The organism is Streptomyces sp. MMCC 100 (assembly GCF_041538145.2).
Taxonomy (GTDB): domain Bacteria; phylum Actinomycetota; class Actinomycetes; order Streptomycetales; family Streptomycetaceae; genus Streptomyces.
Genome location: NZ_JBGORK020000001.1, coordinates 618,817 through 847,817, shown reverse-complemented (window position 1 = coordinate 847,817; position 229,001 = coordinate 618,817). Strand labels below are relative to the sequence as shown.

At 71.5% G+C, this 229,001-nt stretch carries 201 protein-coding genes, 6 tRNA genes, 1 other RNA gene, 3 pseudogenes and 1 riboswitch (2 of these 212 only partly in view); of the genes and pseudogenes, 98 read left to right on the top strand and 113 right to left on the bottom strand.

All coding sequences use genetic code 11. From position 1 onward, the window contains the following. Positions 1–704: the 3' portion of a phosphatase gene (locus ABS735_RS03975; protein WP_373899992.1), read on the top strand. It extends 85 nt beyond the left edge of the window; the window shows 704 of its 789 coding nt (coding positions 86–789); the start codon falls outside the window, past its left edge; it ends in the stop codon at positions 702–704. 31 nt (positions 705–735) lie between these two features. On the opposite strand, the gene ABS735_RS03970 is transcribed toward ABS735_RS03975, so the two are convergent. The 4 genes from ABS735_RS03970 to ABS735_RS03955 form a co-directional block, all read right to left on the bottom strand. After that, positions 736–1,707 carry a cation diffusion facilitator family transporter gene (locus ABS735_RS03970; RefSeq protein WP_373899991.1) on the bottom strand — a complete coding sequence of 324 codons (972 nt, stop codon included), beginning with the start codon at positions 1,705–1,707 and terminating at the stop codon, positions 736–738. Positions 1,708–1,712: 5 nt separating this feature from the next. Then, the gene (locus ABS735_RS03965) at positions 1,713–2,585 is read right to left on the bottom strand and encodes an acyl-CoA thioesterase (RefSeq protein WP_373899990.1); all 873 of its coding nucleotides are present in this window, start codon (positions 2,583–2,585) and stop codon (positions 1,713–1,715) included. An 18-nt stretch (positions 2,586–2,603) separates the two neighbouring features. Then, positions 2,604–3,761, bottom strand: a complete 1,158-nt coding sequence (locus tag ABS735_RS03960) for an acyl-CoA dehydrogenase family protein (protein WP_373899989.1) — start codon at positions 3,759–3,761, stop codon at positions 2,604–2,606. A 125-nt stretch (positions 3,762–3,886) separates the two neighbouring features. Next, positions 3,887–4,513 (bottom strand): SACE_7040 family transcriptional regulator, encoded by a 627-nt coding sequence (locus ABS735_RS03955; protein WP_373899988.1) that lies wholly within the window; start codon positions 4,511–4,513, stop codon positions 3,887–3,889. Between the two features lie 97 nt (positions 4,514–4,610). Here ABS735_RS03955 and ABS735_RS03950 point away from each other — a divergent pair, with 97 nt between their 5' ends. The 10 genes from ABS735_RS03950 to desD all read left to right on the top strand — a co-directional run bounded on the left by ABS735_RS03950 (position 4,611) and on the right by desD (position 17,539). Further along, on the top strand, positions 4,611–6,227 hold the full coding sequence (locus ABS735_RS03950) for a carboxyl transferase domain-containing protein (protein ID WP_373899987.1): 1,617 nt from the start codon (positions 4,611–4,613) through the stop codon (positions 6,225–6,227). A 36-nt stretch (positions 6,228–6,263) separates the two neighbouring features. After that, positions 6,264–8,204 (top strand): acetyl/propionyl/methylcrotonyl-CoA carboxylase subunit alpha, encoded by a 1,941-nt coding sequence (locus ABS735_RS03945; protein ID WP_373900220.1) that lies wholly within the window; start codon positions 6,264–6,266, stop codon positions 8,202–8,204. Further along, complete coding sequence (locus tag ABS735_RS03940; protein ID WP_373899986.1) at positions 8,201–9,148, top strand: hydroxymethylglutaryl-CoA lyase; 948 nt, start codon at positions 8,201–8,203, stop codon at positions 9,146–9,148. Before ABS735_RS03945 ends, ABS735_RS03940 begins: the two co-directional genes overlap by 4 nt. A gap of 5 nt (positions 9,149–9,153) precedes the next feature. Continuing rightward, complete coding sequence (locus tag ABS735_RS03935; protein ID WP_373900219.1) at positions 9,154–10,314, top strand: acyl-CoA dehydrogenase family protein; 1,161 nt, start codon at positions 9,154–9,156, stop codon at positions 10,312–10,314. 129 nt (positions 10,315–10,443) lie between these two features. Beyond that, positions 10,444–11,490, top strand: coding sequence for a siderophore-binding protein DesE (desE, locus tag ABS735_RS03930; RefSeq protein WP_373899985.1), 1,047 nt, complete (start codon positions 10,444–10,446; stop codon positions 11,488–11,490). 26 nt (positions 11,491–11,516) lie between these two features. Beyond that, positions 11,517–12,377: a siderophore-interacting protein gene (locus ABS735_RS03925; RefSeq protein WP_373899984.1), complete on the top strand. Its 861-nt coding sequence runs from the start codon at positions 11,517–11,519 to the stop codon at positions 12,375–12,377. Positions 12,378–12,521: 144 nt separating this feature from the next. Continuing rightward, on the top strand, positions 12,522–13,964 hold the full coding sequence (gene desA, locus ABS735_RS03920) for a lysine decarboxylase DesA (protein ID WP_373899983.1): 1,443 nt from the start codon (positions 12,522–12,524) through the stop codon (positions 13,962–13,964). Continuing rightward, positions 13,948–15,228, top strand: coding sequence for a lysine N(6)-hydroxylase/L-ornithine N(5)-oxygenase family protein (locus tag ABS735_RS03915; protein WP_373899982.1), 1,281 nt, complete (start codon positions 13,948–13,950; stop codon positions 15,226–15,228). The genes desA and ABS735_RS03915 overlap by 17 nt, the downstream gene beginning before the upstream one ends. Then, a complete protein-coding gene (locus ABS735_RS03910; protein ID WP_373899981.1) occupies positions 15,225–15,773 on the top strand; it encodes a GNAT family N-acetyltransferase in 549 nt (182 codons plus the stop codon). The genes ABS735_RS03915 and ABS735_RS03910 overlap by 4 nt, the downstream gene beginning before the upstream one ends. Beyond that, positions 15,770–17,539 (top strand): desferrioxamine E synthetase DesD, encoded by a 1,770-nt coding sequence (desD, locus tag ABS735_RS03905; protein WP_373899980.1) that lies wholly within the window; start codon positions 15,770–15,772, stop codon positions 17,537–17,539. The genes ABS735_RS03910 and desD overlap by 4 nt, the downstream gene beginning before the upstream one ends. A 73-nt stretch (positions 17,540–17,612) precedes the next feature. Here desD and ABS735_RS03900 read toward each other — a convergent pair whose 3' ends face one another. Further along, entirely contained in the window at positions 17,613–19,220 is a 1,608-nt protein-coding gene (locus tag ABS735_RS03900) for a beta-N-acetylhexosaminidase (RefSeq protein ID WP_373899979.1), read from the bottom strand. 131 nt (positions 19,221–19,351) lie between these two features. Here ABS735_RS03900 and ABS735_RS03895 point away from each other — a divergent pair, with 131 nt between their 5' ends. Next, positions 19,352–20,245, top strand: coding sequence for a DUF4429 domain-containing protein (locus tag ABS735_RS03895; protein ID WP_373899978.1), 894 nt, complete (start codon positions 19,352–19,354; stop codon positions 20,243–20,245). An 88-nt stretch (positions 20,246–20,333) separates the two neighbouring features. Here ABS735_RS03895 and ABS735_RS03890 read toward each other — a convergent pair whose 3' ends face one another. Further along, on the bottom strand, positions 20,334–21,896 hold the full coding sequence (locus tag ABS735_RS03890) for a purple acid phosphatase family protein (RefSeq protein ID WP_373899977.1): 1,563 nt from the start codon (positions 21,894–21,896) through the stop codon (positions 20,334–20,336). 165 nt (positions 21,897–22,061) lie between these two features. Between ABS735_RS03890 and ABS735_RS03885 the strand changes: the two genes are divergently transcribed. Beyond that, a complete protein-coding gene (locus ABS735_RS03885) occupies positions 22,062–22,319 on the top strand; it encodes a hypothetical protein (protein ID WP_003976012.1) in 258 nt (85 codons plus the stop codon). A gap of 51 nt (positions 22,320–22,370) precedes the next feature. Continuing rightward, entirely contained in the window at positions 22,371–24,188 is a 1,818-nt protein-coding gene (gene glmS / locus ABS735_RS03880) for a glutamine--fructose-6-phosphate transaminase (isomerizing) (RefSeq protein WP_373899976.1), read from the top strand. Between the two features lie 81 nt (positions 24,189–24,269). On the opposite strand, the gene ABS735_RS03875 is transcribed toward glmS, so the two are convergent. Then, on the bottom strand, positions 24,270–24,797 hold the full coding sequence (locus ABS735_RS03875; RefSeq protein ID WP_007449983.1) for a universal stress protein: 528 nt from the start codon (positions 24,795–24,797) through the stop codon (positions 24,270–24,272). A 293-nt stretch (positions 24,798–25,090) separates the two neighbouring features. Here ABS735_RS03875 and ABS735_RS03870 point away from each other — a divergent pair, with 293 nt between their 5' ends. The 4 genes from ABS735_RS03870 (at position 25,091) to ABS735_RS03855 (ending at position 27,919) form a co-directional block, all read left to right on the top strand. Further along, positions 25,091–25,369, top strand: coding sequence for a hypothetical protein (locus ABS735_RS03870; protein WP_373899975.1), 279 nt, complete (start codon positions 25,091–25,093; stop codon positions 25,367–25,369). A gap of 386 nt (positions 25,370–25,755) precedes the next feature. Then, positions 25,756–26,952: a helix-turn-helix domain-containing protein gene (locus ABS735_RS03865; protein ID WP_373899974.1), complete on the top strand. Its 1,197-nt coding sequence runs from the start codon at positions 25,756–25,758 to the stop codon at positions 26,950–26,952. 169 nt (positions 26,953–27,121) lie between these two features. Continuing rightward, entirely contained in the window at positions 27,122–27,724 is a 603-nt protein-coding gene (gene orn / locus ABS735_RS03860) for an oligoribonuclease (protein WP_373899973.1), read from the top strand. 122 nt (positions 27,725–27,846) lie between these two features. Beyond that, positions 27,847–27,919: transfer RNA gene (locus tag ABS735_RS03855), tRNA-His, on the top strand. A 147-nt stretch (positions 27,920–28,066) separates the two neighbouring features. Here the strand turns inward: ABS735_RS03855 and ABS735_RS03850 are convergent. Beyond that, positions 28,067–29,122: a LacI family DNA-binding transcriptional regulator gene (locus ABS735_RS03850; RefSeq protein WP_373899972.1), complete on the bottom strand. Its 1,056-nt coding sequence runs from the start codon at positions 29,120–29,122 to the stop codon at positions 28,067–28,069. Positions 29,123–29,487: 365 nt separating this feature from the next. Between ABS735_RS03850 and ABS735_RS03845 the strand changes: the two genes are divergently transcribed. The 4 genes from ABS735_RS03845 (at position 29,488) to ABS735_RS03830 (ending at position 34,310) form a co-directional block, all read left to right on the top strand. Then, positions 29,488–30,813, top strand: a complete 1,326-nt coding sequence (locus ABS735_RS03845; protein ID WP_373899971.1) for an ABC transporter substrate-binding protein — start codon at positions 29,488–29,490, stop codon at positions 30,811–30,813. A 5-nt stretch (positions 30,814–30,818) separates the two neighbouring features. Continuing rightward, positions 30,819–31,832 carry a carbohydrate ABC transporter permease gene (locus ABS735_RS03840; RefSeq protein WP_373900218.1) on the top strand — a complete coding sequence of 338 codons (1,014 nt, stop codon included), beginning with the start codon at positions 30,819–30,821 and terminating at the stop codon, positions 31,830–31,832. 12 nt (positions 31,833–31,844) lie between these two features. Next, a complete protein-coding gene (locus ABS735_RS03835; RefSeq protein ID WP_373899970.1) occupies positions 31,845–32,756 on the top strand; it encodes a carbohydrate ABC transporter permease in 912 nt (303 codons plus the stop codon). A 114-nt stretch (positions 32,757–32,870) separates the two neighbouring features. Beyond that, on the top strand, positions 32,871–34,310 hold the full coding sequence (locus tag ABS735_RS03830; protein ID WP_373899969.1) for a GH1 family beta-glucosidase: 1,440 nt from the start codon (positions 32,871–32,873) through the stop codon (positions 34,308–34,310). 114 nt (positions 34,311–34,424) lie between these two features. Here the strand turns inward: ABS735_RS03830 and ABS735_RS03825 are convergent, their stop codons facing one another. From ABS735_RS03825 to ABS735_RS03815, 3 genes are all read right to left on the bottom strand, one after another. After that, a complete protein-coding gene (locus ABS735_RS03825) occupies positions 34,425–35,900 on the bottom strand; it encodes a glycoside hydrolase family 18 protein (protein WP_373899968.1) in 1,476 nt (491 codons plus the stop codon). 273 nt (positions 35,901–36,173) lie between these two features. Continuing rightward, positions 36,174–37,616: a sensor histidine kinase gene (locus ABS735_RS03820; RefSeq protein ID WP_373899967.1), complete on the bottom strand. Its 1,443-nt coding sequence runs from the start codon at positions 37,614–37,616 to the stop codon at positions 36,174–36,176. Continuing rightward, a complete protein-coding gene (locus ABS735_RS03815; RefSeq protein WP_373899966.1) occupies positions 37,613–38,302 on the bottom strand; it encodes a response regulator transcription factor in 690 nt (229 codons plus the stop codon). The genes ABS735_RS03820 and ABS735_RS03815 overlap by 4 nt, the downstream gene beginning before the upstream one ends. A gap of 119 nt (positions 38,303–38,421) precedes the next feature. Here ABS735_RS03815 and ABS735_RS03810 point away from each other — a divergent pair, with 119 nt between their 5' ends. Continuing rightward, positions 38,422–38,988 (top strand): hypothetical protein, encoded by a 567-nt coding sequence (locus ABS735_RS03810; protein ID WP_373899965.1) that lies wholly within the window; start codon positions 38,422–38,424, stop codon positions 38,986–38,988. Positions 38,989–39,010: 22 nt separating this feature from the next. On the opposite strand, the gene ABS735_RS03805 is transcribed toward ABS735_RS03810, so the two are convergent. Further along, complete coding sequence (locus ABS735_RS03805; RefSeq protein WP_373899964.1) at positions 39,011–39,880, bottom strand: spermidine synthase; 870 nt, start codon at positions 39,878–39,880, stop codon at positions 39,011–39,013. Positions 39,881–39,911: 31 nt separating this feature from the next. Beyond that, positions 39,912–40,292, bottom strand: a complete 381-nt coding sequence (locus ABS735_RS03800) for a hypothetical protein (RefSeq protein WP_373899963.1) — start codon at positions 40,290–40,292, stop codon at positions 39,912–39,914. Between the two features lie 282 nt (positions 40,293–40,574). On the opposite strand from ABS735_RS03800, the gene ABS735_RS03795 reads away from it, so the two are divergent. Further along, positions 40,575–41,987, top strand: a complete 1,413-nt coding sequence (locus ABS735_RS03795) for an NsdA family TPR-like regulatory protein (RefSeq protein ID WP_373899962.1) — start codon at positions 40,575–40,577, stop codon at positions 41,985–41,987. 137 nt (positions 41,988–42,124) lie between these two features. Here ABS735_RS03795 and ABS735_RS03790 read toward each other — a convergent pair whose 3' ends face one another. Further along, a complete protein-coding gene (locus ABS735_RS03790; RefSeq protein WP_373899961.1) occupies positions 42,125–42,721 on the bottom strand; it encodes a histidine phosphatase family protein in 597 nt (198 codons plus the stop codon). Between the two features lie 204 nt (positions 42,722–42,925). Between ABS735_RS03790 and ABS735_RS03785 the strand changes: the two genes are divergently transcribed. The 8 genes and pseudogenes from ABS735_RS03785 (at position 42,926) to ABS735_RS03750 (ending at position 50,654) form a co-directional block, all read left to right on the top strand. Beyond that, positions 42,926–43,927 carry a phosphatase PAP2 family protein gene (locus ABS735_RS03785; protein ID WP_373899960.1) on the top strand — a complete coding sequence of 334 codons (1,002 nt, stop codon included), beginning with the start codon at positions 42,926–42,928 and terminating at the stop codon, positions 43,925–43,927. Beyond that, complete coding sequence (locus ABS735_RS03780) at positions 43,824–45,068, top strand: hypothetical protein (protein ID WP_373899959.1); 1,245 nt, start codon at positions 43,824–43,826, stop codon at positions 45,066–45,068. The genes ABS735_RS03785 and ABS735_RS03780 overlap by 104 nt, the downstream gene beginning before the upstream one ends. Continuing rightward, positions 45,059–46,684, top strand: coding sequence for a hypothetical protein (locus ABS735_RS03775; protein ID WP_373899958.1), 1,626 nt, complete (start codon positions 45,059–45,061; stop codon positions 46,682–46,684). The genes ABS735_RS03780 and ABS735_RS03775 overlap by 10 nt, the downstream gene beginning before the upstream one ends. After that, the gene (locus ABS735_RS03770; RefSeq protein ID WP_373899957.1) at positions 46,681–48,066 is read left to right on the top strand and encodes an AAA domain-containing protein; all 1,386 of its coding nucleotides are present in this window, start codon (positions 46,681–46,683) and stop codon (positions 48,064–48,066) included. The genes ABS735_RS03775 and ABS735_RS03770 overlap by 4 nt, the downstream gene beginning before the upstream one ends. Before the next feature lie 310 nt (positions 48,067–48,376). Then, a complete protein-coding gene (locus tag ABS735_RS03765) occupies positions 48,377–48,943 on the top strand; it encodes a dihydrofolate reductase family protein (RefSeq protein WP_373899956.1) in 567 nt (188 codons plus the stop codon). Position 48,944: 1 nt separating this feature from the next. Further along, positions 48,945–49,277, top strand: a pseudogene (locus ABS735_RS03760) (Scr1 family TA system antitoxin-like transcriptional regulator); the annotation flags it as partial. An 8-nt stretch (positions 49,278–49,285) separates the two neighbouring features. Next, positions 49,286–49,480 carry a DUF397 domain-containing protein gene (locus ABS735_RS03755; RefSeq protein ID WP_373899955.1) on the top strand — a complete coding sequence of 65 codons (195 nt, stop codon included), beginning with the start codon at positions 49,286–49,288 and terminating at the stop codon, positions 49,478–49,480. 73 nt (positions 49,481–49,553) lie between these two features. Next, entirely contained in the window at positions 49,554–50,654 is a 1,101-nt protein-coding gene (locus tag ABS735_RS03750; protein WP_373899954.1) for an LLM class flavin-dependent oxidoreductase, read from the top strand. On the opposite strand, the gene ABS735_RS03745 is transcribed toward ABS735_RS03750, so the two are convergent. Further along, positions 50,630–52,552 (bottom strand): putative bifunctional diguanylate cyclase/phosphodiesterase, encoded by a 1,923-nt coding sequence (locus tag ABS735_RS03745; protein WP_373899953.1) that lies wholly within the window; start codon positions 52,550–52,552, stop codon positions 50,630–50,632. The genes ABS735_RS03750 and ABS735_RS03745 overlap by 25 nt on opposite strands. A 284-nt stretch (positions 52,553–52,836) precedes the next feature. On the opposite strand from ABS735_RS03745, the gene ABS735_RS03740 reads away from it, so the two are divergent. Next, positions 52,837–54,231 (top strand): M6 family metalloprotease domain-containing protein, encoded by a 1,395-nt coding sequence (locus ABS735_RS03740; RefSeq protein ID WP_373899952.1) that lies wholly within the window; start codon positions 52,837–52,839, stop codon positions 54,229–54,231. A 203-nt stretch (positions 54,232–54,434) separates the two neighbouring features. Here the strand turns inward: ABS735_RS03740 and ABS735_RS03735 are convergent. The 5 genes from ABS735_RS03735 to ABS735_RS03715 form a co-directional block, all read right to left on the bottom strand. Next, positions 54,435–54,508, bottom strand: a tRNA-Lys gene (locus ABS735_RS03735). After that, positions 54,499–55,095 carry a hypothetical protein gene (locus ABS735_RS03730; protein ID WP_373899951.1) on the bottom strand — a complete coding sequence of 199 codons (597 nt, stop codon included), beginning with the start codon at positions 55,093–55,095 and terminating at the stop codon, positions 54,499–54,501. Before ABS735_RS03730 ends, ABS735_RS03735 begins: the two co-directional genes overlap by 10 nt. 112 nt (positions 55,096–55,207) lie before the next feature. Next, a complete protein-coding gene (locus ABS735_RS03725; protein ID WP_102927141.1) occupies positions 55,208–55,555 on the bottom strand; it encodes a hypothetical protein in 348 nt (115 codons plus the stop codon). Positions 55,556–56,055: 500 nt separating this feature from the next. Further along, on the bottom strand, positions 56,056–56,787 hold the full coding sequence (locus ABS735_RS03720; protein ID WP_373899950.1) for a maleate cis-trans isomerase family protein: 732 nt from the start codon (positions 56,785–56,787) through the stop codon (positions 56,056–56,058). After that, positions 56,784–57,686, bottom strand: coding sequence for a maleate cis-trans isomerase family protein (locus tag ABS735_RS03715; protein ID WP_373899949.1), 903 nt, complete (start codon positions 57,684–57,686; stop codon positions 56,784–56,786). The genes ABS735_RS03720 and ABS735_RS03715 overlap by 4 nt, the downstream gene beginning before the upstream one ends. Positions 57,687–57,874: 188 nt before the next feature. On the opposite strand from ABS735_RS03715, the gene ABS735_RS03710 reads away from it, so the two are divergent. Next, positions 57,875–58,858, top strand: coding sequence for a D-2-hydroxyacid dehydrogenase (locus ABS735_RS03710; RefSeq protein WP_373899948.1), 984 nt, complete (start codon positions 57,875–57,877; stop codon positions 58,856–58,858). Between the two features lie 36 nt (positions 58,859–58,894). After that, complete coding sequence (locus ABS735_RS03705) at positions 58,895–60,280, top strand: amidase (protein ID WP_373899947.1); 1,386 nt, start codon at positions 58,895–58,897, stop codon at positions 60,278–60,280. Positions 60,281–60,377: 97 nt separating this feature from the next. On the opposite strand, the gene ABS735_RS03700 is transcribed toward ABS735_RS03705, so the two are convergent. Then, positions 60,378–60,875, bottom strand: coding sequence for a DUF3830 family protein (locus ABS735_RS03700; RefSeq protein ID WP_373899946.1), 498 nt, complete (start codon positions 60,873–60,875; stop codon positions 60,378–60,380). Positions 60,876–60,982: 107 nt separating this feature from the next. Between ABS735_RS03700 and ehuB the strand changes: the two genes are divergently transcribed. The 6 genes from ehuB (at position 60,983) to ABS735_RS03670 (ending at position 65,373) form a co-directional block, all read left to right on the top strand. After that, on the top strand, positions 60,983–61,912 hold the full coding sequence (ehuB, locus tag ABS735_RS03695; protein WP_373899945.1) for an ectoine/hydroxyectoine ABC transporter substrate-binding protein EhuB: 930 nt from the start codon (positions 60,983–60,985) through the stop codon (positions 61,910–61,912). Continuing rightward, a complete protein-coding gene (ehuC, locus tag ABS735_RS03690) occupies positions 61,909–62,610 on the top strand; it encodes an ectoine/hydroxyectoine ABC transporter permease subunit EhuC (RefSeq protein WP_373899944.1) in 702 nt (233 codons plus the stop codon). The genes ehuB and ehuC overlap by 4 nt, the downstream gene beginning before the upstream one ends. After that, positions 62,607–63,257, top strand: coding sequence for an ectoine/hydroxyectoine ABC transporter permease subunit EhuD (gene ehuD / locus ABS735_RS03685; RefSeq protein WP_373899943.1), 651 nt, complete (start codon positions 62,607–62,609; stop codon positions 63,255–63,257). Before ehuC ends, ehuD begins: the two co-directional genes overlap by 4 nt. Further along, positions 63,247–64,032 (top strand): ectoine/hydroxyectoine ABC transporter ATP-binding protein EhuA, encoded by a 786-nt coding sequence (gene ehuA / locus ABS735_RS03680; RefSeq protein ID WP_373899942.1) that lies wholly within the window; start codon positions 63,247–63,249, stop codon positions 64,030–64,032. The genes ehuD and ehuA overlap by 11 nt, the downstream gene beginning before the upstream one ends. A 408-nt stretch (positions 64,033–64,440) precedes the next feature. Beyond that, positions 64,441–65,199, top strand: a complete 759-nt coding sequence (locus tag ABS735_RS03675) for an IclR family transcriptional regulator (protein ID WP_373899941.1) — start codon at positions 64,441–64,443, stop codon at positions 65,197–65,199. 100 nt (positions 65,200–65,299) lie between these two features. Continuing rightward, positions 65,300–65,373, top strand: a tRNA-Lys gene (locus tag ABS735_RS03670). Positions 65,374–65,425: 52 nt separating this feature from the next. On the opposite strand, the gene ABS735_RS03665 is transcribed toward ABS735_RS03670, so the two are convergent. The 3 genes from ABS735_RS03665 to ABS735_RS03655 form a co-directional block, all read right to left on the bottom strand. Beyond that, positions 65,426–66,031, bottom strand: coding sequence for a lytic polysaccharide monooxygenase auxiliary activity family 9 protein (locus tag ABS735_RS03665; protein WP_373899940.1), 606 nt, complete (start codon positions 66,029–66,031; stop codon positions 65,426–65,428). 128 nt (positions 66,032–66,159) lie between these two features. Continuing rightward, complete coding sequence (locus tag ABS735_RS03660) at positions 66,160–67,380, bottom strand: SPFH domain-containing protein (RefSeq protein WP_373899939.1); 1,221 nt, start codon at positions 67,378–67,380, stop codon at positions 66,160–66,162. Between the two features lie 60 nt (positions 67,381–67,440). Continuing rightward, entirely contained in the window at positions 67,441–68,355 is a 915-nt protein-coding gene (locus tag ABS735_RS03655) for a peptidoglycan-binding protein (protein ID WP_373899938.1), read from the bottom strand. A gap of 336 nt (positions 68,356–68,691) precedes the next feature. On the opposite strand from ABS735_RS03655, the gene ABS735_RS03650 reads away from it, so the two are divergent. The 3 genes from ABS735_RS03650 to glxA all read left to right on the top strand — a co-directional run bounded on the left by ABS735_RS03650 (position 68,692) and on the right by glxA (position 72,998). After that, positions 68,692–68,765: transfer RNA gene (locus ABS735_RS03650), tRNA-Lys, on the top strand. 292 nt (positions 68,766–69,057) lie between these two features. After that, entirely contained in the window at positions 69,058–71,064 is a 2,007-nt protein-coding gene (locus ABS735_RS03645) for a glycosyltransferase family 2 protein (RefSeq protein WP_373899937.1), read from the top strand. Then, on the top strand, positions 71,061–72,998 hold the full coding sequence (gene glxA, locus ABS735_RS03640) for a radical copper oxidase GlxA (RefSeq protein WP_373899936.1): 1,938 nt from the start codon (positions 71,061–71,063) through the stop codon (positions 72,996–72,998). Before ABS735_RS03645 ends, glxA begins: the two co-directional genes overlap by 4 nt. A gap of 66 nt (positions 72,999–73,064) precedes the next feature. On the opposite strand, the gene ABS735_RS03635 is transcribed toward glxA, so the two are convergent. From ABS735_RS03635 to ABS735_RS03580, 12 genes are all read right to left on the bottom strand, one after another. Then, positions 73,065–74,099: a glycoside hydrolase family 6 protein gene (locus tag ABS735_RS03635; RefSeq protein ID WP_373899935.1), complete on the bottom strand. Its 1,035-nt coding sequence runs from the start codon at positions 74,097–74,099 to the stop codon at positions 73,065–73,067. A 91-nt stretch (positions 74,100–74,190) separates the two neighbouring features. Further along, positions 74,191–74,874 carry a class F sortase gene (locus tag ABS735_RS03630; RefSeq protein ID WP_373899934.1) on the bottom strand — a complete coding sequence of 228 codons (684 nt, stop codon included), beginning with the start codon at positions 74,872–74,874 and terminating at the stop codon, positions 74,191–74,193. A gap of 2 nt (positions 74,875–74,876) precedes the next feature. Continuing rightward, positions 74,877–75,443, bottom strand: coding sequence for a hypothetical protein (locus ABS735_RS03625; protein WP_373899933.1), 567 nt, complete (start codon positions 75,441–75,443; stop codon positions 74,877–74,879). Positions 75,444–75,630: 187 nt separating this feature from the next. Next, on the bottom strand, positions 75,631–76,410 hold the full coding sequence (locus ABS735_RS03620; protein WP_373899932.1) for an HAD-IIA family hydrolase: 780 nt from the start codon (positions 76,408–76,410) through the stop codon (positions 75,631–75,633). 156 nt (positions 76,411–76,566) lie between these two features. Further along, complete coding sequence (locus tag ABS735_RS03615) at positions 76,567–77,628, bottom strand: 2-aminoethylphosphonate ABC transporter substrate-binding protein (RefSeq protein ID WP_373899931.1); 1,062 nt, start codon at positions 77,626–77,628, stop codon at positions 76,567–76,569. A 39-nt stretch (positions 77,629–77,667) separates the two neighbouring features. Next, the gene (locus ABS735_RS03610) at positions 77,668–78,465 is read right to left on the bottom strand and encodes an ABC transporter permease (protein ID WP_373899930.1); all 798 of its coding nucleotides are present in this window, start codon (positions 78,463–78,465) and stop codon (positions 77,668–77,670) included. Then, positions 78,452–79,276 carry a 2-aminoethylphosphonate ABC transporter permease subunit gene (locus ABS735_RS03605; protein ID WP_373899929.1) on the bottom strand — a complete coding sequence of 275 codons (825 nt, stop codon included), beginning with the start codon at positions 79,274–79,276 and terminating at the stop codon, positions 78,452–78,454. Before ABS735_RS03605 ends, ABS735_RS03610 begins: the two co-directional genes overlap by 14 nt. Then, the gene (locus tag ABS735_RS03600; RefSeq protein ID WP_373899928.1) at positions 79,266–80,336 is read right to left on the bottom strand and encodes an ABC transporter ATP-binding protein; all 1,071 of its coding nucleotides are present in this window, start codon (positions 80,334–80,336) and stop codon (positions 79,266–79,268) included. Before ABS735_RS03600 ends, ABS735_RS03605 begins: the two co-directional genes overlap by 11 nt. After that, complete coding sequence (locus ABS735_RS03595) at positions 80,336–81,046, bottom strand: phosphonatase-like hydrolase (protein ID WP_373899927.1); 711 nt, start codon at positions 81,044–81,046, stop codon at positions 80,336–80,338. The genes ABS735_RS03600 and ABS735_RS03595 overlap by 1 nt, the downstream gene beginning before the upstream one ends. A 5-nt stretch (positions 81,047–81,051) precedes the next feature. Then, positions 81,052–82,197: a TIGR03364 family FAD-dependent oxidoreductase gene (locus ABS735_RS03590; RefSeq protein ID WP_373899926.1), complete on the bottom strand. Its 1,146-nt coding sequence runs from the start codon at positions 82,195–82,197 to the stop codon at positions 81,052–81,054. 120 nt (positions 82,198–82,317) lie between these two features. Further along, complete coding sequence (locus tag ABS735_RS03585; RefSeq protein ID WP_373899925.1) at positions 82,318–83,073, bottom strand: GntR family transcriptional regulator; 756 nt, start codon at positions 83,071–83,073, stop codon at positions 82,318–82,320. Between the two features lie 172 nt (positions 83,074–83,245). Next, entirely contained in the window at positions 83,246–84,472 is a 1,227-nt protein-coding gene (locus ABS735_RS03580; RefSeq protein ID WP_373900217.1) for an ROK family transcriptional regulator, read from the bottom strand. Positions 84,473–84,609: 137 nt separating this feature from the next. Between ABS735_RS03580 and ABS735_RS03575 the strand changes: the two genes are divergently transcribed. From ABS735_RS03575 to ABS735_RS03565, 3 genes are all read left to right on the top strand, one after another. Further along, on the top strand, positions 84,610–85,692 hold the full coding sequence (locus tag ABS735_RS03575) for a Gfo/Idh/MocA family oxidoreductase (RefSeq protein WP_373899924.1): 1,083 nt from the start codon (positions 84,610–84,612) through the stop codon (positions 85,690–85,692). Next, positions 85,689–86,177, top strand: a complete 489-nt coding sequence (locus ABS735_RS03570; RefSeq protein WP_373899923.1) for a heme-degrading domain-containing protein — start codon at positions 85,689–85,691, stop codon at positions 86,175–86,177. Before ABS735_RS03575 ends, ABS735_RS03570 begins: the two co-directional genes overlap by 4 nt. Positions 86,178–86,293: 116 nt before the next feature. Further along, positions 86,294–87,166, top strand: a complete 873-nt coding sequence (locus tag ABS735_RS03565) for an LLM class F420-dependent oxidoreductase (RefSeq protein WP_373899922.1) — start codon at positions 86,294–86,296, stop codon at positions 87,164–87,166. A 103-nt stretch (positions 87,167–87,269) separates the two neighbouring features. Here the strand turns inward: ABS735_RS03565 and ABS735_RS03560 are convergent, their stop codons facing one another. Together ABS735_RS03560 and ABS735_RS03555 are read right to left on the bottom strand one after the other, a co-directional pair. Next, positions 87,270–88,127 (bottom strand): fumarylacetoacetate hydrolase family protein, encoded by an 858-nt coding sequence (locus ABS735_RS03560; RefSeq protein WP_373899921.1) that lies wholly within the window; start codon positions 88,125–88,127, stop codon positions 87,270–87,272. A gap of 167 nt (positions 88,128–88,294) precedes the next feature. Then, positions 88,295–88,669 (bottom strand): hypothetical protein, encoded by a 375-nt coding sequence (locus ABS735_RS03555; RefSeq protein WP_373900232.1) that lies wholly within the window; start codon positions 88,667–88,669, stop codon positions 88,295–88,297. A 23-nt stretch (positions 88,670–88,692) separates the two neighbouring features. Here ABS735_RS03555 and ABS735_RS03550 point away from each other — a divergent pair, with 23 nt between their 5' ends. Then, positions 88,693–89,727, top strand: a complete 1,035-nt coding sequence (locus ABS735_RS03550) for an SEC-C domain-containing protein (RefSeq protein ID WP_373899920.1) — start codon at positions 88,693–88,695, stop codon at positions 89,725–89,727. Between the two features lie 83 nt (positions 89,728–89,810). Continuing rightward, positions 89,811–90,251: an SRPBCC family protein gene (locus tag ABS735_RS03545; protein ID WP_373899919.1), complete on the top strand. Its 441-nt coding sequence runs from the start codon at positions 89,811–89,813 to the stop codon at positions 90,249–90,251. Between the two features lie 143 nt (positions 90,252–90,394). On the opposite strand, the gene ABS735_RS03540 is transcribed toward ABS735_RS03545, so the two are convergent. Further along, positions 90,395–90,715, bottom strand: a complete 321-nt coding sequence (locus tag ABS735_RS03540; protein WP_373899918.1) for a hypothetical protein — start codon at positions 90,713–90,715, stop codon at positions 90,395–90,397. A 302-nt stretch (positions 90,716–91,017) separates the two neighbouring features. Here ABS735_RS03540 and ABS735_RS03535 point away from each other — a divergent pair, with 302 nt between their 5' ends. Genes ABS735_RS03535 through ABS735_RS03505 form a run of 7 tightly spaced genes read left to right on the top strand, consistent with a single transcriptional unit; the run spans position 91,018 to position 98,903 of the window. After that, positions 91,018–91,794, top strand: a complete 777-nt coding sequence (locus ABS735_RS03535; RefSeq protein WP_373899917.1) for a class I SAM-dependent methyltransferase — start codon at positions 91,018–91,020, stop codon at positions 91,792–91,794. Then, positions 91,791–94,520 carry an SUMF1/EgtB/PvdO family nonheme iron enzyme gene (locus tag ABS735_RS03530; RefSeq protein WP_373899916.1) on the top strand — a complete coding sequence of 910 codons (2,730 nt, stop codon included), beginning with the start codon at positions 91,791–91,793 and terminating at the stop codon, positions 94,518–94,520. The genes ABS735_RS03535 and ABS735_RS03530 overlap by 4 nt, the downstream gene beginning before the upstream one ends. Continuing rightward, complete coding sequence (locus tag ABS735_RS03525; RefSeq protein ID WP_373899915.1) at positions 94,517–94,813, top strand: hypothetical protein; 297 nt, start codon at positions 94,517–94,519, stop codon at positions 94,811–94,813. The genes ABS735_RS03530 and ABS735_RS03525 overlap by 4 nt, the downstream gene beginning before the upstream one ends. Then, on the top strand, positions 94,810–96,105 hold the full coding sequence (locus ABS735_RS03520) for a hypothetical protein (protein ID WP_373899914.1): 1,296 nt from the start codon (positions 94,810–94,812) through the stop codon (positions 96,103–96,105). The genes ABS735_RS03525 and ABS735_RS03520 overlap by 4 nt, the downstream gene beginning before the upstream one ends. Before the next feature lie 51 nt (positions 96,106–96,156). Then, positions 96,157–96,582, top strand: coding sequence for a very short patch repair endonuclease (locus ABS735_RS03515; RefSeq protein ID WP_373899913.1), 426 nt, complete (start codon positions 96,157–96,159; stop codon positions 96,580–96,582). A gap of 28 nt (positions 96,583–96,610) precedes the next feature. Further along, positions 96,611–97,600, top strand: a complete 990-nt coding sequence (locus ABS735_RS03510) for a DNA cytosine methyltransferase (protein WP_373899912.1) — start codon at positions 96,611–96,613, stop codon at positions 97,598–97,600. Between the two features lie 55 nt (positions 97,601–97,655). Next, entirely contained in the window at positions 97,656–98,903 is a 1,248-nt protein-coding gene (locus ABS735_RS03505; protein WP_373899911.1) for a DNA cytosine methyltransferase, read from the top strand. 161 nt (positions 98,904–99,064) lie between these two features. Here ABS735_RS03505 and ABS735_RS03500 read toward each other — a convergent pair whose 3' ends face one another. The 3 genes from ABS735_RS03500 to ABS735_RS03490 are packed head-to-tail and all read right to left on the bottom strand — an operon-like array spanning position 99,065 to position 103,058. Then, positions 99,065–99,943 (bottom strand): DUF6339 family protein, encoded by an 879-nt coding sequence (locus ABS735_RS03500; protein ID WP_373899910.1) that lies wholly within the window; start codon positions 99,941–99,943, stop codon positions 99,065–99,067. Further along, complete coding sequence (locus ABS735_RS03495; protein ID WP_373899909.1) at positions 99,940–100,932, bottom strand: hypothetical protein; 993 nt, start codon at positions 100,930–100,932, stop codon at positions 99,940–99,942. The genes ABS735_RS03500 and ABS735_RS03495 overlap by 4 nt, the downstream gene beginning before the upstream one ends. Beyond that, positions 100,929–103,058: a helix-turn-helix transcriptional regulator gene (locus tag ABS735_RS03490; RefSeq protein ID WP_373900216.1), complete on the bottom strand. Its 2,130-nt coding sequence runs from the start codon at positions 103,056–103,058 to the stop codon at positions 100,929–100,931. Before ABS735_RS03490 ends, ABS735_RS03495 begins: the two co-directional genes overlap by 4 nt. 554 nt (positions 103,059–103,612) lie before the next feature. On the opposite strand from ABS735_RS03490, the gene ABS735_RS03485 reads away from it, so the two are divergent. Genes ABS735_RS03485 through drmB form a run of 4 tightly spaced genes read left to right on the top strand, consistent with a single transcriptional unit; the run spans position 103,613 to position 115,402 of the window. Further along, complete coding sequence (locus ABS735_RS03485; RefSeq protein ID WP_373899908.1) at positions 103,613–108,370, top strand: sacsin N-terminal ATP-binding-like domain-containing protein; 4,758 nt, start codon at positions 103,613–103,615, stop codon at positions 108,368–108,370. Next, on the top strand, positions 108,367–110,286 hold the full coding sequence (locus ABS735_RS03480; RefSeq protein ID WP_373899907.1) for a UvrD-helicase domain-containing protein: 1,920 nt from the start codon (positions 108,367–108,369) through the stop codon (positions 110,284–110,286). Before ABS735_RS03485 ends, ABS735_RS03480 begins: the two co-directional genes overlap by 4 nt. Further along, the gene (locus ABS735_RS03475) at positions 110,283–113,537 is read left to right on the top strand and encodes a helicase-related protein (RefSeq protein ID WP_373899906.1); all 3,255 of its coding nucleotides are present in this window, start codon (positions 110,283–110,285) and stop codon (positions 113,535–113,537) included. The genes ABS735_RS03480 and ABS735_RS03475 overlap by 4 nt, the downstream gene beginning before the upstream one ends. Beyond that, complete coding sequence (drmB, locus tag ABS735_RS03470; RefSeq protein WP_373899905.1) at positions 113,534–115,402, top strand: DrmB family protein; 1,869 nt, start codon at positions 113,534–113,536, stop codon at positions 115,400–115,402. The genes ABS735_RS03475 and drmB overlap by 4 nt, the downstream gene beginning before the upstream one ends. 6 nt (positions 115,403–115,408) lie before the next feature. On the opposite strand, the gene ABS735_RS03465 is transcribed toward drmB, so the two are convergent. Continuing rightward, entirely contained in the window at positions 115,409–116,032 is a 624-nt protein-coding gene (locus ABS735_RS03465) for an ATP-binding protein (RefSeq protein ID WP_373900215.1), read from the bottom strand. Positions 116,033–116,226: 194 nt separating this feature from the next. Here ABS735_RS03465 and ABS735_RS03460 point away from each other — a divergent pair, with 194 nt between their 5' ends. From ABS735_RS03460 to ABS735_RS03450, 3 genes are all read left to right on the top strand, one after another. Next, positions 116,227–117,075 (top strand): helix-turn-helix domain-containing protein, encoded by an 849-nt coding sequence (locus ABS735_RS03460; protein WP_373899904.1) that lies wholly within the window; start codon positions 116,227–116,229, stop codon positions 117,073–117,075. Continuing rightward, positions 117,072–117,284 (top strand): DUF397 domain-containing protein, encoded by a 213-nt coding sequence (locus ABS735_RS03455; protein ID WP_373899903.1) that lies wholly within the window; start codon positions 117,072–117,074, stop codon positions 117,282–117,284. The genes ABS735_RS03460 and ABS735_RS03455 overlap by 4 nt, the downstream gene beginning before the upstream one ends. A 72-nt stretch (positions 117,285–117,356) precedes the next feature. After that, positions 117,357–117,653, top strand: coding sequence for a DUF6247 family protein (locus ABS735_RS03450; protein WP_373899902.1), 297 nt, complete (start codon positions 117,357–117,359; stop codon positions 117,651–117,653). Positions 117,654–117,962: 309 nt separating this feature from the next. Here ABS735_RS03450 and ABS735_RS03445 read toward each other — a convergent pair whose 3' ends face one another. Further along, on the bottom strand, positions 117,963–118,469 hold the full coding sequence (locus ABS735_RS03445) for a cyclic nucleotide-binding domain-containing protein (protein WP_373899901.1): 507 nt from the start codon (positions 118,467–118,469) through the stop codon (positions 117,963–117,965). Between the two features lie 592 nt (positions 118,470–119,061). Between ABS735_RS03445 and ABS735_RS03440 the strand changes: the two genes are divergently transcribed. Next, complete coding sequence (locus tag ABS735_RS03440; RefSeq protein ID WP_373899900.1) at positions 119,062–119,214, top strand: hypothetical protein; 153 nt, start codon at positions 119,062–119,064, stop codon at positions 119,212–119,214. A 189-nt stretch (positions 119,215–119,403) separates the two neighbouring features. Here the strand turns inward: ABS735_RS03440 and ABS735_RS03435 are convergent, their stop codons facing one another. Then, a complete protein-coding gene (locus ABS735_RS03435; protein ID WP_373899899.1) occupies positions 119,404–120,129 on the bottom strand; it encodes a DUF4839 domain-containing protein in 726 nt (241 codons plus the stop codon). A gap of 132 nt (positions 120,130–120,261) precedes the next feature. Between ABS735_RS03435 and ABS735_RS03430 the strand changes: the two are divergent. Beyond that, a pseudogene (locus ABS735_RS03430) lies at positions 120,262–120,511 on the top strand (hypothetical protein). 92 nt (positions 120,512–120,603) lie between these two features. Here ABS735_RS03430 and ABS735_RS03425 read toward each other — a convergent pair. Beyond that, on the bottom strand, positions 120,604–121,872 hold the full coding sequence (locus tag ABS735_RS03425; RefSeq protein WP_373899898.1) for an alpha/beta hydrolase family protein: 1,269 nt from the start codon (positions 121,870–121,872) through the stop codon (positions 120,604–120,606). Positions 121,873–122,001: 129 nt separating this feature from the next. Between ABS735_RS03425 and ABS735_RS03420 the strand changes: the two genes are divergently transcribed. The 9 genes from ABS735_RS03420 (at position 122,002) to ABS735_RS03380 (ending at position 131,311) form a co-directional block, all read left to right on the top strand. Continuing rightward, on the top strand, positions 122,002–122,565 hold the full coding sequence (locus ABS735_RS03420; protein ID WP_373899897.1) for a GNAT family N-acetyltransferase: 564 nt from the start codon (positions 122,002–122,004) through the stop codon (positions 122,563–122,565). Positions 122,566–122,793: 228 nt separating this feature from the next. Then, on the top strand, positions 122,794–124,560 hold the full coding sequence (locus ABS735_RS03415) for a hypothetical protein (RefSeq protein WP_373899896.1): 1,767 nt from the start codon (positions 122,794–122,796) through the stop codon (positions 124,558–124,560). A gap of 468 nt (positions 124,561–125,028) precedes the next feature. Further along, positions 125,029–125,412 carry a hypothetical protein gene (locus ABS735_RS03410; RefSeq protein WP_373899895.1) on the top strand — a complete coding sequence of 128 codons (384 nt, stop codon included), beginning with the start codon at positions 125,029–125,031 and terminating at the stop codon, positions 125,410–125,412. 478 nt (positions 125,413–125,890) lie between these two features. Continuing rightward, on the top strand, positions 125,891–127,435 hold the full coding sequence (locus tag ABS735_RS03405; RefSeq protein ID WP_373899894.1) for an ATP-binding protein: 1,545 nt from the start codon (positions 125,891–125,893) through the stop codon (positions 127,433–127,435). A gap of 2 nt (positions 127,436–127,437) precedes the next feature. Continuing rightward, the gene (locus ABS735_RS03400) at positions 127,438–127,860 is read left to right on the top strand and encodes a roadblock/LC7 domain-containing protein (protein ID WP_373899893.1); all 423 of its coding nucleotides are present in this window, start codon (positions 127,438–127,440) and stop codon (positions 127,858–127,860) included. Continuing rightward, a complete protein-coding gene (locus ABS735_RS03395; protein ID WP_373899892.1) occupies positions 127,857–128,210 on the top strand; it encodes a DUF742 domain-containing protein in 354 nt (117 codons plus the stop codon). The genes ABS735_RS03400 and ABS735_RS03395 overlap by 4 nt, the downstream gene beginning before the upstream one ends. Next, positions 128,188–128,844: a GTP-binding protein gene (locus ABS735_RS03390; RefSeq protein WP_373899891.1), complete on the top strand. Its 657-nt coding sequence runs from the start codon at positions 128,188–128,190 to the stop codon at positions 128,842–128,844. The genes ABS735_RS03395 and ABS735_RS03390 overlap by 23 nt, the downstream gene beginning before the upstream one ends. Then, the gene (locus tag ABS735_RS03385; protein WP_373899890.1) at positions 128,841–130,073 is read left to right on the top strand and encodes a cytochrome P450; all 1,233 of its coding nucleotides are present in this window, start codon (positions 128,841–128,843) and stop codon (positions 130,071–130,073) included. The genes ABS735_RS03390 and ABS735_RS03385 overlap by 4 nt, the downstream gene beginning before the upstream one ends. 11 nt (positions 130,074–130,084) lie before the next feature. Further along, positions 130,085–131,311, top strand: coding sequence for a cytochrome P450 family protein (locus ABS735_RS03380; protein WP_373899889.1), 1,227 nt, complete (start codon positions 130,085–130,087; stop codon positions 131,309–131,311). A gap of 63 nt (positions 131,312–131,374) precedes the next feature. Here the strand turns inward: ABS735_RS03380 and ABS735_RS03375 are convergent. Further along, positions 131,375–131,584, bottom strand: a pseudogene (locus ABS735_RS03375) (carboxymuconolactone decarboxylase family protein); the annotation flags it as partial. 245 nt (positions 131,585–131,829) lie between these two features. On the opposite strand from ABS735_RS03375, the gene ABS735_RS03370 reads away from it, so the two are divergent. Beyond that, positions 131,830–132,132 carry a hypothetical protein gene (locus ABS735_RS03370; protein ID WP_373899888.1) on the top strand — a complete coding sequence of 101 codons (303 nt, stop codon included), beginning with the start codon at positions 131,830–131,832 and terminating at the stop codon, positions 132,130–132,132. Between the two features lie 74 nt (positions 132,133–132,206). Here ABS735_RS03370 and ABS735_RS03365 read toward each other — a convergent pair whose 3' ends face one another. From ABS735_RS03365 to ABS735_RS03355, 3 genes are all read right to left on the bottom strand, one after another. Further along, entirely contained in the window at positions 132,207–132,566 is a 360-nt protein-coding gene (locus tag ABS735_RS03365) for a VOC family protein (protein WP_373899887.1), read from the bottom strand. 52 nt (positions 132,567–132,618) lie between these two features. Further along, positions 132,619–134,133, bottom strand: a complete 1,515-nt coding sequence (locus ABS735_RS03360) for an MFS transporter (protein WP_373899886.1) — start codon at positions 134,131–134,133, stop codon at positions 132,619–132,621. Positions 134,134–134,203: 70 nt separating this feature from the next. Beyond that, positions 134,204–135,607, bottom strand: a complete 1,404-nt coding sequence (locus ABS735_RS03355) for a DUF445 domain-containing protein (protein WP_373899885.1) — start codon at positions 135,605–135,607, stop codon at positions 134,204–134,206. Between the two features lie 199 nt (positions 135,608–135,806). On the opposite strand from ABS735_RS03355, the gene ABS735_RS03350 reads away from it, so the two are divergent. Continuing rightward, positions 135,807–137,171 (top strand): SGNH/GDSL hydrolase family protein, encoded by a 1,365-nt coding sequence (locus ABS735_RS03350; RefSeq protein WP_373899884.1) that lies wholly within the window; start codon positions 135,807–135,809, stop codon positions 137,169–137,171. A gap of 30 nt (positions 137,172–137,201) precedes the next feature. On the opposite strand, the gene ABS735_RS03345 is transcribed toward ABS735_RS03350, so the two are convergent. The 4 genes from ABS735_RS03345 to ABS735_RS03330 are packed head-to-tail and all read right to left on the bottom strand — an operon-like array spanning position 137,202 to position 140,741. Further along, the gene (locus ABS735_RS03345) at positions 137,202–138,032 is read right to left on the bottom strand and encodes a DUF1707 SHOCT-like domain-containing protein (protein WP_373899883.1); all 831 of its coding nucleotides are present in this window, start codon (positions 138,030–138,032) and stop codon (positions 137,202–137,204) included. Between the two features lie 33 nt (positions 138,033–138,065). Continuing rightward, positions 138,066–139,082: an ABC transporter ATP-binding protein gene (locus ABS735_RS03340; RefSeq protein WP_373899882.1), complete on the bottom strand. Its 1,017-nt coding sequence runs from the start codon at positions 139,080–139,082 to the stop codon at positions 138,066–138,068. Positions 139,083–139,096: 14 nt separating this feature from the next. After that, a complete protein-coding gene (locus ABS735_RS03335) occupies positions 139,097–139,942 on the bottom strand; it encodes an ABC transporter permease (protein ID WP_373899881.1) in 846 nt (281 codons plus the stop codon). Beyond that, complete coding sequence (locus tag ABS735_RS03330) at positions 139,935–140,741, bottom strand: ABC transporter permease (protein WP_373899880.1); 807 nt, start codon at positions 140,739–140,741, stop codon at positions 139,935–139,937. Before ABS735_RS03330 ends, ABS735_RS03335 begins: the two co-directional genes overlap by 8 nt. 180 nt (positions 140,742–140,921) lie before the next feature. Here ABS735_RS03330 and ABS735_RS03325 point away from each other — a divergent pair, with 180 nt between their 5' ends. Continuing rightward, positions 140,922–143,375, top strand: coding sequence for a transglycosylase domain-containing protein (locus ABS735_RS03325; protein WP_373900214.1), 2,454 nt, complete (start codon positions 140,922–140,924; stop codon positions 143,373–143,375). Here ABS735_RS03325 and ABS735_RS03320 read toward each other — a convergent pair. The 3 genes from ABS735_RS03320 to ABS735_RS03310 form a co-directional block, all read right to left on the bottom strand. Continuing rightward, entirely contained in the window at positions 143,369–143,689 is a 321-nt protein-coding gene (locus ABS735_RS03320) for a DMT family transporter (protein ID WP_019325643.1), read from the bottom strand. The two genes, ABS735_RS03325 and ABS735_RS03320, sit on opposite strands and share 7 nt — an antisense overlap. Before the next feature lie 31 nt (positions 143,690–143,720). Beyond that, positions 143,721–143,787, bottom strand: a riboswitch (guanidine-III (ykkC-III) riboswitch). A gap of 51 nt (positions 143,788–143,838) precedes the next feature. Next, the gene (locus ABS735_RS03315; RefSeq protein WP_373899879.1) at positions 143,839–144,195 is read right to left on the bottom strand and encodes a GroES family chaperonin; all 357 of its coding nucleotides are present in this window, start codon (positions 144,193–144,195) and stop codon (positions 143,839–143,841) included. A gap of 23 nt (positions 144,196–144,218) precedes the next feature. Next, entirely contained in the window at positions 144,219–144,551 is a 333-nt protein-coding gene (locus tag ABS735_RS03310) for a DUF3618 domain-containing protein (protein ID WP_373899878.1), read from the bottom strand. A 92-nt stretch (positions 144,552–144,643) separates the two neighbouring features. Between ABS735_RS03310 and bcp the strand changes: the two genes are divergently transcribed. Together bcp and ABS735_RS03300 are read left to right on the top strand one after the other, a co-directional pair. Then, positions 144,644–145,111, top strand: a complete 468-nt coding sequence (gene bcp / locus ABS735_RS03305; protein WP_373899877.1) for a thioredoxin-dependent thiol peroxidase — start codon at positions 144,644–144,646, stop codon at positions 145,109–145,111. A gap of 187 nt (positions 145,112–145,298) precedes the next feature. Then, a tRNA-Leu gene (locus ABS735_RS03300) sits at positions 145,299–145,382 on the top strand. Positions 145,383–145,435: 53 nt separating this feature from the next. Here the strand turns inward: ABS735_RS03300 and rdgB are convergent. The 4 genes from rdgB to ABS735_RS03280 form a co-directional block, all read right to left on the bottom strand. Continuing rightward, the gene (gene rdgB / locus ABS735_RS03295) at positions 145,436–146,038 is read right to left on the bottom strand and encodes an RdgB/HAM1 family non-canonical purine NTP pyrophosphatase (protein WP_373899876.1); all 603 of its coding nucleotides are present in this window, start codon (positions 146,036–146,038) and stop codon (positions 145,436–145,438) included. A 50-nt stretch (positions 146,039–146,088) separates the two neighbouring features. Next, positions 146,089–146,493 (bottom strand): hypothetical protein, encoded by a 405-nt coding sequence (locus ABS735_RS03290; RefSeq protein WP_373899875.1) that lies wholly within the window; start codon positions 146,491–146,493, stop codon positions 146,089–146,091. Positions 146,494–146,673: 180 nt separating this feature from the next. Next, positions 146,674–147,414, bottom strand: coding sequence for a ribonuclease PH (rph, locus tag ABS735_RS03285; RefSeq protein ID WP_373899874.1), 741 nt, complete (start codon positions 147,412–147,414; stop codon positions 146,674–146,676). Positions 147,415–147,523: 109 nt separating this feature from the next. After that, on the bottom strand, positions 147,524–147,757 hold the full coding sequence (locus tag ABS735_RS03280; protein ID WP_003975905.1) for a PTS sugar transporter subunit IIB: 234 nt from the start codon (positions 147,755–147,757) through the stop codon (positions 147,524–147,526). Positions 147,758–147,936: 179 nt separating this feature from the next. Here ABS735_RS03280 and ABS735_RS03275 point away from each other — a divergent pair, with 179 nt between their 5' ends. Both ABS735_RS03275 and ABS735_RS03270 read left to right on the top strand, forming a co-directional pair. Continuing rightward, positions 147,937–149,232: a PTS transporter subunit EIIC gene (locus ABS735_RS03275; protein WP_373900213.1), complete on the top strand. Its 1,296-nt coding sequence runs from the start codon at positions 147,937–147,939 to the stop codon at positions 149,230–149,232. A 227-nt stretch (positions 149,233–149,459) separates the two neighbouring features. Next, positions 149,460–150,710, top strand: coding sequence for a PTS transporter subunit EIIC (locus ABS735_RS03270; RefSeq protein ID WP_373899873.1), 1,251 nt, complete (start codon positions 149,460–149,462; stop codon positions 150,708–150,710). A gap of 101 nt (positions 150,711–150,811) precedes the next feature. Here the strand turns inward: ABS735_RS03270 and ABS735_RS03265 are convergent, their stop codons facing one another. Then, positions 150,812–151,564 carry an MBL fold metallo-hydrolase gene (locus tag ABS735_RS03265; protein ID WP_373899872.1) on the bottom strand — a complete coding sequence of 251 codons (753 nt, stop codon included), beginning with the start codon at positions 151,562–151,564 and terminating at the stop codon, positions 150,812–150,814. 204 nt (positions 151,565–151,768) lie between these two features. Here ABS735_RS03265 and ABS735_RS03260 point away from each other — a divergent pair, with 204 nt between their 5' ends. Further along, complete coding sequence (locus tag ABS735_RS03260; protein ID WP_373899871.1) at positions 151,769–152,233, top strand: type II toxin-antitoxin system PemK/MazF family toxin; 465 nt, start codon at positions 151,769–151,771, stop codon at positions 152,231–152,233. 7 nt (positions 152,234–152,240) lie between these two features. Here ABS735_RS03260 and ABS735_RS03255 read toward each other — a convergent pair whose 3' ends face one another. The 7 genes from ABS735_RS03255 to clpS all read right to left on the bottom strand — a co-directional run bounded on the left by ABS735_RS03255 (position 152,241) and on the right by clpS (position 157,135). Continuing rightward, positions 152,241–153,191 carry a PLP-dependent cysteine synthase family protein gene (locus ABS735_RS03255; RefSeq protein ID WP_373899870.1) on the bottom strand — a complete coding sequence of 317 codons (951 nt, stop codon included), beginning with the start codon at positions 153,189–153,191 and terminating at the stop codon, positions 152,241–152,243. 6 nt (positions 153,192–153,197) lie between these two features. Further along, a complete protein-coding gene (locus ABS735_RS03250) occupies positions 153,198–153,476 on the bottom strand; it encodes a MoaD/ThiS family protein (RefSeq protein ID WP_122619852.1) in 279 nt (92 codons plus the stop codon). A 99-nt stretch (positions 153,477–153,575) separates the two neighbouring features. Further along, positions 153,576–153,671 (bottom strand): putative leader peptide, encoded by a 96-nt coding sequence (locus ABS735_RS03245; RefSeq protein WP_309546867.1) that lies wholly within the window; start codon positions 153,669–153,671, stop codon positions 153,576–153,578. Positions 153,672–153,750: 79 nt separating this feature from the next. Then, a complete protein-coding gene (locus tag ABS735_RS03240) occupies positions 153,751–154,173 on the bottom strand; it encodes a M67 family metallopeptidase (protein WP_109032680.1) in 423 nt (140 codons plus the stop codon). 206 nt (positions 154,174–154,379) lie between these two features. Beyond that, complete coding sequence (locus tag ABS735_RS03235) at positions 154,380–155,807, bottom strand: amino acid permease (protein WP_373899869.1); 1,428 nt, start codon at positions 155,805–155,807, stop codon at positions 154,380–154,382. Between the two features lie 360 nt (positions 155,808–156,167). Further along, the gene (locus ABS735_RS03230) at positions 156,168–156,776 is read right to left on the bottom strand and encodes a DUF2017 domain-containing protein (protein ID WP_373899868.1); all 609 of its coding nucleotides are present in this window, start codon (positions 156,774–156,776) and stop codon (positions 156,168–156,170) included. A 41-nt stretch (positions 156,777–156,817) separates the two neighbouring features. Further along, positions 156,818–157,135 (bottom strand): ATP-dependent Clp protease adapter ClpS, encoded by a 318-nt coding sequence (gene clpS, locus ABS735_RS03225; protein ID WP_133885463.1) that lies wholly within the window; start codon positions 157,133–157,135, stop codon positions 156,818–156,820. Between the two features lie 108 nt (positions 157,136–157,243). On the opposite strand from clpS, the gene ABS735_RS03220 reads away from it, so the two are divergent. Together ABS735_RS03220 and ABS735_RS03215 are read left to right on the top strand one after the other, a co-directional pair. Continuing rightward, entirely contained in the window at positions 157,244–158,590 is a 1,347-nt protein-coding gene (locus ABS735_RS03220) for a nicotinate phosphoribosyltransferase (RefSeq protein ID WP_373899867.1), read from the top strand. A gap of 93 nt (positions 158,591–158,683) precedes the next feature. Beyond that, positions 158,684–159,271: a nicotinamidase gene (locus ABS735_RS03215; RefSeq protein WP_373899866.1), complete on the top strand. Its 588-nt coding sequence runs from the start codon at positions 158,684–158,686 to the stop codon at positions 159,269–159,271. A gap of 42 nt (positions 159,272–159,313) precedes the next feature. Here the strand turns inward: ABS735_RS03215 and ABS735_RS03210 are convergent, their stop codons facing one another. Next, positions 159,314–159,658: a hypothetical protein gene (locus ABS735_RS03210; RefSeq protein ID WP_061444462.1), complete on the bottom strand. Its 345-nt coding sequence runs from the start codon at positions 159,656–159,658 to the stop codon at positions 159,314–159,316. Between the two features lie 146 nt (positions 159,659–159,804). Further along, positions 159,805–162,150: an immune inhibitor A domain-containing protein gene (locus tag ABS735_RS03205; protein ID WP_373899865.1), complete on the bottom strand. Its 2,346-nt coding sequence runs from the start codon at positions 162,148–162,150 to the stop codon at positions 159,805–159,807. 430 nt (positions 162,151–162,580) lie between these two features. On the opposite strand from ABS735_RS03205, the gene ABS735_RS03200 reads away from it, so the two are divergent. Then, positions 162,581–162,880, top strand: coding sequence for a hypothetical protein (locus ABS735_RS03200; protein WP_373899864.1), 300 nt, complete (start codon positions 162,581–162,583; stop codon positions 162,878–162,880). A 64-nt stretch (positions 162,881–162,944) separates the two neighbouring features. Here ABS735_RS03200 and ABS735_RS03195 read toward each other — a convergent pair whose 3' ends face one another. Continuing rightward, the gene (locus tag ABS735_RS03195; RefSeq protein ID WP_373899863.1) at positions 162,945–163,697 is read right to left on the bottom strand and encodes an RDD family protein; all 753 of its coding nucleotides are present in this window, start codon (positions 163,695–163,697) and stop codon (positions 162,945–162,947) included. Between the two features lie 213 nt (positions 163,698–163,910). Beyond that, entirely contained in the window at positions 163,911–165,437 is a 1,527-nt protein-coding gene (locus ABS735_RS03190) for an RDD family protein (protein ID WP_373899862.1), read from the bottom strand. A 235-nt stretch (positions 165,438–165,672) separates the two neighbouring features. On the opposite strand from ABS735_RS03190, the gene ABS735_RS03185 reads away from it, so the two are divergent. Next, positions 165,673–166,110, top strand: coding sequence for an SsgA family sporulation/cell division regulator (locus tag ABS735_RS03185; protein WP_373899861.1), 438 nt, complete (start codon positions 165,673–165,675; stop codon positions 166,108–166,110). Positions 166,111–166,123: 13 nt separating this feature from the next. On the opposite strand, the gene ABS735_RS03180 is transcribed toward ABS735_RS03185, so the two are convergent. Then, on the bottom strand, positions 166,124–167,548 hold the full coding sequence (locus ABS735_RS03180; protein ID WP_373899860.1) for an FAD-binding oxidoreductase: 1,425 nt from the start codon (positions 167,546–167,548) through the stop codon (positions 166,124–166,126). Positions 167,549–167,641: 93 nt separating this feature from the next. Between ABS735_RS03180 and ABS735_RS03175 the strand changes: the two genes are divergently transcribed. Continuing rightward, a complete protein-coding gene (locus tag ABS735_RS03175; RefSeq protein ID WP_373899859.1) occupies positions 167,642–169,078 on the top strand; it encodes a tetratricopeptide repeat protein in 1,437 nt (478 codons plus the stop codon). 10 nt (positions 169,079–169,088) lie between these two features. On the opposite strand, the gene hppD is transcribed toward ABS735_RS03175, so the two are convergent. Then, positions 169,089–170,234, bottom strand: coding sequence for a 4-hydroxyphenylpyruvate dioxygenase (hppD, locus tag ABS735_RS03170; RefSeq protein ID WP_373899858.1), 1,146 nt, complete (start codon positions 170,232–170,234; stop codon positions 169,089–169,091). A gap of 126 nt (positions 170,235–170,360) precedes the next feature. Here hppD and ABS735_RS03165 point away from each other — a divergent pair, with 126 nt between their 5' ends. From ABS735_RS03165 to ABS735_RS03145, 5 genes are read left to right on the top strand one after another with little or no spacing between them, the layout of a single operon-like run. Beyond that, positions 170,361–170,852 (top strand): Lrp/AsnC family transcriptional regulator, encoded by a 492-nt coding sequence (locus tag ABS735_RS03165; protein ID WP_373899857.1) that lies wholly within the window; start codon positions 170,361–170,363, stop codon positions 170,850–170,852. A 29-nt stretch (positions 170,853–170,881) separates the two neighbouring features. Further along, positions 170,882–171,529 carry an ABC transporter permease gene (locus tag ABS735_RS03160; protein WP_373899856.1) on the top strand — a complete coding sequence of 216 codons (648 nt, stop codon included), beginning with the start codon at positions 170,882–170,884 and terminating at the stop codon, positions 171,527–171,529. Further along, positions 171,522–172,793, top strand: coding sequence for a betaine/proline/choline family ABC transporter ATP-binding protein (locus ABS735_RS03155; RefSeq protein WP_373899855.1), 1,272 nt, complete (start codon positions 171,522–171,524; stop codon positions 172,791–172,793). Before ABS735_RS03160 ends, ABS735_RS03155 begins: the two co-directional genes overlap by 8 nt. Then, the gene (locus ABS735_RS03150) at positions 172,790–173,662 is read left to right on the top strand and encodes an ABC transporter permease (protein WP_373899854.1); all 873 of its coding nucleotides are present in this window, start codon (positions 172,790–172,792) and stop codon (positions 173,660–173,662) included. Before ABS735_RS03155 ends, ABS735_RS03150 begins: the two co-directional genes overlap by 4 nt. Next, positions 173,659–174,636 carry a glycine betaine ABC transporter substrate-binding protein gene (locus tag ABS735_RS03145; RefSeq protein WP_373899853.1) on the top strand — a complete coding sequence of 326 codons (978 nt, stop codon included), beginning with the start codon at positions 173,659–173,661 and terminating at the stop codon, positions 174,634–174,636. Before ABS735_RS03150 ends, ABS735_RS03145 begins: the two co-directional genes overlap by 4 nt. A gap of 12 nt (positions 174,637–174,648) precedes the next feature. Here ABS735_RS03145 and ABS735_RS03140 read toward each other — a convergent pair whose 3' ends face one another. The 6 genes from ABS735_RS03140 to ABS735_RS03115 all read right to left on the bottom strand — a co-directional run bounded on the left by ABS735_RS03140 (position 174,649) and on the right by ABS735_RS03115 (position 181,041). Further along, positions 174,649–175,428: a YlbL family protein gene (locus tag ABS735_RS03140; protein ID WP_373899852.1), complete on the bottom strand. Its 780-nt coding sequence runs from the start codon at positions 175,426–175,428 to the stop codon at positions 174,649–174,651. 61 nt (positions 175,429–175,489) lie between these two features. After that, the gene (locus ABS735_RS03135) at positions 175,490–176,182 is read right to left on the bottom strand and encodes a hypothetical protein (RefSeq protein WP_373899851.1); all 693 of its coding nucleotides are present in this window, start codon (positions 176,180–176,182) and stop codon (positions 175,490–175,492) included. Then, complete coding sequence (locus ABS735_RS03130) at positions 176,179–176,838, bottom strand: IclR family transcriptional regulator (RefSeq protein WP_373899850.1); 660 nt, start codon at positions 176,836–176,838, stop codon at positions 176,179–176,181. The genes ABS735_RS03135 and ABS735_RS03130 overlap by 4 nt, the downstream gene beginning before the upstream one ends. Positions 176,839–177,127: 289 nt before the next feature. Beyond that, positions 177,128–178,924 (bottom strand): DEAD/DEAH box helicase, encoded by a 1,797-nt coding sequence (locus ABS735_RS03125; protein ID WP_373899849.1) that lies wholly within the window; start codon positions 178,922–178,924, stop codon positions 177,128–177,130. A 154-nt stretch (positions 178,925–179,078) separates the two neighbouring features. Beyond that, positions 179,079–180,524 carry an MFS transporter gene (locus ABS735_RS03120; RefSeq protein ID WP_373899848.1) on the bottom strand — a complete coding sequence of 482 codons (1,446 nt, stop codon included), beginning with the start codon at positions 180,522–180,524 and terminating at the stop codon, positions 179,079–179,081. A 328-nt stretch (positions 180,525–180,852) separates the two neighbouring features. After that, entirely contained in the window at positions 180,853–181,041 is a 189-nt protein-coding gene (locus ABS735_RS03115; RefSeq protein WP_373899847.1) for a WbqC family protein, read from the bottom strand. 307 nt (positions 181,042–181,348) lie between these two features. Between ABS735_RS03115 and ABS735_RS03110 the strand changes: the two genes are divergently transcribed. Next, positions 181,349–181,423 (top strand) — tRNA-Cys (locus ABS735_RS03110). On the opposite strand, the gene ABS735_RS03105 is transcribed toward ABS735_RS03110, so the two are convergent. The 10 genes from ABS735_RS03105 to ABS735_RS03060 all read right to left on the bottom strand — a co-directional run bounded on the left by ABS735_RS03105 (position 181,392) and on the right by ABS735_RS03060 (position 194,029). Further along, positions 181,392–182,066: an SUKH-4 family immunity protein gene (locus ABS735_RS03105; RefSeq protein WP_373899846.1), complete on the bottom strand. Its 675-nt coding sequence runs from the start codon at positions 182,064–182,066 to the stop codon at positions 181,392–181,394. The two genes, ABS735_RS03110 and ABS735_RS03105, sit on opposite strands and share 32 nt — an antisense overlap. A gap of 159 nt (positions 182,067–182,225) precedes the next feature. Beyond that, on the bottom strand, positions 182,226–184,547 hold the full coding sequence (locus ABS735_RS03100) for a xanthine dehydrogenase family protein molybdopterin-binding subunit (RefSeq protein WP_373899845.1): 2,322 nt from the start codon (positions 184,545–184,547) through the stop codon (positions 182,226–182,228). Further along, positions 184,544–187,039 carry a 2Fe-2S iron-sulfur cluster-binding protein gene (locus tag ABS735_RS03095; RefSeq protein WP_373899844.1) on the bottom strand — a complete coding sequence of 832 codons (2,496 nt, stop codon included), beginning with the start codon at positions 187,037–187,039 and terminating at the stop codon, positions 184,544–184,546. Before ABS735_RS03095 ends, ABS735_RS03100 begins: the two co-directional genes overlap by 4 nt. Next, positions 187,036–187,929: an FAD binding domain-containing protein gene (locus ABS735_RS03090; RefSeq protein WP_373899843.1), complete on the bottom strand. Its 894-nt coding sequence runs from the start codon at positions 187,927–187,929 to the stop codon at positions 187,036–187,038. Before ABS735_RS03090 ends, ABS735_RS03095 begins: the two co-directional genes overlap by 4 nt. 271 nt (positions 187,930–188,200) lie before the next feature. Then, entirely contained in the window at positions 188,201–189,814 is a 1,614-nt protein-coding gene (locus ABS735_RS03085; RefSeq protein ID WP_373899842.1) for a beta-N-acetylhexosaminidase, read from the bottom strand. Position 189,815: 1 nt separating this feature from the next. Further along, entirely contained in the window at positions 189,816–190,661 is an 846-nt protein-coding gene (locus ABS735_RS03080; RefSeq protein WP_373899841.1) for a carbohydrate ABC transporter permease, read from the bottom strand. Then, entirely contained in the window at positions 190,658–191,623 is a 966-nt protein-coding gene (locus tag ABS735_RS03075; protein WP_373899840.1) for a carbohydrate ABC transporter permease, read from the bottom strand. The genes ABS735_RS03080 and ABS735_RS03075 overlap by 4 nt, the downstream gene beginning before the upstream one ends. Next, on the bottom strand, positions 191,620–192,918 hold the full coding sequence (locus tag ABS735_RS03070) for an extracellular solute-binding protein (RefSeq protein ID WP_373899839.1): 1,299 nt from the start codon (positions 192,916–192,918) through the stop codon (positions 191,620–191,622). Before ABS735_RS03070 ends, ABS735_RS03075 begins: the two co-directional genes overlap by 4 nt. A 223-nt stretch (positions 192,919–193,141) precedes the next feature. Beyond that, positions 193,142–193,426 carry a DUF3039 domain-containing protein gene (locus ABS735_RS03065; RefSeq protein ID WP_373899838.1) on the bottom strand — a complete coding sequence of 95 codons (285 nt, stop codon included), beginning with the start codon at positions 193,424–193,426 and terminating at the stop codon, positions 193,142–193,144. A gap of 30 nt (positions 193,427–193,456) precedes the next feature. Beyond that, positions 193,457–194,029: a YqgE/AlgH family protein gene (locus tag ABS735_RS03060; RefSeq protein WP_282882085.1), complete on the bottom strand. Its 573-nt coding sequence runs from the start codon at positions 194,027–194,029 to the stop codon at positions 193,457–193,459. 233 nt (positions 194,030–194,262) lie between these two features. On the opposite strand from ABS735_RS03060, the gene murA reads away from it, so the two are divergent. Further along, on the top strand, positions 194,263–195,609 hold the full coding sequence (gene murA, locus ABS735_RS03055; RefSeq protein WP_373899837.1) for a UDP-N-acetylglucosamine 1-carboxyvinyltransferase: 1,347 nt from the start codon (positions 194,263–194,265) through the stop codon (positions 195,607–195,609). Between the two features lie 184 nt (positions 195,610–195,793). Here the strand turns inward: murA and ABS735_RS03050 are convergent, their stop codons facing one another. The 6 genes from ABS735_RS03050 to ABS735_RS03025 form a co-directional block, all read right to left on the bottom strand. Beyond that, a complete protein-coding gene (locus tag ABS735_RS03050) occupies positions 195,794–196,075 on the bottom strand; it encodes an HU family DNA-binding protein (protein ID WP_004987462.1) in 282 nt (93 codons plus the stop codon). Positions 196,076–196,428: 353 nt separating this feature from the next. Next, positions 196,429–197,844 carry an NAD-dependent malic enzyme gene (locus tag ABS735_RS03045; protein ID WP_373899836.1) on the bottom strand — a complete coding sequence of 472 codons (1,416 nt, stop codon included), beginning with the start codon at positions 197,842–197,844 and terminating at the stop codon, positions 196,429–196,431. A 413-nt stretch (positions 197,845–198,257) separates the two neighbouring features. Further along, positions 198,258–200,585, bottom strand: a complete 2,328-nt coding sequence (locus ABS735_RS03040; protein WP_373899835.1) for a HelD family protein — start codon at positions 200,583–200,585, stop codon at positions 198,258–198,260. A gap of 80 nt (positions 200,586–200,665) precedes the next feature. Beyond that, complete coding sequence (rsuA, locus tag ABS735_RS03035; RefSeq protein ID WP_373899834.1) at positions 200,666–201,454, bottom strand: anti-sigma U factor RsuA; 789 nt, start codon at positions 201,452–201,454, stop codon at positions 200,666–200,668. Positions 201,455–201,513: 59 nt separating this feature from the next. Then, positions 201,514–202,038, bottom strand: coding sequence for a sigma-70 family RNA polymerase sigma factor (locus tag ABS735_RS03030; RefSeq protein ID WP_007450155.1), 525 nt, complete (start codon positions 202,036–202,038; stop codon positions 201,514–201,516). Between the two features lie 195 nt (positions 202,039–202,233). Further along, complete coding sequence (locus tag ABS735_RS03025; RefSeq protein ID WP_373899833.1) at positions 202,234–202,824, bottom strand: CGNR zinc finger domain-containing protein; 591 nt, start codon at positions 202,822–202,824, stop codon at positions 202,234–202,236. Positions 202,825–203,040: 216 nt separating this feature from the next. Between ABS735_RS03025 and ABS735_RS03020 the strand changes: the two genes are divergently transcribed. Continuing rightward, a complete protein-coding gene (locus ABS735_RS03020) occupies positions 203,041–203,601 on the top strand; it encodes an anthrone oxygenase family protein (protein ID WP_373899832.1) in 561 nt (186 codons plus the stop codon). Positions 203,602–204,164: 563 nt separating this feature from the next. On the opposite strand, the gene ABS735_RS03015 is transcribed toward ABS735_RS03020, so the two are convergent. From ABS735_RS03015 to stgR, 7 genes are all read right to left on the bottom strand, one after another. Next, positions 204,165–205,361 carry a uroporphyrinogen-III synthase gene (locus ABS735_RS03015; protein WP_373899831.1) on the bottom strand — a complete coding sequence of 399 codons (1,197 nt, stop codon included), beginning with the start codon at positions 205,359–205,361 and terminating at the stop codon, positions 204,165–204,167. Positions 205,362–205,470: 109 nt separating this feature from the next. Further along, positions 205,471–206,832 (bottom strand): nitrate/nitrite transporter, encoded by a 1,362-nt coding sequence (locus tag ABS735_RS03010; protein ID WP_373899830.1) that lies wholly within the window; start codon positions 206,830–206,832, stop codon positions 205,471–205,473. 132 nt (positions 206,833–206,964) lie between these two features. After that, the gene (locus tag ABS735_RS03005; RefSeq protein ID WP_373899829.1) at positions 206,965–207,885 is read right to left on the bottom strand and encodes a hypothetical protein; all 921 of its coding nucleotides are present in this window, start codon (positions 207,883–207,885) and stop codon (positions 206,965–206,967) included. A gap of 116 nt (positions 207,886–208,001) precedes the next feature. Next, positions 208,002–209,375, bottom strand: coding sequence for an acyltransferase family protein (locus tag ABS735_RS03000; protein ID WP_373899828.1), 1,374 nt, complete (start codon positions 209,373–209,375; stop codon positions 208,002–208,004). After that, a complete protein-coding gene (locus ABS735_RS02995) occupies positions 209,372–211,579 on the bottom strand; it encodes a bifunctional polysaccharide deacetylase/glycosyltransferase family 2 protein (RefSeq protein ID WP_373899827.1) in 2,208 nt (735 codons plus the stop codon). Before ABS735_RS02995 ends, ABS735_RS03000 begins: the two co-directional genes overlap by 4 nt. Further along, positions 211,579–212,967: a hypothetical protein gene (locus ABS735_RS02990; RefSeq protein WP_373899826.1), complete on the bottom strand. Its 1,389-nt coding sequence runs from the start codon at positions 212,965–212,967 to the stop codon at positions 211,579–211,581. The genes ABS735_RS02995 and ABS735_RS02990 overlap by 1 nt, the downstream gene beginning before the upstream one ends. Before the next feature lie 301 nt (positions 212,968–213,268). Continuing rightward, positions 213,269–214,240: a LysR family transcriptional regulator StgR gene (stgR, locus tag ABS735_RS02985; protein WP_373899825.1), complete on the bottom strand. Its 972-nt coding sequence runs from the start codon at positions 214,238–214,240 to the stop codon at positions 213,269–213,271. A gap of 83 nt (positions 214,241–214,323) precedes the next feature. On the opposite strand from stgR, the gene ABS735_RS02980 reads away from it, so the two are divergent. Continuing rightward, positions 214,324–215,619, top strand: a complete 1,296-nt coding sequence (locus ABS735_RS02980; RefSeq protein WP_373899824.1) for an MFS transporter — start codon at positions 214,324–214,326, stop codon at positions 215,617–215,619. Between the two features lie 159 nt (positions 215,620–215,778). Here ABS735_RS02980 and ssrA read toward each other — a convergent pair. From ssrA to ftsE, 5 genes are all read right to left on the bottom strand, one after another. Then, positions 215,779–216,178: a transfer-messenger RNA gene (ssrA, locus tag ABS735_RS02975) on the bottom strand. Positions 216,179–216,283: 105 nt separating this feature from the next. Then, positions 216,284–216,763 (bottom strand): SsrA-binding protein SmpB, encoded by a 480-nt coding sequence (gene smpB / locus ABS735_RS02970; RefSeq protein ID WP_007450171.1) that lies wholly within the window; start codon positions 216,761–216,763, stop codon positions 216,284–216,286. A gap of 46 nt (positions 216,764–216,809) precedes the next feature. Then, entirely contained in the window at positions 216,810–218,009 is a 1,200-nt protein-coding gene (locus tag ABS735_RS02965; protein ID WP_373899823.1) for a S41 family peptidase, read from the bottom strand. Between the two features lie 68 nt (positions 218,010–218,077). After that, positions 218,078–218,995 (bottom strand): permease-like cell division protein FtsX, encoded by a 918-nt coding sequence (gene ftsX, locus ABS735_RS02960; RefSeq protein ID WP_373899822.1) that lies wholly within the window; start codon positions 218,993–218,995, stop codon positions 218,078–218,080. A gap of 31 nt (positions 218,996–219,026) precedes the next feature. Beyond that, positions 219,027–219,716, bottom strand: a complete 690-nt coding sequence (gene ftsE / locus ABS735_RS02955; protein ID WP_003975843.1) for a cell division ATP-binding protein FtsE — start codon at positions 219,714–219,716, stop codon at positions 219,027–219,029. Between the two features lie 214 nt (positions 219,717–219,930). Here ftsE and ABS735_RS02950 point away from each other — a divergent pair, with 214 nt between their 5' ends. Next, positions 219,931–220,125, top strand: a complete 195-nt coding sequence (locus ABS735_RS02950; RefSeq protein WP_373899821.1) for a hypothetical protein — start codon at positions 219,931–219,933, stop codon at positions 220,123–220,125. 145 nt (positions 220,126–220,270) lie between these two features. Here ABS735_RS02950 and ABS735_RS02945 read toward each other — a convergent pair whose 3' ends face one another. The 4 genes from ABS735_RS02945 to ABS735_RS02930 all read right to left on the bottom strand — a co-directional run bounded on the left by ABS735_RS02945 (position 220,271) and on the right by ABS735_RS02930 (position 225,589). After that, positions 220,271–221,017 (bottom strand): hypothetical protein, encoded by a 747-nt coding sequence (locus tag ABS735_RS02945; protein ID WP_373899820.1) that lies wholly within the window; start codon positions 221,015–221,017, stop codon positions 220,271–220,273. Between the two features lie 326 nt (positions 221,018–221,343). Then, on the bottom strand, positions 221,344–222,450 hold the full coding sequence (gene prfB, locus ABS735_RS02940) for a peptide chain release factor 2 (protein WP_373899819.1): 1,107 nt from the start codon (positions 222,448–222,450) through the stop codon (positions 221,344–221,346). Positions 222,451–222,526: 76 nt separating this feature from the next. After that, positions 222,527–223,780 (bottom strand): serine/threonine-protein kinase, encoded by a 1,254-nt coding sequence (locus tag ABS735_RS02935; RefSeq protein ID WP_373899818.1) that lies wholly within the window; start codon positions 223,778–223,780, stop codon positions 222,527–222,529. Positions 223,781–223,921: 141 nt separating this feature from the next. Further along, entirely contained in the window at positions 223,922–225,589 is a 1,668-nt protein-coding gene (locus ABS735_RS02930; protein ID WP_373899817.1) for a serine/threonine-protein kinase, read from the bottom strand. A gap of 396 nt (positions 225,590–225,985) precedes the next feature. Between ABS735_RS02930 and ABS735_RS02925 the strand changes: the two genes are divergently transcribed. Beyond that, a protein-coding gene (locus tag ABS735_RS02925) for an FHA domain-containing protein (RefSeq protein WP_373899816.1) crosses the window boundary here: on the top strand, positions 225,986–229,001 show its 5' portion. It continues 953 nt past the right edge of the window; the window shows 3,016 of its 3,969 coding nt (coding positions 1–3,016); it begins with the start codon at positions 225,986–225,988; its stop codon lies beyond the right edge, outside the window.

Genomic DNA, 229,001 nt, shown 5'->3' with positions numbered 1-229,001 from the left:
GCGAGAACAACCTCTCCCACTACCGGAAGCTGGCGAACGGCGACCGGGGGTTCTGGCTCGGTCTGGAGCTGGGCGACCGCTGGAGCGACGAGCAGGACGTGCTCGCGGTGATGGCGGAGCGGGTCGGCGTCAACGACGACCCCGAGCACCGGTACGGCCAGGACACCATCGACCCCGAGCTGACCGTCTCCGCGCTGGACCGGATGGCGGGGCGGCTGCGCAAGGCGGCCGACGGCGGGCAGCGGGTGCTGTTCGCGACCGGGCACCCCGGCGGGCTGCTCGACGTCCACCGCGCCACGGCCGCCGCGCTGCGGACCGCGGGCTGCGAGATCGTCGTGATCCCGGAGGGGCTGACGACGGAGGAGGGGTACGTCCAGCAGTTCGCGGACGTCTCGGTGCTTGAGCACGGGGCCTCGCTGTGGCACACCCACTCGGGCGAGCCGATGAAGGCCATCCTGACCGGTCTGGAGCGCGAGGGCCGCCCGCTGCCCGACCTGGTGGTCGCCGACCACGGCTGGGCCGGTTACGCCGCCCAGCACGGCGTGGACTCGGTCGGCTACGCGGACTGCAACGACCCGGCCCTCTTCCTCGCCGAGTCCGAGGGCACCCTGCAGGTGGCGGTGCCGCTGGACGACCACGTGGTCAGCCCCCGCTACTACGACCCGATGACGGCGTACCTGCTGACGGAGGCGGGGCTGAAGTAGCCCGCCCCGGTACCTCCGGCGGAGGCGACTCTCACGGCCAGGGGTTCAGCCCTTCCGAGCGGCGCTGCGCGAATCCCGGCGTCGGGTCCAGGTAGACCCGGCGCACGATCGGGAACTCCTCGCGCAGCCGCTGCTCGGCCCGCTCGCACGCCCACTCGATCTGCGCCGCCGTCGACACGTCCCGGAAGTCGACCTTGGCGGCGACCAGCGCCTCCCGCGGCCCCTGCACGAGGGTGGTCAGCTCCAGTACGGCCTCGATGTGCTCGTCAGCCACCAGCTCCGCCCGGATCCGGTCCCTCACGGTGCGCGACAGGGGGCGGCCGACGAGGAACTCGGCGTTGGAGCGGCCCAGCACCCAGGCGACGTACAGGAGCAGCGCGCCGATGCACAGCGAGGCGACGGCGTCCCAGACGCCGGAGCCGGTGAGCTGTCCGCCGAGCAGCCCGCCCGCGGCCAGCAGCAGGCCGGCCAGGGCGGCGGAGTCCTCCATGACGACGGCCTTCACGGCGGTGTCGGGGGTGCGGCGCAGATAGCGGCCGAAGGACACCCGGTGGTGGGCGGCCTCGCCGCGGACCTGCCTGAGGCCGGTGCGCAGCGAGTAGCCCTCCAGCAGGAAGGCGACGGCCAGGACGATGTACGACACCAGCGGGTCGCCGAGGTCCTCGCCGTGGGTGAGGGTGTGGATGCCGTCGTAGAGGGAGAAGACGGCGCCGCCGACGAAGGTGGCGACGGCGGCGAGCAGCGCCCAGACGTAGCGTTCGGGGCCGTGGCCGAGGGGGTGGTCCTCGTCGGCGGGGCGGACGCTGCGTTTGAGCGAGGTCAGCAGCAGTACCTCGGTGACGGTGTCGGCGACCGAGTGCGCGGCCTCGGACAGCATGGCGCTGGAGCCGCTGATCACGCCGGCCACCGCCTTGGCGACGGCGATGCCCAGATTGGCGAAGGCGGCGACGAGCACCGTGAAGGTGCTGTCGCCGTTCTTTTTCGCGTCCGCTGTGTCCGCCATGCCCCTCAGTGTTCCCGAGGGACGCGGACCACGCCTTCCTGGACGACCGATACGGCGAGCCGTCCGTCCTGGGTGTGGATGCGGGCCTGGCCCAGGCCCCGGCCGCCGGACGCGGACGGCGACTGCTGGTCGTACAGCAGCCATTCGTCGGCGCGGAAGGGCCGGTGGAACCACATGGCGTGGTCCAGCGAGGCCCCGACGACGTCGCCGACGGCCCAGCCGCCGCGGCCGTGCGCGAGCAGGACCGAGTCGAGGAGGGTCATGTCGGAGACGTAGGTGGCGAGGACGACGTGCAGCAGGGGGTCGTCCGCGAGTTTGCCGTTGGTGCGGAACCACACCTGGGAGTGCGGTTCGCGCGGGGTGCCGAAGTCGCCGAAGGGCGGGTCGTCGACGTAGCGCAGGTCGACGGCGGCGCGGGCTTCCAGGAAGCGCTCCACGGTCTCGGCGGGCAGGTGCGGGTAGCCGCGCAGCCGTTCCTCGCCGGTGGGGAGGGTCGCCGGGTCCGGTGCGGGCGGCATCGGGGCCTGGTGGTCGAGGCCCTCCTCGTACGTCTGGAAGGACGCCGACAGGGTGAAGATCGGCTTGCCGTGCTGGACGGCGACGACGCGGCGGGTGGTGAAGGAGCGGCCGTCGCGCAGGCGGTCGACGTTGTAGACGATGGGGGCGCCGGGGTCACCGGGGCGCAGGAAGTACGCGTGCAGGGAGTGCGCGTGCCGGTCCTCGGGGACCGTGCGGCCGGCGGCGACCATGGCCTGGGCCGCCACCTGTCCGCCGAAAACGCGGGGGACGACGGCGGACCGGCAGCGGCCGCGGTAGATGTCCTCCTCGATCCGCTCGAGGTCGAGCAGATCGAGGAGGGACTGGAGTGCTTCGCTCATGTCCTGTGACGAGCCGGTCTACAGGCCCATGTTCTTCGCGATGATCATCTTCATGACCTCGCTGGTGCCGCCGTAGATGCGGTTGACGCGGTTGTCCGCGTACAGGCGGGCGATCGGGTACTCGTTCATGTAGCCGTAGCCGCCGTGCAGCTGGAGGCAGCGGTCGATGACGCGGTGGGCGACCTCGGTGCAGAACAGCTTGGCGGACGCGGCCTCGGCGGGGGTGAGTTCGCCGGCGTCCAGGGCCTCGGTGGCGCGGTCGGCGACGGCCTCGGCGGCGTCCACCTCGGCCTGGCAGGCGGCCAGCTCGAACTTGGTGTTCTGGAAGTGGGCGACCGGCTTGCCGAAGACGGTGCGGTCCTGCACGTACTGGGTGGCGAAGCGGACGGCGGCCTTGGCCTGGGCGTAGGCGCCGAAGGCGATGCCCCAGCGCTCGGAGGCCAGGTTGTGGCCGAGGTAGGAGAAGCCCTTGTTCTCCTCGCCCAGCAGGTCCTCGACGGGGACCTTCACGTCGACGAAGGCCAGCTCGGCGGTGTCGGAGGTGCGCAGGCCCAGCTTGTCCAGCTTGCGGCCGACCGAGTAGCCCTCGGACTTGGTGTCCACGGCGAACAGGGAGATGCCGTGGCGGCGGTCCTCGGCGGTGGGCGCGGCGGTGCGGGCGCAGACGATGACCTTGTCGGCGTGCACGCCGCCGGTGATGAAGGTCTTGGCGCCGTTGAGGACGTAGTGGGTGCCGTCCTCGGAGAGCCTGGCGGTGGACTTCATGCCGGCGAGGTCGGAGCCGGTGCCCGGCTCGGTCATCGCGATGGCCCACATCTCCTCACCGGTGACGAACTTCGGCAGGTAGCGCTTCTTCTGCTCGTCGGTGGCCAGCATCTTGATGTAGGGCAGCGCGAGCAGCACGTGCACGCCGGAGCCGCCGAACTGGACGCCCGCGCGGGCGGTCTCCTCGTAGAGGACGGCCTCGAACTTGTGGCTGTCCATGCCGGCGCCGCCGAACTCCTCGGGCACGTTGATGCCGAAGATGCCCAGCTCGCCGAGCTTGTAGTAGAACTCGCGCGGCGCCTGGCCGGCGGCGAACCAGTCGTCGTAGACGGGGACGACCTCGGCCTCGATGAAGGCGCGGAGGGTCTCCCGGAACGCCTCGTGGTCCTCGTTGAACACCGTACGGCGCACCGCGCCACCTCCAGGGTACGAATATCTAAGCGCTTGCTCAGACCCCACCGTACCGGCGGGTAGCCAGAGGCGTCCAGAGCGGGACTCGGGTAACCCTCGTCACTCCCCCGCCCCGGGCGCGCCGGCTACACCTCCCCCACCGCCGCGAACGCCCCCCGCGCCATCCGGTGCAGCAGCGACGCCGTCACCGCGCGGCCGGGCAGGGAGCCGGGGCGGCCCAGGTGGGGGGTGGAGTTCAGGAGGCCGAAGACCGAGTGGACCGCGGAGCGGGCGGCGGGCTCGGCGACCGCCGGGTAGACCTCCCGGAGCACCCCGACCCACAGCTCGACGTACTGCCGCTGCAACTGCCGCACCATCTTGCGGTCGGCGTCCCGGAGGCGGTCCAGCTCACGGTCGTGCAGGGTGATGAGCGGGCGGTCGTCCAGTGCGAAGTCGATGTGACCCTCGATGAGCGAGTCGAGGACCGCCTCGGGCCCCGTCGCACCGGCACCCGCACCGGAGCCGGTCGCCCCCTGCACCTCCGCCAGCCGCCGCTTCGCCCCGGTCAGCAGCGAGTCGCTGATCCCGACGAGCAGCTCGGCGAGCATCGCGTCCTTGCCGGGGAAGTGACGGTAGAGACCGGGGCCGCTGATGCCGACCGCGGCGCCTATCTCGTCGACGCCGACCCCGTGGAAGCCGCGCTCGGCGAAGAGCCGGGCGGCCTCCTTGAGGATCTGCTCGCGGCGGGTGGGGGCGTCGGTTCTGGTGGCCATGAAGTCGATTCTAGACAGGGAGGTTAGCGGTCGTTAACCTGAAGGAAATGCGTTAACGCTCATTAACTGGTCGATCACTGGGTGAGGGGACCGCAGGATGCAAGAGGCACCGGAGCTGACGACGGCGGCAGACCCCGCCTCGGAGGCCTTTCGGGCCAACGAGGAGGCGCACGCCGCCCTCGTTCAGGAGCTGCGCGCCAAGCTCGCGGCGGCCCGGCTGGGCGGCGGCGAGCGGGCGCGGGCCCGGCACACCGCGCGCGGCAAGCTGCTGCCGCGCGACCGCGTGGACACGCTGCTCGATGCGGGCTCGCCGTTCCTGGAGCTGGCGCCGCTCGCGGCCGACGGGCTCTACGACGGAGCGGCCCCGGCCGCCGGCGTGATCGCCGGGATCGGGCGGGTCAGCGGCCGGGAGTGCGTGATCGTCGCCAACGACGCCACCGTCAAGGGCGGCACGTACTACCCGATGACCGTGAAGAAGCACCTGCGGGCGCAGGAGGTGGCGCTGGAGAACCGGCTGCCGTGCCTCTACCTCGTCGACTCGGGGGGCGCCTTCCTGCCGATGCAGGACGAGGTCTTCCCCGACCGCGAGCACTTCGGGCGGATCTTCTACAACCAGGCCCGGATGTCCGGCGCCGGCATCCCGCAGATCGCCGCCGTCCTCGGCTCCTGCACGGCGGGCGGCGCGTACGTCCCGGCGATGAGCGACGAGGCCGTGATCGTCCGCGATCAGGGCACGATCTTCCTGGGCGGCCCGCCGCTGGTGAAGGCGGCCACCGGTGAGGTGGTCACGGCGGAGGAGCTGGGCGGCGGCGAGGTCCACTCGCGCGTGTCCGGCGTGACCGACCACCTGGCCGAGGACGACCCGCACGCGCTGCGCATCGTGCGGCAGATCGTCTCCACCCTGCCGGAGCGCGGCCCGCTCCCCTGGGGCGTGGAGGCGGCCGTCGAGCCGAAGGCGGACCCGCAGGGGCTGTACGGCGCGGTGCCGGTCGACTCCCGCACCCCCTACGACGTGCGCGAGGTCATCGCCCGCGTGGTGGACGGCTCCCGCTTCGCCGAGTTCAAGTCCGAGTACGGGCAGACCCTCGTCACCGGCTTCGCCCGCATCCACGGCCACCCGGTCGGCATCGTCGCCAACAACGGCATCCTGTTCTCCGAGTCGGCCCAGAAGGGCGCCCACTTCATCGAGCTGTGCGACCAGCGCGGCATCCCGCTGGTGTTCCTGCAGAACATCTCCGGGTTCATGGTGGGCCGGGACTACGAGGCCGGCGGCATCGCCAAGCACGGCGCCAAGATGGTCACGGCGGTGGCGTGCACGCGCGTGCCGAAGCTGACGGTGGTCGTCGGCGGGTCGTACGGCGCGGGGAACTACTCGATGTGCGGGCGGGCGTACTCACCGCGCTTCCTGTGGATGTGGCCCAACGCCAAGATCTCCGTGATGGGCGGCGAGCAGGCCGCGTCCGTGCTGGCCACGGTCAAGCGGGACCAGTTGGAGGCGCGCGGCGAGGACTGGCCGGCCGAGGAGGAGGAGTCCTTCAAGGCACCGATCCGTGCGCAGTACGAGCACCAGGGCAACGCCTACTACGCGACCGCCCGCCTGTGGGACGACGGGGTCATCGAGCCCGCCGACACCCGGCAGGTTCTGGGCCTGGCCCTGACCGCGTGTGCCAACGCGCCGCTGGGCGAGCCCCGGTTCGGCGTCTTCCGGATGTGAGGAGGGGACTTGACGGTGAGCGCGATGGGGAGCTTGATGTTCGACACGGTACTGGTGGCCAACCGCGGTGAGATCGCGGTGCGCGTCATCCGGACACTGCGCTCGATGGGCGTGCGCTCGGTGGCGGTCTTCTCCGACGCCGACGCGGACGCCCGGCACGTGCGGGAGGCCGACGAGGCGGTACGGATCGGCCCGGCGCCGGCGCCGGAGAGCTATCTGTCCGTCGGGCGGCTGCTGGAGGCCGCGGCACGGACGGGCGCGCAGGCGGTCCACCCGGGGTACGGCTTCCTCGCGGAGAACGCGGGTTTCGCGCGGGCCTGCGAGGAGGCGGGGCTGGTCTTCATCGGGCCGGGCGCCGACGCCATCGCCCTCATGGGCGACAAGATCCGCGCCAAGGAGACGGTGAGGGCGGCCGGGGTGCCGGTCGTCCCCGGCAGCAGCGGCAGCGGGCTCACGGACGAGCAACTGGCCGAGGCGGCGCGCGAGATCGGCACCCCGGTGCTGCTCAAGCCGTCGGCCGGCGGTGGCGGCAAGGGCATGCGGCTGGTGCGGGACGAGGCCGTGCTGGCCGACGAGATCGCCGCCGCGCGCCGCGAGGCCCGTGCCTCCTTCGGCGACGACACGTTGCTGGTGGAGCGGTGGATCGACCGTCCCCGGCACATCGAGATCCAGGTCCTGGCCGACGGCCACGGCAACGTGGTGCACCTGGGCGAGCGCGAGTGCTCGCTGCAGCGCCGGCACCAGAAGGTGATCGAGGAGGCGCCGAGCGTCCTGCTGGACGAGGCGACCCGCGCCGCGATGGGCGAGGCGGCCGTGCAGGCGGCCCGCTCCTGCGGCTACCGGGGCGCGGGCACGGTGGAGTTCATCGTGCCGGGCAAGGACCCGTCCTCGTACTACTTCATGGAGATGAACACCCGTCTCCAGGTCGAGCACCCGGTGACCGAGCTGGTGACCGGCCTGGACCTGGTGGAGTGGCAGCTGCGGGTGGCGGCCGGCGAGCCGCTCGGCTTCGCGCAGGAGGACGTACGGCTGACCGGGCACGCCATCGAGGCCCGCCTGTGCGCCGAGGACCCCGCGCGCGGCTTCCTCCCGTCCGGCGGCACGGTGCTGCGGCTGCGCGAACCCGAGGGCGACGGCGTGCGCACCGACTCCGGGCTCAGCGAGGGCACCGAGGTGGGCAGCCTGTACGACCCGATGCTGTCCAAGGTGATCGCGTACGGCCCCGACCGGGAGACCGCGCTCAGGAAGCTCCGGGCGGCCCTCGCCGGAACGGTCACCCTGGGCGTGCAGACCAACGCCGGGTTCCTGCGCCGGCTGCTCGCGCACCCTGCGGTGGTGGCGGGCGAGCTGGACACCGGGCTGGTGGAGCGCGAGGTCGACGCCCTGGTCGCCACCGACGTACCGGAGGCGGTGTACGAGGCGGCGGCGGCCGTACGGCTGGAGGCGCTGCGTCCGCGCGGTGACGGCTGGACGGACCCGTTCTCGGTGCCGAGCGGCTGGCGGATGGGCGGCGAGCCGAAGGCGGTGGCCTTCCCGCTGCGTGCGCCGGGACTCGAACCCGTCACTCACACCCCGCGCGGCACCCACACCGTCACCGACGACCACGTCGCCGTCACCCTGGACGGCGTCCGGCACACCTTCCACCGCGCCGCCGACTGGCTCGGCCGCGACGGGGACGCCTGGCACGTGCGCGACCACGACCCGGTCGCCGCCTCCCTCAACCGGGCCGCCCACGCGGGCGCCGACTCGCTGACGGCGCCGATGCCGGGCACGGTGACGGTGGTGAAGGTCGCCGTCGGCGACGAGGTGAGTGCCGGGCAGAGCCTGCTGGTGGTGGAGGCGATGAAGATGGAGCACGTCATCTCCGCCCCGCACGCGGGCACCGTCGCCGAGCTGGACGTGGCGCCGGGCACGACGGTCGCCATGGACCAGGTACTGGCGGTCATCGCACCCACCGAGGAGGAGGAGACGGCATGAACGCCCCCGAACTGGGCCTGCCGATGGCCGTACCGGCCGAGGGCCTGCCCGCCCGCGTCCGCATCCACGAGGTCGGCGCGCGCGACGGACTGCAGAACGAGAAGGCGACCGTTCCCACGGCCGTCAAGGCGGAGTTCGTCCGCCGCCTGTCCGGCACGGGCCTGTCCACGATCGAGGCGACGAGCTTCGTCCACCCCAAGTGGGTTCCCCAGCTGGCGGACGCCGAGGAGCTGTTCCCGGCGGTGTCGGACCTGCCCGTCGAGCTCCCGGTGCTGGTGCCGAACGAGCGGGGCCTGGACCGGGCCCTCACGCTCGGCGCGCGCCGCGTCGCGGTCTTCGCCAGCGCGACGGAGTCCTTCGCCAAGGCCAACCTCAACCGCACGGTGGACGAGGCGCTGGCCATGTTCGAGCCGGTGGTGACCCGGGCGAAGTCGAGCGGCGTCCATGTCCGCGGCTATCTCTCCATGTGCTTCGGCGATCCCTGGGAGGGGCCGGTCCCCGTCCCCCAGGTGGTGCGCGTCTGCCGGGCCCTGCTGGACATGGGCTGTGACGAGCTGAGTCTCGGCGACACCATCGGGGTGGCGACCCCGGGCCATGTGACGGCCCTGCTCACCGCGCTGACCGAGGCGGGCGTGCCCGTGTCCGCGCTGGGCGTCCACTTCCACGACACCTACGGCCAGGCCCTGGCCAACACGCTGGCCGCGCTCCAGCAGGGCGTCACCACGGTCGACGCCTCCGCCGGCGGGCTTGGCGGCTGCCCGTACGCGAAGTCCGCCACCGGCAATCTCGCCACCGAAGACCTCGTGTGGATGCTGCGGGGCCTCGGCATCGACACCGGGGTCGATCTCGGCCGTCTCGTCGCCACAAGCGTCTGGATGGCCGCGCACCTGGGCCGGCCCAGCCCGTCCCGCACCGTTCGAGCCCTCTCCCACCAGGAGTCGTGAACAGCATGGACCACAAGCTCTCCCCCGAACTGGAAGAACTGCGCCGCACGGTCGAGGAGTTCGCGCACGACGTGGTGGCGCCGAAGATCGGCGACTTCTACGAGCGGCACGAGTTCCCGTACGAGATCGTCCGCGAGATGGGCCGCATGGGCCTGTTCGGGCTGCCGTTCCCGGAGGAGTACGGCGGCATGGGCGGCGACTACTTCGCGCTCGGCATCGCCCTGGAGGAGCTGGCCCGGGTCGACTCGTCGGTGGCGATCACGCTGGAGGCGGGAGTCTCGCTGGGCGCGATGCCCCTGCACCTGTTCGGCACCGAGGAGCAGAAGCGTCAGTGGCTGCCCCGGCTGTGCTCGGGCGAGATCCTGGGCGCGTTCGGCCTGACCGAGCCGGACGGCGGCAGCGACGCGGGCGCGACCCGTACGACGGCCCGCCTGGACGAGGCGACGAACGAATGGGTCATCAACGGCACCAAGTGCTTCATCACCAACTCCGGCACGGACATCACGGGCCTGGTCACGGTCACGGCGGTCACGGGCCGCAAGCCCGACGGCAAGCCCCTGATCTCGTCGATCATCGTCCCGTCGGGCACCCCGGGCTTCACGGTGGCCGCCCCGTACTCGAAGGTCGGGTGGAACGCGTCGGACACGCGTGAGCTGTCCTTCGCCGACGTCCGGGTCCCGGCGGCGAACCTGCTGGGCGAGCTGGGGCGCGGCTACGCGCAGTTCCTGCGCATCCTGGACGAGGGCCGGGTCGCCATCGCCGCGCTGGGCACGGGGCTCGCGCAGGGCTGTGTGGACGAGTCGGTCGCCTACGCGAAGGAACGTCACGCCTTCGGCAAGCCCATCGGCGCCAACCAGGCCATCCAGTTCAAGATCGCCGACATGGAGATGAAGGCCCACACGGCCCGTCTCGCCTGGCGGGACGCGGCCTCGCGGCTGGTGGCGGGCGAGCCGTTCAAGAAGGAGGCGGCGCTGGCGAAGCTGTACTCGTCGACGGTCGCGGTGGACAACGCCCGGGACGCCACCCAGATCCACGGCGGCTACGGCTTCATGAACGAGTACCCGGTGGCCCGCATGTGGCGGGACGCGAAGATCCTCGAGATCGGCGAGGGCACCAGCGAGGTGCAGCGGATGCTGATCGCACGGGAGCTGGGGCTGGTGAGCTGAGACTCGTACGGTCGGGGGGTGGGGTCGCACCGACCCCACCCCCTGGACAAGATCTGAGGTTAGGCTAACCTACCTTCGAATTGTCCCGCAGGGCACGACGCTCCGCACCGTTCGAAGGCAGCCACCACCATGTCCAACGCCAGAGCTACCCACCCGACCCGCCGCGGAATCCTCGCCGCCGGCGGCGCCCTCGGCCTCGGCGCCGTGCTCGCGGCCTGCGGCGACGACGACGCGAAGAGCGGTGGCTCGGGCGACGGGACGGGCGGCGCCGCCAAGTCCGGCCCCTGGTCCTTCAAGGACGACCGCGGCACGACCGTGAAGCTGGACGAGGTGCCGACGAACATCGTCGCCTTCACCGGTGTCGCCGCCGCGCTCTTCGACTACGGCGTCCAGGTCAAGGGCGTCTTCGGGCCCACCACCAAGGACGGCAAGCCCGACGTGCAGGCCGGCGACCTCGACGTCGACAAGGTCACCGTCCTCGGCAACGAGTGGGGCAAGCTCAACGTCGAGAAGTACGCGTCCCTCGCCCCCGAGGTGCTCATCACCACGACGTTCGACACCGCTGGCACCCTCTGGTCCGTCCCGGAGGAGTCGAAGGACAAGATCGCCAAGCTTGCCCCGAGCGTGGCGATCTCCGTCTTCGACCGCCAGCTCACCCAGCCGCTCCAGCGCATGTGGGAGCTGGCCGAGTCGCTCGGCGCGGACATGAAGGCCAAGAAGGTCACCGACGCCAAGGCCGCCTTCGACAAGGCCGCCGCCCGGCTGCGCGCCGCCGCCAAGGCCAAGCCGGAGATCAGGGTGCTGGCCGGTTCCGCGAGCCCCGACCTGTTCTACGTCTCCGGCACCAACCTCTCGGTGGACCTGGAGTACTTCAAGGCCCTCGGCGTGAACTTCGTGGAGCCCTCCGAGGAGGCCAAGAAGGCGACCGGCGGCTGGTTCGAGAGCCTGAGCTGGGAGAACGTCGACAAGTACCCGGCCGACGTCATCATCATGGACGACCGCGCCTCGACCATCCAGCCCGCGGACATCACCGAGGGCACCTGGAAGAAGCTCCCCGCGGTCAAGGCCGGCCAGGTCATCGCCCGCTCCCCCGAGCCGATCCTGTCCTACGACAAGTGCACGCCGCTGCTGGACAACCTGGCCGAGGCGATCGAGAACGCCAAGAAGGTCGGCTGACCCACCACCTTTCTCCGGAGCCCCTCATGACGACGGCCGTCGCCGCCCCGTTCCGTTTCTTCTCCCTCCAGGTCGTACGGACGAGGCGGCTCGGCCCGTCCCTGGCCCGGGTCACCTTCGCGGGGGCCGACCTGCGGGCCTTCCGCTCCGACGGCCTCGACCAGTCACTGTCGCTGTTCCTGCCGCACCCGGGGCAGGCCGAGCCGGCGGTGCCCGTCGAGCTGGGCGACGGGTGGTGGCAGGGGTGGCGTGAACTGCCCGACGACGTACGGGCGGTGATGCGCTCGTACACGCTGCGGGCGCTGCGCCGGGACGGCGAGGGGCACACCCGCGAGATCGACATCGACTTCGTGCTGCACGGGCTCGAACCCGGTACGGCCTTCGAGGCGGGCCCCGCCGCCCGCTGGGCCGCCGATGCCACCCCCGGCGACCGCGTCCTGCTGCTCGGCCCCGCGATCGCCGACAACCGGGCGATCCGCTTCCGGCCGCCCGAGGACACGGACCTGGTGGTGATCTGGGGCGACGAGACCGCCGTACCGGCCGCCTGCGCCGTCGTGGAGTCACTGCCGGCCGGCACCCGTGCCCGGGTCTGGCTGGAGGTGCCGCACGCCGACGACGTGCAGGACCTCACAACCGCGGCGGACGCCGAGATCACCTGGCTGGTCCGGGACGCCACCGGCGGGCCCGAGGCGGCCCTCGCCACCCTCCGCGACGCCCAACTCCCCTCCGCCGCCCACCCCTACGTCTGGATCGCGGGCGAGTCCGGCTGCGTCAAGCAGCTCCGCCGGCACTTCGTGGGCGAGCGCGGCATCGACCGCCGGCGCGTCACCTTCGTCGGCTACTGGCGCCGGGGCCTGACGGAGGAACAACTCCGCGAGCAGGGCTGAGGACCACCACAGGGGCCACAGTGACGGCGGTCACCCACAGGCACGCGTTTGATCGACTCTACTTAGGTTAGGCTCACCTAAGTCGAAGCGAGGGTTCCGCCCTCTCCCGCCCCTCTCGGACCGTCCCCACCGGAGGACCCCCACATGCGCTCGCACCTGCTCAACGACACCACCGCGGAGCAGTACCGCCGCTCCGTGACCGAAGGAGTCGAGCGGGTGGCCGCCAGAATCGCCACCACCGACCGCCCCTTCACCGGTGTCACGGTCGACGCCCTCTCCCCCCGCATCGCCGGGATCGACCTCGACCGGCCCCTGCACGACACGGCCGCGGTCCTCGACGAGCTGGAGGACGTCTACCTCCGCGACGCCGTCTACTTCCACCACCCCCGCTACCTCGCCCACCTCAACTGCCCGGTCGTCATACCGGCGTTGCTCGGCGAGGCGGTCCTGTCCGCCGTCAACTCCTCCCTGGACACCTGGGACCAGTCGGCCGGCGGCACGCTCATCGAGCGGAAGCTGATCGACTGGACCACCGCCCGGATCGGCCTCGGCCCGGCGGCCGACGGCGTGTTCACCTCCGGCGGCACCCAGTCCAACCTCCAGGCGCTGCTGCTCGCCCGCGAGGAGGCAAAAGCCGAATCCCTGGCGGACCTGCGGATCTTCGCCTCCGAGGTCAGCCACTTCAGCGTCAAGAAGTCCGCGAAACTGCTCGGCCTCGGCCCGGACGCCGTCGTCTCGATCCCCGTCGACCACGACAAGCGCATGCAGACCGTCGCCCTCGCCCGCGAACTGGAGCGCTGCGCGAGCGACGGTCGCGTCCCCATGGCCGTCGTCGCCACCGCGGGCACCACCGACTTCGGCTCCATCGACCCGCTGCCCGAGATCGCCGGGCTGTGCGAGCAGTACGGCGTGTGGATGCACGTCGACGCGGCCTACGGCTGCGGGCTGCTCGCCTCCCTGAAGTACCGGGACCGCATCGACGGCATCGAGCGGGCCGACTCGGTCACCGTGGACTACCACAAGTCCTTCTTCCAGCCGGTGAGTTCGTCGGCCGTGCTGGTCAGGGACGCGGCCACCCTGCGCCACGCCACCTACCACGCGGAGTACCTCAACCCGCGCCGCATGGTGCAGGAACGTATTCCCAACCAGGTGGACAAGTCCCTCCAGACCACCCGCCGCTTCGACGCGCTCAAGCTGTGGATGACGCTGCGCGTGATGGGCGCCGACGGCATCGGCGAGCTCTTCGACGAGGTGTGCGACCTGGCGGCCGAGGGCTGGAAACTGCTCGCCGCCGATCCCCGCTTCGACGTCGTGGTCGAGCCGTCGCTCTCCACCCTGGTCTTCCGCTGCATCCCGGCGGCCGTCACCGACCCCGCCGAGATCGACCGCGCCAACCTGTACGCCCGCAAGGCCCTGTTCGCCTCCGGTGACGCCGTGGTCGCGGGCACCAAGGTGGCCGGACGCCACTACCTGAAGTTCACCCTGCTCAACCCCGAGACGACCACGGCCGACATCGCCGCCGTCCTCGACCTGATCGCCGGCCACGCCGAGCAGTACCTGGGAGACTCCCTTGACCGCGCTTCCTGAAGCCAGCGCCCCGTACGACTTCGTGGGGATCGGCCTCGGCCCCTTCAACCTCGGCCTCGCCTGCCTCACGGAGCCCATCGCCGAACTGAACGGCGTCTTCCTGGAGTCCAAGCCGGACTTCGAGTGGCACGCCGGGATGTTCCTGGACGGCGCCCACCTCCAGACCCCGTTCATGTCGGACCTGGTCACGCTCGCCGACCCGACCTCGCCGTACTCCTTCCTCAACTACCTGAAGGAGAAGGGACGTCTCTACTCGTTCTACATCCGGGAGAACTTCTACCCGCTGCGCGTCGAGTACGACGACTACTGCCGCTGGGCCGCGCACAAGCTGACCAGCGTCCGCTTCTCCACCACGGTCACCGAGGTGACGTACGACGAGCGCGACGAGCTGTACGCCGTCACCACCACCTCCGGCGACACCTACCGCGCCCGCCGACTCGTCCTCGGCACCGGAACCCCGCCGCACATCCCGGACGCCTGCCGGGGCCTGGCCGGCGACTTCCTCCACAACTCCCGGTACGTGCGGCACCGGGCGGAGCTGGTGAAGAAGAAGTCGATCACGCTGGTCGGCAGCGGCCAGTCCGCCGCCGAGATCTACCAGGACCTGCTGAGCGAGATCGACGTCCACGGCTACCGGCTGAACTGGGTGACCCGCTCCCCGCGCTTCTTCCCCCTCGAATACACCAAGCTCACCCTGGAGATGACCTCCCCGGAGTACGTGGACTACTACCACGCGCTGCCCGAGGACACCCGCTACCGCCTCACGGCCGAGCAGAAGGGCCTCTTCAAGGGCATCGACGGCGACCTGATCAACGACATCTTCGACCTGCTCTACCAGAAGAGGCTCGCCGGGCCCGTCCCCACCCGCCTGCTCACCAACTCGGCGCTGACCGAGGCCCGGTACGCGGACGGCACCTACACGCTCGGCTTCCGCCAGGAGGAGCAGGGCAAGGACTTCGAGATCGAGACCGAGGGCCTGGTCCTTGCCACCGGCTACCGGTACACCGAGCCGGAGTTCCTCAAGCCCGTCCGGGACCGGCTCCGCCACGACTCCCGCGGCAACTTCGACATCGCCCGCAACTACGCCGTGGACGTCACGGGAGGCGGCGTGTTCCTGCAGAACGCGGGAGTCCACGCCCACAGCGTCACCAGCCCCGACCTGGGCATGGGCGCCTACCGCAACAGCTGCATCGTCCGGGAGCTGCTCGGCCGCGAGTACTACCCGGTCGAGAAGACGATCGCGTTCCAGGAGTTCGCCGTATGAGCACCACCGCCACCGCCGTCGGGGCACTGACCCTGCGCCCCCTCGACCCGCTGAAGGACGCCGAGCTGCTGCACGGCTGGCTCACCCACCCCAAGTCCGCGTTCTGGATGATGCAGGACGCCAAGCTGGTGGACGTGGAGCGGGCGTACATGGAGCTGGCCGCCGACGAGCACCAGCAGGCCCACCTCGGCCTGCACAACGGTGTCCCGGCCTTCCTGATGGAGCGCTACGACCCCGCCCACCGCGAACTGGTCGGGCTGTACGAGCCCGAACCGGGCGACGTCGGCATGCACTTCCTGGTCGCGCCGACCGACCGGCCCGTGCACGGCTTCACCCGGGCCGTGATCATCGCCGTCATGACCGAGCTGTTCGCCGACCCGGCGACCCGGCGGGTCGTCGTCGAACCGGACGTCACCAACACCGCCGTCCACGCCCTGAACGCAGCCGTCGGATTCGTGCCCGAGCGCGAGATCCAGAAGCCGGAGAAGAAGGCGTTGCTGAGCTTCTGCACCCGCGAGCAGTTCGAGAAGGCGGTGTCCGCATGAGCCTCGCCGACGCCGTCGCCCACCTGTCCTCCGAACGCTGGGAGCGGGCCAACCGCCTCCTGATCCGCAAGGCGCTGGCCGAGTTCACGCACGAGCGCCTGCTGACCCCCGAACCGGACGGTCAGGCGTACACCGTCCGCAGCGACGACGGCCAGACCGCGTACCGCTTCACCGCCACCGTCCGCGCCCTGGACCACTGGCAGGTGGACGCCGCCTCGATCACCCGCCACCGCGACGGGGCCGAACTGCCGCTCGCCGCGCTGGACTTCTTCGTCGAGCTGAAGCAGACCCTGGGTCTGAGCGACGAGATCCTGCCCGTCTACCTGGAGGAGATCTCCTCCACCCTCTCCGGCACCTGCTACAAGCTGACCAAGCCGCAGCTCACCTCCGCCGAGCTGGCCCGCAGCGACTTCCAGGCCGTCGAGACCGGCATGACGGAGGGCCACCCCTGCTTCGTCGCCAACAACGGCCGGCTCGGCTTCGGCATCCACGAGTACCTGTCGTACGCCCCCGAGACCGCGAGCCCGGTCCGGCTGGTGTGGCTGGCCGCGCACCGCTCGCGGGCGGCGTTCACGGCGGGCGTGGGCATCGAGTACGAGTCCTTCGTACGGGACGAACTGGGCGCGGCCACCGTCGACCGCTTCCACGGCGTGCTGCGCGAGCGCGGCCTGGACCCGGCCGACTACCTCCTCATCCCGGTGCATCCCTGGCAGTGGTGGAACAAGCTCACCGTCACCTTCGCCGCCGAGGTCGCCCGCGGGCACCTGGTGTGCCTGGGCGAGGGCGACGACGAGTACCTGGCCCAGCAGTCGATCCGCACCTTCTTCAACGCCTCGCACCCCGGGAAGCACTACGTGAAGACGGCCCTGTCCGTCCTCAACATGGGCTTCATGCGCGGTCTGTCGGCGGCGTACATGGAGGCCACCCCGGCCATCAACGACTGGCTCGCCCGGCTGATCGAGGGCGACCCGGTGCTGAAGGCGACGGGGCTGAGCATCATCCGGGAGCGGGCGGCCGTCGGCTACCGGCACCTGGAGTACGAGCAGGCCACCGACCGCTACTCGCCCTACCGCAAGATGCTGGCGGCGCTGTGGCGGGAGAGCCCGGTGCCGTCCCTCCGGGAGGGCGAGACGCTCGCCACCATGGCCTCCCTGGTCCACGTCGACCACGAGGGCGCCTCCTTCGCGGGCGCGCTGATCGAGCGGTCCGGGCTCGCGCCCACCGAGTGGCTGCGGCACTATCTGCGGGCTTACTACGTCCCGCTGCTGCACAGCTTCTACGCCTACGACCTGGTCTACATGCCGCACGGCGAGAACGTGATCCTCGTACTGGAGGACGGCGTGGTGCGGCGGGCGGTCTACAAGGACATCGCCGAGGAGATCGCGGTGATGGACCCGGACGCGGTGCTGCCGCCGGAGGTCTCCCGGATCGCGGTGGACGTGCCGGACGACAAGAAGCTCCTGTCGATCTTCACGGACGTCTTCGACTGCTTCTTCCGCTTCCTCGCCGCGAACCTCGCGGAGGAGGGGATCGTGGAGGAGGACGCCTTCTGGCGGACGGTCGCGGAGGTCACCCGGGAGTACCAGGAATCGGTGCCCGAGCTGGCCGAGAAGTTCGAGCGGTACGACATGTTCGCGCCCGAGTTCGCGCTGTCCTGCCTCAACCGGCTCCAGCTGCGCGACAACCGGCAGATGGTGGACCTCGCGGACCCGTCCGGCGCGCTGCAGCTGATCGGGAGCCTGAAGAACCCCATCGCGGGCCTGTAGGCACCCAAGGCCCCTCGCAGACGGGCGGGCACCCCGGAGACGGTCCTCCGGGGTGCCCGTCGTGCCGTCCGGGTCAGGTCCAGGGCACCTGCGGCGAGCGGTAGTAGTCGATCCCCATCGCCTCCCAGTGCGGTGCCTGCGCGGCGAGCCGCACCTTGTAGGTGTCCCAGTCGTGCGTCGACGCCGGGGACCAGCCCAGTTCGGCGACGCCCGGCAGCCTCGGGAAGGCCATGAAGTCCAGCTGGTCCGGGTCGGACAGGGTCTCCGTCCACAGCGGGGCCTCGACCCCGCGGACCGCCTCGGCCGGGGCGCCCGGCAGATAGGCGGCCGGGTCCCAGTCGTAGGACCGCTGCACCTCGACGTAGCCCGCCCAGGACAGGCCCAGCGGGGTGTCCTTGGTGTACTTCATGTCCAGGTACGTCCGGTCGGCCGGGGAGAGGATCAGCCCGGTGCCGTTCCTGGCTGCCTCGGCGACCTCGGCCTTCTCCGCGTCGCCGGTGCGGTCCAGGCCCCAGTACTGGACCAGCGCGCCCTCGACCGGATCGGCGCCGGCCAGCTGGTGCCAGCCGACGACCGTCTTGCCGTACTTGGCGACGATCGGCTGCACCCGCTTCATGAAGGTCACGAAGTCCTCGTGCGGTGTGGAGTGCGCCTCGTCGCCGCCGATGTGCAGGTAGCGGCCCGGGGTGAGCGCGGCGAGTTCGCCGAGGACGTCGTCCACGAAGTCGTAGGTGACGTCCTTGTCCACGCACAGCGAGCTGAAGCCGACCTCGGTGCCGGTGTACAGCGGGGGTGCCACGCCGTCGCAGTTCAGCTCGGCGTAGGAGGCGAGGGCGGCGTTGGTGTGGCCCGGCATGTCGATCTCGGGCACGACCTCCAGGTGGCGGGAGGCCGCGTAGCGCACGATCTCCTTGTAGTCCGCCTTGGTGTAGTGGCCGCCGGGGCCGCCGCCGACCTCGGTTGAGCCGCCGTAGGTGGCCAGGCGCGGCCAGGAGTCGATGGCGATGCGCCAGCCCTGGTCGTCGCTGAGGTGCAGGTGGAGCTTGTTGTACTTGTAGAGGGCGACGCGGTCGATGTAGCGCTTGACCTCGTCGACGCCGAAGAAGTGCCGGGAGACGTCGAGCATGGCGCTGCGCCAGGCGTAGCGCGGGGTGTCCTCGATGGTGCCGCCCGCGACCAGCCAGGGGCCGGGCTGTACGGAATCCTTCTCGACTGCGGCGGGCAGCAGCTGACGCAGGGTCTGGACGCCGTAAAAAAGGCCCGCGGCCTTGCGGGCGGTGATGGTGACGCCCGAGCGGCCGCTGTCGAGGCGGTAGCCCTCGTCGCCGTACGGGCCCTCGGCCAGGCGCAGGTGTATGCCGCCGTGGCCGTGGGAGGTGACGGGGAGTCGGTAACCGGTGGAGGGCCGCAGGAGGTCCGCGAGGTAGTCGCCTACGCGGCGGGCCTCGCGCGAGTCGTCGACGCGGATGCGGGTGCCGCGGGTGAGGCGGTACGGGGCGCCGCCGGGGTCGACCGAGGCGGGGGCCGGGATCACCTGGTCGAGGGGGGTGGGTTGCGCGGGCGTCTTCCGGTCCGGGGCGGCGCCGGTGGTCATGGCGCCGACCGCCGCCACCAGCAGCAGCGCTCCCAGCAGCCGGGTGAGGCGGGGAGTCGTTCTGTGGTGCCGTCGATGAGGTCTCACGTGCGCTCCCTTCGCGAGGCGTGCAATCAGGGGGTTTGTCGAAGGCGGGCTTCGGGGACGGGTGTTGAGGACGGGTGTAGACCACTCTCCCGCACCATCACCGCCCGCAGAAGCGATGAAACAATCCCCGCATGGCGGAAATCATCCAGAAGGACGGAACGTGGGTCTTCGACGGCGACGCCCTGCGGCTGACACCCGGGCGGGACAAGAACGTCAGTCTGCTCCGCAGGGAGCTGGGTGAACTGCTCGTACCGCTCGCCGCGTTGGCGGGCATATCGTTCGAGCAGGGGAAGAAGTCGGGGCGGCTGAGGCTGCGGCTGCGGGACGGCGCCGACCCCCTGCTGCACGCGACGGGCGGCCGGCTGACCGAGCCGCACGACCCGTACCAGCTCCTGGTGGAGCCCGACCGGTACGGCGTGGCCGAGTACTTCGTGGACGAGGTGCGCAACGCCCTGCTCCTCGACCAGGTTCCGTCCGGCCCGGTGGACGCCTACCTGCTGCCGGGGCCATCGGTACCGCTGTCGGTGTCGGCCGGGGACGGCGTCGCGAACTTCGACGGGGAACGGGTGCGCCTGGAGTGGAAGTGGCAGGCGGAGGACGCCAAGTCCGCCGCCGGGCCGCGCACCCTCCCCCTCTCCGACATCGTCGCCGTGGAGTGGCAGCCGACGGTGGGTCTGGAGAACGGCCACCTCCGCTTCACCGTGCGGGCGGCGCCGAGCAAGGTGCCGCCGAAGTACGACCCCAACGCGGTGGAGCTGTGGGGCTTCAAGAAGGACCCGCTGATGGCGCTGGTGGCCGCGGCCGTACAGGCCCGCCTGCCGCACCCGGCCACCCGTGCGGCCCTGGAGGAGGCCGGCCCGGCCGAGGAGACCCCGGCCCCCCTGCCGGCGCCCGCGCCGGCCGCCGAGGACGACCACGACGCGCTGCTGCGCCGGCTGCGGGAGCTGGGTGAGCTGCACCGTTCCGGGGTGCTGACGGACGAGGAGTTCACCCTGGCGAAGCAGGCGGTGCTGAAGCGGATGTGACCGGCTGTCGCGCCGCGCCCGGCGGGTCCTACCGGACCCGGCGCGTCCTCCCCGGCCCAGCCTCGTCCCTCCCGGCCCGGCCCCCGTCCTACCGGGCCCGGCGCGCCACCGTGAAGTGGTCGACCGTCTCCCCGGTCTCCGCGATGCCCCGCACCTTCAGGGTCGCCAGCCGCCCCCGGGAGGCGGGCGTCACGTCCACGCGCAGGAAGGAGTAGTCGAGGTAGCGGACCCGGGACCAGGCGACGCTCTCGCTCTGCCGACCGCCGTCGACGCACACGAAGGACGACACCGACTCGACGTCCTTCTCGTGGCCCTCGTAGCTCTGCTCGGCGCTGAACGCGTACAGGCTCTTGCCGGCCGCGCCCGCCGTGACGTAGACGACGCCGTCCGTCTCGGGGTGGGCGGTGCCGCCGATCGGCAGCTCCTTGGCGACCTCGCCGCCCTTGATGGCGTCGGTGCGCTCGTAGACGTGGTTGTGCCCGTTGATCACCAGGTCGACGGTGTACTTCTCGAACAGCGGCACCCACTCGTCGCGGACGCCGCCCTCGGAGGCGTGGGCGGTGGAGGTGCAGTAGGCGCAGTGGTGGAAGAAGACGACGACGAAGTCGATGTCCCGGTCGGCCCGGTACTTCTTCAGCTGCCGTTCCAGCCAGCGGGTCTGGGTGCCGCCGGAGATCCCCAGGTTGGCGGGGATCTCGAAGGAGATGTCGTTGGCGTCCAGGGAGATGACGGCGGTGTTGCCGTGCACGAAGGAGTAGACGCCGGGGAGGTTGTCGGCGTCGGGGCCGTTGTCGGGCAGTTCCCAGCGGGCCTGTTCGCCGCCGTAGCCGTTGGGCGAGTACCAGGCCTCCATGTCGTGGTTGCCGTACGCCACCATCCACGGGACCTGCTTGGCGACCGACTCGGTCTGGTACAGGAACTGGTCCCACACCCGTGAGTCGAAGCCGGTGTCGGAGGTCTTGCCCTGCCCGGCCGGGTCGCCGTAGGCGATGTCTCCGGCGTGCAGGTGGAAGGCCGGGTTCTGGGCGAGGATCAGGGCGTCGTTGGCGAGGCCGTGGTAGCTGACGCCCTGGTCGCCGAAGGCGGTGAAGGTGAACGGCTCCGAGCGCGCGGGCGCGGTGGTGAAGGTGCCGAGGGTGCCGGCGAGGTGGGGCTCGGCCGGGTCGAAACCGGCGTGGCCGACGCCGTAGTAGTAGGTGCGGCCGGGCTTGAGGCGGGTCAGCCTGGCGTGCATGTAGTACTGCGTGTGGTCGCCGCTCGCGCCGACGCCGGCCGGGGTGTGCAGCGGGCGCGGCTCGGCGTCGATCTTGTGGGAGAGGTCCCAGGGGTGGGCGCCGACGCGGATGAAGGGCTTGTCCACCGCGACCGGGACCTGCCAGGAGACGGTCATCTCGGTGCGCGGGTCGTTGCCGTAGGCGAGGTGGCGGCCGAAGGGGGCGACGAGGGCGCCGTCGACCGTGTCGGTCCCGCCCGGCCGCCGGTTCGGGGTGGCGGCCCGCGCGGTGGCGCCCGGCACGAACGCGCCGCCCGCGACGGCCCCGAGCGTGACCGCGCCGCCCCTGATCATCGTGCGTCGCGAGAACCTGGCGCGCAGGTACTCGTGCTGCTCGGCCATGCTCATACGGTCGGCCAGCGGTTCGGGAACGCCCATGCGAGGAATGTCCATGGCGTCTGAAACTCGTCCCCTCGGGCAACGAGATTCCGGACGCGAGATGGACGGGTCGCGAACAGCCCCTCATGAGAGTTTCAACAGTCATCTGCCCGAAAGCGGGCAGGATTCTTGCACAGCCCCCTCCCGTACTCCAGGATCTACCGGGTGCACGACGAACTCGTTGATCATCTGACGCGGTCCACCCCGCTGAGCCGGGGCGAGGCGCTGCGTGTGGTCCAGGACGTGCTCGCCTACTTCGACGAGACGACCGAGGAGTACGTCCGTCGCCGCCACCGCGAGCTCCAGGCCCAGGGCCTGGTGAACGCGACGATCTTCGAGCGGATCGAGGCGGAACTGAAATACCGGGCGGTCGCGCCGCCGGAGCTGTCGCTCCGTCAGCTGCGCCGCATCGTCTACGGCTGAGAGGCCGCCTACGGCCGCGAGGCCGAAGAGAGACACGAGGTTTACGTATACATGTGCGGAATCGTCGGATACATCGGCAAGCGTGACGTCGCGCCCCTGCTCCTGGAAGGCCTGCAGCGCCTGGAGTACCGCGGGTACGACTCGGCGGGCGTGGTCATCACCTCCCCGAAGGCGACCGGCCTCAGGATGGTCAAGGCCAAGGGCCGGGTGCGCGACCTGGAGGCCAAGGTCCCCGCGCGCTTCAAGGGCACCACCGGCATCGCCCACACCCGCTGGGCCACCCACGGCGCGCCCTCCGACGTGAACGCCCACCCGCACATGTCGGCCGACAACAAGGTCGCCGTCGTCCACAACGGCATCATCGACAACGCCGCCGACCTGCGCCGCAAACTGGAGGCGGACGGCGTCGAGTTCCTCTCCGAGACCGACACCGAGGTCCTCGTCCACCTCATCGCCCGCTCCGAGGCGGAGAAGCTGGAGGACAAGGTCCGCGAGACCCTGCGGGTGATCGAGGGCACGTACGGCATCGCCGTGATGCACGCCGACTTCCCCGAGCGCATCGTCGTCGCCCGCAACGGCTCGCCGGTCGTCCTCGGCATCGGCGAGAAGGAGATGTTCGTCGCCTCGGACATCGCCGCGCTGGTCGCCCACACCCGCCAGATAGTCACGCTCGACGACGGCGAGATGGCCACCCTCAAGGCCGACGACTTCCGCACCTACACCACCGAGGGCACCCGCACCACGTCCGAGCCCACCACCGTGGAGTGGGAGGCCGCCTCCTACGACATGGGCGGCCACGACACCTACATGCACAAGGAGATCCACGAGCAGGCCGAGGCGGTCGACCGCGTCCTGCGCGGCCGGATCGACGACCGCTTCTCCACCGTGCACCTCGGCGGCCTCAACCTGGACGCCCGCGACGCGCGCGCCGTGCGCCGCGTGAAGATCCTCGGCTGCGGCACCTCGTACCACGCGGGCCAGATCGGCGCCCAGATGATCGAGGAGCTGGCCCGGATCCCCGCCGACGCCGAGCCGGCCTCCGAGTTCCGCTACCGCAACGCGGTCGTCGACCCCGACACCCTGTACATCGCCGTCTCCCAGTCCGGTGAGACCTACGACGTGCTGGCCGCCGTGCAGGAGCTCAAGCGCAAGGGCGCCCGGGTCCTCGGCATCGTCAACGTCGTCGGCTCGGCGATCGCCCGCGAGGCCGACGGCGGCATGTACGTGCACGCCGGTCCCGAGGTGTGCGTCGTCTCCACCAAGTGCTTCACCAACACCTGCGTCGCCTTCGCGCTGCTCGCCCTGCACCTGGGCCGCACCCGCGACCTGTCGGTGCGCGACGGCAAGCGGATCATCGAGGGCCTGCGCAAGCTGCCCGCGCAGATCTCCGAGATGCTGAAGCAGGAGGAGGACATCAAGAAGCTGGCCGCGCAGTACGCCGACGCCCGCTCGATGCTCTTCATCGGCCGCGTGCGGGGCTACCCGGTCGCCCGCGAGGCCTCCCTGAAGCTCAAGGAGGTCTCCTACATCCACGCCGAGGCCTACCCGGCCTCCGAGCTGAAGCACGGCCCGCTCGCCCTGATCGAGCCGGCCCTGCCGACGGTCGCGATCGTGCCGGACGACGACCTGCTGGAGAAGAACCGCGCGGCCATGGAGGAGATCAAGGCCCGCAGCGGTCAGATCCTCGCGGTCGCCCACCAGGAGCAGGAGAAGGCCGACCACACGATCGTCGTCCCGAAGAACGAGGACGAGCTGGACCCGATCCTCATGGGCATCCCGCTCCAGCTCCTCGCCTACCACACGGCCCTGGCCATGGGCCGGGACATCGACAAGCCCCGCAACCTCGCCAAGTCGGTGACGGTGGAGTAGCCGCCCGGTTTCCGCCGAACGGCCCCCGCGCGTGGTGACACAGGCGGGGGCCGTTCCGGTTGACCTGATTCATCCGGTACGTCAGGGAATGACCACCACGGGCCGCTTCGCCCGCTTGGCGAGCCGCCCCGCCACGGAGCCGAAGAGGCGGCCGACCAGGCCGTGGCTGGAGCCGACGACGATGGCGTCCGCCTCGTACTCCCGCCCCACCTCTTCGAGTTCGTGGCAGATGTCGCCGCCGCGCTCGACCAGGATCCAGGGCACCTCGGCGAGGTAGTCCGCGCACGCCAGCTCCAGACCGAGCACCTCGGTGCGGTGGTCGGGCACGTCGACGAAGACCGGGGGTTCGCACCCGGCCCACACCGTCGTGGGCAGCCGGTTGGCGACGTGCACGATGACCAGGCCGGAGCCCAGCCGGGACGCCATGCCGATGGCGTAGGCGAGCGCTCGCTCGCTGGAGGTGGAGCCGTCGAAGCCGACGACGACGCCGTGCTTGAAGGCTGGGTCGCACGACTGGCGTGGCTCTTCGGCCGCCAGGGGCTCGGCCGCCGTAGGTTCGGCGACGGGCCGCTTGCGGTCCGCGGGTTCGAAGAATTCGTGACCGGCCATGGCTGTCTCGGCGTTTTTATCCTCTATGGGGGACAACAGTGTGCGGCGGAGCTGTGTCCGGGAATGGTCTTCCCAAGCCCATACCCCCAAGGGTACGGCGGCACGCCTCCTTCGCCCAGATCCCGCGGAGGGTCCGCCGCGGGATTCACCGGAGCATGCCCGAGAGGACGCCCGTAACGCAATGGTTGCTGCTCTGTGCAGGCGGTTTGCACAGGATTCAACTGCCCGTCACCGGTCGTGACCGATGCGCCGCGCGGACGTTGATCTCCATGCCGCCACCCCAGGGAGCACCCGTGCCAGGACCGCACCGCCGCGACGAACCGACGTCCGGCACACCCGACCGGGACGGCGTCACCGATCTCGTGCGCTGGGCGGCGTTCAGCTGCTTCCTCGTCCCCGTCGCACTGCTCTGGTACGGCGCCTCCTTCGCGGGCGCCGCCGGCACGGCCTTCGGCCTGGCCGCCGTCACCGGCGCCTGCCGTCTGCTGCTGCGACGTTCCGAGCGTGTGGCGGCCCGGCCGCGGGCCCGCAGGGGCGGACGGCACGCTGGGGAAAACACACCGGTCGACTGACCGGTTTCCGCGCACAGTTCCGCTTCTTTTCAGCCAACTTCCGCAGGTGGCGCATCTGCACCCCTCACCACCCCCGAACCCCCGTTCCACCTGCACGAAAAGGGTCTCTGGACCCCTTCGCACCCTACGGGGATTGGCCACTGACACAAGGCGCACTTCCCAGGGGCGCCCCGGAGTGCAACGCTTCGTGATCGACTGCTTCACGCCAAGTTGCCATGTCGACAATGTCCCAAGTGCCAAACCGGCCACCTCGGCGCGGCGGGACACAGTAGATTCGATCTTGACCGTCTACGGCGGGGGACTCGTGCAGGACCGAGGGGAAACGTGTTGGAGCGACAGACCCGAAGGGTGAAGGGCGCCGCGACCACCGAGGGGGGCTTAGCAGTATGAGCCACGACTCCGCTGCCGCGCCGGAAGCCGCGGCCCGGAAGCTTTCCGGGCGACGCCGCAAGGAGATCGTCGCGGTGCTGCTGTTCAGCGGCGGCCCCATCTTCGAGAGTTCCATACCGCTGTCGGTGTTCGGGATCGACCGCCAGGACGCCGGCGTGCCGCGCTACCGGCTGCTTGTGTGCGCCGGCGAGGAGGGCCCGCTGCGGACCACGGGGGGCCTGGAACTCACCGCGCCGCAGGGACTGGAGGCGATCTCCCGCGCGGGCACCGTCGTCGTACCGGCCTGGCGGTCGATCACCTCACCGCCGCCGGAGGACGCGCTCGACGCCCTGCGCCGGGCGCACGAGGAGGGGGCACGCATAGTCGGGCTGTGCACGGGTGCCTTCGTCCTCGCGGCGGCGGGCCTGCTGGACGGCCGCCCCGCCACCACGCACTGGATGTACGCGCCGACGCTGGCCAAGCGCTATCCGTCGGTGCACGTGGATCCACGCGAGCTGTTCGTGGACGACGGCGACGTGCTGACGTCCGCGGGCACCGCGGCCGGGATCGACCTGTGCCTGCACATCGTGCGCACGGACCACGGCAACGAGGCGGCCGGAGCGCTGGCCCGCCGGCTGGTGGTCCCGCCGCGCCGCAGCGGCGGCCAGGAGCGCTACCTCGACAGGTCTTTACCGGAGGAGATCGGCGCCGACCCGCTCGCCGAGGTCGTCGCCTGGGCGCTGGAGCACCTCCACGAGCAGTTCGACGTGGAGACGCTGGCCGCGCGCGCCTACATGAGCCGCCGCACCTTCGACCGCAGGTTCCGCTCGCTGACGGGCAGCGCCCCGCTGCAGTGGCTGATCACCCAGCGGGTCCTGCAGGCGCAGCGCCTCCTGGAGACGTCGGACTACTCGGTGGACGAGGTCGCCGGCCGGTGCGGCTTCCGCTCGCCGGTGGCCCTGCGCGGCCACTTCCGCCGCCAGCTGGGTTCGTCCCCGGCCGCCTACCGGGCGGCCTACCGGGCCCGCCGCCCCCAGGGCGACCGCCAGCCGGACCCGGACACCGCCGCCGCGGGAGCCTCCCGGCCCCTGCCCCCGTCCGACCCGCCGGCCGTCCTCCCCCCGGAGAACGCGGTCCCGTTCCAGACCCGCCGCACGGCATCCCCGATGCCGGCGGGCGCGGCGAGCGTGCCGGGGCAGCGCAGTGCACCGTGACGTGAAGTGACGTGACACTCGAAACGCCGGACGGGCCGCTCCAGCCCGTCCGGCGTTCGAGGACGAGGCCCGTTCAGGGCCGAAGCGGGGGTTCGGGGGCGGCAGCCCCCGTGACGCCCGCACCGACGCCGGGGACCCCGTGAACAGGCGCCCCCCGTACAGTGGCCGCATGAACGATCGCATGGTGTGGATCGACTGCGAGATGACCGGCCTCTCGCTGTCCGACGACGCGCTCATCGAGGTTGCCGCCCTCGTCACCGACTCCGAGCTGAACATCCTCGGCGAGGGTGTCGACATCGTCATCCGCCCGCCGGACCGGGCCCTGGAGACGATGCCGGAGGTGGTGCGTGAGATGCACACCGCGTCCGGGCTGCTCGCGGAGCTGGACGGCGGCACGACCCTCGCGGACGCCGAGGCCCAGGTCCTGGCCTATGTGCGGGAGCACGTGAAGGAGCCCGGCAAGGCCCCCCTGTGCGGCAACTCCGTCGGCACCGACCGCGGCTTCCTGCTGCGGGACATGGCGACGCTGGAGGGCTACCTGCACTACCGGATCGTCGACGTCTCCTCGATCAAGGAGCTGGCCCGCCGCTGGTACCCGCGGGCGTACTTCAACAGCCCCGAGAAGAACGGCAACCACCGCGCGCTCGCCGACATCCGCGAGTCCATCGCCGAGCTGCGCTACTACCGGGAGGCGGTCTTCGTCCCGCAGCCCGGCCCCGACTCCGACACGGCCAAGGCGATCGCCGCCAAGCACGTCGTATCCGCCGGTTAGGGCCGCGGGCCCGCCGGGCGGCGGCGTCCGGAAAGCCGGGCGCGAGCACCCCTTCGGACCCTGTACACTTTTTCTCAGCCGGTCGGGAAACCCCGCCATGCGGGATTCGAGCACCGGCCTTGGTGGGTGTAGCTCAGCTGGTAGAGCACCTGGTTGTGGTCCAGGATGCCGCGGGTTCAAGTCCCGTCACTCACCCTGAGTAATCAGCCGGTGGCTCTCGCGAGAGAGTCACCGGCTGATTGCGTTGGAGCACCGACGGGGTCGGAGCGGCGGCGGGGTCGGAGCAGCGGCGGGGCCGCACTCAGACGCACGGCCCCGCCGGCCCCGGCCTCGCCCCCGGCCTCACGACGACCTGCGCTCCACCAGTTCCGTCGCCAGTACCACCTGGTGCCGTTCCAGGCCCCGCGAGGCGGCCGGCCTGCGGTCCGCGATCTCGGTCAGCAGCAGGTCGATCATCGCGCGGCCCATCTCCTCGATGGGCTGGCGCACACTGGTCAGCGGCGGCTCCATGTGCCGGGCGATGGCCGAGTCGTCGTAGCCGACCAGCGCCACGTCGTCCGGGATGCGCCGGCCCGCCTCGCGCAGGACCTGGCCGGCGCCGGCCGCGGTGACGTCCGAGGCGGCGAAGACCGCGTCGATGTCGGGGTGCCGGCGCAGCAGTTCCGCCATCGCGCGGCGCCCGCCCTCCTCGGTGAAGTCCCCCGCCTCGATCAGCCCCTCGTCCACCTCGTGGCCCGCCTCCCGCAGGGCGTCGCGGTAGCCGTCGACGCGTCGCTGGGCGCCGTAGACGGCGAGGTGGCCGGTGATGTGGGCGATCCGGCCGCGTCCCCGGGACAGCAGGTGCTCGACGGCCGAGCGGGCGCCGCCGTAGTTGTCCGAGTCCACCGACGCCAGTGGCTCCGCGGCCGAGCGCGGGCCGCTGATCACCGCGGGGATCTCCAGCTGGGCCAGCAGGTCGGGCAGCGGGTCGTCGGCGTGCACCGAGACCAGCAGGACGCCGTCCACCCGGTGCGCCGCGAGGTACTGGGCGAGCCGCTCCCGCTCCCGGTCGCTGCCCGCGAATATCAGCAGCAGCTGCATCTCGGTGTCGGACAGCTCGGAGCCGACACCCTTGAGCATGTCCGAGAAGTACGGTTCCGCGAAGAACCGGGTCTCCGGCTCGGGCACCACCAGGGCGATCGCGTCCGTACGGTTGGCCGCCAGCGCGCGGGCCGCCGTGTTCGGGACGTAGCCGAGTTCCGCGACCGCCGCCTCGACGGCCGCCCGGGTCGCGTCGCTCACCCGGGGAGAGCCGTTGATCACGCGGGAGACCGTGCCGCGCCCGACGCCCGCGCGGGCCGCCACCTCTTCGAGGGTGGGCCGGCCACCGCTCCGCCCACGCACTCCGTGGCTTGCCATCGGCTCCGCCTCCCGTCGTCACCCCCGCACTCTGCGGCTGGCCTGGAATTTAACAGGCCGGTCGGGTGTAATGACCGACTCCGGCCCCTCCCCCGCCGTACGGGAGTGTCTCCGTGTCGCTCGAAGCGTCCAGTTAACAGGCCGATAACTGAACGCAATTCGTCGCGTCCGTTCCCTTGACACCCCCGCCCGGACCCGCGACTCTTCAACACATCACTTGTGGGAGCGCTCCCACACTACCTGGCACATACACATCCCGCACGTTCCCCGCCCGAGCCGCAGCGACGAACGAAACACATGAAGCAGCGGGTCCAACCATGTAGTTGGCCGGGGGGTCGGCACGTCAGGGCAACAGGAGGACGCAAATGCGAGCAGCACGCAGAGGATCGGCCCGCAAGGTGGTGGTCATGGCGGCCATCGCGTCGCTGGGCGCCGGGCTGCTGGCCGGCTGTGCCGACGACGGGAACGACGAGGACAGCTCGTCGTCGGGCGACAGCAGCGGCAAGACCACCATCACCCTCGGTCTGTTCGGGACGATGGGCTTCAAGGAGGCCGGTCTCTACGAGGAGTACGAGAAGCTCAACCCGGACATCAACATCGAGGAGAACGTCACCGAGCGGAACGAGAACTACTACCCCGCTCTGGTCAACCACCTCACCACCAACAGCGGCCTCCAGGACGTGCAGGCGATCGAGGTCGGCAACATCGCCGAGGTCGTCGCCACCCAGGCGGACAAGTTCGAGGACATGTCCAAGGCCGACGGCGTCAAGAAGGACAACTGGCTGGACTGGAAGTGGCAGCAGGCCACCGCCAAGGACGGCGCCACGATAGGCCTCGGCACGGACATCGGCCCGATGGCCATCTGCTACCGCAAGGACCTCTTCGAGAAGGCCGGCCTGCCGACCGACCGCGAGGAGGTCTCCAAGCTGTGGGCCGGGGACTGGAACAAGTTCATCGAGGCCGGCGAGAAGTACAAGAAGGGTGCAGGCAAGGACACCTACTTCATGGACTCCCCCGGCGGTCTGATCAACGCGATCGTCAGCAGTGAGGACGAGAAGTTCTACGACGCCTCCGGCAAGGTCATCTACAAGACCAACCCGGCGATCAAGGAAGCCTTCGACCTGACCGCCGAGGCGGCCGAGAAGGGCCTGGTCCAGTCGCAGACCCAGTTCCAGCCGGCCTGGGACCAGACCATCTCCAACAGCCTGTTCGCCACCGTCGCCTGCCCGCCGTGGATGCTCGGCACCATCAAGGCCAAGTCCCAGCCGGACTCCGCCGGCAAGTGGGACGTGGCCCAGGCCCCGAAGGCCGGCAACTGGGGCGGCACCTTCCTGGGCGTGCCCAAGAGCGGCAAGCACGTGAAGGAGGCCCAGAAGCTGGTCACCTGGCTGACCGCGCCCGAGCAGCAGGCCAAGCTGTTCTCCAAGATGGGCAGCTTCCCGAGCGCTCCCGCCGCCTACAAGCTCCCCCAGGTGACCAGCGGCAAGAACGACATGACCGGTGACGCGCCGATCGGCGAGCTGTTCGCCAAGGCCGCCGAGCAGATCCCGACGCAGGTGATCGGCCCGAAGGACCAGATCATCCAGCAGGGTCTGACCGACAACGGCGTCATCCTCGTCACCCAGGGCAAGTCGGCCAAGGACGCGTGGAACAACGCCGTGAAGACCATCGACAACAACCTGGAGAAGTGACCGGAATGACCACCCGGCACGACACCGCCGCGTCCCCCGTCAAGGGGGGCGCGGCCCCGGGCCGCCCGCCCGGCACCAGGGCGTCCGCGGAGGCGGACCGCAAGAGGCGGGCCAAGCTCTCCCGCCGCTGGCAGCGGGACATGCGCTGGAGCCCGTACGCGTTCGTCTCGCCGTTCTTCCTGCTCTTCCTCGCCTTCGGCCTGTTCCCGCTGATCTACACCGGCTGGGCCTCGCTGCACACGGTGGAGCTGACCGCGCCCACCGACATGACGTGGACGGGGCTGGACAACTACACCCGCATCTTCGACGACGAGTTCTTCTGGAACGCCGCGAAGAACACGCTGTACATCGGCATCATCTCCACGGTGCCGCAGCTGCTGATGGCGATGGGCCTCGCGCACATCCTCAACTACAAGCTGCGTGCCTCGACCTTCTACCGGGTCGTGATGCTGGCGCCGTACGCGACGTCGATCGCGGCGGCCTCGCTGGTCTTCGTGCTGCTCTTCGGCCGTGACTACGGCATGATCAACTGGTTCCTCGACCTGGTGGGCCTGGACAAGATCGACTGGCAGAACGGCTCGTGGGCGTCGAAGTTCGCCGTGTCCTCGATCGTCATCTGGCGCTGGACCGGCTACAACGCGCTGATCTACCTGGCCGCGATGCAGGCGATCCCGCAGGACCTGTACGAGTCGGCGGCGCTGGACGGCGCCAGCCGCTGGCGGCAGTTCATCCACGTCACGCTGCCCTCGCTGCGTCCGACGATCCTGTTCACGGTCGTCGTGTCGACCATCGGCGCCTCGCAGGTCTTCGGCGAGCCGCTGCTGTTCGACGCCAACAAGGGGGCCTCGGGCGGCTCCCAGCACCAGTTCCAGACGCTCGGCCTGTACCTGTACGAGCAGGGCTGGGTCAACCAGCACCTGGGCCGCGCCTCCGCGATCGCCTGGGCGATGTTCCTGATCCTCATCGTGATCGGTGTCCTCAACGCCGTCATCTCGCGCCGGCTGCGCGCCAGTAGTTAAGGAGAACCGGCCGTGACGACGACCATGACGAAACCCCCGGCCGACGCGGCACCCGAGCCGTCCCGGCGGGGCCGACGAGGCTCCAAGGCGTCCCGGGCGGGCGGGCATCTGCACGCCGGGCCGATCGCCTACATCATCCTCGCCCTGTTCACCATCGGCTCGCTGTTCCCGCTGGTGTGGACGGCGATCGCCGCCTCGCGCGACAACCAGCGGCTCGCCCAGACACCGCCGCCCTTCTGGTTCGGCGGCAACCTGTTCGACAAGCTCGAGGTCGCCTGGAACGACGCCAACCTCGGCGAGGCCTTCCTCAACACCACCATCGTGGCCGGGATCTCGGCGTTCACCATCGTCTTCCTGTCGACGATCGCCGGGTTCGCCTTCGCCAAGCTGCGCTTCCGCGGACGCAACGCGCTGATGCTGATCGTCATCGGCACGATGATGGTGCCGCCGCAGCTCAGCATCATCCCGCTGTACATGATGGTCGCGAAGCTGGACTGGTCCGACCAGCTCCAGGCGGTGATCCTGCCGTCCCTGGTGAACGCGTTCGGTGTGTTCTTCATGCGGCAGTACCTGCTCCAGGCGCTGCCGGACGAGATCATCGAGGCCGCGCGCGTGGACGGTGCCGGCAGCTGGCGCGTGATCTGGCACGTGGTGTTCCCGGCGGCGCGGCCCGCGATGGCGGTGCTCGGCATGCTGATGTTCGTGCAGTCCTGGAACGACTTCCTGTGGCCGTTCCTGGTGCTGACGCAGAACGGCAGTCCGACCGTGCAGGTCGCCCTCGCCGGACTGGGCCGTGGCTACACCCCGGACCAGTCCCTGATCATGGCCGGCGCGCTGCTGGGCACGCTGCCGCTGCTGCTGGTGTTCGCGATCTTCGGCAAGCAGATCGTGGGCGGCATCATGCAGGGCGCCGTCAAGGGATGACACCCGTCCCGGGGGCCGGGCCACCGCCGTCCCGGCCCCGCCTTCCCCCCTCGTACTTCCACGTGTCGGTCTTCCACGACCCGACCCGCCATGACCCGCAATGGGAGCGCTTCCATGCCTGAGTCCGCAACGCCGGCGACCCCGGTGACCTTCCCCCCCGCCTTCCTGTGGGGCGCCGCCACCTCGGCGTACCAGATCGAGGGCGCGGTGCGGGAGGACGGCCGTACCCCCTCGATCTGGGACACCTTCAGCCACACCCCCGGGAAGACCGCCGGCGGGGACACCGGTGACATCGCTGTCGACCACTACCACCGCTACCGCGACGACGTGGCGCTGATGAAGGACCTGGGCCTCGGCGCCTACCGCTTCTCGATCTCCTGGCCCCGGGTGCAGCCGACCGGCCGCGGCCCCGCCGTCCAGCGCGGCCTGGACTTCTACCGCCGCCTGGTGGACGAGCTGCTGGCCGCCGGGATCAAGCCGGCCGTCACCCTCTACCACTGGGACCTGCCGCAGGAGCTGGAGGACGCGGGCGGCTGGCCCGAGCGGGACACCGCCTACCGGTTCGCCGAGTACGCGCAGATCGTCGGCGAGGCGCTCGGCGACCGGGTGGAGCAGTGGATCACGCTGAACGAGCCGTGGTGCGCCGCCTTCCTGGGCTACGCCTCCGGTGTGCACGCCCCCGGCCGCACCGACCCGGCGGCCGCGCTGCGCGCCGCGCACCACCTGAACCTGGCGCACGGCCTGAGCACGGTGGCGCTGCGTTCGGTGATGCCGGCCCGCAACTCGGTGGCGATCAGCCTCAACACGTCCGTCGTGCGGCCGCTGTCGCAGAGCGCGGCGGACCTGGCGGCGGCCCGCAAGATCGACGACCTGTCCGGCGGAATCTTCCACGGTCCGATCCTGCACGGCGCCTACCCGCAGTCCCTGCTGGAGGCGACCGCGTCGGTGACGGACTGGTCGTACGTCCAGGACGGCGACCTGGGACAGATCCGCCAGCCCATCGACGCGATCTGCCTCAACTACTACACGCCCACGGTGGTCTCGGCGGCCGACGCCGACTCGCGCGCCCCGCGCGCCGACGGCCACGGCGCCAGTGACCACTCGCCGTGGCCCGCCGCGGACGACGTGGCGTTCCACCAGCCGCCGGGCGAGCGCACCGAGATGGGCTGGAGCGTCGACCCGTCCGGCCTGCACGAGCTGATCATGCGCTACAACCGCGAGGCTCCCGGCATGCCGCTGTACATCAGCGAGAACGGCGCCGCCTACGACGACAAGCCCGGCGCGGACGGCTCGGTCCACGACCCCGAGCGGGTCGCCTACCTGAACGGCCACCTCGCGGCGGTCCGGCAGGCCATCGCCGACGGCGCCGACGTGCGCGGCTACTACCTGTGGTCCCTGCTGGACAACTTCGAGTGGGCGTACGGCTACGAGAAGCGCTTCGGCGCGGTGTACGTCGACTACGCCTCCCAGGAGCGCACCCCGAAGTCGAGCGCCCTGTGGTACGGCCGGGCGGCCCGCACGGGGGCGCTGCCGCCGGTGGACGCGGCCGAGTAGGCCCTCGGGAAGCCGGAGGGGCATGTGAGACGGGGCGCGACATCCCACGGGGGGATGCCGCGCCCCGCTCGCAGGGCCGGTGTGGGGCCCGGCCCCACGGGAGGGAGCCCGCCCCTACTTGTAGGCGGCGAACGCCTTGGAGAAGGCGTTCGGCTCCTGGTCGACGGAGCTGCACGTGGCGTCGGCCGAGGGCTTCGGGCCGCCGGGGCAGGCCTTGTCGCGGGTGGCGGACCACATGGACAGTCCGCCCAGGCCCTTGGACTGCGCGAACTCCACCAGCTGGGCGGCGTCGTCGACCTTGAAGACCTCGGAGGCGACGTCGTTCACGCCGATCATCGGGGTGACGGCGACCGTCTTCCAGGCGTCCGCGTCGGACAGGCCGAGGACGCCCTTGATCTGGGCCTGGGTGGCCGTGGCGGCCTGCTCGGCGTAGGTGCCCATGTCGCCGCTGTACGCGGGGCCGTAGTCCATCGCCATGATGTTGACGGCGTCGATGTCCACGCCGTTCTTCTTCGCGTCGGCGAGGAGGTCGACGCCCGCCTGGGTGAGGCCCTCGGGCATCACCGGCAGGGTGAAGGAGACGTCCAGGCCGGGGTGCTGCTTCTGGAGCGCGGCGATCGCCTGGGCGCGGCGGGTGTTGGCGGCCGTGTCGGGCAGCGCGCCGCCCTCGACGTCGAAGTCGACCTTGGTGAGCTGGTAGGCGTCGACGGCCTTGCCGTACGCCGCCGCCAGCGCGTCGGCCGACGTGCAGGTGGTGCCGAGTTCGGAGCCGGAGGCGCCGCCGAAGGAGACGCGGACGTCGCCGCCCTTCGCGCGCAGGGCGCCTATCTGGTTCGCGACCGCGTCGCTCCCGAGGTCGGTGACGCCGCCCCACTTGGGGGTGCAGCCGCCACCGTCGGTGACGAAGGCGAGGGTGTAGTCCTTCACGCCGGTCGCCTCGGCGTGCGCGAGCAGGTCGAAGGCCGGGTAGAGGGAGGTGTCGACGTACGGCGCGAAGCCGGCGCCGGCTGCGGTGCCGTTGCCGGGGGTCCCGGTCGGCGCAGGGGTGGTGGGGGTGTCGGTCGGGGTCGGCTCGGCGGTGTCGGTCGCCGTGGGGGTGGGGGTCGGCGTGGGCGTCGGGGCCGGGGGATCGGTGGGGCGGCCGCTGGGCTCGGGGGTGGCGCCGTCGTCGGTCGAGCAGGCGGCGTCGTCGACGAGGCAACCGGTCGGGTCGGCGGTGCCGTTGACGACGAAGCCGACCGTGACGGACTCGCCGGCCTTCAGCCCGTCCGTGTCCCACTGGGGCGGGGTCACGGTGACGTGCTGGCCGCTGACCTCCGACTCGGCGTTCCACAGCGAGCCCAGCTTCGCGCCGGAGGGCAGGTCGAACTCCAGGGTCCAGTCCGCCTTCGCCTGCCCGGTGTTGTTGGTGACGACGTACTGGGCGGTGTAGCCCGTCGACCACTCGCTGGTCTTCGTGTACGCGGCGCCGACCGCGGCCGCCTGGGCGGTGCTGGTGAACAGCAGCGCCCCGCCGCCGGCCACGGCCGCCGCGACGAGGGTGCCGATCGCCTTGTTCCTGCCACTGACCTTGCGTCGGTGCGTGCGCATCACGTGCCTGCCTTCGCTGTTCACGGTGCCCCCGGCGGAGGCCGGCGGGAGCGGAGTGGGGGTGCGGCAGCACGCTAGCGACCCGGAAACGGGCAAAGAGCCTGATCCGGACGGGGGTTGGCGATCTTAGGGTGGGCTTAAGGAAGGGATCGGGACCGATTAATGGTCACGGCCGACCGGGGCCGATCGGGGCCGATCGGGGCCGATCGGGGCCGATCGGGGCCGATCGGGGCCGATCAATGGTCGCGGCCGACCGGGGCCGACCGGGACCGATCAATGGTCGCGGCCGGCCGGGGCCGCGGACGTCGGCATCGGCGCACGGCCCTGCCTGCGTCGGCGTACGGCACCCCGGTGCCCGCGCCGCACCGGCGCCGTCCGCCCGTCCAGCTGGATCCAGATCCGCACCTCGGTGCCGCCCAGCACGGAGGAGCCGATGCGTACGTCACCGCCGGTGGACTCCGCCATCCGGCGCACGATGTCCAGGCCGAGCCCGGTCGACCCGTCGGCGCCCGAGCCCCGGCCGCGGGCCATCGCCGCCTCGGGGTCGGATATCCCGGCGCCCGCGTCGGAGACCAGCACGATCACCGCGTCCTCGCCGTTGTGCAGGTCGACGGCGAAGGCGGTGCCCTCGGCGGTGTGCCGGAAGACGTTGCCGAGCAGCGCGTCGAGGGAGGCGGCCAGGTCGGCGCGGGCCACGGGTATGCGCACCGGCCGGTCGGCTCCGGCCACCCGCCACTTGCGGCCCTCGTCCTCGGCCAGCGCCGACCAGAACCCCATCCGCTCCCGGACCACCTCGGCCGCGTCGCACCCGGCGCCGGGACCGGCGGCGGCCGTCTGCGGCTTGGCGTCCCGGGCGGTGCGGATGATGGTGTCGACCTCGCGCTCCAGCTGCTCGACGGCGGCCCGGGTCTGGTCGGCGGCAGGGCCGTCACCGAGCGAGGCCGCGTTGAGGCGCAGCACGGTCAGCGGGGTGCGCAGGCGGTGGGACAGGTCGGCGGCCAGCTCCCGTTCGTTGGCGAGGAGCTGGACGACCTGGTCGGCCATGGAGTTGAACGCGACCGCCGCGCGTCGGAGTTCGTCCGGCCCCTCCACGGGCACCCGCGCGCCCAGCTTGCCCTCCCCCAGCTCGTGCGCCCCGTCGACCAGGCGCCGCGCGGGCTGCACCATCCGTACGCCCAGCCGGTCGGCGACCGCGACCGAACCGACGATCAGGGCGACGCCCACCGCCGCGAGCACCGCCCAGGCCGTGCCGACGCCGTTGGTCACCGCGGACTCGGGGACGTACACCTCGACGACGGCGATCTCGCCGGAGCTGAGCGCGACCGGTTGGAGCAGGGTGGAACCGCCGCCCACCTCGGTGGTGGAGGCCCGCCCCATCTCCCGTACGGCGGCGATGTCCTCGTCGGTGGCGCGCTGCCGGCCGATGTCGGTGGCGCGTTGCCGGCCGATGTCGGTGGCGCCGCCGCTCTCGTCGGCGGGCGCCGGTATGTGCACGGCCATCCCGGTGTCCGAGCCGGCGGAGGCGACGACGCGTTCCAGCTGCTCGCGGTCGGTGGTGATGGACAGGGCCGGGGCGACGGCGGCGGCCTCCCGTTCGGCGTTGGAGAAGGCGCGGTCCCGGGCCATCTCGCGGATGACGAGTCCGAGGGGCACGGCGAAGGCGACCACGACCATCGCGGTGACCGCCAGCGAGACCTTGACCAGGGCCCATCTCATCGCGGTGACTCCAGCTTCACGCCGACGCCGCGCAGGGTGTGCAGATAGCGCGGCCGGGCCGCGGTCTCGCCCAGCTTGCGCCGCAGCCAGGACAGGTGGACGTCGATGGTCTGGTCGTCGCCGTAGGACTGCTGCCAGACCTCGGCGAGCAGTTCCTTGCGGGGCACGACGACCCCGGGCCGGCCGGCCAGGAAGGCGAGCAGGTCGAACTCGCGGCGGGTCAGGTCGAGGGCCGTCCCGTCCAGTTCGGCCTGGCGGCGCAGCGGGTCGACGGTGAGGCCGCCGACCCGGATGACCGTCGGCGGCGCCGCCTCCGCCGGGCCGCCGCGGGCCCGGCGCAGTACGGCCGCCATCCGGGCCGACAGGTGCTCGACGGAGAACGGTTTGGTGAGGTAGTCGTCCGCGCCCGCGTTCAGCAGCCGTACGACCTCTGCCTCGTCGTCCCGGGCGGTGGCGACGATCACCGGCACGTCGGTGATGCCGCGCAGCATCTTCAGCGCCTCGGAGCCGTCCAGGTCGGGCAGTCCGAGGTCCAGGATCACCACGTCGAACCGGAAATGGGCGACCTCGCGCAGCGCCTCCAGTGCCGTGCCCACGCTGCGCACGGTGTGCGAGGCGTCGGTGAGCTGCCGGATGAGCGCCGAGCGTACGAACTGGTCGTCCTCGACCACGAGCACACTTGCCATGGGCGGCACCGTACGCCATGCGGACCGACCCGGTCCGGGCCTGTGGACAACTCCGCCCGGGCCCGCGTCACACGACGTTCACGCGACACGGGTGGGGCGGGTGAGGCAGTATGGCCGCGATGCGCAGAGGACTCGTCCACGTGATCGCCTGGCTGCTCGCCACCGGCGCCGCGGTCACGCTGTCGTGGTGGGGCGTCCACACGGTGATGGCGGGCACGGCCTACGACGCCCCCCGCGCGCTGCCCATCACGGCCGCCGACGCGAGCGTGCGGGACGGGGAAGGCGGCGACGACGGCGAGTCCCTGGCCTCGTCCACCAGCCGGCCGTCGCCTTCGCCGTCGCCGTCGGACAGCGCGTCGCCGACGCCGAGCGCGACGCCCCGCGAGCCCGACCCCACTCCGTCGCGCACCGCACCGTCCACCCCTCCGCCCGCCGACCCGGCGAGCCCCGCCCCCGCGACGTCCGGCCGGGTCAGGAGCTACGACACCGACGGGGGCCGCGCGGTCTTCGACCTCGGTACGTCGTCCGCGTCCCTGGTGTCGGCGACGCCGGGTGCGGGCTGGTCGATGCAGGTGTGGAAGACGGAGTCGTGGATCCGGGTGGAGTTCACCTCGGGCGCCGACCGGGTGTCGGTGTTCTGCACCTGGCACGACGGGCCGCCCCGGGTGGAGATCGGCAGCTACTGAACCAGCGTGTTCGGTCGAAGGCTCACTTGAAGACCGACTCCGGCGGTGCGGGCGAGTCCACCGCCGCCGCGTCCGTCACGGGCTGGGCGCCGCCGGTGAAGTCGGTGAGCGCACGGCCGTGTTCCACGCGCGCGGGGTGCGGGTCGGAGGCGGCGCGGCGGGTGAGTTCGGCGACCGGCAGCGGGTGGTCGGAGGCGACCAGGATCGCGTTGCCGAAGCGTTTGCCGCGCAGTACGGCCGGGTCGGCGACGAGGGCGAGTTCGGCGAACCGGGCGGCGGCGGTGGCGATCTGGCCGCGCAGGTGGGCGAGCGGCGGCCCGTCGGCGAGGTTGGCGGCGTAGACCCCGCCGGGCGCGAGCGCGCGCCGCACCTCGTCGAGGAAATCGATGGAGGTCAGGTGGGCCGGCGTTCGGGCCCCGCCGAAGACGTCCGCGACGACGAGGTCCGCCCAGCCGTCGGGCACCTTGGCCAGCCCGGCGCGGGCGTCCGTCGACCGCACCCGTATCCGCGCGCCGGGGTCCAGGGGAAGCTCCCGGCGGACCAGCTGGACGAGGGCGGCGTCGCGTTCGACGACCTGCTGGGTGGAGCGGGGGCGCGTGGCGGCGACGTAGCGGGCGAGGGTGAGGGCGCCGCCGCCGAGGTGCACGGCCCGCACCGGCTTGCCCTGCGGGGCGGCCAGGTCGATGACGTGGCCGATGCGGCGCTGGTACTCGAAGGACAGGTACGCCGGGTCGTCGAGGTCGACGTGCGACTGCGGGGCGCCGTCGATCAGCAGCGTCCAGGCCCGGGGCCGGTCCCGGTCGGGCACCAGCTCGGCGCGCCCTCCGTCGACGTCCTCGACGACGGCTTCGGCGGCAGCGCGCCCGCGGCGGGCGTTTGTGGACTTTCCCATCGGTCCATTATCGGACCGGGCACGACGGTGCTCAGCGGCAGCTGTCCGCCGCCCTGATCAGCCGGGCCGCCTCGCCCAGCGCGGCCCGCAGTACGGCGGGGTCGGTCGCCAGGTCCGCCTCGCCGGGCGGCAGCAGCCAGTCGGAGCCCTCCACGGGCGGCTCGGGCTCCGGGACGATGCTCAGCCCCCGGCCGTCCGTCTCCGTGCAGGTGCTGCCCGGCACGTCCCAGGCGGCGGCGGTGCCCGGCGGCACCAGGAAGCCCAGGGTGTCGCAGCCGTCGTCGTGGAGCACCGAGCCCACCCCCTCACCGGCTCCCCGCCTGATGATGTCGACCGCCTCCAGACCCTGCCGGGTCGGCACGGTGACGACGTCACAGGCGTCGCAGGGGGGATCGCTGATGCTGGTGTCCATCCCGGCCTCCACCACGGAACTCCTTCTCGGACGAGCGGATCGGGAGTCGGGGGCCTCCCGGTCCACCCTGTTCAACGCGGCGGACCGTCAACGGCTACGGCACAGGCCCGCCGCAAAGGATGGCACTTCATGGCAGATCGTGGATGAGATATCCGGTTTGTAGCCAAACAGTGCGTGGCGACTCCGTCACAGCCGGTACGTTCTTGCTCGCCGGAAACAGGGCCGCGCTGGGGCGTGCGCTCTCCCGGCATGGTTCGACGGTTCGCACGAGAGGACCCGGCCATGGCGTCGTCAACGGTGACCTCCGCCCAGCCCGAACGGCCACCGCGGCCGAACCTCGCCTTCAGGCGGTTGCGCGGCAAGCGCTCCCCGGCGGAGTTCGCGGCGGCGGTCCGCCGGGCCGCGCGCGAGATCGGCGAGCGGGTCAGCTGTGACGCGCGCTATGTCGGCCGGGTCGAGGCGGGCGAGATCCGCTGCCCCAACTACGCCTACGAGCGGGTGTTCCTGCACATGTTCCCCGGCCGCACGCTCACCGACCTGGGGTTCGCGCCCCGCTCGTCGGTACGCGGACGCCAGGCGCGCACCACCGGTGAGTCGCGGGGGGCGGGTGAGCCGTATGAGACGTATGACACGCAAGACGAGCAAGACCTGTACGAAACGCACGACAACAACGAGGAGAGCGACGTGCTGCGTCGCGCATTCATGACGAGCGGTGCCACGGTGGCCGCCGCCTCGCTGACCCCCCTGGGGCTCGCCCTCGACGCCGCGGCGGCCGGGCGCCCCACCCGCCGGGCCGGGACGGGCGAGGCCGGCGCCCTCGAAGAAGCCGTCCGCCGGATCCGGCTGCTGGACGACCGGCACGGCGCGGACGGTCTCTACCGGCGCGCGGCGGCCCCGCTGCGCACCGCGTACGCGCTCCTGGACGCCGGCGCGTCCCGGCAGGCGACCGCGGACCGGCTCTTCACGGGCGCCGGTGAACTGGCGATCTCGGTGGGCTGGCTGGCGCACGACTCGGGGCGCTTCGACGACGCGCGCTCCCACTACGCCGAGGCCCTCGCCACCGCCCGGATGAACGGCGACGCGGCCCTGGAGGCGCACGCCTTCTGCAACATGGCGTTCCTGGCCCGCGACGCCGGCCGTCCGCGCGAGGCGGTACGGGCGGCCCAGGCCGCGCAGCGCGCCGCCCGCCCGCTGGGCTCGGACCGGCTGATGTCCCTGCTCGCGCTGCGCGAGGCGGGCGGCTGGGCGGGGCTCGCGGACCGTGTCGGCTGCGAGCAGGCGCTGGTCCGCGCGCAGACCTTCTACGGGCGGGGGGTCTCGGACGCCGACCCCGAGTGGATGAGCTTCTACGGCGAGGCCGAGCTGGAGGGGCTGGAGGCCCAGTGCTGGTCCGCCCTGGGCGACTGGCCCCGGGCCGCCCGGCACGCGCGGCGGGCGGCCGACCTGCAGGACCCGCACTTCACCCGGAACCTCGCGCTGTACTCGGCGGAGCTGGCGGACGACCTGGCCCGGGGTGGCCGCCCCGACGAAGCGGCGGGAGCGGGCATGCGCGTCCTGGACCTGCTGGGCGAGGTCCAGTCCTCCCGCATCCACACGATGCTGGCGGGGACGGCCCGGGTGCTCCTCCCCCACCGCCGGTCGTCGGGCGTCTCCGCCTTCCTGGACCGCCACGGAGCCCTACCGAGACCGGCGTAACCCCGAACTGCGGGCAGTCGTGCCGCTGGGGCGGCACGGGTGGGCGCAGCGGCACCCGGCAAGCGCCGGCCCGCGCACCCCACCCCCGCCCAGCCCCAACGCCGGGCGCCGCACTGGCACCGGCAGGGCACCAACCGTCAGCCGACGAGATGCCCCACGTCGTTCCAGCTCTCCACCGCCGGTTCCCCGTACGCCCACCCCAGCACCGACAGCGACGTCGGGTTCAGCCGTATCCGAGCCCCGAAGGACACCGGCAGCCCCAGCCACCGCGCCCCGATCGCCCGCAGAATGTGCCCGTGGGCGAAGACGAGCACGTCCCGCTCCGCCTCCCGCGCCCACGCCACCACCTCGTCCGCGCGCGCGGTGACGTCCGTCACGCTCTCCCCCTCGGGCACCCCGTCCCGCCAGATCAGCCAGCCGGGCCGCACGGCCTGGATCTGGTCCGGCGTCATGCCCTCGTACGCCCCGTAGTCCCACTCCATCAGCGTGTCCCACGCGCGTGCGCGCTCGCCGAAGCCCGCCAGCTCACACGTCTCGCTCGCACGCACCAGCGGACTGGTCCGCACCTCCACGCCGGGCAGCCCGTCCAGCGGCGCCCGGTGCAGCCGCTCGCCGAGCAGCTTCGCGCCGCGCCGGCCCTCCTCCAGGAGCGGCACGTCGGTCCTGCCGGTGTGTCTGCCGGACAGCGACCACTCCGTCTGTCCGTGCCGGGCCAGCAGAATGCGCGGTGCCATGAAGAGGCCTTTCCGGGAGAAATGTCTGAGGGGACTTTTCCATCATCCCGTACTGTCCGTCCGGGCAACCCGAGGGGCGGTGCCCGCGTCTATCCGGTCCGAGGGCGTTTCGCGGAGCGGGCTCGGCGAGGCCGTAGAGTGGCTCGCCCGTGTCCGTCCGGGCGCACGAGTGAACGAGAAGTGAGAAGGGGGAGGGCGATCGGATTGCCGCACACCGAGACACCGGGCACGGAGGCGGCCCCGAAGACTCGGCTGCGCTGGTGGACCGAGCTGCCGCTCATCCTCCTCGTGTACGCCTGTTACAGCGCCGGGCGCCTGCTCGTGCGGGGCGACGTCGCCGATGCCGTCGACCACGGCCTGGCCATCCTGGACATCGAGAAGGCGCTCTTCCTCAACGCGGAGCACCCCCTCAACCGCCTCTTCACCAGTGAGCCCTGGATCGGCGTCCCGGCGGACTTCTGGTACGCGTCGCTGCACTACCTGGTCACCCCGGCGATCCTGGTCTGGCTCTTCCGCTCCCGCGCGGTGCGCTACCGGGCCGCCCGTACCTGGCTGATGACGTCCACGTTCATCGGGCTCATCGGCTTCACGCTGCTGCCGACCTGCCCGCCCAGGCTGCTGGACGCCTCTCACGGCTTCGTCGACACGATGGCCCAGTACAGCTCGTACGGCTGGTGGGGCGGCGAGGCGAGCGCGCCGCGCGGCCTGGGCGGGATGACGAACCAGTACGCGGCGATGCCGAGCCTGCACGTGGGCTGGGCGCTGTGGTGCGGGGTGATGCTGTGGCGCCACGGCGGCACCCGCACGGCGAAGGCGGCCGGTGTCGTCTACCCGCTGGTGACCACGATCGTGGTGATGGGCACCGCCAACCACTACTTCCTCGACGCGGTCGCCGGCGCGGCCGTGATGGGCGCGGGACTGTTGCTGACGCCGTTCGTGCTGCGGACCGCGCAGCTGGTGCGGACCAGGCTCCCGGCCCGCTTCGCACCGGCCGCGACCGGCTCCGCGGCTGCTGCCGCGACCGCCCCTGCGACCGCCTCCGTCCCGGCCGCGGACGGCGCGGGTTCCGCGAATGTCAGTGGTGGATGCCAGACTTCCGCGGGTGAGCGATTTCCACGGCAGCGCGAGCAGCGGTTCGGAGCGGGAGCCGAGCCGGACCCCGCCCCCTCGGACGCGGGGGACGAGACTCCGGCACCGGCTCGCTGAGCTGCGCGGTCCCGACGTACCGGCCAAGGCGCTGGACGCGCGTGCCCTGGCCGCCCTCGCCGCCAACCCGGGGTGCCGTCGGCGGGCGATCCTCGACGGCGCCGGGGTGGACAAGGGCTCCCTGGCGAGTGCGCTGGGCTCGCCGTCGGTCTTCGGGCAGTCGCAGTTCGCCTTCACGCGGGGCAACGCCTTCGAGGCGAAGGTCAAGGCGGACGGCGGCGCCGAGCTGCTGCGGCTCGTGCACGAGAAGCTGGACCGGGGCGCCGAGCCGCCCGCCGAGGCCCGGGTGGAGGTGCCCGACCTGTCCGCGACCGGCCCCGAGGGGCGTGCGGCGCGGACGTCGCTGGCCTTGCGCGAGGCCACCGGCACCCCTGGCGCGTGGACGCTGCTCGACCACCCGATGCTCGCCCTGGAGGTCGCCGGTTCCCCCGCCTTCCTGGAGCCGGACGCCGTGGTGGTGCATCCGGACGGCAGCTGGACGGTCGTCGAGATCAAGTCCTTCCCCATGCTGGACGGCTCCGCCGACCCGGCGAAGGTCGGCGCCGCCGCACGGCAGGCCGCGGTGTACGTGCTGGCCCTGGAGCGGGTCGCCGCCCGGCTCGATCCCGCCCCGCGTGTGCGCCACCGCGTCCTGCTGGTCTGCCCCAAGGACTTCTCCAACCTGCCCACCGCGTCCGCCGTCGACGTGCGCAAGCAGCGCGCCGTCACCGACCGCCAGCTGGCCCGGCTGACCGGCATCGAGGAGATCGCCGACGCGCTCCCGGAGGGCGTCTGCTTCTCCCCCGAGCTGCCGGCCGAGGAGCTGGCGGCGGCGGTCGAGGCGGTCCCGGCGGCGTACGCGCCCGAGTGCCTGTCCGCGTGCGAGCTGGCCTTCCACTGCCGCGCCCGGTCCCGCGAGGCCGGCGCGGTGACCTGCCTGGGCCGCCCGGTCCGGGCCGAGCTGGGCGGTCTTTCGACGGTCGAGGACGTGCTGGCCGCGGCCCGCGGGGAGGCCGGCGACCCGGACGACCCGGCGGTGGCCGCGCTGCGCAGGGCGGCCCGGCTGCGCGCGGAGGCGCTCGCGACGGCCGGCGCGGGGACCGGCGGGGCAGCGGGCGACGGTAGCGGCTTCGAGGTCGGCGGGGTGTCCGCGTGTCGCTGATCACCACGCTCGCCCGGCTGGAGGCCGTGCACACCGGCCGCGCCCAGCCCGCCGCCACCGTCCGGCACCGGCACCTGTCCGACCGTCCGCTGGTCTTCGTGCCGCTGACCACCGCCGGTGAGGCCGGGGCCCCGCTCGGCGCGCTGGTCGGCACCGACCGGGACGCGCCGCATCTGCTGGTCGTGCCGCAGCCCCGCGACCGCGACCTGCGCTTCGCGTTCCTGGCCGAGCTGGCGGACATCGTGCTGCCGCACGTCGAGGCGTACGCGGAGAGCGTCGAGGCCGCCGAGCGCACCGAGACCGACCCGGAGACGGGCAAGCGGGTCAAGGTCGAGGTCGACCTCTGCGCGGACGCGGCGCAGCTGGTCGTGCCGAGCCGCGCGGGCATCGACTTCGTACGGCTGCTCGGCCGGTCCATGCGCTTTCGGCGTACGGCGGAGCAGGACCCGGAGACCCCGCACCCCGCACCGCCCCGGGTGCCGCTGCTCGGCCGGTGGCTGACCCACTACGGCGAGCGGGCCCGCGTACCCGGTTCCTCCCTCCTCCTCGCCATGACCGACCTGCTGGGCCGGCACTGGGCGACGGGGCAGTCCACGCTGGAGGACCAGCACCTGGGGGCCCTGCTCGCGTGGATCGCGCCGGAGGTCTCACAGGACCCCGCCCTGACCGGCGCCGAGGCCGCCCGCCGCGCCGAGCTGGCCCGCGACGCCGACGGCCAGCTGCTGTGCCCGCCCGCGGGTCCGGCGACCGACCCGGCCTTCGACAACAAGCTGCTCGCCCCCGCCATCGAGCGCTACGACCGCGCCCGCACCGCGCTGGCCGCCGCCGAGGACGGTCTGGAGGCCGACGACCGGCTCGGCGCGCTCACGGCCGCCGAGCGGGAGATCCGCGCCCTGGTCGAGAGCCGTACCCGGCCCACCTGGGACGCGGTGTGGCGGGGCCTGGACCTGCTGCGCGAGCTGCCCGAGGGGGCGCACGCCGAGGAGCGCTGGACCCGCGACCGCTGGTCGTTCACCTCCCACCGCGACCGCATCCTGGCCGGCGAGCCCCCGCAGCCGCGCCGCGACGACGCCGTGACGGCGGCGAACAAGCTGGCCACCCGTGAGCGCGAGCAGGCCCGCCTGGAGGCCCAGGAGGCGCTGGACGATCCGCTGGTGATGGCGGGGCGGCGGCTGTCCGGGGAGGCGTTCGCGGGCGAGGTCGTCGACGTGGTGATGGCGTACAGCGAGAGCAAGCGACCCAGCCCGCGTCCGCTGGTCACGGTCCGCACGGACGACCGCCCGCACCTGGGCGAGCGGGTGAAGGTCTACCGCTCGCTGGGCGGCAGGCCGCAGACGGCGGAGTACGTCGGCCCGGCGTCCTCGGACGACGGCCCCGACGACGGGACGCTGGTCCTGCGGATCATGGACAAGATGGGCCGCGGCAAGGAGCCCGAGGCCGGTTCGGTGCCGGAGAAGGGCGACCTGCTCTGCTTCACCCTCTTCGAGCACGAGCAGCGGGGCGGCGCGAAGCTCCCCGACCCCGAGCAGACCCCGTGGACGCACGGCGGCCCGCCCGGTGAGGCGGCCGCCGTGCCGGAGGCCGCCGACGCCCAGACCGAGGAGGACGTCCTGTGACCGCCGAGGCCTTCGCCCCGTCCGCCGCCGAGGCCCTCGCCCCGTCCGCCGGCGCCGCCTTCGACCCGGGCGCCGAGGCGGCCCGCGCCACCGCGGCGATCCTCCACGACACCCTGCACGGCACGGAGCGCGGTGTCGTCGTCGACTCCCCGCCCGGCGCCGGGAAGTCCACGCTCGTGGTGCGGGCCGCGCTGGAGCTGGCCGAGGCGGGCCGCCCCCTGATGGTGGTGGCGCAGACCAACGCCCAGGTGGACGACCTGGTGCTGCGCCTGGCCGAGAAGAACCCGGACCTCCCGGTGGGCCGCCTGCACAGCAGTGACGCCGACCCGTACGACAAGGCGCTCGACGGGCTGGAGAACGTCCGCAAGTCGGCCAAGGCCGGCGACCTCGCCGGGCTGGCCGTCGTCCTGTCGACGGCGGCGAAGTGGGCGCACGTCAAGGTGGACGAGCCGTGGCGGCACGCGATCGTCGACGAGGCGTACCAGATGCGCTCGGACTCCCTGCTCGCGGTCGCCGGACTCTTCGAGCGGGCGCTGTTCGTGGGCGACCCGGGCCAGCTGGACCCGTTCGCGACGGTGGGCAGCGAGCAGTGGGCGGGCCTGGCCTACGACCCGTCGTCCTCCGCCGTGACGACCCTCCTCGCCCACAACCCGGACCTCCCCCAGCACCGCCTCCCGGTCTCCTGGCGTCTCCCGGCGTCGGCGGCCCGCCTGGTCTCCGACGCCTTCTACCCGTACACGCCCTTCCGCAGCGGCACGGACCACGGCGACCGGAGCCTGGCCTTCGCCGTGCCGTCGGACGGCTCGGGCCCCGACCGGGTGATCGACGAGGCGGCCGCCTCCGGCTGGGGCCTGCTGGAGCTTCCGGCCCGGCACACCCCGCGCACCGACCCGGAGGCGGTGCGGGCGGTGGCCGCGGTGGTCCGGCGCCTCCTGGACCGGGAGGGCGGCGCCACGTCGGAACGCTCCCCGGACCCCGCTCCCCTGACCGCCGCCCGCATCGCCGTCGGCACCGCGCACCGGGACCAGGCGTCCGCGATCCGTGCGGCGCTGGCCGACCTCGGGGTGACCGAGGTGACCGTCGACACGGCCAACCGCCTCCAGGGCCGCGAGTACGACGTCACGGTCGTCCTGCACCCCCTCTCCGGCCGCCCCGACGCCACCGCCTTCCACCTGGAGACCGGCCGCCTGTGCGTCCTGGCCTCCCGGCACCGGCACGCGTGCATCGTGGTCTGCCGCGCGGGGGTGGGCGAGCTGCTGGACGACTATCCGTCGACGGAGCCGGTCCAGCTGGGCACGCTGGTGAAGTTTCCTGACGGCTGGGAGGCGAATCACGCGGTACTGGCGCATCTCGCGGAGCACCGGGTGGCCTGGCGGACCTGACGCGCTGCCGCCTCAGCCCATCAGGACGCCACGACCGGTGTGCCGGAGCCGATGGCCCGGCTCATGCTGACCTGGTATCAGGCGGCCCGCGCGGGCTGCTCCGCCGAAGCCGGCCCTCTGCTGACCGAACTCCTCGGCCGCGAGCCCCGCACCACCGCGGACCGGCTCGCAGAACCACATCGCCGCCTGATCGCCGATCCGGGCAAGTCCTCGGCGGAAACGCGGCGCGCGCCGCACTTCCGGCACCTGCTGCGGCCGCCCGCCCGGCGGCCGTACTGTCGAACCGAACGGCTACCGAGGAGGCCTTCCGATGCGCAGGGTGACCTATTCGATGAACACGTCCCTCGACGGCCACATCGTCGACCCGGACGGCGCCTTCGACTGGGGGGACCCGGACGAGGAGGTCTTCCGCCACTTCACCGACGAGCTGCGGCAGACCGGCGTCCATCTCCTCGGGCGGCGGCTGTACGAGACGATGCTGTACTGGGAGACCGCCGACCAGGACGAGTCGCTCGCCGCCGCGGAGCTCGAGTGGGCCGAGCTGTGGAAGGCGCTGCCGAAGGTGGTGTTCTCCAGGACGCTGTCGACGGTGCGGGGCACCAACACCCGCCTGGCCTCCGGCACCCTGGCGGAGGAGATCGAGCGCCTGCGGGCCGAGCCCGGCGAGGGCGACATCGCCATCGGCGGCGCGACCCTCGCCGCCGAGGCCGCCGCGTCCGACCTGATCGACGAGTACCGGGCCATGGTCCACCCGGTACTGACCGGCGGCGGCACCCCGTACTTCCCCCACCACGGACGCCGGGTGAACCTCGAACTCGTCGAGAACCGCACCTTCGGCTCCCGCGTCACCTACCTCCGCCACCGCGTGATCCACTGACCAGGCAGCGCTAAGGATCAAGGTGGCCGGCCGCGCCTCGACCCGGGCGCAGTTGGCCCGCATCCTGGAGATGTCCGAGGCCGAGCACGTCACCGTACGCGTCATCCCGTTCGCGCTGGACGACTTCGCGGGAGCGGGCAGCGCCATGGTGCACGTGGGCGGAGCTGTGCCCCGCCTGGACACGGTGGTGCGCGACGCTCCGCACGGCACGGTCTTCCTCGATTCCGAGGCCCAACTAGTCCACTTCCGACGGCTCTTTCGTAGGGTGAGGGACCAGTCGCTCTCTGCGGAGGCATCCCGCGACCTCATCCACGGTCTGACCAAGGAGCTGTGAGGGAAACCATGTCCGCCCCCATCCAGTGGCAGAAGTCTTCCTACTCCGGCGGCGGTGAAGGCAACGACTGCGTAGAGGTCGCCCTCGACCACCCCCACATAGCCGTCCGCGACTCCAAGGCCCCCGCCCGAGCCGTGCTCACCTTCCCCGCCCCCGCCTTCACCGCCTTCCTCGCCGCCCTGAAGGACCCCGCCCGGGAATAACCGGAGACCCCCTCCTGTTACGACGCGAAGCGACACGCGTAAGTCCTACGTCGACCACAGGAGGCACCCCACCATGCCCGCAGACGCCGCAGAGGAGATCCGGGGCACCGCCCACGGCACCGCTCCCGTCCCCCTCTCCGTGCTGGACCTGGTGACCGTCGGCGCCGGTCGGACCGCCACCGACGCCCTGCGGACCAGCGTGGACATCGCGCGGCTCGCCGAGGCCCGCGGGTTCCACCGGTACTGGGTCGCCGAGCACCACTCGATGCCCGGCGTCGCCTCCTCCTCCCCCGCGGTGATCCTCGCCCACCTGGCGGCCCACACCGACCGCATCCGGCTCGGGTCCGGCGGCGTCATGCTGCCCAACCACGCGCCGCTCGTCATCGCGGAGCAGTTCGGGACGCTGGAGGCCATGGCGCCGGGGCGGGTGGATCTCGGTCTCGGCCGGGCGCCCGGCACGGACGGGGCCACCGCCGCCGCCCTGCGCCGCACCGACCGGCTGAACGAAGGCGCCGACGACTTCCCGCAGCAGCTCGCCGAGCTGATCCGGTTCCTGGACGACGACTTCCCGGACGGGCACCCGTACGGCCGTATCCACGCCGTGCCGGGGCCCGTGCAGGCCACCTCGCCCGGGGGCGTGCAGTCGGCGCACCGGCCGCCGGTGTGGCTGCTCGGCTCCTCCGGGTTCAGCGCGCGGCTGGCCGGCACCCTCGGGCTGCCGTTCGCCTTCGCCCACCACTTCTCGGCGCAGAACACGATCCCGGCGCTCGACCTGTACCGCGAGTCCTTCCGGCCCTCCGCCGTCCTGGACGCCCCCTACGCCCTCATCGGCGTCGCCGCGCTCGCGACCGACGACGAGAAGGAGGCGCGTCGGCAGGTGCTGGCGGCCGCGCTGAACATGGTCCGGCTGCGCACCGGCCGCCCGGGGCTCGTGCCGACGCCGGAGGAGGCCGAGGCGTACGACTTCAGCCCGATGGAGCAGGAGTTCGTGCAGTCCTGGAACTCCAACGTCATCCACGGGACCGCCGACGAGGTCCGCGCCGGCCTCGACGACCTGCACAAGCGCACCGGCGCCGACGAGCTGATGCTCACCGCCAACGCCCACGGCGGCGACGTACGGCTGCGCTCCTACGAACTGATCGCCGACGCCTACGGGTTGCCGACGCCTGCCTGAACCCCGGCGGGGCCGCCGGGTCCCGCGTGGCCCAGCAGCGCGGAGATGCGGTCCGGCGCCACCGGCCGGGAGTAGAGCCAGCCCTGGCCGGTGTCGCAGCCGATGCGGCGCAGGCGGGTCGCCTGGTCGGAGGTCTCCACGCACTCGGCGGTGACGGTCAGGCCGAGGCGGTGGGCGAGCTGGACCATCGCCTCGACGATGACCTCGTCGGCCGGGTTGGCGACCCCGGCACCGGCGGACTGCGAAGCACCGGCGCCGGAGGCAGCGGCCTCGGACACGGCGTCGTACTGGAAGCCCCGTACGAACGCGCCGTCCAGCTTCAGTACCGAGACCGGCAGCCGGCTGAGGTAGGCCAGGTTCGAGTAGCCGGTGCCGAAGTCGTCGATGGCGATGTGGACGCCCATGTCGCTGAGCGCCTTGAGGACCTGGAGCGGGCGCCCGGCCGAGCCCATCACCGCCGACTCCGTCAGCTCCAGCTGGAGCAGCTCCGGGGCCAGGCCCGTCTCCTCCAGGGTGTGGGCGACGTCCGCCACCAGGTCGGAGTCCCAGACCTGGCGGACCGCCACGTTGACGCTGACGAAGATCGGCGGCTCGTCCGGGTGGTCCAGCTGCCAGCGGCGGGCCTGGTGGCAGGCGGTGCGCAGGATCCAGCGGCCGAGGGGAACGATCGAGCCATCCTCCTCCGCCAGTGCGATGAACCGATTCGGCGCCAGTACGCCGAACTGAGGATGATTCCAGCGGATGAGCGCCTCGACGCCCCGCACCCGGCCGTCCTCCATGCCGACCAGCGGCTGGTACTCGAGGGCGAACTCGCCGCGTTCGATGGCGGGGCGGAGGGTGGCGGCCAGCGCCTGGCGGGTCATGCGGCTGGCGTTGCGCTCGGGGTCGAAAAGGGTCCAGCGGGCCCGGCCGTCCGCCTTGGCCCAGTACAGGGTGGTGTCGGCGGCCTGCATCAGGGCGGTGGGGGTGGTGCCGGCGGTATGGCGTTCGACGACGCCGACCGAGGCGGTGACCGACAGGCGGCGGTCGGCGAGCTCGAAGGGCGGCTGGAGGGCCGCGAGGACCGCTCCGGCCAGGTCGGCGAGCTGGTCGGTGCCGGTGGAGTCCTCCACCAGGAGGGCGAACTCGTCGCCGCCGAGCCGGGCCACCAGGGGCGCGCCGGACCGGGCGTGGGCGGCCTCCTCCGCGCACCGCGTCAGCCGTTCGGCCACGGCGGCAAGCAGTCGGTCGCCGACGCGGTGGCCGTGGGTGTCGTTGACGGCCTTGAAGCCGTCCAGGTCCAGGTAGCACACGCCGATCCGGCCGGTGCCGCCGTTCTCGTACGACTCCGCCTCCAGCGCGGCCGTCAGGCGTTCGAAGAACAGGGCCCGGTTGGGCAGCCGGGTCACCGGGTCGTGCATCTGGAGGTGGCGCAGCCGGGCCTGGAGTTCGCGCCGGGCGCTGACGTCGGCGACGGAGAGCAGCAGGCCCGGGGTGTCCCCGCCCCCGGAGTCCCCGGAATCGGCCAGTGGTTCGACCGTGACCTGCGCCCACAGGGAGTGCCCGTCGGCCCGCTTGAGCCGTCTGGTGCAGCGCAGCCGGGGCCGGTGCCCCCGCAGCACCTCGCGGTAGGCGTGCCAGGTGCCGGCGTCGGAGGCGAGGTCGACGAGGTCGGCCGCCACGCAGCCGGCCAGCGCGGCCGGGTCGGTGCCGAGGAGGGTGCCCAGGGAGTCGTTGGCGCTGACGACCAGGCCCTCGGCGTCGACGACGGCCATGGCGAGCGGGGCCGTGGTGAACACCGACCGGTAGGCCGGGGGCTCCGTACGCCCGGTACGAGGAGCCAGACCGTTGTCACGTTCTGTGATGACCGACGGGCCGAGGTCTGCCGCGGGCGCCGGCCCTTCGGAGGTTCCGTTCACCGCTCGCTCCCGCAGTGCCTCGATCTCTGTTCGTGCTCTGTTCGTGCAGGAAAGTGTGCCGATCATAGAGGCTGACACCGGGCCCTTCCAGCCGCCGTTCCGCGCTCCGGACCGAGCGACCCCTCTGACAGATCGTTTCTGCTCACACCTGGACGGGTCCGTCACCCCTCCGACCAGTTGTGACGTTCCGTGAGTGTCTTCGGGATGTCGGCCGGGAGAACTCCGGCGAAATCCCGGCCGGCTCACCCATCCGGTGCAGGCGAACAGGTCGTAATACGACAATCATGCACAAGCTGGGTGCGGTGTCCCGTCAACCGCGCCCGGAGGTCCATGTGCCGCGCCAGCTCCCCCTGAGGCGACTTCCCCGGGAGGCGGGCACGGGGCTCGGTGCGGGCCGCCGGACGGCGCGGGCGGCGGGGGCGGCGCGGGCTACCAGGACCAGGCTGCGCAGCACCGCCGCGGTGTGCACCACGATGTCGGCGCTCGCCGCGACCTCCCTGATCACCGCCCCATCGGTCGCCGAGCCCTTCTCCCCGGATCCCTGCGCGCTCCAGCGCACCGACGTGCACCACTCCGAGGGCCTGGACACCTGGAACGCCACGTACCCGCGGCCGGCCCGCGCCCTGGACGCGGTGATGGTGTTTCTGTCCTTCCCCGACTCCCAGCCGCTGACGGCACCGGCCGAACTCGCCGCCGACCACTTCCCGGCCACCGGCGACTTCTTCCGGCGCGCCTCTTACGGCGCCTTCACGCTCCGCCCGCACCCGCTGCGGGACTGGATCCGGATGCCGAGCCCGTCGACGTCGTACGCCATAAGGCGCGACTGGAGCCCCGAGCACCGGGCCGCCTACCTGCGCGACGCCCTGGCCGCGGCCGACCCGCACGTCGACTTCTCCCGGTACGACGTCGTCTACTTCGTCGCGGACCCGGACGCGCCCGGGGTGGACTCCGACGCCACGAAGGTCGTCAACCTGGACACCCCGATGCGGGCCGACGGCACGGACATCCGGCGGGTCGTCACGGTCTTCGAGAACCATCCGCCGGACCGGCTGGTCCTGGCCCACGAGACGGGGCACGTCTTCGACCTGCCCGACCTGTACCACCGTCCGGTCGACGGCAAGGGCGACTGGGACACGCACGTCGGCGACTGGGACCTCATGGGCAGCCAGTTCGGACTCGCCCCGGACCTGTTCGGCTGGCACAAGTGGAAGCTGGGCTGGCTGCAGCCGCGCCAGGTGACCTGCGTGCGGGGCAGCGAGCCGACCCGGCTGACGCTGGAGCCGCTGGGGGCGGGTCCGGGTGTGGTGGTGACCGGTGCCGCCGGCGCGCCGGCCTTCGGCCTCGGGCAGGGGACGAAGCTGGCGGTGGTGCGCACGGGGGCGGGCAGCGTGCTCGCCTTCGAGGTGCGCACGCCGGTCGGCAACGACGCCTCCGCCTGCCGGGCGGGGGTGCTGGTGTACCGCGTGCGCAGCGGGGCGCAGTCGGGGGGCGGACCGGTCGAGGTGGTCGACGCCCACCCGGACACCGAGGCCTGCTGGGCCGACTCGGTGTACCCCCCGCTCGCCGACGCCCCGGTGGCCCTCGGCGAGAGCTTCACGGTGCCGGGCGACGGCGTACGGGTGGAGGTCGAGGGCCGCACGGAATCGGGCGCCTGGACCGTACAGATCACACCCGGGTGACCCACCCATCCCCGGGCCACGCAGACACCCCGCGAGCCCAGCATCCCCGGGCCACGCAGACACCCCCGCGAGCCCAGCATCCCCGGGCCACCGCGCGAGGGGGTGTGGGTGGCGAAGCCCCCACAACGCGCGGCGAAGCCGCGCAAAACAACGATGGCGAGGAGGTTCGCGCTTTCCGCGAACACGCCTCGCCATCGCCAACGTGCGCCGCCAGGGACTCGAACCCCGGACCCGCTGATTAAGAGTCAGCTGCTCTAACCAACTGAGCTAGCGGCGCCTGCTGACGTCGTAGACCTTAGCATCCTGGTCGGCGGGAGGAAAAATCGAAATCCGCACCGCCGCGCGGGCCGCCCGCACGGCCGCCCAGAGCAGGATCTCCGGGCCGGGCAGCCAGGGCCGGCGGGTGTCGGGGGCCACCAGCCAGCGGGACCCGGAGCGCGGCGGCGGCCCTGCGGGGGCCGGGACGGTCACCGTGTCCCCGACGCCGTGGCACAGCAGCGGCGGGACCGCGCCCGTACGGCCGCTCTCCCGGCCGCGGGCGCCCCACTCCTCCCAGTCGAGGAGCGAGGGCAGGCGCTGCGCGGTGCCCGGCGCGGCGAACAGCAGCATCCGGCCGCGGAACTCCGCCACCGGGCCCGAACCCGGACCGTCGTCCCACAGCCGGTCGAGCATCCGGCGGCCGAAGATCGCGGGAGCGCTCACCACGTCGAAGGCGGAACCACAGGGCAGGACGACCGGGACCTCGGGCCGCTCCTCCCAGCGCGCGAGCGTGTTGCGCGGGTACGCGCCGGCCGACGCCAGCCAGGCGGCGCCGTCCGAGGTGACGTCCGAGACGTGGGGGGTGGCGTTGCGTGTGCTGCTCATACCGCAAATATCTACCGCGCGTGAGGAAGTCGCTCCGCGGGGTTACGGGAAACGGGGACACGACGACGGGGAAGGGAGTATCTTGCCCAGCCCCCTGTCATATGCGCCCCGGTTACTCGGCCGGTTCCCCGCGCATCAGGTCGCGTCCGAACTCCACCATCTTCTTGGCGTAGTCCTCGGTCCACTCGGCCCGTTCGGCGATGTCGGCGGTCGTCAGCCGGTCGAACCGCCGCGGATCGGCCAGCTGCGCCGCCGCGATCGCCTGGAACTCCATCGCCCGGTCCGCCGCCGCACGGAAGGCGTGGGTCAGCTCGGTGGCCCGCTCCAGCAGGGCCCGGGGGTCGTCGATCGACTCGAGGTCGAAGAAGTGCTCGGGGTCGGCGGCCGCCTCCGCCGGCTCGAAGAGCAGGGGCGCGGGGCGTAGCCGCGGTTCGTGCCGACGCGGCGTGGGCTCCGCCATGTCTTCTCCTCCTCGTACGTCACGACGGCCCTCCCCGGGACGCGGGGGCACTCCGGTGGAGTGGGCCACCGTCCATTGTCCCGCGCCCGCGCAAGAGGGCGGGGTGCACCGCGACGGGGGCTGGGGCCATGGGCGGACGCGCGGGACGCAAAGAAGTTGCGGTACGCGGCCTCGGCGTCCCGCAGCGACTGCTGGAGCACCACCGCGGACACCTCACCCCGCCAGGCCCGCTCGGCCGTCCGCTTCGCCTTCTCCACCTCACCTGCCAGCGGCACCTCGCCCGGCTCCACATCCCTCGATGTGCGCCCCGTCCGGAGCTGCGGTACGATCATCCTGCCTGATCACGGAGGCCAACCTCCCGAGGCAGGCAGTGCGTTGGTGGTCCAAGGAAAGACGCCCCACTTCCCGTGGGGAAATGCAGGTGCAAGGCCTGCCCAGCGCTCGACGAGAACCCCGGTTCCGCTCACGCGGGACCGGGGTTCTTCCGTGCCAGGGCCTCGTCAGACCTGCACCACCGGCTCCCGCGTGAACAGCGCGCCCAGCTCGGGGGCGTTGACCCGGCGGTCGGCCAGGCGCAGGCCCTCCCAGATGGTGACCTGGTTCGCGGTGAGGACCGGCTTGCCCAGCTCCTTCTCCAGGGCCGGGATGTGGGCCGCCGTGTGCAGGGCCGTGTCCGGGAGGAGCACCGCCTGGGCGTCCGGGCGGTCGGCGGCGCGGGCCAGCGCCAGCACCTCCGCCTCGGTCCAGGTGCCGACCTCCGCGGCGGTGATGATGCCCGAGCTGACGACGTCGGCCACCTCGATGCCGGCGGCGCCCAGGAAGTCCGCGAAGAGCCGCGCCACGTCGTCCGGATACGTCGCGCCGACCGAGACCCGCCGCGCCCCGATCTCCTTGGCCGCGTGCACGAAGGCGAAGGAGGTGGACGAGGCCGGCAGGCCCGCCGCCTGGGCCAGGGCGCGCACCTGTTCGTGGGCGCCGTCCCAGCCGTGCACGAAGCTGCCGCTGGTGCAGGCCCACACCACGGCGTCGGCGCCGGCCAGCCGCAGCTCGGCCACGCCCGCCTCGAGCCGCTGCGGCGAGCCCATCTCGAGCAGCGCGTCCACCCGGTGGGCGTCCTCGCCGATGTCCGTGTGCACCAGGTCCACCCGGATGTCGCTGCCCAGGAGCTGCTCGATGCGTGGATAGTCGTCCTCGCCGGAGTGGCCCGGGTACAGGAATCCCAGTGCTGTCATGTCCACCCTTCCTGCTGCTGTTCCGTGTCCGGGACGTCACCGACGCCCGGCATGTCCGCCGCCGCGGGTCCGACCGGGCCCGCTACCGCGGGGTCGACGGGACCGGCCGGTCCCACCACCGCGGGACCGGCCGCACCCGTCACCGCGGGGCCGATGCGGGCGGCCGGATCGGTCAGCGCCTGGTACGGCCCCACCGCAGGGGTACCCAGTCGGCGCAGCGCCGCCCACATCGTCACTTGGTTGGCCGAGATCACCGGGATCCGCAGCTCGGCCTCCAGCTGGGGGATGACGTCGTAGGTGGGCAGGTTGGTGCAGGAGATGAACAGGGCGTCCGCCGCCCCCGGCGCGGGCACGGCCTGGCGTGCCATGCCGGCCACGTCGCGGTACGGGACCTTCCAGATGTGCCGGGTCAGCCCCATGAAGGCGCAGCCGGTGATGGTGACGCCGGCCTCGGCGACGTACGCCTCCAGCGCCCTGGTCACGGACACGGTGTACGGCGTCACCAGGGCGACTCGGCGTACGCCCAGCTCGGTCAGCGCGTCGAGCAGGGCGCCGGAGGTGGTGACGGAGGGGACCGCGCCCGCCCAGGTCATCGCCTCGCACATGGCGCGTTCCCCGGCGATACCGCCGACGAAGCTCCCCGAGGTGCAGGCGTAGGCGACTACCTGGGGCGCGATGGCGTTGAGGGTGCGGACCGCCTCGCCGAGGGTCTCGTGCTCGCTGACCATCCGGGCGAGGTCCAGACTGACCTCGACGGGGACGAAGGGGGTCCGCGTCATGTGCAGCGACACGTCGTCGGGCACCCATCGCCACAGCTCGCGATCGAGTGCGAAGTCGAACGGGGCGACCACGCCGACCCCGCGTTGCGGAGCTGGTCCGCCGAGAAAGGAGATGTCCATGGCACGCACCGGCCTCACACTGAGGAAGGAGAGGGCAACGCACCGTTACGCACGGCCGTGTTGACGAAGGTAGGTTCCGGTGCGAGCGTGGTCAATCCGCCCGCATCACCTCCAGGTCAACAGCTGGTTAAGTCCCCCGTCAACTCCTGAACCGCCCCCGCTTCCACCGACCGGAGACAGGCCCGCCGATGACCACGTCCGCGCCCTCACCCACGCCCGCGTCCCCGCCCGTGCCCACGCTCCTCGTCCTGGACGCCGAGCCGCTCCCCCGTCTGGGCCGGCTGACCGGCCGGGCCCGGGTCGAGCACGCCGACGCGGCGACGCTGGCCGAGCGGCTGCCGTACGCCGACGTCCTGCTGGTGTGGGACTTCACCTCGCACGCGGTGCGCGAGGCGTGGCCCGGCGGCGGTCCGCGTCCGGGCTGGGTGCACACGGCGAGCGCGGGTGTGGACCATCTGATGTGCCCGGAGCTGGCCGAGTCGGACACGGTGGTGACCAACGCGCGCGGTGTCTTCGACCAGCCGATCGCCGAGTACGTCGCCGCGCTCGTGCTGGCGATGGCCAAGGATCTGCCGGCCACGCTGCGGTTGCAGGGCGAGCGGACCTGGCGCCACCGCGAGTCGATGCGGGTGGCCGGAACCCGCGCCTGCGTGGTGGGCTCCGGCCCGATCGGGCGGGCGGTCGCGCGGACGCTCGAGGCGCTCGGCGTCACCACCGCGCTGGTCGGCCGTACCGCGCGCCCCGGTGTGCACGGCACGGAGGAGCTGGACCGGCTGCTGGCCGGGGCCGACTGGGTGGTGGCGGCGGCGCCGCTCACCGACGACACGCGCGGCATGTTCGACACCCGGCGGTTCGGGCTGATGCGGCCCTCCGCACGGTTCGTGAACGTGGGGCGGGGCCAGCTGGTCGTCGAGGACGACCTGGTCGAGGCACTGACCGCGCGCCGGATCGCGGGCGCCGCGCTGGACGTGCTGAGCCACGAGCCCCTCGCACCGGACAGCGCCCTGTGGGAGGTGCCCGAGCTGATCGTCTCGCCGCACATGAGCGGGGACACGATCGGCTGGCGGGACGAACTGGGTGCCCAGTTCGTGGAGTTGTTCGAGAGCTGGGCGGCGGGCGGACCGCTGGCCAACGTGGTCGACAAGAAGCGTGGATACGTGCCCGGACACTGACGTCGCCGACGTCACCGACCCGCGGGAGGGTGCCGCATGACCGACCTCACCGAGCTGACCGCCGTACAGCTCGTCGACGGCTACCGCAAGGGTGCGTTCAGCCCAGTGGAGGCGACCCGGGCGGTCCTGGAACGGGCCGAGCGGATCCAGCCGGAGGTGAACGCCTTCGTCCGGCTGACCGGTGAGGAGGCGCTGGACCAGGCCCGGCGGGCGGAGGAGCGGTGGCGCCGGGGGGAGCCGTGCGGGCGGCTCGACGGGGTGCCGGTCACGGTGAAGGACATCCTGCTGACCCGCGGTCAGCCGACCCTGCGCGGCTCGCGGGCCGTCTCGCCGGACGGCCCCTGGGACGAGGACGCGCCGTCCGTCGCCAGGCTGCGCGAGCACGGCGCGGTGTTCGTCGGCAAGACCACGACGCCCGAGTACGGCTGGAAGGGCGTGACGGACTCGCCCCTGTCCGGCGTGACCCGCAACCCGCACGACCCCTCCCGTACCGCGGGCGGTTCCAGCGGGGGCGCGGCGGCGGCCGTGGCGCTCGGGGCGGGGCCGCTGGCGCTGGGCACGGACGGCGGCGGCAGTGTGCGCATCCCGGCGTCCTTCTGCGGCATCTTCGGCCTGAAACCGACGTACGGCCGGGTGCCGCTGTACCCGGCGAGCGCGTTCGGCACCCTCGCGCACGTCGGTCCGATGACCCGGGACGCGGCGGACGCGGCGCTGATGCTGGACGTCATCGGCACCCCGGACGCCCGCGACTGGTCGGCGCTGGGCCCGGCCCCCGGGTCGTACACCGAGGCCCTGTCGGGTGGGGTGCGGGGGCTGCGGGTGGCGTACTCGCCCTCGCTCGGCGGACAGGTGGCGGTGCGTCCGGCGGTGGCCGGGGCGGTCCGGCGGGCGGTGGAGCGGCTGGCGGGGCTGGGCTCGTACGTGACGGAGGCCGACCCCGACTTCACGGACCCGGTGGACGCCTTCCACACCCTGTGGTTCAGCGGGGCGGCGCGGGTGGTGCAGCATCTGCGGGCGGGGCAGCGGGAGCTGCTCGATCCGGGGCTGCGGGAGATCGTGGGGGCGGGGGCGCGGTACTCGGCGCTGGATTACCTGGCGGCGGTGGACGTCCGGATGGAGCTGGGGCGGCGGATGGGCCGCTTCCACGAGGAGTACGACCTGCTGGTGACGCCGACGCTGCCGATCACGGCGTTCGAGGCGGGGGTGGAGGTGCCGAAGGGGTCGGGGCATCGGCGGTGGACGGGGTGGACGCCGTTCACGTATCCGTTCAACCTGACGCAGCAGCCGGCGGGCACCGTGCCGGTGGGGGCGGACGGGGACGGGTTGCCCGTGGGCGTGCAGATCGTCGCCGCCCGGCATCGGGACGATCTGGTGTTGCGGGGTGCGCATGCGCTGTACGAGGCGGGTACGCCGGCCCAGTAGTGACCGGCGTGGGGGTGGGCGCAGGGGGCGCTGACCGGCGCCGGCCGGGCGCCGCCTGCGCCCACCCGTGCCGCCCCAGCGGCACGACTGCCCGCAGTTACGAAGCTCGGCGGAAGCTGAGCGTCTCCCCCGCCGCTCCCGTGCGCCACAGGTCGTTGCAGGCCTCGGCCATGGTGTCGAGGCCCTCGGTGATGCGGCCCCAGACGGTGCCCGGGACCCAGCCGACGTCGCCGTTGAGGAGGAGGTTGTTGCGCTCGTAGAACAGGGCGAGGTCGACGAGGGTGGTGCCGGGGCGGACCTCGCGGTCGTAGCCGTACGCCTTCGTGCCCAACTCGGCGCCCGCGAAGGCGAAATAGCACAGATCGCCCGGAATGGGCGTTACCGTCGGGTTCTCCAGCGGCGGTTCGGATGCCGCGAAGGGCGGGAAAAGGGCATAGATCTCGTTGCGGGCGTATTTGGCGTGGTACACGTCGCCGCCGAGAGGGAGCGCGTCCCAGACGGCCGCGCAGGTGATCGGGGCCCGGTCGTCGAGCAGTTGGGCCGTGCAGGTAATTCCGCGCTTGACCAGCGAGACTTCGATGTAGCGATCAGCCATGCCCTCCATGGCAGTGCCCCGCGGCCCCGCGGTCAAGGGCGCCGGGCCGAAGTATCGGACTGAAAAAGATCGGCATAACCTGCCCACCTTCGGGTAGCTGCGCGCCCATGGCTCCACCACACAGAACCCCTCCATGGGGTATATCCGACCAAAGGTCCAGGACAGCCGGGCCCACCCGCCGGTCGCTGCTCGCGGGGGTCGCGGCGCTCGGCGCGCTGGGGGCGGCCGGCTGCTCGCGGGTGGCCAGCGCATCCGACGTGGAAGGCGGTGACCTTCTCGACCGGCTCAGGGCACAGGGAGTCGCCCGGCTCGGCATCGCGGGCGAGATCCCCTTCGGGTACATCGACAAGAACGGCGACCTGACCGGCGAGGCGCCGGAGTTGGCGAAGGTCATCTTCAAGCGGCTCGGAGTGGACCGGGTGCAGCCGGTGCCGACGGAGTTCGGCTCCCTCATCCCGGGGCTGGCGTCGCAGCAGTTCGACGTCGTGGCGGCCGGGATGTACATCAACGCCGACCGTTGCCAGCAGGTCATCTTCTCCGACCCCGACTACCAGATGCTCGACGCGTACATCGTGCGCAAGGGCAATCCGCTCGGGCTGCACAACTACCGGGACGTCGTCAAGAAGAAGGCCAAGTTCGCGACCGGCACCGGCTACGCCGAGATCGCCTACGCGGTGGAGCACGGGTACAAGGAGGACGACATCCTGATCGTCCCCGACCAGGTGGCCGGACTCAACGCCGTCGAGTCCGGGCGCGTGGACGTCTTCGCGGGGACCGCGCTGACCGTCCGTGACGTGGTGAAGAAGTCCAGCAAGGCCGAGGCGACCGAGGCCTTCGCACCGCTCGTCGACGGCAAGCCGCACGTCGACGGCGGCGGCTTCGCCTTCCGTCCGAACGAGACCAATCTGCGGGACGCCTTCAACGTCGAGCTGCAGAAGCTCAAGAAGAGCGGCGAACTGCTGCGCATCCTCAAGCCCTTCGGTTTCACCCAGAACGAGATGACCGATCTGACCGCGAAGGAGCTCTGCGGCGGATGACCTCGGGACTGTGGGAACTCGTACTCCAGGGCGCCTGGGTCACCATCCAGCTGCTCTTCTTCAGCTCGCTGCTGGCGACGGCCGTCTCCTTCGTGGTCGGCATCGCGCGCACGCACCGGCTGTGGATCGTCCGCTTCCTCGCGGGCTTCTACACCGAGGTGTTCCGCGGGACCTCCGCGCTGGTGATGATCTTCTGGGTCTTCTTCGTGCTGCCTCCGGCCTTCGGCTGGCAGCTGGTGCCGATGTGGGCGGGCACGCTCGCACTCGGCCTGACCTACGGGGCGTACGGCTCCGAGATCGTGCGCGGCGCGCTCGGCGCGGTCGACCCGGCACAGAAGGAGGGCGGCATCGCCCTCAGCTTCACGCCCTGGCAGCGGATGAAGCTGATCCTGCTGCCGCAGGCGGTGCCGGAGATGGTCCCGCCCTTCTCCAACCTGCTGATCGAGCTGCTCAAGGGCACCGCCCTGGTGTCGATCATGGGCATGGGCGACCTGGCCTTCAGCGGCAACCTGGTGCGCCTGGCGCTGCAGGAGAGTGCGGAGATCTACACGTACATCCTGCTGATCTACTTCGTGATCGCGTTCCTGCTCACGCGGGTGATGCGCGGCCTGGAGAAGAAGCTGAAGGCGGGCGTCGGGAAGGCGCCGCAGAAGAAGACGGCGGCCGTGCGCGTGCCTGAGGGAAGTGGTGTGTCGTGAAATGGGACTGGAGCGCGGTCTCCGACTTCATGCCGCACTTCTGGGACGGCCTGCTGGTCACCCTGCAGATCCTGGTCCTCGGCTCGCTGGTCTCGTTCGGCCTCGGCCTGGTGTGGGCGCTGCTGATGCGGGTGCCGAGCCGCTGGGTGACCTGGCCGGTCGGTGTGGTCACCGAGTTCGTGCGGAACACCCCGCTGCTGGTGCAGCTGTTCTTCCTCTTCTACGTGCTGCCCGAGTGGAACATCACCTTCTCGGCGCTCACCACCGGTGTGGTCGCCATCGGGCTGCACTACTCGACGTACACGATGCAGGTCTACCGGGCCGGCATCGAGGGAGTGCCGGTCGGCCAGTGGGAGGCCGCGACGGCGCTGAACCTGCCGCTGAGGCGGACCTGGACGGCGGTCGTCCTGCCGCAGGCGATCCGCCGCGTGGCCCCCGCCCTCGGCAACTACGTGATCTCCATGCTGAAGGACACGCCGCTGCTGATGGCGATCACGGTGCTGGAGATGCTCGGCGAGGCACGGCTGTTCTCGCAGCAGAACTTCCAGTTCACCGAGCCCCTGACGGTGATCGGCGTGGCCTTCATCGTCATCTCCTACCTGGCCTCCCTTGCCCTGCGAGCCCTGGAGCGACGCCTTGCCCACTGACACTCTTCCCAACCCCGAGAAAAGCCCCGAGCGCAGCTCCGGCGAGCTGATACGCCTGGAGCAGGTCACCAAGCGGTTCGGGGACAACACCGTCCTCGACCACCTGGACTTCTCCGTCGACGCCGGCAAGCACGTCACCCTGATCGGCCCGTCCGGTTCGGGCAAGACGACGATCCTGCGGCTGCTGATGACGCTCCTCAAGCCCGACGAGGGCACGATCACCGTGGACGGGCAGAAGCTCTTCCCGGCGACCGAGAAGGAGCGGCGCGAGGTCCGCAAGCAGATCGGGATGGTGTTCCAGCAGTTCAACCTGTTCCCGAACATGAGCGTCCTGCGCAACATCACCGAGGCGCCGGTCACGGTGCTCGGGATGAACAAGGACGAGGCCGTGGAGCGGGCCAAGGGCCTGCTCGACATGGTGGGCCTGGCCGAGAAGTGCGACGCCCGCCCGGCCCAGCTCTCCGGCGGCCAGCAGCAGCGGGTGGCGATCGCCCGGGCGCTGGCGATGCGGCCGAAGGTGCTGCTGCTCGACGAGGTGACCTCGGCGCTCGACCCGGAGCTGGTCGCGGGCGTCCTGGACCTGCTGCGGGACATCGCCCGCACCACGGACATCACCATGCTCTGCGTGACCCACGAGATGAACTTCGCCCGGGACATCTCGGACCAGGTCCTGATGTTCGACTCGGGCCGGGTCATCGAGGCCGGCCCGCCGGAGAAGATCTTCAGCGAGCCGGAGCACGACCGTACGCGGGAGTTCCTCAGCGCGGTCCTGTAAGCGCGCGGCGTGACTGCCCCAACGTCCGAGGTCGGGACGTTGGGGCATTCCTCTGGCATATGCCACAGGGCCGGTGTCGCAGTTGGAGGCCCTGAAATCGGGCCAACACCCCCTCACATCAGGCACCTTGGCGGCTATCGTGGACGTCATCCGCTGTCCGGATCGGGGGCACAGGCAGGGACAGGGGCAGGGGCCAACGAGCCAGGGGGTGTCGTTTGGATCAGGCCGGCTCCAGGCAACGGTGCCTTGTTGCCCACCCGAGCGGGGGCTGGTGCGTGCAGCTGCAAGGCGGAGGAGGGCGACAACGCGGAGCGTTGGCAACCGACGACAACGCCGCAGATGTGCGTGCCAGGCCCCGCGACCCCGGCAGGATCCAAACGACACCCCCTAACGCAGGGGGAGACCACCGTGGCGCTGCAGCACAAGCCGACCGCGCCGCACCACTCGGCCCAGGACGCCCTGCGCGTCCTGGAGACGGTGACGCGGCACACCTCCGGTGTCACCGACACCGAGATCGCCCGCCTCAGCGGCCTCGACCGGGAGCGGCTGACCCCGCTCCTGCGCATGCTGCGCCGCGAGGGCTACGTCGAGCAGACCGCCGACGGTACGTACGTCACCGGGGAGGCACTGGCCCGGCTGGGCTCGGCCCACGGCCGGGAGCAGGCCCTGCGCGAGAAGCTCCAGCGCACCCTGGACCGGCTGCGCGACTCGGTGGGCGCCGCCGTCTACATCAGCCGGTACGTCGACGGCGAGGTCAGCGTCACCCAGTACGCCGACAGCCCGGCCACGCCCAAGGTGAACGAGTGGGTGGACTTCCGTGTCTCGGCGCACGCGACCGCGGTGGGCAAGAGCCTGCTGACCCAGCTGGACCACGCGGGCCGCCGCGACCACCTCGCCAGGCACAAGATGGCCCGCCTGACCTCGCGCACGATCACGAGCGATCGCCTGCTGCTGTCCCGGCTGGAGTCCCAGCCGGCCACCGTGCCCGTCCTCGACCTCCAGGAGTACGCGGTGGGCACGGTCTGCGCGGCCGTCCCGATCACCGCCGGCTCCGCCGTGGGCTGCCTGGCCCTGTCGCTGCCGGTCGAGCACGCGCACCGGCTGCGCCGGGCCGCGGACGAGCTGAACCGGAGCGCGGCGCCGGTGCTGCTGTCCATGGCGATCTAGGGCCGGGGCGGGTGCCGGTCCGGGCTGGTCGAAAGCACTGCCCGGGACCGGGTAGTATTTTCCTCGTCGCCGGCCGCGCGAAGCGGACGGCGGGAGTCATGCGCCGCTAGCTCAGTTGGTTAGAGCAGCTGACTCTTAATCAGCGGGTCCGGGGTTCGAGTCCCTGGCGGCGCACATCGGAAGGGCCCCCTCGCTCGGCGAGGGGGCCCTTCGCTCGTTCCCCCGCTCAGAAGGTGACGTCCGAGCACGCGTAGAACGCGTTGCCCGTGTCGGCGACCGTCCACACCGCGAGGATGACGTGGTGCCCGCTCAGCCCGGACGGCAGCGTGCCGCTGTGGGAGAGCGTGGCCGGGGGCTGCTTGCCGCCGTAGGGCACCGTGAAGAACGGCGTGAGGTTGAGGTCGGACCGGGCCAGGTTGTGGTTCTGGTTCCAGCCCGGTTTGGTGACGTAGTACTTGAAGTCGGTCGTGGCGTGCCGGGCGGTGAACTGCCAGCGGAAGGTGTAGCTCTGCCCGCCGTTCACCTTGGTGGTCGGCCACGCCTGGCCGTTCGGCGTCTTCGGGGCGTCCAGCTGGGCGAACCCGGTGTTGCCCGCGGAACAGAGCCGGCCGTCGGCCGGTCCGGCCGCCGGGAAGCCCTTGGGCCCCTCGACGCTCTGCGGCTCCCACTGGATGGCGCCGCAGTTGCTGACGCCACCGTTCTGGCAGAGCTTCTGCCGGCTGACCGGCAGGTCGGTGTAGCCGTGGCCGCTGGCGCCGCCGGACGAGAGCACGAGAGCTCCGGTGGTCGCCATGCCCACGGCAGCGGCATACAACTTGGTCCTTGTGCGCATACTGCTGCTCCTGTGACGTGGGGGAAGTTCAGTGAGCCGTGCAGGTCTAGACCAAGTTTCAGATTATTGCCGTCTGTTGAACATGTCCATACCAAAGGCGGAACCCGGTCCCCGGCCCCGCCGACCGGTCACGCCCCGGTGTCCCCCCGCCCCGCGCAGAACGCCACCGTCAGGTCCTTCACCAGCACCTTGCGTTCGTAGTCGTCCAGTTCGACCAGCCCGCGCACGGTCAGCCGGGTCACCGTGTCCTCCACCGAGTCCACGACCGAGGTCAGGACGCTCGCCCGCTGCGCCGCGTCCAGCGCGGCGATCCGGCGCCGGTGCATCGCGGCGGCCACCTCGGGGGCGTACTCCACCCGGACCGGCCGCACCGAGAACACCTCCAGGCCGACCGGCGCCGCGTCCGCCGCCACCAGCCGGGTCAGCGTGTCACCGGCCACGTCCGCCGAGCTGCGGACCGTGCCGAGCGGCTCCACCGGGACCCGGGCCAGCGCCGCCTCGACGCACTCGCGCAGATACGTCTCGTGGTCCTCGACGCCCAGCGTGGCCCGCACGGTGTCCCGCACCCGCCACACCACCAGCGTCACCGCCCTGAGCGCGACCCCGTTGCCGTCGGCCGCGGGCATCGGCTCGCTGCGCCAGTGCCGCAGCCGCACGTCCACCCGGCGGCGCAGCAGCAGCGGGTTCACCCACATCAGGCCGGTGCGCCGCACCGTCCCCCGGTAGCGGCCGAACAGACCGAGCACCCAGGCCCGCCCGGTCCGCCCCCGGGCCAGCCCGCCGAACCCGAACATCCCCAGCGCGCCCGCCGCCGCGTACGCCGCCCACTGCGCGGGCCCGAGCCCGGCACCCGCGTACGCCGGCAGCCCCAGCGCCTGGGCCGCGAGCGGTGGTACGAGACCGGCCCACCAGGAGGTGGCCGCGCACCCGGCCGCCCCGCACAGACCCGCGGCCACACCCGCGGCGCCGGGCAGCACCCGGGCCGGACGCTCCGTCAGCTCCGGGTCGACCGAAGCCACCGGGCGCGGGCGGGCGTTGACGGGACGCCGGGTCCGGGGCCGTTCCCCTGGCCGCTCCCCCGGGCCCTGCCGACGCGCGACGACCGCGGGCCGCAGCGGCACCGGCGCCGGGTCGGGGTCGTCGCGGAACAGCAGGTGGACGGGGATCTCGGTGGTGGCCTCGTTGTGAATGAGCCGGGCGGGCCGCGGACCGGCCTCCGCCACCGCGGGCGGGGCGGCGTCCGGCACCACGGCCCGGGGGCCCGTCAAGGTCTCGGGCGAGGACTCGGTCGAGGACTCGGTCGAGGACTCGGTCGAGGGCTCGGTCGAGGATGTCGTGTTCGTACTCATGCGTGCTCCAGCCTCCGCGCCAGACGCGTCATGAACGGGTGATCACCTACGGGGCGTCGGTCACGAGAAGAGCCGCCGCCAGGTCTCCGGGCCCGGGTGGCCGTCCGCCGCCCCGCCGCGCCAGCCCTGGGCGCGCTGGAAGGCCTGGACGCCCCGCCGGTCGGCCTCGCCCCAGCGCGGACCCGGCCCCTTCGTGTAGTACGTGCCGAATCCCTTCTTCACCAGCTGCCTGCCCAGCCGGGTGACGTACACGTTGTCGGCGCCCGGCCGGAACATCCCCCGCCCGGGATATCCCGCCACCCCGTGCGAGGCGGGGCCCGCGGCCGTGGGCGGCGCCTCCTGGGCGCCGGCCTTGCCCGCCTGGCTCGCGACGACCCCCTTGTAGCGGTACGGCAGGTACTTGGCGGAGTTGCTCCAGTAGGCGTACGGCGTGTCGAGTCTGCGGGTGTGCGGCGGGGTCTGCTCGTACGCCGTGTAGGCGGTGTGCGTGCCGTCCGTCCAGCCGCCGAAGATCACCACGTGGGAGCCTTTCTGTGGGTCGGACGCGTTGTGGAACAGCAGGATGTCGCCGGGCTGGAGCTCCTCCTTGGTGATGCGGTCGGCGACGGTGCCGAGGCTTCCGGTCCATTCGTTGGCGGGCAGCTTCCAGGCCATCGACACGAAGCCCGAGCAGTCCTGCCGGTAACCGTCCGACCAGAACGCGGTCATGCTGTACGGGACCTTCGCGGCCACCCAGGTCTTGGCCCGGTCGATGATCTCCGTACGGGTGACGCCGGCCAGTTCCGCACCGGCCGGGGGCGCCGCGGGCCGGCCGCTCGCGCCGTGCAGCGGGGCCCGGGGCCCCTGGGGGGTGCCGGGCTCGTCCCCGGCGGGAACACCCGGCCGGTGGGGCGCGTGGGCGGCCGCGGGGAGCGCCGCCGCCGTCCCCGCGCCGAGGGCGGACACGGCGGTCGCGGAGGCGGCGGCGGTGGCCACGACCAGCGCGCGGTACGCCGCCGGATGGGCGGGCGCGCGACCCGCCGGGGAATGCGGCAGAACGCGCCGCCAGTGGCGGCAGCCGGGACATTCACAATCGCTCGCGGGATCGATTTCCTCGAATACGGGAGTCTCCATGCGATTCCCCTCACACTCCCGGTGCAAATGTCCGCGGCGGCGCACTTCGGTACATGTCGGTCAGTTTCTCAACTGTCGTCATCACTCGCATGTTGACGGTCCGAATGATGTACACGACCGAAATGACCGTGCGCCGGTGACAACGGGCGCCGGTCCGGAGCACCGGTCGGCATCGGGTAGAGTTGTGCAGGTCAGCAGGCGCCGCTAGCTCAGTTGGTTAGAGCAGCTGACTCTTAATCAGCGGGTCCGGGGTTCGAGTCCCTGGCGGCGCACAGACGGTCGAAGGCCTCTCGTATCACACGAGGGGCCTTCGGTGTATCCGGTATCAGGGCGTCTTGCGATCATGACGAACGCCGTAGAACCCTGGTCCGGCCGGGGCCGGGTGCGGAGGGGATGCCGAGGGGGGCATCATGCAACCGGCGGTCGCCATTCCGTGTCTATATAAGGTGTGCATGCCGTGGTGACCATGACCCACCACTGACACGTCCGTGACGGTCGAGGGGGACCCGAGCAGACGAAGGAAGCGACGAAACACGCATTGACCCGCGTGTGGGGGGATGACTCATGACGTCGACGCCGACGGGCGCCGGGCAGGACCACGACCCGTCCCAGACCACCCAGCTCAGGGTGCCCGGGCACCGGAACTGGAACACCGGTTCGTTCCGCCGGATAAAGAAGACGCTGCCGAAGTACGACTACGAGCACTACAGCCGCCTCGCGGGCCCCCTCACCCAGCCCGACCCGAACAAGCCGTACCAGGTGCAGTACCGCTCGCTGATCTCGCAGGAGCCGCACCGCATCCGGGTCGCCCTGATGCTGGCCGCCGCCCCGCTGCTGTCGGTGGTGCTGCTGGTCTGGCTGCTCCAGCCCGAGCACTGGACGGAGCGCGACTACGTGGCCTTCGACTGGCTGCCCGCGCTCGACATCGTGATGCTCGTCGCGATCGGCCTGATCGAGCTGTTCCGCTGCCTGAACGTGCTGTCGAACGCGCACGCCACCCTGGTCGCCCGCGACCCGGTCCCGGTGGTGCCCGAGACCGGCACCAGGGTCGCCTTCCTCACCTCCTTCGTGCCCGGCAAGGAGCCGCTGGAGATGGTGACGAAGACCCTGGAGGCGGCCGTCAAGATCCGCCACCGCGGCCTGATGCACGTCTGGCTCCTCGACGAGGGCGACGACCCGGAGGTGAAGGAGGTGTGCGCGCGCCTGGGCGTGCACCACTTCTCCCGCAAGGGCGTCGCCAAGTGGAACCGGAAGAAGGGCCCGCACCGCGCCAAGACCAAGCACGGCAACTACAACGCCTGGCTGGAGGCGCACGGCGACGACTACGACTTCTTCGCCTCCGTCGACACCGACCACGTGCCGCTGCCCAACTACCTGGAGCGGATGCTCGGCTTCTTCCGCGACCCGGACGTCGGCTTCGTGATCGGCCCGCAGGTCTACGGCAACTACGACAACCCGATCACCAAGGCCGCCGAGTCGCAGCAGTTCCTCTTCCACGCGCTGATCCAGCGCGCCGGCAACCGCTACGGCGGGCCGATGTTCGTGGGCACCTCCAACGCGGTGCGCATCAGGGCGCTCAAGCAGATCGGCGGCCTGTACGACTCGATCACCGAGGACATGGCGACCGGCTTCGAGATGCACCGCCACAAGAACCCGGCCACGGGCCGCAAGTGGCGCTCGGTCTACACCCCGGACGTGCTCGCGGTGGGCGAGGGCCCGAACGCCTGGACGGACTTCTTCACCCAGCAGATGCGCTGGTCGCGAGGGACCTACGAGACGATCCTCAAGCAGTACTGGAAGGGCTGGTACTCGCTGCCGCCGAGCAAGCTCTTCAACTACACGATGATGATCATCTTCTATCCGATGTCGGCCCTGAACTGGATCCTGGCGGCGCTGAGCTGCTGCCTGTTCCTGGGCCTGGGCGCATCCGGCGTCAACATCGACCCGGCGGTCTGGCTGATGCTCTACGGCAACGCCTCCGCGCTCCAGATCGGCCTGTACGTCTGGAACCGGCGCCACAACGTCTCCCCGCACGAGCCGGAGGGCTCCGGCGGCGTGGCCGGCATGATCATGTCCGCGCTGTCGGCGCCGCTGTACGCGAAGGCGCTCGTCGACTCCGTGCTGCGCCGCAAGAGCAAGTTCGTGGTGACCCCGAAGGGCGACTCGGCCAGCCCGGACACCCTGTTCGGGACCTTCCGGTACCACTGGTACTTCATCGTGATCTTCGGCGGCTCGATCACCGCCGGCCTCGCCCTCGGCCACTCGCACCCCGCGATGATCATCTGGGCGACCTTCGCGCTGCTGATCACCGCGTCGCCGATGTTCGCCTGGCGCCACGAGCTGAGGAAGGCGAAGAAGCAACCGCCGGTCGCGGCGGCGGAGCCCGCACCGCGGGTCCCGCCGCAGCAGCCCGCGCCCGGACAGGCGTACGCGCCGTACGGGCAGCAGCCGCACGGACGACACGCGGCGCACGCACCGCAGCAGAAGCCCGACTGGGCCGCCTCCGCCGACGGGGGCGACGACCAGACCATGCAGATCGCCCTTGGTGGACTTGGGGGACGTAAGGAATGAAAGACCGTGCCGGCCGCCGCCGCGCCCGTCGCTTCGCGATAGGTACGGCGGTGGTAGTAGCGCTGGCCGGGATGAACGGGCCGTGGCTCTACCGCTTCAGCACCGAGAAATACCACCAGTACAAGATCAACCAACCGGAGTACAAGGCCGCCAACGGCAAGTGGGAGATCGTCGAGTTTCCCGAGGAGTACCGGCAGAACACCATCCACGCGGCACTGCTGCGCACCGGCAAGGTGCTGATGGTCGCCGGGTCCGGCAACAACCAGGACAACTCCGACGACAAGCAGTACGACACCCGGATCTGGGACCCCGTCAAGGGCACCATCAAGAAGGTGCCGACGCCCACCGACCTGTTCTGCACCGGGCACACGCAGCTCGCCAACGGCAACCTGCTGATCGCGGGCGGCACCAAGCGGTACGAGAAGCTCAAGGGCGACGTCACCAAGGCGGGCGGCCTGATGGTCGTCCACAACGAGAACCCGGACAAGCCGATCACCCTTCCGGCGGGCACCAGGTTCACCGGCAAGGAGAACGGCAAGACCTTCGTCTCCAAGGACCCCGTCCTGGTGCCCCGCGCCGAGAAGGTCTTCGACAAGGCGACCGGCAAGTTCCTGCGCAACGACCCGGGACTCGGCCGGATCTACGTCGAGGCGCAGAAGAGCGGCAGCGAGTACGAGACGGGCACGGAGGACAACTACCGCATCCAGGGCCTGTCGGGTGCCGACGCGCGCAACACGTACGGCATCGCGCAGAAGCTCGCCCTCGACAAGAAGGACTTCCAGGGCATCCGGGACGCCTTCGAGTTCGACCCGGTCGCCGAGAAGTACATCAAGGTCGACCCGATGCACGAGGCCCGCTGGTACCCGACGCTCACCACCCTGAGCGACGGCAAGATCCTCAGCGTCTCCGGCCTCGACGACATCGGCCAGCTGGTCCCGGGCAAGAACGAGATCTACGACCCGAAGACCAAGGAGTGGACCTACACCGACAAGGTCCGCCAGTTCCCGACGTACCCGGCGCTGTTCCTGATGGAGAACGGCAAGATCTTCTACTCGGGCGCGAACGCGGGCTACGGTCCCGACGACGTGGGCCGCGACCCCGGCATCTGGGACGTGGAGACCAACAAGTTCAACAAGATCCCCGGCATGAGCGACGCGAACATGCTAGAGACGGCGAACACGGTGCTGCTGCCTCCGGCGCAGGACGAGAAGTACATGGTGATCGGCGGCGGCGGGGTCGGCGAGTCCAAACTGTCCAGCGAGAAGACCCGGCTCGTCGACCTCAAGGCGGACGACCCGAAGTTCGTGGACGGGCCGTCACTGGAGAAGGGCACCCGCTATCCGCAGGCCTCGGTCCTGCCCGACGACAGCGTGCTGGTCTCCGGCGGCTCGGAGGACTACCGGGGCCGCGGCGACTCCAACATCCTGCAGGCGCGGCTGTACCACCCGAACACGAATGCGTTCGAGCGGGTCGCCGATCCGCTGGTGGGCCGCAACTACCACTCCGGTTCGATCCTGCTGCCCGACGGGCGGCTGATGTTCTTCGGCTCGGACTCGCTCTACGCCGACAAGGCCAACACCAAGCCGGGCAAGTTCGAGCAGCGGATCGAGATCTACACGCCGCCGTACCTCTACCGGGACTCGCGGCCGGATCTCTCGGGCGGACCGCAGACCGTCGAGCGCGGCGGGTCGGCGACGTTCACGTCCCGGGCGGCGTCGACGGTCAAGAAGGTGCGGTTGATCCGGCCGAGCGCGTCGACACACGTCACGGACGTCGACCAGCGGTCCATCGCGCTGGACTTCGAGGCGGACGGGGACAAGCTGAAGGTGACGGTGCCGAGCAGTAAGAACCTGGTTCCGTCGGGGTGGTACATGATGTTCGTGACGGACGGGGAGGGGACGCCTTCCAAGGCGGAGTGGGTGCGGGTTCCGTAGGGCTCCCGCAGGTCGTGACCAGGGGTGCGGGAGCGCTGTGGTCGATCGCGCAGTGCCCCGCGCCCCTTAGGCCTCTGTCCCCTGCGCCAGTTTCAAGGCGTACTCGGGCCACCACTCGCCCGCCTTCGGGCCGCCCTTGCACTCGCCGTCGGACTCCCCGGGGCGCTTGACCCACAGGTAGGCGTCCACGAGGGGGTCCGCCGTCTTCGTGGTCGGGGTCTCGCCGAGGGCCCGGCCCGGGGGGTTGCACCAGCGTTCGTCGGGGGCGCCCTCGGTGTAGGGGCCGTTGCCGTTGCGGCTGGTGTCGACGACGAAGTGCTTGCCGCCCACCTTGGCGGAGAGCTGCTTGCCGTAGGCGATGGAGTCCTCGGTGGTGTAGAAGTTCGAGACATTGACCGCGAAGCCGTCGGCCTGGTCGATGCCTGCCCGCTCCAGGGGGTCGAAGATCTGGTCGGGGTGGCCCCAGCCGGCGTTGCCCGCGTCCAGGTACACCTTGGTGTTCTCCAGGGCGGTGAGCTTGGCGATCGCGCCCTTGAGGAGGTCGTAGCGCTCCTCGTGGAACTCCTGCGGGGTGCAGCCGTCGACGAGGTGGAGCACCGCGTCCGGTTCGAGCACGACGGTGGCGGCACGGTCGCCGATGCCCTTGGCCACGCCGTCGACGAAGGAGCGGTAGGCGTCGCCGTCCGCGGCGCCGCCCTCGGAGTACTGGCCGCAGTCGCGGTGCGGGATGTTGTAGAGGACGAGCAGCGCGGTGCGGCCGGCCTCGTCGGCGGCCTCGGTGAAGCCGCGGGCCTGCTCCTCGGGGTTCTCCGGGCTGATCCACTCGCCGGTCGGCTGCTGGGCGATCCTGCGGATCTGTTCGGCCTGGTCCTTCTTGCCCGCCTCGGTGAGGGAAGCCACCTGCTGGGCCGCGGTGCCGTCGGGGTTGACCCAGAACGGGTCGGCCTCCTTGGGCTGCTGCGTGATCCCGGCGCCCGCGCCCTTGTCGTCCCCGTCACCGGACGAGGAGCAGCCCGCGAGCAGCAGGGCCGCCGCTCCGAGTGCCGCCGCCGACGCAGCTCGCCTCCTGGACACGTTTCCGGCCGGCTTGCTGCCGTACATCCAACCCCCCTGGGTGCACTGTTCCGAGGCTCAATCCTGACATACGCCGCCTGTGCCCAGGCGGTTCCCCGGCAGGCGGACGGGGACTGTGCTAGGTGCCGGTTCCGGTCAGGTACGCGGAGACGACGACGTTGGCCGTGTAGCTGTCGGTGGTGTGGTCGAAGGTGCCGCCGCAGGTGATGAGGCGGAGTTCGGAGCGGCCCGTGTCGCGGGGTCCGTAGGCCTGCTGGGCGTCGAAGCCGTCGCGGGTGAGGACCTGGACGTCGTCGACGGTGAACTCGGCGACTTCGGCGTCGTCGCGGACCACGCGGATCGTCTCGCCGGGTTCCAGGGTGCTGAGCCGGTAGAAGACGGCGGGCCGGGTCTCGGTGTCGACGTGGCCGACCATCAGGGCGGTCCCGGCCGCTCCCGGGGCGACACCGGCCGCGTACCAGCCGACGGAGCCGGGCTGGTCGAAGGGCGGTGGTTCGATCGCGCCCTTGTCGTCGAGGCCGCGGGCGACGACGGGGGCCTCGACGCCGAGTTCGGGGACCTCGAGCCGCTGCGGCCGGGCCTCGCCGAGGGGTGCGTGGGCCGGGGGCAGGGGGACGTCCGGGGGCCGGCCGGCCGCCGCCATGTCCCCGGTGGCCGGCCGGGATATGCCCTCGCGCACGTCGGTGGCCTCGCGGCCCCACAGCCACAGCCCGAGGAGCAGCACCACCCAGGCGATGCCGGTCACCAGGCGGCCGCCGGGGACGGCGTTCGGTGCGGTCTCCCGCGTGTCCTGTTCGGACATGGTCAGTCCGTCCCGCGGCTCCGGCTGCGGACACTGCGCAGCGCGACGGCGACGGCGGCGATGCCCGCGAGCACCAGGCCGGTCACGGTGTGCGCCGTGCCGGGGGGATCGACGCGTGCCCCGTCCCCGGCGCCCGACGCGGCCAGCTCCGCGGTGCCGCCGCCGCCCGCGTCGACGGGGGCGACGGGCGAGGCGGGGGCGGACGGCCGGGTGTCCGGGCGACGGTCGTCCCCGACGGTGATGGTGCCCTTGCGGGCGTGGTCGCCGCACTTGACCTGCACGGCGTAGGCACCGGCCCGCACGCTGGTGCGGACCCGGCTGGAGCCGACGAGGACGCCGTCCTCCGCGGCCAGGCTGAGCCGGACGTCCGACTCGAACGCCGCGGACACGGCGACGGCCGTCTTCTCGGTGCAGTCGGGCACGCGGAGCGTGACGTCGCTGCCGGGCGCGGGCGAGGACGGGGACACGGAGACGCCGCCGCCGTCCGCCGCGTAGGTGTAGGCCGCCGGTGCGCACAGCGCGGTGGCCAGCGCGGCTCCCGCACAGAGGGTGACTTTCAGTGAGCCCATCGTGTACCTCCAGTTACCTGGAGGCTCCCCCGGGCGGCCCGCCCCCGCATCCCGCGCGGGGGCCGGACTACTCCGATCGGGTCACGCGGGGCACGTCCGCGTTTCGGCCCCGCCGACTCGGATCCGTCGGCTCGGATCCGTCGGCTCGATTCCGTCGGCTCGGATCCGTCAGGTCGGACCCGTCGGCTCAGACCCGTTCCACGAGGTCCGCGATGGAGTCGACCACCTGGGACGGGCGGTACGGGAAGTCCTCGACCTGCTCGGGCCGGGTGAGGCCGGTGAGGACCAGGAAGGTCTGCATCCCGGCCTCCATGCCCGCCAGCACGTCGGTGTCCATGCGGTCGCCGATCATCGCGCTGGTCTCGGAGTGCGCGCCGATCGCGTTGAGCCCGGTGCGCATCATCAGCGGGTTGGGCTTGCCGGCGAAGTACGGCTGCTTGCCGGTCGCCTTGGTGATCAGCGCGGCCACCGCGCCGGTCGCCGGGAGCGGCCCCTCGGTGGAGGGGCCGGTCTCGTCGGGGTTGGTGCAGATGAAGCGGGCGCCGGCGTTGATCAGCCGTACCGCCTTCGTCATGGCCTCGAAGGAGTACGTGCGGGTCTCGCCGAGGACCACGTAGTCGGGGTCGTGGTCGGTGAGGATGTAGCCGATGTCGTGCAGGGCCGTGGTCAGACCGGCCTCGCCGATGACGTACGCCGAGCCGCCGGGCCGCTGGTCGTCCAGGAACTTGGCGGTGGCCAGGGCCGAGGTCCAGATGGAGTCGATCGGCACTTCGAGGCCCATGCGGCGCAGCCGGGCGTGCAGGTCGCGCGGGGTGTAGATCGAGTTGTTGGTGAGGACCAGGAAGGGCTTGCCGGATTCGCGGAGCCTCTTGATGAAGGCGTCGGCGCCGGGGATCGGCACGCCTTCGTGAATGAGGACCCCGTCCATGTCGGTGAGCCACGACTCGATGGGCTTGCGGTCTGCCATGTGCTCGGTCTCCTGCCTGGGCGGTCCTGCGTGCGCCCCAGCCTAAACAGTGCCGGATCTTGAGGGAACGGTCGTCTCAGCTCCCGGTCTGCTCGGCTCGCGGTGTCGTCGGCTCCCGGTCTCCTCGGCTCCCGGTGTCGTCGGCTCCCGGTGGCCTCAGCTGCCCGTCGCCTCCTTCCAGGCGTCGATGTAGGAGGTGAGGTTCTCCTCGATGTCGTCCCAGTCGGGCTCGAAGACCTCCACGCCGTCCATCAGCTTGGTGAGGGCGACGGCGTTGGCGTCGGTGGCCTTGACGTCCTGGCGGGCCGGGAAGCCGCCGCCGATCTCGCTGACCTGCTGCTGTGCCGCCTGGCCCAGCATGTAGTCGAGGAGCTTCCTGCCGTTCTCGGTGTGCGGGGCCTTGGTGACCAGGCCGGCCGCGTAGGGCAGGGCGAAGGTGGTGGGCCTGCCGCCCTGGCGGGCCGGGAACCAGATGCCGAGGTTCGGCATGGTCTTGGACTGGGCGTGGTTCATCTGGACGTCGCCGTTGGCGACGAGGAGTTCGCCCTTGTCCACCTTGGGCGCGAGCTTGCCGGTGGAGGCGGACGGGCCGACGTTGTTCTTCTGGAGCTTCTTCAGGTACTCCATGGCGGGCTTCTCGCCGCCGAAGTCGTGCATGGCCTTGATGAGGACGGCGGTGCCGTCGCCGGCGACGCCCGGGGTGGAGTACTGGAGCTTGTTCTCGTACTTCTCGTCGAGCAGGTCCTCCCAGGTGGTGGGGGCCTGCTTCAGCTCCTTCGTGTTGTGGACGAAGCCGAAGTAGTTGTTGACGACGGCGGTCCAGGTGCCGTTCTCGGACTTGTCGGCGCCGCTGACCTGGTCGACGCCCTTCGGGGCGTACTTCTGGAGCAGGCCCTTGGCGTCGGCCTGCTGGATGAACGGCGGGAGGGTGACGAGGACGTCGGCCTGCGGGTTGCGCTTCTCGCGGACGGCGCGCTGCACCATCTCGCCGGAGCCGCCCTCGACGTACTCGACCTTGATGCCGGTCTCCTTCTCGAAGTCGGCGAAGACCCGGTCGTACCAGCCGTCGCCGTTCTCGCCCTTGAGGCCGTCGGCGCTGTAGACGGTGACGACGTTCTCGTCGGAGGCGGCGGAGGTGCCGGAGCAGGCCGTCAGTGGGAAGGAGACGGCGGCGAGGGCGGCAAGGGCGGCGAGCGGCTTGGCGGCGTTCCTGGGCATGGCGAGGTGAACTCCTTGCGGGTCGGGGCGAGGGGCGGTTCAGCGGTACGAGGCTCTGGTGCGGATCCGGGAGAGGGCGAGCAGCACCAGCAGGGTGGCCGTCATGAGGACCACGGCGACGGCGGAGCCGGTGAACAGGGCGCCGCGGTCGGTGGCGGCGTAGATCAGGACGGGCAGCGGCGTCCAGTCGGGCGGGTAGAGCATCATCGTGGCGCTCAGCTCGCCCATGGACAGGGCGAAGCACAGGCCGGCGGCGGCGGTCAGGGACGGCAACAGGAGCGGCAGCCGCACCCGCCACAGGACGTACGCCGGTGAGGCGCCCAGCGACGCGGCGGCCTGCTCGTAGGCCGGGTCGAGGCGGGTGAGCGCGGCGGACACGGACTGGTGGGCGAAGGCGGTGACCAGGACGGTGTGGGCGACGATCACGATCCAGCGGGTGCCGTTGAGCGGCATCGGCGGCTGGGAGAAGGCGACCAGGGTCGCGAGGCCCACGACGACGGAGGGCACGGCGAGGGGCAGCACGAACAGGGCGTCGAGCGCCTTGCGGTGCCGGGTGCGCAGCGCCGCCGCGGCGAGCGCGGCCCAGGTGCCGGCGGTCAGGGCGAGCAGGCTGGCGGTGACGGCGGTGACCAGGCTGGTGGTGAGCGCCTGGAGGGCCTCGCCGCGGGTGGCGGCCGCGTAGTGGGCGGTGGTCGGCCCCGCGGGCAGGACGCCGGACCAGTGGGTGGCGAAGGAGGCGCCCAGGACGACCAGGAGGGGCAGGGCGAACAGGGGCACGAAGAGGAGGAGGAAGAGGGCCCACACGGCCCACCTGGCCCCGCGGCTATGCACGAGCACGGCGGCTCACCACCCGGTAGAGGCCGTACAGGCCCACGGAGATCAGGACGTTGACGACGGCGACCACGCAGGCGCCCGGGTAGTCGGACTCCAGGATCGCCTTGCCGTAGACGAGGGTCGGCAGGGTCGTGACGCCCTTGGCGCCGGTGAACAGGACGATGCCGAACTCGTTCAGGCACAGGACGAGGACCAGGCTGCCGCCGGCCGCGAGGGCGGGCAGCGCCTCCGGCAGGATGATCCGCCGCACGATGCGCGGCGCACGTGCGCCCAGTGAACCGGCGGCCTCCAGCTGGGCGGTGTCCAGCTGCGAGAAGGCGGCGAGCAGCGGGCGCATCACGAACGGCGTGAAGTACGTGATCTCGGCGAGCAGCACGCCCCACGGCGTGGTCAGGAACCGGAACGGCCCCTCCGCCGCCCCCGTCAGGTCCGTCCACGCGCCGTTGGCCATGCCGACGGTGCCGTATACGAAGAGCAGGGCGAGGGTGATCAGGAAGGACGGGAAGGAGAGGAAGACGTCGACGAACCGCGCCACCGCCCGCGCCCCGGGGAACGGCACGAAGGCGATGACCAGCGCCAGCACGAACCCGAGCACCAGGCACCCGGCGGTGGCGGCGAGGGCCAGCCACACGGTGGTCCACAGCGCTTCCCGGAAGACGGTGGAGGCGAGGACGTCGGCGTAGGGCGTCAGGGAGGTGCCGCCGGTGTCGGGCCGGAAGGACTGCTGGACGACGAGGGCGAGCGGGTAGAGGAAGAAGAGCGCGAGGAGGGCCACGGGCGGCAGGGCCCACAGGTACGCCGCTTTACTCCTCATCGGCGCTCACCCCCGCGGGCAGCAGCACCGCGTCGTCGGGGGCGAAGTGCAGGGTGACCTCGTCGCCGTGGGCGGGCGGCTCCCGCAGTTCCCGCACGTCGGCCATGACGCGGTGGCCGGCGACGTCGACGTGCAGGCGGTGCGTGGCGCCCCGCCACTGGATCTCCGTCACCGTGCCGGTGAGCCGGTTGGGCCCGGGTCCGTCGTCGATCCCGACGAGGTGCGGCCGTACGCACAGGGTGGCCGAGGCGCCGGGTACGGCACTCCCGGTGTCCACCTTCAGCTCCGTCTCCCCCAGCAGCGCCCCGTCCGCCCCCACCGTCACCGGCAGGAGGTTCGCGTTGCCGACGAAGGACGCCGTGAAGGCGTTGGCCGGCGCGCGGTACAGCTCGCGCGGGGTGCCGCAGGCCTGCAGGCGGGCCCGGTCCATCACGGCGATCCGGTCGGCGAGGGTGAGGGCCTCCACCTGGTCGTGAGTGACGTAGAGGATCGACACGTCGGGCAGCTCGCGGTGCAGCCGGGCCAGTTCGGCGAGCATCCCGGAGCGCAGCTGGGCGTCGAGCGCGGACAGCGGTTCGTCCAGGAGCAGGACGCCGGGTCGGATGGCCAGCGCGCGGGCGATGGCGACGCGCTGCTGCTGGCCGCCGGACAGTTCGCGGGGGTGGCGGCGGGCGTAGGCGCCCATGCCGGTCATCTCCAGTGCCTCGGCGACCCGTTCCCGTATCTCGGCCCGGGCGACCTTGCGGGCGCGCAGCCCGAAGGCGACGTTCTCCTCGACCCGCATGTGCGGGAACAGGGCGTACTGCTGGACGACCATGCCGATGCCGCGCCGGTGCGGGGGCAGGGCGGTGACGTCGCGGTCGCCGAGGAACACCCGCCCCGAGGCGGGCCGTACGAACCCGGCGACCGCCCGCAGCGCGGTGGTCTTGCCGGATCCGGACGGCCCGAGCAGCGCCATGACCTCGCCGGGTTCGACGGTGAGGTCCAGGGCGTCGAGGACGACATTGCCGTCGTAGGCGACGGTGACGTGGTCGAAGCGGATACCGCTGCCGCCGCTCATCAGCCGGCTCCCCGCAGGAGGGCGGGCAGGCCGGCGACGGAGTCGAGGACGTGGGTCGCGCCCGCCTCGCGGAAGGCGTCGTCGCCGTGCGCCCCGGTACGCACCCCGGCGACCAGGCCCGCGCCGGCCCGTACGCCGCTGAGCACGTCGTACGAGGTGTCGCCGACGACGGCGACCTGGCGTACGGCGTCGGCGGCGCCGGTGCGCAGGAAGGCGGTCAGCACCATGTCCGGGTGGGGGCGTCCGCGTCCGCCGGCGTCGGCGGGGCACAGGGTGAGCGGCACCAGGTCGCGCCAGCCGAGGGCGTCGAGGATGGCGTCCTGGGTGACTCGGGCGAAGCCGGTGGTGAGGACGACGGTGCGGCCGTCGGCGGTCAGTTCCTCGACGGCCTCGCGGGCGCCGGGGACGGGGGCGATCAGGCCGTCGTCGACGAGGGCGCCGTACGCCTTCTCGAAGGCGGTGTTGGCCCGCCGGGCGCGGTCCTCGTCGCCGAACAGGTGCCGGAAGACGGAGATCTTGGACTCGCCCATGGTGGCGCGGACGTAGGCGAGTTTGTCGGCGTGGTCCGGGGTGCCGGGCTCGACGCCCAGTTCGCGGGCGGCGGTGTCGAAGGCGCGCTCGACGAGGCCGCCGTCGGCGACGGTGGTGCCGGCCATGTCGAGGACGACGAGGCGGATGTCGGGGGCGGGGGCAGGGGCGGGGGTCGTCATGGTGTTCACCAACCCAGTTCGTTCGCGGTGGTCTCGGCTATCGCGGGTGAGCAGGTCATGCCGCGCCCGCCGGGCCCGGTGACCAGCCACACGCCGTCGCGCAGTCGTTGCCGGTGCACGACCCGGGTGGTGTCGGTGCACTGCGCGTACACCCCGGCCCAGCGGCGGCGGACGCGGGGCAGCGGGCGGCCGAGGAGGGACTCGACGACGCCGGTGAGGTGCTCGTAGGGGTCCTCGACGGTGTCGAAGGCGAAGGGGTGCTCGTACTCGTGGGTGTCGCCGATGGTCAGTCCGCCGTCGGCGCGCTGGACCATCAGCAGTTGCATCCGGTGCTCGGCGGCCGTGGCCGGCTGCGGCTGCCGGGCGTTCAGCTCGTCCAGGGCGGGCGAGCCGTACGCCGGGTAGTAGCGGAAGCTGTCGGCGTCGGCGACCGAGGTGGTGAGCGGTTCGCCGAGCGGGTCGGTCTGCATCATCTGCAGGCGGACCCGGCGCACGGGCAGGTCGGGGCCGGCCAGTTCGCGCACGAGGCCGCCGAGCCAGGCACCGGTGCACAGGACGACGACGTCGCCGGTGTGGATGTCGCCGTGGTCGTCGCGGACGGCGTTCTCGCCGATGACGTCGCGGACCTCGCGGCCGGGCAGGAAGGTGTAGCGCGGGGACTTGCGGAGTTCCGTGCGCAGGACGAGCTGGGCGGTGCGCGGTTCGACGGCGGCGTCGCGCTCGCAGTACAGCGCGGCGTCGAACTCGCCCCGCAGGGCCGGGTTCAGGGCGCGGGCCTCGCCGGGGGTGAGGAGCTTGTGGCCGCGGGCTGCGGCGTCCGGGCGGGCGACGGCCGCCTCGGCGACGGCGCGTTCCAGGTCGCCGCGCAGGGGGGTCAGGGAGCCGTTGGCGCGGAAGCCCAGCGCCGGGATCCGGCCGCCGATCTCCTCCCACAGCTCCCGGGCCCGCAGCGCGGTCTCCAGCTCCTCTCCACCCGCTCGGCCACTGACCCAGATCTGGCCGAAATTGCGCAGCGAGGCGCCGCGCGCCTCCGTCTCGCGCTCGATCTGTACGACCTCGTGGCCGCGGTTCACTGCGTGCCAGGCGTGCATGGTGCCCACCACGCCGGCTCCGACGACTATCACTCTCACGACCGCCACGCTCCTTGGCATCGGGGAACCGGAGGAATCCGGCTGACAACGAGAGCGTGAACTGGTCATCACGTTTGGGCTAGACCCGTTATCTTTTCGTTACTCCTACGGGTGCTCGGTGTGGGTGCTTTTCAGCCGCGTTCAGCCGTGCAGACGGGTGGTGAAGGAGAAGCGGTCGCCCCGGTAGAGCGTGCGCACCCGCTCCAGCGGGCGGCCCTCGGTGTCCCGGGAGACGCGGTGGATGAGCAGCATCGGGAGGGCCGGCGGGGTGCCGATGAGCAGGGCCTCGCGCGGGGTGGCGAGCACGGTCTCGATGCGTTCGTCGGCGTCCCCGAAGGCGATGCCCTGCTCGGCGAGGTGGGCGTAGAAGGACGAGTCGGGGTCGAAGGCGGTGTCCAGGTCGGGGATGCGGGCCACGGCGACGTAGGTGCTCTCCAGCCCGACCCGCTCGTCGTCCGCGAGCAGCACGCGCTCCAGGTGCCAGACGGGCTCCCCGCGCGTGAGGCCGGTCTCCGCCGCGAGCACGTCGGGGCAGGGGAAGCGGTCGAGGGTGACGAGCGCACGGCCGGGGGTGCGCCCCTGGCGCCGGACGCCCTCGGTGTAACTGGCCAGGGACAGCGGCTGCGCCAGCTTGGGTCCCGCGACCACGGTGCCGCGCCCCTGCCGGCGCAGCTTGCCTTCCAGCACGAGTTCGCGCAGGGCCTGCCGCACGGTCTCGCGGGCGACCTCGTAACGCTCGGAGAGGTCCCGCTCGGTGGGGATGGCGCTGCCCTCCCCCAGTTCGCCGACGAGACGGTCGATCCGCGCCTTGACGGCGTAGTACTTCGGCACGCGCCCGTGCTCGGGGATCCCGGAGCGGACGGGGGCGCCGGGGGCCTGGTCGTTCGGATAGTCCACGCAGGGATGGTCGCAGACGCGGGTGACGGGGGCCGGGCGGCACCGGGGAGACCGCGCCCCGGCCGTCCGGGACGGCGACGGAGGGGACCGGACCGACGCGGCACCCGGGGAACGTGAGGCCGGCCTTGGTGATGTGGGACCCCGGCCTACGCCCGCGCCGGGTCCCGTCGGTTCAGCCGCCGTCCCCCCGCCCGAACAGCGGCGCGAGCAGCAGCTGGGCCGCGCCCTCCGCGACCGCCCGCGTCCCTCCCGGCGCGAGCCGCACCGGTACGGCGCCGTCGCGGCCGCCCTCGCGCCGGGCGCGGGCGTCGAGGACCGCGCCGACGCCGTGCACGAAGGCCTCGGGCGCGGCGGCGACGGTACGGCCGCCCAGCAGCACCAGGTCGATGTCCAGCAGCCCGGCGAGGTTCGCGGCGCCCGTGCCGAGCACCCTGGCCGCCTCCGCGAGGTCGCCGCGGGCGACGGCGGCGAGGCACAGGGCCTCTATGCAGCCCCGGGCGCCGCAGGTGCAGGGCGGCCCGTCGAGCTGGACGACCTGGTGCCCGAACTCACCGGCGCCGGTCCGGGCACCCCGGTGCACGCCGCCGCCGAAGACGAGACCGGCGCCGAGGCCCGTACCGAGGTGCAGATAGGCGAAGGAGCCGCCCCCGCCGCCCCCGTCGTCCCCGCCGCCCCCGCCGCCGATCGCGAGGCCGAGCGCCGCCGCGTTGGTGTCCTTGTCGACGACGACCGGCACGCCCAGCCGCCGCTCCAGCGCGTCCCGCAGCGGGAAGCCGTCCCACTCCGGAAAGCCGGTGACCCGGTGCAGCACACCCCGGAGGTGGTCGAGCGGCCCGGGAAGGGCGACGCCGAGACCGAGGAGGGTGGGGACGGCCGCGAGGCCCCGGCCCGTCGGCCACGAGCCCTCGACGGCGGCGGGCACCGAGAGCACCTCCCCGACGAGTTCCTCCGCCGCCCGCGCCACCCCCTCCAGTACGGTCTCCGCCCCCGCCCCCAGGTCCAGCCGGGCGCACCGCTGGGCCACCACGGTGCCGTCGAGGTCGACCAGCACCGCCCGCAGCTCGTCCCGGTCCAGGTGAACGCCGAGGGCGTGGCCCGCCCCGGGCACCAGGCGCAGGACCGTGCGCGGCTTGCCGCCGGTGGACGCGCGGCGTCCGGCCTCGGCGGCCAGGCCCTCGCCCCGGAGCCGTGCGGTGATCTTGCTGACCGCCTGCGGGGTGAGCCCGGTGCGCTCGGCGAGTTCCAGCCGGCTGATGCCCTCGGCACCGGCGGTGCGCAGCAGGTCCAGCACCAGGGCGGTGTTGTGGCTGCGCAGGGCGAGCAGATTGGCGCCGCCCGCCGCAGCCCGCATGCCGACGCCCGCCGCACCCCGCGCGCGACCACCCGCCGTACCGCGCATGCCACCGCCCGACGCGCCGCACGCCCCGGCGGCACCCGCACCGGCCCGTGATCCCGTACCTCCGCCGTTCGCCCTGTCCACGCCCCTATTGTCCCCGGCGCTTGCACTTTGGCAACACCGTTGCGAAAGTGGAGGGCATGACTGGTACTCCTCCCGGCAATTCCCCTCTGCGCGTCGGCCTCGTCGGCTACGGCCTCGCGGGTTCCGTCTTCCACGCCCCGCTGATCGCCGCCACCGAGGGCCTGGCCCTGGACACGGTCGTCACCTCGAACCCGGAGCGGCAGCAGCAGGCCCGCGCCGAGTTCCCGGACGTACGCACCGTCGCCACGCCCGACGAGCTGTTCGACCGGGCCGGCGAGCTGGACCTGATCGTCGTCGCCTCCCCGAACAAGACGCACGTGCCGCTCGCGACGAGGGCCCTGGAGGCCGGTCTGCCGGTCGTGGTGGACAAGCCGGTGGCGGGCACGGCGGCCGAGGCGCGCGAGCTGGCGGCGCTGGCCGAGGAGCGCGGCCTGCTGCTCTCCGTCTTCCAGAACCGCCGCTGGGACAACGACTTCCTCACCCTGCGGGGGCTGCTCGCCGAGGACGCACTGGGCGACGTGTGGCGCTTCGAGTCCCGCTTCGAGCGCTGGCGGCCGAAGCCGAAGGGCGGCTGGCGCGAGTCCGGCGACCCGGCGGAGATCGGCGGCCTCCTGTACGACCTCGGCAGCCACGTCGTCGACCAGGCCCTGGTCCTCTTCGGCCCGGTCACGCAGGTGTACGCCGAGTCCGTGGTCCGGCGGGCGGGCGCGGAGGCGGACGACGACACGTTCATCGCGCTCACGCACGCGAACGGCGTCCGCTCCCACCTCTACGTCTCCTCCACCGCCGCCCAGCTCGGCCCCCGCTTCCGGGTGCTCGGCTCGAAGGCCGGCTACGTCAAGCACGGCCTCGACCCGCAGGAGGCGGCGCTGCGCGAGGGCAAGCGGCCGGGTCCCGGCTGGGGCGAGGAGGACGAGTCGCTGTGGGGCCGCGTCGGCGCCGGGGACTCCCCGCTGACCGGCGGCGGGCAGGTGGCGGCGACCGTCGCGGGCGACTACCCCGCGTACTACGCGGCGGTGGCGAAGGCCCTGCGCGAGGGCGGCCCGAACCCGGTGGACGCCCGGGAGGCGGCCGCCGCCCTGGACGTGCTGGAGGCGGCCCGCCGGTCCGCCCGCGACTCCGTGGTGGTGACCCTGTGAGCACCGCACCGACGCCCGAGGCGTCCGTCCCCACCGTGGCGGAGCTGGAGGAGCAGGAACGCCGTCTGGTCTTCCGCCGGTTCACGAACGACGACGCGTGGGCGCTGGGCTCCCTGCTCGTCGAGCTGGCCCGGGAGCGTCAGGCGCCCGTGGCCATCGACATCCACCGCGCCGGCCAGCAGCTCTTCCACGCCGCCCTGCCGGGTTCCACCCCGGACAACGACGCCTGGATCGCCCGCAAGCGCCGCGTGGTGGAGCGGTACGGCTCGGCGTCGTACCTGGTCGGTTCCCGTTTCCGGGCCAAGGGCACGACCTTCGAGGAGTCCTCGCGGCTCGACCCGGACGTGTACGCGGCGCACGGCGGCTCCTTCCCGGTCACCGTCGCCGACGTCGGCGTCGTCGGCGCGGTGACGGTGTCCGGACTGCCGCAGGTGGAGGACCACCGGCTGGTGACGGAGGCGCTGGAGCGCTTCCTGGGCGAGTAACCCGGCCGGCCCCGGTCCGCCCCGGCCGGCGTGGTCGGGGAATCACCGGTGGGTACCCGTGGTTGGCAGGCAGACACGCAGCATGATCACGGTGCCCACCGGAGGGATCGCAAGCGATGAACGAGGCGACGGCTTCCCTGAAGGAATCGGTCGGACGGTACGGCGTCTGGAGCATCCCACTGCGCTCCGAGGACCCGGAGGGCGCGGCCGAACGCGCCGAGGCCGCCGCCGAGTTGGAGCAGCTCGGCTACGGCGCCCTGTGGCTCGGCGGCAACAGCGCCGCCCGGCACGCCGCCCCGCTGATCGAGGCGACCTCGCGGATCGTGGTCGGCACCAGCATCCAGAGCATCTGGGAGCACAAGGCGTCCGAGGCGGCGGCGAGCTTCGCCGAGCTGGAGGTGTCCCACCCGGGCCGTTTCGTGCTCGGCCTCGGCGTGAGCCACGGCCCGCGTGTGGAGGGGTACCGTCGCCCGTACTCGACGATGGTCGGCTACCTGGACGAGCTGGACCGGGACGGGATGCGCTCCGGCCACCGGGTGCTGGCCGCGCTCGGTCCGAAGATGCTGGACCTGTCCCGGGACCGGGCGGCGGGCGCGATCCCGTACCTGGTCACGCCCGAGCACACCGCGCAGGCCCGCGAGCGGCTCGGCGCGGGCCCGCTGCTGGCCCCGGAGTCGAAGGTCGTCCTCGACTCCGACCCGTCCCGCGCCCGCGCGACGGCCCGCGCCCACCTCGCCATGTACCTGAAGCTGCCGAACTACACGAAGAACTTCCTCAGCCTCGGCTTCACCGACGCCGACGTCACCGGCGGCGGCAGCGACCGCCTCATCGACGCGGTCTTCGCCTGGGGCGACGAGGCGACCGTCCGCGCCCGCGTCGACGCCTTCCACGCCGCGGGCGCCGACCACGTCGCCCTCCAGCTGGTGGAGGACGACATGACCCGCCTGCCGAGGGAAAGCTGGCGAAGGCTGGCTTCACTGCTGTCGTGAGAGAAACGCGCCCCTGGAAGGGGGCGCGGGGAACTGCGCGACCAGCCACCCACGGCCCGCACCCGACAAGGCACCGCAGCAGCCCCCGCCCCCAGCGGAGCGCCTACGCCCCCTTCAGCTCCTGCCGCTGCCGCCCCAGCCCCTCGACCTCCAGCTCGACGACATCCCCCGCCCGCAGGTACGGCTTCGGCTCGGGCTGCCCCATCGCCACCCCCGCCGGCGTCCCGGTGTTGATGACGTCACCGGGGCGCAGCACCATGAACTGGCTGACGTACCGCACGACCTCCCCCACGGGGAAGATCTGCTCCGCGGTCGTCCCGTCCTGCTTCAGCTCGCCGTTCACCCACAGCCGCAGCGACAGCCGCTGCGGGTCGGGCACCTCGTCGGCGGTCACCAGCCACGGCCCCAGCGGGTTGAACGTCTCGCAGTTCTTGCCCTTGTCCCAGGTCCCGCCGCGCTCGATCTGGAACTCCCGCTCGGACACGTCGTGCGCGACCGCGTACCCGGCGACACACGCGAGCCCCTCCTCCGCCGACTCCAGATAGCGGGCCGTACGCCCGATCACGACCGCCAGCTCCACCTCCCAGTCGGTCTTGGTGGAACCGCGCGGCACGAGCACCGTGTCGTGCGGCCCGACCACCGTGTCCGGCGCCTTGAAGAAGACGACCGGCTCGGCGGGCGGCTCGGCCCCGGTCTCGCGGGCGTGGTCGTGGTAGTTCAGCCCGATGCACACGATCTTGCCGATGCGTCCCACCGGCGGTCCGACGCGCAGTCCGGTGCCGTCCAGGGCGGGCAGCTCACCGGCCTCGGCGGCGGCCCGTATCCGGCCGAGCGCGCTCTCGTCGGCGAGCAGTTCGCCGTCGATGTCCGTCACAACGCCCGACAGGTCTCGCAGGGTCCCGTCGGCGTCGAGCAGCGCGGGCCGCTCCGACCCCGCCGTACCGACTCGCAACAGCTTCATGATCCCCAACTCCTCGATCGCGGGCAGCCCGCCCGACGATGCGCGACCTGGGTGCGGCAGCGACGCGACAGCTGTCGGAGGACTGGTCGATCCTCCAAGGCGCGGGTCCACTCCGCAATACCCCGTTCACGTACTGGACCGTAGCCACGCACCCGGCCGGCCCGCGCTCAGCGGTAGAGCACCGCCCGCTCGACGGCGCTCCACGTCGTGCTGGTGACGACGTACAGCGCGGCCGCCAGCGGCACCACGGCCACGGTGACGAGGGCGCCGCAGTGGGCTCGGGCGCGCAGCAGACGTTCCGCTGCACCGGCTCGGGCGCCGGCGTCGCCGTGACGGTCGCGATCGCGACGTCGGTGGGGGCCCGGGGCGGGCACGGACGTGGCGCTGTGGGTGTCGGCGGGGCCGGCCGTGGTGGCGGCGGTGCTGGTGGGAACGCTGCGGGAACGGCACCGAGCGGGACGACGCGGACCCCGGCGCTCCTCGGCGACCCTCGACGGCACCGCTCCCCCGGCCACCGCCCCCCGGTGGCTGACCCTCGTCACCTCACGGCAGTACGGTGTCCCCCATGCGCCCCGACACGCCCGCCGAAAACGTCGACCACGCCGCCGAGGCGGCCCGCCTGGAACGGACCGCCGGCCTCTACCCCGAGGACGCCGAGGCCCTGCTGCTGCGCGCGGCTGCCCACCTGGAACTGTCCGGCGACCGCCCCGCCGCGACCAAGCTCTACGACCGCCTGCTGTCGTCCGGCACCCCCGCCTCTCTGGAGAACCCGTCCCTGGTCCGCGCCCTGAAGGCGTCCAACCTCTGGGAGTACGACCACGAGGCGGAGGCCAGGGCGATCATCGACGGCGTGCGTGCGGCGTCGCCGCGGGACCCGGCCCCCTGGGTGATCGTGGCCGAGGCCCTGGAGTCCCACGACGAGCTGGAGGCGGCGCACGAGACGTTCACGGAGGGCGCCCGCCTGCTCCTGACGGACGTACCGGAACCCCCGTACTCCACCCACCCTCTCCTCTACGGCCGCCACCGCGTCCGCCGCATGCTGGGCCTCGCCCACGACGAGTGGGACACCCTGACCGACACCCTGCACTCGATGCCGGTCTCCCTGGACGAGCTGCACGACCCCAAGCGTGTCTGGTCCCTGGGTTCGGACAACCCGGCGGACCTGGAGGCGGAGATCTCCCGCCTCCGTGCCGAGCTGGGCGCCTACCGCGAGGCCCTGTCCCGCCCGTTCCCGGTGGCCATGCTCCACTGGCCGGCCGACGAGCTGGCGGAACTGATCGAGGCGTACCCGTCCCTCTCCTCCGAGTACCCCTCCTACGACGACCACCTGGCGTCGATAGAGGCGGCCCTGCGCGAACTGGCCTCGTCGGGAACCCCGAACCTGGGCGTGGTCCCGGGCACGGTCCCGTCCTACGAGGCCTTCGCGGCGTCGGAGGGCGCGTCCCCGGCCGACCCGGCCCTGCTCCCGCAGTACGCGACGACACTGGCGGCCCGGGGACTCGCGGTGGCGTGGCCCCCGCAGCGCGGGGCGGCGTGCTGGTGCGGGTCGGGGCGGCCGTACGGGGAGTGCCACGGGGAGGACGTCGCCGGGAACCGATGAGATTCGGCGCCGCCGGTCGTCTACAGGTGTGAGAGCCTCGCCGGCAGCGGGCGAGGCACCGCCACCCGAGGAGACGCGACGACATGAGCACCGACCAGAACGGCTTCTCCTACACCCTCACCCGCACCCTGGACGCCCCCGCGTCCCAGGTCTGGCAGGCCTGGACCACCCCCGACCAGTACGCCCAGTGGGCCTACGCCGTCCCCGGCTCCGTGGAGATGGACGTCCGCCCCGGCGGCACCTGGAAGGCCACGATGCGCACGCCGGAGGGCGCGGAGTTCCCGCTGACCGGCTCCTACATCGAGGTCGCCGAGCCGCGCGCCCTGACCATCGGCATGGACGTCCCGGGCCGCCCGGACCCGGCGACGATGACCGTCGAACTGACGGAACAGGGCCCGCGCAACACCGTCATCACCCTCCGCCAGACCTGCGACACGTCGGAGGAACGGGACGGGGCGGAGCAGGGCAGCGGGATGCTGCTGGACGGGTTGACGGGGTTCCTGGCGGGCGGGGCGCGGAGCTGAGCATCCCTCCCCGGCCGAGCCCCCTGCCAGGACACCCACCTCGCGAGGCGTGAACACTTCTCGGCAAAGTGTTCACGCGTCGCTCATCTGAGACAGAACGGGCACCGTCTCCACAGCGGGCGGCGTGCGGCGTGCCCCGGCTGTCAGGAGCTGTGGAGCACGGGATCACCAAGTGCGACAGTGGCCACGTTGTCCTCGAGCTGCCCTGCCTCGATCTGCAGAATGGCGACCGTGAGGTCTACGGTCACCCTCACCGGCCGGTTGATCTGTGCGGTCGCGGTCTTGAGCGTCTTCTCGCCGTCCTCACCGGACTTGAAGGCCACCGTGACCGGATGCGCCACGCTGTAGTCGTCAAGGCCGACGGTGACGGTGAGGCTCTTGTAGTGCTCGTTGATGCTGTAGCCGACGCTCTCGTACCACCCGGGCTCGGTGATGATGGCGTTGTCGAAGCGCTGCCCACCCATGACCACAGACCTGAGCTCCCAGTTTGAACCGATCGCGCCAGGAACAGACAGCGCTTCACCAACCCCGTGAGCCGAACAAGACACCGACTGCAAACGCCGTCGCCGGCACAGCAACAGACAACCAACGTTCCTGATGCTGCGAGCAGTCGGCACCTCAGCGACGTATCAATGACGTTGCCCGGAAGCGGCCCTGCGCGACCTGACGCGTTACGCACTGTTGCCACGCCACCACCCCGCGATAGCCTGCCCGGCGACCATGGGCGGCACTGCCTGGAGAGACACGGAGAAACGCGAGGACAGCGGTGGAGCGGCGCGAACTGCGCGGACATTACGACGGACTCGCAGCCGAGTACGACGAGCACTGGGTCTACGGACCGGAATACGTCCCGTGGATGTCCGGGCAAATCGCCGAGGCACTGCGTCTCGGCCCAGCCGACCGAATCGCCGACATCGGCTCCGGCACAGGCCTTTTCGCCAGAGAGCTGGCCAGTCAGGTGCAACCCAGCCGTCCCATTCTGTGCGTTGACCCCTCCGAAGCGATGCTCCGCGGGCTCGGCACCCCGCCCCCACCAGAGCTGACGCCGGTCGTCGCAACGGCGGAGGACGTCGCCGAGGGCCAGGTCCGACTGCCCTACCCGGAACTGGACGCGATCTGGCTGAAGGAGTCGGTGCACCACGTCGTCGACCCCGCGCACACTTTGCGTGGCCTCGCCGACCGGCTGGCTCCGGGCGGCCGACTGCTGATCGTCATGCTTCCCGCCACCATCAGATACCCCCTCTTCAAGGCGGCCCTCGCACGCTTCGAAGAGCTGCAGCCGGACCCGGCCCTTATTGAGGGGCATCTGCGTCGGGCCGGGTTGGAGACCCGGCTCGGCCACGTCGAGCACGAACTCCGCATCGACCGGGACAGGTACCTCGGCATGGTCCGTGCTCGGTACATGTCGTTGCTCTCCACTTTCAGTGAAACCGAGATCGACGAAGGCGTCGAGGAGATACGAACCGCCCATCCGGAGTCCGTGCTTGTTTTCCCGGATCGGTTCGCGTTTGTCCTGGGGCGACGAGCGGAGGAGAACGCATGAGCACCGTCGTCGACGAACGGCTGCGGCGCCTGCGGAGGGAACTCGACGATCACTCGCGGATCGCCGACCGTCTCGGGCTCGACCTGGAACGCCCGTTACGGTCGCTCAACGACGGCTACCCGGAGAACGCGGTCGCGCTGGTCGGGAAACTGACCGAGAAGCTCCTCAAGGAGCTGTGGCGGCACCACGACGTCGAGGGTGACCCCTCGACCAAGGCCCTCAACGACCTGGTCAAATGCTGCCGCCCATACATCCGCAGCAGCACGGTTCTGGACGCACTCGACGACATTCGGCGGCTACGCAACCGCTCAACCCACGATGGGTACGAGATCAGCGACGAGGACGGGCTGCTCGCCGTGCGGAGGCTCGTCGATGTCCTCATCTGGTTCACGGACACCGGGAGCGCGGCCCTGCTCGGCGGGGAACCGGACGTGGCCCCCGAGGTCGCGCGTCGCTGCGAGTTCCTCGCCGGCCTTCATGTCACTCTCGGCTACCGGCAGGCCAAGCGATTCGTGCTCAGCCCGGACACCGTGTACCTGCTGTTCTGCCGGGAATCGGGGATGCGGCTGGAGTACGTAGAGCTGATGCTCTCCCGCGACGCCGACGACCTCGGCACCGTCCTCACCTCCTGCGGCGGTGAGCTACTCCGTACCCGACTTCCCAAGCTCACCCGGTTCGTCGTGGTGGACAACGACGGTGGTACGGCTCCTGGCGCTCTCCACCAGCTGCTGGGCACGGACTTCCGGATCGTGCGATACGACGGTTTCGTCGACACCGTGGTCAATCTCGACACCCACCTCGCCGGACTCGTCGGCGCCGCCGCCCCCGAAAATGCCGACGGGGCTCCACCCCCGCCTCGGACCGCTGTCGCCGCGTCGGTCCTGAGCACCGACCCCCGCACCGGCGAATCGACGGTGACGGAGTCCGGTGACGCGGCCGAACTCCTTGCCCGTCTCGCCGGTGGCAGCGCAAACGTCCTGGTCACCGGACGCCCGGGCAGCGGGAAAAGCACCCTTCTACGCGCCCTGGCTGCTGATCCGGAGGTCCGCCGCTTCCGCTTCTACTTCGATCTCGGCCTCAAGCCGAAGGATGAACCCTTCTCCGAGTACGCCGCCCGTATTCTCGCGCCGGCCATGGCCTCGGACCGTTCCCGCGCGTACGACCTCTTCCTGTACCTCATCCGCTCCGGGACCGCGCTGTGCGTGCTGGACGCCTTCGACGAGGGGGTCACGGAACCGAGCCCTGCCGGATTCCTGCGCCTGTTCACCGATCTTTCGGCCGTCCTTTCCGCCGAGTCCGCGGTCGTCATCAGCTCCCGGGTCTCCTTCCTGGCGGACTCGCCCCAGGTACGTCAGCTGGTGGACAACGGCGCCGGTCGTTCCGAACAGCTGGTGGAACAGATGTACGCGAACGGGGTGGACCCGTCCCGCGTTCCGCACTTCCATGTCGTCCGCCTCACCGAGCCCGAGGAGACCCCGCTCGAGCGAGGTCTCGCCGCGCGGCTCGGTCTTGCTCCGGGCCGTCCTCTCGCGGAGGTCCTCGGCGCGCACCTCACCCGAACGCTGACCGAGCGCGGGCGTCCCGAGCTGGAACAGCGCCTGCCGACCGCGCTCGGTCGGGCTTTCCTGGCCGACCAGACGGTGTTCTCTCTGCTGGATCTGCATCGCGAACTGGGCGGCGAGGCCTTCGTGGACGGACGTCTCGATCCGGCTTCCTGCGTCCTCTCGCCGCTGCTGCGCCCGGCGGGACCGGACCACGTAGCGTTCGTGCACACCGCGTACCAGGAGCTGTTGGCGGCCCGGTACCTCGCCGACCCGGCGCATCGGGAAGCCGTGGCAGACCTTCCCGACGGCGCCTTCCTGACGGAGCAGGTACGTGCCTTCCTCGCCGGAATGTCCAACGACGCCGACGGCGCCGGCGCCACAGTGGGCGATGACTGCGTGGTGCCTGCCGGGGCGTATCTCGTAGGCCCAGCCGAGCGGTTACTGGTCCGGCGAGTCAAGCGCCCCGTGCGCTTCGACCGCCGTGCTGTGACGGTCGCCCGCTATCGGCGTTTCCTCGACTCGCTCGACACGGACGGCACCTCCCGCTGGGACCACCCGGACCAGCCGCCCCATGTCACGCACCGCCCCTGGACCGACCGTTTGCGCCACGCCGACTACTACGAGAACCCGCGCTTCGACGACCGTCCAGCAACCTGCGTCAGCTGGTGGAGTGCGTACGCGTACGCGGCGTTCGAAGGGAAACGGCTGCCGACGTCGCTCGAATGGGAGGCAGCCGCACGCGGAACCGACGGACGGCTCTTCCCCTGGGGCGACGTCCCGGACATCAGCCGAGTCAACTGCGCCGACACGTGGGTCGGCCGCCCCGTCACGACGTACCAGGCATGGCTTCGGGACTTCGCGGGTGAGGCAGTCCGCCGGGCCGGCGCCAAGCCCACGAACGAACGCACCGGCAACCGTTCCCCATTCGGCGTCCTGGACATGGTTGGCAACTGCTGGGAGTGGACCTCCACTTCGCTGGACGACCCCGCTGAGGTCGTCATCTGCGGCGGAAGCTACGACAACCCGATGCGCGCGGTGCAGACCAGCACCAAAGGCATCTACCGCAAGCGTGGTGGCAGCAACGCGGTCGGTTTCCGCTGCGTCGAGGACGTGGACACGGCGGACGGCACCGCCACGGCCCGGAGCGTCACCACGACCGGAGTGGAGAGGACAGCGCCATGAGCGACAGCGGCCAGGGCGGCGGTTTGGGCGGCAGGTGGGGGCCGCGGCGCGGGACCATCGTGGACCGGCGGCCGAGTGGCGGCGGAGCGACTGGCACAGTCGGTTCCTACGTCGTCCGGGACGACGAGGACGAGCGGTATTACAACTTCGACTACCGGCAGATCGTGACGGAGGGCTTCCGCACCATCCGTACCGGCGAGCACGTCCGCTTCCACATCAGTGCCACGAGCCCTGACCAGGCGGAATTCGTCATCCGTCTCGACCAGCCCGACCCTGCCGAGTACTACCGGTGACGGCTCCCGACGCCACGCCATCGCTCGACCACGTCATGGGAGCCCGGCAGGAGCTGACCGTCGTCCTGCCCGCGCGTCTGCGCCGGGCTCCCAGCTGGCAACAGGGCCCGTTCCCGTTCGAGCTCGGCAGCCGCCGCACGGACGCGGCGACGAGATCGACCTACTTCGCACCCGCCTCCGCCCGAGTCCTCTACGGCAGCCCCGAACGCCCCCGTCGCTGGCACCTGCCGATGGACCTCAAGCACGACGGGCTGCGCCTGCTGGGAATAGAGCTGCTCCGTGCGGCCACGGCGCGCGACCCCGAACACGCGTTGGTCGTCCTGCACTTCAGCGTCGAGACGCCCCTCCTCCCGGTGCTACGCACCTTGGCCGGCCGCGGCTCGACCACAGTCGCCGAGCCGCTTGCCGGACTCACCGGACCGTTCGACCCGGCCCTGCTCCTCGACGGCGTTGCGGACATCGGGGACCCGACCACGCCCTTCGCCGTCTCCCGGCCGTACACGATCGCGTTCCTCACCCCGACGGCACATCACACTCCCTTACTCCGCGACGGCCCCGAAGGCGAGCTGCCCGTCACCGCCGACCGCTGGCTGTGGCAACTGGCTTCCCGCTCCAGCCCGCAGGACTTCCCGCTGGCCCCGGAGACGGTCGCGGGTCATCTCCGTGACGTCGTACGCATCTCCGGGGACTGGAGCGCCCTGGTCCTCCGACAGGGCGCCGCCTTTCTTGGCCACCGTCCCGACACCGGCGACGGCGACTTCTACGGCTTCGGCGCGCTGCACTCCCGCACCGTCTACCTCGACGCACTCCTCCTCGGCTCCCTCCAGCGCGACCACATCGACGAACTCACCGACGAGCTGTCGGAGGTCTTCGTCTCGCCGCGGCGCCTGGCCCGCCGCGTCGCCGCCCTGGAGCGCAACATCGCTCACTTCCGCAGCGGCTACTGGCGCCAGCACCTCACCGCCCACGGCCCCGCGAACGACCTCCTCCTCGCCTTCCAGAATCAGCACCGGCTCCCGGCCCGCTTCAACGAGATCCTCGCCGAGGCCGCCGACTACAGCCGACTGGTCCAGACCCAGGAGAGCCAGCAGATCAGCGGCGCCCTCGGCGTCCTGACCGTCCTCGGCCTCCCGCTGGGTACAGCCCTCGGGATCCTCCAGGTCCTGGGCGACGACTCCCTGTCCCACCTGCTCATCGCCCTGGCGCTGTCGGTGGCGGCTACGGCGGGGGTGCTGACTACGCGGTACGGGCGGTTGGTTTTGTCGTCTTTGCGGGGTGGGGAGCGGGGGTGACAGCCCTGACTGATTCACTACCTGCACGAGGATCGCCGGCACAATGACAGCGTGCCCGAGCCCATCCCCTCCTCAGCCGCCGTGTCTGCCCGCATGAGTCGCCAGGGCTCCCGCGACACGGCGCCGGAGATCGCGGTGCGACGACTGCTCCACGCGTCGGGCATGCGCTACCGCGTGAACGTGCCGGTGCCTGGCATGACCCGCCGCACGATCGACATCGTCTTCCCCAGGGCCAAGGTCGCGGTCTTCCTCGACGGCTGTTTCTGGCACGGCTGCCCGCAGCACGCCACTCAGCCCAAGTCGAACGCCGAGTGGTGGCGGGCCAAGCTCGACAAGAACATGTCCCGCGATGCCGAGACGACCGAGCATCTGCAGGCGGAAGGGTGGACGGTCCTGCGGTTTTGGGAGCACGAGATGCCGGGCGACGTGGCGACCACGGTCAGGGCGACCGTGCTTTCAACCGGTCGTCGTGGTTGATCGGCGGGACTGTCCCGGGGCTCGGGGAATGGAGAAGGAGGGGGACGCATTGAAGAGGCTGACTTCGGTCGACGTGTGCTCCGGCGCGGGAGGTCTCGCGCTGGGGCTTGAGCATGCAGGCTTTGACCCCGTACTCCTCCTGGACAGCAACAAGCAGGCATGCGAGACCCTGCGACACAACAGGCCGTCCTGGAACATTCTCGAAACGGACCTCCTGGACTTCGACCCATTCGAGCACCAGGTGAGCTACGACGTGGACCTTCTGTCGGCAGGCCTGCCACGCGTCAAGTCGTCAGCAACGACCAAAAGGGTCGAAACGGGACAGGAACTCAAGCTCCTCAAGGCCACCGTCTATCTGGCACACGCTATTCGGCCCCGCGCTCTTCTGATCGAGAACGTCCCGGAACTGGTGGACGGCGTCGCCTTCGACGAGGTGCGCGACTTCATCCGAGGGGAGCTTCTGCACCTCGGATACGGCTTTCACTGGTTCATCGTCAACGCCGCTGATTTCGGTGTTCCGCAGGATCGACGGCAAGGGGTGATGGTGGCCCTCGAAGAACGATTCACCGACCGGTTCCGCCCGCCCGAGGCCACGGTGACCGAACACGTCACCGTGGGTGAAGCCCTGCGCTCCTCCATGTCGGAGCGCGGTTGGACCGGGGCCGACGACTGGACGTGGCAGGCGAACCGCGTCGCACCCACCCTGGTGGGCGGCTCGGAGAATCGCGGCGGTGCCGACCTGGGCCCCACCGGCACCAAAAAGGCCTGGGCCCGTATGGGCGTCAATGCCGTCTCGCTGAGCGACGAGGTGCCCGGGCCGGACGGTACTCAGGAATCGGACCAGTCCGGGTCCCCACTGAAGAAGATCACCGTTGATCAGGCAGCCCTCCTTCAGTCCTTCCCCAAGGACTGGGAGATCACCGGCAAGAAAACCGGGCGATATCGACAGATCGGCCATGCCTCCCCGCCTCCGGTGGGGGAGGCGCTCGGCCTGGCCATCGCCCGCGCGCTCCGTTGACGAACGGCCGAACCGCAGGTCAAGAACCACCCGCAGCCGGCTACACTTCCACATCATGACCCGAGCACCACTCCCGGACACGAACCAGGGCGCACCCGTGATTGTTGATCTCTTCGCGGGGCCGGGCGGCCTGGACATTGCCGCAGAGGTGCTCGGAGTGCCCGCCATCGGCGTCGAGTGGGAGAAGTCGACCCGCGCGACCCGGGACGCCGCGCACCTGCGGAGCACCGAAATCGGCGACGTGGCGCAGGTGAACCCACTGGACCCCGAGGTTCGCTCGGCGCGTGTCCTCGCAGGCGGACCGCCCTGCCAGACGTATTCGGTGGCGGGCAACCGCGAGGGGCACCGGGCCCTCGACGAGGTGACGGATCTGGCCGAGTTGGTGGGTGGCAGCAAGTCCGTCGGTGCGCTGGAGCAGGCCTGGGCGGAAGTACAGCGGAGAGCCGTCGTCCTGGAATGGGCCGATGAGCGAACCGGCCTCGTACTCCAGCCGCTGCGGTGGATCGTCGAGAAGATGCTCAAGTCCGACCCCTACGAAGTGGTCGTGTTGGAGCAGGTCCCCACGGTCCTCCCGGTGTGGAACAAGTACCGCCAGATCCTCCGAGACCTCGGATACGACGCGGAGTGCGACATCCTGCACACGGAGGAGTACGGGGTACCACAGACTCGTCGCCGCGCAGTGTTGATCGCCCGTTACCGTGGTGGCGGAAGAGGCCGAGGCTTGGAGTTCCCGCCCCTCACGCACCAGCGCTACCGAAAGGGCGCGACCCGTCTCCCCGTGACGCGGGATCTCGCGAGCGCGCCGAACGCCCTCCAGCAGAAGTCGCTCTTCGGTTCCCAGACCCCGCCCTCGGTGAAGCCGTGGGTCTCGATGGGCGACGCGCTCAGGGAATCGCGTGCCTCGGACTTCGTCGTGCGCTCCAACTACGGGTCGGGGGGAGATCCCAAGAAGCGGGGACTCCGCGTCTCCGACGCACCGGCGGCCACCGTCACCGGCAAGGTTCGCCGCAACATGGTCTTCGACCTCAAGGGCTACGACAGCGACGGAGAACCCGAACTGGGGCCGGAACAAGACCGTTTCAGCTTTCGTGAAGCGGGCCTGCTGCAAACGTTCCCTGCCGAGTACCCCTGGCGCGGCACCGACGTCGCACAGCAGATCGGCAATGCGATCCCGCCCCTGTTGGGGGTGCACATCCTGTGCACGGCGCTGGAACTGGGTGAGGACCGCAGAGAAGCCGCCATCAAGAAGCTCAAGACCTGGCGCCCCCTTCACAGTCCCGCTGGAGTGACGGAGGGTCTCTGACCCCGGCGTGGCAAGGTCGAAGAGATTCCGCTTTCGTCTCCGGCATCTCTTCGACCTTGGAGAATTGCTGGCCGAGCAGGGCCTGTCCGAGGCCGACTGCGTCGTGCCGCCAGAACGGCTCTGCACTCGTCGCACGGCCAAGGTCGGGCGGCCGACTCGGATCAGTCCTCCTCAGCGGCCTCTTCCTTCTCCTTCCCGCGCACGGGCGCGTCCGCGAAGAGTTGTCCGAAGAGTTCGGTCAGGCGCTCCACCGACGCCTCGGGAGCAGGCTCCTCCGCGGGGCCGGTGGGAAGCGGACGGTGATGCACGGAGTGCCCCTCTTCCGCCTCGTCGATCCACCGTCGTGCCGCCCCGGCGTCTCGTTCCGCGTCCGGCGCGATCACGTCGTACATCAGAGTGGCGGCCGCCGTGTTGACAGCCTTGCCCAGTGCGTTCGCGTCGCGTCCTGTGCGGACGACGCCCCTCTTCAACATGCGGGCCAGCGCCTGGGCCGTGGGCCTGTGGTCGATCACGTCCAGTCGCAGAACCGTGTTCAACATGTCCTGATTGCCGCAGGCGACAACGACTGGCTCGTAGTCGGACCCGTCCCGGAACAGTTCGGCCGACCACCAGAGCCGAGCGAAGGCCTGCTTGTGGTAAGGGCCTTTGAAGTAACGGGCGTTGACGGACCTCTTCTGCTCCGAGAAGTGCCGCCACACCACGAAGTCGGGTGCCACCCCGAGAGCCATGTAGTTCCACAACGCCGAATCCGCGGCCTCCTCGCGCGTCAGGCGAAGAATCGCGTGCAACCGTGGGGCGAGCCAGGCATCGGCCTGTGTCGGCCTGTCGTCCCGGTAGATGTACATCGCGTCGTCGATCAGATCCCGTACGGAACGAAGCCGCATCCGCGGGCTCTCCGGCAGTGGTTCGGTCGCCTGGTTGAGAGTGATCGCGGGGACGTTGTCCTTGCCGGACAGCAACCCGTCGGCGATGAACCTGGCCGCGTTCTCGTCGGCGAGCCGAGCCAGGTACTCGGGCAGATGGTCGGGCCTCTCCGTCACGCCTCGTCCTCACGCTTGAGCTTGTTCAGGCCACGCACGGTCTCCGAGAGCGCCCTGGGCACCTCGGCCCTACGCATGGCCGCGTACTGAACACGCGGCTGCAGTTCGGTCCACCCGGTCACGCCCACGCGCCGCCGATGCACTTCACGCAGGGCATCCTCGAGAGACCGGTCGGGAACCACGTCAGGCAGCATCTCCCGCAGCACCTCACCCTGCCATCCGTGCGGGAACAACGGGGTGCCGTCGTCCTCGATCTCGAGGTCGCCGATGGCCGAGTGGAACACCGCGATCCACACGTCGGCGGCCATCTGGGACACCATGAGTTCGTTGACCAGGCCCTCGGGTCCGCGCCCCTCGGCGCTCAGGACGTCGGTGATGCCTTCGAAGTCGGTGTTGATGTGCACAGTGGGCAGTCGTCCCGACGCGTTCACGATCCAAGGAGCGTCGACGAAGTTCCGCAGCCACTGCGGGCCCTTCGCGAAACCTACTTCCTTGATGTCGAAGCTCTGCTCCCGAGTCGGGACGTCGCCTCTCGTGTCGACGACCCAGTCGTCGACCGCTTCCGCGATGATCCGTCCCGGGACGCCGTCGACCGTCGCGACCACCTGGACCGTCAGGGTGGCCCGCTCGGACACGTCGGAGCGGAGCACCTTCAGGTCGCCGCGCCATTCGCGACCGCCCTCCGTCTCCGGGACGAGCCTCGCGGTGACCCGGGTGTTGGTGGCCCTGTCCGTGAGTACGGCGACCACAACCACCTCCGACCAGGGGCCTCCCGGTTCCGTTGCCTTGGAGGGGATCGTCGCCGACACCGTCAGCGCGGCGGTCTCCCAGTCCTCCGTCTCCGCCAGGCCGAGGGCGACGACGCGCTCGACCACGGAACGGGCGCGAGAGTCGAGTTGCTCACGTGGTTGTTCGGGCGCTTTGACCCTGGCCGCGTCCACGCGCAGGGAGACCGTGCCGCGCAGGCGCGGATACGGGAAGACCTTCACGACGACACCTCTCCCTCGGCGGCGCGCAGTTCGACCACGAGGCCACTCAGACTCGTCCTTACGGCGTGTGTCGTCGGGTCGGTCACTCCCCGGAACGTAGCGGAGCGGGCCCTCTCGGCGAAGCGCAGCGTGTCGTCCACGACCTCGCAGTTTTCCACCCCCACGAGTTCGGCCCACGCGATGGTGGGTCGAGGGCCCGAACGCACCTCGAACTTGGCCACCGGGGCAAGCCTCCAGACGTGGCCGCCGGCGGGAATCCGGATCTCTCCGGTGACCTGCCAGGCGCCGCCGTCCAGCACCTGGGCGTCCAGTTCCTCCAGCACCGGCAGGGTCGCCGCCGAAAGCCGGGCCCGCTTCGTTTTCGTGCCGACGGTGAGTTTCGGCGCCAGCCGTCCTCCGCCCGCTTTCGACTTCTTCTTGGGGCGAGCCACCAGCTGTTTGATCGCCGCGTTGGTCTCTCGGGTGAGAGAGGCGATCCGCCGGTAGGCCGAGGGCGAGTAGGTGAGGGTCAGTTCCTCGGTCTGGCCCCACTTGTTGTGCTCCGGGGGCTCGGCCGCCCGCAGGAACACTTCCGCCTCGGCCGCGTACGGAGCCCGTGGACCTGCGGCCTCACCGGCCAACAGCACGGCCTGGAAGGGATTGACGGACAGGGGGAGCCCCGGAACGGCGGCGTCCCTCACCGTCATGCGGTTGCCACGCATCGCCACGACGCGGTTGGGCTTTCCGTCCATGTCCTCGGCGTCGGTCACCAGGAGCACGGCGTGGTGCTCTCCCGCAGAACCTCGTCCGCCCCCTGCGACCGGAAGACTCATGGGTACGGTGGTGGCCACGACCTGACCGGACTCCGTGAGTTGCTCGACCGTCGTACCGTCCAGAAAAGCCCTCAACGCCCGCGTTCGGGAGGGTTGGGTCACGGTGGGGTCCACACGTTCCTCGGAAACGACCACTTCTCCGTTGCGCAGGGTACGCACGGAGGCCTCCAACAAGGGCAGCCGGTCACCGCCACCCGTCATCGCGGCCCAGAAGTTCCGGCCCAGAGCCTGGACCAGCCTGTGGTGCATCCCCTGGATGCTGAAGTCGTCGTCGACCTCGTCGTCCCCGAACTCCCGACTCGCGTCGACGAGACTGGCAACGTCGTGCGCCCCCACGATCAGGAACGACGTCCCGGGTTCGCCGCTCTCCCTCGTGAGGTGAAGCGATTCGACGGTCTCCTCGTCCGCCCACCACGATCGGGCCACCGCGGCCCCCGGGGAGTCGGGATCGGGCCGCCCCAACCATGCGGGCCCCGCCCATGCCTGACCGCCGACCCGCCGCCACGGCAGGTCGAGCCGCCCGACGAGGCGGCGCTCGGTGCGGCCCTCGTGCGGTTCCGACAACGTGGAGTTGATGAGAACCAGGCCGAGCCGGCTGGTGGCCCACAGGGTCGCCTTGCCCAAGCCGTACGAACCGCCCGCCCCCTTGCCGGACTTGTGGCTGTCGAGCTGCCGTCGCACCACCGCCGCGAAGCGGCCGTCCTCGTAGTCGTCACCCGTAAGGCCCGCGGCGTTGTAGTCGTCCACCCGCAACAGCACGAGACGGTCGTGGTCGTACATGTCGCGCAGCCCGGCGTCGATTACCCGGCCGACCTTCTGGTCCTGGGCGGCAGCCACCTCGTAGTGCGGGAAGAGGTCGTCCCACTGGATCGCCTCTCGGAACCGCGCGAGCTTCTCGCCGGTGAGCTCGTGCAGGGTGTAACGCACCCGCACGGGCTGGCCGTTGGCGGTGATGCGCTCGTCCAGGCTGTTCTGGCAGGTTTCCCGAGCCAGCACTTCGACATCGGCGTCGAAGGCGAACGCGGCGGCGTTGCCCAGCTCGCGACCGCCGTCGGCGTGACCGGGGCGGTGGTACCAACCGACGGGGAGGCCGGCCTGAGTGTCCGTCGTACGCGTGTGCACCGTGGCCAGGTCGGTGTTCAGCGCACGCGCGATGCGTTCGATGGTTTCGGGCCGAGGGGCGGCGCGCCCGGTGATCCACGCGGAGACCGCCGCGCGTGTCACCTCCACCTCCTGAGCCAGTTCGGTCTGCGTCATGTCGGCGAGCTTCAACTGCCGCGCCAGCCATGGACCGAAGTCCTCACCTGCGTCCACGGTCACCTGCTCTCGGATCTTGGTTCGCTTGCGTCGGACAGCAGGACCACCCTACCTCGCATCGTTTGACAGATGGCAATCTGTCAAACAGCCTTTGACACGAGCCCGCCCCACAAGGACTCGTCGAGCACAAGCAAGCCCCATAAGTCCGCTCTGACCGATTTGCCGCTCCCAGATTCGTCATCGAACCCTCTTGCGCCCCATCGAAAAAGCCGGGTACGGTCTTTTCCGCGGCCCCACCCGTCTCAGAAAAAACCATTCTTCGACGTTTTGGTAGAGGTGTGCCGCCAATTCACTTTTACGCTCCGTGGCGGTGTCACAACCATTGGCACGCAGGATTCCTCACGTTTCCACACGCCCCAGCCCCATCCCTCGTTCTCGTGATTCTCGCTGCCTCGGAACACCTTGTTCGAATTAGTCAGTAGCTTCCTCGGAAGCGGCCCGCGCACCGCCGCAACCGACGTCATGGCAACCGCGTCCGATTGATCAACCGTGCGTGTTGCCACCAGCATCACTTTCACAACCCAGGCCCCATCACCTCGGATCGGAGTCCAGTGCATCCCGAACTGACCCCCGTGCTCAAGACCGTGGTCGAGCAGTCCTCCCGCGTTCTCCAGACGTATGCAGTGGACCCCGGTCTCATTCCGGAGCACGCGAACGGAGAAAGGCGGATCACTCAGGGCGGATATGGTGATCGGCAGCTCTTCGAGCTCGTGCAGAACGCCGCGGACGAGATCGCGGCCGAGCCCGGTGGTCGCACTCATGTCGTCCTGACGGACGCCCATCTCTACTGCGCGAACGAAGGAACGCCGGTCACCCCGGAAGGGGCCGAGACGATTCTCCGGATGAGCATGTCGCGGAAACGCGGTGGGCAGATCGGGCGCTTCGGGGTCGGCGTGAAGTCCGTGCTCGTGGTGACCGATGCCCCACAGTTCTTCAGCCGGACAGGATCCTTCGGGTTCGACCGGGAGTGGGCGTATGCCCAGATCCGATCCGTTCCCGAAGTCAGGGCCCGGCTCGGGGAGGAGTTCGAGGCCCCGGTGCTGCGCATGGCACGCCCACTGGACGTGGCCGCGGAGCGTTCCGCCGACCGTGTGCTCGACGAACTCCTGGACTGGGCGACCACGGTCGTCCGTCTGCCGTTGCTCGACGGCGCCGCCGACCGTCTCGGCCAGGACATGCACGGCGGACAGTCGACCGGTGGTCGAGAGGAGTTTCCGGTCGGGTTCCAGCTCTTCTCGCCGCACGTGGCCAAGGTGGTCCTCGAGGATCGTCGTCCGCGCCCCGTCGTGCGACGCACTCTCACCGTCGAGCGGGAGCGGGAGCAGCACGTCGTCCACGAGGAGCGCCCCGGCAGGACCCCCTCGGCCGGCCGGTGGCGCGTGTTCACCCTCACGCACGAGCCCACCGTCCAGGCCCGTTCCAGCGCGGGTGAGCTGCACGACCGCGTCTCCCTCGACCTCTCGTGGGCCGTGCCGGAGTACGAGAAGGATGCCGCCGGACTTCTGTCCTCGACCCGGGGACGAGGCCGGTTCTGGTCGTTCTTCCCGACCAAGTACGAGATGACGCTGAGCGGCATCCTCAACGGAGCCTGGAAGACCAACGAGGACCGACAGAACCTGCTGGACTCCTCACCGTTCAACCAGGAGATGATCCGTGTCGCGGCCCGCCTGGTGGTCGAGTCGCTGCCGAAGCTGGCCCCTGCGGAGGACCCCGCGGCATACCTCTCGCTTCTTCCCGGACGCCCCCGCGAATCGGAGACCGTCAGTTGGGCGGACCGCTACCTGACCGAGCAGATCTGGGCAGCCACGGCCCACCGTCCGTCGCTGCCCGACCAGGACGGCAGACTGCGGGTACCTCGCGACCTGAAGATCCACCCGTCGCTCGGCAAGGACAACCAGTCGCTCCTCCGTTGGCTGAGCCTGTGGAACTCCTACTCCGGCCGCCCCGCCGACTGGCTCCACCCGTCCGTGGAGGCCAACACGCTGCGCTCCGGCAAGGTGGAACAGGTTCTCAGGGCGTCCAAGCGTGAACGCGCCTCGGTTCGCGAGTGGTTGGAGGCCCTGGTCGCCGACAACAGCGCCGGCGCCTCCGCGACAGCCATCCGTATCGTCGCCGACATGGTCCAGTCGGCGTCTCCTTACGCGGACGAGGCCCGTGCCGCACGGATCGTGCTGACCGAGGAACACGGCATGGTGGCACCGGTGGTCGGCAAGGTGTTCCGACGCACCGACCAGGACGGTCTGCGCGAGTCCCTCGTGTATGTCGACACGGCCCTGTCCGAGGACCCGTCGCTCGCCAGTGCCCTCGCCGCTCTCGGCATCCGGGACGCCGACGTACGGGGGCGCTTCGTCAGCGTCCTGGACCAGGGCTTCGCGTCGTACGGCCCCCAGGAGTGGACCCGGTTCTGGGAGCTGTTCCACCAAGCCGGCAGCAGCCAGCTCTCGCACGAGGTGATCCGGCGCGTCCCCGAGCCGTCGTCGACGCTGCACGTGCGCACGGCGGCCGGTAGCTACCGGGCGATCCGCGACTGCCTGCTGCCCGGCCCGGTCGTGACACCGGAATCGGACCCCTCAGTCACCGTGGACGGCCGGTTCCACTCGGACGACATGGCCTTCTTCCGCGAGGTCGGGCTGCGGGACCGCCCGACCGCGGGCCACCGCCCCGAGGGGGAGCCTTGGTTCGAGCAGTACCGCGAGACCATGCACAAGGCCTACTGCGGGACCCTGCCCAACCAGGCGTCCCGACCCACCCTCGCCCGCATGAAGCTGGAGGGCGCCGCGATCGGCGGTCCCCTGCATCTGCTGCCCGAGCTGTCGGACGAGGCGAGGGCCAAGTTCCTCGGAACACTGCCCGAGGAGGCCCTCGTCGACAACTGGACACTCCAGGTCGGCGCCCAGGTCGGCACCCGTAGGGCGGTGGCCTCCCCGATGCGCTGGATGCTCAAGCGCCACGGTCGTGTCCCGACGTCGCAAGGCATCCGGCCTCTGCACGAGGCGGTCGGTCCCCAGCTCGACGCCTACAGCGACATGCTGCCGGTCGCCGCGATCAGCGCCGAGAAGGCACGCAAGCTCCGCCTCGCCACCAACGTCGAGGAAGTACCCGACTCGTTCTGGAACCGACTCCTCGACAAGCTCCAGCACAGCGAGGACGACGCGTTCGTCGGCAACACATACGTGTTGCTGACGCGTCTCGAGGTCCCCTTCCCCGACGACTCGCTCACCAGGTGCCGCGTCGGTGACGAATGGGACACACGACCGGACGGTGAGATCGCCGTCGCCGCGTCGCAGAACGAGTACCGGGAGCTTCGCTCCGAACGACTGCCGGCCCTGTTGGCCGCATCGTCGGAGGACGCGGCACTGCTGGTGAAGCAGTGGGGGATGCTTCCGTACTCCGACGTGATCAGCCGCGAGACCCGACACGAGCCCTCCGGCGAGCCGATGCCGCTCAGCGATGTCTACCCCACCCTGCGACAGCTTCACGGCTCGAAGGTGGAGCAGTACTCGCTGCAGCGCTGCAAGGTCCTCGAAGAGGTGAAGCGCACCCCCAACGGCATGCACCCGACGACGCTGAACAGCAGCTTGCAGGGCTCCACGGTCCTCGTGCTGGAACCGGCCGACGCTCTCGAAGCCCTGATGGCCGTCGACCGGGAGCTGCGTTGGCGCATGGGCGCCGCCGGTTGTCGACAGGTCCTCGCGGCTCAGCAGCGTCAGGAGGAGGACCAGAAGGTCAAGAGCACGCTGAAGGCCGTGCGCCAGGCCGACGACGTGGTGGACAAACTGCTGCTGCTGTTGGGATCGGAGACGCTGCGGGACCGCCTGCCGGCCGGTCTGATGGACGGGGAGCGTGCGGAGAACGGGGGCGTCGATCCCGACGGTCGGCGCGTCGCGCAGATGGCGGTCAACTCACACGGGGACAGCGTTCTGCAGGTACACGCCCGCGACCTGCAAGGCCGCTACCCCGGCCATGCCCCGTCGTCCTTCACCGGTGCTTCCAGCGCGGTGGCTTTCGTGGCTGAGTACGGCTTCCCGGACGCCTACGCCGGCTTCCGGACGCCGTCCCTGGATCCGCGCATCGACGTGGACGGTCCGCGCCACTTTCCTCGCCTGCACGACTACCAGGAACGGCTGGCCGCCAACGTTTTCGCGATGCTGGACCGGATGGTCCCGCAGCGCGGCATGCTGTCCCTGCCGACCGGTGCGGGCAAGACGCGGGTCACCGCCGAGGCCGTGATCCGGTGGGTGAAGCAGGTGGGTCGTCTCGACGGGCCAATCCTTTGGATCGCGCAGACCGAGGAACTGTGCGAACAAGCCGTGCAGAGCTGGAAGTTCGTGTGGGAGAAGGTCGGTGCCGAGGCACCGCTGGCGATCAACCGCCTGTGGTCCACGAACGAGGCCGGCCCGGTCACCGACCGTCCACAGCTGGTCGTCGCCACGGACGCCAAGCTCCAGCAGCCCAACTGTCTCGCCGCAGACGCCTACGCCTGGCTGCGGAGCGCCGCCCTGGTCATCGTCGACGAGGCGCACACCGCCATCACCCCTCGGTACACCGACATCCTGGCGCACCTCGGTCTGACGGCCGCCCGTACCGATCGTCACCTTCTCGGGCTCACGGCCACACCGTTCCGCAACACCAACCAGGACGAGACACGCCGCCTGATCAACCGCTTCGGGGGCCGGCGCCTGGACGAGGGGGTCTTCCTCGACGGCGACGCGTACGCCGAACTCCAGAGGCTCGGCATGCTCGCGCAGGTCGAGCACCGGCTGCTCCGAGGCGGCACGATCACCCTGACCCATGAGGAGAAGGAACGGGCCGAGCAGCTCAGCATCCTGTCCAGGGCGGCCGAACAGCGTCTGGCCGACGACCACGACCGCAACACCCGCATCGTCGCCGAGATCTCGGACATGCCCAAGGACTGGCCGGTGCTGGTCTTCGCCACGTCGGTCGACCACGCCAAGTACCTGGCCGCGAAGCTCCGCGACCTGCGGATCACCGCTTCCGCGGTCGACTCGACCACGTCGCCCAGCGACCGTCGCCGACGCATCGACGACTTCCGGGCGGGCCGGATCCGCGTCCTGACCAACTACGGCGTTCTCACACAGGGATTCGACGCCCCTGCCACCCGGGCCGTCGTCGTCGCCCGCCCCGTGTACAGCCCCAACGTCTACCAGCAGATGATCGGCCGCGGCCTGAGAGGACCGCTCAACGGCGGCAAGGAGACCTGCCTGATCCTCAACGTCCGCGACAACGTCCAGAACTTCGACACCGCCCTCGCCTTCACCCAGTTCGAGCACCTGTGGAGCAGCAAGTGACCGACGCCTACGGCGACAGCCCTCCGCTCACCGACGAGCAGCGGGCCGTGGTCGACCTCCCCTGGGACACTCGCCTGCTGGTCACGGCGGGGGCGGGCTCCGGAAAGACGCACACGGTCGTCCGACGCCTCGACGCACTGGTGGGTCACGACGATCCCGAAGAGGCACTGGAAGCGGGCGAGATCCTCGTCCTGAGCTTCTCCCGCGCGGCGGTCCGTGAGCTGCGGGACCGCATCTCACGGCACGGCGACCGAGCCCGCAGGGTGCGCGTCCAGACCTTCGACTCCTGGGCGTACCAGCTGCTTGCGCAGGCCTACCCCGACGAGGAATGGGCGGCTCGGAGCTTCGACGAACGCATCCGCGCGGCCACGGACGCGATCGAGAAGGGCGCGGTGGAGGCCGGCGAGACCGGTGCCCCCTCGCACGTGGTGATCGACGAGGCGCAGGACCTGGTGGGCGACCGTCGGGATCTCGTGGAGACGCTGCTCGACCGTTTCCAGCGTTCGTGCGGTTTCACCGTCGTCGGCGACTCGGCCCAGGGCATCTACGGCTTTCAGATCACCGACCCGGCGGAGCGGGACGGGGAGACCGATCGGTTCTTCGAGTGGCTGCGCATGTCGTACGACGACCTCGTCGAGCTCGGTCTGACCCGGAACTTCCGGGCGACGACCGCAGAAGCGCGGACCGCCCTCGTCGTCGGCTCACGTCTGCAGAGCCTGGGAGGTTCCGAGAGCGGCAGGAAGACCAAGGCCACGACGCTCCACTCCGAGCTTCGCGACCGGCTTCTCGGCCTGCCCGATTTGGGCGACCTTGCAGGGGACTTCGCACTGGAGGCCCTGCGTGCGTACCCCGAGACCTGCGCGATCCTGACTCGCGACAACCGCGAGGCCCTCGCCGTCTCGGAACTCCTGCACGAGCACGGGGTGGAGCACACGTTGAAACGCTCGTTGCGGGACAGACCGGTTCCGTACTGGGTCGCCGAGCTGCTTCGCCGGGCGGAGTCCCTGACTCTCACCGAGTCCCGCTTTCTGGAGCTGCTCACGGAGATCCCGCTGCCTCCCGCCTCGGATCCGGACCGATGTTGGCGGTCGCTGCGTGCCGCGACCCGACGCACCGGACGCGGCCTCGTCGACGTTGCCGCCGTACGGCGTCTGGTGGCCGAAGGGCGATTCCCCGACGAGCTGGGCGACTCGGAGAAGGCTCGCTTGACCGTCTCGACGGTCCACCGGGCCAAGGGCCTGGAGTACGACCGGGTGTTGTTGCTGTCCCCGCCCTCCGTCGCCGAGTTGCAGAAGGTCCACGCAGATCTCGACGTACCCGCCGAGGCACGGGCTCTCTACGTGGCGATGACACGGACCCGTGAGGATCTGTACCGCGTGGCCGGCCCCGACACCGCCAGCATACGACGCCACCGCCCCACAGGCCGCTGGTACCTGGGGGGCTGGAAGAAGTACGAGCGCTACGGCATCCAGGCCCTGCCCGGCGATACGCACGGCGAGACTCCACCTGTCCCGCACGACCCGGACGCGTCGTCCGCCGCCGAGACTCAGACCTATCTGTTGGAACACGTCCGTTCCGGCGACGGGGTGACGCTTCGAAGGCGTCATCCGTTCCCCGCGGGCCCCGACCAGAGCCCGCCGTACGACCTGGTGCACCGCGGTCGAATCGTCGGGGAGGCGTCCGAACGCTTCCGTCGGGACCTGCATGCCGTGGAGATGGTCTCGCGTTCGTGGGACGTCACCTGGCCCGCCGAGATCCTCGGCCTGCGGGTGGACACGCTGGAGACGGTCGCGGGCAGTACGGCGGCGGGGGTCAACGCCGGACTCGGCGACAACGGTGTGTGGATCGTTCCTCGCATCACCGGAATCGGAAGGTATCGACGCGGCGAACGCGCCGACGGGGAGGAGCAAGGATGACGAACGAAGAGAGCCGACATGCCGAGCACTACCGGGTCCGTGAGGAACTGGTGGCCGGGTTGCGCCGCGAGCTCCTCGGACCCGACGTCGAGGCAGGGGACGACCCCGTCGAGGTTCTGACCCAGGACGCCCCGATCACGCGCTACCCGATCGGTGTGCTCTACCCGAGAGCCGCCGGGCATGAGGCTCACCTGCGGGTACGGGAGGACGCCGCCGAGCAGGAAGGGCTGGACGAGACGCCGCTGCTCAGCAAGGACGACAAGGAGGAAGGACAGGGGTCCGGCCGACCACCCGCCTCGGCCGACCGACGCCCTTCCACGATGGGGCTCACTTTCGCCGTGGCGCCCGAGATCGGCCCCGAGATCGTGGTCTCCGCGCGAGCCGCCGTGTACGACCCCGTGGACACCGACGGGCGCCCCGTGTCCGCACGACGGGCGGAGGCGCGATCCACCATCGATCAACGCGAGCACTGGCGGCGCAGGGAACTGGAACTGCCGAACACGACCGTCGACGTCACGACACCCGGTGTACTCGACCCGGCTCCCACTCTCGCCGACGGCGTGGAGCTCCACGTTCTCGTCCGGCCGGTCGACGTGAGGTCCGGCACCGTCACCGTCACCGTCACCCTGATCAACAAGCACACAGTGGGCGAGCGGGAGCTCCAGGACGCGTTCGCCCTCTTTCAGCCCGGCCTCCGGGTTCGGGCGAGCAACGGCGGATCCGCCTTCGTCGAACGTCCCGCCAAGGTGTCCGCCGTCGACTCGGAGCTGGCCACAAGTCGTTTGCTGTACCGACACGCTCCCACCTTCGCGGTGGGGCACGGCTGCGCCGCCGACTGGGACTGGTCACCACCACAGATCGGTCTGACCGACATAGAGCGTGCGGGTGTCACAGAGGTCCGCTCCGAGTTCGTGCCCACGCACGAGGTGCTGCTGACCGACTCCAACCCGGAGATCGACGCTCTCTACGGTTCCGCACTCGGCATGCTCGGCCTCGCCCAGGCCACCGAAGCCGAGGTGCTCGACGCGTTGCACGCGCTGACGCGCGGATACGAGCAGTGGATCGAGGCCAAGGCGTCGGAGGCCGCGGCTCTCGCCGGGACCACCTACGAGAAGGCCGCACTCGCCCAACTCGACTCCTGCCGTGAGGCCCTCGGCCGGATGCGTGAGGGCGTCCAGGTCCTGGCGGACAAACCCGAGGTCATGGAGGCCTTCAGACTGGCCAACCGGGCCATGGCGGAGCAGCGGGCACGCAGCGCCTGGGTGAAGGGCGGCCGTGAGGGCACGCCCGACATGGCCAAGCAGCGCTGGCGGCCGTTCCAGATCGCCTTCATCCTCCTGTGCCTGTCCGGCATCGACGACCCCAACCACGCCGATCGCCGGGTGTCGGACCTGCTGTGGTTCCCCACCGGTGGTGGCAAGACCGAGGCCTATCTCGGGCTGATCGCCTTCACCACGTTTCTGCGCCGCTTGCGCGACAAAGTCGCCGGCGGGGGCGTCACCGTGCTCATGCGCTACACACTGCGCCTGCTCACCCTTCAGCAGTTCGAGCGCGCCACGATCCTCATCTGCGCCATGGAGAAGATGCGGCTGGCCGCCCCCGACCGCCTGGGCGACGAGGCCGTCTCGATCGGCATGTGGGTCGGCAAGTCGGCAACGCCCAACGATCTCAAGACGGCCGCCGGGAAGCTGGACAAGCTGCGCGGCGGGCAGAGCCTGCAGACCGAGAACCCGGTGCAGCTCCATGCCTGTCCCTGGTGCGGCACGGCCATGGACGCCCACGACTACACGGTGGACGAGGACGACGAGCGCATGGACGTGTGCTGTCCGAACACCGACTGCGCCTTCGCCTCCGGCCTCCCTGTGCACCTGGTGGACCAAACCGTCTACAAGGCCCGCCCGACGCTCGTCATCGCGACCGTCGACAAGTTCGCCTCCATGCCGTGGCGCAAGGAGACCGCCGCGCTGTTCAACCGGGACCGCGCCAAGGACCCCACTCCGCCGCCCGAGCTGATCGTCCAGGACGAGCTCCACCTGATCTCGGGCCCACTCGGCACGCTGACCGGACTGTACGAGACGGCCGTCGACGCTCTCGCCGACCAGCCGAAGGTGATCGCCTCGACGGCGACCATCCGTCGCGCCGCCGACCAGGGACGCAACCTCTTCGACCGGGACGTGCGTCAGTTCCCCCCGGCCGGCCTGGACGCCCGTGACTCCTGGTTCGCGGTGGAGACCGACCCGGCGGAGAAGGCCAGCCGCCGCTACGTGGGCCTGCTCGCCCCGGGAACCAGCCAGTCGACCCTCCTCATCCGTACCTACGCCGCCCTGCTGCACCAGGCCATGCGTGCGGAGACGAGCGACCAGGTCCGGGACGCGTACTGGACCCTGGTCGGCTACTTCAACAGCCTCCGTCTGCTGTCGGCCGCCGAGCTCCAGGTGAACGACGACGTCGAGGACTATCTGCGTCTCCTCGCCGAGCGTGACGGCACGCAGGTACGCCCCTCCAACCGCTACTCGGAGCTGACCAGTCGGGTCGACGCGAGCCTGATCCCCGCCCGGCTCAAGGAGATCGAGAAGCGCTACCCGAGTCCCGACGTCCGTGACGTGCTCCTGGCCACGAACATGATCGCCGTCGGTGTCGACATCGACCGCCTCGGCCTGATGGCGGTCATGGGCCAGCCCCAGACCACGGCCGAGTACATCCAGGCCACCAGCCGCGTAGGGCGTGCCCATCCGGGACTCGTCGCCGTGATGCTCAACAGCATGCGTCCTCGTGACCGCTCGCACTACGAGAGCTTTCTGCACTTCCACTCCGCGTTGTACCGCGAGGTGGAGTCGACGTCGGTCACCCCGTTCTCCGCCCGGTCTCGCGACCGGGGCCTGCACGCCGTGGTCGTGGCCCTGGCTCGCATCCTCATCCCCGAAGCCCGCGAGAACGACGCGGCCGGTCGGATCGACTCGTACGTGGACCGTCTGAAGTCGGAGATCAAGCCTCTGCTGACGAGTCGGGTCTCCGGTATCGACGCGACCGAGCTGCAGGACACGTCCGACGCGTTCGACGAGTTCGTCGGCTGGTGGCAGGAGTCGGCGAGCGCGTACGGCGGGCTGCTGTACGAACCCCGTCGCGGCAACCCCACTCCGGCTCTTCTCAAACCGTACGACGACGAGTCCGAGGGCGACGCCTGGCGCACCATGTGGAGCCTGCGCGACGTCGACGCCGAGTCCGCTCTCTTCCTGGAGGCTTCCCGATGACCCCACCCCCCGCGCGGCGCCGTCGTCGCGCCGACGGCGACTCGACCGCACCTCGCCTGGCTCTTCCCCGTCGCGGGTCCGTTCGCCGATCCCAGATGATCACCACGTACGGCGTGGGATCGCTCATCGCGGTCGACAACGAATCGTTCGTCGTCTCCGGCATCGATGACGCCCACCGGAGCTGGACCCTCGACGAGGCACCGATCATCCACGAACATCGTCTGGCCCACGTGTTGGGCGTGCGGCACTTCCGGCTGCCGCCGGCCTCCGAGGACACCAGCAAGGACGGTGTACGCGTCCGCCGTTTCCCGCTGTGGCACTCGTGCCCGTCGTGTCAGTCCCTGCAGCACGTACGAGGCTTCAATCCGCCCCCCGGGAAGAACGTGTGCACGGACTGCGACGACGAGCCGCTGGTCCCGTCCCGATTCGTCATGGCCTGCGAGGACGGTCACCTCGACGACTTTCCCTACTGGAAGTGGCTGCACCGCAAGAACCGGGAGGAAGGTGCGACCGGGCACTGCAGCGGGCGGATGAGTATGCGCTTCTCCGGGCAGAGCGCTTCGCTGCGCTCCGTCCTCGTCTCGTGCACGTGTGGTGTGCCGGAGGTGTCCATGGAGGGTGCCTTCCGCCGCTCGGCCCTGACCGACCTCGGGGTGCGCTGCGAGGGCAGGCGGCCGTGGCTCAAGGACGCGCCCGCCGAGTTCTGCGCCCAGACGCCGCGCACACTCCAGCGCGGTTCGTCCTCGGTCTGGCAACCGGTGCTGAAGTCGGCCCTGTCCATCCCCCCGTGGAGCGACGGTCTGGCCGCCAAGCTCTCGAAGCACTGGGACAACCTGCGTGCGTACTCGTCCCGTGTGGAGATCGAGATCTACCTCAAGGGCGCGTTCCCGGGCGACCCCTCCGTCTCGGTCGACGCTGTCATGAAGCTGTTGGCCGCCGAGCAGGAAGATGATCCGGCACAGGAGGCGGAGTCGGACGCTGCTGCGGTGAGCCGCTACCAGGCGTTGCGCCGCCAGGAGTACGAGCGCCTCTGCGCGGGCAACGCACTGCGGGACAAGGGACGCGAGGAGCAGTTCGTCTGTGAGCCTCCGGTCTCGGACGCCGCGGCTCTCGCACCCTTCGGCGTCGGCAGACCGATGCTGGTCAAGCGGCTGCGCGAGGTGCGCGCACTCAAGGCCTTCACCCGCATCGCGGACCCGGAGGCGAGCGTGGAGGGCCACGAGGCCCCCTTGTCCCTGACGCCGACCGACTGGCTCCCAGCCATGGAGGTGCACGGCGAAGGGGTTTTCGTGCGCCTCGACGAGGAACGGCTGGACTCGTGGGCCGATTCTGGCGCGGTCGCCGAACGTGTCGAGCAGATGCGCACGTATCACGACCGAGTGCTGAGAGAACGGGCCGGCGATTCTACGGAGGCGCCCATCTCGCCCGCGACCCCCCGCATGGTGCTGCTGCACACGCTGTCGCACATACTCATCAACGAGTGGAGCCTGGAGGCCGGATACCCAGCGGCTTCCCTCCGCGAGCGGCTCTACGCCGACGACACCATGGCCGGATCCCTGATCTACACGGCGACCAGCGACTCCGCCGGGAGCCTCGGCGGTCTGGTCGCACAGGGCGAACCCCGGCGACTGGTCGGCACTCTGGGTTCCGCCCTGCGTCGTGCCCAGTGGTGCTCCGCCGACCCGCTGTGCATGGAGACGGAGACGGGTGGTGCGAACGGCATCAACCGTGCGGCCTGCCACGCGTGCGTCCTGCTGCCCGAGACCAGCTGCGAGCACGGCAACGGCCTGCTCGACCGGGCACTTCTGGTGGGCACGCCCGAAAACCCCGACCTGGGCTTCTTCGCCCACGCGCTCGCGCTCTGACACGACTCAGTCCCAGGAGGCCCGGTGCGCTTCGGTCTCGAAGCGCACCTGGGCCCGGTCCAGCACTTCGTCCGCGTCGCGGCCGTGTGCGCTGAGCCAGTGAAGAAGGTCGGTGATGATGTGGATCGCCGCCTCTTCACCCTTCAGGGCACCCACCAGGCCGACGCTCCGTCCGACCTGCCCCTCTCCCACGATTCCGTAGAGATCACGCATCGCCTCGGTGCGGATCACCCGAGGATCTCCGTCCTGCTCCCCCGGCGAGATCGGCCCCGTGGCGATCTCGCACCAGGTCACCTTGCCGTCACCGAGGAGGCTGACGCCCCAGCGATCGGTGACAGCCGCGACGAGTGCCATGCCCCGACCGCCCTCCGCCTCGACATCAGCGGCGACGAGCGTCGGCAACGCCCGCGAGTCCGGGTCGCGTACCTCGATGCGCAGGAACGTGCCGTTCATCAGTAAGGACAGGGTGGTCGGGGTCCCCACCCCGACATGGGTGATGACGTTGGCCACCAGCTCGCTCACGCAGAGTTGGGCCTCGTCCACGAGACATCGGATTCCCCAGCCCTCGAGTCGTGACCGCACGACACGTCTCAGGGAGGCAACTTCCTCCTCCCGAGCAGTGAAGTCCACGACGTACGGGGATCGCACCACGTTCGCGTTCAGGGTCACTTCCGGACCTTTCTTCGCTACCGGTCTTCCTCGCCAGGATGGCCGGCACAAATCCCGCCGTGCAATGTGCACGCGGAGAATCCCACCATCGGGTGATTGTCGTCCGATGCTCTTGGCACCGACACTGAACTCCGTTCGCCAAGAGGGAGGTTCGAATGGCCGGGTCGCCAACGGCACGTCGCCGAAGGCTCTCCATCGAGCTGAAGAAGCTTCGGGAGAAGAACGCACTGACCTGCGCCCAGGTGGGGGCCGCTCTGGACTGGAGCGGTTCCAAGGTCAACCGGATGGAGACCGGCAGCGGGAGGGTCCAACCCTCCGACGTGGACGCCCTGTGCCGCTTCTACGAGACCACCGACGAACTGCGCGAGTTCCTGAAGTCGCTGGCTCGGCAGGCCAAGACACGCAGCTGGTGGCAGGTACACGGCTCGGGCGTGCCCGAATGGTTCTCCATCTACATCGGCCTGGAGCAGGACGCCTCCACGCTGCGCCAGTACCAGTGCGAGGTGCTGCCCGGGCTGCTGCAGACGGAGCCGTACGCCCGCGAACTCCACACGTGCGGCTCCTACATGCCGCCCGAGGACATCGACCGCGCGGTACGAGTACGCCTGGAACGGCAGTCGATGATCAGCGCACCCGATGCTCCCGACTGCTGGTTCGTCGTGAGCGAAGGAGCGGTACGCAGAGTCATAGGGGACCGCGAAGTGATGCGAGCCCAACTGGAGCACGTGTTGGACGCGGTGCAGCGCCCGAGCGTGACGCTCCAGGTGCTCCCGTTCGACGCCGGCACCTGCCCGACCACGGGCCCGTTCACCGTGCTGGGCTTCCCTGACCCGGAAGACCCGGACATCGTGTACCGGGACGGCATCACCGATGCGATGTATCTGGAGGGCGAACCCCACATCCGGGAGTACAACAGGGCCTTCGACGAGTTGCGGGCGGCGGCTCTGAGCCCTCGGCGCACCATGGAGTTGATCAGCAGCGTGATGAAGGAGTCGACACGATGAGCCCCGACATCGACGGCCGCGGCGGAAGGGGGCCGTCTCTCACGTGGATCAGGTCCTCCTACAGCAACGGAGCGGGAGGCGAATGCGTCGAGTGCGCCGTCACCGGTGATCGGATACTGGTGCGCGACACGAAGAGCGGCGGCGCCCTCGTGACATCCGTCGGCGTCGCCGCTTGGCATTCCTTCACGCGGGCAGTGAGTCGAGGTTGATCGGGATCTGCACCTGGCACGGACTTGTAGGACACTCCACATAGCACAGAGGAGACCGAGGAGCAGATGATCGTGAGCGCACAGTACGTCGCGGCCGGTGTTCCCGCTCCGTTGCCCCTGAGGACCATCGGCGACATAAGAGCCGCCCTGTTGGCCGGTCACGGGTTCCCCGGCGACAAAGAGGCCTTCGAGACCGATCTGCAGCGCGCGCTGGATAGCTCCTCGGAGGCCGACCTCACGGCCGTGGCCGCGGTGATCGTTGATTACCGGGGCCGCATTCGCCTGTACCAGGACCCCGACTTCGACACCGCCGTCCAGGAGGGCATCGATCTCGCGATGCGAGTGAAGCGGGAGGCTCGGGGCGAGTGAGCGATGTCATCGCTGTCGTGACCCTTCGAGCGGCCGCAACTGGCGAAGGGCCTGGGCGCGGAACAGTCGCAATTGCGGCGGGAGCTTGAGCTGTTGCCCCGGCTGGGAGTACTGCTCGGCCCGCGCCGCCAGGACGGCTTGGAGGTGCGCAAGACACGAATCGAGGCCACCAGCGACGTGCCCGGGCTAGCTGTGGCTTACGTGTACACGCCTTCCCCGCCTCCGCCGACAGTCGCGATCACGTCGGTCACACCCGATGACGGAGTCCTCGAGTAGCTCTGCGTCCACCCGCCGCCCGCCTTCCAGACCTCAGGCCCGGTCGCCGTCGCGCTCCTGGCCCTCATCGCCGCCATCGACGATCTTCAGGTCGACACGCCCCCCGGCGTACGGATCGGGAGTACCGACAGGAATGCTCTGCACCGCCTGCCCCTGCGCCGCTCCGTTGCCGTTGAAGACGAAGTCGGGACGGATGCGCCAGTTGCGGCCGTCGGGGTAAATGAATCCCTGGGCCGCGAGTTGCTTGAGGGCGCGCGACACAGACGCCTGCGACATGCCCACCTGCTCGGCGAACTTCACCTGGCTCTCCACGAGGACCAGGCCGTGATCCTTGCGGTTCTGGAGGGCGCACATCTTGTGGAACAGCTTGTACGCGCTGACGCTGAGATCCGCGTCGGCGAGGGCGTTGTGCGCCGCGTATCCCATCGTGGTGAAACCTCCTCCCCTGAACCAGAGGCTGTGCGCGGCTGAGGCCGAGGAATGGACGGTGAAGTCGTTCACCTCGCCCGTCCGCTTGTTCACGGTCTCGATCCGGGTCACTCGCCGGGCCGCACGCACAGAGTACTCCCAAGGGTGAATGAAAGACGCGCAGCGCTGACTGGTCCGTTCCAGTGCTGCCGAGATGCGATTCAGCAGTGAATAGCCTAGGCCACCTATTCAGCGCTGGATGACACTATCCAGAATTGCAATGAGCCCGTGGCATTGCCCCAGGTCAGAGCCTGGCCGTGATTGTGCGTCTTTAACAGGTAAGGGGCCCGCCACGCCGGTCCTCCCCTCACAACCCCGCTTGGCGGACGTCATGCCCCAACACCGGCCGTCGTGGGTGCTTCAGCGTCATCAAATGGGCGTGCCTGATGCCGGGACGTGGCTGATGGAGGCACACGTGGCGGACGACCGTCCGGCTCTCCCACCGTCGTGGCGGGCTTTCGACGGCTGGGGTCTCCGGATCCGTGGATGCCGAGCTCAGGTGTTCCACGAACTGCGGTATCCCGTGCGTGATCCCTTCCGCGGCGCGGCAGGGATCACCTCTCTTCCCGAGGTGGCCGCACTCCTACGGAGGTGAGTCACGCGACGATCGCCGGCACCGACGGAGGGCTGGAGAGTTCCTCCGAGGCCGGCCGGCCTCACGGCCGTGGCTGCGGTGATCGCGAGTTCCCTGGGCAGGCTGATCCGGCTGCCCCAGGAACCCGACTTCGGCATCGCCGTGCAGGAGGGCATCGACCTCGCACCGCGACTGATGCGGACGGCTCAGGGCGAGACATGTCACCGCCACCGTGCAGCGTGAGCGGCGGCTCGCCCTTCTGGCAGGCTGAAGCCTGGTCTGTCGGCGTCCTGCCCCTCGTCGCCACCATCGACGATCTTCAGGTCGACAGACAGGGTTGTGCCGGGATCGGGATCCACGTCCCAGTCCGACGCCCCGAGAGCCAGTCCGAGCGAGCACGCTGATCCTCGATGACGTGACTGCCCATCTCGACTACCGGATCTCCGTCGCGACCGGGTCGAGGAAAAAGAGGCACTGGTCCACGTTGAACTCGCTCACCTTCGCTACGAAGCGGAACCTGTCGCCTTCGCCGACGGTGCTGGGGATCTTGTCGCCGGTCAGCTTCAGTTCGAGGAGGTTGACGTCCTCGTACTTGAAGGCCGGGCCATCCGTCGTGTTCGGTCCCTTGTCACCTGGGCCCAGGAGGAAGTCGTAGCGGGTGTCGTAGTCACCGTGGGGCGCCATGTTCACGATCGATCCGTCGAACGCGACCGTCTGGCCCTCGTGCCCGGTCGCGAAGTCCAGGTTCGCTTCGTCGCACGAGTCCGCCTTCAGCAGCGCCGCGAACTCCGGGTTGTTCCGAGACGTGATCACCTCAGTGGCAGCCGCCTCGGCAGCGGGCGAAGGCGGTGTAGCGGAAGGCTCTTCGCTCGCAGCGGCCGTTGGCCTGTCCGCCTCGTTCTTCTTCTCATCCCCGTCGCCGAGTGCAGAGGCAACGCCGATGACGATGGCAAGGACCACGAGGACGGCGACTGCCGCACCGATCAGGAGCCACGGCTGCGGCTTCTTCGGCCGGCGGAAGTTGAGAGTGGAGCGAAGCGCGCCCTGGTCCTGATCTACGAGCTCCCAGCCATCCTTTTTCATCTTCGAGATCACCAAGCCGTCGGTGCCTCGAACCGTCTGCACGGTCTTGTACTCGTACTTGATCTCGTCGGCCATGCGGCTCCGCGCCCCCCCAACTGGACTGTTCATACCAACTGCCTGGTGAGGATATGGGACTTCGCCAGGAGCTCGGCATCGCCGATGTAGCCCTCGGCCCCGAGCTCGCGACTCGGGCAGGGAGCACTCGGTTTGCTCGTCGGGCCGGTCCGGCGCACTTCGGGCGGCAGGCGGCGGGCACCTCCTTCGATGTCGACTGGCGGCTGATTTGCGTCATGCTCCGCGAATCCGGCATGCCGCTGACCGACCTCAGACAGTTCGCCGAACTGGTACGCCGGGGACGGGCGAGGAGTGCCGGTCCGTCATCGCCTGGAACGTCGCGGTCTACGCCGAGCGCCTCGCGCGCGGTGAGGCCGGTGGGCTCTGGGACCCGACGGCCTGAGGCGAGCGGAAACGGCCCGGCCGTGTGGCCTGTACCGCCTCGCGGGACGTGCTTCCGGCTCTCCGGCGGGGAGCACCCGGTCGACGGTTCGCCTATCCCAGGGACCGGAACCACCGCACCACGGCGGCCGTCCCCGCCTGCTGGGAACCCAGGTGGCGGGAGCTGCCGTAGTCAGGGGTGCCGAGGTTGGTCGTCGGGGCGTGGACGCCGCGGGCGTGCAGGGCGGCGTGGCAGTGGGCGGTGTTGGCGGTGACGGCCTGTTCGTCGGCGTCGGCGTAGTAGAGCCGGGTCGGGGCGCGCGGGGTCCAGTCGGTGCACACGCCGTCGGCGGTGCGCAGGGCCGCCGCCAGGCGTGCGGTGGGGTGGGCCAGCATCGCCCGGCCGCGGGGGGTGAGGAGCGCGTCGACGGTGTCCGGGGTGCCCGCCTCGACCTCCCGGCCGGTGTGGGTGCCGTCCAACAGGCCTTCGATCGTCCGGTCGTACGGCGCGCGGAAGACCTGGGCCGGCGTGTCGTACAGGTGGTGCAGGCGGTTGAAGGCGACCAGGGTCAGCGCGGAGTAGATCACGCTTGCCTTCGGCTCCGTCTGTCCGGCCAGCAGGGCGGGCAGTTCCGCGGTGCGGAAGGCGTAGGCGCCGCTGATGGGGGCCACCGCGCGCAGGCGGAACCAGTGGTCGGCGCCTTCCTGGAGGGACCGGGCCAGTCCCAGAGCCGCCGAGGCGCCCTGGGAGAAGCCGGTGACCAGGACGTCGCGTCGCAGTTCCCGGCCCTTCGCGGCCGCGACGGTGCGGGAGGCGCGCAGCATGTCGAGGGCGGCCGTCGTCTCCGAGGGCACGTCCATCCAGGGGTGCGGGCCGGGGCCCAGGCCCAGCCCGAGGTAGTCGGGGAGCGCCGTGGCGAATCCGGCGGAGGCGTGGGTCAGGGCGGGGGCCTGGTCCCAGACGCTGGTCGAGACGGAGGCGACGTCGCTCTTGAACAGTTCGGTGCCGTGGGTGAAGGAGACGGTCCGCAGCCGCCGCTCGTTGTTGTCGGGCAGGGCCAGCAGTCCGCTTGCCGTCGTGGGGCGGCCGTGTGGGTCGACGGTGCGGTACACGATCCGGTAGGTGGTCAGGCCGTACCGTACGGCACCGGTGTCCCAGGCGCCGGCCTTGTCCCCGGCCAGCTCGGCCGCGACCTCGCGGGCGGCGAGGGTGCGCAGGCGCTCGACCGACACGAGCGTGCCCCGCGGCAGGTCCGCCCTGACGGGCGCGACGGCGGCGGGCCGGGGGGTGTCCGCCGTCCTCGCGGCCGCGGCCGTCGTGGCGCTCGCCGTCAGCGCGACCGAGACCGCCGAGATCATCACTGTCCTGCTCATTCGCTTCATGCCGTGACCGTAGGTACCGCCGACTCGGCCGGCCATCCGGTCAACCCTCCGACGGGTGTGGGGTTTTCCCGACCGCGCGTTCGGTGTTCGTCGTCGCGCCGGTACCCATGAAGGCGCAAGATGAGGCGCATGACTCTGGCCGCCCCCGTACTGCACACCGCGCGCCTGCGGCTGCGCCCCTTCACCGACGCCGACGGGGACCGTCTCTTCGCGCTGCACAGCAACACCCACGTCATGCGCTACTGGGATTCCCCGCCGTGGACCGAGCGGGCCCGCGCCGAGCGCTTCCTCGCGACGTGCCGGAAGATGGCGGACGAGGGCACCGGCGCGCGGGTGGCCGTCGACCGTGCGTCCGACGGGGCCTTCGTCGGCTGGTGCGGTCTGGTCGAGTGGAACCCGGTCCACCGCAGCGCGTCGTTCGGTTACTGCCTCGACGAGGCGATGTGGGGGCACGGCTACGCGACCGAGGCCGCGCACGCCCTGCTGCGGTGGGGCTTCGACACGCTGGACCTGAACCGGGTGCAGGCCGAGGCCGATACGCGCAACACGGCGTCCGCCCGGGTTCTGGAGAAGGTCGGGTTCGTGCGTGAAGGGACTTTGCGGGAGGACTGCGTCGTGAACGGCGAGGTGTCGGACTCCTGGGTGTTCGGGCTGATCAGGCGGGAGTTCGCTGGGACAGGCGCAGGCCGTTGAGGTAGGTGACGGCCTAGCCGACGAACGCCGGCCCGATGGTGACGACCAGTGTGATCACGGGGGGAGCGATGCCGGCGGGCGGTATGCCGCGCGCATCCGCTCCGCCGAAGACACGGAGTGCGACGCGTTCCGCGCGCGTCCGTGAGGTGTTTCCCCGCCGCACCCTTTCCGTTCGCCGTGCCTGGCTACCTTCGCCTCGCCCGGTCCGGCAGCAGGAGAGGTATGTCCATGAGCACCCCGGTCCAGCACACGTCGCCCCGGCCGTCCGTGGTCACGTCGGCGTCGGCCCGGCAGCGTCGGGAACGGGAGGGGAGCCGGGCCGGGAGTCCGTCCGGGCGTTCGGCGGAGCACGCCTTCCTCCGGTTCCAGTCCAGCGTCGGCAACCGGGCCGCGACCGCCGCCGTGCAGCGCGTCCGGAGCGCGACCATGGAACGGGCGCCGGAGTCCGCCGAGTCGTCCCGGCCGGGCACGCCGGAGAGCTTCGTGACCGCCCGGTCGGGTAGCTCGGACAGCTTCGTGACCGCCCGGCCGGGCACCCCGGACAGCCACGAGACGTCCCGGCCGGGCACCCCGGACACCTTCGTGACGGCCAGGGAGTCGGAACCGGAATCGGAGGCGGAGGCGGCCGCCGCGGCGAGATCGGCGGACGACCTGGTCAAACGGGCCGCCGAGCTGCTGGACCGGTTCAAGAAGAACCTCGACCCCACGGACAACCTGGCCAAGGGCGCCCAGACCCCCGCCAGCGCCGGCCTCGGCCAGGCGGCCACCGCCTCGGGCGACGGAGCCCTCAAGCATGACGCCGCCGCCGCGGGCACCGCCGCCGGAACGTGGAACCTCCTCACCGAGGTCACCGGTGTCGTGGTCAACGCGTACGACTCGCTCAAGAACATGAAGGACGCCAGGAGGAACCGGTCCGGGGCCGCGCACCACACGGCGAACAGGAAAGCCTGGACCAAGGGGGCGGACGCGGTCGTCGGCACCGCCAGTTCGGGCGGTTACGGCGCCGCCGTCGCCAAGGAGACGACCAAGCTCCAGGCGGCGGCGGACGCGGCGACCGCCGCCGAGGTGAGTGGCATCTTCAGTGCCGTCACCGGCCTGTGGAAGGGCGCCCGGGCCGCGGGCAAGGTCGGGGGAGCGACCCGCAAGTACCGGAGGATCAAGCAGCTCGGAGATCCGGGCGCCGTCCACGCGGAGCTGCTGGCCCGGCTGCGGGAGGAGTCGGACCAGGCCGAGCAGCGGGTCGACGCGGCGTTCGCGCGGCTGAACGCCGTCAGGGAGGCCGGCCAGGGGCGCCCGCCCAGGGAGTGGTACCCGGCCGCCGAGGCGGCATTCGACGCCATCAGGGAGGAGTACGAGCGCGCCGGGAGCGCCGCGGCGGCCTACCGGCGTGCCGTGCAGGACACGGAAACCCTGAGCGGGACACAGAAGTACGCGAAGAAGAAGCAGCTCACCAAGATCGGCAAGGAGACGGTGGGCGGCGTGGTGGGCGAGCCCGCCAAGGCCGCGGGCGGCATCGTGGCGGCGGTCACCGCGGCGGGGGTGCTGGGGAGCAACCCGGGCGGTTGGATCGCCGCCGCGGTGGGGGCCGGTCTCATCCTCGGCGTGGCCGGATACAAGGCGGGGCGCGCGGCCACGAAGCGCTACGAAGAGGTCCGCCACCCCGAGCGCTGGGCACCGGAGGGCGTGGAACCGGATGCGGCCTGGTCCCGCAAGGATTCGCTGAAGCACGCCCTGAAGGTCTGGAAGAAGGTGTCGAAGGGCGAACGCCAGGCCATGGCCCGCAAGATCTACGGTCTCGCGGCGGGACCCGACATTCCCGGGAGCGCCGACACGACGCCCGAGATACGGCAGTCCGCCCGGGAGTTGCTCGTCGCGCTCAAGGCGGGCCCCGTGCAGCACAAGCTGCAGCCGGAGGCATGGGCGGCGACCCTCAACGACCCGGAGAAGACCGCCGGCTGGGTCAAGGAGATCGCGGAGCAGCTGGCCTCGGGGTGACCGAGAGGGTGACCGAGAGGGTGACCGGGAGGGTGACCGGGAGGCGTCGCCGCTTCCGCCGTGGCGAGGCGCCGCCTCCCCGCAGTCCCTACCGCAGGGCCTCCCGCAGTCCCTACCGCAGGGCCTCCCGCAGTCCCTGCCGCAGCCCCTACCGCAGGGCCCCCAGCACCTCCCGCATGCCGGTCGCCTCCCGGCCCGGCAGCGTGCCCAGCGTCGGGTCGGTGGTGGCGAACTCGCCGGCGCGGGTGGCGGCGAAGATGCCCAGGAGCTGGTCGGCGTGGTGCGCGGGGACGCCCTGGACGACCAGCTGGTCGCGGAAGCCGGCCCCGGGTGCGGTGGTCCTCGTGAAGGCGCGGCCGGTCCCCTCAACACGTCGACCCCGACCCGCGCGCCCCCGTCGAGGACCTGCGGGACGGCTGGGACCTCGCGATCGAGTTCGGTCTGGCCAATCCAGCGCTGTACACGCTGATGAACACCGAACCCGCGCGGACCGGATCGGCCGCCTTCAAGGCCGGCACGGAGATCCTGATGGGCCGGATACGGCGCCTCGCCGCCGGAGGACGGCTCCGCGTGGACGAGGAGCTCGCGGCCCGGATCGTCCATGCCACGGCGCGCGGCGCGGTGCTCACCTGGCTCTGCCTGCCCGAGGACCGGCGCGATCCCGCCCTGTTCACCACCCTGCGCGAGTCCATGGTCGCCGCCGTCACCCACGAGCGCCCGGCCGTGCGGGACGCCGGCCCGGCGGGCGCCGCCCGCGCCCTGCGCGCCGCCCTTGCCGAGCAGACGGTTCTCAGCGACGCGGAGCAGCGGCTGCTGAGCGAGTGGCTGAGGCGCCTCGCCGACGGCGGCTGATTCTTTACCAGGACACCACCCGCGAATCCAACGCCTTTTCCAGCCAAAGAGGTTCGGCTGTCATTCGCGCATTTTTCGCGTCAAACCCCCGGCGGTACCGGCTTGTAGTCACGAGGCTGCCACGACGTGTGAGCACAAGCGGTAGTGTCCCTTCCCGTACGTCGAACGCCGTTCGCGGATACGGGAGTTCGAGGCGGCCGGGGACCCCGCGTTCCCGTACCGCTTCGAGTCCGCGTCGTCGGCGCCCCCCTGCTCGTACCGGCCCTCGCGTGTTTTCGGGAGTTCCATGTCGTGCGCCCTCGCCGTCGCCCGCGTCGCTGCTGACTCCGCAGCACGGGGTGCCCATGGAAGACACCGTTCCGCCGGGGCCCGTTGAGAGCCCGGTCGTCATCGGGCCGGCCGGCGCCCCCGCCCCTTCGCGCCGTCCCGCCTCGGCCACCCTCGCCCACACCGACGGCTTCCGATCCGTGAGGACCTGATGACTGAACTGATAGTGACCGCCACCGCCGTGCTGGCGGTGGCCGGAGTCGGGGCCGCGTGGTACTTCCGGCGCAAGGGCGAGCAGGCCCGGCGCCGGGCCGAGCAGCTGCGCGAGCACGCCGACCGGCTCACCCTGCAACTCGTCGCCGCCGAGCAGTGCGTGGGGCATCTCGCGGCCACCGTGATCCCGGCGGCGGCGAAGGGCGGCCACGGCGGTGCGGGCCCCGAGGGCGGGCTGCTCGTGCCGGCGCAGCTCGACGGTACGCCGCTCGCCGAGCGGCTGCGTGCCGTGCCCGGCGCGGTGGCGGCGGCGGTGGGGGACGTACGGACTCAGGAGCGGACGGCCGCCGAACGGGCCGCGGCCCATGCCGCCGAGCAGGTGCGGCAGGACACCGAGCGGCAGATCGCGCAGGTACGGCACGAGTCCGTCGGCGTGGCCCGGGCGGCCGTGCGCGGCTTCGCCAACAACGTCGTGGCCCGCTCGGCGAAGCTGGGCCGGGCCGTCAGCCAGGGCGTACGACGGCACATCTCGGACGAGGCGTACGCGACGCTCGTGGAGATCGACCACCTCGCGCAGCAGATGCTGCTCACGGCGTCGGGGTACGCCGTGCTCGCCGGGGACAAGCTGTCCCGGCGCTGGCCCGCCACCACGTTGACCGACATCGTGCGCGCGGCCATGGGCCGTATCGAGGGGTACGAGCGGATCAAGCACCCCGAGATGGGGTCCGTGGTGGTCGAGGGCCGCGCCGTGGAGGCGGTCGTGCACGCGCTCGCCGTACTGCTGGACAACGCGCTGCGCTACTCGCCGCCCGCCGCCAGTGTCCACGTCTCGCTGGAACAGGGGCACCACGCCTGCTTCCTGATCGTGGACGACGCCGGGCTGCGCATGGACGACGAGCGGCTGCTGTGGGCCAGCGACGTGATGTCCGGCGAGCAGCGCGACGACATCACCCGCCTGGGCGCCCACCCCCAGACCGGGCTGCGCGTGGCGTCCCTGCTGGCGGAGAACTACGGCTTCCGCGTCGAGCTGACCGCGCCCAACATCTACCAGGGGACCCGGGCCATGGTCGTCCTGCCGAAGAACCTGATCGTCGACCCGTCCGCGGCCCAGCCGGTGCCGCAGGCCGCGTCCCGGACGATGCCGCCGAAGGCCGTGGCACAGGCGGCGGACCAGGCCGCGGAGGAGGCCCCGGGTCAGGCGGTGACCGCGTCTTCCGCCGCACCCGAGCCCGAACCGGCCCCCGCCCCCGTACCCGAGCCCGAGCCGGCCGTCTCGGCTCCCGCCCCCGCGGCCGCCCCCTCTGCCACCACCACCGCCAGCGGTCTTACCGTCCGCCGGCGCTCCACCGCGCCCGCCCCGGCGCGCCGCCCCGCCGCTCCCGACGACACCGAGCCCGGCCGTCCCGCCGTCGCCGCCGCCTGGGCGGCCGGCACCCGCCGCGGCCGGGAGGGCGAGCGGCCCTCGCCGACCTCCGCCGACGCCATCCGCACCTCCGCCGCCCACCCCACCCCCCACGACGGCGCTGACGACGAAGGAAACTGATCGTGCAAGACACACACACCAACAGCCTGGGCTGGCTGCTGGACCAGGAACTCGGCAGCGTCGAGGGCGTCCGGTACGCCGTGCTGATGAGCAGCGACGGGCTGCTGAAGGCCCGCACCGAGACGATCGGCCAGGACGACGGGGAGAAGTTCGCCGCGCTGACCGCGGCGCTGCGCGCGGCGGGCAAGGCCTGGGACGAGTTCACCGGCGGTGCGGGGATGCGGCAGCTGCTGATCGAGTCGGTCGGCTGCATCGGCCTGACGACGACCGCCGCGAAGAACACCATGCTGTCGGTGTGCACGACCGGGCCGGACGCCGACGTCGGGCTGATCTCCCACCACATGGTGCGGCTGGCCACCCGGGTGGGACACGAGCTGGGCACGGAGGAGCGCGTGCCGGTCGCGGACGGCGGCTCACCGGTATGAGCGGGCCGCGGCGCGATCCCGACATGGTCCGGCCCTACGTCCGCACCCAGGGCCGGATCCGCGCGCGCGAGGACGTGCGCCTGGAGAGCGTGGTCATCGCCGCGACCGGTCCCACGGACACCCTCGGCCCGGACGCCCGCAGGGTGATGCGGCTCTTCGCCGGTGCGCACGGCGGACTGGCCGTCGCCGACATCGCGGCCGCGCTGGAGCTGCCGCCCTCCACGGTGCGCATCCTCGTCTCCTCGCTGATGGACTCCGGCCACCTCTCCAGCCCGGTCGCCGCGACCGACGACCAGCCCGACTTCGACCTGCTGCAGGAGGTACTCCGTGGACTTCGCTCCATGGTCTGACCGGACCGACGGGGCCGAAGGTGCCGACCGGGCCGACCCGTCCGTCACCTACGTCCCCGCCACGGTGACCCGGTCGGCCAAGATCGTGGTCGCGGGCGGCTTCGGCGTCGGCAAGACGACGCTGATCGGCAGCGTCTCGGAGGTACGGCCGCTGCGGATGGAGGAGCCGATCACGCAGGCCAGCGCCGGCGTGGACGACCTGCGCGGCACCCCGCACAAGACGACGACCACCGTGGCGATGGACTTCGGCCGCATCCACATGGCCGGCGGCCGGATCGCGCTGTACCTGTTCGGGCTGCCGGGGCAGTCCCGTTTCCAGCCGCTGTGGGAGGACCTGGCCGAGGGCGCCCTCGGCTGTCTCGTCCTGGCCGACACCCGCGACCTCGACGCCTCCCACGACGCCCTCGGCCTGCTCGACGGCGCGGGCATCCCGTACGCCGTCGCCATCAACACCTTCCCGGATGCCCCGGCTTACCCCGAGGCCGAGCTGCGCGAGGCGCTGGCCCTGGAGCCGGCCACGCCCCTGACGTACTGCGACGCCCGCGACCGCACCTCCTCCCTGCACGCCCTGATCACGCTCACCGAGTACCTCTCCGAGCACCGTTCAGCCGCCCTCCTGGAGTCCCGCCGATGACGCTGCCCTCCGCCGAGCCCGCGCCCGCCGGTCCCCCGGGCCGTATCGCCCTGTACGCACCGGAGTTCGCCGCCGACCCGCACGCCGCCTACCGGAGCATGCGCCGCACCCACGGTCCGCTCGTCCCGGTCGACCTGGCGCCCGGCGTCCCCGCGACCCTGGTGATCGGCTACTACCAGGCCCGCCGCATCCTGAACGACCCGCTGCACTTCCCGGCCGACCCCCGCGCGTGGGAGAAGCTGATCCCGGCGACCTGCCCGGTGCGGCCGATGATGGAGTGGCGGCCCAACGCGCTGCGCTCGGGCGGCGCCGAGCACGCCCGTTACCGGTCGGCCAACACCCACGCCATCGACAGGGTCGACCAGCACGGACTGCGCGCCCTCGTCGAGAAGGTCGCCGGCGGTGCCATCGACGGGTTCCGCACCGCCGGATCGGCGGACCTGCTCACCCAGTACTCGTTCCCCATCGCCTTCAGCGTCCTGAGCGCGCTGCTCGGCTGCCCGGACGAGATCGGACAGCGCATCGCCGACGGCATAGCGAAGGTCTTCGACACCACCAACGCCGACGAGGGCAACCTGATCCTCGCCCAGGCCGTGTCCGACCTGGTGACCCTGCGCCGCACCCACCCCGGCGACGACATCACGTCCCGGCTGGCCCTCCACCCCGTCGAGCTGAGCGACGAGGAGATGAGCCATCAGCTCGTCACGCTCTACGGCGCCGGCATCGAACCGCTGACCAACCTGATCAGCAACACGATCCTGAAGATCCTCACCGACGAGGAGTTCTCCGCGGACCTGCACGCCGGGCTCTCCACGGTGCGCGACGCGCTCGACGCCGTCCTCTACACCGACCCGCCGATGGCCAACTACTGCATCTCCTACCCGCCGTACCCCATCGACGTGGAGGGCGTGCTGCTGCCGGCCGACCAGCCGGTCGTGATCTCGATGGCGGCCGCGAACAACGACCCGGCCCTCACCGAGGGCGTGTCCGGGGGACAGCACGGCGGCAACCGCGCCCACCTGGCCTGGAGCACCGGCCCGCACACCTGCCCCGCCCGCTCGCACGCCTACCTGATCGCCGAGACCGCGGTCACCTATCTCCTGGACGCGCTGCCGGAGACGGACCTGGCCCGCCCCCTCGCCGAACTGACCTGGCGCCCCGGCCCGTTCCACCGCGCCCTCGAATCCCTGCCCGTCACCTTCCCCGCCGCGCAACCCGCCGCACACTAAGGAGCCAGGCCATGGCGACCCAGCAGCCCGCCCTCGTCCTCGACCCCACCGGGGCCGGTCACCACGCCGAGCACCGCACCCTGCGCGAGGGCGGCCCGGCCACACGGGTGGACGTCCTCGGGGTCGAGGCCTGGTCGATCAGCGACCCCGCCCTCCTCAAACAGCTGCTCACCAGCCCCGACGTCTCCAAGGACGCCCGGGCGCACTGGCCGGCCTTCGGCGAGGTCGTCGGCACCTGGCCGCTGGCGCTGTGGGTGGCGGTGGAGAACATGTTCACCGCGTACGGGCCCAACCACCGCAAGCTGCGCCGGCTGGTGGCGCCCGCCTTCAGCGCCCGCCGCATAGCCGCGATGCGGCCGGCCGTCGAGGGGATGGTGACCTCGCTCGTCGACCGGCTCGCGGAGCTTCCCGCCGGTGAGCCGGTGGATCTGCGGCAGGAGCTGGCCTACCCGCTGCCCATCGCGGTGATCGGTCACCTCATGGGCGTGCCCGAGGACCGGCGCGACGGCTTCCGCGCCCTCGTGGACGGCGTCTTCGACACCACCCTGGACCAGGCCGAGGCACAGGCCAACGCCGTGCGCCTGTACGGGGTCCTGGACGAGCTGATCGCCGCCAAGCGCGCCACCCCGGGCGACGACATGACGTCCCTGCTCATCGCCGCGCGGGACGACGAGGGGGACGGCGACCGCCTCTCGCCCGAGGAGCTGCGCGACACCCTGCTGCTGATGATCAGCGCCGGTTACGAGACCACCGTCAACGTCATCGACCAGGCCGCGCACACCCTGCTGACCCACCCCGACCAGCTCCAACTGGTCCGCAAGGGCGAAATCACCTGGGGGGACGTGGTGGAGGAGACGCTGCGCCACGAACCGGCGGTCAAGCATCTGCCGCTGCGGTTCGCGGTCACCGACATCCCCCTGCCGGACGGGCGGACCATAGCCCGCGGGGAGGCCATCCTCGCCTCGTACGCCGCGGCCAACCGCCACCCGGACTGGCACCAGGACGCCGACACCTTCGACGCGACCCGCACGGTCAAGGAGCACCTGGCCTTCGGCCACGGCGTCCACTTCTGCCTGGGCGCGCCGCTGGCCCGCATGGAGGTGACCCTCGCGCTGGAGAGCCTCTTCGGCCGCTTCCCGGACATCCGCCTCGCCGACCCGGCCGAGGAGCTGCCGCCCGTGCCCTCCCTGATCAGCAACGGCCACCAGCGGCTCCCGGTCCTGCTGCACGCCGGCTGAGCGGCGCGCTGCGGGGCCAGGGGCCGGGAAGCCGGGGCTCGACGGCCGGAGCCGGGGGTTTCGGCCGAACATCCCCGGCTCGCAGTCGCCGGCCGGCTGCCGGGTGGTGACGTTCAGGCGGTTGTAGGTGTTGATGACGGCGATCAGCCCGACCAGGGCGGTGAGCTGCTCCTCGTCGTAGTGCTCGGCCGCGTTCGCCCAGGCCTCGTCGGTGACGCCGCCGGCGGCGTCGGAGATGCGGGTGCCCTGCTCGGTCAGTTCGAGGGCGGCGCGGCTCGGTCAGTTCGAGGGCGGCGCGCGGCGGCACGGTGTGACGAGCCGGAACACGGCCCGCATGTGACCTGCGTCTCACCCGGTCGGGGTCGTCCGTTCCAGCAGCCGGCCCGGTGCCGCCGTCACGGCGTCCGGCGTTCGTCCGTCACCCGGTGGCCCGCTCCGTCCGGCGGGGTCAGTGGGATTAGCCTCGAACCCGACAAGTCGGTACGGCCGGAGTCGGTCCGGCGGAGCAGGAGGCAGACATGGCGAAGGTTCCCAGCGCGGTGGTCGCCGCAGGCGGTCTCGTCGGCGGGTACGGCGTGGCCCGCTGGACGAAGAAGCGGCAGCTCGGCGGGGCCGTGCTCACCGTCGCCGGGGCCGCCGCCGCGCAGCAGTGGCGGGCGCGGGCCGGCGGGAGGGCCGCGGGCGCGCTGACGGCGGCGTACGTCGCCGGGTTCGCGGGGTCGCACCCGCTGGCCAAGAAGGTCGGCGCCTGGCCCGCCGTGTTCGGTGTCGCCGGTGCCGTGGCGCTGGCCTCCTGGGCGGTCGCCGACCGGCGCGGCTGAGCAGCACGGCACCGGCCGGGACCGGCGACCCGGCACCGCTGGACCAGGAGGACCGGCGGGTCAGGACAGGTGGGTCAGGACAGGTGGGTCAGCACGTTGATCACCCGGCCGTCCGGGGCCCGTACGAAGAAGCGCCGTACGCCCCACTCCTCGTTCTGCGGCTCCCGTACGATCTCGGCGCCCGACGCGGCGACCTGGTCGTAGACCGCGTCGACGTCCTCGACCTCCACGCTCAGGTCGGGGACGACGGGCGCGGTGCGCTCCTCGGTGAAGAGGCTGATCTGGGCGGTGGGGTTGGACGGGGAGGCCAGGGTCGTCACCCAGCCCATGTCCATGACCTCCTCGAAGCCGAGCAGGCCGTAGAAGTCGCGGCTCGTGGTCCACTGCTCCTCCGCCTCGATGTGGATGTTGGGGACGATCCTGCGGATGCTCATCGGGGGCTCCTCGACGTCTGTGCCGGGTCGGACCGGGTCGGCAGGTGTGACGCTACGCGGTCTTCACGCCGGAGCCCGCCGCTCCGGGCGCATCCGGTGCCGCCGTCGACAGCGGCTCCGCGATGTCCTCCAGCGAGCGGCGTTCCGCCTTCACCGCGAGGAACGCCGCCACCAGGCCGGCCGCGCACATCAGTCCCGCGCCGATCTGGAAGGCCAGGACCGTGTCGCCGACCACGCCGGACTCGGTCAGGTCGGCGAAGAGCAGCGGGCCGCTGATACCGCCGGCGGCGGTGCCGAGGGCGTAGAAGAAGGCGATGGCCATGGCCCGGGTCTCCATGGGGAAGATCTCGGAGACGGTCAGGTACGCGCTGGAGGCTCCCGCCGAGGCGAAGAACAGCACCACGCACCAGCAGGCCGTCATGGTCGTCGCCGTGAGCGAGCCGCGGTCGAAGAGCCAGGCCGTGCCGAACAGCAGGATGCCGGAGAGCAGATAGGTGCCGGAGATCATGACCCGGCGGCCGACCGTGTCGAAGAGGTGGCCGAGCAGCAGCGGGCCGCAGAAGTTGCCCGCGGCGATGACGGCGAAGTAGTAGCCGGTGCTGCCGGTCGGCACGTCGAAGAACGTGATGAGGATGGTGCCGAAGCCGAAGGTGATCGCGTTGTAGAGGAAGGCCTGGCCGATGAAGAGGGACAGGCCCAGGATCGCGCGGCGCGGGTAGCGGCCGAAGACGGTCTTGGCGATCAGGCCGAAGCCGATGCTCTTGCGCTGGTGGATGGTGATCTCACCGGCCGGCGGCGGCAGCTTCTCGCCCTTCTCCTGCTCGATCTCCCGTTCGACGGAGGAGACGAGTGCGTCGGCCTTCTCGCCCTGGCCGTGGATGAACTGCCAGCGTGGGCTCTCCGGGACGTGCCGCCGCACCAGAAGCACCACCAGGCCCAGGATCACGCCGAGGGCGAAGCTGAGCCGCCAGCCGATGTCCTTGGCGAAGATGCCGGTGTCCAGCATCACGATGGACAGCAGGGCGCCGCCGATCGCGCCGAGCCAGTAGCTGCCGTTGATGATGAGGTCGACCCGGCCCCGGTAGTGGGACGGGATCAGCTCGTCGATCGCGGAGTTGATCGCCGCGTACTCGCCGCCGATGCCGAAGCCGGTGAGGAAGCGGAAGAGGAAGAACCACCAGGACTCGAAGGAGACCGCGGTCAGCGCGGTCGCCGCCAGATAGACCACCAGCGTGATCATGAACAGCTTCTTGCGGCCGTGGCGGTCGGTCAGCCAGCCGAAGAACAGGGCGCCGGAGCAGGCCCCCGCCACATAGAGGGCGGCGGCGAGGCCGGTGATCTGGGCGGAGCTGATGTCGAGGCCGCTGCCGTCCTCGGCGATGCGTCCGGCGACGTTGCCGACGATCGTGACTTCCAGGCCGTCGAGGATCCAGACGGTGCCCAGGCCGATCACGATCATCCAGTGCCAGCGTGACCAGGGCAGCCGGTCCAGCCGGGCGGGGACGGCCGTGGTGACGGTCCCGGTGGAGGCGGGCACCGAACCCGACGACGACGCTTCTGCTGTCATGGCACCCTCTCCGTCGAGCGAACGCCTCACGTGTGCCCGGGACCGGCCACGCCACGCCCGGCGTACGGGGCTACGCCCCCAGGATGCGGGAGACCGTGTAGATCAGCAGCCCGGCCAGCGAGCCGACCACCGTGCCGTTGATCCGGATGAACTGGAGGTCGCGGCCGATGTTCGCCTCGATCTTCTTCGTGGTGTGCTCGGCGTCCCAGCCCGCCACCGTGTCGGTGATCAGGGAGGTGATCTCGCGCCGGTAGGTGGTCACCACGTAGACCGCGGCGCCCTCCACCCATCCGTCGACCTTGCCCTGCACCTTGGGGTCGGAGGCCATCCGGGTGCCCAGGGACAGCAGCGAGGCGCGGACCCTGAGGCGCAGCTCGCTGCGCTCGTCCTCCGCCGCCGAGACGATCATGGACCGTACGGCCGTCCAGGCGGACGCGATCAGGTCCTGGACCTCGCCGCGGCCCAGCACCTCGGTCTTCAGCCGTTCCACGCGCGCGCGGGTCTCCGTGTCGGACTGGAGGTCGGCGGCGAAGTCGGTGAGGAAGCGGTCGAGGGCGCCGCGCGCGGGGTGGGCGGGCATGTCGCGCATCTCGGTGACGAAGCGCAGCAGCTCCTTGTAGACCCGGTCGCCGATCCTCTTGTCGACGAACCGGGGGGTCCATCCGGGTGCCCCGCCCTGTACGGCGTCCATCACGGAGTCGCCGTGCAGGATCAGCCAGTCGTGGGCGCGGGAGACGATCAGGTCGACGGCGCGCTTGTGGCCGCCGTCGGAGACGACCCGGTCCAGCATCTTGCCGATGCCGGGCGCGATCTCCTGCGCGTCGGCACGGCGCGTGATCGCCTCGCCGACCACCGCCTGGACGTCGGAGTCGCGCAGCACGGTGAGGGCGCCGCGCAGGGCGGCGGACAGCTCGGCCGTCACCCGGTCGGCGTGTTCGGGCACGGCGAGCCAGGCGCCGAGGCGGCTGCCGATGCCGACGGCGCGCAGCCGCTGGCGCACGACGTCCTCGGAGAGGAAGTTCTCCCCGACGAACTCGCCCAGCGAGACGCCCAGCTGGTCCTTCTTCTTCGGGATGATCGCGGTGTGCGGGATGGGGATGCCGAGCGGGTGGCGGAAGAGGGCGGTGACCGCGAACCAGTCGGCGAGCGCGCCGACCATGCCGGCCTCGGCGGCGGCCGACACGTAGCCCGCCCAGGCGCCCGCGCCCCGGTGGGAGGCCCACTCGGCCAGGACGTAGACCACGGCGACGAAGAGCAGCAGGCCGGTGGCGGTGAGCTTCATCCGGCGCACACCGCGGCGCTTGACCTCGTCGGCCGGACTGAAGGACGTCATCGCGCGGTCGCGGACCACACCCCCGCCCGCGCCGCCGGTGTCCGCCCCCGCACCACCGGTGTCCAGCCCCGTGCCTCCGGAACGCCCAGCACCTCCGGTGTCTCCGGCACCTTCAGGAAGTTCCGCTTTCGTGCGTTCCATCCGCTCCACCGTTCGCTGATACGTCCCTCACACATTGTCCCTTCATGACCGACTCCCGGAACGGAACACAAGTTCCCGGCGTCTGTCCCGGGAGGGGGAACGCCCGGGGCTCCCGCGGCCTTTCCCCCGCCCATGACGCATCATGGGGTCATCGGACCGGAGCCTCGGGGCTCCCCTCGCCCGAGGAGAACAGAACAGCATGACCCGGGGTCGTGACGGGGGTGCGGGGGCGCCTCCCACCAAGCACCGTGCCCTGCTCGCGGCGATCGTCACCCTGATAGTGGCGATCTCCGCGGCCATATTCGCCGGAGCGTCCGCGGACGACGGCACCAGGGACCACGCACCGCAGGCCGGAGGCCGTCTCTCACGGGGAGACGCCGCCCCCGCCTCCACGGGCGCCTGGGTGGGCGCCTGGGCCACCGCACCGGCCGCGGCCGAGCCGGGCACCGAGACGACCGGCGTGGCGGGCCGCTCCGTGCGCAACGTCGTGCACACCTCGGTCGGCGGCACCAGCGCGCGGATCACCCTGTCCAACCTGTACGGCCAGTCGCCGCTGACCATCACCCACGCCTCGATAGCCCTGGCCGCGGGACCCGACACGGCCGCCGCGATCGCCGACACCATGCGCCGGCTGACCTTCGGCGGCAGCGCCCGGGTGATCATCCCGGCGGGCGGTCAGGTGATGAGCGACATCGCCCGCATCGCCATCCCGTACGGGGCGAACGTCCTGGTCACCACGTACTCCCCCATCCCGTCCGGGCCGGTGACCTACCATCCGATGGCCCGGCAGACCAGCTACCTCGCCGACGGCGACCGCACGGCGGACGTCACGGCCGTCGCGTACACCACCCCCACGCCGTACTGGCGCTACCTGACCGCCCTCGACGTGCTGAGCCACGAGGCCGACGGCACGGTCGTGGCCTTCGGCGACTCGATCACCGACGGTCTCGGCTCCGACGCCGACGCCAACCACCGCTGGACCGACGTCCTCGCCGAGCGGCTGCACGAGGCGGCCGGCACCGGCCGGGACACGCCCCGCTACAGCGTCGTCAACGAGGGCATCAGCGGCAACCGGCTCCTGACCGGCAGGACGGGCCGGCCCGCCGACAACCCGAGCGGGCTGAGCCGGTTCGAACGGGACGTGCTGGAGCGCACCGACGTCAAGGTCGTCGTCGTCCTCCTCGGCGTCAACGACATCCTGCACAGCCCGGAACTCGCCGACCGCGACGGCATCCTCACCGGCCTGCGCACCCTCGTCGGCCAGGCGCACGCCCGGGGGCTGCGGGTCGTCGGCGGGACGATCACGCCGTTCGGCGGCTACGGCGGCCGGACCAAGGCCCGCGAGGCGATGCGGCAGGAGGTCAACGAGGAGATCCGCTCCGGCCGGGTCTTCGACGCGGTCGTCGACTTCGACAAGGCCCTGCGCGACCCCTACGATCCGCGCCGGATGCGCTCCGACTACGACAGCGGCGACCACCTGCACCCCGGCGACAAGGGGTACGCGCGCATGGGGCAGGTCCTCGACCTGGACGTGCTGAAGGGTGCCGCGCCGGTCGAGGCGTAGGCCGGGAGCCGACGAGGGCCGGGGCGGCGCTCAGCTGTCCCGGCGGCGCTCCCGTTCCCGTTCCAGCTCCCGTTCGCGGTCCCGGTCGGCGCCGTGCAGGTCGGCGCCGTGCAGGTCGTGCAGGCCGTGGCGGGAGGCGTCCAGCTCCGTGCGGCCGGAGCCGCGCTCCAGCCGGCCCCGCTCCCGCTCCTGGCGGCGCTCCAGCTTCTCCTGCCGGCGCTCCTCCCTCAGCCGCTGCCGCTCCGCCCGCGTCACCTTGCGCTCCACGCCGACGCCGCCCCAGAAGGCGAAGCCCGTCACCACCACGCGCGGGGCTCCCCGGTCACCGGGGACGCCCTCCTCGCGGTGGTCGAAGCCGCCCATGATGCCGACGCCGCGCACGATCACCTCGACGCCCGGCGGCACGACCACGTTCATCCCGCCCATGATCGCCACGCAGTTGATCACGACCTCGCCGGCCGAGAAGTCCGCCTCGCGCAGGTCGATCTCCCCGCCGCCCCAGAACGCGAAGCAGTTGAACCGCCTCGGCACCGTCCAGCGCCCCTTGCGCTGGAAGCCGGACATCACGGCGACCGCCCACGTCGACGAACCCTCGCCGCCGGTGATCCGCCCCGCCCAGTCCCCGTCCCGCTCGGGCTCCTTGGTCATCCGCACCCGGGGCGCCGCGGCCACCTCGCCGACCGGCAGGTCCCGGGTGATCGGCGCCAGCTCCCCGTACGTCCGCGCGCTGTAGGTGGCCTCCAGCCGCTCCTCGAACTCGGCCATGTCCAGGCGTCCCTCGGCGAGGGCGTCGCGCAGGACCTCGGCGACTCGTTCACGGTCGGCGTCGGATGCGCGGAGTTCCGGGGCGTCGTCGGTCATGGACAGCAGCCTACGAGGTCACCGCGCCGGACACTACGCGCCCGCGCGTTCCGCGTACATCTTCGCGATCACCGACTCGATGTCCGGCTCCCGCACCGACAGGTCCACCAGCGGATACCGGGCAGCGATCCGCGCCACCAGCCCGGCCGCCGACGCCGACGCCGGGAACGCCAGCCACTGCCGCGGCCCCTCCACCCGCACCACCCGCGCGGGCTCCGGCGCCTCGATCGGCGGCAACTCCCGTTCCAGGTCGACCACCAGGGTGCGCTCACTCTCCCCCGCCTCGTGCAGGCCGTCCAGCGGGCCGTCGTACATCAGCCGTCCGTGGTCGATGACCATCACGCGCGAGCACAGCTGCTCGATGTCCTGCAGGTCGTGCGTGGTCAGCAGCACCGTCGTGCCGCGCTCCGCGTTCAAGTCCCGCAGGAAACCCCGCACCTTCGCCTTCGAGACCACGTCGAGCCCGATCGTCGGCTCGTCCAGGTACAGCACCTCCGGGTCGTGCAGCAGCGCCGCCGCGATGTCGCCGCGCATCCGCTGGCCCAGGGAGAGTTGCCGCACCGGGACGTCCAGCAGCTCCTGGAGCTGGAGGAGTTCGACGCAGCGGTCCAGGTTCTCCCGGTAACGGGCGTCCGGGATGCGGTACATGCGGTGCATCAGCCGGTAGGAGTCGATCAGCGGCAGGTCCCACCACAGCGTCGTGCGCTGCCCGAACACCACCCCGATGCGGTGCGCCAGCCGGATCCGCTGCCGGGACGGATCGATGCCGGCCACCCGCAGCCGGCCGCCGCTCGGCGTCAGGATGCCGGTGAGCATCTTGATCGTCGTCGACTTCCCGGCACCGTTCGGGCCGATGTAGCCGACCATCTCGCCGCGCGACACCGTGAACGACAGCCCGTCCACGGCGCGCACCTGCCGCCGCTCCCGCTTCAGGAAGCCCGTCTTCTTGCGCACGTCGAAGACCTTCTCCACGCCGTCCAGCTCGATGAAGGCCGCGGCCCCCACCTCTGCCGGCGTCTCCGGCACCGTCATCTCCGCCCTCTCCGCCATCTCCGCCCTCTCCGTCAGTTCCCCGTGCTCCGGTAGGAACGCAGACCCGCCCGCCAGGCCAGCCCGGCCGGCGCACAGCAGGCCACGGCCACCAGCGGCGTCGTGAACGCCACCCACCCGGGCAGGTCCAGCGGATACGGCCGCCCCAGCACATAGCTCGCCGGCAGCCAGTTCACGAACGCCAGCGGCACCACGAAGGTCGCCCCGCGCACCAGGTCCAGCGCGAACACGGTCGGCGGGTACTGCAGCAGCGTCGTACCGCCGTAGGTGAAGGCGTTGGACACCTCCGAGGCGTCCTGCGCCACGAACTGGAACGCCGCCGCCACCACGAACACCGCGCCGAAGATCCCGGCCCCGCCGAGCAGCATCACCGGCATCAGCAGCAGCTTCGCCGCCGTCCAGTCGACGTCCACGACCACCAGCGCGTACCCGAGCACCAGCAGCCCCTGCGTCACCCGGCCCAGCCGGCGCAGTGCGAACCGGTCCGCCGCCACCTGCGCCAGCACCGGCACGGGCCGCACCAGCAGCGTGTCCAGCGTGCCGTCGCGCACCCGGCGCCCCAGCCGGTCCATCGAGCCGATCGCCAGGTCGGCCAGACCGAAGGACACCCCGGACAGCCCGTACAGGAACGCCACCTCGGGCAGCGACCAGCCGCCCAGCGCGTCGACCCGGGAGAACATCAGCAGGATCGTCACGAAGTCCAGCACGGTCATCGCGAAGTTCCCGAACGTCGTCAGCACGAACGACGTCCGGTACGCCATCGTCGACCTGACCCACATCCCGGCGATCAGCCCGTACGCGCGCACCCCCTCGACGACCCGCCCGCGCCGCACACCCCTGCCGGCCACCGCCTCAGCCACCCTGGACCACCACCCGTCGCGTCGCCGCCGACTGCACCAGCCGGCCCAGCGCCAGCAGCGCCACCGCCCAGGACGCCTGGAACACATACGTCCCCAGCGGATCCGCCTCCCCCAGCAGCACGTCCGCCGGCGCCTGCAGCAGCGACGACCACGGCAGCGCCCGCACCACGTCGCCGAGCGCCCCCGGGAACACGTTCAGCGGCAGCAGCATCCCCGAGCAGAACAGTCCCGCCAGCCATGCCATCTGCGTCACCCCGGTCCCGTCGAGCAGCCAGAACGCCGAGAGCGCCACCAGATAGCGCAGCGCGAAACCCACCAGCATCGCCAGCACCAGCGTCACCAGGAACGCCGCCCACACGGACGCCTCCCGCGGCAGCGCCACCGGGAAGAACAGCGACCCGAACACGAACGGCACCACCCCGCGGCCCAGCAGCTGGAACAGCGCCCGGCCCACGTCCGCCGCCAGCCACCACAACTGAAGATCCACAGGGCGGTACAGATCGACGGCGACATCACCCGTACGGATGCGCTCCATCAGCTCGTCCTCGAACCCCCCGCCGCCGATCGCCAGCGCCGCCAGCAGCGCCTGCCCCAGCCACACGAAGGTCACGGCCTGCGCCTGGTCGTACCCTCCGAGCTGCGGTTTCTCGTCCCACAGGGCCAGATAGGTGTAAACCAGGATCAGTCCGAAAACGGTGTTGGTGAACACCCCGGCCGCAGTGGCCGCCCGATACGTCGCGTACCGTCGGAATCCACCCGCCGCGACGGCCACGTACAACCGCCCCGAGCCCGCACCCACAGCCCTCCCCCTCCGACCGGCACCGAAGCGCAGGAGCCTAGTGCGACCGCGAAGGCCCCTGCCACGGAATTTCACGGGTGTGCCGTCGAGTGGGAACGGAACCCACGGTGCGAGAGTCTTCATCAGAAGAACTCAGACGTACGAAAACCGTACGAAATGAAACAGGAGTCCGTGCACGAGATGAGCGACGAGCCGCAGCCGCAGCAGCCGAACCCGGGCTGGGCGCCGAAAGAGCCACAGGCGGCCGGCAAGGGGCAGACGCAGGAGCCCGGAGCGCCGGGAGCACCGGACGCCTCCGGGAAGGCGAAGAAGCCCAAGCGGCCCAAGCGCACCGGCTGGCGCCGGCTGATCCCCACCTGGCGCATCGTGCTGAGCACCGTCGTCGTCGGCCTGCTGCTCATCGTCGGCGGCTTCTTCCTCGGCTACCACCTCGTGCAGATCCCCCCGGCCAACGCGCTCGCCACCAAGCAGTCCAACGTCTACCTGTACGCCGACGGCAGCGTCCTCGCCCGCGACGGCGAGGTCAACCGCGAGAGCGTCGGCCTCGCCCGCATCTCCAAGGACGCCCAGCACGCCGTGCTCGCCGCCGAGGACCGCGACTTCTACACCGAGTCCGCCATCGACCCCGGAGCGATGGTCCGGGCCGGCTGGAACACCGCCACCGGCAAGGGCAAGCAGTCCGGCTCCACGATCACCCAGCAGTACGTCAAGAACTACTACCTGGGCCAGGAGCAGACGGTCACCCGCAAGGTGAAGGAGTTCTTCATCTCGATCAAGCTCGACCGGGAGAAGAACAAGAGCGAGATCCTCGAGGGCTACCTCAACACCAGCTTCTTCGGCCGCGGCGCCTACGGCATCCAGGCCGCCGCCCAGGCCTACTTCGGCGTCGACGCCAAGGACCTCACCGCCGCCCAGGGCGCCTACCTCGCCTCCCTGCTCAACGCCCCCAGCCAGTACGACGTCGTCGCCCACCCCGAGAACAAGCCCGCCGCCGAGGCCCGCTGGAACTACGTCATGAACGGCATGGCCGACAAGGGCTGGATCAGCGCCTCCGAGCGCGCCGCCGCGAAGTTCCCCAAGCCCAAGCAGTCCACCATCTCCACCAACATGTCCGGACAGCGCGGCTACGTCGTCAACATCGTCAAGAAGTACCTGATCGACAACGGCATCGTCGACGAGGAAGAACTCGGCCGCGGCGGCTACCGCATCACCACCACCCTGCAGAAGGACAAGCAGGACGCCTTCGTCAAAGCCGTCGACGACAAGCTGATGTCCCAGCTGGACACGAAGGAACGCAAGGTCGACACCTACGTCCGCGCCGGCGGCGCCTCCGTCGACCCGAAGACCGGCAAGGTCGTCGCGATGTACAACGGCATCGACTACGTCAAGCAGTACACACCCAACGCCGTCCGCCGCGACTTCCAGGTCGGCTCCACCTTCAAGCCCTTCGTCTTCACGTCCGCCGTCGAGAACCACTCCGAGACGCAGGACGGCCGCACCATCAACCCGAACACGCGCTACGACGGCACCAGCGAACGCCCCGTCCAGGGCTGGAGCGGCGGACGCTACGCCCCCGAGAACGAGGACCACCGCGACTACGGCAACGTCACCGTCCGCGAGGCCACCGACAAGTCCATCAACGCCGTGTACGCCCAGATGGCCGTCGACGTCGGCTCCGACAAGGTCAAGCAGACCGCGATCGACCTCGGGCTGTCCAAGAACACCCCCGAGCTGACCCCCTCCCCCTCCATCGCCCTCGGCGTCGCCACCGCCAGCCCCCTCGACATGGCGGAGGCCTACGCGACCATCGCCAACCACGGCAGGCACAGCACCTACACGCTGGTCGAGAAGGTCACGAAGGACGGCAAGCAGGAGGTCGACCTGCCCGAGCGGCGCGAGCACCAGGCCGTCAGCCGCGAGGCCGCCGACACCACCACGTCCGTCCTGCGCAGCGTCGTCCAGAACGGCACCGCCACCGCCGCCCAGGCCGCCGGCCGCCCCGCCGCGGGCAAGACCGGCACCGCCGAGGAGGACACGGCCGCCTGGTTCGCCGGCTACACCCCCGACCTCGCGACCGTCGTCGCCGTCATGGGCCAGGACCCGAAGACCGCCGCCCACAAGTCCCTGTACGGTGCCACGGGCCTCGCCCGCATCAACGGCGGCGGCGCCCCCGCCGAGATCTGGAGCCAGTACACCCGCAACGCCCTCGAGGACGAACCCGTCACCGACTTCGACCTCCAGCTCCAGAGCGGCGCCGACGTCACCGCACCCCCGACCGGCGACTCCTCGGACGAACCCGGCGACGGCGACGAGAGCGGCAGCAGCGACCCGGACGACCGGTCCACCGGCGACGAGGAGGGCACCGACACCCCGGGCGACTCCGGCAGCAGCACCCCGCCCGGCGACTCCGGCGGCACCGAGACCGGCCCCCCGTCGACCGGCGGCGGCACCCCCGGCACGGGCAGCCCGAGCACCGAGCCGGGCCCCACGGGCGGCGGTGACTCAGGCGGCGACGACTCCTCCAACGGCGGTACAGGGCCGGGCGACGGGGACACGACCGGCGCCGGCGGCGGCGACTCGGACACCACCGCCGGCACGATCGCCGGCATCCCCGTCACACCCCGGCGTCAGTGACCCGAGGTCGCCTTCAGCCCCACCACGGCGACCAGCAGCAGACAGATGAAGAAGATCCGGGCGGCGGTCGCCGGCTCCCCCAGCACCACCATGCCGAGCACCGCCGCCCCGGCCGCGCCGATGCCCACCCACACGCCGTAGGCGGTACCGATGGGCAGCGTCCGGGCCGCGTACGACAGCAGCATCATGCTCGCGACGATCCCGGCACCGGTGAACACGCTCGGCCACAGCCGGGTGAAACCGTCGGTGTACTTCATCCCGATCGACCAGCCGACCTCGAGCAGACCGGCGACGACGAGCAGAACCCACGCCATGACAGGCACCTCCGTGAACGAACTGAACGGTGGTGCGTCGTCTTTTCCTTCAGCCCGGTACGGCGCGTCTCGTCGGGTGCCACCCAAGGTAGCAAAGCAAGCAGAAAGGGGCTGGTGACACCGGTCACCAGCCCCTGCTGCCCTACTGCTTACAGGTACAGCCCGGTGGAGTCCTCCGACCCCTCGAACCGGTCCGCGGCCACGGCGTGCAGATCGCGCTCGCGCATGAGCACGTAGCCCACACCCCGCACCTCGACCTCGGCACGGTCCTCCGGGTCGTACAGCACCCGGTCGCCCGGCTCCACGGTCCGTACGTTCTGCCCGACCGCGACGACCTCGGCCCAGGCCAGCCGCTTGCCGACGGCCGCCGTCGCGGGAATCAGGATGCCGCCCCCGGAACGCCGCTCGCCCTCGCCGGTGTCCTGCCGCACGAGTACGCGGTCGTGCAGCATCCGGATGGGCAGCTTGTCGTCCTGGGGACCGGACTCGTTTCTCTTGGCGCTCACGCCCTGAACCTACCTGCCCCCGCTCAGCGCTTCCGCCGCCGGGTGCCGCCCAGGGCGAGCAGCCCCACGACCCCGACCACCACCAGCGCGGCCGGCACGACCCGCTCCATCCGCGGGGCGCCCCGCTCATCCACGAACTGCGCCCTCACATCGCTGACCACCCGGTTGACCTGGACGTATGCCCGCCCAAGCGTGTGATCGACGCTGGAGGCGACCTTGGCCTTCGCGTCGTCGACGATGGTCTTCGGGTGCACCCGCATCCCGAGCTCGTCGAGCGTCTCGGCCAGCACCTCGCGGCGGCGCTTGATGTCCGCCTCGATCTGCGCCGGGGTTCTGATGTCCGACGTGTCCGCCACCGTACGCCTCCGCAGTCTTCCGACACTGTCCCGGACAGTCTGTCAGCTACTTGCTTGTCTGCACTGTCAGGACCCCCCGTTACGCTGACCCGATGAGCGAGCGACTCCAGCCCGGGGACCCCGCCCCGGCCTTCACCCTCCCGGACGCCGACGGCAACGAGGTGTCCCTGTCCGACCACAAGGGCCGCAAGGTCATCGTCTACTTCTACCCTGCGGCGCTTACCCCCGGCTGCACGAAGCAGGCGTGCGACTTCACGGACAACCTGGAGCTGCTGACCGGCGCCGGGTACGACGTGATCGGCATCTCCCCCGACAAGCCGGAGAAGCTGGCGAAATTCCGCGAGACCGAGTCCCTGAAGGTCACCCTCCTCGCCGACCCGGACAAGAAGGTCCTCGACGCGTACGGCGCCTTCGGCGAGAAGAAGAACTACGGCAAGACCTACATGGGCGTCATCCGCTCCACGATCGTCGTGGACGAGGAGGGCAAGGTAGAACGCGCCCTCTACAACGTCCGCGCGACGGGCCACGTGGCCAAGATCATCAAGGACCTGGGGATCTGAGATTCAGATCCCTGCGGGACCCGTACCGGCTGGACCCGGTACGGGTGTCGGTCACGTCAACGGGGACCGCAGTGACGATCGGCGCGAGAATCTGCGGTTGCCGTGTCGAACCGCCACGCGACGACCAGCACCTGGTGCGGGGGACGCTCAAGGCAACACGCGGCTCCCGGTACGATGGCAGACGCTGGCGGCGGTGGCGCAATGGCGACGCAGCAGACTTAGGATCTGTGGCCCCTGACCGGGCTTGAGGGTTCGAATCCCTTCCGCCGCACGCGAACGGCCTGCGAATCCAAAGCGGATGCGCAGGCCGTTGTCGTGGGCGCCTCAGCCCAACAGCTCCCGCACCACCGGCACCAGGGCCCGGAACGCCTTCCCCCGGTGGCTGATCGCGTTCTTCTCCTCTGCCGTCAGTTCCGCGCAGGTCCTCGTCTCGCCCTCCGGCTGGAGGATCGGGTCGTAGCCGAAGCCGCCCGCGCCGGCGGGCTCGTGGCGGAGGATGCCCCTCAGTTGGCCCTCGACCACCCTCTCCGTGCCGTCGGGCAGGGCCAGGGCCGCCGCGCAGGCGAAGTGGGCGGCGCGGTGTTCGTCGGCGATGTCGCCGAGCTGGGCGAGGAGGAGGTCGAGGTTGGCCTTGTCGTCGCCGTGGCGGCCTGCCCAGCGGGCGGAGAAGATGCCCGGCGCGCCGTTCAGGACGTCGACGCAGAGGCCGGAGTCGTCGGCGACGGCGGGGAGGCCGGTCGCCTGGGCGAGGGCGTGGGCCTTGAGCAGGGCGTTCTCGGCGAAGGTGACGCCGGTTTCCTTGACGTCGGGGATCTCCGGGTAGGCGTCCGCTCCGACGAGGTCGTGGGGCAGGCCCGCGCCGGCGAGGATGGCCCTCAGTTCGGTGATCTTTCCGGCGTTGCGGGTGGCGAGGATCAGGCGGGTCATGGGGTCCAGTATCCATCCCGGACCCCTGAGCCCCTTGCCTGAGATCTCCCCTACGGCGTGCAGACCTTCGTCAGTTCGCCCGCCGCGTCGGTGACGGGGCTGAGGTCGGGGGTCTCGTCGCCGTTCTCCACCGAGGTGCGGACGTTGTCGACGGCCTTGCCGAGGTCGTCGACGGCCTGGTTGACGTCGGCGTTGTCGGTCTGGTCGCCGATCTTGTCGAGGTTCTTGTCGATGGAGTCGAGGGACTCCTCCCACTGGGTGGGGTCGTCCGTGTTCTCCACGGCCTGCTGGAGTTCGGTGACGCTGTCGGCTATCGCGTCGGCCGTGCGTACGCAGTCGAGTGCCTTGTCGACGGCGTCGCAGCCGGTGGTGAGGCCGGCCGTCAGGGCGATGGTCGCCACGGTGGCGGCGGTGACAGCGGTGCGGCGAAGGCTGCGGTGGCGGCTCGCGGCCATGGGTCTCGGTCCTCCCCTTGGGACAGGGCCGGGCGGCCCGTGTGCGGTGCGGCGTCGGGCGTACGGCAAGGTCTGCCGTACGCCCGTGGTGCTGTACTGCTAGGGACGCGCCGGTGGGCGGCCGAGTTGCGCGTGCGGCCGCCTTTCCTTGATGCGCCTTTGGCGTTCCCTTTACTCCCTTTACCTTTCGAGGGCCGTCTCGAGCACCTTGCGCTGCAGCTCGGCCAGTTCCGTGCAGCCCGCGGCGGCGAGGTCGAGCAGGGCGTTGAGTTCGTCGCGGGCGAAGGGCTCGGCCTCGGCGGTGCCCTGGACCTCGACGAAGCGGCCGTCGCCGGTGCAGACGACGTTCATGTCGGTGTCGGCGCGGACGTCTTCCTCGTAGCGCAGGTCGAGGAGGGGGGTGCCGTCGACGATGCCGACGGAGACGGCGGAGACGGTGCCGGTGAGCGGCTTGCGGCTGGGCTTGATCAGCTTCTTGGTGTGCTGGGCCCAGCTGATGGCGTCGGCGAGGGCGACGTAGGCGCCGGTGATGGCGGCGGTGCGGGTGCCGCCGTCGGCCTGGAGGACGTCGCAGTCCAGGACGATGGTGTTCTCGCCGAGTGCCTTGTAGTCGATGACGGCGCGCAGGGACCGGCCGATGAGGCGGCTGATCTCGTGGGTGCGGCCGCCGATGCGGCCCTTGACGGACTCGCGGTCGCCGCGGGTGTTGGTGGCGCGGGGGAGCATGGCGTATTCGGCGGTGACCCAGCCTTCGCCGCTGCCCTTGCGCCAGCGGGGGACGCCTTCGGTGACGGAGGCGTTGCAGAGGACCTTGGTGTCGCCGAAGGAGACGAGGACGGAGCCTTCGGCGTGCTTGCTCCAGCCGCGTTCGATGGTGACGGGGCGGAGCTGCTGGGGGGTGCGGCCGTCGATTCGTGACATGCGGGTGAGCCTAGCGGCCCATGGGGAAGGGGCCTGCCCCGCGGTGGAGGAGGCCCCTTGCCGGTGTGACCGTGCATGCCGTGAAGCGGTGGTTCACGGATTCACGGGTTCACATCATGTCTTCGATCTCCGCCGCGATCGGGTCGGCGTCGGTGCCGATGACGACCTGGATGGCGGTGCCCATCTTGACGACGCCGTGGGCGCCGGCGGCCTTGAGGGCGGCTTCGTTGACCAGCGCGGGGTCGTTGACCTCGGTGCGGAGCCGGGTGATGCAGCCTTCGATCTCGTCGATGTTGTCGATGCCGCCGAGGCCGGCGACGATCTTCTCAGCCTTGCTGGCCATGTTCGTTCTCCCTGATCCGAGCCGCTTTGTCGCAGTAACCCACAGTTGGCCCATCTTCGCGAGCCATCGTGCGGTCTGTCGCGAATGATGGCGTCACGACGGCGGAGCCGTCCGTCAACTGGTCTACACCAGTGTACCGGCGGCCGGTTCGAACCGGATCGAGACCGGATGGAGACCGGATGAGTGCCGACAGCGCGGTCAGTCCCGTTCGCGCCCGTTGGAACAAGGCGTTCCAAGGGTTGCAGAAGATGGGTCGCAGTCTTCAGTTGCCCATCGCGGTCCTGCCCGCCGCGGGCATTCTCAACCGTCTGGGACAGCCGGACGTGTTCGGGGACGACGGTCTGGGCTGGACGAACGTCTCGAAGGTGATGACGGGCGCGGGCGGTGCGCTGCTCGACGGGTCGCTGGGGCTGCCGCTGCTGTTCTGCGTGGGTGTGGCCATCGGCATGGCGAAGAAGGCCGACGGTTCGACGGCGCTCGCCGCGGTGGCGGGGTTCCTCGTCTACTACAACGTGCTGCGGCAGTTTCCGGAGGACTGTCCGGAGGGATCGGAGGCGGTGCCGCAGGTCGGGTGCCGGCCGACCGGTGGTGACGGTGAGGTGACGGCGTTCGTCTTCCAGAACCCAGGCGTCTTCGGCGGCATCGTGATGGGGCTGTTGACGGCGTACTTCTGGCAGCGTTTCCACCGGACGAAGCTGGTGGACTGGCTGGGCTTCTTCAACGGGCGCCGGCTGGTGCCGATCATCATGGCGTTCGTGGCGATCGTGTTCGCGGCGCTGTGTCTGTGGGTGTGGCCGCCGATCGGTGACGCGCTGGAGAGTTTCAGCGACTGGATGACCGGGATCGGTGCGTGGGGCGCGGGAGTGTTCGGGCTGGCGAACCGGGCGTTGCTGGTGATCGGTCTGCATCAGTTCCTGAACGTGCCGATGTGGTTCCAGTTCGGTTCGTACACGAAGCCGGACGGCACGGTGGTGCACGGTGACATCAACATGTTCCTTGCGGGCGATCCGGACGCGGGTCAGTTCACGACGGGCTTCTTCCCGATCATGATGTTCGCGTTGCCGGCGGCGGCGCTGGCGATCACGCACTGCGCGAAGCCGCACCGGCGCAAGGAGGTCGGCGGCCTGATGCTGTCGGTGGGGCTGACGTCGTTCGTGACGGGGATCACGGAGCCGCTGGAGTACTCGTTCCTGTTCATCGCTCCCCTGTTGTACGCGGCGCACGCGGTGCTGACGGGGGTGTCGATGGCGGTGACGTGGGCGCTGGGGGTGAAGGACGGGTTCAGCTTCTCGGCGGGGCTGATCGACTACGTCATCAACTGGAACCTGGCGACGAAGCCGTGGCTGATCATTCCGATCGGGCTGTGTTTCGCGGTGGTGTACTACGTGGTCTTCCGATTCGCGATCACGAAGTTCGATCTGAAGACTCCGGGGCGGGAGCCCGAGGACGAGGTGGAGGACGTCACCAAGGTGTAGACCTCTTTCGTTCCTCACGTACCCTTTGAGGGTGGTCTCGCGAAGGCCCCCGGACCGTCGGTCCGGGGGCCTTCTCCGCGCCCTCCCGCGCCTGCGAGCAGGGGACTTGGGCGGGCACTGCGCGTAGCGCTCCGGTCGCGGAATCACGGGTTCCTTACGCGGCCTTCATCGTGCTACAACAGGTCTACACCACTGAGTGGTGTAGACCACCACCCGATGGAGGAAGTATGAGCACCGCCACCGACAAGGCGGCCCCCGCAAAGAAGCGGGGATCTGGTCTTTTCCAGGGTCTGCAGAAGGTCGGCCGCAGCCTGCAGCTCCCGATCGCCGTGCTGCCGGCGGCGGGCATCATGGTCCGACTCGGCCAGGACGACATCTTCGGCAAGGACGGCCTCGGCTGGGACAAGGTCGCCGCCGTCTTCAACAACGCGGGCGGTGCCCTCACCGGCTCGCTGCCGATCCTGTTCTGCATAGGCGTGGCCATCGGCTTCGCCAAGAAGGCCGATGGCTCGACCGCGCTGGCCGCGGTGGTCGGCTTCCTCGTCTACAGCAAGGTGCTCGAGGCCTTCCCGGTCACCGAGGCGGTGGTCAAGAAGGGCGAGGACGTCGCCGCGACGTACAACGACCCGGGCGTGCTCGGCGGCATCATCATGGGTCTGCTCGCCGCCGTGCTGTGGCAGCGGTTCCACCGCACCAAGCTGGTGGACTGGCTCGGCTTCTTCAACGGCCGTCGCCTGGTGCCGATCATCATGGCGTTCGTCGGCATCGTGGTGGGTGTGTTCTTCGGTCTGGTCTGGGAGCCCATCGGCACCGGCATCTCCAACTTCGGCGAGTGGATGACCGGCCTCGGCTCCGGCGGCGCCGCGCTGTTCGGTGGCGTGAACCGTGCGCTGATCCCGGTCGGCATGCACCAGTTCGTGAACACGGTGGCCTGGTTCCAGCTCGGTGACTTCACCAACTCCGCCGGTGAGGTCGTGCACGGTGACATCACCCGCTTCCTGGCCGGTGACCCCTCCGCCGGTATCTTCCAGGCGGGCTTCTTCCCGATCATGATGTTCGGTCTGCCGGCCGCCGCCCTGGCCATGGCGCACACCGCCCGCCCGGAGCGCCGCAAGGCCGTCCTCGGCATGATGGTCTCGCTCGCGCTGACCTCGTTCGTCACCGGTGTGACCGAGCCGATCGAGTTCTCGTTCATGTTCATCGCGCCGGTCCTGTACGTGCTGCACGCGGTGCTGACCGCCGTCTCGATGGCCGTGACGTGGGGTCTGGGTGTGCACGCCGGGTTCAACTTCTCGGCCGGTGCCATCGACTACGCCCTGAACTGGCACCTCGCCACCAAGCCATGGCTGATCATCCCGATCGGTCTGGTGTTCGCGGCGATCTACTACGTGACGTTCCGTTTCGCGATCGTCAAGTTCAACCTGAAGACCCCGGGCCGCGAGCCCGAGGAGGAGGTCGAGGACCTCACCAAGGCGTGAGCCCTCGCCGTACGGCATGAGTGCCCGGCGTACGGCATGAGGAAGGCCCCGGAACCGCGAAGGTTCCGGGGCCTTTCTGCTGTGTCCCGGGGGTCCGGGGCTCAGATCTCGTACACCGCGCCCGCCGCGGCGATGTCCACAGTCCCGTCGTAGACCTCGCGCGCGTCGGCGCGGTTGACCTCGGGGTCGGTCCACGGGGGGATGTGGGTGAGCACCAGGCGCCGGGCGCCGGCCCGGGCGGCGCTCTCGCCCGCCTCGCGTCCGTTGAGGTGCAGGTCGGGGATGTTCTCCTTGCCGTGCGTGAAGGCGGCCTCGCACAGGAACAGGTCGGTGTCGCGGGCGAGTTCGTCCAGCACGGGGGTGGCGCCCGTGTCGCCGGAGTACGTCACCGAACGGCCGCCGTGCTCGACGCGGATGGCGTAGGCCTCCACGGGGTGGGCGACGCGCTCGGTGTGCACGGTGAACGGGCCGACCTCGAAGGTGGACGGCTTGACCGTGTGGAAGTCGAACACCTCGCTCATGGAGGAGGCGGACGGGGTGTCGGCGTAGGCGGTGGTCAGCCGGTGCTCGGTGCCCTCGGGTCCGTAGACCGGGAGCGGGGCGCAGCGGCCGCCGTCGTGCCGGTAGTAGCGGGCCACGAAGTAGCCGAGCATGTCGATGCAGTGGTCGGCGTGCAGATGGCTGAGGAAGATCGCGTCGAGGTCGTAGAGACCGCAGTGGCGCTGCAGCTCGCCGAGGGCACCGTTGCCCATGTCGAGGAGCAGCCGGAAGCCGTCGGCCTCGACGAGGTAGCTCGAGCAGGCCGATTCCGCGGACGGGAACGACCCCGAGCAGCCGACGACGGTGAGCTTCATGAAGCAGAAACCTCCGCTGGCGCGTATGGAGAGACGGGGGTCGTGCGGTTTGTCGAGCGTAAGGCGCAAAACCTGTGGTCGCTCCTCCGCCAGGGGCCGTTGTGGGCGAACTCACCTGTGGGATCACCGGTTCGGCTGGAAGTGGGGCGCGCGGGGCCATGGAAGGGGCGCGCGGCAGCGGTGTGCGCCGGTACGGTCGTCGGTATGGACACGTCCTGGTGGCTCGTCTTCGCGGCGGTGGTACTGCTCGCGCTCGTCGCCACGGTCGTCGACGGCTGGGGCCGGGGGCGGCGGCCTCGTGGGCCGGGCGGCGCCCGGCGGCCGCCTGGGCGCCCTCGCGGTCCCGGCGGGCGGGCGGTGCGGCCGCGGCCTGCGGAGATCTGGTGGGCGAACGTGCCGTACGAGGACTCCGGCGGTGCGAAGGACCGGCCGTGTCTGGTGATCTCGGTGCGCGGGCGGCAGGTGCTGGTCGCGAAGATCACCACCCGGTACCGGGAGGGGCGGGCCGGGGTGATCACGCTGCCGCCGGGCTCCGTCGGGGACGCGCGGGGGCGGACGAGCTACCTGGAGACCGACGAGCTGCGCGCCGTTCCGGTGCGGGACTTCCGGCGCCGGGTGGGCGTGGTGGACCCGGCCCTGTGGGACCAGGTCCGTCACCTCGCCGGATGACTCCCTCTCAGGCCCAGAGCTGGCCGTGGAGGGTCTCGATGGCCGCCTCGGTGGTGGCCGCGGTGTAGACGCCGGTGGAGAGGTACTTCCAGCCGCCGTCGGCGACGACGAACACGATGTCCGCGCTCTCGCCGGCCTTGACCGCCTTCTTCCCGACGCCGATCGCGGCGTGCAGGGCGGCGCCGGTGGAGACGCCCGCGAAGATGCCCTCCTGCTGGAGAAGCTCACGGGTACGGGTGACCGCGTCGGCGGAGCCCACCGAGAAGCGGGTGGTGAGCACGGAGGCGTCGTACAGCTCGGGTACGAAGCCCTCGTCGAGGTTGCGCAGGCCGTACACGAGGTCGTCGTAGCGCGGTTCGGCGGCGACGACCTTCACGTCCGGCTTGTGCTCGCGCAGGTAGCGGCCGACGCCCATCAACGTCCCCGTCGTCCCGAGGCCCGCGACGAAGTGGGTGACCGAGGGCAGGTCGGCGAGGATCTCGGGGCCGGTGCCGGCGTAGTGGGCGCCCGCGTTGTCCGGGTTGCCGTACTGGTAGAGCATCACCCAGTCCGGGTGCTCGGCGGAGAGCTCCTTGGCGACCCGTACGGCGGTGTTGGAGCCGCCCGCGGCCGGGGAGGAGATGATCTCCGCGCCCCACATGGCGAGCAGGTCCCGGCGTTCCTGGGAGGTGTTCTCGGGCATCACGCAGACGATGCGGTAACCCTTGAGCTTGGCGGCCATCGCCAGCGAGATGCCGGTGTTGCCGCTGGTCGGCTCCAGGATCGTGCAGCCCTTGGTGAGGCGGCCGTCCTTCTCGGCCTGCTCGATCATGTGGAGCGCGGGGCGGTCCTTGATCGAGCCGGTCGGGTTGCGGTCCTCCAGCTTGGCCCAGATGCGGACGTCGTCGGACGGCGACAGCCGCGGCAGGCGCACCAGGGGGGTGTTGCCCACCGCGGCCAGCGGGGAGTCGTAGCGCATCGGCGATCAGGCCATGCCGCCGGCCACGGCCGGCAGGATCGTGATGCTGTCGCCGTCGCTGAGCTTGGTGTCGATGCCGTCCAGGAAGCGGACGTCCTCGTCGTTCAGGTAGACGTTGACGAAGCGGCGGAGCTGCTCGCCGTCGACGATGCGGGCCTGGATGCCCGTGTGCCGGGTCTCGAGGTCGGCGAAGAGCTTGGCGAGGGTGTCCCCGTTGCCCTCGACCGCCTTCTGACCGTCGGTGTACTGGCGGAGGATGGTCGGGATGCGGACCTCGATGGCCATGGCTGAGTGCTCCTGTCGGAAGTTTGTCGTGGGTTCGTAGGGCGCGCGGCGGCACACGTCGGCACGCCGCGGCTCACGGCCGTACGGCGGCGGCGAAGATCAACAGATGGCGCTTTTCAGCCTGCACAGGTCGACGTGCAGCCGCGCCACGAGCAGTGTGCCCGGCGCCTTTTCGCTCACGTCGAGAAGAACCATGGGCTCATCGTATCGATTCCCGGCCCGGCTTCCGGAGTGTGATCTCACCTGATGGACTCTTTCCGTCCGGTGTGCGAGATCAGTACGCCTCGACGACCTTGACCTCCTCCTCCGTGACCTCGCCCTCCACGATGCGGAACGACCGGAACTGGAATTCGCCGGCGCCGTCGGTGTCCGCGGTGGAGACGAGGACGTAGTGGGCTCCGGGCTCGTTGGCGTAGGTGATGTCGGTGCGGGAGGGGTGGGCCTCGGTCGCGGTGTGGGAGTGGTAGATGACCACCGGCTCCTCGTCGCGGTCGTCCATCTCGCGGTAGAGCTTGAGGAGGTCCTGCGAGTCGAACTCGTAGAAGGTGGGCGAGCGGGCGGCGTTGAGCATGGGGATGAACCGCTCGGGGCGGCCCTCGCCGACGGGACCGGCCACCACGCCGCACGCCTCGTCGGGGTGGTCCTCGCGCGCGTGGGCGACGATCTGGTCGTACAGGGCCTGTGTGATGGTCAGCATGCGGCCAGGATAAGCAGACGGGCCCGCCCGTACCGATGGGTGGTACGGGCGGGCCCATATGCCGGACATCCTGAGCGGTGGCCTTGGGGATGCCACGAGCGTCCCCGGTGGCCGGATGTCCTCGGGTGCGCACAGAGGCGCTGGTCAGAGCCGGTTGGTGCGGCGTCCGAGCCGGTCGGTGCGGCGTTCGAGCCGGTCGGTGCGCGTCAGCCGATCTTCTCGAACTCCGGCTCGCCGGGCCGCTCGGTGATCTGCGGGTTGCGGCTCTTGAGCACCGCCCAGCCGATGCCGAGGGCGGCGGCCCAGCCGGCCATCACGTACAGGCAGACGCGGGCGTCGGCGTCGTAGGCGATGAGGCAGGTGACGAAGAGCAGGAAGGCGATGGCGATGTAGGAGCACACCGACCCGCCGGGCGCCGGGAAGGAGGAGGCGGGCAGGCGGCCCGCGACGACCTTGCGGCGGTACCGCACATGGCTGATCAGGATCATCAGCCAGGTCCAGATGCCGGCGGCGGTGGCGACGGAGGTGACGTAGCCGAAGGCCTTCTCCGGGACGAGGTAGTTCAGCACCACGCCGATGGCCATGAAGACGACCGAGACGGCGATGCCGATGGCCGGGGTCTTGGTCGACGACAGCTTGTTGAAGACCTTGGGGGCCTCGCCGTTGTCCGCGAGGGTGCGCAGCATCCGGCCCGTGGAGTACATGCCGGAGTTGCAGGAGGACAGGGCGGCGGTGAGCACGACGAAGTTGACGATGCCGGCGCCGGCCGGGATGCCGATGACCGCGAAGGCCTCCACGAAGGGGCTGACGCCCTCGGCGAACTCGGTCCACTTGACCACGGCCAGGATGACGGTAAGGGCGCCGACGTAGAAGAGGGCGATGCGCCAGGGCAGGGTGTTGATCGCCTTGGGGAGGGTCTTCTCCGGGTTCTCGGACTCACCCGCGGTGACGCCGACCAGCTCGACGGCGAGGTAGGCGAACATGACGCCCTGGAGGGTCATCAGGGACGAGCCGATGCCCTTGGGGAAGAAGCCGTCGAACTCCCACAGGTTGGAGACGGCGGCGGTGTCGCCGGCCTGGCTGAAGCCGAGGGTGAGGACGCCGACGCCGATCACGATCATGCCGATGATGGCGGTGACCTTGACCATCGAGAACCAGAACTCGATCTCGCCGAACAGCTTCACCGAGATCAGGTTGGCCACGAACAGCAGGACCAGGAAGACCAGGGCCGAGACCCATTGCGGGATGTCCGGGAACCAGTAGTGGATGTAGATGGCGGCGGCGGTGAGCTCCGCCATGCCGGTGACCACCCACATCAGCCAGTACGTCCAGCCGGTGAAGTAGCCGAAGAAGGGACCGAGGAACTCGCGCGAGTACTCGGCGAAGGAGCCGGAGACGGGACGGTAGAGGAGCAGCTCGCCGAGCGCCCGCATGATGAAGAAGATGATCACACCCGCGAGGGCGTACATGAGGATGATGCTGGGGCCGGCCTTGGCGATGTTGGCCCCGGCGCCCAGGAAGAGGCCGACGCCGATGGCGCCGCCGATCGCGATCATCTGGACCTGGCGGCTGTTGAGACCGCGCTCGTAGCCCTCTTCGGGGGCCTTGTCCGTGTCGACCTGCGCAGAGGTCATGTGTGGTGCGCCTTTCTCCATGCCGATCCGGGCCTTGACTCGGCCGCGGATCGGGTCTCGATCCCCCCGGATGATGGAGCTGAGCGGGCCTCACATCCCGCTCGGTGCCTGGCCGGCGGTCTGCCGGCTCGGTGGCGCACCCGGCCGAACATTCGGGTGGTGTTCGCCGGGCGGTCGTGAAGATTTACCACGACCTCGACGCCGATCACAGGGGTGGATTGTGACGTGTCACACAGGGAGAAGCGGACAAAACGCGCCCCTTTTCTTCAAAAGGGGCGCAGCTTTGACGGGATCGTTATCCGGATTTGAGGCTCCGCTGAGCGGGACACGTGAACACGGAGAGTGACGAAATAGCCTCGTTCAGCGCATGAGTGTCGCGACGAGCGACTCCTGGAGCCCGCCGAGCCACAGGTACGCCATCACCATCGGCTTGCGCGGGTCCTCGTCCGGGAGCCGGTAGAGCAGGTCGGTGTCGTCCTCGTCGGCGATCTCGAGGCGGGAGCCGATCGCCAGGCGCAGGTCGTTCAGGGCGCCGAGCCACTGCCGGGACTCGTCCGCCGACAGCTTCAGCACCGCCCCGTCCTCGCCCGCGGACTGCGAGGCCACGGCGTCCAGGCCGCGGACCACCGCGAGGGCGCTCTCCCGCTTGCCGGCCCGCAGGTCGTTCTCGGTGTAGCGGCGGAACTCCGCGGAGTGCGCCCGCTGCTCCTCGGCCTCCCGGGCCTGGGGGGTGCCCTCGGGGTCGCCGTAGGCGTCCGGGAACAGGCGGCGCAGCACCGGGTCGGAGGGCGGCTCGCTCGGGCCCTCGGCGAACAGCTCGGCGAGCGGGTCGTCGGAGGCGTCCTCGGCGGGTCCCGGCCCGATCAGCTCCAGGAGCTGCACGGCCAGGGAGCGGATGATGGAGATCTCGACGTCGTCGAGGGCGACGGCCGCGCCGCCGCCGGGGAGTGGTTCGAATTGTCCGGGCATGAAGGCGATTCAGCTGCTTCCGTCCTGCGGGCGGGCGTGGGTCATTTCCGGTCCTGCTGGAGGGTGGCCCACAGGCCGTAGCCGTGCATGGCCTGTACGTCCCGTTCCATCTCCTCCCGGCTGCCGCTGGAGACGACCGCCCGGCCCTTGTGGTGGACGTCCATCATGAGCTTGGTGGCCTTGTCCTTCGAGTAGCCGAAATACGTCTGGAAGACGTACGTCACGTAGCTCATGAGGTTGACGGGATCGTTGTGGACGATCGTCACCCAGGGCACGTCGGGCTCGGGTACGGCGAAGACCTCCTCCGCCGACTCGGTCTTCTCGATCTCCATGGGTGCGGCTGCCGTCACATGGCCCATGCTGCCACCACAGGGGGGCACCCGCACAAACGGGCTTGTGGCGGGCGCCACGAAAACAGGCGGGCCCTGAAATCGTCAGAGTGACGAAATGGGGGTACGATCCGTCGTATGAACACAGCGGACCTTGGGCTGCCGGTGGACGTCCCCTCGACGGCGCTCTTCACGGACCAGTACGAGCTGACCATGCTCCGAGCCGCCCTGAAGGCCGGTACGGCCGGGCGGCGGAGCGTGTTCGAGGTCTTCACCCGGCGGTTGCCCGACGGCCGCCGCTACGGCGTCGTGGCGGGCACCGGACGGGTGCTGGACGCGGTGGAGAACTTCCGTTTCGACGCGGACGTGCTGCGCTTCCTGCGCGAGAAGGACATCGTCGACGAGGAGACCCTGGACTGGCTCGCCCGGTACCGCTTCGGCGGGGACATCTGGGGCTACCCCGAGGGCGAGGTGTACTTCCCCGGGTCGCCGATCATGCGGGTCGAGGGGACCTTCGCCGAGTGCGTGCTGCTCGAGACGGTGATCCTCTCCATCCTCAACCACGACTCGGCGATCGCCGCCGCCGCCTCCCGCATGTCGTCCGCCGCCGGCGACCGGCCGCTGATCGAGATGGGCGCCCGCCGCACCCACGAGCTGGCCGCCGTCGCCGCCGCCCGCTCGGCCTACGTCGGCGGCTTCGCCACCACCTCCGACCTGGCCGCCGGCTTCCGCTACAACATCCCCACCGTCGGCACCTCCGCCCACGCCTTCACCCTGCTGCACGACAACGAGCGCGACGCCTTCCGCGCCCAGGTGGACTCCCTGGGCGCGGACACCACGCTCCTGGTGGACACCTACGACGTCGCCGAGGCCGTCCGCACGGCCGTGGAGATCGCCGGGCCCGAGCTGGGCGCCGTGCGCATCGACTCCGGCGACCTGCTGCTCGTCGCCCACCGGGTGCGCCAGCAGCTGGACGAGCTGGGTGCCACCGAGACGAAGATCGTCGTGACCTCGGACCTGGACGAGTACGCCATCGCCTCGCTGGCGGCCGCGCCCGTGGACGCCTACGGCGTCGGCACCCAGCTGGTGACCGGCTCCGGTCACCCGACGGCCTCGATGGTCTACAAGCTCGTCGCCCGCGCCGAGTCCGGCGAGGAAGGGGCGCCGCTGGTGCCGGTGGCCAAGAAGTCCAGCGGGGGAAAGACCTCGATCGGCGGCCGCAAGTGGGCCGCGCGGCGCCTGGACGCGCACGGGTACGCCGAGGCCGAGGTGGTCGGCACCGGTCCGGTGCCCGACGCGCTGGCCGACCGGCAGCTCCTGGTCGAGCTGGTCAAGGGCGGCGAGGTCGTCGCCCGCGAGCCGCTGGACGCCGCCCGGGACCGGCACGCGGCGGCCCGCGCCAACCTTCCGCTGTCCGCCACCCAGCTCTCCCGAGGGGAACCCGTCATTCCGACGGAGTACGCGCACGGGGGCTCGGGTAGCTAAAGCGGTGCGGCCCCACAAGGCCCGAATCAGCCCCGTCCGTCCAGCCACCCCCTGCTCCCGATCCCCAGCCGACCCAGTCGAAGGACACCGACCATGCGCCGCGCCTTGATCGTCGTAGACGTGCAGAACGACTTCTGCGAGGGAGGCAGCCTCGCGGTGTCCGGCGGTGCCGACGTGGCCGCCGCCATCACCGAGCTGATCGGGCAGGCGCCCGCCGGCTACCGCCACGTGGTGGCCACCCGCGACCACCACGTCGCGCCGGGCGGCCACTTCGCCGACAACCCGGACTACGTCCACTCCTGGCCGGCGCACTGCGTCGCCGGCACCGAGGGGGTCGGCTTCCACCCGAACTTCGCCCCGGCCGTCGCCTCCGGCGCGATAGACGCCGTCTTCGACAAGGGGGCGTACGCGGCCGCCTACAGCGGCTTCGAGGGCGCCGACGAGAACGGCACGGCGCTCGCCGAGTGGCTGCGGGCCCGGGAGATCGACGAGGTCGACGTCGTGGGCATCGCCACCGACCACTGCGTGCGGGCCACCGCCCTGGACGCCGCCCGGGAGGGCTTCCGTACGCAGGTGCTGCTCGACCTGACCGCCGGGGTGGCCGCGGAGACCACCGAGCGGGCGCTGGAGGAGCTGCGGGAGGCGGGCGTGGAGCTGTCCGGGAAGCCGGTCGTGCAGTAGAGCCACCTGGCCCGCAGACCCCGGCCTGGTCGTCCTCGGGTACTACGTCTGGGCGGTCGGGCGTCTGAGCAGGGCCCGGATCGGGTGCCACAGCTCCTGGACCAGGTCGGGGCCGCCCACGGCCCCGGCCACCGGTGCCGTACGCCATATCAGGCCGTCCGGGTGGTGCAGGACCGCGGTGACCTCGTCCGGGGACGGCGGGGCCGCGTTGCCCCGCAGGTAGACGCTGCGCAGCCCCAGGTTGCGCAGCCTGGTCAGGGCGCGTGCCCGGTTCTGGGCGTGGACGAGAAAGCGCACTCCTCCTGCCTCCGGGCCGGCGGGGCTGGGCAGGTTCAGTGCCACCACCACCGTGCCGTTCGGCAGCTTGCAGAAGCCTCCTGCGGCCATGCGCTCATACCCCCGAGTCAGCCTGTGTCGGTCCGGGCACCGGGCCCGGTGTCAATAAGAGAACCACAGGACGCACCTAAACACGGATCGGCGGCGACCCGCCAGGGGGTCGCCGCCGATCACGCTCTGACCTGGGCAGATGCTATTTACCTGCCCGCGGGGCCGACCTCGAGCTCGATCGTCGAGCCGTTCTTGGCCTCCTTGAGGATCTTGATCTTCGTGTTGGTGTCAGTGACCTGGACGCCACCGGTCGGGTTCGCCGGGTCGTAGTAGTCGTTCTTGCGGTCGTTGAAGACCGAGACGCCCTTCGAGCCCGGGATGTACTTCGCGACGTCCGCCTTGTGCAGCGTCATGCCGTCCGTGCGGTAGAGGCTGAACGGCGAGTCGTACGTCTGGAAGCGGTTGCGCATGACCGTGCCGTCCTTCCACTTCAGCGCGGTCGGGTGCGAGTCGATCGGCAGGACCAGGCCCTTGCCCGGGTGCTGGCTGGTGTTGTTGTCGGCCTGGGAGGTGTCCCACTTCCAGATCAGCAGGCCGTTCTGGTACGCGTAGTGCTCGACCCAGTTCGGGCGCTCCGTGAAGCCGAAGTTGTACGGGCCGGTCTTCAGCGTCTCGTCGTACGACACGTACTGCCGGTTCTCGGCGATGTAGTACTGCGCGTACTCCTTGGTGAAGGACGCGCCCTTGCGGGTGAAGCCGTCCGCCGTCCACGCGGCGTCCTCGGTCTCCGCGTTGTCGGAGAAGAGCGTCTCGCCGTCGGCCGTCACCGCGATCTCGTCGGCGGTGAAGCCCTTCATGGCCAGGCCGCCGTCGGTCTGGTAGCGGAAGCGCAGGTCGATCTTCTTGCCGGCGTAGGCGTCCAGCGGGTAGACGAGCTTGCCGTAGGCGTCGACGGTGGCGCTCAGGGCGGGCTTGTCGCTGCCGTCGCGCTGGATCGGCTGGCCGTCGAACGTGCCGTCGATCGCGGTCCAGTTGGCGCCGCCGTCGGTGGACACCTCGGTGTAGAGGAAGTCGTAGTCGGCCTCGATGTCGTACCAGCCGTCCAGGGTGAGGGAGGCGGACGACTTGCCGGTGAGGTCGACGCTGCGGCTCAGGGTGTTCTTGAGGTCGTTGCCGCTGCCGCTCCACCACTGGGTCTCACCCTCGGCGGGGGTCACGATCTCGGTGGTGACCTCCTCCTTCGGCAGCTCGACGACCAGGCCCTGCTTGTGCTTGGTGTTGTACTCGGCCAGGCCCAGCTTGTGCCAGGAGTTGACGCCCGCCTTGGCGGTGTCGTAGTTCAGCCAGCCCAGCTGGAGCTTGTCCCAGGCGTTCATGTCGCCGGGCAGGTCGCCGATCTCGTTGCGGCCGGTGCCCAGCCACGAGCCGGACGACATCAGCGTCCAGAAGCCGGTGGAGTTGTCGCCGCCGGCGGTGTCGTAGTGGTCCGGCAGGCCGAGGTCGTGGCCGTACTCGTGGGCGTAGACGCCGAGTCCGCCGTTCTCCGGCTGGATGGTGTAGTCGCCGACCCAGATGCCGGTGTCGCCGATCTGCGTGCCGCCGAGCTTGTTCTCACCGGGGCCGGTGGAACCGGCGTCGGTGCCGAAGGCGTACCAGCGGTGGGCCCAGATCGCGTCCTCGCCCTGCGCACCGCCGCCCGCGGACTCGTCCTCACCGGCGTGCACGATCTGGAAGTGGTCGATGTAGCCGTCGGGCTCGTTGAAGTCGCCGTCGCCGTCGAAGTCGTAGCGGTCCCACTGGTCGTACTGGGTCAGCTGGGACTTGATCTGGGCGTCGGTGCGGCCGGCCGCCTTCTGGTCTGCGACCCAGGCGGTGACGCCGTCCTGCACCGCGTACCAGGCGCAGTTGTCGGGGTCGCACTTGTTGGAGCCGTAACGGGCCTCGTTGTAGGGCACCTTGACCCAGTCGGAGACCTCGCCGTCGACCGAGTAGCGGCCGGAGGACTGCTTCTCGTAGTAGGTCTTGACCGAGTTGACGCCCTCGCCGGAACCGAAGTACAGGTCCTGGAAGTGCTCCTGGTTGTAGTCCTCCTGCCAGGCCGTGGAGTTGTCCTTCTTGCGGTTCGGCTTGGCTATCTGGTTGTGCAGCGGGCCGGCGTCGCCGCCGTAGCGGCTGTCGACCTTGTTGCCGAACTCGACCAGGATGGTGAAGATCTTGTCGGTCTTCTCCCGGCCCAGCTCGACGTACTTGCTGTCGCCCTTCTTGCTCTTCAGCTGGACGACGTTGGAGCCGTCCTTCTTCTTCACCGACGCGTTGCCGGATATGACCTGCTTCAGGGCCTCCTCACGCTGAGCGGCCTGAGTGTCGCTCAGGGGGCCCTTGAGGTCGTGGGAGCGCGTGGTCTTGTCCGGGCTCGGGTCGTGGCGGTCCACGGCCTCCGGCCGGGACGGCGAGTCGGCCTGCGCCACGCCGGCCGCCGAGAGCGTGGCGGTCGCGGCGGCGAGTGCGACGGTGGTCGCCGCCGTTCTGAACGTCCAGGATCTTCTGGTCACTTGAGTTCCTCCCCCGCGTCCACGCGCGCGGAAGGGGGGACAAGGACAGAGCAAAGTCCGCGCACACGTGCTCAACGCGTGTAGTCAAGTGACGACATTTGACTAGAGGTTCGATGGAAAAGACAGACCTTGACTTGAGCAGAACAAGTGCACTATGCGGAGTCGTCGTTCGCTTTGCGGACACCGGATCGTGACCTTCGCGGGGTCCGGCGGGCCCCGGCCGGGTCCGCCGGGCGCGCGGGACCGTCCGCTTCCCGGACGTCATGAATCCGTGCGCCCCCCGTGCATCGGCCATGCCGGTTAGGTCGTGCTTACTACTGGTTCCACTCGGGCACACAGCGGGTTAGAGTCGCTTGGCGGAACGCCCGGAGACCGGCGGAAAGCCAGGCCGACAGCCCATCTCGCCCCAAGATTGTCTTCCGAGGACACGATGGCCATGCCCCGTCCGACTGCCGCACAGTTCGCCTACGGTTCGTGCACCGTGATCTTCTCGACGCTCGCCATGCTGCTGCTGTCGCAGACGAGTTCGGGTCCCGGAGTCGCTCTCATCGCCGTCGCGGCCCTCGCCCTCGGGCTGTTGGTCGCCATGACGGTCCCTCTGCCCAGGACGCGCGCGGTGACCGCCGCGCCGCCCCACAGGATCGCCGCCGACCGGGAGCCGGTACAGGTGTCCGCGGCGACCCGGGTTCCCGCCGGCGCGGGCGAGGCGACGCGCGGGCGGGCCGCCTGAGGCCGGAGCCGGCGCGGAAGCCGGTGCCCGGTGCCGTTGCCGGTGACGCCGGTGTCCGCGGCCGTCAACGGGTGCTGACCACGACCGTCTTGGCCGCCTTGTCGTGCAGGCCCTGCTTGTAGGGCTTGTCGAAGAAGCTCCAGCCGCCCGCGATGATCGTCCACACGCAGGCGCAGCAGAACGCGAACGGGATCCACAGCACCAGGGCCCGGATCAGCGACGTCTGCACCGAGGGCGTCGCCCCGTTGTCCAGGTTGGCCACCCGCATCCCGAGCCACTTCTTGCCGAGGGTCTGGCCCGTCTTCGTGGTCATGTAGGTGTCGTACGCGATGTACAGCACGGCGGCGATCACGGACTGCCCGAAGGACTTGCCGACGGAGATGTCGTCACCGTCCACCTGGTACTCCTGGACGTTGAACGCCCAGCTGAGCAGCCAGACCACGATGCCCACGAGGATCATGTCGATGATCCGCGCGAGCGTGCGCCGCCCGCTGTCGGCGAGCGGGGGCATCCCGGCCAGCGGATCGCCGGGATAGCCGCCACCGCCGTACGGGTCACCGCCGTAGGGGCCGCCGCCACCGGGAGGAGGGGGGCCGCCGTACGGACCGCCGCCACCGGGAGGAGGGGCGCCGCCGTACGGACCGCTGCCACCGGGAGGAGGGGCGCCGCCGTACGGACCGCTGCCACCGGGAGGAGGGGCGCCGTAAGGGCCTCCACCGCCGGGGGGCGGGGGCGGGTTGTCGTAGGGGTGCTTCCTCAGCGGGTCGTCTTCCGGCGGCTGCTGCCCGCCGGAGCCGGGGGGCGGTTCGCTGCTCATGTCCCGAGTCGAACTCGGACTCTCTTCGCTCGCATCCGGCGAGCGGCCGTCCGGAGTAGCGAGGGTGCGTGGTCCGACTCAGTACAGCCCCTCGCCCCTTGAGGTACGTGCAGTGCGACGCGCCCCAAAGGGGCGCGGGGAACTGCGCGACCAGCCTCCACGCACCCGCACCCGACCGCGAACCAGGCACCCCCTGCCCGCCCCCCGGCCAAGCTAGCCCGCGACAAACGTGCCGGCGGCCTTGTCGTGCCAGCACTGGTGCCAGGGACGGTCGAACAGGCACCACACGACGCCGACCACGCCGACGGCCAGGAGGCCCGGGACGCTGTAGACCAGCCAGCGGCGCAGGGCCGCGCCGAACGACGGCGGCTCGTGGGCCTCGATGTCCCGTACCTCGAGGCCGAGCAGCTTCTTGCCCAGGGTGCGGCCCCACTTGGCGGTGGGCAGCGCTTCGTAGACGACGCCGAAGAGCAGCAGGACGGCGAGCACGATGCCCAGGTACGTGGACGTCGTGCCGTCCAGCAGCCAGACCGTGACCGTCTCACCGGAGAGCTTGGCCTCGTCGATCTTGTCGTTGACGTGGTCGATCGCCTTGACGCCGAGCGGTACGGCGGCCACGGCGGTGACGCCCGCGAGGACGACGGTGTCGATCAGCCGGGCGGCCAGCCGCTTGCCGAGCCCGGCGGGCCGGGCCGCCGCCTGGCGTCGGGCGGCGGCCTGGAACACGTCCTCGACCGGCGGCTTCCACGGGGCGACGGGCTGCTCGTCCCCGCCCGCCCCGGCCAGCCGGTGCACCTGCTGCGCCCAGGAGGACTGACCGCCACCGGGACCGCCCGCCGCGACCGGCGCGGAGGGGGCGGGCTGCGGCGGGGGCGCCTGGTGCGGAACCGCGGGGGCGGCAGGGGCGGTCGGGGTCGCGGGAGCCTGGGCCGCGGCCGCCCGGGCGGCGGCTGCCTTGCCGGCCCCGAAGCCTGGGCCGGAACCGGAACCGGAACCGGAAGCGGCTCCGGGTCCGCCGGGCTGCGGGCCCGTGCGCGGGGTGACCGCGCGGAAGGTCATGGTGCCCTCGTCCTCCGCAGGGGCGGGAGCACCGCCCGGCGCCGGTGCACCCTGCGAGCCCGCAGGGGGACGGCGGAAGACGAAGGTGTTGCCGGCCTGAGCCTCCGCCTCGGCCGCCGCCTCGCCGGAAGCGGAAGCAGAGGCGGAAGCGGAAGCGGGAGCAGGGGCAGACGCGGAAGCGGGGGCAGACGCGGAGGCAGGAGCAGACGCGGAAGCGGGGGCAGACGCGGAGGCGGACGCGGCGTCGCCCCGCGCGCCGGCGTCCGCGGCGCCGTCGGCGGACGGTGCCGTCTGCCGGGCGTGCGGGACCCTCGGGTCCGCGCCCCGCGCCGTGCCCGGCCAGGCGACGCGCTGGTCGGGGCCGTCGGCGGCGCCGGAAGGAGCGGAGCGGTCGGCGCCCCAGGCGGTGGCGGACTCCGGACGGCTGCCGTGCTGGGACGCGGCGGCGGGCGGCGGGTCCTCGACCGGGTCCTCGTCGAAGAAGTGCGGTCCTGTCTCCTCGACGGAGGGCCGCGCGCCGGGCGGAGGCGCGAGCGGCTCGCCGTCCTTGGGGGCGGGCCGGCTCGTGCCCGCCACCCAGGAGGCGCCGTTCCAGTACCGGACGTATCCAGGAATGGACGGGTCCGGGTAATACCCTTCGCGGGGCCTGTCGTCGCCGGGGGCCGGGGTTGGGGCGCTCATGTCCGTCGTCCCGTATCTGCTCGGGGGTTGATAGAGGGGCTCCAACATCTATCAGACGGGCGCAATCCGCACGGCCGGTCCCGCCGTACCCACCCCTTTCCGGGCAACCTCGTGCACGGACCTTCACACCCGGACCGGGGTTCGGGAAAAAGTTCCGCGAACCCGCGTAATGCTCCCGCCCCCGGCCGCTCTCCCTGGGCAAGGACCGTACGAGACACGGGAGAGGAACCTCGCCATGCACCCCAACCCCACCGGCCGCACCGGCCCCACCGTCGTGGAGCGCGAGCTGGAGCTGCGGCTCATCCTGTCGCCCGAGCACGGCGTCCCGGTGCCGGCCCGGCTCGGCTACCACACCGACGACCCCTACGCCGTCCACGTCACCTTCCACATCGACTCCGGCCACCCGGTGCACTGGACGTTCGCCCGTGACCTGCTGGTGGAGGGCGTCTTCCGGCCGTCCGGGCACGGGGACGTGCGGGTGTGGCCGTCGAAGGCGGAGGGCCGCAGCGTCGTGCTGATGGCGCTGAGCAGCCCGGACGGCGACGCCCTCCTGGAGGCGCCCACCCCGCAGGTGTCGGCCTGGCTGGAGCGGACGCTGCGGACGGTGCCGCCGGGGACCGAGGGCGCGCAGCTCGGCATCGACGACGGGCTGGCCGAGCTGCTCGCCCGGTGAGGAGCGGCAGGGCTCAGAAGAGCTTGCCCGGATTGAGGATGCCCAGCGGGTCGAAGACCTGTTTGACGGCCCGCTGCATCTCCAGGCCCACCGGGCCGATCTCCCGCGCCAGCCACTCCTTCTTCAGGACGCCCACGCCGTGCTCGCCGGTGATGGTGCCGTCGAGTTCCAGGCCGAGGGCCATGATCTCGTCGAAGGACTCGCGGGCCCGCCGGGACTCGTCGGGGTCGGAGGCGTCGAAGCAGACGGTGGGGTGGGTGTTGCCGTCGCCCGCGTGGGCGCAGACGCCGATGGTGAGGCCGTACTTCTCGGCGATCCGCTCGATGCCCTCCAGCATGTCGCCGAGCCGGGAGCGGGGCACGCACACGTCGTCGATCATCGTCGTGCCCTTGACGGCTTCGAGGGCGGTGAGGGCCAGGCGGCGTGCCTGCAGGAGGAGTTCGGACTCGGCCGCGTCCTCGGCCGGGACCACCTGGGTGGCGCCCGCGGCCTCGCACAGCGCGCCGACGGCGGTGAGGTCGGCGGCCGGGTCGGTGGTGTCGAAGGCGGCGAGGAGCAGGGCCTCGGTGGTCTCCGGCAGGCCCATGTGGGCGAGGTCGTTGACCGCCTTGACGGTCGTACGGTCCATCAGTTCGAGGAGGGAGGGGACGTGTCCTCCTTCCATGATCTTGCAGATCGCGTCGCACGCGGCGGACGCGGAGGCGAACTCGGCGGCCAGCACCAGCTGCTCGGGCGGCTTGGGCCGCAGCGCGAGGACCGCCCGTACGACGATGCCGATGGAGCCCTCGGAGCCGACGAAGAGCCGGGTGAGGTCGTACCCGGCGACGCCCTTGGCGGTGCGGCGGCCGGTGGACATCAGGCGGCCGTCGGCGAGGACGACGTCGAGGCCGAGGACGTACTCGGCGGTCACCCCGTACTTGACGCAGCACAGGCCGCCGGAGGCGGTGCCGATGTTGCCGCCGATGGTGCACATCTCCCAGCTGGAGGGGTCGGGAGGGTAGTAGAGGCCGTGCTCGTTCACCGCGCGGGACAGCGTGGCGTTGACGACGCCCGGTTCGACGACGGCGACGCGGTCGACCGGGTTGATCTCCAGGATGCGGTCCATCTTCGTCAGGGAGAGGACCACGCAGCCGTCGGTGGCGTTGGCCGCGCCGGACAGGCCGGTGCGGGCGCCCTGCGGGACCACCGGGACGCGCAGTTCGGTGGCGGTGCGCATGACGTGCTGGACGTCCTCCACGGTGCGCGGCAGGACGACCACGGCGGGGACGCCGGCCGGGCAGAAGCTCGCCATGTCGTTGGCGTAGGAGGCAGTGACGTCGGGATCGGTGAGGACGGACTCGGCGGGCAGTCCGGCGAGCAGCCGGTCGACGAGGGTGCTGTTGACCGTCGCGGCTGCGTCGTCTTCGTCGCGAGGCGCTTCGATACGGCTCATGATCACAGCGTCGCACCCGGGGGCCATCGGTGTGAACCCCGTGGACGGCACCCGTCACCCTGCCCGGTGGGATCGTCGTATTGGCGCACAGTGAGCGCCATGGAGGTCATGGAGAGGCAGACCCGGCGGAAACAGGGCGAGGTACCGGCACCCGGGCGGCGGTCGCGCCCCGGACGCCGGATGCTGCTCGCCTCCGTCGCCGGGGCCGCCGTACTCGGCGGGGTCCTGGTGCTGCTGCCCTGGGAGAGCGGCGACGCTCCCCCGCCCGCGCCGGGGCCCGCGGCGCTGGCGCAGGGGGCGGTCACCACGGGAGTGCCCGCCACGCTGGGGGACCTGGCGGCGCTGATCGGCGACCGGGAGACCCATCTGCGGGCGCATCCGCTGGACGGGGTGTCGTGGGCGGTCCTCGGCGCGGCCTACGTCGAGCAGGGCCGGCGTACGGCGGACGGCGCGAACTGGCCGAAGGCCGAGAAGGCGCTGCGCACCTCGCTGAAGACGGGGCCGAAGCGCAACCCGCAGGCCCTGGAGGGGCTCGCGGCGCTGGCGGTGGCGCGCCGGGACTTCCCGGCGGCGAAGAAGTGGGGCGAGAGCGCGGTGAAGGCGGCGCCGAAGCGGTGGACGGCGCACGCCGTGCTGATCGACGCGTACAGGGGGCTCGGCGACGACAAGGGCGTGGGCCGGGCCCTGGACAAGGTGATGGAGCTGCGCCCGGGCGCTCCGGCCGTGGGAGCGCTGGCCGCGACCGTCTACCGGGACCGGGGCTGGCGGGAGGACGCGGAGGCGCGGATCTCGGACGCGGCGGCGGCCGCCGAGGCACCGGCCGAGCGGGCGGCGTACCTGGAGCAGGCCGGGCGGCTGGCGTTCGAGCGCGGGGACCGTCAGGAGGCGCTGCGGTTCTTCCAGGAGGCGCTGCGCACCGACCCCGACCAGCGGGCCGCGCAGGCCGGGCAGGGCCGGGCGCTGGCGGCGCTGGGCCGGACGACGGAGGCGCTGTCCGCGTACCAGGCGGCGCTGGCGAAGCGGCCGAGCCCCGAGTACGCGCTGGAGCTGGGCGAGCTGTACGAGTCGCTGGGCCTCGGGCAGGCGGCGCGGGTGGAGTACGACCTGCTGCGGGAGCGGGCGCGGGGCGCCGAGGCGGCCGGGGCGGACGAGCAACTGATGCTGGGAAGGCTGGAGGCGGACCACGGCGATCCGGCCGAGGCGGTGCGCCTGCTGCGGGCGGAGTGGGGGCGGCAGCCGGGGATCGCGGTCGCCGACGCGCTGGGCTGGGCGCTGCACCGCAGCGGTGCCGACGAGGAGGCGCTGGAGTTCGCGACGATCGCGACCGACGGCGACAAGGGCGGCGGGGTGCGCAGCGCGCTGTACGTGTTCCACCGGGGCGTGGTCGAGCAGGAGCTGGGGCGGTACGGGCCCGCGCGGCGGCATCTGCGGGAGGCGCTGACGATCAACCCGTACTTCTCGCCGCTGCGGGTGCCGGAGGCGAAGCGGGCGCTGACGGAGCTGGGCGAGCCCCCGGTGGAGGGCCCGCCCGACTAGCACCTGTGCGTCAGAGGTTGCCGCGCTTCTCCTGCTCGCGCTCGATCGCCTCGAACAGGGCCTTGAAGTTGCCCTTGCCGAAGCCCATCGAGCCGTGGCGTTCGATCATCTCGAAGAAGACGGTCGGACGGTCCTGGACCGGCTTGGTGAAGATCTGCAGCAGGTAGCCGTCCTCGTCGCGGTCGACGAGGATCTTCAGCTCGCGCAGGATGTCGACGGGCACCCGGGTCTCGCCGGCCCACTCGCCGAGCGTGTCGTAGTACGAGTCGGGGGTGTCCAGGAACTCGACGCCTGCCGCCTTCATCGCGCGGACGGTCGCCACGATGTCGTTGGTGTTCAGCGCGATGTGCTGGACGCCGGCGCCACCGTAGAACTCCAGGTACTCGTCGATCTGGGACTTCTTCTTGGCGACCGCGGGCTCGTTGATCGGGAACTTGACCTTGAGGGTGCCGTCCGCGACCACCTTGGACATCAGCGCGCTGTACTCGGTGGCGATGTCGTCGCCCACGAACTCCTTCATGTTCGTGAAGCCCATGACCTTGTTGTAGAAGCCGACCCACTCGTTCATGCGGCCGAGTTCGACGTTGCCGACGCAGTGGTCCACGGCCTGGAAGACGCGCTGGGCGGGCGGGGCGACCATCGGCTTGGCGGGGACGTACCCGGGCAGGTACGGGCCGTCGTAGCCGGTGCGCTCGACGAGCGTGTGGCGGGTCTCGCCGTAGGTGGCGATGGCGGCGAGGACGACGGTGCCGTGCTCGTCCTTGACCTCGTGCGGCTCGGCGAGCGAGCGGGCGCCGTGCTCGACGGCGTAGGCGTGGGCGGCGCGCGCGTCCGGGACCTCGATGGCGAGGTCGACGACGCCGTCGCCGTGCTCGGCGACGTGCTGGGCGAGGAAGGTGCCCCAGTCGGTCGAGGGCTTGATCACCGAGGTGAACACGAAGCGGGCGGAGCCGCTCTCCAGGACGTAGCTCGCGGTCTCCCGGCTGCCGTTCTCCGGTCCGGAGTACGCGACCAGCTTCATGCCGAAGGCGGTGGAGTAGTAGTGCGCGGCCTGCTTGGCGTTGCCCACGGCGAAGACGACCGCGTCCATTCCCTTGACCGGGAAGGGATCGGCCTGCCGGGCGGTGTCGGGAGTGTGGTGTGTGGTCTGCGTCATAGCCGCAGGTTCTCCCGTGCCCGCAAGGTGCGCAATAGTTTGCGTTTTCACTGGGCAACCTGACCAGTGACAGGCCGGTAGTGGCGGGCGATGTGTACAGGATGACCAGCCGGGAGGGTGAGGGGTGTGGCGGGTACGGGGATCGACCGACTGGACGGGCGGATCATCGGTCTGCTGGCGCGGGAACCACGGATCGGGGTCCTCGAGATGTCCCGGCGGCTCGGGGTGGCGCGCGGCACCGCGCAGGCACGGCTCGACCGGCTTCAGTCGAACGGAGTCATACGCGGCTTCGGTCCGGAAGTGGACCCGGCGGCCCTCGGCTACCCGGTGACGGCGTTCGCCACGTTGGAGATCCGGCAGGGCCAAGGGGCCGACGTACGGGCGCACTTGGCGACGGTGCCGGAGGTTCTGGAGCTGCACACCACGACCGGCACCGGGGACATGCTGTGCCGCCTCGTGGCCCGCTCGAACGCCGATCTCCAGCGGGTGATCGACCGGGTTGTCGGTTTTGATGGCATCGTCCGGGCCGCCACGGCGATCGTCATGGAGAACCCCGTTCCGCTGCGGATCATCCCGCTGGTGGAGCAGGCGGCCGAGGACAGCGAAGGACACGACTGAGGCCGGCCCGATCCCGGAGGTGAGCGGACGTGAACTTCTGGGACTTCCTGGGCAGCCGCCACCAGCAGTTGCTCGCCGACGCCTACCAGCACGCCAGCGCGGTCTTCCAGTGCATGGTCGTGGCGACCCTGCTCGGGGTGCTGATCGGCGTCGTCACCTACCGCAGCGAGTGGGCGGGGAACCTGGCGACCCTGTCCACGTCGACCATCCTCACCATCCCGTCGCTGGCCATGATCGGCCTGCTCATCCCGATCGTGGGCCTCGGCGTGCCGCCGACGGTGACCGCGCTGACCCTGTACGGGCTGCTGCCGATCGTGCGCAACTCGATCGTGGGCCTGCGCGGGGTCGACCCGTCGCTGGTGGACGCGGCCAAGGGCATCGGGATGTCGCGTCCGGCGCGGCTGCTGCGGGTGGAGCTGCCGCTGGCCTGGCCGCCGATCCTGACCGGCATCCGGGTCTCGACGCAGATGCTGATGGGCATCGCGGCGATCGCCGCCTACGCCTCCGGACCGGGCCTCGGCAACGAGATCTTCCGCGGGATCGCCTCACTGGGCAGCAAGAACGCGCTCAACCAGGTCCTCGCGGGCACGCTCGGGATCATCGTCCTGGCCCTGCTGTTCGACGCGGCGTACGTGCTGCTGGGACGGCTGACCATTCCGAGGGGGATCCGTGTCTGAGACGGCGGAATCCGTGGCCGGGAACGGCCACAGCGGCACCACCGGGGCGACCATCGAGCTGGAGTCCCTCACCAAGCGCTACCCGGGCAATCCGCAGCCCGCCGTCGAGAACGTGTCGATGGAGATCAAGGCCGGGGAGACGGTCATCCTCGTGGGCCCCTCGGGCTGCGGGAAGTCCACCACCCTGAAGATGATCAACCGGCTGATCGAGCCCAGCGGCGGCCGCATCCGCATCAACGGCGAGGACGTCACCGACATCGACCCGGTGAAGCTGCGCCGCAAGGTCGGTTACGCGATCCAGTCCTCCGGTCTCTTCCCGCACATGACCGTCGCCCAGAACATCGCGCTCGTACCGAAGATGATCGGCTGGTCGAAGTCCCGCATCCGCTCGCGGGTGGAGGAGATGCTGGACCTGGTCGGCCTGGACGCCGGGGAGTTCCACGGCCGCTATCCGCGCCAGCTGTCCGGCGGCCAGCAGCAGCGGGTGGGCGTGGCGCGGGCCCTGGCGGCCGATCCGCCCGTGCTGCTGATGGACGAGCCGTTCGGCGCGGTCGACCCGATCACCCGCGACCACCTCCAGGACGAGCTGATCCGCCTCCAGCACGAGCTGCACAAGACGATCGTCTTCGTCACCCACGACTTCGACGAGGCGATCAAGCTGGGCGACCGGATCGCCGTACTGCGCGAACGCTCCCACATCGCCCAGTTCGACACCCCGGAGGCGATCCTGACCAACCCGGCGGACGACTTCGTCTCCGGCTTCGTGGGCGCGGGCGCGGCCCTCAAACGCCTGAACCTGACCCGGGTGCGGGACGTGGGCATCACGGACTACCCGACGGTGACCGTGGAGGACCCGCTCCAGCACATCTTCGACCGGCTGCGGGAGTCGGGCACCAACGAGATCCTGCTCCTCGACCGGCGCGGGCGCCCCTACAAGTGGCTGCGGCGCGGCGACCTGATGCGGGCCAGGGGCTCGCTGGCGCGGGCCGGGACGCTGGTCCACGACACGGTGACCCGGGACGCGACGCTGCGGGACGCGTTGGAGGCGGTGCTCACCGACAACGCGGGGCGGGTCGCGGTCACCGGGCGGCGCGGCGCGTACGAGGGCGTCGTCGACATGGAGACGCTGATGAACTCCGTGCACGAACTGCTGGAGGCCGACCGGCTCGACGCGCTGGAGCACCAGCACGACCTCGAGGAGACCCGGGCCACGCAGACGCACAGCGAGCAGGAGGGCTTCGGCGAGGTCGGAGGCCGCGCGTGAGCGGCTCCGCCCGACCCTCCCCCGGCCGCCGTCCCGAGGGCGAGCACGAGGTCAAGGGGCTCGCCTTCCGGGACGAGGGCGGGGGCGGGGAGGAGGGCGAGGCGCCGCCGCCGTCCCCGGTGGCGGCGGGCCCCCGGGTCGGCTGGCGCAAGCTGACCTTCCTGCCCGTCGTCCTGATCGCCGTACTGCTGGCGACCTGGCTGTGGTTCCGGCAGGCCGACCTGGACGCGCTCAGCCGCAACGCCCTCGGGAACGGCCAGGTCACCAAGGCCCTGTGGCAGCACGTGCAGCTCACGGTGATCTCCACCTTCTTCGTGCTGATCATCGCGATCCCGCTGGGCGTCCTGCTCACCCGCAGGGCGTTCCGGAAGGCCACCCCGTTCGCGATGGCGTTCGCCAACATGGGCCAGGCGACCCCGGCGATCGGTCTGCTGGCGCTGCTGGTGATCTGGCTGGGCATCGGCCGCAAGGCGGCCCTGATCGGCATCATCATCTACGCCGTCCTGCCCGTGCTCTCCAACACCATCGCCGGCCTGAAGGCGAACGACCCGACGCTCCTGGAGGCGGCCCGCGGCATCGGCATGTCCCCGCTGGGCGTCCTCACCCGGGTGGAACTCCCCCTGGCCGTCCCGCTCATCCTGGCCGGCGTGCGCACGGCGCTCGTCCTGAACGTCGGTACGGCGACGCTGGCGACCTTCGGCGGCGGCGGTGGCCTGGGCGTGCTGATCACCACCGGCATCACCAGCCAGCGGATGCCGGTGCTGGTCCTGGGCTCGATCCTCACGGTCGCCCTCGCCCTGCTGGTGGACTGGCTGGCGTCGCTGGCGGAACTGCTGCTGCGTCCGCGGGGCCTGGAGGTGAGCACATGACACGGCTGAGACGGCCTACGGGCCTGCTGCTGGCCGTCTCGCTCCTGACGGCCTTGGCCGGGTGCGGCCTGACCAGCGGCTCCCCGATGGTCGATGACGTGGAGCCAGGCTCCATCGGTAAGGGAAGGCCGCTGGAAGGGGCCGACCTCACGGTCACCTCGAAGGAGTTCACCGAGCAGCTGGTCCTGGGCGCGATCATGGGCATCGCCTTCGAGGCGGCCGGCGCGGAGGTGCTCGACCGCACCGGCATCCAGGGTTCCGTCGGCACCCGTGCCGCGGTGGAGAACGGCGACGCCGACGCCACGTACGAGTACACGGGCACCGCGTGGATCACGTACCTGGGCAACAGCAAGCCGATCCCCGACCCGGAGCAGCAGTGGGAGGCGGTGAAGGAGGCCGACGCGAAGAAGGGGCTGACGTGGCTGCCGCCGGCCCGCCTGAACAACACGTACGCGCTGGCGATGAACCAGGCCAACTACGAGAAGTACAGGACGAAGACCCTCTCCGAGGTGGCCGAGCTGGCGAAGTCCGACCCCGGGGCGGTGACGCTGTGCGTGGAGGGCGAGTTCGCCAACCGCGCGGACGGTCTGCCGGGCCTGGAGAAGGCGTACGGCATGTCGCTGCCCGCCGGGAACATCACGCAGATGGACACCGGCATCATCTACACCCAGACCGCGAAGGGCGCCTGTACGTACGGCGAGGTGTACACCACCGACGGGCGGATCAAGTCCATGAACCTGGTGGTGATGGAGGACGACAAGAAGTTCTTCCCGAACTACAACGCGGCGCCCATGGTCCGCACGGCCACCCTGAAGAAGTGGCCGGCGATCGCCTCCGTCCTCGACCCGGTCACCAAGGCGCTGACGAACGACGTGGCGCAGACCCTGAACGCGAAGGTCGACGTGGACGGCGAGGATCCGCACCAGGTGGCGCTGGACTGGATGAAGGAGAAGGGCTTCGTGAAGGAGGGGTAGGACCCGGTCGGCTCAGCAGGCGGGGACGTCACCCTTGCCGCTCTCCAACGCCTTCAGCGAGTCGATGGCGCCCTTGAGGGTGGTGACCGGGATCAGCCGGAGCCCCTTCGGCAGCTCGGCCTGCGCGTCCGAGCACTCCGCCTGCGGCACCAGGAAGACGGTGGCCCCGTCCCGCCGGGCGGCCTGCGTCTTGAGCGGAACCCCTCCGACGGCGCCGACCTTGCCGTCGTCGGTGATGGTCCCGGTCCCGGCGATGACCTTGCCACCGGTCAGATCCCCGGCGCCGAGCTTGTCGACGACGCCGAGCGAGAAGAGCAGCCCGGCGCTGGGCCCGCCGACGTCCTCCAGCCGGAGCTCGACGTCGACGTCGCTCTTGTCCAGCCGGAGGTACCGGAGCGCGGCCGTGGTGGCCGAGTCCTGCGACTCCTTCATCTGCTCCTGGTTGTACTCCTCGATCTCGCTCACGTCGTCGCCGCTCGGGTAGACGGCGTCGCGCGGCATCACGGCCCGGTCGGTGTCGAACCAGCTGCTGAGCACGTCCCCCAGATGGATACTCGCGTCGGGCCCGGTCGCCTCGATCGTCGTCATCCGCAGCTGCCCGCTGGTCTCGTGCGTCGGCGCACCGCTGATCGTGATCACCTCGTCGCCCTGGTTCTTGCCCAGCACATCGGCCGTCAGCCCCGGCTGCGCCACGGAGAACGGCAGCGGCGCGAACACGGCGGTCGCGAGCAGCGCCACGACGGGAAGCCCGCAGACGGCGAGGAACTGGGGACGCGTGAGACGAGAGAGCACGGGGTCAATCTAACGCGGGCCCGCCGCCGGCTCTGTGTGCGGGGAACGTCCGGTCCTGCCCTCACGTGTCTGCGCCTGCGCCCCCGCGTCCGGCGCCCTGCCCGTTCACGTGCACCGCCAGCCAGCGGAACTCGCCGCCGGGCCCGTCCTGTCCGGAGTACGGCTCCCAGGCGAGGGGGTAGACGCCCGCCAAGGTGCAGGTGTTCGGCTCGTACGTCCCCTCGGCCCAGAGAAGCGTTCCGGCGAGCTCGCGTCCCTCGTGGATCCTGAACTCGTGGTCCCGGGTGGGGCGGCGGCCGGGGAGCGGCGGCGTCCACAGGGACGGCTCGTTGGTCAGCATGAGCGCCAGGCCGTCCTGCCCGAACCGGCCGCAGAACCGCTCCAGCCTGGCTATGTCGCGCACGAAGTGCAGACGAGCGAGGTCGGTGGCCCCGTGCTGCTTCAGGATGTAGTCCTCGGCCGGTGTGCCGGCGGTGCCGGTCCAGCCCCGGGTGAAGTACTTGAACTCGACGGCGGTTCGGGTGGTCGGCCCGATGCACAGCAGATCCAGGTACTCGGCTCTCCCCGCCCTCCGCTGGGGGGCCTCGAGCCGAGACTCGATCTCCGGCGCCGTCTCCCACAGCACCCGGGCGAAACTGTGCTGGAGGTCGGCCTCCGAGTGGAAGACCGGCCTGAGCCCGCGCAGCCGCGCCATGACCTCGTGCAGCGGAGCCCGTCCGGCGATGTGCCCCGTGCCTGGTGCACTGGACGTCACCGCAGCGCCTCCGCCACCTCGCGGGCCGCGTGCATCACGCGTTCGCCGACCCGCTCCGGGACCACGTCCGCCAGCATGACCACGCCGACGCTGCCCTCCACCCCCGTGACGCCGAGCAGGGGCGCCGCCGCGCCGCAGGCGCCGGCCTCCAGTTCGCCGTGGGTGAGGGTGTAGCCGGGGGCCTCCACGTCCTCGTCGGGGGGCTGGGGCGGCCGGCGGGCGGCCAGGATCGCCTTGCCCGCGGCGCCCCGTTCCAGGGGGTGCCGGAAACCGGCGCGGTAGGCGACGTGGTAGTCGGTCCAGGTCGGCTCCACGACCGCGACGGCCAGCGCTTCCGCGCCGTCCACCAGGGTCAGGTGGGCCGTCGCCCCTATGTCCTCGGCGAGGGACCGCAGGGCCGGCATCGCCGCCTCGCGGACCAGGGGATGCACCTGGCGGCCGAGGCCCAGCACGCCGAGGCCGACGCGGGCGCGTCCGCCCAGGTCCCGGCGTACGAGTGCGTGCTGTTCCAGCGTGGCGAGCAACCGGTACACGACGGTCCGGTTGACGCCCAGCTTGTGCGACAGCTCGGTGACGGTCAGCCCGTGGTCCGTATCGGCCAGCAGTTTGAGGACCCGCAGTCCCCGGTCGAGCGTCTGAGAGGTCTCCGCGGTCACGACGCCCACTCCTTAGTGGTGAGGTCGGCGGCTCTCCTCGCGGATGTGCGTCACCGAGTCCCGTCAGCGACGCGCTTGAGAGGCCGCCGATCGGCTGACGGCCCGGCGTTGTCGCGGGCCCAGTCGCTTCACGGCTGCGCTCCGCGGCGGCGCTGCCACGGGGCGTGTGCGTAGCGGGACAGTAACGACCAGGTCCGCTCAGCGGAAGGCTCCGTCCAGAATCCGGGCGCCAACCGTTATCGAATGCCTGTTTTTGTCCCTATACGTGCGGCACACGCCCGCGACGGCGTCACTTCATGCGTGTCGCCCACTCCTGCACCTTGGCGATGCGCTGGCGCAGCTGGCCGCCGGTCGCCTCGGCGCTGGGCGGGCCGCCGCACACGCGGCGCAGCTCGGTGTGGATGACGCCGTGCGGCTTGCCGCTCTGGTGGACGTAGGCGCCGACCATGGTGTTGAGCTGCTTGCGCAGCTCCATCAGCTCCTTGTGGGAGACCACCGGGCGCCGTTCGGCGGGCAGTTCGAGCAGGTCGGCCTCTTCGTCGGGCTTCTTGCGGCTGTGCGCGATCTGCCGGGCCTGCCGCTTCTGGAGCAGCAACTGCACCTGGTCGGGCTCCAGCAGGCCCGGGATGCCGAGGTAGTCCTGCTCCTCCTCGCTGCCCGGGTGGGCCTGCATCCCGAACTCGGCGCCGTTGTACATGACCCGGTCGAAGGTCGCCTCGGACTCCAGCGCCTCGAAGGCGAACTGCTCCTGCTCGCCGGTGTCCTCGTCCTGCTCCCGGTTCGCCTCGTCCATCTCCTTCTCGGACTCGGCGTAGGGGTCTTCCTCGCCCTCCTTCTTGGGCTTGTCGAGGACGTGGTCGCGCTCGCGCTCCATCTCGTTGGCGAAGGTGAGCAGGTCCGGGACGGTGGGGAGGAAGACGGAGGCGGTCTCGCCGCGGCGGCGGGAGCGGACGAAGCGGCCGACGGCCTGGGCGAAGAAGAGCGGAGTGGAGATGGTGGTCGCGTAGACGCCCACCGCGAGGCGCGGAACGTCGACGCCCTCGGACACCATGCGGACGGCGACCATCCAGCGGTCGGTGCCCTGGCTGAAGGTGTCGATGTTCTTCGAGGCGCCCGCGTCGTCGGACAGCACGACGGTGGCCTTGTTTCCGGTGATCTCACGGATCAGCTTGGCGTAGGCGCGGGCGGAGTCCTGGTCGGCGGCGATGACGAGGGCGCCGGCGTCCGGGATGGCCTTCCTGACCTCGGTCAGCCGCTGGTCGGCGGCGCGCAGCACGGCCGGCATCCACTCGCCGCGCGGGTCGAGCGCGGTGCGCCAGGCCTGGCTGACGGCGTCCTTGGTCATCGGCTCGCCGAGCCGGGCGGCGATCTCGTCGCCCGCCTTGGTGCGCCAGCGCATGTTGCCGCTGTAGCTCATGAAGATGACGGGGCGCACGACGCCGTCGGCGAGCGCGGAGCCGTACCCGTAGGTGTAGTCGGCGGCGGAGCGGCGGATGCCGTCGTTGCCCTCCTCGTACGCCACGAAGGGGATGGGGTTCGTGTCCGAGCGGAAGGGCGTGCCGGTGAGCGCGAGGCGGCGGGTGGCGGGCTCGAAGGCCTCCAGGCAGGCCTCGCCCCAGGACTTGGAGTCACCGGCGTGGTGGATCTCGTCGAGGATGACGAGGGTCTTGCGCTGCTCGACGCGGTTGCGGTGCAGCATGGGGCGGACGCCGACGCCCGCGTAGGTGATGGCGATGCCCTGGTACTCGCGGCTGAGCGGGCCCGCGCTGTACTCGGGGTCCAGCTTGATCCCTATCCGCGCCGCGGCCTCGGCCCACTGCTTCTTCAGGTGCTCGGTCGGCGCGACGACGGTCACCTGCTGCACGACGTGGTGGTGCAGCAGCCAGGACGCCAGCGTCAGCGCGAAGGTCGTCTTTCCGGCGCCGGGGGTGGCGACGGCCAGGAAGTCCCGGGGCTGGTCCTGGAGGTACTTCTCCATCGCCCCCTGCTGCCAGGCCCGCAGCTTGCCGGCGGTGCCCCAGGGGGCACGGCCGGGGAAGGCCGGGGACAGGTGGTGCGAGGTGCTGGAGCTGGCGGTGGTAGTCACGGTCTCCGAAGGGGGTAGAGCGGCTCGGCCACGTATGACAACCGGGCCACCCTACCGGCGGGGCGACGCGATCAACGCGCGCACGGGGGCGGGTCACCCCCGGGTGGGACGGACGTCACAGCCGCCCCTGGGTTCCCACGGGCGCGGGCGTGCCTCACCGCTCCCGCACCCGCGTCGCCACCCACGCACCCGCCAGCGCCACCGCCGCCATGGGCAGGAACACCGCCGCGAAGGCCGCCGGATGGGAGCCGGTGGCCGCGTGGCTCACCGTGCCGCCGCCGAGGGCCGCGAAGGCCGCGCCGCCGGCCGCCAGCAGGACGACGTTGGAGAGGCCGTCGGAGATCTGCAGGGCGGCGGAGTTGGCGCCGGCCTCCTCGGGGGCGGAGAGCTTGAGCAGGAGCACGCTGGTGGAGGAGATCACCAGTCCCATGCCGAAGCAGCCGAAGCCCCAGGCGACGGCCACCGTCCAGGCCGGTACGGCGTCGATCAGCACGCTGGGCGCCGTGGCGACGGCCGCCGCGACCAGGAGCATGCCAAGAGCCATCAGGCGCTCCCGGTGCGGTTCCAGGCGCGGCCGGGACTGCAGCCAGGAGCCCGCCGCCCAGGTCGCACCGCCCGCCGCCAGAGAGAGTCCGGCGAGGGTCGGGCTGAGTCCGCGCTGGGTGACCAGCATCAGCGGGACGAAGGACTCGGCGGCGACGAAGGACCCCGCGGCCACCCCGCGCAGCAGGACCACGGCGGGCAGGCCGCGCGCCGCCCGGTAGGTGCCGCGCGGCAGCAGCCCGAGTACGGCGGGGACGAGCAGCGCCACGCCCGCCGCGCCCGGCAGCAGCGACACCCACCGCAGGTCCTGGGCGGCGTACTGGAGCAGGCCCGCGCCCAGCGAGATGGCGAGGGCTAGGCGGATGCGGCGGCGGTCGAAGGAGGCCGGTGCGTCCCCTACCTCCACGGGACCTGCCGCGCGGCTGCGTATCTGCGGCAGCGCGAGGGCCAGCGGGACGACGACCAGCACCGGGATGCCGAGGAACACCCAGCGCCAGCCGAGGTGCTCGGTCACCGCGCCGGACGCCAGCGGGCCGACGACGGACGGGACGACCCAGCCCGCCGCGAACGCCGCCATGATCGCGGGCCGCAGCCGCTCCGGATAGGCCCGCCCGACGACGACGTACAGCGCGACGATCACCAGCCCGCCGCCGAGTCCCTGGACGGCCCGCCCGAGGATGAACAGCCACATCGCCCCGGCCGTCCCGGACAGCACCAGCCCGGCCGCGAAGGCGGCGATGCCGGTCGTCAGCGGCGCCAGCGGCCCGCGCCGGTCCGACCACTGGCCGGAGAGCACCATCCCGAACAGACTGGTCGTGAAATACCCCGAGAACGCGAACGCGTACAGCGAGACCCCGTCCAGCTCCCGCGCCGCCACCGGCATCGCGGTGCCGACCGCCGTCGCCTCGAAGGCGATCAGCACGATGACGGAGACGATGCCGATGCTCAGCGCCCGGTAGGCGCGGCTCAGCACGGTCTCGTCGGGGGCGGCGGCAGTGGCGACGGAGGGCTCGGCGGGGGCCGCGACATCGGTGTCGCGGGGCTCAGGGACGGTCATGGTCGCCAGAGTAAGGGCCACGGCCCGCGTTGACCCCTGTCGGAAGACGGTACGGGACCGGGACCTTGGTCGTACGACCCGTCGGCCGGGATGCCGTTGGCGAATTGGCGTGCGGCAGTTCTGTTGCGGCGGCCACAAGTCAAGCAGCGGACACCAGAAGACCTTGGTCCAAGGCAAGCGCCTGCATGCGGGCGGCCACATCATGTGGGCCGAGTGCCGCCACGGCCGACAGCGCACTGAGCCTTCGGCCGGAAGACCAGATGCCGGTCGTCGGCGGCTGGAACGGCATGACGGTTATGCCCGCGGCAGCGAACGGGGCCGGATCGAGCTAGGTCATTCCGCCGGTCCCGCACGCGTACGCGCGGGCGCCGGTCACGGCGCAGAGGTCGGCGAGCCGCTGAGAGCGCCCCGGCCGGGAGGGCAGATCGCTGCTGATCAGGACTTGGCCCTGCCGGCCGAGCAGGTCCAGCAGTAGGCGGGTGGAAGCCGCGGCGACGATCGTTCGGTCCTGCTTCAAGCAGTGCATGACGTACGACCGCGTAAGGACCGACGTCTCGCCCCAAGTCGTCACCCCGCACAGCCAGATCCCGCTGCACGTCGACGTCCACCCCGTCGACGCCGACGAGCGACCAGGGCGCCACCGTGATAGCGGCAATGCCGAAATCTGTTCTGGAGGCGGTACAGGACCGGGACCTTGGTCGCACGACAAGCCGACCCACAAGGCCGTTGGTGAACGGCGTATGGCAGTCGTGTTGCAGCCGCCCCGAATGCCTTGAGCCCCTCCCTCGCCCCGCCCTACCGTCGAATCACCGAGTCACAGACCCGGCCGTGTGCCCGAGTGGCCCAGGGGCTCGCCTGCAAAGCGAGTTACGCGGGTTCGAATCCCGCCACGGCCTCCAACTGCGCCGCGCGGCGCAGCGCCCAGAGGGTGAGGGCGAGGGCGGAGACGTCCGCCACCAGGGGGTGGAGGGTGCCGGCGGGGACCCGCCATGTCAGGACGGCGCCCGTCGTGCCGTCGACGACCACGTGGGCGCCGTCCGCGAGGCGTCCCAGGCGGACGAGGTGGTCCGCGCCGGGCGGGGCCGGGTGCTCGGGGTGCTCCTCGCAGTACTCCGCCAGCGTCGGCAGCGGCAGGTCGTCCGTGTCGAGGCGGAAGGGGTGGGCGTCCTCGGGCAAGCCCGTCTCGCGCAGGAAGCGTCGGGTGGGCTCGTGGGTGAGGGTCCTCGGGAAGTCGATGTCCTCGAAGCGCGTCACCCCGTGACGGCCGAACTCCCGGTCCAGGAAGCGGGCCGGCAGGTCGTGGGAGGCTCCGGGCGCCGTGCCGTGACCCACCGCCAGGAGCAGGCAGCTCATCAGGGCCGACGTGTTCCACAGGGACGGCCGCTCGCAGCCTGCCGGGGACCGGCGGGAGGCGCCGCGCAGCCACGACGGGTCCTCCACGGACGTCGCGAGGCGCACCCGGGAGACCAGCGAGGGGATCGCCGTCCGGGCATCCGCCGCCGCGCTCCGCATGGTCGTCGTACCGCCGGTGACCGCGTGCATCGTCTCCCCCGGGAAAGTATGGCCGTCCGTGTGCCGGCGGCTGCCGTTCGCGCTCCTTCGGAGACTACGCGCCACCACTGACAACGCCTCTGCGCACGGACTCCGTTCGCCCTGTAGGACGCGCCCGGCCCGGCCCGCGTTGCCTCGCGCGCGAGCGGTTCAGTGGCCGGTGGCCACCGCTGCCTGCGGGCGGATCGGGAGGCGGTTCACCGGGCGTCCCGTGGCCGCGCGCACGGCCGAGGCGACGGCCGCCGGGGAGGCCACCACCGGTACCGCGCTGACGGCCTTGGCGCCGAAGGGCGCGACCACGTCACGCTCCTCGACGAGCCGCACGATCCGGATGTCCGGGGCGTCCAGCGCGGTCGGCAGGGCGTAGCCGGTCAGGTCGGGGTGGCGGATCAGGCCGCGGGGTGTGCGGAGGTTCTCCGTGAGCGCGATGCCGACTCCCTGGGTGACGCCCGCCTCGATGCGGGCGGTCAGCTGGGCCGGGTTCAGGACGCGGCCCACGTCCTGGGCGACGGCCAGTTCCACGACCCGGACGGAACCGATCTCGATGTCGACGTCGACCACCGCCCGGATCGCGCAGAAGGCCATGCCGACGAACGCGTCGCCCTGCCCGGCCTCGTCGAGCGGCTCGGTCGGGTGCGGGCGGCACTGGGCGGTGGCCCACAGTTCCTTGCCGTCCAGGGCCTCGGCGACCGTGGTCGACAGCACACCGTCGTACGAGGTGATCTTGCCGTCGGCGATCTGGAGCAGCTCCGTGGACATGCCGAACTGGTGGGCCAGCGGCTGGAGGAGCTGGGTACGGACCATCTTGGCCGCGCGTTCCACCGCGCCGCCCGACACCCAGGTGTGGCGGCCGCGGCAGCCCGGGCCGGCCGGGGGCTGGTCGGTGTCGACGGGCGCCACGTGGACCTCGTCGACGCCGAGCGTCTCCTGCACGATCTGCCGGGCCAGCGTGGTGAAGCCCTGGCCGGTCTCGACGGCCGCGCACAGCACCGTCGCCACGCCGCCCTGGACCTTCACGGTGGCCGTGGAGACCTCGTCGGCGCCCTCGGCGCCGAGCATGTGCACCATGCCGATGCCGTAGCCCACGCCCCGGCGCACCGCGCCCGGTTCGCCCGCGCCCTCGGGGCCGCCGGGCAGCAGCCACTCGTCCTCGGGCGTGTCCTTGGGCAGGGCGGGGAGGGGGAAGTCGCGGACCGCCTGGAGGAGTTCGGCGACGGGGGCGGGGCACGTGACCGTCTGGCCGGTGGGAAGCACGTCACCGGTGGCCAGGACGTTGCGCAGCCGCACCTCGGCCGGGTCCAGGCCCAGCTTCTTGGCGACCTTGTCCATCTGCGCCTCGTACGCGGCGCACACCTGCATGGCGCCCTCGCCGCGCACGTGGCCGGAGGGGGGGTTGTTGGTGCGCACCGCCCAGCCCTCGATGAAGGCGTTGGGGACGACGTAGGGGCCGCAGGCGAAGGCCACCGCGGCGGCCAGGGCGTCGGAGGAGGTGTCCGCGTAGGCGCCCGCGTCGAGCAGGATCTGCGCCTCGACCTTGACGACCCGGCCCTCGGCGTCCGCGTGGTGGCGGTAGCGCAGGAGGGTGGGGTGGCGGTGGGTGTGCCCGAGGAAGGACTCCTCGCGCGTGGCGGTCAGTTTCACCGGGCAGCCGGTCTTCAGCGCCAGCAGACCGAGCGGCAGCTGGAAGCCCTGGTCCTCGCGGTCGGCGGTGGCGCCCGGCACCCCGGTGACGACGATCTTCACCTGCTCGGGTGACAGGCCGTAGCAGGCGGCGGCGATGTCGCGGTCGCCGTGCGGGTCGGTGGAGGCCAGGTACAGCTCCACGCCGCCGTCGGGGCGCGGTACGGCCAGACCCGCCTCGGCTCCTATGGGGGCCGGGTCCTGGCGGCCGATGCGGTACAGGCCCTCGACGACGATCTCGCCGGCCGCCTCCGGGTCGCCGTGGCGCAGCGGGATGTGCCGGATCAGGTTGCCGTCGGGGTGCAGCGGCTCGGCCTCGAAGGCCTGCTCGGGGTCGGTCACCGGGGCGAGCACCTCGTACTCGACGATGACGGCGGCGGCGGCCATCCGCGCGGTGTCCGGGTGGTCGGCGGCGACGGCGGCGAGGGGCTCGCCGTGGTGGCGTACGACCTCGGAGGCGAAGACCGGGCGGTCGGCGTGGCCACCGCGGCCGTGCAGCGGGGTGCCGGGCACGTCCTCGTGCGTGACGACCGCCCGGACGCCGGGCATCTCGCGCGCGTGGGTGGTGTCGATGGACACGATGCGCGCGTGCGGGTGCGGTGAGCGCAGTACGGCCGCCCACAGCAGGCCCTCGGCCCACAGGTCGGCGGCGTACGGGAAGGTGCCCTCGGTCTTGGCACGGGCGTCGGCGGGCGGCAGGGACGCGCCGAGGCCGTGCGGGATCGGCTCGGGGACGGGGGTGGCCGCCTCGGCGGTTCCCTCGGCCTCCGCAGTCGCGGCGTCGTTGCTCACGCGTGGCCTCCGTCCTGGCCGTGGTTGCCGTGGTCGCCGTAGGGCGGCCGGCCGTGCGGTCCTGCGGTGTCCGGCGGTGGCTGGGGCTCGAACGCCGACGGGTTGACGCCGCCCGCGCCCGGCCCCGCCTGGTGCGGGATGCGGGGCTCGTCGGAGTCCGTTCCTGCCTGCGCGTCGTCGGCGTGCGCCTCGCGTTCGGCGACGACCTCCCTGACCGCCTCCAGGACGCCCCGGTAGCCGGAGCAGCGGCACAGGTTGCCGCACAGGGCCTGGCGGGCCTCCAGCTCGGTCGGGGCCGGGTTGCCCTCCAGGAGGTTGTGCACGGTCATCGCCATGCCGGGCACGCAGAAGCCGCACTGCACCGCGCCGCGCCGGGCGAGCGCCCGCTGCACGTCCGACGGCCGTCCGTCGGCGGCCAGGCCCTCGACGGTACGCACCTCGCTGCCGGCGGCGGTCACGGACGGGACCAGGCAGGAGGCGACGAGCCGTCCGTCGACCTGCACGTTGCAGGCGCCGCACTCGCCCTGCGAGCAGCCGTCCTTGGCGCCCGCGAGGCCGAGCCGCTCGCGCAGCACGTACAGCAGTGACTCGCCGATCCAGGCGTCGGTGACGGGCCGGTCGGCGCCGTTGACGCGCAGCACGTAGGAGGCGAGGGGGTGCTCCTCCTGCGGGCCGACGGGGGCGGGCGGCTCCTCGGCGGCGGGGGAGGCCTCGGGGTCGGCCGGGTCGGGCCGGGTCTCGTCCGGGTCGGTACGGGTGTCGGCCGCGTCCGCCTCGGCGTCCGCGGGGTCGGTACGGGCGTCGGCTGGGTCGGACACGTCGGCCGCGGCTCCCCGGGGGCCGGCCGGGGCTCCGGGCTGCGGTCCTCCTCCGGCTTCCCGCCCGTGCTCCCGCGCGGGCTCGGGCGCCCGCTCCGGACCGGCGGTCGGCGCCGGACCCGTCGCGTGTCCTTCGGCGGCCTCCGGGCGGGATCCGCCCATCGCCTCCGCGGCAGGGCCCGCCGGGCGCTCTGCCGGGCCCTCAGGGGCTTCCTCGGCCCCAACGGGCTCGTCGGTGACCGTCTCGGCCGGGCGGACAGGCCCGGAGGCCGTACCGGCCGTACCGGCGGCGGAGTCGGACAGGTGCGGAACGGCGGCGGCACCAGGGGCGTGCACGCCGTCGGCGGGACCAGAGGCGTGCACCCCGTCGGCGGGACCGGGCGTGTGCAGGCCGTCGGCGGAATCGGACCCGCGCAGGCCCTCGACGGGGCCGGGCGCGTACAGGCCTTCGGCGGAATCGGACGCGTACGGACCCCCGTCGGGACCGGGCGTGTGCGGCCCCCTGCCGGAGCCGGGCGTGTGCGGGCCCCTGCCGGAGCCGGGCTCATGCCCGCCCTCGGCGGAGCCGGGCCCGTGCACGCCGTCGGCGGGACCGGGCGCGTGCGGCCCCCTCCCGGAGCCAGGTGCGTGCGGACCCCTCCCGGAGCCAGGTGCGTGCGGACCCCTGCCGGAGCCGGACGCGTGCGGACCCCTGCCGGAGCCAGGCGCGTGCGGACCCCCGGCGGAGCCGGGCCCGTGCCTGCCCTCGGCGGAACCGGACGCGTGTGGGCCCCCGGCGGGACGCTCCTCGCTGCCCGGTACGGACTGCGTCGCGGCGTCGCCCCATGGCTGACCGGCGGGCCGGGGCGCCGGTGCGCGCCGGTCCTCGTGGGACCGTTCGTCGACGTCCGGCCCCCTCTCCCCCGGGCCCTCGCCCCACGGCTGTCCGGCCGGCTGCGTCGCCCAGGGCGCGGGGGCGCCGCCGGGGAGGGTGGCCGGGGCACCGGTGCCCCACTGCTCGGCCAGGGACGATGTGGTGAACTCGCCCGACTCGTCCGGCAGGTCACCGCCGGCGACGGGAATGGACCACTGCCCGGTCACGTCCTGGCCGGGCGCGGGCGGAGCCGCCGCGGCATCCGTCTCGCCCTGCGAGGCGTGCGAGTCGTGCGAGGCATGCGGGGCGTGCGGGAAGTCCCACTGTCCGGTGGCCCCGGGCTGGTAGGCGAACCGGTCGTCCTGCCCGGCGTTCGCCCCGTAGGGCGCTGCCCCGCCGTACGGGTCCTGGTGGGCGGCGTATTCGTCGTACCCCTGGTGGGCGGCGGACTCCTGCCCCGCCTCCGGGGCCTGCCACTGGGTGCCGTCCACGGGGGCGGACGGTGCCGACGGCATCGCCCAGGAACCGGTGGCGGCCGGGTCGGTGCCTGCCGTGGTGGCGGACGTGACCGTGATCTGGGGCGGCACGTAGCCGTGCCCGGGCGCGGCGAGCGGACTGTCGGAGGAGGCGAGGAGCGCGTCCACGCCGCCCTCCGGGAGTTTCACGAAGGCGGTGGCGCCGTCGTCGTAGTCGCCCTGGGGCAGCGGGTCCCAGCGTCCCCCGCTCGGCGGCGGGCTCCCGACGTACCGGCCCTCGTGCCGGCCGTCGTGCTGATCGCCGTACTCGTCGCCGTACTCGTCGCCATGCTGGTCGTCGGTCACGACAGCGCCCTCCCCAGTGCTCGTCGGGCCAGCGCGGCGACGGTGCGCCGCAGGTGCAGTACGGCGGGTGGCAGTGGCGGCACGGAGCCGTCCTCGGCTGGGGCCTCGTCGGGGATGCAGGCCGCGGCGACGTACTCGCCGAAGCCGTGCAGCGCCTCCGGGACGACGGCGCGGCCGTTGTCCCAGTCGATCAGCGAGGCCACCCACTGCTCGGCCTCCAGGGGCCGCAGCGGCATCGGCGCGATGGCGCCCACCGCGCACCGCACGCCGCGCCGGGCGGGGTCGAGGACCAGCGCAACGGAGGCCGTCGCGCGGCCGGGACCGGTGCGGCCGGTCGCCTTCAGGAAGACCTGCGGCGCGTGCAGCAGCGGCACGCGCACGTAGCCGATCAGCTCGCCCGCGCGGAGCATCTCCATGCCCGCCAGCAGGTGCGAGACCGGCACCTCCCGCCGGGCCCCGTCCGGGCCCGCGATGATCAGCGTCGCCTCCAGGGCGGCCAGCACCGGCAGCGCGTCCCCGGTGGGGGCGGCCGAGGCGATGTTGCCGCCCAGGGTGCCCGCGTTGCGGATCTGCGGCGGCCCGGCGGCGCGCGCGGCGGCGGCGAGCGCCGGGATGAGCGCGGCGAAGTCGGGGCGGCCCATGCGGGCGTGGGTGAGGCCCGCGCCGAGCAGCGCGTGCCCGTCCTGGTACTGCCAGCCGCGGATCTCGCTGATCCGGCCGAGGCCCACCAGCGCGGCGGGCCTGAGCTGGCCGGAGTTGACGGCCGCCATCAGGTCGGTGCCGCCCGCGACCGGAACGGCCGCGGGCATCGCGGCGAGCGCCGCCACGGCCTCGTCCAGTGTCGTGGGCAGCGTGACGGCCTGCGCCGCCTGCGGTGCGTGCGTGGTCAAACCGACTGCCCCTTCCCGCTGTCCCACCTGGTCCCGCCCATGTGGCCGTACGGTACGACCTGACAGGGCGGACGTGGCAACTCTGGCACATCTTTGCAGGGCCCGAACGCAGGGGTCCGCTAGGAGGCATTCGCCCACCTCGTCGGCGAGATGGTCCGTTTTCACACGGGATCTCCGACGATCGGAGCTAGGCGCCATGCGCGCGAGTTGCCACTCTTCGGTGACGTTTAGGGGCGTTTTGCGTTCTGTGTTTCCCTACTTGTTCGTTTCCCTACTTGTTCGGCGGCGGTCCGTCGATCGGCCGGCCGAGCACACCGGGCCGCCGCTGCCAGGGCAGCGGGCCGCCGGGCGGCCGGTAGGCGACGCCCAGCGCGTCGAGGCGCCGGTAGTGGGTGGCCATCCGCCGCTCGAAGGCGGCGTAGTCCCGGTCGGCCGGGGCCGGCAGGGCGCTCCAGGCGACCTCGGCGAAGGCGGCCAGCCTCGGGAACACCTGGTAGTCCACCCGCCCCTGGTTCTCCATCACCTCGGTCCACACGTTCGCCTGGGTGCCGATCACATGTCCGGACTCGTCCGGCGTCAGTTCCGCCGGAACCGGCTCGAACCGGTAGACGTCCTCCAGGGTGCGCACGAAGCCGATCGGCACGGGTTCGTCCTCGCCCGGGGCCTGCCGGTGGTCCAGGTACACCTGCTGCTCGGGGCACATCACGACGTCGTGTCCCGCGCGCGCGGCGGCGACCCCGCCCGCGTAACCGCGCCAGGAGGCCACGGCCGCGCCCTTGGCCAGGCCGCCCTCCAGGATTTCGTCCCAGCCGATGAGCCGGCGCCCGCGTTCGGTGAGCCAGGTGTCGAAGTGCTGGATGATCCAGGCCTGGAGTTCGTCCTCGCCGGCCAGGGCGAGTTCCTCGATGCGCGCCTGCGCGGTGGCCGAACGCCGCCACTGCTCCTTCGGGCATTCGTCGCCGCCGATGTGGACGAACTCCGAGGGGAAAAGCTCCAGGAGTTCCTCGAACACGCCCTCGTAGAAACGCAGCATGGTCTCCGTGGGGGCGAGTACGTTCGGGGAGACACCCCAGGTGTCCCAGACGGAGAGCGCGGTGGTGTCGATCACGTCCGTGTTGCCGAGTTCGGGATACGCGGCGATGGCGGCCTGCGAGTGTCCGGGTACGTCGATTTCGGGGACGACGGTGATGTGCCGTTCCGCGGCGTAGGCGACGATCTCCCGGATGTCGTCCTGGGTGTAGTAACCGCCGTGCGGCTTGTCCTCCCACAGCGGCGAGGCGCGGTGGCCGTATTTCGTGCGCGACCGCCAGGAGCCGGTCTCGGTGAGCTTCGGGTGGCGTTTGATCTCGATGCGCCAGCCCTGGTCGTCCGTCAGGTGGAAGTGCAGGACGTTGAGTTTGTGCGCCGCCATCAGGTCCAGGTAGCGCAGGACGCCGTCCTTGGGCATGAAGTGCCGGGCGACGTCCAGCATCAGGCCGCGCCAGCGGAAGCGGGGCGCGTCCTCGACGCGGACCAGCGGCAGCCGCCACCGGCGGTCGGGCAGCGGGGCCCGCCGGAAGGCGTCCGGGCCGAGCAGCTGGCGCAGCGTCTGGGCGCCCCAGAAGAGGCCGGCCGGAGCGCCGCCGGTGAGGTGCACGCCTTCCGGGGCGACGACGAGGCGGTAGCCCTCGTCGTCCAGTTCGTCGTCGAGGGAGAGCCGGACGACGCCGCCGTCACCCGCCCCGGGCGCCAGCGGGAGGCCGGTGGCCGCGCCCAGCGTGGCGCGCAGCCAGCGCTCGGTGTGCTCGGTGCCGTCGTCCGCCCTGATCGTCGTGCGCGGACCGAGATCGAAGAACGCGCCCTCCTGGGACGAGACTTGCTGTGGCTGGGGAAGAACGTCGGTCACGTCAGTCCTTTACCGCTCCGCCGAGGCCGGAGACGAGTCGTCGTTGTACGAGTACGAAGAAGACCAGCACCGGAATCGTCATCACCGTGGAGGCGGCCATGACGCCGCCCCAGTCGGGATCGTCCGGCTTGTAGAAGACCAGCAGCGCCATCGGCAGCGTCGACTGGGAGGTGTCGCTGATGATGAACGACTTGGCGAACAGGAAGTCGTTCCAGGTCGAGATGAAGGAGAAGACGCTGGTGGCCACGAGCCCCGGGAGGACCAGCGGGAAAAGGATCTGCCACAGAAAGCGCGACCGGCTCGCCCCGTCGATGTAGGCGGCCTCCTCCAGGGCCTCCGGCACCGCTTTCACAAAGCCGCGCAGCATCCAGATCGCGAAGGGCAGCGAGAAGGCGATGTGGGGCAGGATCAGCGAACCCAGCGTGTTCAGCTGACCGAAGTCCCGCATGAGGAAGAACAGCGGGATCGTGAGCGCCTCCACGGGCACCATCTGGGCCACCAGGAACATGATCAGCAGGGTGGTCCGGAAACGGAACCGGAAACGCGTCACCGCGGTCGCCGCGAGGAACGCGATCAGCGCCGAGGCGATCACGACGGAACCCGCCACGATCAGGCTGTTGAGAAAGTAGCGACCGAATTCCTGCTGTTCGAAGACGCGCCGGAAGGAATCCAGCGAGGGGGTCAGTGTCCAGGGCCGGGGCTCGCTCGACTCGATCTCCCCGGCCGGTTTGAAGGCGCTCAGGACCATCCAGTAGAGCGGGAAGGCGACCACCACGGCGATCAGCAGCGCGGACGCCTCGGCCGCGAGCCGCCACGGACGGCGCACACGCGCGCGCGAAAGATTCACAGCTCCTCCCCCTGGCGGCGCAGCAGCCGCAGGTAGACCAGCGTCACGGCGAGCAGGATCAGCAGCATGACGACGCCGATCGCGGAGCCGAGGCTGTACTGCGAGGACGCGAAGGCCTTCTGATAGGCGTAGACGTTGAGCACGAGGTTCTGGCCGGCGATGCCGCCGCCGCCCGTCATGACGTAGATCTGGGTGAAGACCTTGAAGTCCCAGATGACCGACTGGATGGTCACGACCACCAGGATCGGCCGGAGCATCGGCGCGAGCACCGAGCGCCAGATCCGCCACTGCGAGGCCCCGTCGAGCGCCGCGGCCTCCAGCACCTCGGCCGGCACGGCCCGGATCCCGGCGTAGACGGTCACCATGACGAACGGGAAGGAGCACCAGACCACTTCGAGCAGCACGAGCAGGAAGGCGCTGTAGCGCCCGTACGTCCACGAGTGGTCGCCGAGGCCCAGCATCCGGTTGACGGGCCCGAAGTCCGGGTCGAACAGCAGCAGCCACACCGTCGACCCGGTGACCGCCGGGGTCGCCCAGGCCCCCAGCCCCGCCAGCATCAACGCCAGCCGCGGCACGGCCCGCACCCGGGTGAGCAACACGGCGAGCGCACACCCGACCGCCAACGTCGACACGACACAGGCGGCGGCGAACACGACGGTGGCGAGCAGCACCCGCCAGAACTCCCCGTCCCCGAACAGCTCGGCGTAGTTCCCGAACCCCTGGAAGGTCGTCGGCTCCCCACCGCTGACCTGGGCCTGCGTGTACTCCAGAAACGAGATCAGCCCGAGCTGATAGACGGGGTAGACAAGCAACCCGCCAAGGACGACAAGAGAGGGGGCGAGATATGTCCAAGGGGTGGCGGAGGAGCGCCCGAAGGGGCGCGGGGAACTGCGCGAGAAACCACGACGGCGCCGCACCCGCCCACGGACATCACTCACCGAGCTAGTGGGCGACACCGTCATCCGGCGGAGCCGAACGCGTCGTCCATCTTCCGAGCCGCATCCCCAGCGGCAGCGCCCACGTCCTTCTTGCCGCTGATCACCTCCTGGAACATCGTCGGCAGCACCTGCGAGGAGTCGATCGTCGCCCAGGCGGGGGACGCCGGGACGAACTTCGTGCCCGCGGCGAGCGTGTCGACGAACGGCTTCACGAACGGCTCCTTCGCCGCCACCTGCTGCCGTACGTCCGCGAAGGTCGGCAGGAAGCCCATGGCGTCGAACAGTTCGCCCTGCGCCTTCTTCAACGCGAGCCGCTTCATCAGGTCGACGGCGAGGGTGCGGTGCGAGGTGCTCTTCAGGACGCCGATGTTGTTGCCGCCCGCGAAGGCGGGGGCGACGGAGCCGGACTTGACGCCGGGCAGCGGCACGACCGCGTACTTGCCCTTCACCTTGCCCGCCTCCACGGCCTGGTGGCTGAAGTCGCCGCCGATGGCCATGGCCGCCTTGCCGGACGCGAAGGCGGTGACGGTGTCGTTGCCGCCCATGCCGGCGCACTTGGCGGCGGGGCAGTTGTCGTCCCCGAACAGGGAGGTGTACGCCTTGATGCCCTTCCGGGCGGCCGCGCTGTCGATGGCGGAGGCGTACGAGCCGCCCTTGCCGGTGGCGAGTTCGCCGCCGTTCGCCCAGATGAAGGGCATCGCGCCGTAGGTGTAGGCGCCGCCGACCGCGATGCCGTAGAGGTCGGGCTTCGCGGCGTGCACCTGCTCGGCGGTGGAGGCCAGCTCGTCCAGCGACTCGGGGGCCTCGAGGCCGAGTTCGCCGAAGACGTCGGTGCGGTAGTAGAGGGCGCGGACGCCGACGAAGTAGGGGGCGCCGTAGACCTTTCCGTCCACGGTGACGGACTGGCGGGCGGTGGGGTCGGCGTCCTTGGCCTCGTCCCAGGCCGCGAAGTCCGCGGTCACGTCGGCGAGTCCGCCGTCCTTGACGTACCCGGCGGTGTCGGTGTTGCCGAACTCGATGACGTCGGGGGCGCTCTCCGGGTCGTTGAAGGCGGCCTTGATGCGCTGGGCACGGGTCTCGACCGGGATGTACTCGACAGTGACCTTCGTGTCCCCGTGCGCCTTCTCGAAGCCGGCGAGAACCGCGTCGACGACCTTCTCCTTCGGCTTGTTGTTGACCTCCTGGAAGAGCCAGACGCGCAGCGTTCCGCTCTTCTCGTCCTGGCCGGAGGAGGAGTTGTCGGACGTCTGGGGTGCGCAGGCGGTCGCGGCGACGACGGCCGCGGCCAGCAGGACGGCCAGGCGGGGGGCGAGCTTCATGGAGTCTTTCCTCCGGGCGTGCGTTGCAACATATGCAATGACGGTTTCGCTCTGCACAACACCCAGGAGGGTAGGGAGTACATGAACATGTCCACAAGAGGTCTGAACCAGTTCGTGAACCACTTCGCCGGCCGGCTCGTGACGCGCGAAGGCCCCCGGAGTGCGCGCGGGCACGCTCCGGGGGCCTTCGGGAAGATCTAAGAGGTCTGTACGGGCAGAAGCGCTACTTCTTGTCGCCGCCCTTGCCGTCGTCCCCGCCGCCGCTCATGGACTCGTAGATCTCCTTGCACATGGGGCAGACGGGATACTTCTTCGGATCGCGGCCCGGTACCCAGACCTTGCCGCACAGCGCCACGACGGGGGTGCCGTCGAGGGCGCTCGCCATGATCTTGTCCTTCTGGACGTAATGCGCGAAGCGCTCGTGGTCGCCGTCGCCGTGGGACGTCTGCGGCGTCGGCTCGACGAGGGTTCCCGTACCTGTCCCGCGCTCGGGCTCGAGAGTGCTCATAACGGCCAAGGGTACTGAAGCTCACACGCTTCAGTTGAGCGACGGGTCGTCCGGGTACGTCGCCACCATCGCCAGGTCGCCCCGCTGGCGGCGCAGCACCTCGCGCCAGAGTCTCTCGGGGAACGGCGAGGAGACGTCGCCGGGCTCGGACTCGACCACGTACCAGGCGCCCTCGGACAGCTCGTCCTCCAGCTGGCCCGGTCCCCAGCCCGCGTACCCGGCGAAGATCCGCAGGGCGCCCACGGCGGACGCCAGCAGCTCCGGCGGTGCCTCCAGGTCCACCAGGCCGATCGCCCCGTGCACCCGGCGCCAGCCCAGCGGCGCCCGCTCGCCGGACGCCCCGCCCGGGACGACGGCGACGCCCAGGGCCGAGTCCAGCGAGACCGGGCCACCCTGGAAGACGACGCCCGGCTCGCCGGCCAGGTCCGCCCAGTCCTCCAGGATGTCGCCCACGTCGACCGGCGTGGGACGGTTGAGGACGACACCGAGGGAGCCCTCCTCGTCGTGGTCGAGAAGGAGCACCACCGCACGCTCGAAGTTCGGGTCCGCCAGGGCGGGCGTTGCCACGAGCAGCCGCCCCGTGAGCGAGGACACCTCGGTCATGCCAGACATGATCCCGCATGTTCCCCTTCCGTGGGGAGGCAATCGGGGGCACGGGGGTGAACACGCACCCGCGCACGCCCTTGGATCGTGACCCCCCGTACGCGCCGGTGAACACGGCGTGTTGTGACAAATCCATGACGTTGCCGGACCGTGCGGAGGCGCCCTGAAGCGGGGTACAAGACGATTACCCTTTCCCTTCTGGCCCCTGCCCAACCCCACGGAACGCGAGATTCATGACCGTCAACGGCGCTGATGACGTACTGCTTGTCCACGGCGGAACCCCGCTGGAGGGCGAGATCCGGGTCCGCGGTGCGAAGAACCTCGTGCCGAAGGCCATGGTGGCCGCCCTGCTGGGCAGTGCGCCGAGCCGGCTGCGCAACGTGCCGGACATCCGCGACGTGCGGGTCGTACGCGGACTGCTGCAGCTGCACGGGGTGACCGTCCGTCCGGGCGAGGAGCCCGGCGAGCTGGTGATGGACCCGACCCATGTGGAGAGCGCGAACGTCGCCGACATCGATGCCCACGCGGGCTCGTCGCGCATCCCGATCCTGTTCTGCGGCCCGCTGCTGCACCGCCTCGGCCACGCCTTCATCCCCGGTCTGGGGGGCTGCGACATCGGCGGCCGGCCCATCGACTTCCACTTCGACGTGCTGCGGCAGTTCGGCGCGAAGATCGAGAAGCGCGCGGACGGCCAGTACCTGGAGGCTCCGCAGCGGCTGCGCGGCACGAAGATCCGGCTGCCGTACCCGTCCGTCGGCGCGACCGAGCAGGTCCTGCTGACCGCCGTGCTCGCCGAGGGCGTCACGGAGCTGTCCAACGCGGCCGTGGAGCCCGAGATCGAGGACCTGATCTGCGTCCTGCAGAAAATGGGCGCGATCATCGCCATGGACACCGACCGCACGATCCGCGTCACCGGCGTGGACGAGCTGGGCGGCTACACCCACCGTGCCCTCTCGGACCGTCTGGAGGCCGCCTCCTGGGCCTCCGCGGCGCTGGCCACCGAGGGCAACGTGTATGTCCGCGGGGCCCAGCAGCGCTCGATGATGACATTCCTGAACACCTTCCGGAAGGTGGGCGGCGCCTTCGAGATCGACGACGAGGGCATCCGCTTCTGGCACCCGGGCGGCCGGCTGAAGTCCATCGCCCTGGAGACGGACGTGCACCCCGGCTTCCAGACGGACTGGCAGCAGCCCCTGGTGGTCGCCCTGACGCAGGCCACGGGGCTGTCCATCGTCCACGAGACGGTCTACGAGTCCCGCCTCGGCTTCACCTCGGCGCTCAACCAGATGGGCGCCCACATCCAGCTCTACCGCGAGTGCCTCGGCGGTTCCCACTGCCGTTTCGGCCAGCGCAACTTCCTGCACTCGGCGGTCGTCTCCGGGCCGACCAAGCTGGAGGGCGCCGACCTGGTCATCCCCGACCTGCGCGGCGGCTTCTCGTACCTGATCGCCGCCCTCGCGGCCCAGGGCACCTCCCGGGTCCACGGCATCGACCTGATCAACCGCGGCTACGAGAACTTCATGGACAAGCTCGTCGAGCTGGGCGCGAAGGTGGAACTGCCGGGCAAGGCCCTGGGCTAGAGACCTCCCGCAACGCCGATGGGGCGGTCACCCGAGATCGGGTGACCGCCCCATCGGCGTTGCGGGATGCGCCCCGAAAGGGGCGCGGGGAACTGCGCGACCAGCCGCACCCGGCCCGCGGCCGCGAAACGACCGCAGCCCGGACGAACGGTCCGCGCAGTCCCCGGCGCTCGAAGCGGAGCGCTTACTTGCCCTTGGCGGCTTCCTTGAGCTTGGAGCCCGCCGAGACCTTGACGCTGTAGCCGGCCGGAATCTGGATCGGCTCGCCGGTCTGCGGGTTGCGGGCGGTGCGAGCGGCACGGTGGGTGCGCTCGAAGGTCAGGAAGCCGGGGACGGTGACCTTCTCGTCGCCCTTGGAGACGATGTCGCCGACAACCTCGGCGAACGCGGCCAGCACGGCGTCGGCGTCCTTGCGGGTCACCTCGGCGCGGTCGGCCAGCGCGGCCACCAGCTCACTGCGGTTCATGTTGTTACTCCCGTGTTCTTCTTGCCGTTGAGGCGTGCCACGCGGCGGAGCCGCATGTTGGGCACAGCGATGCCGATGCTGCCAGGGCCCTCTGACATTCCCCGGACCCGGGTCGGTCGTCAGACCCTCGCGCCCAGGGAGGCATCCTGCCTCCACCTGCGGCGGTAAAGCCAATCCGGCACCCCCAGGAGGTCGTGAGAACACCCTGGGGAGTCACACGCCGAGAGGGCCTGAGCCTTGCGCAACCCTAGAGGGCGATCCGAGGCCCCACATCCCGCGACGCGCCGGAGGGGCGGCCCGCCGTGGTGATCCTCACCACCACGCCACAGGCCGCCTTCCCCGGCCGGGGGGACCTACGCCACCACTCCGGCGGCCTTCGCCGCCTCCCGCACGGCGCCCGCGACGGCACCGGCGACCTTGTCGTTGAAGACGCTGGGAATGATGTAGTTCGGGTTGATCTCGTCCTCCGTCACCACGTCCGCGAGGGCGTGCGCGGCGGCCAGCATCATCTCGGTGTTGACGGTGCGGGACTGGGCGTCCAGCAGACCGCGGAACACACCGGGGAAGACCAGCACGTTGTTGATCTGGTTCGGGAAGTCGGAACGTCCGGTGGCGACGACCGCGGCCGTCTCGCGGGCGACCGCCGGGTCGACCTCCGGGTCGGGGTTCGCGAGCGCGAACACGATCGCGCCGTCGGCCATGGCCGCCACGTCCTCGCCGTCGAGGACGTTGGGGGCGGAGACGCCGATGAAGACGTCGGCGCCGTGCACGGCCTCCTTGAGGGTGCCGGTGAGGTTCTCGGGGTTGGTGTTGTCGGCGATCCAGCGCAGCGCCGACTGAGGGGCGGCGTCGACCAGGTCGGCGCGGCCGGCGTGCACGACGCCGTGGATGTCGGCGACGACGGCGTTCTTGACGCCCGCGGCCAGCAGGAGCTTCAGGATGGCCGTACCGGCGGCGCCGGCACCGGACATGACGACCCGTACGTTCTCGATCGGCTTGTCCACCACGCGCAGGGCGTTGGTCAGCGCGGCGAGGACGACGATGGCGGTGCCGTGCTGGTCGTCGTGGAAGACGGGGATGTCGAGGGCCTCGCGCAGCCGGGCCTCGATCTCGAAGCAGCGGGGGGCGGAGATGTCCTCGAGGTTGATGCCGGCGAAGCCCGGGGCGATGGCCTTGACGATCTCCACGATCGCGTCGGTGTCCTGGGTGTCCAGGCAGATCGGCCAGGCGTCGATGCCGGCGAACCGCTTGAACAGGGCCGCCTTGCCCTCCATCACCGGCAGCGCGGCCTTCGGGCCGATGTTGCCGAGGCCCAGCACGGCGGAGCCGTCCGTCACGACCGCAACGGAGTTGCGCTTGATGGTGAGGCGGCGGGCGTCCTCGGGGTTCTCGGCGATCGCCATGCAGACGCGGGCCACGCCGGGCGTGTAGACCATGGACAGGTCGTCGCGGTTGCGGATGGGGTGCTTGGACGCCATCTCGATCTTGCCGCCGAGGTGCATGAGGAAGGTACGGTCGGAGACCTTGCCCAGGCTGACGCCCTCGATGCCGCGCAGCTTCTCCACGATCTCGTCGGCGTGGGCGGTCGAGCCGGCCGCGATGGTGACGTCGATACGGAGCTTGTCGTGGCCGGAGGCCGTGACGTCGAGGCCGGTGACCGAGCCGCCGGCGGACTCGACCGCGGTGGTGAGCTGCGAGACTGCGGTTCCGCCCGCGGGCACCTCCAGTCGGACCGTCATCGAGTAGGAGACGCTGGGCGCCGTTGCCATGGCCGACTTCCTCTGCTTTCACCGTGTAACTGGGTTGTGCCGTCCGATCGTCGCACCTACCACCGAGTACGTGGTAGCCGCCCCGGATTGCGAACTTTTTGTTCGCTCCGCTTTCGGAAAACGACTTCCACCATACGAGAAGTAGCCCGTCGGGGGAAGGGGGCACCGGAAGCGGCGGGCACGACGCGACGCGGCGGCGAAAGGAACCCGGGGGACGGGAATTGTCTTGCGGGGATCGTTTGTTACCTTGGACGTGGCACCGGCTCGATCCAAGCCCCCGGGCCCAACCATCGTCGCTACGAGCGACCACTTGCCGCGAGGCGAGCATGGCGGGTCGGTGCCACTTGAACGAGGACGAGAGGTCCGCGCCGTCAAACGGCGCGGACCTCTCGCACGTTCGCATCTCCGTGCGCTCAGTCGCGCAGCAGGTCCGGCACCCCCGCGGCGTCCGGCTCGTCCCGCTCGCAGGAGACGACCGTCAGCTGCTGCGTGGCCCGGGTCAGGGCGACGTACAGCACGCGCAGTCCGGCGGGCGACTCGTCGGCGATCTCGGCCGGGGAGACGACGACCGTGGCGTCGTACTCCAGGCCCTTGGCCTCCAGGCTGCCCAGCGCCACCACGCGGTCGCCGAGCCCGGCCAGCCAGCGCCGGGCCTCCTCGCGCCGGTTCATGGCGACCACGACACCGACGGTGCCGTCGACGAGGTCGAGCAGCCGGGCCGCCTCCGCCCGGACCGTCCGGGCCAGGGAGTCCTCCACCACCGCGAAGCGCGGCTGCACGCCGGTCGAGCGCACGGCGGACGGGGACTGCGAGCCGGGCATGGCGAGGGCGAGGACCTTCGCCGCCAGCTCGGCGATCTCGGCCGGGTTGCGGTAGTTCACGGTCAGCTCGAAGCGGCGGCGCGGGCGGGTGCCGAGGGCCTCGTCACGGGCGGCGGCCGCCTCGTCGGGGTCGGACCAGGAGGACTGGGCCGGATCGCCGACGACGGTCCACGTGGCGTGCCGGCCGCGGCGGCCGACCATCCGCCACTGCATGGGCGTGAGGTCCTGGGCCTCGTCGACGATGACGTGGGCGTACTCGGTGCGCTCCTGGGCGAGGCGCTCGGCGCGCTCCCACTGGGTCTCCTCGCGCTGCGGCATCAGCTCCTCGAGGCCGGTGAGCTGGTCCAGCGGGTCCGCCTCGCGCCGCTTGCGGGGGCGGGCCGGGGTGCCGACGATCGCCTGGAGCTCGTCGAGCAGGGCGATGTCGTGCACGGAGTGACCCTCGCGCCGCAGCGAACGGGCCACCTTGCGGACCTCGCCCGGATTGAGCACGCGCCGGGCCCAGCGGCCCAGGCGGCGCTCGTCCGCCATGGCCGCCAGCACGGCGCCCGGAGTCAGCTCGGGCCACCAGGCGTCGAGGAAGGCGATGAAGGAGTCCTCGGAGCTGACGTCCTCGTCGAAGGAGGAACGCAGCTCGGCGGCGAGCTCGGGGTCGGTGTGCCGGGCCCCGGCGCCCGACTTCTCCCACAGGGCGTCCAGGAGCAGCCGGCGGGCGCGGGGGCGCAGCAGGTTGACGGGCGCGGTGCCGCCGAGGACGGTACGGCGGATGCCGGCCAGCTCCTCGGCCTCCAGCTCGAGCCGGCGGCCGAAGGCGACGACCCTGAGCAGGGTCAACGAGTCGGCCGGCTCCAGCGCCCCGCGCGCGGCCTTGCGCAGCACCCGGAGCATGCGGGAGGAGCCCTTGGCGCGGGCGGTGGCCGGGGAGTCGTACAGCGTGGCCTCGGCGCCCTCGACCAGGGAGCCGATCGCGCGGATGGCGACCTGTCCCTCCTCGCCGAGGGAGGGCAGCACGCCCTCGGTGTACGCCACGAGCAGCGGTGTCGGCGAGACGATCAGGATGCCGCCCGCGTACCGGCGCCGGTCCTGGTAGAGCAGGTACGCCGCCCGGTGCAGCGCGACCGCGGTCTTGCCGGTGCCGGGGCCGCCCTCGACGTAGGTCACGGAGGCGGCGGGGGCGCGGATCACCCGGTCCTGCTCGGCCTGGATGGAGGCCACGATGTCCCGCATGGAGTGCGTACGGGCCTGGCCGAGGGCGGCCATCAGGGCGCCGTCGCCGACGACCGCCAGCTCCTCGCCGTTCAGGCGGGCGGTGATCTCGGGCCGCATGAGGTCGTCCTCGACACCGAGGACGCGCCGCCCCTTGGAGCGGATCACCCGGCGGCGCACCACCCGGCCCGGGTCGACCGGCGTCGACCGGTAGAAGGGGGCGGCGGCGGGCGCCCGCCAGTCGATGACCAGCGGCGCGTAGTCCTCGTCCAGGACGCCGATCCGGCCGATGTGCAGGGTCTCGGCGATGTCGGCGGTGTTGTCGGGCCCGAGGGCGCCCTCGGCGGGCTCCACGGCCGTGTACGCGCCGTCCGGGCCCTTCTTGCCGTCCTTGCCGAGGAGCAGGTCGATGCGGCCGAACAGGAAGTCCTCGAACTCGTTGTTCAGGCGGTTGAGGTGGATGCCGGCCCGGAAGACCTGCGCGTCGCGCTCGGCGAGGGCGCCGGGCGTGCCGACGTGGCCGCGCTGGGCGGCGTCGTGCATGAGGAACTCCGCCTCGTGGATCTTCTCCTCGAGGCGTCGGTACACCCGGTCCAGGTGCGCCTGTTCCACGTCGATCTCTCGGTCCCGTACGGAGTCCTCCCGCGCGGAGTCCCCTCGTACGGACGCGTGCGCCGAGTCGACCGCTGAATCCTGTTGAGCCTGTGCGGCCACCGGGCCCCCTTCTGACGTGCTGGGCAGCCGTCAAAAATACGCGAAGGGGGCCCGGGAAGCTACGGCGCCTGGCGCCGGCGCTACGCGTCGACCTCCACCAGCCGCTTCCCGTCGAAGGTCATGACCTCGAAGTGGGAGATCTGGTTGGGTTCGAAGGCGGCGCCGCCGTGCACGTAGAGCGGCTTCTTGGCCTTCTCCGTGGTGGCGTCCGGTATGCCGTAGCCCCAGTCGGGGACCGTCCAGGAGGTGAGCGTCTCCCGCTCGCCGTTCTTGCCGACGGCGATCAGGGAGCACTTCTGGGGGCCCTTGAGGTTCTTGAGCTCCAGGACCGTTTCGGTGCCCCAGGCCTTCTTCTCCAGCGCCACGGTCGCGCTGACCTGCGTGGACGGGTCGGTGGCGGTGACCCGGTCCGGCATGGCGGCGAAGGCGGACTCCGCGGGGCTCGCGGCCTGCTGCGACGCCTCGGCCCTGCGGCCGCCGCCGTCGTCACCGCCTCCTCCCCCGCCGCCCGTGGTCGCCACGGCGGCGAACGGGCCGCCGATGATCAGCGCGGCCGCGGTGCCCACCAGGTAGAAGTTGCGGCGGCGCTTGCTCGCGCGGCGTTCGGCGACCTCGTCGACGAGCTTCTCCGAGAGCCGTGGGCTGGGCTTCGCGGTGAGCGACTCGGCGATCGCGGGCGTGCCGGTGCCCGGCAGGTCCGCGAGCGCCGCCATCATCGGCTCCATGCCGGCCAGCTCGTCGAGCTGCTGGGCGCACCACTCGCAGGTGGCGAGGTGCGCCTCGAAGGCGGTCGCCTCGGCGTCGTCGAGGATCCCGAGGGCGTAGGCGCCGACGGTCTCGTGCTCGTTCGGCGCCGGTGATCCCTGCATGGGGACAGAATTACCCGTGTCCCCCGGGCCGAATCCCCGGACTCCCCCGTATCCGCTCATCACGCCGTCACCCCCCGCTCCTCCAGAGCCAGCTTCATCGAACGCAGGGCGTAGAACACCCGGGAGCGAACGGTGCCGCTGGGTATGCCCAGTGTCTGCGCCGCCTCATTGACGGTACGCCCCTTGAAGTACGTCTCGACGAGGACCTCCCGGTGGGCCGGGGTCAGGTCGTCGAGCGCGTCCGACAGCGTCATCAGCCACAGCGCCTTGTCGATCTCGTCCTCCGCGGGGATGACCTCCAGCGGCGACGGATCGACCTCCTGCGGCCGGGCCTGCCGGCTGCGGTGGCCGTCGATGACGATGCGCCGGGCGACCGTCACCAGCCAGGGGCGTACCGATCCGGTCGCACGGTTGAGCTGACCGGCATTCTTCCAGGCACGGATGAGCGTCTCCTGGACGACGTCCTCGGCGCGCTGGCGGTCCCCCGCGACCAGCCGCAGCACGTAGGCCAGCAAGGGGCCGGCGTGCTCGCGGTACAGCGCGCGCATCAGCTCCTCGTCGGGTTCCGAGGACGACTGTGACATGCGATGTCGGGCCCTCGCACCACGTTCATTGGCCACGACGGAATCCTTGCGCACGCCCACCTCCGATGTCCGGGGGTTCCCCCAGTCGGTCGCTCGCCCATTCGGTACGGACGCGAAGTGCGGCGTGTTCAAAACGAGATGAGAGTTTTCTCGGGGAGGGCATGACGAACGGGACGTGGGGGAACCTACGGGTACTTACCGGGCCAGGGCGGCGCGGCGCCGGTGCCGGGCGACGCGCTCGCGGTTGCCGCAGATCTCGCTGGAGCACCAGCGCCGGCGGCGGCCGCGGGAGGTGTCCACGTACACGATGGGGCAGTTGTCGCCCGCGCACTGCCTGAGGCTCGCCCGCGCGACGGGGTCGGTGAGCAGTTCCACGGCGTCCCGGGCGAGGGCACCGAGCAGCGCCGCGCACCGCGGCGGCCCGGTCAGCTCCCGTACCAGCGCGCCGTCCTCGCCGGGCACCGCGCGGGGTGCCGGGGGTGCGGCGAGGGCGAGTTCGTTGACGCGGGCGAGCGCGAGGTCGTACGCGCGGGTCCGGGGCGTCGGCCGGGCGCGCACCAACCTCGCGGTCTCGCCCCGCAGTTCGCGGAAGCCGGTCAGCCAGGAGGGGTCGGCGTGGGCCAGCGGGGTGCCGGGCGGGACGAGTCCGGAGCCGGTGATCCAGGCGCGCAGCGCGTCCACGGAGTCGAGGCGTTCGGCGGGGTGGGTGGTGGCGATGAGGTCCAGACAGATCCGCCCGGTGTCGAAGCGCAGCTCGTACGGGTCGGTGGCCGTACCCAGTGCCATGTTCCTGTCACCGCCTAGGGCTTGCCCGCGAAAGGCACGGGCCCGGAAAGGGGAGCAGGGAGACCGCGTGCGGACCGCTCGCGGACCGCTCCTCTCTACAGTGCCTGCCCGCTCCCGCGCCCGGAACCCCTCGTACCGCTCCCGCGTGGACGCTTGCGCATGCGCCCGCGCGTCCGGGCCATGTCCGGCGCGCCGAGGCGCCCGTTGACTGGACACATGACAGACATCAACGGGGAACGGCGGTTCCGCACCGCCGGTGGAGTGCTGGTCGCGGCCACGGTCGCCGCAGGCCTGACGGCCGGGACCTTCTACGTCTTCGCCTGCGCCGTGATGCCGGCGCTGGCGCGCAGCGACGACCGGGTGTACGTCGCCGTGATGCGCGACATCAACGACGTGATCGAGAACCCGGTGTTCCTGCTGGTCTTCATGGGCGCACTCGCCCTCGCGGGCCTCGCGGGGTGGCAGTCGCGCGGGCTGCCGGGCCGCTGGTGGATCCGGGCCGGCGCGGCGGCGTACGTGCTCGCCTTCCTGGTCACCGTCGGCGGCAACGTCCCCCTCAACGACGCCCTGGCCCGCCCCGGCGACCCGGCGGCGCTGCGCGAGCGGTTCGAGGACCCGTGGGTGGCCTGGAACGTCGTACGTGCCGTGCTGTCGACGGTGGCGACGGCCTGCCTGGCCACGGGCCTGGCGACCCGGGGACGACCGGCCCGATCGGCGCCCGCGACGCCACGACGCCCTACGTCGTCACACAGGACACCGCACACGACCCGGCACTGAGCGCCCGGGGCCCCGGCGAGCACCCACCAGCGAGCACCCGGCCACCCACGGTCGACCGACCGGTAAGTCACCCGGCATCCCGCAGCCCACGGCCCGGCAGACCTGCGTACCCGCGGCCCCACGGACCCGCGGCCCCGCGCACCCACGGACCCACGGACCCACGGACCCACGGACCCACGGACCCACGGACAGCATCGCGGGCCGGGAAAGCCGCCCGGACGACCACGCACCGGCACCCGGGGCTTCCGGCCGCCGGTCGGTGAGCGGTCGGCACCCGTGGCCCGGCGGTGAGTTCGCGGCGCCGCAGTACGGCGAGTGGGAGGAGGCGCCGAGCACGGGGGGCGGCGGCCCGGGGTCCGTCCACGGGCACGGCGCCGGAAGCCTCGCCGCTTGCGGCCCGACCCGGGGCGCCCGGGATCCGCGGCGCGACGACCGGCCGTCGCGTCGCCCGTGCCCCGGCACCGCGCACCGGGCGCACGCCCACGGCGCGGCGGTCCGCGCACGTACCGCTCGCTGCGCGGCAGGGACCGGCCGTGCCGCGCAGAGCTGGGGGGCCGGGGTGGTCAGTCGGTCGTGTACTTGGCGTCCGTGGCCGGGTCCAGGGACAGGCGGTAGCCGCGTTTCACCACCGTCTGGATCAGCTTCGGGGTGCCGAGGGACGTGCGCAGGCGGGCCATGGCCGTCTCGACGGCGTGTTCGTCGCGGCCGGTGCCCGGCAGGGCCCGCAGCAGCTCCGCGCGGGGCACGACCCAGCCCGGCCGCCGGGAGAGGGCGCGCAGCAGGGACATGCCGGCGGGCGGCACGGCCCGCAGTTCCCCGTCGACGAGCACCGCGTGTCCGCGGATCTCCAGCCGGTGCCCGGCGACCGGCAGGGCACGGGCGCGGACCGGCAGCTCCTGGCAGAGCAGCTGGACCAGGGGACCGAGCCGGAAGCGTTCGGGCTGGACCGTGTCCACGCCGTGCGCCTGGAGCGGCACCGCGGTGACCGGTCCGACGCAGGCGGGCAGCACGTCGTGGCCGAACGCGGCGAGCAGTTCGGGCAGCATGCCCCGCTCCCCGGCCCGGCCCAGCAGGGACACCGCGGCGGGCGCGCTGGTGAACGTCACGGCGTCCACGCCCCGCGACACCGCGGCGTCCAGCAGCCGGTCCACGGGCGTGAGGTCCTCCGGCGGCAGCCACCGGTACACGGGCACCCCCAGCACCTCGGCGCCGCCCTCCCGCAGCGCCTCCACGAACCCCGGCAACGGCTCACCGTGCAGCTGTACGGCGATCCGGCGGCCCTCCACGCCCTCCTCCAGGAGCCGGTCGAGAACCTCGGCCATGGACTCCGACACCGGCGACCACCGCTCCGTCAGTCCCGCGGCCCGGACCGCGCCCTTGACCTTGGGACCGCGCGCCAGCAGCTCCACCGTGCGCAGCCGCTCCAGCAGGGCGTCACCGAGCCCCCAGCCGTCGGCGGCCTCGACCCAGCCCCGGAACCCGATGGCGGTGGTGGCGACGACGACGTCCGGTGCCCGGTCGACGATCCGCTCGGTCGCGGCCATCAGCTCGCTGTCGTCGGCGAGCGGCACGATCCGCAGCGCCGGCGCGTGCAGGACGGCGGCTCCGCGCCGCTGGAGCAGCGCGCCCAGTTCGTCGGCCCGGCGGGCGGCGGTCACGCCCACGGTGAACCCGGCCAGCGGGCCGTGGTCGGACCGCTGCACGCCGTCGCCCACGCCGTCCACGCCGCCCCAGCCCCCCACGTCGCTCACGTCGTCCATCGCTCGCCGCGCTCCGATCCGTTCACACCCACGTGCACAGTCACGTGGCGACCGAGCCTGCCAACGCCGCGTGACGGGCTCGGTTCCGCTTCATGTCACCAGTGTTACGTCATACCTCGGCACGGCTGAGCTCCGCCGTCGCCCTTTCCGTGCCCACGGTGCCCTCCGGCGTCCGTGCCACGGGGCGGCGAAGGTATACCGCCCACGTGACGGCGAGGCACACGGCGTAGAAGGCGAGGAAGGCGACGAACGCGCCGGTGCCCGAGCCGGAGGAGAGGAAGGACTGCCGGAAGGCCAGGTTGATGGCGACGCCGCCGAGCGCGCCCACCGCGCCGATCAGCCCCATGGAGGCCCCGGAGAGCCGCCGCCCGTACGCCACCGCGGCCTCCCCCTTCAGCCCCTTGCCCAGCGCCTTGTTCTGGAAGATCCCGGGGATCATCTTGAACGTCGACCCGTTGCCCAGCCCGCTGAGCACGAACAGCACCACGAACACGGCCACGAACAGCGCGAGCGACTTCGCCGCGCTGGCCGCGACGAGTACGGCCGTGGCGGCGGCCATCGCGACGAAGTTCCACAGGGTGATCCGCGCGCCGCCGTACCGGTCGGCGAGCCTGCCGCCCACCGGCCGGATCAGGGAGCCGAGCAGCGGACCGATGAAGGTCAGGTACGCCGCCTGGAGCGGGGTCCGCCCGAACTGGCTCTGGAGCACCTGTCCGAAGGCGAAGCTGTAGCCGATGAACGAGCCGAACGTGCCGATGTACAGCACCGACATGATCCAGGTGTGGGCGTCCCGCGCGGCGTCCTTGGCGGCCCCCGTGTCGTTCTTCACGGAGGCGAGGTTGTCCATGCAGCACGCGGCGAGCACCGCGGCCGCCAGGACCAGCGGGATGTAGATGCCGAGCAGGAGCCGGGGCCCACCGCCCGCCCCGATGATCGCGAGCGCGGCCAGCTGGATGACCGGCACGCCGATGTTGCCGCCCCCGGCGTTGAGACCGAGCGCCCAGCCCTTCTTCCTGAGCGGGAAGAACGCGTTGATGTTGGTCATGGAGGAGGCGAAGTTGCCGCCCCCGATGCCGGCCAGCAGCCCGACCAGGAGGAAGGTCGACAAGGACGTCCCCGGTTCCATGACGGCGAAGGCCGCGACGGTCGGCACGAGCAGCAGCCCGGCGGAGACGATCGTCCAGTTCCGCCCGCCGAAGACGGCGACGGCGAAGGTGTACGGCACCCGCACGACGGCCCCGACGAGCGTCACCACGGACGTCAGCAGGAACTTGTCGGCCGGTGTCAGCCCGTACTCCGGGCCCATGAAGAGCACCAGCACGGACCACATCGTCCAGACGGAGAACCCGATGTGCTCGGAGAGGACGGAGAAGAACAGGTTCCGCCGGGCGGTCCGCTCCCCCGTCTCCCGCCAGAAGGTCTCGTCCTCGGGATCCCAGTACGCGATCCAGCGGCCGCCAGGGACTGTCATGACGCCTCCACGGTGCTCCACAACTCGGTTGCGCCGAAGGTAGGCAGGACGCGTTTCGGGCCGGTGGGGCTGTGGATGACCGGGAGGGAACGTTGCTCTCACCCGGCGCCGGTGCCAGGTGAGAGTTCTCGGTCAGCTCTGCGGGGGCTGGGGCTGCCAGTGCGGGTTCTGCTGCGGGTAGCCCTGCGGCGGGTACGGCTGCTGCCCCTGCGGCTGCGGGGGCGCGTACGGCTGCTGCTGCGGCTGGGCGTACGGCTGCGGAGTCTGCTGCGGCTGGTACGGCTGCGGGGCCTGCTGCGGCGGGTAGGGCTGCTGCCCCTGCGGGGGCGCGTAGGGCTGCTGGGCCTGGTGCGGCCCGCCGTACGGCTGCTGCTGGGGCGGCTGGGCGGCGTACTGGCCGGGGGCCGGCTGTCCGTAGCCGCCGGGCGCGGCGCCGAACGGGTTCCCGTGCCCCGGCAGCTGCCCGCCGGGCGGCAGGTACCGCACCCGCCCCGTCTCGTCGGCCATCGGCACGAACCCGGCGGCCTGCAGCCGGGCCGCGAACTTGGCGTTGCGCTTGCGGGTGACGAGGAAACCGATGCCCAGGGCCGCCATGAGGACCAGCCAGATGATCCCGGAGAGGACGAAGTCGTCGGACGAACCGCCCTCGCGGTAGGCGAGGACCACACACGCGACGGTGCCGCCGAGCGCGCCGTAGCCCATCGACTTCTGGGCGTTCTTGCCGGTGAGGTCGAAGTTGATCCGCGCCTTGAGGAGTTCGAAGGCGTCCGGCACGAGCGGCGGCAGCGACACGCCGTCGCCGGCGTTCGGGTACTGCGCCCAGTTCTGCGCGGCCCTGGTGCGGGCCTGCGGGCTGGGATCGGGGACCAGCAGCATGGTGAGCGCGGCGTTGTTCCCGCCGCTCTGGCGCACGTCGGCGTACTCGTACCCGAACTGCTGGGCGACGAAGGCGAGCTTGGCGAGCTTCTTCACCGACGACATCCGGCTGGTGAGCTGGACCGGCTCCCCGCTCGCCATCAACTGCAGCATCTTCTGCGTCTGCCGCTTGCTCATCCCGCTGCTCCCCCTGACCGGCTCACGCCACCGTGTTCACTCCCGCAACCGGGGCAGTCTCGCACGGAGGGCCGACACGCGTCAGCCCCGGTGCGGCGTCGGCCCCGGTCGCGGCGTCAGCTCCGGTGCGCGGCGCGGGCCCTGGGCTGCTTCCGCGCCGGGCGCTTGCCGCCGTCCGGCCACAGCTGGGGCTTGCGCTTGGCCGCCACGTCCTCCATCCAGCCGAACCAGACGACGCAGCTCCCGATGAGCAGCCAGGCGATGACCAGGACCGGCCAGGGGCTCTCCAGCAGCCACGGGACGTTCTCGTAGACGACGTCGAAGCCCCACAGCTGGTCCCACAGCGTGGCCGCGACGAGGATGCAGACGTTGTGCCACAGGTAGATCGTCACGGCGCGCGAGTTGAGCAGGGTGATCAGCCGGTCCCAGCGGCGCAGCCGGCGCGGCCACTCGGTCCACGACGGGCTGACGTGCAGGAGCAGCAGCACCGTCGCGAAGGACCAGACGGCCTGCGCGAAGGGGATGGAGTCCAGGTCGTACCCGGTCTTGAAGCCCTCCCTGAAGGCGTACCAGAGGCCCAGCGCGGCGATCACCGGGGCGACCGAGGGCACGATGTAGCGCGGCAGCCGTTTCAGTACGCCTTCCTGGTGGGCCATGCCGAGGACCCAGCAGGCGCCGAAGGTGCTGAAGTCCGTGAGGGCGGACGGGAAGCGCTCGCCCGGCAGCTCGAGGTAGCCGAACTGGAAGGCGGCCGACAGGACGAGCGGCGCGAGGATCGTCAGCCAGGGCAGCGCCCGCAGCGCGCGCAGCAGAACCGGGGAGAGCAGGACGTACCAGAGGTAGGCGCGGATGTACCAGAGCGGCCCGGCGAGTTCCGAGGCCCAGTCCTCGCCGAGGATGCCGTGGATGCCCGGCAGGCCCTCGGCGAACGGCGGGTCGCTCAGCGGCAGGATCCAGTAGACGAGGTGGAGCCACCACCAGCCCGGGTGTCCGTCGTCGTTCGGTCCCCAGCCCTGCAGCACCATGCCGGTCACGCCCACGACGCCCAGCAGCCACAGCGGCGGCAGCAGGCGGCGCATGCGGCTGCGGACGACCTGGACGGCCGGACGCTTGAGGGAACGGGCCATCAGGTTGCCCGCGAGGGCGAACATGACGCCCATGGACGGGAACACCACCGGCAGCCAGGCCCAGCCCATCAGGTGGTAGAGGACCACGCGGAAGAGTGCCACCGCCCGCAGCAGGTCGAAGTACCGGTCGCGCACGGGAGCGCGCCGGGCCTGCTTCTGCTGGGGCACGGCCGGTGCGACCGGGGCGGGTGGTGCGGACGAGGCGGACAGGGCGGCCGGATCCGCGCCGGCGGGTGGATACGGGGGCGGTGGTGCGGTCACGTGCGGGGCTCTCCGGGTGGTGGCCGGCGCGGAGGCGGCCGGGGCGGGGGCGGTGGGCGCGGCAGGGGCCGGCCATGTCGGGTCGAACGGCGGGTTGGTCATCCGACCGGCCGCCTCCCGTCGACGGCACCGGAGCGCCGCTGGGGCGGTACGCCGTCGGCACCGGGCGGCGGCGCGGACACACCGCCGCTGCGCCGCAGCTTCTGCCAGCGCAGCCGGCCGCCGGTGAGCGCCGTGATCCAGGACTGGAGCAGCACCACGTACATGATCTGGCGGTACAGGATCTGCTGGAGGGGCAGCGAGATGAGCGGGGTCAGCTTCTCCCGGTCGAGCCGGAAGGCGTACGCCGCGCACACCGCCTGGATGGCGAGGACGCCCAGCCACGCCACGATCGTCTGCTGGGTCGGCCCGAAGACGAGGCCGTAGAGCAGGAAGACGTCGATCAGCGGGGCCAGCAGCGGGGCCAGCACCATGAACAGGGAGACGAACGGCAGGCCCACGCGGCCGAAGCGGCCCGAGGGGCCCTTCTCGATCACCGCGCGGCGGTGCTTCCAGATGGCCTGCATGGTGCCGTACGACCAGCGGTAGCGCTGGGACCACAGCTGCTGCACGGACTCCGGGGCCTCGGTCCAGGCGCGGGCGTTCTCGGCGTAGACGACCCGCCAGCCGGCGCGGTGCAGCGCCATGGTGACGTCGGTGTCCTCGGCGAGCGTGTCGTCGCTCATGCCGCCGAAGGGCTCCAGGGCGCTGCGGCGGAAGGCGCCGACCGCGCCGGGGATGGTCGGCATGCAGCCGAGGATGTCGTACATCCGGCGGTCCAGGTTGAAGCCCATCACGTACTCGATGTGCTGCCAGGCGCCGATGAGGCTGTCCTTGTTGCCGACCTTCGCGTTGCCCGCCACGGCGCCCACCTTCGGGTCGCCGAAGGGCTGGACGAGTTCGCGGACGGTGGAGGGTTCGAAGACGGTGTCGCCGTCCATCATCACGACGATGTCGTAACGGGCGTTGGCCAGGCCCCGGTTGAGCGCGGCCGGCTTGCCCGCGTTGAGCTGCCGGATCACCCGGACGTTCGGCAGGCCGAGACCCTCGACGATGCGGGCGGTGCCGTCACTGGAGCCGTCGTCGATGACGATGATCTCGATCGGATGGTCGCTCTCCATCAGGGAACGGACCGTGTTCTCGATGCACTTGGCCTCGTTGTACGCCGGGACCAGCACCGTGACGGGTTCGGTGACCGCCGGGCCCCAGCGGAAGCGTCTGCGGCGCACCCGGCGGGCGTGGACGCCGGACAGGAGCAGCATCAGGACGAAGCGTCCGATGACCAGCGTGCCGATGATCGCCAGGCCCACCACCAGGACGTCGGTGAGCTTCTCCGAGGCCTGGACCAGGAAGACCCACGCCTTGCCCTTCCACAGCTCGGCGCCGGTCACCGGGGTCATGGCGCTGGGCGCGTCCAGGGCCTCGGTGAGGTTGTCGAACTCGTAGCCCTGCTTCTTCAGGTCCGGCAGGAACTTGTCCAGGGCCTGCACGGTCTGGTGGCGGTCGCCGCCGGAGTCGTGCATCAGGACGATGGCGCCCTTGCCGCCGTGCGGCGTGGCACGGCGGATGATCTCGTCGACGCCGGGCTTCTGCCAGTCCTCGCTGTCGGTGTTGTTGACGACGACGAGGTAACCGCGGCTGCCGATGTACTCGGTGACCGGCCAGGACTTGTTGTCCATGGCGTCGGCGAAGGAGGAGTACGGCGGGCGGAACAGCGAGGTGCGCACGCCGGCCGCGCCGGTGATGGCCAGCTGGTTCTGCGACAGCTCCCAGTCGATGCGCTTCTTGGACTGGAAGGAGAGGTCGGGGTGGTTGAAGGTGTGCAGGCCCACCTCGTGGCCCTCGTCGACCATGCGCTCGACGAGGTCGGGGTAGCGGGAGGCCATGGTGCCGGTGACGAAGAAGACCGCGTGCGCGTCGTGCTTCTTCAGCACGTCGAGGACGCGCGGCGTCCAGGTCGGGTCCGGGCCGTCGTCGAAGGTGAGGACGAGCCGGTGGTCGGGCACGCTGAGGCTGTCGGTGCGGCCGCCGCGCGCGTCGATGACCGGACCGCCCTCGAGGATCTTGTCGGGGACGTCGGTGGTGGCGGCGGGCGGCTGGACGCGGTGGTCGGCGAGGATCTCGCTGTGCACGTATCCGCGCAGCATGAGCATCGCCACCAGGGCGACCAGGACGAGCAGCGGAAGCAGCAGGCGCAACGGCAGGCGACGGCGGGAGCCCTCACGGGCGCTGCGCGTGGCCCCGTGACGGCGGGTGCGGGATGCCATCAGAGGGTGTTCTCCGGGGACAGGGAAGGGGACGTGGAGGTGTCGGCCGGTTCGGCGGCCACGACGGGTGCGCCGGCCGGACCCGCGACGGGGTCCGGGTCGTCGGCGCCGTTGGCGTTGGGGCCGCCCTCGCCCGGGTCGGTGCCCGCGGTGGTGCCGCCGGTGGGCTCGGTCGGGTCGGCGGGCGTGTCGCCACCGCCGCCCGCCGGGGTCGACGGGTCGGTGGTGGCGGGCTGCGAGGCCTGCGTCGACTGGCTCGGGCCGGGGCCGGTCGCGCCGGAACCGCCCGGGTCCCGGCCGGTCCCGGACGCCGAGGGCTGGGGCCCGGCGCTCGTGCCGGGCTGCACCGCGGTGCCGCCGGTCGTGCCGGACGTGCCGGGCGCGGGTGCCTCGGCCCCCGGTGCGGTCGCCGCACCGGCGTCGGCCGAGGGGCTGGTCTGCGGGACGGCTGCGCCGGTGCCGGAGGGCTGCGCCGACTGCGAGGGCAGCGGGGTGGTGTCGACCTGTCCGGCCGGCGCGCCCTCCTCCTGGCCCGGTACGGGCATCCAGGGGGCGTCGGAGTTGCCGGAGAGCAGCGTGGAGACGATGACGACGGCGTAGATCGCGCAGGCGATGCCGACGAGGATGCCGAGGCGGCGGTACAGGCGGCTGCGGCGGCCCGACGCGTCGACGAAGACGGGACCGTCGGAGGGCTCGGGGCCGCTCTTGCGGTGTCCGCTGTCGGCCCGCAGGACCATGCCGTCGCCGAGGTGGACGGCGTCGAGCTGGACCGTGACCTCGTGCGGGTCGTGGGTGTGACCGGCGGCGCCGGTGCCCCCGTCGCCGTCCGTGTCCGGCAGCTCCTGCCAGGGGTCGCGGAGTGCGGCGGTGGCGGGGCCGGGCGGAGGTGTGGGCGCGGGTGCGGGGAAGGCGCGGGTGGGACCGGCCGACGGGAGGATGTCCGTCCGGTCGGGGTCCGGGCCGTTCCCGGTGCCGCGGGCGTGGCCGGTGCCCATGCCGGTGGTGCCGGTGCCGGGCGCCGGGGCGGCGTAAGGGGCCGTGCCGAACGGGTTGGGCCTCGGGGCGGCGTTGTTCGAAACGGCGCCGTTCGGGGCACTGTTCGGGGCGGCGTTGCCGGGGTTCGCCCCGGCCTGGTCGGTTCTGCCCCAGGTTATCCGGCCCTGAGCCGACGGATCCGGGTTCGGGACACGGCGGCCATGGCCCCCTATTCGGGCACCGAGGATCTCGGTCTGGTCCGCGGCGGAACTCTCGTGGCCGCGCGGGCTCTCACCGGAACCCCCGAACCACCCCGAACCCGACGCGGATCCGGCGAACCCGGCGGAACCGGTCGAACCGGTCGAACCGGATCCGGTGGACCCGTCGGCCCCGCCGGACTCCCCCGCGCTCATCGGGGGTCCCCCGGCCGGCGGGACGGCCCGGGTCGAGGACAGCACCTCGGTGGCGTCAGCATGTCGTCCTGCCTCCGAGAGATCACGAGCCCCGGACTCGACCTCGGGCCACTCCGGTTGGGCGTCTTTTTGCCAATTCTTCACGCGCGCGCACTTCCCCCCACGGAACACTTCCGGGTGCGCATACGACTCCGAGCACTCGTCGGCCGAACCGGCCCCCACCAGGTTCGAGCGCCCCCTGTATCACACCGTGCTCAGGCAAAGAATGTAGCGCACGCGGAGGATGTGTGGTTGCCGCGTGTCACTTATGGACGGACATCACAGCGGCGTCGGCGGCCGGAATCCATCCTCCGTCGGGGACCTTGAGCCAACCCTTTTCGGTCGCGACCTGCGCCGCTGCCCGCCGCAGCGCGTCGAGCGCGGGGTGCACCAGTCCCTTTCGCCACACGAGTGACACAGGCGACAGCGGTATGGGGTCGACGAGCGGGCGCACCACGGTCGAAGGCATGGCCGGAAAGCTCTGCACGGCGAGGATCGGATTGCGCGTCTTGTCCATGATGCGCTGGAACTCCTCCTCGCCGATCGCCAGCGGCGCGGGGGACGCCACATGGATGCCGCGTCCCTCGAACAGGCGGTGCGCGAGGTCGGTCCACTCCGGCGTGCGCGGGTTGCCGGCCCCGGCGTACACGCTCTCCCCGGCGAGCGCGGGGAGCGGCACCCGGGTCAGCCGGGCCAGCGGGTGGTCCTCGGGCAGCACGACCGCCATGGGCTCGTAGCGCACCGGCTGGTGGCCGAGCCCCGCCCGCAACGCCGCGGGCAGCCCCGCGAGCCGGCCGAAGGAGGCGTCGAGGCGGCCCGCGACCAGTTCGCCGGCGGCGTGGGTCAGCCCGCTCTCGTAACGCGCCATCAGCTCCTGCTCGGGCGCGAGCGAACGGGCCCGTTCCAGGACGAGGCGGCCGGTGACCAGTCCCGGGGAGTTGAGGTCCACCAGCAGCGGGCGGGCCTGTCCGAAGGCGGCGAGCAGGTCGTCCTGCGCCTGGAGGACCCGGCGGGCGTACGGCAGCAGCCGCTCACCGTCCGCCGTCGGCGTCACCTGCCGGGTGGTCCGGACGAACAGCTCGGCGCCCAGCTCCCGCTCCAGGCGCCGCACGTCCCTGCTGAGCGCCTGCTGGGCGACGTAGAGGCGGGCGGCGGCGCGGGTGAAGTGCAGCTCCTCGGCGACGGCGACGAAGGCGCGCAGGAGACGGGGGTCGAGGTGGGCGGGTCCGGACATCCGGTGAATTTACAACGGGGTTGCGTGAATGGCCACGGAGAAGGTGTTGGACCCCCTGATCGTCTCCGGGCGACGGTGAACGCATGCCGATACCGACTCCAGCGCGCCCGTTCCGCCCCGCTCCGCCCGCCCCCTTCCTGACCGTCACCGCCGACACCGTGGTCGCGGCCGACTTCCGCCCCCGCACCCGGCGCCGACCACCAGGTCCGTACCGGCGCCTCCTGTCCACGCCCGGCGCCCGGGCCTTCACGATCGGGAACCTCGTCGCCCGGCTGCCCATGGGCATGTTCAGCGTGAGCGCGGTCGTGATGATCGCCGGCACCCGTGGTTCGTACGCCCTCGCCGGCGCCGTCACCGCGACGGGGCTGGCGGCCACGGCGCTGGTCGCCCCGTGGACCGCACGGCTCGTGGACCGGTACGGCCAGGCGCGGGTGGCCGTACCCGCCACCCTGTTCGCCGCGCTGGGCTCCGTCGCCCTGCTGCTGTGCGTGCGGCACGGGGCGCCCGCCTGGACCCTGTTCGCCGCGTACGCCGCCACCGCGACGACGCCCAACACCGGCGGCATGGCCCGCGCCCGCTGGGCCCACCTGCTGAAGGGCGACGCCGACGCGCTGCACACCGCGAACTCCTTCGAACAGGCCACGGACGAACTGTGCTTCATGCTCGGTCCGGTTCTCGCGGCGTTCCTGTGCACGGCGCTGTTCCCCGAGGCGGGCACGCTCGTGGGCGTGGTGCTGCTGGTGACCGGCATGCTGCTGTTCACCGCCCAGCGTTCGACCGAGCCGCCGGCCCGCCCGCGCCCGACGGCGAAGGCACCCTTCCGGGCCCCGGGCATCCCCTCGCTGCTGGTGGTGTGCCTGGCGATGGGCGGCGTCTTCGGCGCCATGGAGGTCACCACCATCGCGTTCGCGGACGCACAGGGCCACCGCGCGGCGGCCGGTGTCGTCCTCGCCCTGCAGGCGGCCGGTTCCTGCGCCGCGGGTCTGCTGTACGGCGCGATCAAGCCGGCCGGACCGGCCGAGCACCGCCTGCCGTGGTGCGTGGCGGCGATGACGGCCCTGCTGACCCTGCCGCTGCTCGCGGCCTCCCTCAGCGGCTCACTGCCCCTGCTGGCGCTCACGCTGCTCGTCGGCGGGATGGCGACGGCCCCGACGATGGTCACCACGATGACCCTGGTCCAGCACCGCACCCCGGAGGGCCGCCTGAACGAGGGCATGACCCTCGCGGTGACCGGCCTGCTCGGCGGCATCGCCTGCGGCAGCGCGGCGGGCGGCTGGACGGTGGAGCACGTCTCCCCCACCGCCGCCTACGGCGTACCGGTCACGGCGGCGGCCCTGGCCCTGCTCCTCGCCCTGCTGCCGACCCGACGGACACCGTGAACGCGGAAACCCCCTGAGCCGCCGGCACGTGGCCGGCCTCGGGGGGCTTCCGTATGGGGGTGCGGGTGGCGGAGCCCCCGCGTCGCGCGGCGAAGCCGCGCAAAAAACAACGAGGGCGACGTGGCTCGCGCTTACCGCGAGCACACGTCACCCTCGATCTCGTGGAGATGGCGGGAATCGAACCCGCGTCCAACGGTGCGGAATCAGGGCTTCTCCGTGTGCAGTCCGCTTCGATTTTCTCGGCCCCGGAGATCACGCGAACAAGTCTCCGACGGGCCCAGTCACTGTTTGGTTTCCCTCTTCACCCCGTGACCGGGATCAAGGTTTAGTCCCCTAGCTGATGCCAGGATCCGGGTCGGGAACAGCCCCGGGCTGACACTCCCTTAGTAGGAGGCTCGCTTCGCTACCTGAGATCAGGCAGCGAGGGCGAAGGCCTGCTGGGAGGAATCGCGCTTGGTGTTGGCGATTATTTTTTTCGGCCTGTGGTTTACGAGATCATGGCCGCTTCCTCGACACGCTTCCCCTGCTTCGACAGCCGCTGTCGAAACCGATCATCCCCATGTTGTTTTTTCAAGTCCTCCGAAGAGGGGCGCGCACCCTCTGTGGGGTGCAGGTGCCATCGTACGTGAACAACACGCACACGTGCCAGCCTATTCCAGGGCGCTCAAGCCCGCTGCTTGCGCCGGATCGCCGAGATCGTCCGCTCCGCCTCGCGCCGGTCCTGCTTCTCCCGGAGGGTCTGCCGCTTGTCGTACTCCTTCTTGCCGCGTGCCAGCGCGATCTCGACCTTGGCCCGGCCGTCCTTGAAGTAGAGCGCCAGGGGCACGATCGTGTGACCGGTCTCCTGGGACTTCGACTCCAGCTTGTCGATCTCCACGCGGTGCAGCAGCAGCTTCCGCTTGCGGCGGGCGCTGTGGTTGGTCCAGGTGCCCTGGCTGTACTCCGGCACGTGCACGTTGTGCAGCCACGCTTCGTGACCGTCCAGCTGCACGAAGCCGTCGACCAGCGAGGCCCGCCCCTGACGCAGCGACTTCACCTCGGTACCGGACAGCACGAGGCCGGCCTCGTAGGTGTCGAGGATCTGGTAGTCGTGCCGCGCCTTCTTGTTCTGCGCGATCAGCTTGCGCCCTTTTTCCTTAGCCATAGTGCGGTCCATTTTGGCACTACGGAGGGGTCCTTCGGAAAGCCGATTACGCGGGGTCGTGGACCTGGCGTCCCAGTCCGCTCAGCACCGTCCGGGCCCGTTCCACGGCGGCCGGGTCGGCCGGGTCGACCTCCAGGTCGGGCGTGATGCCCGTGCCGTCGACGCCGCGGCCGGAGGGGGTGCGGTAGTGGCCGACGGTCAGCTCGGCCACCGAGCCGCCGGGCAGCCGGCTCGGCATCTGCACCGAGCCCTTGCCGAAGGTGCGGGAGCCCAGGACGACCGCCCGGCCGCGGTCCTGGAGGGCCCCGGTGAGGAGCTCGGCCGCGCTCATCGTGCCGCCGTCGACGAGCGCGACCAGGGGTCTGGTGGTGTCACCGCCGGATTCGGCGTACAGGGCCCGCTGGTCGCCGTCGACGTCGTACGTGGCGACCAGGCCGCCGTCGAGGAAGGCCGAGGCGGCGGTCACTGCCTCGGAGACCAGGCCGCCGGAGTTGCCGCGCAGGTCGAGGACGACGCCGGCGCCGGACGGCACCCGTGCCACGGCCTCGCGCACCTGCTCGCCGACGCCCTTGGTGAAGGAGCTGACCTTGACGACGGTGAGGCCGTCGGCGAGCGTGCGGACGCTCACGGGGTCCGTGGACAGCCGGGCGCGTCGTACGGTCTCGGTCCACGCGCGCGTGCCACGCTCCAGGCCCAGCCGGACGGCGGTGCCGGCGGGCTCCCGCTCGGCGTCGCCGCGCAGTATGGAGACGACCTCGGTGACGGGCCGCCCGTCGACCCGCGCGCCGTCGACGCTGCGCAGGCGGTCGCCCTGGCGGATCCCGGCGTCGGCGGCGGGCGAGCCGGAGCGCACCTGGGTCACCTCGATACGCCCGTCCCGCTCGCGGCGCGCGGAGAGCCCGACGCCGGTGTACCGGCCGTCGAGGGCGTCCTCCAACTCCTCGTACTCGCCCTGGGAGTAGATGGCGCCCCAGCGGTCCCCGCTGCGGCTGACCGCGCGTTCGGCGGCCTCCACCGGGGACTTGCCGTCGGCCATCGCCTCGGCCGCCGCGCGGGCGACGTCGTCGTGCCGGACCTGCTGACCGGCCGGGGCGGCCGAACGGGCCGTGCCGGGCTCGGACTTCCGGTCCGTCCCGGGGAGCGAGCCGGTGGCCGCGCCCGCGACGAGCACGCTCGCGAACACCAAGGTCAGGGCGGCCCCGTGGCGTGCGCGGCGGGGCTGACAGAACAGGTCACGACCTGACATGCCGGTGAGTCTAGGACAACGCACAGGGGCCGCACGGTCGCTTGACCGTGCGACCCCCTTGGTATGTGTCACACCTTCAGGTACTTGCGCAACGCGAAGAACGCGGCCAACGCGGGCATCAGCAGACTCGTGGCCAGGATGAGCGGCAGCTTCGTCAGGACGGCGTCCCAGCCGATGAAGTTGATCAGGTTCAGCTTCTCGGACAGGGCGAGTCCGTGGTCGATGATGAAGTACCTGGCGATCACCAGGAATCCGCAGGCGACACCACCGCCGATGAGACCGGCGACCGCCGCCTCCATGATGAACGGCGCCTGGATGTAGAAGCCCGACGCGCCGACGAGGCGCATGATGCCGGTCTCGCGGCGCCGGCTGAACGCCGAGACGCGCACGGTGTTGACGATCAGCATCAGGGCGACGACGAGCATGAGGGCCATCACCGCGCGGGCGGCCCAGTTCATGCCGTTGAGGAGACCGAAGAGGTTGTCCAGGATGCCCTTCTGGTCCTGCACGGACTGCACGCCCTCACGGCCGTCGAAGGCGGTCGCGATGACCTGGTACTTCTCCGGGTCCTTCAGCTTGATCCGGTACGACTCCTGCATCTGGTCCGGCGTGAGGGAGCTGGCCAGCGGCGAGTCGCCGAACTGCTCCTTGTAGTGCTTGTACGCCTCGTCCTGCGACTCGTACGTCACCTTCTCGACGACGGTCATCTCGTCGAGGTCGGACATGATCTGCTTCTTCTGGTCCTCGGTCACCGCGCCCTTGGCGCAGTTGGGGTCGGACTCGGCGTCGCTCTTGTTGCAGAGGAAGACCGAGACGTTGACCTTGTCGTACCAGTAGCCCTTCATGGTGTTGACCTGGTCGCTCATCAGGAGCGAACCGCCGAACAGGGCCAGGGACAGGGCGACCGAGACGATCACCGCGAAGGTCATCGTCAGATTGCGGCGAAGACCGACACCGATCTCCGAGACTACGAACTGGGCGCGCATGGCGTCTCGTTAAGCCTTTCGTTCCTCGTCGTCAGTGCTGGTAGCCGTAGACACCGCGTGCCTGGTCCCGGACGAGGCGGCCCTTCTCCAGCTCGATGACGCGCTTGCGCATCTGGTCCACGATGTTCTGGTCGTGCGTGGCCATCACCACGGTGGTGCCCGTCCGGTTGATGCGGTCGAGCAGCTTCATGATGCCGACGGAGGTCTGCGGGTCCAGGTTGCCCGTGGGCTCGTCGGCGATCAGCAGCTTGGGCCGGTTGACGAAGGCGCGGGCGATGGCGACGCGCTGCTGTTCACCACCGGACAGCTCGCCGGGCCTGCGGTCCTCCTTGCCGCCGAGTCCGACGAGGTCGAGCACCTGCGGCACGGACTTGCGGATCTCGCCGCGGGACTTGCCGATGACCTCCTGGGCGAAGGCGACGTTCTCGCCGACCGTCTTGTTCGGCAGCAGGCGGAAGTCCTGGAAGACCGTCCCCAGCTGGCGCCGCATCTGCGGCACCTTCCAGTTGGACAGGCGGGCGAGGTCCTTGCCCAGTACGTGCACCTGTCCGTGGCTGCACCGCTCCTCGCGGAGGATCAGCCGCAGGAAGGTGGACTTTCCCGAGCCGGAGGATCCCACGAGGAAGACGAACTCGCCCTTCTCGACCTCCAGGGAGACATCCCTGAGGGCTGGGTGGCTCTGTTTGGGGTAGACCTTGGAGACGTTGTCGAATCGGATCACGGATGCACCACGGGTCGCCGGGGGTAGATGTGCGTGACCATACGCGAACCGGGGAGCCGACCGCAGTCACCGGTCGGGGTTGCGTATCAGTTGCGCGTTTTGTCCCCACGGGAGGGCGCGCAGGGCCCCACGGAACCTGGCACAGTGGAAGGGGAACGTTCGTACCGTCGCGGGCGTTGTTCCAGACGGAGCCGGTGGCAAGGAGGGCGAGCGCATGACGTACGACCGGTTGGTGTGCGCGAACTGCGCGGCGCCCGTGAGTGAGGGCAGGTGCCCGGTGTGCCGGGCCAACCGCGAGCGGCTGCAGCAGGAGAGCAACTTCTTCGCGGGACTGAACCCGATGGCGCTGATCGCGCTGCTGGCGGTGCTGGTCGCGGCGGTGGCCCTGCTCGCCCAGCAGACCGCCTGACGGCCCTGGAGCGGCCCTCAGGGCCCCAGGACGCGGACACGCGGCCCCGGCACGACACAGGCAGGGAAGACGCCGAAGGGGCCCGGAGCAGTGGTGCTCCGGGCCCCTTCGTCTGCGTGCGCGGTGCGTACGCGGACGGCTACCGTCAGGCAGCAGCCCCGCCGCGGCCGTTCATCAGGCGCGGGAGGAAGCGGAAGCCGATGCCGCCCGCGATCATCGTCGCGGCGCCGACCAGCAGGAACGTGGTCTCCGCGGCACCGGTCTCGGCGAGCTCCTCGCCGTTGCCCTGGGCAGAGGTGTCGGAGGCCGGGGCCTGCTCGCCGGTGTCGGTCAGGGCCGAGGAGCCCTGGTCCTGGGTGACGTTGTCGTTGCCGCCACCGTCGGGGTTGGTGTTGTTGTTGCCGCCACCACCGTTGCCGCCGGTGTTGCCGTTGCCCGGCTGCTCGGTGTTGCCACCGCCCGGCTGCTCAGTGTTGCCGCCACCGGGCTGCTCGGTGTTGCCGCCACCGGGCTGCTCCGTGTTGCCACCGCCGGGCTCCTCGGTGTTACCGCCGCCCGGCTCCTCGGTGTTACCGCCACCGGGCTCCTCGGTGTTGCCACCGCCGGGCTCCTCGGTGTTGCCACCGCCCGGCTCCTCGGTGTTACCGCCACCGGGCTCCTCGGTGTTGCCACCGCCCGGCTCCTCGGTGTTGCCACCGCCCGGCTCCTCCGTGTTGCAGTCGGGGTCGGTGCCGACGATGCCACAGTCGTCATCCGGCGTGTCGCCGTCAGCGGTGATCCCGATGTTGACCTCGAGCGCCGATGCTGCACCCGCGGCGGTCAGCGAGGCGCCGGCCGCGATCACGGCGCCGGCCGCGATGCGCGCGACACGGATACGCGTCTTCTTCGTCATGTACTTGCTACCCCCAGTAGCCGATTAGTCGGTGAGGCCGCACTCGGGGGCCGTGATCGACGGGGGGCGGCTGCATGTGTGCTCAAGCCCCCCGGTTCACATGCGCCCCAGAAATACGCATGCCGCGCCTCACCATTCCGAATGTTCAAAGCAACGTCAAGGCCATTGCGTACGCGATGTCCAGGTACGGGACGTATGCCGGACACAAAGGGTGTGAGTGTGATGTAAAACCCAGACATCACCGGCGAACAGCGGGCAGAGAAAAGGCAACTACCGTCCGAAGAGCGGCAGTTGCCTTGTCGACAAAGCGGTGGTTCCGCTTCGCGTTACTTCTCCTGCTGCTTGCGCCAGCGAATGCCGGCCTCGAGGAAGCCGTCGATCTCGCCGTTGAACACGGCCTCGGGGTTGCCCACTTCGTGCTCCGTGCGCAGGTCCTTGACCATCTGGTACGGGTGCAGCACGTACGAACGCATCTGGTTGCCCCAGGAGTTGCCCCCGTCGCCCTTGAGGGCGTCCATCTTGGCCTGCTCCTCCTGGCGGCGCCGCTCCAGGAGCTTGGCCTGGAGGACGTTCATGGCGGTGGCCTTGTTCTGGATCTGGGAGCGCTCGTTCTGGCAGGAGACGACGATGCCGGTGGGGATGTGGGTGAGGCGCACCGCCGAGTCGGTGGTGTTGACGCCCTGGCCGCCGGGGCCGGAGGACCGGTACACGTCCACGCGCAGCTCGGACTCGTCGATCTCGATGTGGTCGGTCTGCTCGACCACGGGGAGGATCTCGACGCCCGCGAAGGAGGTCTGGCGGCGACCCTGGTTGTCGAAGGGCGAGATGCGCACCAGCCGGTGCGTGCCCTGCTCGACTGAGAGGGTGCCGTAGGCGTACGGCGACTGCACGGCGAAGGTGGTCGACTTGATGCCGGCCTCTTCCGCGTACGACGTCTCGTAGATCTCGGTCTTGTAGCCGTGCTGCTCGGCCCAGCGCAGGTACATGCGCTGGAGCTTCTCGGCGAAGTCGGCGGCGTCCACGCCACCCGCCTCGGCGCGGATGTTGACGAGCGCCTCACGCGCGTCGTACTCGCCCGAGAGCAGGGTGCGGACCTCCATCTCGTCCAGCGCCTTGCGGACGGCCGTGAGCTCGGACTCGGCCTCGGCACGGGTGTCCGGGTCGTCCTCCTCCTCGGCCATCTCGAAGAGCACGCCGAGATCGTCGATCCGGCCGCGCAGGGCCTCGGCCTTGCGCACCTCGGCCTGGAGGTGCGAGAGCTTGCTGGTGATCTTCTGCGCCGCCTCCGGGTCGTCCCACAGGGAGGGAGCGGCCGCCTGCTCCTCGAGCACGGCGATGTCTGCCCTCAGCCTGTCGAGGTCCAGGACGGCCTCGATCGACTCCATGGTCGAGGAGAGGGACTTCAGCTCTTCGGATACATCGACGACTGCCACGCATCCAGCGTAACGGCTCCGGCCGGCGGTCCACGCCCGGCGGGTGCGGGCGTGGACCGCCGGCGGGGGCCGGACCTCAGGGAGAGGCCGGTGCGGAGTTCCGCGTGTCCTGGGGTCCGGTGCCGTCCTCGTCACCGCCCGTGGCCAGCCATGTACCGACGCCGATCGCCGCCACCAGGGCGACGGCGCCCGCGCCCACCGCGATCCTGCGGCGCCGCGCGGTGGCGCGGTTGCGGGCCGAGCCGGGGCGCGGGGCGCCCGACGCGCGCGGGGCGCGGGCGGTGCCGCGGGCGCCGCCGGCCAGCTCGTCCGGGGCGGGGACGCGCATCGACGTGTGGGTGTCGCGGTTGGAGTCGGCCGGCTTGGCGCCCGGCACCAGGGGCACCGCTCCCCGGCGCCGTACGGGCTCCGCGGCGGACCCGGGGGCGGCCGGGGACTCCGCGGACTCGTCGGGGTCGTCCTCCGGCTGCTCGGCGTCGGGCTCGTCCACGTCCAGCGGGGCCATTCCGGCGAGCATCGGCAGCAGCTCGCGCAGCCGGGCGCTCAGCTCGGAGGCGCGCAGCCGGGAGGCCGGGGCCTTGGCGAGGCACTGGACGAGGAGCTGCCACAGCTCGTCGGGGATGCCGGGGAGCGGGACGACGGTCTCGGTCACGTGGCGGCGCAGCACCGCGCCGGGGTGGCCGCCGCCGAACGGCGTGAAGCCGGCGAGCAGCTCGTAGAGCACCGTGGCCAGCGCGTAGATGTCGACCGCCGCGCGCGGGGGCAGGCCTTCGACGATCTCCGGGGCCAGGTAGTCGGGCGTGCCGATGATCTTCGTGGCCCGGGTGCGGCGCGGGGTGTCGATGAGCTTGGCCACGCCGAAGTCCGTCAGCAGCGCCGGGTGCGAGCCGCCGGGGCCGAGCGGACCCTGCATGTCGAGCAGCACGTTCTCGGGCTTGACGTCGCGGTGCACGACCCCGGCGGCGTGCGCGGCGGCCAGTCCGTCGGCGACGTCGGCGGCGACGGCCACCGCGGCCTCGGGCGCCAGGCGCCGCTCCCGGTCGAGACGGGTGCGCAGGTCCGTGCCGCGGACCAGGTCCATGACCAGCGCGAGGTCGTTGCCGTCGACCACCAGGTCGCGCACGGAGACGACGTGCGGGTGCTCCAGGCCGAGCAGGGCGGTGCGCTCCTGTACGAAGCGTGAGACGAGTTCCTGGTCGGACGCCAGGTCCTCGCGCAGCAGCTTGATCGCGACGGGCCCGTCGGGGCCCTCGCCCAGCCACACCGTGCCGGCGCTGCCCCGCCCGAGGATCTGATGGGCGGTGTACCGGCTGCCGATCTTCCGTGCCAAGACTGCTCCTACCGACGCGTGTTGCGCCTAAAAGTACGCGTCCGAGGAGCCGACCTTCACCGCGGAGGCGGAAATCACCCTCCGGATGTCGACAAGTCTCCAGACTCGGCCGACTCGACCGGCTCTGCAGACCCGACCGGCTCAGCCGCCGGTGGAGCTTCCGTCGCTCGAGCCGCCCAGGTCCCCGACCCAGTCGGTCACGGTGGTGAACCAGTCGCTGAGCTGTGCCCAGTAGCCCTTGCCCGTGCCGATCCAGTCCTGCAACGGGCTCAGCTCCCAGATCAGCCATCCGGCCACGAACAGGATGACGATCGTGAACAGGCACCCCTTGAGGCAGCCGAGGCCCGGGATGCGCATGGGGTTGGCGCTGCGCTGCCGCGGCGCCCTGGGCTCGCGCCGCGGCTGCTGCGGCTCGGGCGTGGGCGGCGGGGCGTACCGCTGCGGCTGGGGCCGTTGCGGCTGCTGGGGCTGGGGCTGCGGGGTGGCGTAGCGCTGCGGCGGTTGCTGCTGCGGGTAGCCGTAGCCGGGCTGCTGGGGCGGCGGGCCCTGGCGGGGCTGCTGCGGCGGGCGGGAGACCTGTCGCTGGGGGCGGCGGCGCAGCGGGTCCTGGTTCGGGTCGAGGTACTGGACCTGCGTCTGCTCGTTGCGGTCGCGGGCGGCGCGCAGCTGGTTCTGCCAGGGGTGCGGGTCCTCGGGCCCGCCCTGCCCCGGCGCGCCCGACTGGCCCGGCTGTCCCGGCGGCACCGGCGGCATCACGGCGGTGGGGTCGGCCGCCCCGGTGTTCGGGAGTACGGCGGTCGGGTCGGCGGCGCCCGCCGGGCCCGGGGTGTGCGGCAGGACGCTGGTCGCGCCGTTCGGGTCGTAGGCGGCGTCGGGGGCGCCGGGGACCTGCGCGGGTGCCGGGTCGGGGACGAGGAGCGCGCCGACGTTCTCGGCGGCGCCGATCTGCGCGCTGTTCGCGTGCACGCCGATGCCCTCGGCGACGACGCGCAGGCCGCGCGCGAGGTTCTCGGCGCTGGGACGTTCGTCCGGGTTCTTGCGCAGGCAGCGCTCGATGACCGTCCACAGTGGGTCGGGGACGGTGGAGGGGCGGCGCGGTTCGGCGCTCAGGTGCTGGTGCAGCACTTCGAGGGCGGAGCCACCGCCGAACGGGGGACGGCCGGTGACCAGCTCGTACAGCAGGATGCCGGCGCCGTACACGTCGACGGCGGAGGTCTGCGGGCGGCCCTCGGCGGACTCCGGCGCGACGTACGCGGGCGTGCCGACGAACTCGTGGGTGCGGGTGAGGCCGGGCGAGTCGGCGAGGCGGGCGATGCCGAAGTCGGTGAGCATCGGGTGCATCTCGCCGCCGGTCTGCCTCAGCAGGACGTTGGCCGGCTTCAGGTCGCGGTGGACGACGCCGTCGGCGTGGCTGGCGGCGAGGGCGTCGGCGATCTGCGCGGTGAGCAGGGCCGCGGCAACCGGGGTGAGCGGCCCGTTTTCGCGCAGGTAGCGGTGGAGGTCGGGGCCGTCGACGAGGTCCATGACGAGGGCCAGCAGCTCGCCCTCGACGACCAGGTCGCGGACCCGGACGATGTTGGGGTGGGTGAGCCGGAGCAGGACGGAACGTTCGCGCAGGAAGCGCATCACGATGTCGGCGTCGCTCGCGAGCTCCTCCTTGAGGACCTTGATCGCGACGGTCTCGCCGGGCTGCCCGGCCACGGCCGCCTCGGCGCCCGCGGTCTCGCGCTGGCGGGCGCGCCAAACGGTGCCCGTGGCGCCGCGGCCGAGGGGCTCCTCGAGGAGGTACTTGCTGCCTACCGGCCGCACGTCATGCGCTCCTAGTTGCTTGCTGGCTGTTCGGACCCACTGTCGCAGAATCGGTCGGTCCCAGTCGGACCCAACTGTAGTGCCGCCCCCGGACCACGTTCGAAGGAAAGACGCGCGACCCGGTCCCTTGGTTGCCGCTGCCCGTACGTGACCGATCTCAAGCGGACGGCATTCGATCATCCGCGGGCTACCTGTCAGGCATTTTTGGGGTCAGAGCCGACCAATCAAGATCATTTGACGGCGGGCGGCGGGCGCGTTGTCAGTGGCAGGTGCGAGGATGCGTGCAGTACTGGCCGACGTGCTCGTGTGACGGTGGGGGAAGTCCGCGGTGGGGGACCGTGGTGGCGGCTTCCGTCCCGGCGTGCGGGCGCCCGCGCGAAGGGACCGCTCACGGCGATGCAGATCCGGCTGACCGTCGTAGACCCGCTGGGCCCGCATGCTCCGGCTGCCTCGGCCGCTTCGGCTGCTTCGGTGGGGGGCCGCGCCGCGCGTTGTGACGTACTCGTCACCGCGCCGGCCGGCACGGCCCTGGCCGCGGTCGCCTCCGCGCTGGCCGCCACGCTCCCCGGCGAGGGCGCGGGCTCCGGCCAGGTGGTGCTGTACGCCGGTGCGCAGCGCCTCGACGCCCAGCGCAGCACCCTGGGCGAGCCCCCGCTGATCGACGGTGCCGTGCTCTGCCTCGGCGCCCCGGGCGAGCCCGACCCGCACGCCGAGCCGGCGGACGTCCCCGCCCAGCTCCACGTGGTCGCGGGTCCCGACGCGGGCGGCGTCCACCTCCTGCACGGCGGCCAGATCCGGCTCGGCCGCTCCGCCGACGCCGACGTCGCGCTCGACGACCCGGACGTCTCCCGCATGCACTGCGCCGTGACCGTCGGTCCCGACGCCCGCGTCTCGGTCGCCGACCTCGGCTCCACCAACGGCACCACCCTGGACGGCACCCGCGTGGGCGACCGTCCGGTCCGCTTCGCGCCGGGTGCGCTGCTGCGGATCGGCGAGTCGGTCCTGCGGCTCGTACCGGTGCCGCCGGCGGCGCAGGTGCGGGTGGCGACGACGCCGGACGGGGAGGGACACGTACGGCTGTCCGGGCCCCAGGCGCCCGCGCCGGGCGACGGGGACGGGGACGCGGCGGCCCACGCGCGCGTGGCCGACGGGGCGGAAGCGCACGGGGACGCCGGCAACCGCTCCCGCGCCACCGGCCCGTCCGGGTCCGCGCGGGTGGCCGGTGCGACGAGTGCCCCGGCGCGCGGGGCGGCCGGCAGGCCGAGCGGTTCCCCACACCCGGCCGGCGCCGCGCCGGACGCCACGGCCCACGGCGCCCGGGGCACGGGACCCGACGCCACCACCGCGTCCGCGGGGCGGACGCACCACGCGTACGGCACTTCGGCGTACGGCACGGGCGGGGCGCCCGCCGAGCCGCCGCAGGTCCCCGGCCAGGGCGGCGCGCCCCGCATCGAGAGCCACGGCACCGGCCCCACGGCGGGCCTGCCCCGGCAGTCTCCCGCCGCGGGCGAGACGCACGGCGGCACGCGGGGCACGGGGTCGTACGCGACGGGCGGGCCCCGCGCGGGCGGGTACCGCGCTCCCGCACCGGGCACGCCCGGCGAGGACGGGTACGGCCCGGGCGCCTCCGCACCGGGCGGCTACGGAGCCGACGCACCCACCGGGGACGCGCCCCGCACCGGCACGTCCGGCGAGGGCGGGTACGGCACCGGACCTTCCACCCCGGACGCGTACGGACCGGGCGGCCCCGGCGGGAGCGCGTACGGCGCCGCCGGCGTGGCCGGGCCCGGCGGCGGCCCCGCCGGCGCGCCTGGTTCCCGCACGGGCGCGTCCGGTGAGGCGGCCCGCCGTTCCGCCGGTGCGCGCGGCCGGGGAGACGGCACCGGCCCGGACGATCGCACCGGCCGGGAGACCGGTACCGGCCGTGGCGGCGGCACCGCCGCGGACGCCCGCACCGGACGCAAGGGGACCCCCGTGCGGGGTACCGACATGCCGCAGGAGGTGCGCAGGCGCGGTGGGATAGGTGCGTGGGCACGGCGGCTGACCGGCGGGCGCGGAGGCGCTCCCGAGGCCGGCCCGTCCGGCGCCCACGCGTACGACGATGCGGCGGCCGGACCGGCACCGGCGATCCCGTCCGGTACCTCGCACGCCCCGGAGACCTGGCCGGACCCCGCCTCGCTGCTGCTGACGGCGCTGGGACCGGGGCCGCGGCTGTGGGAGCGCGGCCCGGGGCACCCGGAGGCGCTCACCGTGCGGCTCGGTACGGCCGACCGGCTGGCGCCGGGCGGTGACGCCCCGCTCCCCGCGGTGCCGGTGACCGCCGACCTGCGCGAGGTGGGCGCGCTCGGCCTCGCGGGCCCGCGGGAGCGGCTCACCGGGCTGGCCCGTTCGGTGCTGGCCCAGCTCGCCGCGCTGCACTCCGCCGACACCCTGGAGATCGTTCTGATCAGCGCGGACCGCTCCCGTCCGCTCGCCGAGCGGAACGCCGAGTGGTCCTGGCTCGGCTGGCTGCCGCAGGTGCGCCCGGGACACGGCCAGGACTGCCGCCTTCTGCTCGCCCACGACCGCGAACAGGCCACGGCCCGCGCCCACGAACTTCTCCGCCGCCTGGACGACCACCTCACGGACGAGGCCCGGCCCGGAGCACGCCCCCAGGACGCGGCCGCGACCACGGACCCGGGCACGGGAGCCGTCCGCCAGCAGCCCTCCTGGGCACGTCCCGACGAGGGGACCGGCCCGGCCGGCGGCTTCACCGGGCCGTACACCGTGGTCGTCGTGGACGGGGACCCCGGCGGTGCCGACGTGCGCGAGGCGGTGGCGCGGCTGGCCCTGGAGGGACCGCGGGCCGGCATCCACGTCGTGTGCCTCGCCGAGACGGCCGCCGCCTCTCCCACGTCCCCGGTGACGCGGACGTACGAGGCGGCCTGCGCGGTGTCGCCGGTGTTCCGGGAGTGCGGTGCCGTGGCACTGCTCAGCGGCGACGTGGCGACGACCCTGCGGCTGCTGCGCGTCGCACGCACCGGCACGAGCGCGGGCACCGGCTCGGACACCGGCACCCAGGCCGCTCCCGCCGGCCCGGTCGGTCATGGCACCCTCGGCACGCTGGACGCCGTCTCCCTGCCCTGGGCCGAGCGCTTCGCACGCGCCCTGGCCCCGCTGCGCACGGACACCGCCGCGGGCGGCGGCGAGCACCACGCCCGCGTGTCCGCACCGCTCCCCCGGACGGCCCGGCTCCTGGACGAACTGGGCCTGGCCCGCGCCACCCCCGCCTCCCTGATGGCCCGCTGGGCCGCCGCGGCCGACGACACGGAGTCCCTCGGGGGACGCGCGCACACGGTGCTGGGCGCCGGTCCGCGCGGTCCCGTCATGGCCGACCTGGCCGCCGAGGGACCGCACCTGCTGATCGAGGGAC

Coding starts and splice junctions, on each gene's coding strand:
- ABS735_RS03540 (WP_373899918.1), bottom strand. CDS start 90,715: ATGGGTGGGCAGCGCTTCGACAACGCCATCATCACCGAGCCCGGGTGG.
- ABS735_RS03750 (WP_373899954.1), top strand. CDS start 49,554: ATGCCCGCAGACGCCGCAGAGGAGATCCGGGGCACCGCCCACGGCACC.
- stgR (WP_373899825.1), bottom strand. CDS start 214,240: ATGTCCGGACCCGCCCACCTCGACCCCCGTCTCCTGCGCGCCTTCGTC.
- ehuB (WP_373899945.1), top strand. CDS start 60,983: ATGGCTCCACCACACAGAACCCCTCCATGGGGTATATCCGACCAAAGG.
- ABS735_RS03510 (WP_373899912.1), top strand. CDS start 96,611: ATGGAGAAGGAGGGGGACGCATTGAAGAGGCTGACTTCGGTCGACGTG.
- ABS735_RS03605 (WP_373899929.1), bottom strand. CDS start 79,276: ATGAGGAGTAAAGCGGCGTACCTGTGGGCCCTGCCGCCCGTGGCCCTC.
- ABS735_RS03360 (WP_373899886.1), bottom strand. CDS start 134,133: ATGACAGCAGAAGCGTCGTCGTCGGGTTCGGTGCCCGCCTCCACCGGG.
- ABS735_RS03545 (WP_373899919.1), top strand. CDS start 89,811: ATGAGCACCGACCAGAACGGCTTCTCCTACACCCTCACCCGCACCCTG.
- ABS735_RS03015 (WP_373899831.1), bottom strand. CDS start 205,361: ATGGACGACGTGAGCGACGTGGGGGGCTGGGGCGGCGTGGACGGCGTG.
- ABS735_RS03955 (WP_373899988.1), bottom strand. CDS start 4,513: ATGGCCACCAGAACCGACGCCCCCACCCGCCGCGAGCAGATCCTCAAG.
- ABS735_RS03700 (WP_373899946.1), bottom strand. CDS start 60,875: ATGGCTGATCGCTACATCGAAGTCTCGCTGGTCAAGCGCGGAATTACC.
- ABS735_RS03615 (WP_373899931.1), bottom strand. CDS start 77,628: ATGCCCAGGAACGCCGCCAAGCCGCTCGCCGCCCTTGCCGCCCTCGCC.
- ABS735_RS03290 (WP_373899875.1), bottom strand. CDS start 146,493: ATGGCCGCGAGCCGCCACCGCAGCCTTCGCCGCACCGCTGTCACCGCC.
- ABS735_RS03790 (WP_373899961.1), bottom strand. CDS start 42,721: ATGGCACCGCGCATTCTGCTGGCCCGGCACGGACAGACGGAGTGGTCG.
- glxA (WP_373899936.1), top strand. CDS start 71,061: ATGAAAGACCGTGCCGGCCGCCGCCGCGCCCGTCGCTTCGCGATAGGT.
- ABS735_RS03460 (WP_373899904.1), top strand. CDS start 116,227: ATGGCCGGGTCGCCAACGGCACGTCGCCGAAGGCTCTCCATCGAGCTG.
- ABS735_RS03105 (WP_373899846.1), bottom strand. CDS start 182,066: ATGCACGCGGTCACCGGCGGTACGACGACCATGCGGAGCGCGGCGGCG.
- ABS735_RS03025 (WP_373899833.1), bottom strand. CDS start 202,824: ATGGCACTGGGTACGGCCACCGACCCGTACGAGCTGCGCTTCGACACC.
- ABS735_RS03645 (WP_373899937.1), top strand. CDS start 69,058: ATGACGTCGACGCCGACGGGCGCCGGGCAGGACCACGACCCGTCCCAG.
- ABS735_RS02990 (WP_373899826.1), bottom strand. CDS start 212,967: ATGAGCGCGGGGGAGTCCGGCGGGGCCGACGGGTCCACCGGATCCGGT.
- ABS735_RS03340 (WP_373899882.1), bottom strand. CDS start 139,082: ATGGCGGAGAGGGCGGAGATGACGGTGCCGGAGACGCCGGCAGAGGTG.
- ABS735_RS03865 (WP_373899974.1), top strand. CDS start 25,756: ATGAGCCACGACTCCGCTGCCGCGCCGGAAGCCGCGGCCCGGAAGCTT.
- ABS735_RS03200 (WP_373899864.1), top strand. CDS start 162,581: ATGGCCATGCCCCGTCCGACTGCCGCACAGTTCGCCTACGGTTCGTGC.
- ABS735_RS03350 (WP_373899884.1), top strand. CDS start 135,807: ATGACCCGGGGTCGTGACGGGGGTGCGGGGGCGCCTCCCACCAAGCAC.
- ABS735_RS03635 (WP_373899935.1), bottom strand. CDS start 74,099: ATGTACGGCAGCAAGCCGGCCGGAAACGTGTCCAGGAGGCGAGCTGCG.
- ABS735_RS03245 (WP_309546867.1), bottom strand. CDS start 153,671: ATGGTTCTTCTCGACGTGAGCGAAAAGGCGCCGGGCACACTGCTCGTG.
- orn (WP_373899973.1), top strand. CDS start 27,122: ATGAACGATCGCATGGTGTGGATCGACTGCGAGATGACCGGCCTCTCG.
- ABS735_RS03435 (WP_373899899.1), bottom strand. CDS start 120,129: ATGGCCGACGAGATCAAGTACGAGTACAAGACCGTGCAGACGGTTCGA.
- ABS735_RS03805 (WP_373899964.1), bottom strand. CDS start 39,880: ATGGGAAAGTCCACAAACGCCCGCCGCGGGCGCGCTGCCGCCGAAGCC.
- rsuA (WP_373899834.1), bottom strand. CDS start 201,454: ATGCAGGGATCACCGGCGCCGAACGAGCACGAGACCGTCGGCGCCTAC.
- ABS735_RS03380 (WP_373899889.1), top strand. CDS start 130,085: ATGGCGACCCAGCAGCCCGCCCTCGTCCTCGACCCCACCGGGGCCGGT.
- ABS735_RS03070 (WP_373899839.1), bottom strand. CDS start 192,918: ATGAAGCTCGCCCCCCGCCTGGCCGTCCTGCTGGCCGCGGCCGTCGTC.
- ABS735_RS03565 (WP_373899922.1), top strand. CDS start 86,294: ATGAACGAGGCGACGGCTTCCCTGAAGGAATCGGTCGGACGGTACGGC.
- ABS735_RS03260 (WP_373899871.1), top strand. CDS start 151,769: ATGGACACGTCCTGGTGGCTCGTCTTCGCGGCGGTGGTACTGCTCGCG.
- ABS735_RS03965 (WP_373899990.1), bottom strand. CDS start 2,585: ATGAGCGAAGCACTCCAGTCCCTCCTCGATCTGCTCGACCTCGAGCGG.
- ABS735_RS03365 (WP_373899887.1), bottom strand. CDS start 132,566: ATGAGCATCCGCAGGATCGTCCCCAACATCCACATCGAGGCGGAGGAG.
- ABS735_RS03230 (WP_373899868.1), bottom strand. CDS start 156,776: ATGCCCGGACAATTCGAACCACTCCCCGGCGGCGGCGCGGCCGTCGCC.
- ABS735_RS03710 (WP_373899948.1), top strand. CDS start 57,875: ATGACCACGTCCGCGCCCTCACCCACGCCCGCGTCCCCGCCCGTGCCC.
- ABS735_RS03600 (WP_373899928.1), bottom strand. CDS start 80,336: ATGAGCGGCGGCAGCGGTATCCGCTTCGACCACGTCACCGTCGCCTAC.
- ABS735_RS03185 (WP_373899861.1), top strand. CDS start 165,673: ATGCACCCCAACCCCACCGGCCGCACCGGCCCCACCGTCGTGGAGCGC.
- murA (WP_373899837.1), top strand. CDS start 194,263: ATGACCGTCAACGGCGCTGATGACGTACTGCTTGTCCACGGCGGAACC.
- ABS735_RS03850 (WP_373899972.1), bottom strand. CDS start 29,122: ATGGCAAGCCACGGAGTGCGTGGGCGGAGCGGTGGCCGGCCCACCCTC.
- glmS (WP_373899976.1), top strand. CDS start 22,371: ATGTGCGGAATCGTCGGATACATCGGCAAGCGTGACGTCGCGCCCCTG.
- ABS735_RS03625 (WP_373899933.1), bottom strand. CDS start 75,443: ATGGGCTCACTGAAAGTCACCCTCTGTGCGGGAGCCGCGCTGGCCACC.
- ABS735_RS03355 (WP_373899885.1), bottom strand. CDS start 135,607: ATGGAACGCACGAAAGCGGAACTTCCTGAAGGTGCCGGAGACACCGGA.
- ABS735_RS03630 (WP_373899934.1), bottom strand. CDS start 74,874: ATGTCCGAACAGGACACGCGGGAGACCGCACCGAACGCCGTCCCCGGC.
- ABS735_RS03145 (WP_373899853.1), top strand. CDS start 173,659: ATGACACGGCTGAGACGGCCTACGGGCCTGCTGCTGGCCGTCTCGCTC.
- desD (WP_373899980.1), top strand. CDS start 15,770: ATGAGCCTCGCCGACGCCGTCGCCCACCTGTCCTCCGAACGCTGGGAG.
- desE (WP_373899985.1), top strand. CDS start 10,444: ATGTCCAACGCCAGAGCTACCCACCCGACCCGCCGCGGAATCCTCGCC.
- ABS735_RS03945 (WP_373900220.1), top strand. CDS start 6,264: ATGTTCGACACGGTACTGGTGGCCAACCGCGGTGAGATCGCGGTGCGC.
- ABS735_RS03810 (WP_373899965.1), top strand. CDS start 38,422: ATGCGCAGAGGACTCGTCCACGTGATCGCCTGGCTGCTCGCCACCGGC.
- ABS735_RS03595 (WP_373899927.1), bottom strand. CDS start 81,046: ATGACGACCCCCGCCCCTGCCCCCGCCCCCGACATCCGCCTCGTCGTC.
- ABS735_RS02945 (WP_373899820.1), bottom strand. CDS start 221,017: ATGACGAAGAAGACGCGTATCCGTGTCGCGCGCATCGCGGCCGGCGCC.
- ABS735_RS03420 (WP_373899897.1), top strand. CDS start 122,002: ATGACTCTGGCCGCCCCCGTACTGCACACCGCGCGCCTGCGGCTGCGC.
- ABS735_RS03000 (WP_373899828.1), bottom strand. CDS start 209,375: ATGACCAACCCGCCGTTCGACCCGACATGGCCGGCCCCTGCCGCGCCC.
- desA (WP_373899983.1), top strand. CDS start 12,522: ATGCGCTCGCACCTGCTCAACGACACCACCGCGGAGCAGTACCGCCGC.
- ABS735_RS03820 (WP_373899967.1), bottom strand. CDS start 37,616: ATGAGATGGGCCCTGGTCAAGGTCTCGCTGGCGGTCACCGCGATGGTC.
- ABS735_RS03240 (WP_109032680.1), bottom strand. CDS start 154,173: ATGCTGACCATCACACAGGCCCTGTACGACCAGATCGTCGCCCACGCG.
- ABS735_RS03475 (WP_373899906.1), top strand. CDS start 110,283: ATGACGAACGAAGAGAGCCGACATGCCGAGCACTACCGGGTCCGTGAG.
- ABS735_RS03325 (WP_373900214.1), top strand. CDS start 140,922: ATGAGCGACGAGCCGCAGCCGCAGCAGCCGAACCCGGGCTGGGCGCCG.
- ABS735_RS03845 (WP_373899971.1), top strand. CDS start 29,488: ATGCGAGCAGCACGCAGAGGATCGGCCCGCAAGGTGGTGGTCATGGCG.
- ABS735_RS03455 (WP_373899903.1), top strand. CDS start 117,072: ATGAGCCCCGACATCGACGGCCGCGGCGGAAGGGGGCCGTCTCTCACG.
- hppD (WP_373899858.1), bottom strand. CDS start 170,234: ATGACGCAGACCACACACCACACTCCCGACACCGCCCGGCAGGCCGAT.
- ABS735_RS03370 (WP_373899888.1), top strand. CDS start 131,830: ATGGCGAAGGTTCCCAGCGCGGTGGTCGCCGCAGGCGGTCTCGTCGGC.
- ABS735_RS03395 (WP_373899892.1), top strand. CDS start 127,857: ATGAGCGGGCCGCGGCGCGATCCCGACATGGTCCGGCCCTACGTCCGC.
- ABS735_RS03725 (WP_102927141.1), bottom strand. CDS start 55,555: ATGGCGGAGCCCACGCCGCGTCGGCACGAACCGCGGCTACGCCCCGCG.
- ABS735_RS03840 (WP_373900218.1), top strand. CDS start 30,819: ATGACCACCCGGCACGACACCGCCGCGTCCCCCGTCAAGGGGGGCGCG.
- ehuC (WP_373899944.1), top strand. CDS start 61,909: ATGACCTCGGGACTGTGGGAACTCGTACTCCAGGGCGCCTGGGTCACC.
- ABS735_RS03050 (WP_004987462.1), bottom strand. CDS start 196,075: ATGAACCGCAGTGAGCTGGTGGCCGCGCTGGCCGACCGCGCCGAGGTG.
- ABS735_RS02965 (WP_373899823.1), bottom strand. CDS start 218,009: ATGTCAGGTCGTGACCTGTTCTGTCAGCCCCGCCGCGCACGCCACGGG.
- ABS735_RS03425 (WP_373899898.1), bottom strand. CDS start 121,872: ATGAAGCGAATGAGCAGGACAGTGATGATCTCGGCGGTCTCGGTCGCG.
- ABS735_RS02950 (WP_373899821.1), top strand. CDS start 219,931: ATGACGTACGACCGGTTGGTGTGCGCGAACTGCGCGGCGCCCGTGAGT.
- ABS735_RS03005 (WP_373899829.1), bottom strand. CDS start 207,885: ATGAGCAAGCGGCAGACGCAGAAGATGCTGCAGTTGATGGCGAGCGGG.
- ABS735_RS03755 (WP_373899955.1), top strand. CDS start 49,286: ATGTCCGCCCCCATCCAGTGGCAGAAGTCTTCCTACTCCGGCGGCGGT.
- ABS735_RS03505 (WP_373899911.1), top strand. CDS start 97,656: ATGACCCGAGCACCACTCCCGGACACGAACCAGGGCGCACCCGTGATT.
- smpB (WP_007450171.1), bottom strand. CDS start 216,763: ATGGCTAAGGAAAAAGGGCGCAAGCTGATCGCGCAGAACAAGAAGGCG.
- ftsX (WP_373899822.1), bottom strand. CDS start 218,995: ATGCGCGCCCAGTTCGTAGTCTCGGAGATCGGTGTCGGTCTTCGCCGC.
- ABS735_RS03195 (WP_373899863.1), bottom strand. CDS start 163,697: ATGAGCAGCGAACCGCCCCCCGGCTCCGGCGGGCAGCAGCCGCCGGAA.
- ABS735_RS03665 (WP_373899940.1), bottom strand. CDS start 66,031: ATGCGCACAAGGACCAAGTTGTATGCCGCTGCCGTGGGCATGGCGACC.
- ABS735_RS03030 (WP_007450155.1), bottom strand. CDS start 202,038: ATGTCACAGTCGTCCTCGGAACCCGACGAGGAGCTGATGCGCGCGCTG.
- ABS735_RS03730 (WP_373899951.1), bottom strand. CDS start 55,095: ATGAGCAGCACACGCAACGCCACCCCCCACGTCTCGGACGTCACCTCG.
- ABS735_RS03415 (WP_373899896.1), top strand. CDS start 122,794: ATGAGCACCCCGGTCCAGCACACGTCGCCCCGGCCGTCCGTGGTCACG.
- ABS735_RS03795 (WP_373899962.1), top strand. CDS start 40,575: ATGGCGTCGTCAACGGTGACCTCCGCCCAGCCCGAACGGCCACCGCGG.
- rph (WP_373899874.1), bottom strand. CDS start 147,414: ATGTCACGAATCGACGGCCGCACCCCCCAGCAGCTCCGCCCCGTCACC.
- ABS735_RS03830 (WP_373899969.1), top strand. CDS start 32,871: ATGCCTGAGTCCGCAACGCCGGCGACCCCGGTGACCTTCCCCCCCGCC.
- ABS735_RS03120 (WP_373899848.1), bottom strand. CDS start 180,524: ATGACCGTCCCTGAGCCCCGCGACACCGATGTCGCGGCCCCCGCCGAG.
- ABS735_RS03925 (WP_373899984.1), top strand. CDS start 11,517: ATGACGACGGCCGTCGCCGCCCCGTTCCGTTTCTTCTCCCTCCAGGTC.
- ABS735_RS03575 (WP_373899924.1), top strand. CDS start 84,610: ATGACTGGTACTCCTCCCGGCAATTCCCCTCTGCGCGTCGGCCTCGTC.
- ABS735_RS03940 (WP_373899986.1), top strand. CDS start 8,201: ATGAACGCCCCCGAACTGGGCCTGCCGATGGCCGTACCGGCCGAGGGC.
- ABS735_RS03550 (WP_373899920.1), top strand. CDS start 88,693: ATGCGCCCCGACACGCCCGCCGAAAACGTCGACCACGCCGCCGAGGCG.
- ABS735_RS03385 (WP_373899890.1), top strand. CDS start 128,841: ATGACGCTGCCCTCCGCCGAGCCCGCGCCCGCCGGTCCCCCGGGCCGT.
- ABS735_RS03410 (WP_373899895.1), top strand. CDS start 125,029: ATGAACACCGAACCCGCGCGGACCGGATCGGCCGCCTTCAAGGCCGGC.
- clpS (WP_133885463.1), bottom strand. CDS start 157,135: ATGGGCCATGTGACGGCAGCCGCACCCATGGAGATCGAGAAGACCGAG.
- ABS735_RS03320 (WP_019325643.1), bottom strand. CDS start 143,689: ATGGCGTGGGTTCTGCTCGTCGTCGCCGGTCTGCTCGAGGTCGGCTGG.
- ABS735_RS03825 (WP_373899968.1), bottom strand. CDS start 35,900: ATGCGCACGCACCGACGCAAGGTCAGTGGCAGGAACAAGGCGATCGGC.
- ABS735_RS03525 (WP_373899915.1), top strand. CDS start 94,517: ATGAGCGACAGCGGCCAGGGCGGCGGTTTGGGCGGCAGGTGGGGGCCG.
- bcp (WP_373899877.1), top strand. CDS start 144,644: ATGAGCGAGCGACTCCAGCCCGGGGACCCCGCCCCGGCCTTCACCCTC.
- ABS735_RS03720 (WP_373899950.1), bottom strand. CDS start 56,787: ATGACAGCACTGGGATTCCTGTACCCGGGCCACTCCGGCGAGGACGAC.
- ABS735_RS03740 (WP_373899952.1), top strand. CDS start 52,837: ATGCACAAGCTGGGTGCGGTGTCCCGTCAACCGCGCCCGGAGGTCCAT.
- ABS735_RS03530 (WP_373899916.1), top strand. CDS start 91,791: ATGAGCACCGTCGTCGACGAACGGCTGCGGCGCCTGCGGAGGGAACTC.
- ABS735_RS03220 (WP_373899867.1), top strand. CDS start 157,244: ATGAACACAGCGGACCTTGGGCTGCCGGTGGACGTCCCCTCGACGGCG.
- ABS735_RS03800 (WP_373899963.1), bottom strand. CDS start 40,292: ATGGACACCAGCATCAGCGATCCCCCCTGCGACGCCTGTGACGTCGTC.
- ABS735_RS03235 (WP_373899869.1), bottom strand. CDS start 155,807: ATGACCTCTGCGCAGGTCGACACGGACAAGGCCCCCGAAGAGGGCTAC.
- ABS735_RS03560 (WP_373899921.1), bottom strand. CDS start 88,127: ATGAAGCTGTTGCGAGTCGGTACGGCGGGGTCGGAGCGGCCCGCGCTG.
- ABS735_RS03875 (WP_007449983.1), bottom strand. CDS start 24,797: ATGGCCGGTCACGAATTCTTCGAACCCGCGGACCGCAAGCGGCCCGTC.
- ABS735_RS03060 (WP_282882085.1), bottom strand. CDS start 194,029: ATGACCGAGGTGTCCTCGCTCACGGGGCGGCTGCTCGTGGCAACGCCC.
- rdgB (WP_373899876.1), bottom strand. CDS start 146,038: ATGACCCGCCTGATCCTCGCCACCCGCAACGCCGGAAAGATCACCGAA.
- ABS735_RS03580 (WP_373900217.1), bottom strand. CDS start 84,472: ATGCGCGGTACGGCGGGTGGTCGCGCGCGGGGTGCGGCGGGCGTCGGC.
- ABS735_RS03950 (WP_373899987.1), top strand. CDS start 4,611: ATGCAAGAGGCACCGGAGCTGACGACGGCGGCAGACCCCGCCTCGGAG.
- ABS735_RS02980 (WP_373899824.1), top strand. CDS start 214,324: ATGCCGATACCGACTCCAGCGCGCCCGTTCCGCCCCGCTCCGCCCGCC.
- ABS735_RS03935 (WP_373900219.1), top strand. CDS start 9,154: ATGGACCACAAGCTCTCCCCCGAACTGGAAGAACTGCGCCGCACGGTC.
- ABS735_RS03270 (WP_373899873.1), top strand. CDS start 149,460: ATGAGCACCGCCACCGACAAGGCGGCCCCCGCAAAGAAGCGGGGATCT.
- ABS735_RS03255 (WP_373899870.1), bottom strand. CDS start 153,191: ATGCGCTACGACTCCCCGCTGGCCGCGGTGGGCAACACCCCCCTGGTG.
- ABS735_RS03210 (WP_061444462.1), bottom strand. CDS start 159,658: ATGGCCGCAGGAGGCTTCTGCAAGCTGCCGAACGGCACGGTGGTGGTG.
- ABS735_RS03970 (WP_373899991.1), bottom strand. CDS start 1,707: ATGGCGGACACAGCGGACGCGAAAAAGAACGGCGACAGCACCTTCACG.
- ABS735_RS03275 (WP_373900213.1), top strand. CDS start 147,937: ATGAGTGCCGACAGCGCGGTCAGTCCCGTTCGCGCCCGTTGGAACAAG.
- ABS735_RS03065 (WP_373899838.1), bottom strand. CDS start 193,426: ATGAGCACTCTCGAGCCCGAGCGCGGGACAGGTACGGGAACCCTCGTC.
- ABS735_RS03045 (WP_373899836.1), bottom strand. CDS start 197,844: ATGGCAACGGCGCCCAGCGTCTCCTACTCGATGACGGTCCGACTGGAG.
- ABS735_RS02995 (WP_373899827.1), bottom strand. CDS start 211,579: ATGGCATCCCGCACCCGCCGTCACGGGGCCACGCGCAGCGCCCGTGAG.
- ABS735_RS03705 (WP_373899947.1), top strand. CDS start 58,895: ATGACCGACCTCACCGAGCTGACCGCCGTACAGCTCGTCGACGGCTAC.
- ABS735_RS03215 (WP_373899866.1), top strand. CDS start 158,684: ATGCGCCGCGCCTTGATCGTCGTAGACGTGCAGAACGACTTCTGCGAG.
- drmB (WP_373899905.1), top strand. CDS start 113,534: ATGACCCCACCCCCCGCGCGGCGCCGTCGTCGCGCCGACGGCGACTCG.
- ABS735_RS03895 (WP_373899978.1), top strand. CDS start 19,352: ATGGCGGAAATCATCCAGAAGGACGGAACGTGGGTCTTCGACGGCGAC.
- ABS735_RS03910 (WP_373899981.1), top strand. CDS start 15,225: ATGAGCACCACCGCCACCGCCGTCGGGGCACTGACCCTGCGCCCCCTC.
- ABS735_RS03010 (WP_373899830.1), bottom strand. CDS start 206,832: ATGACAGTCCCTGGCGGCCGCTGGATCGCGTACTGGGATCCCGAGGAC.
- ABS735_RS03405 (WP_373899894.1), top strand. CDS start 125,891: ATGACTGAACTGATAGTGACCGCCACCGCCGTGCTGGCGGTGGCCGGA.
- ABS735_RS03815 (WP_373899966.1), bottom strand. CDS start 38,302: ATGGCAAGTGTGCTCGTGGTCGAGGACGACCAGTTCGTACGCTCGGCG.
- ABS735_RS03190 (WP_373899862.1), bottom strand. CDS start 165,437: ATGAGCGCCCCAACCCCGGCCCCCGGCGACGACAGGCCCCGCGAAGGG.
- ABS735_RS03890 (WP_373899977.1), bottom strand. CDS start 21,896: ATGGGCGTTCCCGAACCGCTGGCCGACCGTATGAGCATGGCCGAGCAG.
- ABS735_RS03620 (WP_373899932.1), bottom strand. CDS start 76,410: ATGGCAGACCGCAAGCCCATCGAGTCGTGGCTCACCGACATGGACGGG.
- ABS735_RS03590 (WP_373899926.1), bottom strand. CDS start 82,197: ATGCCAAGGAGCGTGGCGGTCGTGAGAGTGATAGTCGTCGGAGCCGGC.
- ABS735_RS03660 (WP_373899939.1), bottom strand. CDS start 67,380: ATGAGTACGAACACGACATCCTCGACCGAGCCCTCGACCGAGTCCTCG.
- ABS735_RS03175 (WP_373899859.1), top strand. CDS start 167,642: ATGGAGGTCATGGAGAGGCAGACCCGGCGGAAACAGGGCGAGGTACCG.
- ABS735_RS03280 (WP_003975905.1), bottom strand. CDS start 147,757: ATGGCCAGCAAGGCTGAGAAGATCGTCGCCGGCCTCGGCGGCATCGAC.
- ABS735_RS03265 (WP_373899872.1), bottom strand. CDS start 151,564: ATGAAGCTCACCGTCGTCGGCTGCTCGGGGTCGTTCCCGTCCGCGGAA.
- ABS735_RS03250 (WP_122619852.1), bottom strand. CDS start 153,476: ATGGCCATCGAGGTCCGCATCCCGACCATCCTCCGCCAGTACACCGAC.
- ABS735_RS03715 (WP_373899949.1), bottom strand. CDS start 57,686: ATGGACATCTCCTTTCTCGGCGGACCAGCTCCGCAACGCGGGGTCGGC.
- ABS735_RS03020 (WP_373899832.1), top strand. CDS start 203,041: ATGACAGACATCAACGGGGAACGGCGGTTCCGCACCGCCGGTGGAGTG.
- ABS735_RS03345 (WP_373899883.1), bottom strand. CDS start 138,032: ATGACCGACGACGCCCCGGAACTCCGCGCATCCGACGCCGACCGTGAA.
- ABS735_RS03075 (WP_373899840.1), bottom strand. CDS start 191,623: ATGACGGTGTCGCCCACTAGCTCGGTGAGTGATGTCCGTGGGCGGGTG.
- ABS735_RS03765 (WP_373899956.1), top strand. CDS start 48,377: ATGCGCAGGGTGACCTATTCGATGAACACGTCCCTCGACGGCCACATC.